Source organism: Achromobacter sp. ISS7, assembly GCF_056523125.1.
The window spans coordinates 5114607-5339541 of the sequence record NZ_JAWRZD010000001.1 but is presented as its reverse complement, the minus strand read 5'-3'; the positions used below and the strand labels follow the sequence as shown (position 1 = coordinate 5339541).

Genomic DNA, 224935 nt, shown 5'->3' with positions numbered 1-224935 from the left:
CACCGTGTTCGAGCGCGAGCTGACCCTCTTCATGGGCAAGCTGGAAGTGCGCATGATGCACCTGGGCAACGGCCACACCCGTGGCGACTCGATCGTGTGGATCCCGTCGCAGGGCATCTGCTTCGCCGGCGACCTGGTCGAATTCAACGCCGGCGTCTACACCGGCGACGCCTACCTGTCCGACTGGCCCGCCACCCTGGACCGCCTGCAGGCGCTGGAACCGACGCAGATGGTGCCCGGCCGCGGCCCCGCGCTCACCCGCCCCGACGCCTGCCGCGAAGCCATCGGCTACACCCGCCGCTGGGTCGAGACGCTGTACGGCTGTGCCCGCCAGGGGGTCAGCGAAGGCAAGGGCCTGAAGCAGGTCTACGAAGACACCCGCCGCGTGATGGACCCCGAGTTCGGCCACGTCGTCATCTACGAACACGCCATCCCCTTCGACATCTCGCGCGCCTTCGACGAGGCCAGCGGCATCGCCGACCCGCGCGTCTGGACCGCCCAGCGCGACCGGGAAATGTGGGCCGAACTGGCCGCCTGAACGCCCTCGACACCGCGCGCCGGCAACCGCCCGGCGCGCCCGCACCCGGAATCTTCCCCTCATGAAACTCGCCACCCTGAACAACGATACCCGCGACGGCCAGCTGGTCGTCGTCAACCGCGAACTGACCCGCATGCGCGCCGTGCCGCACATTGCCGCCACCTTGCAGCAGGCGCTTGACGACTGGACCCGCTGCGCACCCCTGCTGCAGGCGGAGTACGACGACCTGCGCGCCGGCGACGGCCAGCCCTTCGACGCGGCCCGCTGCGCCGCGCCCCTGCCGCGCGCCTACCAGTGGCTGGACGCCTCGGCCTATCTCAACCACGTCGACCTGACCCGCCGCGCCCGCGGCGGTGAAATGCCGCCGTCGTTCCTCACCGATCCCGTGATGTACCAGGGCGCCTCGGATGACTTCATGGGCCCGCGCGATCCCATCACCGCCACCAGCGAAGACCTGGGCGTCGACCTGGAGGCCGAGGTCGTGGTCATCACCGACGACGTGCCGCAAGGCGTGGATCCCGCGACCGCCCTGGAACACGTGGTGCTGCTGGGCCTGGTGAACGACGTCACCTTGCGCAACGTGGTGCTGCCCGAACTGGCCAAGGGCTTCGGCTTCCTGCAGGGCAAGCCGGCCTCGGCGCTGTCGCCCGTTTTCGTCACGCCCGATGAGCTTGCGCCCTACTGGCGCGACGGCAAGCTGCACCGCCCGATGCAGGTGTGGCTCAACGACCAGTTGATCGGCCAGCCCCAGGCCGGCGAGGAAATGCAGTTCCATTTCGGCCAACTCCTCGCCCACGCCGCGCGCACGCGCCGGCTGGGCGCCGGCACCATCCTGGGCAGCGGCACCATCTCCAATGCCAGCGACGCCGTCGGCGTGTGCTGCCTGGTCGAAGCGCGGGTGCGCGAACAGCTGCGCGACGGCCAGATGCGCACGCCCTTCCTCAAGCACGGCGACCGCGTGCGCATCGGCATGCGCGACGACGCCGGCAACAGCCTGTTCGGCGACATCGACCAGCAGGTGCGGATCCCCGGCGTCCGGCCGCTGCCCGCCGCCCGCCCCACGCCGGAAACGATCACTGCCTGAAAGGGAACCGCCATGGCCGACACATCCGCCCCCACCCTGCACAGCTACTGGCGCAGTTCCGCGGCCTATCGCGTGCGCATCGCGCTGGCGCTCAAGGGCCTGCCCTATCGCCAGGTGCCGTGGCAGATGGCGCAGGGCGAGCACCTGCAACCCGCCTACCGCGCGCTGGCGCCGTTCGGCTTGGTGCCGATGCTGGAGATCGACGGGCTGCGGTTGCAGCAGTCGCTCGCCATCGTCGAGTACCTGGAGGCGCGCCATCCCGAGCCGGCGCTGCTGCCGGCCGACCCGGGCAGCCGCGCCCAGGCGCGGGCCCTGGCGCTGCTGGTGGCCTGTGAAATGCATCCGCTGAACAACTTGCGCACGCTCAAGCGCCTGCGCACGCAGTTCGGCGCCGATGACGACCAGGTGCGCGACTGGTACCGCCATTGGTGCGAGGAAGGCTTCCATGCCTTCGAGGCGGCGCTACCCGCCCAGCGCGGCGACTACGCGCTGGGAACCGCGCCGACGCTGGTGGAGTGCTGCCTGGTGCCGCAGGTCTACAACGCCCTGCGCTACGGCGTCGACCTGGCGCCGTTCGCACGAGTGCGCGCCATCGTCGACGCCTGCGCCGCGCTGCCCGCCTTCGACGCCGCCCGCCCCGAAAACCAGCCCGATGCGCCACGGCCGGCGCAAGCCGCCGCCTGAGGCGCCCGCCGGGGTGAGCCCCCCCCGGGCCACCCCGCTTCCCCAACCAGAACACTCAGAAGAACAACACACAGCGGCACCGTCCGCGCCCCCCAAGGAGACACGCATGCAGACAGATTTCCCCGGACAGGGCGCCGTCGCGCCCGCGCCCGCCGGCGAACGCCGGCCATCCGACGCGCTGGTCAGCGCCGAGGACCGCAAGGTGCTTGCCGCCACGCTGGTCGGCTCGGCCATCGAGTGGTACGACTACTTCATCTACGTGCAGGCCGCCGGCCTGGTGCTGGGCTCGCTGTTCTTCGCCCCGTTCGTCCAGGACAGCCCCGAACTGTCGCTGATCCTGTCGTTCGCCACCGTCGGCGTGGCGTTCCTGTTCCGGCCGCTGGGCGCCATCGTCTGTGGCCACCTGGGCGACCGCTACGGCCGCAAGCGCGTGCTGGCGGCCACGCTCATCCTCATGGGCGTTTCCACCGCACTGATCGGCGTGCTGCCGACCTACGCCCAGATCGGCCTCTGGGCGCCCGTGATCCTGGTGGGCCTGCGCGTGCTGCAGGGCTTCTCGGCCGGCGGCGAATGGGGCGGCGCGGCGCTCATGGCGGTCGAACACGCGCCCACGGACCGGCGCTCGCTGTTTGGCGCGTTTCCGCAGATCGGCGTGCCGCTCGGCATGATCGTCGCCACCGGCGCGCTGTGGTGCATCACAACCCTGGTCGGTCCCGAGAATTTCATGGCCTGGGGCTGGCGCATCTCCTTCCTGCTGTCGATCGCGCTGATCATCGTTGGCGTCTTCATCCGCCGCGCGGTCGAGGAATCGCCGGTGTTCCTGCGCATGCAATCGCGCCGCAGCCATTCCTCGGCGCCGCTGGGTGCGCTGCTGCGCAAGTATCCGCGCCAGATCGCGCTGACCACGCTGATCTTCGTGGGCAACAGCACCGCAGGCTACCTGCTGGTGGGTTTTTTCATCAGCTACGGCAGCCGCGCGCTGCACATGCCGCCGCAACAGGTGCTGATGATCTGCACCCTGGCCGCCGCCTGCTGGCTCGGCACCACGCTGCTGGGCGGCTGGCTCGGCGACCGCATCGGCCGCGTGCGCACCTTCCAGCTCGGTTACCTGCTGCTGGCGCTGTGGGCCATCCCGATGTGGACCTTCATCGAATCGGGCGATCCGCTGCAATTCGCCCTGGCGCTGGCCGCGCTGTCGTTGCCGCTGGGCCTGACCTATGGCCCGCAGGCCGCGCTGTATGCGGAGATGTTCCCCGCCGACGTGCGCTATTCCGGCGTGTCGGCCGGCTATGCGCTGGGCTCGATCCTGGGCGGCGCCTTCGCCGCCATGATCGCGCAGTCCATCATCTCCGCCACCGGCCAGTCGTGGCTGGTGGGCGTGTACGTCGTCGTCATGGCCGCGATCTCGTTCATCGCCGTCACGCTGGTCCAGGACCGGCCCGGCGTCACCCTGCACGCCGAATGACGCCCGCCGTCCGGAATCCGCGCACGCTCCGGACGGCATTTCCCCGCACAGACCTGTACCGACCATGACCCGCATCCGCCAGCAAGACCTGATCGACGCCATCGCCGGCGCGTTGCAGTACATCAGTTGCTACCACTCGCCCGACTACATCGCGCACCTGGCTCGCGCCTACGAACGGGAGGCCAGCGCGCCAGCCCGCGACGCCATGGCGCAGATCCTGGCCAGCTCGCGCCTGGCCGCCATCGGCCAACGCCCCATCTGCCAGGACACCGGCATCGTCAATGTCTTCCTGGAGGTCGGCATGGACATCCAATGGGCGGACTTCACCGGCAGCCTGGAGGACGCGGTCGACGCCGGCGTGCGGCGCGCCTGGCTGGACCCCGACAACCCGCTGCGCGCCTCGGTCATCGCCGATCCGCTGTTCACCCGCGTCAACACCCGCGACAACACGCCCGCCGTCACCCGCGTCCGGATCGTGCCCGGCGACAAGCTGGAGGTCATCGTCGCGGCCAAGGGCGGCGGATCGGAAAACAAGGCGCGGCTCGCCATGTTGAATCCCGGCGACAGCGTGGTGGACTGGGTGCTGGCGCAGGTGCCGGCGATGGGCGCCGGCTGGTGTCCGCCCGGCATGCTCGGCATCGGCGTCGGCGGCACCGCCGAAAAGGCCGTGCTGCTGGCCAAGGAAAGCCTGATGCAGCCGCTCGACATGCACGCCTTGCAGGCGCGCGCCGCCGATGGCGAGGCGCTGGCGCCCGAAGAGGCGCTGCGCCTGGAACTGTACGAGCGCATCAACGCGCTGGGCATCGGCGCGCAGGGCCTGGGCGGCCTGACCACGGTGCTGGATGTGAAGCTCAAGACCTACCCGACCCACGCCGCCGCCAAGCCAGTCGCGCTGATCCCCAACTGTGCCGCCACCCGCCACGTCCGTTTCGTGCTCGATGGCAGCGGACCGGCACAACTGGAACCGCCATCGCTCGACCTGTGGCCCGACCTCGGCCCGCGCTCACAGGCCGCCGAGGCCCGGCGCGTCGATCTGGACACGCTCACTCGCGACCAGGTCGCCGGCTGGCGCGCCGGGGAGACCCTGCTGTTGAACGGCCGCATGCTCACTGGCCGCGATGCGGCCCACCAGCGCATCCGCGAACTGCTGGCGCAAGGCAAGCCGCTGCCGGCGGATTTCCGTGACCGCGTCATCTACTACGTCGGACCGGTGGATGCGGTGCGTGACGAGGCGGTCGGCCCGGCCGGCCCCACCACGTCCACGCGCATGGACGGCTACACCGACATGATGCTGGCGCGCACCGGCCTGATCGCGATGGTCGGCAAGGCCGAGCGCGGCCCCGAGGCAGTCGCCGCGATCCAGCGTCACCGCGCGGCCTATCTGATCGCCGTGGGCGGCGCCGCCTACCTGGTGTCCAGGGCCATCCGCCACGCCCGCGTCGTCGCGTTCGCGGACCTGGGCATGGAAGCCATCTACGAATTCGACGTGGTCGACATGCCGGTGACGGTGGCCGTGGACGCCGACGGTGGCAACCTGCACGTGAGCGGGCCCGCGCAATGGCGCCGCGATGCCCGGCTGCCGATCCGCGTCGAGGCGCCGGGCGCGGGCCTGCCTGCGTAGCCCGCGGGCCGACGCGGGCGCTGCCGCCTCACCCCAGGTATTCCACGTTGCCGCACACCGAGATGCTCTGGCCGCTGATCATCGCGCCCTCTTCCGAGCACAGGAACGCCACCTGATTGGCGATGTCCTCGGGCTGGGTCATCTTGCGCAGCGACACCTTTTCCACCAGCTGCGCGCGCATGGCGTCGTTGCTGACGCCGCCCGCCGCCGCGCGCGCGGCGATGATGCGTTCGACCCGCTCGCCCGCCACCACGCCCGGCAGCACCGAGTTGACGCGGATGCCGGACGGCCCCAGCTCCATCGCCCAGGTCTGCGTCAGTCCGGCCAGCCCGAACTTGCTGGCGCTGTAGGGGCTGCGCAGCGAGAAGCCCAGGCGGCCCGCGACCGACGAGATATTGATGATGGCGCCGCCGCCGGCCTCGCACAGCAGCGGCACCGCGCTGCGCGCGCACAGGAACGTGCCCGTCAGGTTGACGTCGAGCGTCGCCCGCCACGCCGCCAGGTCCGTGTCCTCGAGCCGGCTGGTGGGACCCGAGACGCCGGCGTTGTTCACCAGCGCATCGAGCCGGCCCCAGCGCGTGGCCAGGTCCGCGAACATCGCCAGCACCTGCGCCTCATCGGACACGTCCGTGACGCTGCCGCTCAAGCCCGGATGCGCCTGCACGGCCGCCTGCACCGCCTCCGCGGCCACATCGCAGATATGCACCTGCGCGCCCGACGCCAGGAACTTGCGCGCGATCGCCAGGCCGATGCCGCCCGCGCCGGCGGTGATCAGGACCCGCTTGCCTTTCAACGATTCGATCATCAGGCTTCACCTCTTGGAAAATGCCGCATCGGTCTCACAGCGCGAATGCCGGCCGCACGCCGCCGCGCAGCGGCAGCCCCAGGATCTCGCGCGCCTCGGCGGGCGTCGCCGGCTCCATGTCCATCTCGCGGATGATGCGCACGATGCGTTCGGTCAGCTGCACGTTGGTCGCCAGCTCGCCGTGACGGTAATACAGGTTGTCTTCCAGCCCCACCCGCGCGTGGCCGCCCAGCAGCAGCGCGCTGATGTTGGCCTCCAGCTGCGACGGTCCGATGCCGCTGACGCAGAAGATGCTGTTCTTGGGCAGCAGGTCCACCATCATCTGCAGGTGGCGCGGCGAGAACGGCATGGCGTTCTGGAAGTTGCGGTGCACGTTCATCACCAGGTTGATGAAATGCGGTTCCTCGTCCAGTCCCTCGCCGATCAGCGTGGTGGCGTCCTGCAGGATGTGGGTCGGGCTGAACACCTCCCACTCCGGCTTGATGCCGCGCGCCTTCATGCCGGCCGCCATCTCGCGCGCGCGGCTCAGCGGCGTGTTCATCAGGTACTCGCGGTCGCCGAAGGCCAGGTTCAGCGTGGTGGCGTCCAGCGTGCACATCTCGGCGCCGGCCTCCATGCCCTTGAGGCGCTCTTCCCACAGGATCTCCCAGGTGCCCGGCGTGGTCTCCTTGACCATGTCGCCATGCACGCCGCCGCCGGTGGAGTTGTTCAGCACGATGTCGCAACGTTCGCGGATGCGCTGGTTCATGTCGCGGTAGATGGCCGCGTCGCAGGTGGCCTGGTCGTCGGGGCGGCGCGCGTGCAGCGCGACCACGCTGGCCCCGGCGTTGTAGCAGCGGTAGACGTCCTCGGCGATCTCGGCCGGCTGGGTCGGCAGGTGCGGGTTCTGGCTCTTGAACGCCATGCCCCCGGTGGGGGCAATGGTCACGATCACTTTGCGTTTTGCCATGGCGGTTCTCTTATTTCCAAAGGGCGCAGCGGGTCTCGGCCTTGGTGGTGAAGGCTTCGTTGCCGTCGATGGTCTGCACCACCTTGAAGTAGTCCCAGGGCGCCTTCGATTCCTCGGGCGTCTTGACCTGCAGCAGGTACATGTCGTGCACCACGCGCCCGTCCGGACGCACCACGCCGTTCTTGATGTAGACGTCGTTGAGCTTGTTCTCGCGCAGGTAGGCCAGCACCTTGTCGGCATCGTCCGTGCCGGTGGCCTTGACCGCGCGCAGGTACTGGATGGCCGCCGAGTAATCCGCCGCCTGCAGCGACGACGGCATGGCGTTGCGGCGCTCGTAGAATTTCTGCGCCCAGGCCCGCGTCTCGTCCGACGCATTCCAGTACCAGCTGTCGGTCAGGTACATGCCCTTCGCCGTGTCCAGGCCCATGGCGTGGATATCGTTGATGAACATGATCATGCCGGCCAGCCGCATCGTCTTGGTCAGGCCGAACTCGTTGGCCGCCTTGATCGCGTTGGTCGCGTCCGCGCCGGCATTGGCCAGGGCCAGGATCTCGGCCTTGCTGGCCTGCGCCTGCAGCAGGAACGACGAGAAATCGCTGGTCGACAGCGGATGCTTGACCGACCCGACCACCTTGCCGCCGCCCGCCTCGACCACCTTGGTGGTATCGGCCTGCAGCGCGTGGCCAAAGGCGTAGTCGGCCGTCAGGATGTACCAGCTCTTGCCGCCCGCCTTCACCACCGCCGCGCCGGTGCCGCGCGCCTGCGCCACGGTGTCGTAGGCATAGTTCAGCGTGTACGGCGTGCACTGCTCGTTGGTCAGGGCCGGCGCGCCCGCGCCCACCACGATGATCGGCTTCTTCTTGTCGGCGGCCACCTTCGACATCGCCAGCGCCGTGCTGGAATTGGTGCCGCCAATCAGCATGTCCAGGCCGCGCTGGTCGAACCACTCGCGCGCCTTGGCCGAGGCGATGTCAGCCTTGTTCTGGTGGTCCGCCGTCAGCAGCTCGATCTTCTTGCCGTTGATCTCGCCGCCCATCTCCTCGATGGCCATCTTGATGGCCTCGGCCCCGCCAGGGCCGTCCGGCCCCGAATAGACCCCCGACATGTCGGTAATGAAGCCGATCCGGATCACGTCGTCGGAAATCTGCGCCCGGGCCGCGCCCGCGTGCAGCAGCGCGCCGGCAATGGCGCCGGCCAGGACAGCGCGCGAAAACCTGCGTGGCATTGACAACATACCTGTCTCCTCTTATGGTTTTTTGGCTCTGGGGCCCCGAATATTCTCGGACTGGCCCCCGAAGCGAACAGTCATCATGTTGACAAAGCGCCCTAGGGTTTACCTGGGCGCGATCACCACGGCGAAACGGGGAAAACCATGCGAGCACCGGCGGGCAGCGTTGGCCACGAATCAGCCAGCCCCAGGCGGCGGCCCAAGCAGGATCCGGTGGACCGGATGCTGGCCGTCGTGCCCTGGTACAACGGCCTGCCACGCCTGGAGCGCGAGGTCGTGCGCGCCGAACTGCGCGTGGTCACATTGCAGGCGGGCGAACGCCTGTTCCGCGAGGGCTCGAGATCGCTGGGCTGGTATGGCGTGGTGGACGGCCTGGTGAAATGGTCGTCGCGCGGGTCGGACGGCCGGTCGCTGTCGCTGGCCGGCTTCAGCACCGGCAGCTGGTTCGGCGAGGCCACCATGATCCGCCGCGAGCCGTTCGAATACGAAGTGGTGGCGCTGCGCCCGAGCCAGGTCGCGATCCTGCCGCGCGACACCTGCGAACGCCTGTGGAACCACAACATCGAATTCACCAAGGCGCTGATGATGCACCTGGCGCAACGCGTGAACTGGCTGATGGCCTGCTACACCGGCAACGTGCTGCTGGACGTCGACACCACGGTGGCCCGCGCCGTCGCCGCGCAGCTGAACGCCGAGCAGCATTCCGGCACCAACGGCCGGCTCAAGATATCCCAGGAGGAGATCGCCAGCCTGTGCGGCGTCTCGCGCCAGCGCTGCAACGCCACGCTGACGCGGCTGGCGCGGGAGGGCGTATTGCAGACGCATTATGGCGGCATGACGATCCTGGACCGGGAAGGCTTGTACCGCCATGCGAAGCTGAACCGCGAGCCGGCGGATCACCCGACCGACATGCCAACCTAAGGATGCGAACAATGGCAGACATCACGAATGACGCCGATGCGTCCGGGTTCGCGGAGCCGGACGTGGCACAGACCCTGGCGCTTTTCAAGCAGATCGGATTCATTCCACCGGTGCATGCATCGGACGGCGATCTGCCCGGCTGGGAATTTGCAGGCCGCGCCGAAATCAAGCTCGCGACACTGAGGCCGGACGAGCCTCTGGGCGTTTCATCGCCCATTCCCCCGGAAGCGAAGACGTTCTTCATGAAGCTGGCGCAATTCCGCCAGGAAATGCAGGTCATCACGGACCCGACCGGCACTTACGTTTTCGAGCCCGGCGCGGAGCCGGAACATATCCCGCATCCCGAAGAGGCCGCGCCCCGAAAAGCGTGGTGGAAATTCTGGTGACGCCGAGGCCCGCCTGACCGCGCTACGCGGCCGCGCTGCGTGACCGGCGCAAAGCCACGACCTGCTCCGCCCCCACTGCGCGGGCCCGCAACTGGCCACAGCCGCCGTCCACGTCCTGCCCGGCGCTGTTGCGCACCTTGGTCAGCACGCCGCGGCGATGCAGCGTGCGCACGATCTCGCGGATGCGTTCGGTCTCGGGGCGCTGGTAGTCATCGCCTTCGAGGCTGTTGAAGGGAATGACGTTGAGCACGCCGAACTTGCCCTTGAGCAGGCGCGGGATCGCGTCCAGTTCGTCGTCGCCGTCGTTGACGCCCTTGAGCAGGGTCCACTGGTACTGGACCGGGTAGCCCGTGTCGCGGGCGTATTTTTCACCCAGCTCCACCAGGGCTTCCGGCGCGATCCTGGGCGCGCGCGGCAGCAGGTGCTCGCGCAGCTCGGCCCGGGTCGTGTGCAGCGACAGCGCCAGCGCGGGCTTGACCGGTTGCCGCGGCAACGCGTCGAACACGCGCGCATCCCCCACGGTGGAGAACACCAGGTTCTTGTGGCCGATATTGCCTTCGGTGCCGAGCAGGTTGATCGCCTCGAGCACGTTGTCCAGGTTGTGCGCCGGCTCGCCCATGCCCATGAAGACGACCTTCTTGACCGCGCGCTGGCGCCGCGCCAGCACCACCTGCGCCAGGATTTCCATGCTGGCGACCTGGCGGATCAGGCCGCTCTTGCCGGTCATGCAGAAACGACAGCCGACCGCGCAGCCAACCTGGGTGGAAACACAGAGTCCGTCGCGCGGCAGCAGCACGCTTTCCACCATCTGCCCGTCGGCCAGATCGACCAGCAGGCGCGAGCCGTCGTGGCCGGCATGCTCGGAACGGACACGGGCCAGGCCGTCCAGCTCCGCCGCCAGGGCGGGCAGGGCCTCGCGCAGCGCCAACGGCAAGTAGTTGTCGAAGCGCCGCCGCCACGTGTCGCTGTCGAACGCCTGCCCGGTCAACCAGGCGCGCATGACCCGCCCGCGATGAGCCGGCTGGGCGCCCAGGGAGGCGAGACGTTGTTCGAAATCGGAATAGCGCATGGGGAGCGGATTTTACCGCGCCCGCCACGGGCGCCTGGCAGGCGCGATGCCCAGCATGACGAGCCGGGCGCAGCCCCGCCTACGCCGCGATGGCCTGGGCCAGTTGCAGGATGGACAGCGGCGCGCAGCCCTCGGCGTCGTTGCTGATCGTCACGTAGGCCGGCTGGCCCGCGCCGGTAATGCCGCGGACCGTGCGCGCCAGCACCGTGCGAGTGGGGATGTCCTCGCTGAGAATGGCATTGAACGGATCATGCTTCTTCTGCGCGGCGGCATAGCCATACGGGCCGAAAACCCGGTTCAGGTTCCAGCGGCAGACCAGCGGCCCCGGCCACAGCGCGCGCAGCATCGGCAGTTGCGCTTCGATCGGCGGCATCTTGCCATGCAGCCCCAGGCAAAAAGTGGCCCCATGCGCCTTGAGCGTGTCCACCATCGCCTGGCCCAACAGTTCCGGGTCGCGTACTTCCACCGCGACGATCACGGCCTCATGCGCGGACAATGCCTCCCGCACGGCCGCCAGCATCTGCCCCAGCTTCTCGAACAGCGATGCCGAGCGACTCAGCCAGCCCAGCGGCAGCGGACTCAGCTGGAACACCAGGACGCCGAGCTTGGCCCCCAGGCCTTCGAGCGCCGGCCGCACGAATTCCTGGACCGCCAGCGACGGATCGAGGAAAACCGGGTTGGCATCGCGCGTCCTGCCCTCGTCGCCCCGCACCTGGGCGTCGGTAATGCTGGAGGGGCATTTGACGACGAAACGGAAATCATCGTCGACCTGTCCCGCGTAACCGGCATACTGGCTCGCCGTCAACGGCTGCCAGAAAGTCCGGTCGACGCAAACCGTGCGCAAAAGCGGATGCCGGTGGTAGGCGCCCAGGCCGTGCCGGGACAGCGTGCTCGAATCGTATTCGCCGTCCCAGACCAGCCCTTCCCAGCCGGGGTATGACCAGGTGGAGACGCCAAAGCGCAACTGTGCCGGCAGCTGCCCCGCGAGCGCGCTCCATTCCTGCCCCGCGGGAGCGGGCAGCACCCTGGCCATGCCGCGAAGGGCGGAAAGGTCGGGAGTGGCACGAGGCGCGGCATGATCCGGCGTGTTGGCCGGCGGCACGGGTAGCGAATCGCCGAAAAGATCGTCTTGCATACGTGGGGTTCTGGCACGGGGATGGGCTATAGGGTACTTGAATCGCGCCGGCTCAATCGTTCCCCGTCGACGCCCACTCGCCTGGCTGCCGTGCCGCCCACGGCAGGCTGCGCTCCAGCTGGCCGGCCACCTGGAACAGCACATCCTCGCGGCCGGCCGGCGCAACGAACTGCATGCCAATCGGCAGGCCGGTCGCGGCGTCCTGGAACAACGGCACCGACATGGCCGGCAGTCCGGCGGCATTGAAAACCGGAGTGAACGGCGAACTGCCGAAGACGCGGTCAGTCCATTGGTGGCCGTCCATCGTGTCGGCGCCGGCGGCATAGGTCCCCAACGCCGGAGCCAGGTCGGGCAGCGTGGGGGTCAACAGCAGGTCGTAGCGCGAAAAGAACGCCGCCACGCCGCGGGTCACGGCATTGCGCAGATCGAGGGCATGGAGCATCTCGATGGCGCCGATCGCACGCCCCGTCCGATAGACCGCGAGCGTCTGCGGCTCCAGGGTTGCCAGGTCGGGCTGGCGCCCCGTGGCGCCCGCGATGCCGTCGATCCATGCGGCGATATTGGCGGACCAGAGCACCGAGCTGGCATGCACGAACGCCTCCCAGCTGACGCCCAGCGGCGCCTCGGCCTCTTCGACCTCGTGGTCTAGCGAGGCGCACAGCCGCACCGCCTCGGCGAGGCGCTCCAGGACGCGCGCCTGGGTGCGCTGGCCTCCCCAGGCCTGCGGCATGACGCCGATGCGCAGCTTGCCGGGCTCGATGCCCACTTGCGCCAGGTAGCGGCCGACCGGCGGCGCAATCGCATACGGTTCGCCATCGGCCGCGCCGTGCACCGCGTCCAGCAGCGCGGCGCTGTCACGGACCGAACGGCTGACGCCGAGCTGCGCCGCCAGGCCGTTGATGGCCTCTTCCAGCCCGGGCCCATTGGACACGCGGCCGCGCGTCGGCTTGAGCCCGAACACGCCGCAAGCCGCCGAGGGAATGCGGATCGAGCCGGCCGCGTCGGTGGCATGGGCCAACGGCACGATGCCGGCGGCCACCGCCGCCGCGGCGCCGCCGCTCGATCCGCCTGCGCCGTGGGCCACATTCCAGGGGTTGCGCGTCGGGCCGCACAGCGTGGATTCGGTCGTGCCGCTCCAGGCGAACTCGGGTGTGGCGGTGCGCCCCAGGGTCACCAGCCCGGCCTCGCGAAAGCGCCGCATCAGCAGCGAATCGGCCGCGGCCGTGAAGCCTTGCGCCAGCCGGCTGCCGAACTCGTTTTTCCGGCCGGCCATCGCGACCCCCACATCCTTGATCAGGAAAGGGACGCCCGCCAGAGGCGAATTTCTGTCCCGCGCGGCGTCAACGTCGGCCAGGTCCGGCGACCAGCTTTCGATCACCGCGTTGATGCGCGGATTGATCCGCGCGCACGCGCCAAGCGCCGTGTCGGCGAGCTCCCGCGGACTCACCTCGCCTTGCGCGATGAGGCCGCCAAGCCCGACCGCGTCGTATTGCACGTACTCTGAGAGCTTCATTACTGTTTCCTATCGACCAGGGGTGGCATAGAATCGCCACTGAGTGATACTGATCAGTATCAACGGAATCCGAATGATGATACCGATCGGTATCGCCGTCAATAACCCATGACAAGAAAACAGAGCGACAAGCAGAACGAGGCCGTGCCCGCCCCCACTCCCGCGCCGCGCGAACGCGTGCTCGCGGCGGCCGGCGAGCTGTTCTACAACGATGGCATCCGGGCGACCGGCGTCGATGCCATCGCCGCCCGCGGCAACACGACGAAGATGGCGATCTATCGCCATTTCCAATCAAAGGATGTGCTGGTGACCGAATGGCTGCGCCAGGTGATCGACGACTACTGGCGCGCGCTCGATGCCATCGAGGCCGCGCATCCGGACGATCCCCGCGCGCAGATCCTTGGATGGGTCACTTATTTTTCGGACGAAGCGCGAGCCTGGTCGCACCGTGGCTGCGCGTTCATCAACTCGATCGCGGAGCTGCCCGACCCGGAACATCCCGGTCGCAAACTGATCGAGGAACACAAGGCGCGGCAATGGCGGCGGCTGGCCAGCCTGTGCGAGCAGGCGGGCCTGGCGTCGCCGGAAGACACGGCGAGCGAACTCACGTTCATATTCGAGGGCGCGCAGGTGTCCGCGCAGAACCGCTCAATCCGCGACACCGACCGGCAGTTGCGGCGGATCGTCGATGCCGTCATCGCGCGGCAGGCTACGGTTGGGCGTCGGTGAATGGAGCGGGTGAAGGGAATCGAACCCTCGTATGAAGCTTGGGAAGCTGCCGTTCTACCATTGAACTACACCCGCTCGGGTGTCGTGCCCCGGCGCAAGACCCGGGCAGAGGCGAAGATTATAGCCTGGGTTTTTCCACCCCAGGCCGCCCCCATCAGTTCGCCGTGATACCCGCCGCTTTCACCACCTTGCCCCAGCGGTCCAGCTCGGCCTGGGTGTAGTCGCCCAGCGCCTTCGGCCCCATGAATTCCGCCTCGGCGCCCTGCTCGGCCGCTTTCTGGCGGAAGGCCTCGGTCTGCATGATCTTCTGGATTTCACCGGCGATCTTGTCCACCACCGGCGCGGGCGTGTCCCTGGGCGCGTACATGGCGAACCAGGACGAGACGATCAGGCCGGGATAGCCGGCCTCGGCGGCGGTGGGCACGTCCGGCAGCGACGCCAGGCGCGTGTTGCCGGTGACGGCCAGCGCGCGCAGCTTGCCCGCGGCGATCTGGCCGAGCAGCGGCGGCGGCGTGGTGATGGTCATGTCGACGGCGCCGCCCAGCAGGTCGTTCAGCGCGGGGCCGGTGCCCTTGTAGGGGATGTGGGTGATCTGCGTGCCGGCCATCTGGTTGAGCAGCTCGGTCGCGACCTGCTGCAACGAACCGTTGCCGGACGAGGCGTAGTTGAGCTTGCCGGGATTGGCCTTGGCGTAGGCGACCAGGTCCTTCAGGGACTTGATCGGCAGGTCCGGCCGCACCACCACCACCTGGGGCGCGGACAACACATTGGCGACCGGCGCGAAGTCCTTGATCGGATCCCAGCCGGACGTCGGCGTGACGTGCGGGGTGATGACCTGGAAGCCCGAATACTGCAGCAGCAGGGTGTAGCCATCGGGCTTGGCGCGCGCGACGGCCTGGGCGGCGATGCCGCCGGAGCCGCCCGGCTTGTTTTCGACGACGACGCTCTGTCCCAGCGCCGCGCCCAAGGGCTGCGCGATGAGCCGGGCGGCGATGTCGGTGGTGCCGCCGGGCGCGGCCGACACGATCAGCGTGACCGGGCGATTGGGAAAATCCGCCTGCGCCTGGGCGGCGGCGGCGGTGGTCAGGCCCAGCGCGACGGCGCAGGCGCGTAGCGCGGGAAGGGAACGGAAGGGGGTCATGCGGTTGTCTCCTTGCTGTTTTTATGAAGCGCCCGAGGGCGGGCGCGTGGTGTAAAGCAAAAGCCTATGCGGCGTCGGGCGCCGGCCCGAAGCGCTCCGCCAGCCAGGCGGGCGGCGCATGCACGGCCAGCCGCGGGCCGGCGCGCAACAGCGCCATGGGCAGCTCGCGGCCGACCAGCCCCGGCAGGCCGCGCAGGATGGCGAGCAGCGCGTCGAGGGACACGCCCGTCTTCACGCCCATGCACTCGAACATGTGGACCAGTTCCTCGGTGTTGACGTTGCCACTGGCGCCCGGCGCGTACGGGCAGCCGCCCAGGCCGCCGGCGGCGGCGTCGAAGCGGGTGATGCCGGCCTGCCAGGCGGTGACGGCGTTGGCCAGCGCCATGCCGCGCGTATTGTGCAGATGGACGGTCAGCGCGATGCCCGGCAAGCGTTGCGCGGCCAGCGCGCACAGCTCGCCCACCTGGCTGGGATAGGCCATGCCGGTGGTGTCGCACAGCGTGATGCCGCGGGCGCCGGCGTCGACCAGGCGGGCGGCCAGGTCCAGCACCTGCGCCGCGGGCACGTCGCCATCGAACGGACAGCCGAACGCGGTCGACAGCGAGACATTGCAGGGCGCCCCGGCGCGCTCGGCGGCGGCCAGCACCTGGCTGAGTTCGTCGAACGATTGCTGGCGGGTCATGCGCAGGTTGGCGCGGTTGTGCGTCTCGCTGCACGACATGACCAGGTTCATCTCATCGACGCCGGCTTCCAGCGCCCGCTCCAGGCCGCGGATGTTCGGCACCAGCGCGGTATAGATCACGCCAGGCCGGCGGAGGATGCCCTGCATCACGGCGCCCGCGTCGGCCAGCGCCGGAATCGCCTTGGGCGAGGTGAAGCTGGTGACCTCGATGCGGGCGAAGCCGCAATCGGACAGCGCGTCGATGAAGGCGATCTTGTCTTCGGTGGGCACCATGCGCGCTTCGATCTGCAAGCCATCGCGCGGGCCGACCTCGTTGATCTCCAGGACGGGGGAACCGGTATTCATGGGTGCATCCTCGCTGCCGGGCAGCGGAAATTGAAAGGGGTCATGCGATCACGCCGCGCGCCCGCAGCGCCTCGCGTTGCTCCGCGCTCAGCCCCGCCGCCTCCAGCACCGCGTCGGTGTGCTCGCCCAGCGTCGGCGCGCGCTCGCGCACCGCGCCGGGGTTGGCCGACAGGCACGGAAACACCGCCGGCATGTCCACCGCGATGCCGCTGGCGGCCTCCAGGCGCGTGATGGCGCCGCGCGCCTGATAGTGCGGATCGTGGGCGATGTCGGCGACCGAATAGATGCGGCCCGACGGCACGTCGGCCTCGCGCATCGCCTGCAACACCTCGTCGATGGCACGCTCGCCGGTCCAGGCGCCGATGGCCTGGTCGATCTCGGCGACGCGGCGGGCGCGGCCGTCGTTGTGCGCCAGGTCGGGATCGCGGCCCAGGTCGTCGCGGCCGATGCGGGCCATCAGGCGGGTGTAGATGGCGTCGCCATTGCCCGCGATCAGCACATAGCCGTCACGGCACGGATAGGCATTGGACGGCGCGATGCCGGGCAGCGACGCGCCGGCCGGCTCACGCACGGCGCCGAACACCGAGTATTCCGGCAGCAGGCTTTCGCTCAGGTTGAACAGGCTCTCGTACAGCGCGGCGTCGATGACCTGGCCCTGGCCGCCACGGGCGTCGCGCTGGTACAGCGCCAGCAGCACGCCCAGCGCGCCATGCAGGCCGGCGATGGTGTCACCCAGCGACAGGCCGGCGCGCACCGGCGCGCGGCCGGGCTCGCCATTCAGGTAGCGCAGGCCGGCCATGGCTTCGCCGATGGCGGCAAAGCCCGGCTCGCGCGCCTTGGGACCGGTCTGGCCATAGCCGGAAATGCGCAGCATGATCAGGCGCGGGTTCAGCGCGTGCAGCGTCTCCCACGACAGGCCCCACTTCTCCAGCGTGCCGGGGCGGAAGTTCTCGATCAGCACGTCGGCCTCGGCCGCGAGCTGGCGCACGATGTCCTGGCCCTCGGGCTGGCGCAGGTCGACGCAGACGGATTGCTTGTTGCGCGACTGCGCTTCCCACCACACCGAGGTGCCCTCGTGCAGCAGGCGCCATTTGCGCAGCGGGTCGCCCTGCCCCGGCGGTTCGATCTTGACGACCTGCGCGCCGAAATCCGCCAGCGTCTTGGCGGCGAACGGCCCCGCGATGAGTTGTCCCAGTTCCAGCACGCGTATGCCGGCGAGTATCTGCCCTGCCATGTCGCCTCCCGGGCGCATCCAACCGATGATGGCGGGCAGTGTGCGCCATCGGCCGCGGCGGCGGAATGGACGATTCGGGAAGGGGGCATTCCCGGATCGAGAAAGCCCCTTGATGCGCCACGCCGCGGCGGAAACCGCGGCACGCCGTCGCGCCGCCTCAGGCCGCGGGCGGCTCCTGGACGTCGCGCAGATGCGCCAGCAGCAGCCGCGCCGCCACCGGCAGCGCATCGGCATCGCGCACGCCCAGCAGCAGCCAGCGGCGCGCCCAGTCGTCGGCCAGCGGAATCAGGCGAATGGGCATGGAGCGCGCATGCGGTTCGGCCGCCAGGCGCGGCAGGATGCCGACCCCGCGCGTGGCGGCCACCATGCGGCAGATGGCGTCGAAGCTGCGCACCTGGATGCGCAGCCGCATGTCGCGCCCCAGCCGGCCGCTCTCGTCGGCCAGGCGGGTCGCCAGCGAGGTCGCGGGCGGCAGGCCGACGTAGTCGTAGGCCAGGGTGTCGGCGAACGCCACGCTGGCCTGGCGCGCCAGCGGATGGCGCTGCGGCACGATCAGCACCAGCTCGTCGAGCCGGTACGGCACGGTGGCCAGCCCCGCCGCCGGAGTGCGGTCGGCGAACACGCCGATGTCGGCGCGGTTCTCCAGCACGGCGGTGACGATGTCGCTGCTGTTCTGCTCTTCCAGGTCGATGCGCACGGCCGGGTGCGCCTCCATGAAGGAGGCCAGGTCTTCCGGCAGGAACTGGGTCAGCGACGAGGTATTGGCGGCGATGCGCACCTGCCCGCGCACCCCCCGGGCATAGTCGGACAGGGTGCCGGCCATCTGCTCGACTTCCTGCAGCACTCGCAGGGCATGGACCAGGCAGGCCTGGCCCGCCTCGGTCAGTTCGACGCCGGCCGCGTTGCGGTAGAGCAGCTGGGTGTCCAGCGCGGCTTCCAGGTCCGAGATGCGCTTGCTGGCCGCCCCCACCGCCAGGTGGGACGCGCGCGCGCCGGCCGAGATGCTGCCCTGGCGGGCCACCGAGACGAAAAGCGAGAGCGTGACGAGGTCGATGCGGGCGATATTCATGGCGGGCAGGCGGCGCCAGGCGGACGCCGCGGCTGCACTATAGCGCGCGGGCCTCCCGCCCCCCGTCCGGGCCGGGCGCCAGCGATAAGTCCCCATTTAATCCCCGAGGCGGACTGCAGCCCGGCGGGGCTGCCACTACAATCCCGCCTATGACAACGAACAGCTCTGCGAATCCGCCCGTGAACACCCCCGCAACACCCGGCAACCCCGACGCGCCCGCGTCGGTTTCCCCCCAGACCGAGGCCGCGCTGGCCAGCACCGCGCACGCCCCCAACAGTCCGGGCGCCACCCACATCCGCAGCTTCGTCCACCGCCGCGGCCACATCACCCAGGGCCAGCTGGCCGCGCTGGAACAGCTGCTGGGCAAGTGGTCGATTCCCTACGCCGCCAAGCGCCTGGATCCGGCCACCGCCTTCGGCCGCGAAGCGCCGACGGTGCTGGAAATCGGTTTCGGCATGGGCGAGACCACCGAGAAGATCGCACTGGCGCGTCCGGGCGACAACTTCCTGGGCGTGGAAGTGTTCAACGCCGGCGTGGGCTCGCTGCTGCGCCGCATCGAAGACTCCAGCATTCCCAACCTGCGCATCATCCAGCATGACGCGGTCGAGGTCGTGCGCGACATGATCGCGCCGGATTCGCTGGCCGGCGTGCACATCTACTTCCCCGACCCGTGGCCCAAGAAGCGCCACCACAAGCGCCGCCTGGTGCAGCCGCCGTTCATCGCGCTGCTGGCCAGCCGCATCGCGCCGGGCGGCTACATCCATTGCGCCACCGACTGGGAAGACTACGCGGTGCAGATGCTCGACGTGCTGGGCAACGAGCCGCAACTGAAGAACACGTCGGACGGCTACGCGCCGCGCCCCGACTACCGCCCCCTGACCAAATTCGAGACGCGCGGCCTGCGGTTGGGCCACGGCGTCTGGGACCTGATCTTCAAGCGAGTCGCCTGATGCTCTACCCCGCGATCGAACCCTACCGCCACGGCATGCTGGAGACCGGCGACGGCCACCAGGTCTATTGGGAAATGTGCGGCAACCCGCAGGGCAAGCCGGCGGTGTTCCTGCACGGCGGCCCCGGCAGCGGCTGCTCGCCCGTGCATCGCCAGCTGTTCGATCCGCAGCGCTACAACGTGCTGCTGTTCGACCAGCGCGGCTGCGGCCGCTCGACGCCGCACGCCAGCCTGGACAACAACACCACCTGGCACCTGGTGGCCGACATCGAGCGCCTGCGCACCGAGATCATGGGCGCGGACCAGTGGCTGGTGTTCGGCGGCTCGTGGGGTTCGACGCTGGCGCTGGCCTATGCCGAGACCCATCCGCAGCACGTCAGCGAACTGGTGGTGCGCGGCATCTTCACGCTGCGCCACGCCGAGGTCCAGTGGTTCTACCAGGAAGGCGCGTCGTGGCTGTTCCCCGATCGCTGGGAAGAATACCTGGCCCCCATCCCGCAAGCCGAGCGCGGCGACCTGGTCACGGCCTATCACAAGCGCCTGACGGGCAATGATCCCGCCGAGCAACTGCGCGCCGCCAAGGCCTGGAGCAAATGGGAAGACAGCACCATCACGCTGCTGCCCAGCCCGCGCCACCAGCAGAGCCACGCCGCCGACCGCGCCGCGCTGGCCTTCGCCCGCATCGAGAACCACTACTTCGTCAACGCCGGCTTCATGGAAGAAGGCCAGCTGATCCGCGACGCCCACAAGCTGCGCGACATCCCCGGCACCATCGTGCAGGGCCGCTACGACGCCTGCACCCCGGCGCGCACCGCCTGGGACCTGCATCGCGCCTGGCCCGAGGCCGAATTCCACATCGTGCCCGACGCGGGCCACGCCTTCGACGAACCCGGCACGCTGGCGCGCCTGATCGCCGCCACCGACGCCTACGCCAAACGCTGAGGAGACCGACATGCACATCACCCTGAACGGCGACGCCCGTGAATTCCCGCTGGACACCACGGTGAACGAACTGCTCGAAACGCTCGGCTACGCCGGCAAGCGCGTGGCGGTGGAACGCAACGGCGAGATCGTGCCCAAGAGCCAGCACGCGCAGACCGCGCTGACCGACGGCGACCAGGTCGAGATCGTGGTCGCGGTGGGCGGCGGCTGAGCGGCTCCGCCAGGACGCCACGATCGCCACCCATAAAAAGGGCTGCAGCAATGCAGCCCTTTTTTTCATCATCCTGACGGATGGCTAGCAACCTGTTACACGATTACCCCTCTCTGGCGGCGACGCGGCGAGTCATAATCGTTGGTGCCGGCGCGCCCGGGCCTGGCCCGGCAGGCAGGCTTGAACGCTACCGCCCCGCCCGCCGCGGGGCCACGCCATTGCCGGCATCGTGCGCAGAAGTCCAGGGGCCCCGCGCCCTGACATGCATCGCTCTTTCTCTCACCGCAACATAGATAAAGGAAACACGATGGGTCTGCTCAATTTCATCAAGGACGTTGGAGAAAAGCTCTTCGGTGCCAGCGAAGCCAAGGCGGCCACGCCGGACGAACTGAAGAAGGAACTCGACAAGCACGGCCTGAACGCCGATGGCCTGCAGATCTCGGTCGATGGCGACAAGATCACGGTGACGGGCGAAGCCGCCAACACCGAAGCCGCCGAGAAAATCGCGCTGGCGCTGGGCAACACCGTCGGCGTGGCCGCGGTGGACAATCAGTTGAAGGTCAAGCAGGCCGCGCCCGAAGCCAAGATGTACACGGTGCAGAAGGGCGACAACCTGTGGAAGATCGCCGAGGCGCAATACGGCAAGGGCCAGGGCGCCAAGAACACCCTGATCTTCGAGGCCAACAAGCCGATGCTGACCAGCCCCGACAAGATCTATCCGGGCCAGGTGCTGCGCATCCCGCCCCTGTCGTAGGCAACCGAACAGAATGGGCCCTCACGGGCCCGTATCGCGGCGCAGAACCCCCTGCCTGCCGCGATGATTTGGCCAGGCGCAATGCCTGGCCATTTTTTTGATGCCGATTCCTGAGCAAGAGCCGGCGCTCATCGGCAGGCCCGAGGGACGGGCCCTGCCGCCGGGCGCCCGCGCGCCGGTCAGCCCTTCATGAAGCGGCCCATGCCCTTCATGCCGCCCATGGCGCGCATCATCTTGGCCATGCCGCCCTTCTTCATCTGCTTCATCATGCCCTGCATCTGCTCGAACTGGGCCAGCAGGCGGTTGACCTCCTGCACCGGCACGCCCGAACCTGCCGCGATGCGGCGCTTGCGCGAGGCCTTGATGAGCTCCGGCTTGGCGCGCTCGGCGGCCGTCATGGAGTTCAGGATGCCCTCGGTGCGGCGCAGCTGCTTTTCCGCCTGGCCGCCTTGCAACTGGCCGGCGGCCTGCTGGAACTGGGCCGGCAGCTTTTCCAGCAGCGAGCCCATGTCGCCCAGCTTCTTGACCTGGCCGAGCTGGTCGCGGAAGTCATTCAGGTCGAACTTGTTGCCCGACTTGATCTTGGCCGCCAGCTTCTGGGCCTCGGCGATGTCGATGTTCTTCTGGGCCTGCTCAACCAGCGAGACGATGTCGCCCATGCCCAGCACGCGCTGCGCCATGCGCTCGGGGTAGAACGGCTCCAGGCCATCCAGCTTTTCCGAGACGCCGACGAACTTCAGCGGCTTGCCGGTGACGTGGCGCACCGACAGGGCCGCGCCGCCGCGGGCGTCGCCGTCCAGCTTGGTCAGCACCACGCCGGTCAGCGGCAGCGCCTCGGCGAAGGCCCGGGCGGTATTGACCGCGTCCTGGCCCTGCATGGCGTCGACCACGAACAGCGTTTCGATCGGCTTGACCAGGTCATGCAGCGCGCGGATCTCGCGCATCATGGCCTCGTCGATGCCCAGGCGGCCGGCCGTGTCCAGGATCAGCACGTCGTAGTGGTGGCGGCGGGCGTGGTCGACCGCATTGCGGGCGATGTCCTCGGGCTTCTGGCTGGGATCGGACGGCAGGAAATCGACGCCGACCTGCGCCGCCACGCTCTTCAACTGGTCGATAGCGGCCGGACGGTAGACGTCGGCGGACACCACCAGCACTTTTTTCTTGCCGGTCTTGCGGCCGTGCTGGGTGTGCTGGCCTTCGCTCAGCCAGCGGGCCAGCTTGCCGGTGGTGGTGGTTTTACCGGCGCCCTGCAGGCCGGCCATCAGGATCACGGCGGGCGGCTGCACCGCCAGCGACAGTTCGCCAGAATCGGCGCCCAGGTCGCCGCCCATGAGGGCGGTCAGTTCCTTGTGGACCACGCCCACCAGGGCCTGGCCGGGGCTGAGGCTGCTGGAGACTTCTTCGCCCAGCGCCTTTTCCTTGACCCGGGCGACGAAATCGCGCACCACGGGCAGCGCCACGTCGGCTTCCAGCAGGGCCATGCGCACTTCGCGCAGCATTTCCTGGGTGTTGGCCTCGGTCAGGCGGGCTTCGCCGCGCAGCGTCTTGACGACGCGCGACAGGCGTTGAGTTAGGTTATCGAGCATGAGAGGCGTTTCCGCTTAAACTAGTTGATTGAACGGTGGCCGCAGGCGCGGATTCCGCACTGTCGGGCGGCATGCGCCCCCAGGCCCCATCCAGACAACGGTTTCTATGTCACTAGGCATTGTATTTCACACAGCGGCCGCCTTGGCGTACGCCGTGCTGGGGGGATCCCTCTGGATCCGCCTGGCGGGCGCCGGGGAAGTCGAACAAACGGGCAAGATCGCCCGTCTGTGCCTGCTGGGAGCCCTGGTTCTCCATGGAATCGGGCTGCAACAATCCATGCTGGGGGCCACGCACCTGTTCATCGGGTGGGCGCTGGCCCTGTCGGCCGCCATCTGGCTCGGCATGGTCGTCTTCTGGCTCGAAAGCCTGCTGGTGCGCATCGACGGCCTGCAATTGCTGCTGCTGCCGGCCGCCACCCTGGCCAGCGGCCTGGCCGCCCTGTTCCCCCAGGGCCAGTTCGTGCCCCACGCCGACAACGCCTGGCTGCGCGTCCACCTGCTGATCGCCCTGGCCGCCTACGGCCTGATCACCATCGCCGCCCTGCACGCGATGATGATGGCCCTGCTCGACCGCCACCTGCACCGTCCGCTGGACGCCCCCGCCGAGCGCAGCATCGTCGGCCGCGTGCTGGATTCGCAGCCGCCGCTGCTGGTCCAGGAACAGCTGCTGTTCCGCATCATCTGGATCGGCTTCGTGGTGCTGACCCTGGCCGTCGGCTCGGGCTCGATCGCCTCCATGAAGCTCACCGGCCAGATCCTGCCGTTCGACCACAAGACCGTCTTCACCCTGCTGTCCTGGCTCACGTTCGGCGTCCTGCTGGCCGGCCGCCACATCTGGGGCTGGCGCGGCCGCGTGGCGCTGCGCTGGACCCTGACCGGGTTCGGTTTCCTGATCCTGGCCTACACCGGCAGCCGGTTCGTGCTGGAAGTCATTCTGCATCGAGGCTGACGTGGGCAAGCTGCTGTTCTGGATCGTCATCATCATCGGCGTGCTGTTCGTGGCGCGCATCGCCGGCCGCATGGCCGCCGCCCGCCAGGAAGGCCCCGCGGGCGGCCGCCCCCAGGGCAAGGCCGGCCAACCCGCCGCCCGCGCCCCGGAAGCCATGGTCCGCTGCGCCCACTGCGGCATCCACCTGCCGCGCTCGGAAGCCCTGCTGCAGGGCGGCCAGACCTGGTGCAGCCAGGAACACGCCCGGCTGGGGCCCGCCGCGAAATAAAAGACCGGCCAAAAAGCTGGCCTGAACGTCACAGCGCAAAAGGCTGGCCCAAACGACGGGCCGGCCCGGATTGGCTGGCCCGCCCGCCAGGGGCGTCCGGCCCGCCGCAGGCGAATGGCAGGTCGCCGACAGCACCGCGCTCTTATTTGTCCCCTTTTTGCTCGCACGGCATAATGCATGTTGGATACCAACCTGCTTTCCTCCCATGCCCCTGCTTCTGGATCGACATGGCTGGCTGGCGCCGGCCCCGGGTGTTGCCCGCCTGCCCTCCCCCAATTGCGACGCGCGTCCCCGCGATGCGCAGGTATCGCTGCTGGTGTTGCACAACATCAGCTTGCCGCCCGGGCAATTCGGCGGCCCCGAGGTGGCCGGCCTGTTCCTGAACACGCTGGACTACGCCTCGCACCCCTGGCTGGAACGCCTGCGCGGCCTGCGCGTGTCGGCCCACTTCTTCATCCGCCGCGACGGCCGCATCGTGCAGTTCGTCTCCACTGACGCCCGCGCCTGGCATGCCGGCGTCTCGCGCTTCGCCGGCCGCGAGCGCTGCAACGACTTTTCCATCGGCATCGAGCTGGAAGGCACCGATACCCTGCCCTACACTGACGAGCAGTACACGGCGCTGCGCCGGCTGACGCCAGTGCTGCGCACGCGCTACCCCCTGGCGGCCGCCTGGGGCCACGAACACATCGCCCCCGGCCGCAAGACCGACCCGGGGCCCGCTTTCAACTGGACGCGCTTCGGGCGCGACAGCGGCTTTGCGCGGCGGCAGTTGCCGCCCGCCTGACCCTTACAAGGACCGGTTATGTTGAAGATCTGGGGACGGCTGACGTCCGTCAACGTGCAGAAAGTGATGCTGGCGGTGCGCGAACTGGCGCTGCCGCACACCTTCATCGAGGCCGGCGGCCCGTTCGGCGTGGTCGACACGCCCGAGTACGCCAAGATCAACCCCAACCGCACCGTGCCCGCCATCGACGACGGCGGCTTCGTGCTGTGGGAATCGAACGCCATCGTGCGCTACCTGGCCGCGCGCTACGGCGCCGGCACGCTCTGGCCCGAGGACGTCTGCCTGCGCGCCGACGCCGACCGCTGGATGGACTGGCAGACCACCGAATGGCAAGGCGCCATGGGCCCCGCCTTCCTGGGCCTGATCCGCACGCCCGAGGCCAAGCGCGACCACGCCGCCATCGACCTGTCGGTCAAGCGCAGCAATGCCCGCGCCCAGATTCTGGATCAGGCCCTGCAAGGCCGCGAATTCATCGCCGGCCGCCACCTGACCATGGGCGACATCGCCCTGGTGTGCTCCGCGCACCGCTGGCTGGCGCTGCCGATCGAGCGGCCGGACACGCCGGCGCTGTCGGCGTGGTACCGCCGCGTGATGATGCGGCCGGCGCCGCAGGGCGTGTTGACGTTGCCGTTGGAATAGCAGCCCCGCCAGGCGGAGGCATGCAACTGCACGCCTTCAGTCCCCCGCATCCGGGGCATATTTTGATTTAGCCGAAGAAGAAATTCTCACTGTCGAGATAGGGATAATTACTGCCGATCAAGTCGGCCATCATGTATCCGTATCCGCTCGGCGTGGAAAGATCGGCGTAGTTCGTATATTCGATGAAGAAGTCCGCGATCCCATCGCCGGTTCTGTCTCCCTCCAGGCTTACTGTGGACGCCCGCCACGAACCGCTTTCGTCATCATGAATGACGGGCCAATCCAGTCCGTGATGGTCCTCGGTCACATACCGGAGTTCTCCGGCATGCCCGGTGAACTTTCCTGTGCCGATAAACCGCATGGCCTGACGTCCCTCGGTATTCAGGTCACCATCCAGGTTTGAAAAATCGAGCAGGTCCGGCTCGATCCGCAGCCCCCCATATCCCCCAAGATAGGCCGGGTAGTAGTGCTCGAGGTTGAAAGGTTCCTGATCGCAGATCAACCAATAGCCGCCCATGAGCACGCGGGCGACCGTCTATAGACATAGACGGTTGAGCCGCGATTTACAGTAAAAATCCGCCGCGATTCAGACCAACTCTCATACTCAAGCCCGCGTCGCGCGATCCGGAGCATGCCGCCACCATCGCGGCAACAGCGTCCAGCTCCCTACTCCACCCAAGGCGTGCTCGCCCAGATCTTCCGCAACCTTCCGTCATCCTGCTTTAAGCGTTCCTGCCACTGCGGCCCATCGAGATAATCCATCTCGGTGAACTGCTGCTTCATCTGGGCCTGGAACTCCGGATTGGCGGCGACCTTGCCCAGGGCCTGCCGCAGTTTTTCCGCGACGTCGGCGGGCAGCCCCTTGGGCGCGACGATGCCGCGCTCCGACGCGAACACCAGGTTCACGCCCAGTTCCTTGAAGGTCGGCACGTCCGGCCCCAGCGGCGAACGCGCCTCGCTGGCTTGCGCCAGCACGCGCATGTTCTTGCCGTGGTAAGGCATGACTTCCCCCAGGTTCAGGCCGCCGATCACCGTGTGTCCGCCCAACACCGAACTGCGCAAGGGCCCCGCGCCGTTGTACGGCACGTGATTTAGCTTGGTGCCGGTCAGGTTCTGGAACAGCACCAGCGCCAGGTGGTCGTCGGTGCCAACGCCGGTCGAGCCGTAGCTGATCGCACCCGGTTTCTCGCGCGCCGCCTTGATCAGGGCATCCAGCGTTTGGTATGGACTGTCGGCCGCGACGCTGAAAGCGCTCGGGTCGCGCACCAGGTTGGCGAGATAGGTGAAGTCGCCGGTGGTGAAGCCGGCCTTGCGTTCGATCGGCAACGACACCAGCCCGGGCATATTGGTCATGGCCAACGTATAGCCATCGGGCTTGGCGCGCGCCACGTACGACAGCGCAATGGCGCTGGATGCGCCCGGCTTGTTCTGCACCACGATGGTGGTGCCCAGCTCCTTTTCCAGGAACACCGCCAGCGAACGGGCGGTCAGGTCGGTGCCGCACCCGGGCGCGAAGCCCACCACCAGCTCGATGGGATGGTCAGGCCAGGCCCAGGCCGGCCACGCGGCGCACAGCGCGGCCACGGACAGCGCGGCGCGAGCGGCCGCCTTGCGTGTAAAGAACATGGTTGTCTCCTGTTGGGGTACTGCTGTTGTTATGCGTTGTGATGGGCCGGACATGCCGGCCCATCATGCGGGAAGGCTACGACGGCCGCCCCGGGTCAAACTTTTCCCTAGCCGCCCTTGCCTCCTTCCTGCGCCTCGCGCCATGCCAGCAGGCGCGTCACGCCTTCGGCCATGCCTACCTGCGGCTGCCAGCCGATCTGTTGTCCCGCCAGATCGTGCGGGATGTGGAAGGCGCCGCCCGAGGTCAGGCGCACGGTGCCAGGGGGATCCGGCCGGATCTCCGGTTCCAGATCGCTGTTGCAGTAGTCCAGCACCAGCCGCACCAGTTCGCCGGTGGTGATGGGCGCGGGGCCGGACACGTTCACGGCCACGTCGGTGGCGTCACTCTGGAACGCGGCGACGTTGGCGCGCGCCACGTCCGAGACATGCACGAAGTGCTTGGTGTCGGTGCCGTCGCCCGGCAACACCGGGCGCTCGCCCTGGCGCACACGGTCGTAGGTTTCCATGATGTAGAGCGAATTGGCTGCGCGGTAGTGCTGGCGCTCGCCATAGACGGTGGAATAACGCAGCACCACGTAGTCCAGCCCCGCCTTCTGGTAATACTGCCGGCACAACTGCTCGCCCATGATCTTGGACGCGCCGTACAGGATCGCCGCGGGCGGCGCGCCGACGGAATGGAACGGGCCGTTCTCGACCAGCGCGCCGGCGATGCCGCTGCCATAGCCGTAGACCGCGTTGGAAGACGCGAACACGATCTTCTTCACCTTGTTGGCGCGGCAGGCTTCCAGCATGTTCTGCGCGCCGCGGATGTTAACGTCCACCGCCTGCCACGGCGTCTGCGCGAAACCCAGCGTCATGTAGGCCGCCAGGTGCAGCACGCCGTCCACGCCCTCGGTGGCGGCCAGCAGGTCCGGCAGGCGCATCAGGTCGCCGCGCACCACTTTCACGCGCGGGTTGCCTTGCAGGTGGGCGATGGCCTCGGGCGTGCCGAAGGCGAAGTTGTCCAGCAGGATCACTTCGCGCACGCCGGCGGCCAGCAGCGCGTCGGCGGTGTGCGAGCCCACCAGGCTGGCGGCGCCGGCGATCAGGATGCGGGCATCGGCCAGCGGCAGCGCCGCGCTTTTCTTGTCGGTCGTCATGTGTTTCACAGTCCCATCGGTTGATTGTGCATGCCCCAGTACAGGCTCTTGACCTGGCTGTACAGGCGCAGGCCGTGCAGGCCCTTCTCGCGGCCGATGCCGCTGGCCTTGAAGCCGCCGAACGGCGTGGCGATATGCGATTGCTTGTAGGTGTTGATCCAGACCGAGCCCGCCTCGATCTCGCGCGCCACGCGCCAGGCGCGGGCGTAGTCGCCGGTCCACATGCCGGCGGCCAGGCCGAAGGGCGTGTCGTTGGCCTGCCGGATCACGTCTTCCTCGTCTTCGAATGGCAGCGCCACCAGCACCGGGCCGAAGATCTCCTCCTGGCAGACGCGCGCGCCATTGCCCAGCCCGTCGATCACGGTGGGCAGGTAGAACCAGCCGTTGGCCAGTTCGGCGCGGTCCGGCGCGGCGCCGCCGACCAGCACGCGGCCACCTTCGGCGCGGCCGATATCGACATAGCCGGCGACCTTGTCGCGATGCGCGCGCGACACCAGCGGCCCCATCTGCGTGGCCGGGTCGTCGGGCAAGCCCACCCGCACCTGGCGCGTACGGTCCACCAGCGCTTCCATGAAGCGGCCATAAACGGACTTCTGCACGAACAGGCGCGAACCCGCCACACAGCTCTGGCCCGCCGAGCCGAAGATGCCCGACACCACGCCGGCCACGGCGCGGTCCAGGTCGGCGTCGTCGAACACGATATGCGGCGACTTGCCGCCCAGCTCCAGGCCCACCGGAATCAGCCGCTGCCCGGCGATGCCGCCAATGGCGCGGCCGGTCTCGGTGCCGCCGGTGAACGACACCATGCGCACGCCGGGATGCTTGACCAGCGCGGCGCCGACGTCCTCGCCGTGGCCGGGCAGCACCGTCAGCAACCCTTCGGGCAGGCCGGCCTCGGCGCAGATGCGGGCCAGTTCCAGCGCAAGCTGGGGGGTTTCCTCGGACGGCTTGAGCAGCACCGCGTTGCCGGCCGCCAGCGCCGGCGCGGCCTTCTGCGCCTCGTTCATGATGGGCGAATTCCACGGCGTGATGGCGGCGATCACGCCGAACGGCTCGGCCAGCGCCAGCGAGAAGTATTCGCCGCGCGGCGACGTGACTTCGTTCTGCCAGGTCTCGCAGACGGCGGCGTAGTAGCGGAAATGCCCGGCCGCGCTGTCGACCATGTTCAGGCATTCCTTCCACGGCTTGCCGCTGTCCTGCATCTGCAGCCGCGCCAGCGGTTCGCGCTCGGCGGCCAGGCGGCGGCCGATCTCGTACAGCGTGGTGGCGCGCTGGTCGGGACGCAGCTTGCGCCACGGCTGGCGCTGGAACGCGTCCCAGGCGATGGCGACGGCGCTATCCACATCGCGCGGCAGGGCCCGCGTGACGATGCCGGCAACGCTGCCGTCGGCCGGATTGATGGAGGTGATGACGGCGTCGCCGTCCTGGCTGTGGCGCCATTCGGCGCCCAGCCGGAAGGGCTTGTGGCTCGATGCGTGCATAAGGGTCGGGCAATCCAGAGGTCTTCGGTAGACGCATCATCGGCCGCACGACTATTAGGCACAATTCGATATTTTTCTTATATTCTTAGCTCATGGCTATGAATATCAAGTACCGGCCGCTCAAGGCCTTTCTGCTGGCGGTGGATACCGGTTCGTTCACCCACGCCGCCAGTCAGCTGGGCGTGACGCAGCCCTCGTTCACCGCGCTGATCCAGGACCTGGAAGACGTGCTGGGCCTGCGGTTGTTCGAGCGCACCACCCGCAGCATCAGCCTGACCTCGGCCGGGCAGGATTTCTATGCCCGCGTGCAGCGCCCGATCGCCGACCTGGAAGAAGCCTATCGCGGCCTGGCCGACCTGGCGGCGGTGCGGCGCGGCAACGTGACGCTGGGCGCCCTGCCCTCCACCGCGCTGGCGTTGCTACCGGTGGCGGTCGGCGCGCTGCGCCAACTGCATCCGGCGCTGAAGGTGCGGGTGGTCGAGGCCCACAACGACGAACTGGTGGCCATGCTGCGCACCAACCAGATCGAATTCGCCGTCGGCGCGCTGGCCGAGCCGGCGCCGGACCTGTCGTTCGCGCCGCTGGCCGAGGACTGCTTCTGCGCCATCTACCCCGAAGGCCACCGCCTGGACAGGAAACGCGGTCCGCTGCATTGGCGCGACGTGCTGCGTTACGACCTGATCCTGCTGTCGCAGGGCTCCAATGCGCGCCAGCAGTTCGACCGCGCGGTGCGCGAGGAAACCGGCGCGCCGGCCACCGCCCTGCGCTACGACGTCACCAACATGGGCACCGCCGCCGGCATGGTGCGGCAGGGCCTGGGCGTGAGCGTATTGCCGCGCCTGGCACTGCCGGAATTGAACCTGGCCGGCCTGCGCGCCGCGCCGCTGTGCGATGCCTCGGCCCGCCGCGCCATCGGCCTGTTGCACCGGCGCGACCGCTCGCTCTCGCCAGCCGCGCAGGCGCTGGCGACGCAGCTGGCGACCGCCATGCAGGCGATCTCGCAGCGGCTGCTGCCATTGCCACCATTGAAGTAATCCGCGGCAAGCCCGCCTCACCCCGCCACGAACAACGCCCCAACGCGCGCCACATCCGCATCGTCCAGCACGCCCGCCTGCCAGCGCAGCGCCAGCCACGCCAGCAGGTGGTCATAGCGGGCGCGGTCCAGGTCGCGCAGCGCCTCGAAGCGCTGCCGCTGCGCATCCAGCACATCCAGATTGGTACGCTCGCCGCCCTCCACGCTGCGCCGTGTGGCCCGCACGCGCAAGCCGGCGGCATCGGCCGCCTGCTGGTAGGCAGCGATACGCTGGCCGCTGCTGGCGAACGTGCGGAACTGCCGCTCCAGGTCATCGAGCAGCGTCCAGGTGGCGGCCTGCAATTTGTGCTGCGCTTCCTCCTGCTCGGCCAGGGCCTGCCCGCTGGCCGCCGAGGTCCTTCCGCCCGAATACAACGGAATGCTGACCTCGATACCGATGGAACCGGTGTCGTAGTGTTGGCCGATCTGGTTCTCGCCGTTGGAATTGGTCAACTGCTTGCGGGCATATAGACGCGCGGTCGGCAGGTGGCCGGCCCGGGCCGCTTCGTAGCGCTGGCGGCTGGCCTGCACCAAATGGCGCTGCGCCTGGATTTCCGGATTGCCATCCAGCGCCAGCGTGCGCCATCCCGCCAGATCATGCTCGTCCACCGCCAGCCTGCCCAACCCGGCCAGATCCACCTGCGCCAGCGGCCGATCCGCCAGCGCCGGCCCGACCATGGCGCCCAAAGCGTTGCGCGCATCGCGCAACTGGTCCTGCGCCTCGATCTCCTGTGCCTGGACCACGCCGGAGCGCGCCTCGATCTCAAGCTGGTCGGTACGCGTACCCTGCCCCGCGGCCACGAAGCGCGCGCTGCGGCGCGCATCCTCTTGCAGCGAACGGCCCTGCGCCTGCGTCAGGGCCAACGCCCGCTGCGCGGCAAGCACGGCCGTGTAGGCCTGCAACACGCGCACCGCCAGCGCCTGCCGGGCGCGCGCCAAGGTCAGCCCCGCGGCCTCCGCGCGTTCGCGGCCGGCCCGGTACTGCGCGAACGCCGCCGCGTCGAACAACGGCTGGCTGAGCGTAAAGCCCGAGGCATGACTGGCATAGCGCGAGCGTTGCTCGAACGTGCCCCAGCGGCTCTGCTGGCGGGAAGTGGTGTCATTGCGGGCACGGTTGTAGTGATAGCTCAGGTTCGGCAACAGGCCGCTGCGGCCCAGCGCCAGTTCCTCGGCGTCGGCGCGCTCGCGTGCACGCGCCGCTTGCCAGGTGGGATCGGACGACAACGCCATCGCATAAGCCTGCCGAAAATCCAGCACTTGCGCGACCGCGCCCGCCGGCAGCAACATCACCCACGCCAGCGCCCATGCCACGCGCAACCTCGACCAGCGGCTCATGCATCCCCCCACGCCAGCCGCGCGCGATCGAGCAGCGGCTTGAACAGATAGTTCAACAGCGAACGCTCGCCCGTGCGCACGAACACCTCCACCGGCATGCCCGCCTGCAGCGGCGCATCGCCGATGCGGCGCAACTGCCCCGGCGCCACATTTGCCCGCAGGCGGTAGTAAGGCCGTCCGCTGCGCTCATCCTCGAATCGGTCAGCGGACACCAGCGTCACCGCCCCCTCCAGGCGCGGCGTGCGGCTGGCATCGAACGCCGTGAACATCAGCTCCACCGGCAAGCCGGCATGCACCTTGTCGATGGATTCCACCGGCAGACGCCCTTCCACCACCAGCGGCTGGTCCCGCGGCACGATCTCCATCAGCAGCGAACCCGGCTGCACCACGCCGCCCACCGTATGGATTGCCAGCGCGACCACCGTGCCACTGGCCGGTGCGCGGATCTCGCTGTGCGCCAGGTCGAACTGCGCCGCGGCCAGCTTCTGCGTCAACTGTTCGCGCTGCACCCGGGTTTCCGCCAGATCGCTGCGCACTTCACGCTGGAAAGCATCTTGCCGCTGCTGCGCGCGCACGGCCAGCTCGGCGATCTGCTGCCGGGTCTGGCCCAGCGTGCCCGTTTCCGTCGCCATGTCGCCGTCCAGCTGCGCCAAGGACCGTTCCAGTTCCAGCACCCGGTTGCGCGGCACGTAGCCTTCGCGCGCCAGGTCGCGCAGGCTGCCCAACTGCTCGCGCAGCAAGGCGCGCTGCGCGCGCTTGTGCGCCAGCGTCGCATCCAGGCCGCTGGCCAGGGCGCGGCTGCCCGACAACGTGGCCTGGATGCCGGCCAGCTCACCCGCCAGCGCCGCGCGGCGACTGGCGAATAGTTGGCGTTCCATTTCAAGGGCGGTCATGGCCTCGGCATCCGAATCCGCGCCAGGAGACGCCAGCGCCTCACGGCCATCGCGCTCGGCCAGCAAGCGGGCCTCGCGGGCGCTCACGGCCGCCAGCTGTGCGTGCAGGCTCCGCGCCTCGCCGCGCACCCGCGTGTCGTCCAGCCGCACCAGGGCCTGGCCGGCTTGCACCGCATCGCCCTCGGCCACCAGCAAGGCGCTGACCACGCCGCCTTCGATACTGTCCACCGCCTGCCGTTCGCCGGTCACCACCACGATGCCCGGCATCGCCACGCCATTGTCCAGCGGCGCCCACGCGGCCCAGGCCAGAAAACCGCCAAAGCCCAGGACCAGCACCCACCAGCCAAACCGCGCCGACCACCCGCCGCTTTCGATCGGATCGACCGCATTGGATTCACCGGTGTCGCGCTCGGGCCGCAACACCACCACGCGATTGCCTTCGGCGCGCCCTGTCATGCCTTGCCTCCGGAAAACTGCCCAGGAAACGCCCCGCCCGCCAGCGGATACACCTGCGCCACGGATGCCGGCGTCCGCACCGACGACGCGGGCACCGCGCCGCCGGCCCCTGTCGCGCCCGCCATGCCGGGCGTCTGCGCTGCTTGGCCCGGAGCCGCCTTCGCGTCGAACGTGGCCGGCCGCGGTGCCGCCGCGCCCTCCGCCCCGGTCGCCCCTGCCGGCGGCGGCCGCAGCACCTCACTGGTCGCGCCAAAGCGTTGCGCGCGCCCGTCACGCAGCAACAGCAGATGGGTCGTGGCCGCCAGCACCTTGGGCCGGTGCGTCACCAACACCACCGTCGCGCCGATCTCGCGCAATCGCCCCAGGGCATCCAGCAAGGCTTGTTCGCCGGCATCATCCAGGCTGGCATTGGGCTCGTCCAGCACCACCAGGCGCGGCGTGCCATACAGCGCGCGCGCCAACGCGATGCGCTGGCGCTGGCCGCCCGACAGACCCTGGCCGCCGGCGCCGAGCAGCGTGTCGTAGCCACGCGGCAGGGCCAGGATCATGTCGTGCGCCCCGGCCAAACGCGCGGCCTCGATGACACGCCGCGCCAGTTCCTCGCAGTCGCTGTCCGGATCGGGAAAACGGGCGATGTTCTCGGCCACCGTCCCCGAGAACAGCTCGACGTCCTGCGGCACATAGCCCAGCCATTCTCCCAGCCGCGTGCGTTCCCACTGCCGCAGGTCGGCGCCATCCAGCCGCACCGCGCCCAGCCGCGCCGGCCACACGCCGGCCACCAGACGCGCCAGCGTCGACTTGCCCGCGCCCGACGGCCCGATGACGCCCAGCACCTGCCCCGGCTCCAACGCCAGCGACACGTTCACCAGCGTTGGCTGCGCCGCGCCGGGCGGCGTGACCGTCGCGCCCTCCAGGCGCAAGGCGCCCGTCGGCTCGGGCAGCGTCAGGCCGGCGGGCTGCCCGGGATACGTCTCCAGCAACGTCTGCAAGCGCCGCCACGCCAGCCGCGTGCCGGTCCATTGCCGCCACGCGCCGATCACCTGGTCGATGGGACTGAGCACCCGCCCCATCAGGATCGATCCGGCGATCATCATGCCGGCGCTGACATGGCTTTGCAGCACCAGCCATGCGCCCAGACCCAGCACCAGTGATTGCAGCGCCAGGCGCACCGTCTTCGACATGCTGGCGATCATCGCCGAGCGGCGGCTGGCCAGCCCCTGGCGCCGCACGTAACCCACGTGCAGCCGCTGCCAGCGCGCCCGCAGCCGCGCCAACATGCCCATGGCCTGGATCGCCTCGGCATTGCGCAACTGGCCGTCGGCCTCCACCCCGGCCCGCACCGACAACCCGCCCGCTTCGGCCAGCAACTTGCGCGACACCTGCTCGTTGAGCCACGCCAATGCCACCAGCGCCACCGCGCCCGCCAACGCCAGCGTCCCCACCCACGGATGGAACAGGAACATCACCAACAGGAACAACGGAAACCAGGGCGCATCGAAGAACGCGAACACCGCGCTGCCGGTCAGGAACTGGCGCACCGTGTTCAGGTCGCTGACCGCCTGCCCCGCGTTGGCCGGCACGCCAGCCAGGCCGCGCTGGAACGCCGCCTCATGCACGCGCCCCGCCAGCGCCGCGTCAAAGCGCGCGCCGATCTGGATGATGACGGCGCTGCGCGCGTAGTCCAGCGCGCCCATCAACGCCAGCAGCCCGACGATCATCAGGCTCAACATGACCAGCGTAAAGACGTTGCCGGACGCCAGCACGCGGTCGTATACCTGCAGCATGTAGAGCGACGGCGCCAGCATCAGCAGATTGGCGGCGACGCTGAAGGCCGCCACGCTGACCCAGCCCGTGCGAAAGCGCCCCAGCAGCGATTTGATCTCCAGCGCGCCCCCTTCCGGTGCCGCGCCCGCGCGCTTCTGGTCTTGCTGCATGGTGGTGTGTCCTTGTCCGGCTGGAAGGCTGGGAGTTGCGGAATGAATAAACAAAAAGACGGTCGCGACGGGATAGGCCCGCCGCGACCGTGGCCCCGCGAGGCCGAGAAGCCGCGGGGAAACTCACGGAAGGGTTATGCCGCCAGGGCGAGGTCGGCTTCGGTGGCGAAGTTGTGGCCGACGAGGTCGGCGATGGACATGCTGATGTCCATGTCGTTCTGCACCAGAGCGCCGAACAGACCGTCATGGGACATGACGCCGGCCTTGACGTCATCGAAGCCATCGACATGGCCGTTCATCAAACCCCATACGATGTCGTGTACGTCGTTCCCTCGCCCTTCCGACACGTCGCCATGGATCGGCGCATCGAACGTGAACGTGATGAGCGGATCGACCACATGCCCAGCCTGATCCACCCCACCACCCAAGGTGATGGAGTCCATCGAGCCCCATACGGTGTGCGGCGTGGCGCCTTCGACCTTGGGGCCGCTGTACGGCGGGAAGTAGTAGTTCAGTTCACCCGAGGCCACGAAGGCATAGTGGGCAACGTTTTTGCTGGCATAGCCATAGTCGGTGCCGTTGAAGGGGCCGCCACCGAAGAAGCCTCCATAGTTTTTTCCGGCGGTGTGTTCACCGGCAACGCCGTCGTTCTCGAAGACCACCAGCATGGATGCCAATGAATCCTCCATCGAGATGCCTTGAGGAAGGTGACTTTCGTCGATAAAACTGATCGAAACGGACATTTTCATACTCCATTAACTACGAATTCAGCCGGGTTACCCCGACTCCGTTGACGCCGCGCCAGGCGGGCGCCAACCATGCGAACCACTCGCATGTTCTTTCGAGGGACCGCCATACGCCGGTCCCGGTCAATGCTTGACTTAAAAGCGCACCTCCATGCCCACCGTGACGGTGCGGCCAGGAGCGAACGTACGCGCCAACGCGTCGGAATAGCCTTCCACGTACATACGATTGGTGATGTTCTCGACCGCCGCCATCAGCTTGACGTTGTCGTTGGCCTGATAACTGGCATACCAGTCCCAGGTGGTGTACTTGAACCAGACCTGCGCGCCGCCGGTGTCGCGGTTGTACCAACCTTCGCCGCTGTAGTTGAAGCGCACGCCGGTATCCAGCTTGCGTTCCAGCAGCCGCACGCCAACGAGCACCATGCCTTTATCCACAGGCTTGGCAATGGCACTGTTGAAAACGAAGTTGCCGCATGAGGTCCAAGCGTCGGCCCAGGCCCGCCAGGAGTCGTACCCTGCCGCAAGCGCTTCGTCGTGCGGCTTCGGATAGCTGCCATCCGACTTAGGCACGTCATACCGGTTTGGCCCAGAGCCCAGGGGATAGACGTTTTCGCAGAACTTGTTCGGTCCCCCGAGGTAATGCGTATAGCTCGCGGCGCCATAGACAAGACCGGCGTCATAGCGTCCTTCCAATTCGAGACCGCGGAACCGGGTACGAGTGAGATTGTTGGTAAAGAAGGTCGTGCCCAGTAGCGGGAAGTAGTTGCCCGGGCTGGTCTCACTTCCCGGCAACAGCCCCATCATGGAGGAAAACAGATAGTTGTCCGCCCGCGTGTCGAAATAGCCGACCTTGAACGACAGATCGTCGCCCCGCGCCATGACGTCCTTGAAGATGGCATTGACACCCACTTCCCAGGTTTGGGCGGTCTCAGATTTCAGGAAGGGGTTGGGTACGATCGTTTCGAAGCCTTCCGTGGGATGACCTCCGGCCATCATCAGTTCATTGATGGCTGGCGGACGCCACGACTTGCCCCAACTGCCATACAACTCCAGCCAGCGGGCGGGGCGGATGGCGGCGGACAGCGACGGCAGCAGCTTGCCGCCGCTGCGATGAACGTCGTACTCGTACATGGTGGGCTGCCCGTCGTCCCACCAAATGTCCGGAAACTTTTCCTCGAATTCCTTTTTTTGGCGGTTCACGTGCGCTACCTTCTTTTTGGAAGGGTCTGGTACAAGGCCCGTCCCGTTAGGGTTGCGCATGTACCCGTATTCAAAATAGGTATGGTCGGAATCCCACCATGCTTTCAATGCTGCGGCGTCACCAGTTCTCGCTATGCGGCAAGCTTCAGACATGAGTTCTATATAGCCCTCGGTATGCGAAGCCCAGTAGTGGCTTGTTGCATCATGGCAAAAGCTAGATTCAGCTACCCTCACCGAGGTTTGATGAAACGGCGCTGTCCCAGGCATCTGTGTCTTGCCTTTGGCCTGATACCGTTCATAGCGCAAGCCTGCGGAGACCGTATAAAAATCGTCTTCCAGCTTCAGTTCGGCGAAGAAGCTGCCCATGCTGCGGCGCCCCCGCGGGTTTAAGCTGTCCTTACCATCCGCGTCGAACGGTGAGACCTCGCGCCCCTGGTTATTCCAGCGGCGGCTCGATGCAGCGCGATCAGTGAAATATTCAATGCCGTAGTGGGCGCTGAGTAGCGTGCTCTTGCCCAACACGAAACGGGATGTATTGTCCGCTTGCAAGCCATGGGTCCGGGTGCGCAAACGGGTTTCCTTGCCAGTGCCGTAGTGGGTGCAGAGGTCTATCGCATAGCCAGACTTGTACCCGCCGGTTTCACAAGTGCCTGTACCAGCGCTGTTCCAGTATTCGAAATGAACGCTCTCTCGAATCTTCGCCGCATCGGTGGTGAAGAAGTCTCCAACGCCTACGGATCTGGGATAGTTCGGTTCCGTGTAGTTCTTGACGTTGGTATCGACCCCATAGATCTTCACGTTCAAATCCAGCCATGGCTTGTCCGCCGGCTTCAGCTTGTAGTCCAGCGCATAGCTGTTGGATTGCGCCCTGGAAGTTCCCAGCTTGCGCCAAGGGGTGCCGCTGCTATCCGGATCCGCCCAGACAGAATCCGCCGTGTACGAATAGTTCACCTGCGTACCGACATAACTCAATTGCAGGGACGATGCATCATTCAACTTCCAGCGTGCCTTGAACAGGCTGGAATCCTGATCCTGGCCCGCGTATTTCACATCGTTGAATTCGACCAAACTGCCACCCCGGCCACTGCTGTCAGTCACCCAGACCCGATTTTGTCCATCCACTACGCCACGCGTCCCAAACCGATAATCCCCGATCGACCGCCGCGATACCGCCGCCATGACTTCCAGGTTCTCACCCGCGCGCGCCGCGCCCGCCGCGCTACCGATGAAGTTGACGCCGTTGCCCTGGTATCCCATCCCGGACATGCCGCGCAGCTTCCAGCCGATATCCCTGCCTTCGCGCAGCACATCCCCAAAATCCAACGTCCGAAAATCCACGCTCCCCGCCATCGCGCCGGTGCCATGCACCCCGCGCACCACGCCCCGCTCCACTACGGCCTCGGACAGGAGTTCCGAATCGACATACATTTCTCCATTGCGTTGCATGTGCCCGTTCTGCACGAAGTCCTGGCGCATGCCGTCGATCATCATGTTGACGCGGCCGAAGTCCTGCATACCGCGGATGTTGATCGACAGGCCCGGGTTCTGGCGGTTGACGGCGCTGGCGACGCCGGGGGTGTCCTGGATGAGTTCGGCGGCATGGCGCACCGGGACGCGGTCCATCTCTTCGCGCGTGACGATGCTGACGGCGCGCGGGGCCTGGTAGACGCGCTCGTTGACGGTGTTGCCCTGGACGACGACCGGCTTCAACGAGTAGACCTTGGCGCGTCCGCCCGGGCCGTTGTCGACCAACTGGAAGCTGATGCGTCCGCTGCCTTCCGATACCCGGTAGCCAATGGGGCTGTTGCCCAGCAGATGGACCAGCGCCGCGGCAGGGCTGTAGGCGCCCTTGATGGCGGCGCTTGTGTAGGACGAGAGATCGACATCGCCGACATACAGATCGACGCCGGCCTGGCGGGCGAACGCCAATACCGCTTGGGACATGGGTTGGGCGGGGACATCGAACGTGCGCGCCTGCGCGGCGGCGTCCTCATGGTCCTGCTGATCGGGTTGCCCCGCCGCCACCGGCATCGGCGACTGCGCCCACACCGTTGCCACGCAAGGCATTGCCAGCAGCCCTGCTCCCATCATTCGGCCCGCCACGCGGGCATTGATCAGTTTTCGCTTCACGTTCGTCTTTGGTTGCTTCCGATGCAAACGCGCATCATTAGCATTAACGGATGAGAAGCGAACTACAGTAAAAAAAGTTTGGAAAAGAGAAATCCCCGGGGGAGGCGCAAAAGAAGCACGGGATTTCGTCCTAGGCCTAACAAGACTTTTTCGTGCGGAGCCGGCAGATGAAAGAGCCGACCTCAAATACAAACCAGCGTTTGTTTTTGCGTTTTACAAACCTGGCGCTGTACCCGGGGATTCAATACAGCAACGTCAACCCCGGCAGTCGCATCTGCTTCAGATGCATCTCGGCACGGAGCGTGGCGAGCGCGCCGTCGAGATTGTCCAGGTGGAACAACGCATGCACGGGCCGGCGCGCGGCGCCGCGGTTCGCCAGGATCAGATGGCCCGGCTGGAATTCGCCGATGCGTCGCAGGGCGGCATCGAGAGGCTCGCCGTCGAAAATCAGGTAGCCCTCGGCCCAGGACGCGCCGCGAGCGGGCGCGACCTGGCTGCGCACGATGCCGCCGGCATGGCTGTAGCGGGCGCTTTCACCTGACACGAGCGTCGCGTGCGCCACGCCGGAGACGGGGCCCCGGTCCAGCGCGACCGCGACACGATGCTGCAAGACGCCGATCCACGCATGCCCCGCATCCTGGCGACGCACGGCATAGCGCGTGCCCAGCGCGGTCATGCTGCCGCCGGCCGTCGTCACCACGAAACTGCGCGGCTCGGCCGCGCCCGTGGGCGCCGGTGCGAACACGGCTTCGCCGCGCAGCAATCGCACCCGGCGTGTGGTGGCGTCATATTCCACGTCGAGCGCGCTATTGCTGCCCAATAGCACGTGGCTGCCGTCCGGAAGGTCGAAGGATCGGATTTCGCCGACCGCGCTGCGATAGTCGGCCAGCCACGGCGCCACCGCGTCAGGCCCGCCGATCGCGGCTGCGACGGCCAACGCCACGCCAGCCATCGCGACAGCGCGCCGCCGTGGCGCCCAGCACGTCGCCCGCCACCACCACGCGGCACAGGCGCGCCACTGCTGGCGTCGCGACCGGGGTACCGGCTGCGCGAACAGGGGCAGGTCGCGGCATTCCCCCGCCAAGGTCCAGGCCATCTCGGCGTCGGCCAAGGCCGGGCCGTTGCGCGTGTCGCGCGCCAGCCAGCGGTCCAGCTTGCATTGCTCGGCTGGCGCAAGCGTGCCCGAGGCCAGGCGCAACGCCCAGCGGCTGGCCTGCCGGCGCAGGCGTCGTTCGCGGCCGGGGCGGCTCAGGAGGTACATGGTGGGATCTTCATAAACGAGATAACGGCCCAGCCGCGAAAGACAGTAAAAAAAGTCGCGAATGCGGGCGTTCAAGGGTCGTCTCCCAGGCGTTCGCGCATCAGTTCCAGCGCCATGGCCAGGTGCTTCTGCACCGAACTGGGAGAGATATCCAGGTAACGAGCGGCGTCCTGGTAGCTCAGGCCCTCGACGCGGCAGAGCTGGAAGATCTGGCGCGTGCGCAACGGCAGTTCCGCCAGGGTGGCGGCCAGCCGCGCCAGCTGCCGCCGGACATGCACGTGGACGTCGGGCGCGGTGCGCAGGTCGCGCACGCTTTGCAGGAGTTCGTCGGACGCCACCTCGGTACGGGCCTGGTGATGATTGCGGCGGTGGTCGATCAGCAGACGGTTGGCGATGGCGTAAAGATAGGCCAACGCGTTGTCGGAGGGCAGCTCGTCTTCTTGCGCGACGAGGCGAGCGAAGCACTCCTGCACCAGGTCGGCGCTGAGTTCGGCTTCGCCGGTTTTCAGGAACAGGTAGCGACGCAGCCGCTCGGCGTAAGCCGCATACAGGCGCGCGACATCGGGTTGGGGCGCCACTTGCTCGTCGCCGTCAATCTACTCAATCGTGATGGACATCAAGGGTGAGCGAGGAGACTAGCATCGATCCCTGGCGGGACCGGCGACTGCGACATGCGAATCCGTCGGAGATTTGATCAATCGGCCGCGCGAGAGCGGGCGGTACCGCCCTGCACCTTCCATCCCAGCTCCGCCGAGATGCGCGCCGCGGCATCCTTGACCACGTCGACCATCTCGCGCATGCGTTCGAGCGACATGTACGGCACGGTGCTGGACACGCTGATCGCGGCGACGATGCCGCTGGAGGCATCGCGCACCGGCGCCGCCACGCAGCGGATCGACGGCTCGTTGTCTTCCAGGTCGAAGGCGTAGCCGTTGGCGGCGTAGTCGCGCATGCGCTCGCGAAAGGCTTCCCAGGTCTGGCGGCCGCCGGGCGCGCGCGACGACACCGGCGCGCCGACGCGATGCAGCGCTTTCCATTGCGGTTCGTCGGCGTCCAGCAGCAGCGCCTTGCCGACGCCGGTGGCGGCCAGCGGCATGCGATGGCCGACGCGCGAACGCATCTCCAGCCCTTTCTTGCCGGGGATCTTTTCCAGGTACAGCACCTCGTCGCTGTCGCGCACCGCCAGGTGAATGGTGTCGCCGGTCTCGGCCGCGAGGCTGTCGAGGTACGGCCGCGCCAACGTCGCCATGGGGAAGGCTTCGCGCGCCTGGAAACCGAGTTCGATCAGCTTCGGCCCCAGCACGTAGCCGACGCCGGGCAACGAACGCAGGTAGCGCTCCTGCACCAGGCAGCTGGCGAGCCGATGCGTGGTGCTGCGGGCCACGCCGATATGGGCGCAGATGTCCTTGAGGTCGCGCGCGCCCGCGGCAACGGCCTGGATCACGCCCAGGCCGCGCATCAGGGTCTGGGTGCCGGCGGGGGCCGCGGCGTCGGGATCGTAGGCGGGGGCAAGGGACGACGAGTCGGACATGGATCAACGGCAGAGGCGGGGAATCGGATTGATTCCCTGTATATGGGATTTAATTCTATATTTTGAGATTTTTCAAGCGCTGATCTAGAATTTTTCCCAGCCCGCTCCTCGCCGCTCCGGCGCCATCGCGGGCCTGACGACAACAAGGTCGGCCACCCGCCTGCCCTCGCGAATACCGCGCCCTCTTCGGCGCGCCCTCGCCCGCAGCGCGCCGCCGGCCCGAGACGAGACAGATTCTGATGACAACCGGATTGCCTGCCCGCGCGGCCCTCATAGCGCTGGACTGGGGCACCTCTTCGTTGCGCGCCTACCGCCTCGATGGCGCCGGCCGCACGCTGGATACCCGCCATCTGCCGTGGGGCATCATGCGCCTGCCCCAGCCTTTGCAGGACGGCGCCGCCACCCCGAGCGGCCAATCGGGCTTCGAGCTGGCCTTCGAGCAGGCCTGCGGCGACTGGTTGCGGGCCGAGCCGCACCTGCCTGTGATCGCCTGCGGCATGGTCGGCAGCGCCCAGGGCTGGCAGGAGGCCGCCTACCTGGACGTGCCGGTCGACCTGCCGCGCATCGGCACCCTGCTGACGCGCGTCGAGCGCAACGGCGCCACGCCGGTGCACATCGTGCCCGGCCTGATCCAGCGTCACGGCCTGCCCAACGTGATGCGCGGCGAGGAAACCCAGGTCTTCGGCGTGCTGTTCGACCAAACCGGCGACCCCGCCGACAGCGTGCTGATCGGGCTGCCCGGCACCCATTCGAAATGGGTCAACGCGCGCCGCGGCCAGGTCACCCATTTCGACACCTTCATGACCGGCGAGGTCTACGCCGCGCTGCGCGGCCACACCATCCTGGGCCGCACCATGGTCGAGGCGCCGACCTCCGACATGGCTGCCTTCGAGCGCGGCCTGAAAGTGGCCGGCGTGCCGGCCGGACGCGCCGGCGTGCTGTCGACGATCTTCAGCACCCGCGCGCTGGGGCTGACCGGCGAACTGGCCGGCGTGTCGCAGGCCGACTACCTGTCGGGGCTGTTGATCGGCCATGAGATTTCCGCGCTGGCCGACATGCTGCGCCTGCAGGGCGACCTGCCGCGCATCGTGCTGTGCGGCGACGACGCGCTGTGCCAGCGCTACATCCTGGCGCTGCGGCACTACGGCCTGGGCACGCCGCAACTGGCGCAACACGCCACCGAGCGCGGCCTGTGGCACCTGGCGGTCAGCGCCGGCCTGGTGCCCGCCGCCCCTTCTTCCGAGACCACACCATGACCCATACCGGACTGCAAACCGCCATGGCCCATTGCGGCCTGATCGCCATCCTGCGCGGCATCACGCCCGCCGAGGCCGTGCCCATAGGACGCGCGCTGTACGACGCGGGCTTTCGCCTGATCGAAGTGCCGCTGAATTCGCCCGAGCCGCTGGCCAGCATCCGCGCCATGCGCGACGCGTTGCCGGCCGATTGCCTGGTGGGCGCCGGCACGGTACTGAACCCCGATGACGTGGCGCGCATCAAGGACGCCGGCGGCGAGCTGATCGTCATGCCGCACAGCGACCTGGCCGTGGTGCGCGCGGCCAAGGCCGCGGGCCTGGCCTCGTGCCCCGGCGTGGCCACGCCGACCGAGGCCTTCGCGGCATTGGCCGCCGGCGCCGACGTGCTCAAGATGTTCCCCGCCGAACAGCTCGGCCCGGCCGTGCTCAAGGCCTGGCGCGCGGTGATGCGCCCGCCGATCGCGCTGGTGCCGGTCGGCGGCATCACGCCCGACAACCTTTCCACCTACGCCCAGGCGGGCGCCAGCGGCTTCGGCCTGGGCTCCGCCTTGTACAAACCCGGCCTGTCGGCCAACGAAGTCGGCCAGAACGCGCGCGCTTTCGTCGCCGCCTGGCAACGCGCCTATCCCGCCCAGGAGACCCAAGCATGAAGATCACCAAGCTCACTACCTACATCGTGCCGCCGCGGTGGTGCTTCCTGAAGATCGAGACCGACGCCGGCATCGTCGGCTGGGGCGAACCGGTCGTCGAAGGCCGCGCCCACTCGGTGGCCGCCGCCGTCGAGGAACTGTCGGACTACCTGATCGGCAAGGACCCGCGCAACATCGAGGACCACTGGACCGTGCTGTACCGCGGCGGCTTCTACCGCGGCGGCGCCATCCACATGAGCGCGCTGGCCGGCATCGACCAGGCGCTGTGGGACATCAAGGGCAAGGACCTGGGCGTGCCCGTGTCGCAGCTGCTGGGCGGCAATGTGCGCGACCGCATCCGCGTGTATTCGTGGATCGGCGGCGATCGCCCCGCCGATACGGCCGCCGCCGCCAAGGGCGCGGTCGAGCGCGGCTTCACCGCCGTGAAGATGAACGGCACCGAGGAACTGCAGTACATCGATTCGTTCGACAAGGTCGAGAAGTGCCTGGAGAACGTGGCCGCCGTGCGCGATGCGGTCGGCCCCAACGTCGGCATCGGCGTGGACTTCCACGGCCGCGTGCACAAGCCCATGGCCAAGGTGCTGATGAAGGAGCTGGACCCGTTCAAGCTGATGTTCATCGAAGAGCCGGTGCTGAGCGAGCACTACGAGGCGCTGAAGGAACTGGCGCCGCTGACGTCCACGCCGATCGCGCTGGGCGAGCGCCTGTTCTCGCGCTGGGACTTCAAACGCGTGCTGGCCGACGGCTACGTCGACATCATCCAGCCCGATCCGTCGCACGCCGGCGGCATCACCGAGACGCGCAAGATCGCCGCCATGGCCGAGGCCTACGACGTGGCGCTGGCGCTGCACTGCCCGCTGGGCCCGATCGCGCTGGCCACCTGCCTGCAGATCGACGCCGGTTGCTACAACGCCTTCATCCAGGAACAGAGCCTGGGCATCCACTACAACGCGGCCAACGACCTGCTGGACTACGTCAGCAATCGCGAAGTGTTCGCCTACGAAAACGGCATGGTCGCGATTCCGCAGGGCCCCGGCCTGGGCATCGAGGTCAACGAGGAATACGTCAAAGAACGCGCGGCGGTCGGCCACCGCTGGCGCAACCCCATCTGGCGCCACGCCGACGGCAGCTTCGCCGAGTGGTAAGCCGGTAGAAAAAAGCGAAAGAGGAGACCCCCTTGACCACCGCCACCCATCCGGGCCTGCAAAGCGCCCAGCGGCCGACACGCAGCCGCTATCTCATCATGGTGATGCTGTTCATCACCGTCGTCATCAACTACCTGGACCGCAGCAATCTGTCGATCGCCGCGCCCGCCCTGAAGGACGAGTTCGGCCTGGACACGGTGCACGAAGGCCTGATCCTGTCGGCCTTCGGCTGGACCTATGCCGCCATGCAGATCCCCGGCGGCTGGCTGGTGGACCGCGTGTCGCCGCGCGTGCTGTACGCGGCCGCGCTGATCCTGTGGTCGGCGGCGACGTTCTTCATGGGCTTTGCCGGCAGCTTCGTGATCCTGTTCGTGCTGCGCCTGGCCGTGGGCGCGCTGGAAGCGCCCGCCTATCCGATCAACAACCGCGTCGTCACGACCTGGTTCCCGGAAAAGGAACGCGCCACCGCCATCGGCTTCTACACCTCGGGCCAGTTCGTCGGCCTGGCGTTCCTGACGCCGGTGCTGGCCTGGCTGCAGCACCACTACGGCTGGCACATGGTGTTCGTCAGCACCGGCCTGCTGGGCATCGTCTGGGGCGTGCTGTGGTACATGATCTACCGTGAACCGCGCCAGTTCAAGGGCGCCAACGCGGCCGAGATCGAGCTGATCCAGAAGGGCGGCGGCGTGGTCGACCTCGACAAGCGTGTCACCGAGAAGAAGGCCCCGTTCAACTGGAACGACCTGGGCCTGGTGATGAGCCAGCGCAAGCTGTGGGGCGTGTACCTGGGCCAGTTCTGCCTGACCTCGACGCTGTGGTTCTTCCTGACGTGGTTCCCCACCTACCTGGTGAAGTACCGCGGCATGGACTTCATCAAGTCGGGCTTTCTGGCGTCGGTGCCGTTCCTGGCCGCCTTCATCGGCGTGCTGTGCTCGGGCGTGCTGTCGGACTTCCTGATCCGCCGCGGCGCCACGGTGGGCCTGGCGCGCAAGCTGCCCATCATCCTGGGCCTGCTGATCTCGACGTCGATGATCGGCGCCAACTTCACCGATTCCACGCCGTGGGTGATCTTCTTCCTGGCGGTGGCGTTCTTCGGCAATGGCCTGGCGTCGATCACGTGGTCGCTGGTGTCGGCGCTGGCGCCGGTGCGGCTGCTGGGGCTGACCGGGGGGGTGTTCAACTTCGTCGGCAACCTGTCGTCGATCTGCACGCCGATCGTGATCGGCTTCCTGGTGTCGAAGGATAGTTTCGCGCCGGCCATCGTGTATGTGTCGTCGCTGGCGCTGCTGGGCGCGCTGTCGTACATCCTGCTGGTGGGCAAGGTGGAGCGCATCGAGGCCTGATCGCGCATCGCCGCTGCCGCAGTCCCTGAAGGGCGCCCACACGTGGGCGCCCTTCTTCTTTGTATCGCCGATTTCGGAAGAGTTCCGCGCGAGGTGTGGCGGTATAATCACGTTATGTTATATCATCACTAATGATAGGCATTCCCAATCCGCCGCGGAACACGCCGGAATTGCCCGTTTCCCCCTCCCATTGATTTCCCCGCATCTTCGGACGAAGAAGGACTCGCAGTGCTCGAAGCCATCGGCCTGACCAAACGCTACGGCGACCAGATCGCGCTCCACCCGCTGGACCTGCGCATCGAGCCGGGCGAGATCTATTGCCTGCTGGGCGCCAACGGCGCCGGCAAGACCACCACCATCAACCTGTTCCTGAACTTCATCGACGCCGACGGCGGCCAGGCCCGGATCCACGGCCTGGACGTGGCGCGCGAACCGCTGGCCAGCAAGCGCCACGTGGCCTACATCCCCGAGCAGGTCAACCTGTACGGCACGCTCAGCGGGCTGGAGAACCTGCGCTACTTCGCCGCGCTGGCGCTGGGCGAAGCCCCGCCGCGCGCGCGCCTGCTGGAACTGCTGGCCGAGGTCGGCCTCGATCCGTCAGCAGCCGACAAGCGCGTTTCCGCCTATTCCAAGGGCATGCGGCAGAAAGTCTGGATCGCCGTGGCGCTGGCCAAGGATGCGCGCGCGCTGCTGCTGGACGAACCCACCTCTGGCCTGGACCCGTCCGCCGCGGCCGAATTCACCCGCCTGCTGCAACGCGCCAGCGAGCGTGGCGTGGCCATCCTGGCCACCACCCACGATCTGTTCCACGCCCGCCAGACCGCCACCCGCGTCGGCATCATGAAGCGCGGCCGGCTGGTCGAGAGCCTGGACAGCAAGCAGATCGACGACACCGACCTGCAGGCGCTGTACCTGGCGCACATGAGGACCGGCGCATGATCCTGCTGATCGCCCTCAAGGACCTGCGCGAACGCCTGCGCGACGGCCGCTTGTACTGGGCCGGCGGCATCGTTGCGGTGCTGCTGCTGACCGCGCTGGCGGTCGGCTACCTGCACCAGCAGGAAGCGCGCGCCGAGCAGGCCGCGGCCCAGAACACCGACTACGCCGACTGGCTCAAGCAAGGCGCGCGCCATCCGCACGACGCCGCCCACCAGGGCATGCACGTCTTCAAGCCCGACACCACGCTGGCGCTGCTGGACCCGGGCATCAATCCGTACATCGGCAGCACCGTCTGGCTGCAGGCGCACCGCCAGAGCGAGGTCAAGTTCCGTCCCGCGCAGGACGCCACCGGCCTGCAACGCTTCGGCGACCTGTCCGCAGCCTGGATCCTGCAGGCGTTGGGGCCGTTGCTGGTAATCGTGCTGGGCTTCAACGCCTTCTCGGGCGAACGCGAACAAGGCATCCTGCGCCAGACGCTGAGCCTGGGCGTGGCGCCCTGGCGCCTGCTGTGGGGCAAGGCCACGGCGCTGGCCATGAGCCTGGGCCTGCTGCTGGCGCCGGCCGCGCTGGCCGCCATCGCGGCGGTGTGGCTGGCGGGCGGACGCGCCGATGCGCTGTGGCGGTTCGCCGTGCTGGCGGGCGGCTATGCGATCTACCTGGCGGTCTTCGTCTTCCTCACGCTGGGCGTGTCGGCGGCCGCGCGTTCGTCGCGCGTGGCGATCACCGTCCTGCTGGCGCTGTGGATCGCCAACACGGTGATCGCGCCGCGCGTCATGGCCGAACTGTCGCGCGGCCTCTATCCCAGCCCGACGCGGCTGGAATTCAATCAGGCGCTGCAGGACGACCTGAAGGCCACGTCCGACCGCGTCTGGATGCAGGCCTTCGGCACCACCGAACGCTGGAGCCGCGACGTGCCGCTGAACAAGTGGGGCCTGGCGCTCAAGCTCGACGACCAGTCCAGCTATGCCGTCTACGACCGCCACTTCGGCCGCCTGTGGGACACCTGGGAGCGGCAGCAGACCGTGCAGGAATCGGCCGGCTGGCTGATGCCGCTGCTGGCGGTGCGTGCGCTGTCCGCAGCCATGGCCGGCACCGACTTCGCCCACCACCGCGATTTCACCACCGCCGCCGAGCAGCAGCGCCGCGTGATCCAGGACATCGTCAGCGCCGACCTGGTGGCGCACGCCGACACGCAGGAACACCTGCATTTCTCGTATCAGGCCAGCCCGTCGCTGTGGGCCCGCGTGCCGCCGTTCCGCTACCAGCCGCCCGAGGCCGGCTGGGCCTTGCGGCAAGCGCGCCTGAGCCTGTTGATGCTGGGCGCCGCGCTGCTGCTGAGCCTGGCCTTCGCCTGGCGCGCCGTGGCCCGCCAGACCGCCCTGTAGGAGATCCCAGGTGCACGATTCGCAATTCCGCCGCTTCGGGATGGTCCTGCGGCACGAACTCCGCCTGCTGACGCGCGAACGCGCGCTGTGGCTGTGCGGCCTGCTGTTCCTGCTGCTGGTGGGCTACGCGGTCTTCAACGGACTGCTGCAGACATCGCTGCGCGACGAGGCCCAGGCCGCGCTGGCGCGCGCCGACGCGCAGAACCGCGCCGGCCAGCTGGCGCAGCTGCAACGCATCATGGACGGCAGCGAAACCCCGACGCCGTTCGGCAACCCCGCCAGCCCCGCCAACATGGGCGGCGGACTGGGCGCGCACTACGCCATCATGCCCAGCGAGCCGCTGGCCCCGGTGGCGCTGGGCCAGACCGACCTGTTCCCGTCGCAGTTCAAGGTGACCTACGACAGCAAGGTCAACTTCATCCACAACAACGACATCGAGAACCCCTGGCACCTGCTCAGCGGCCATTTCGACCTGGCGTTCGTGGTGGTCTACCTGCTGCCGCTGCTGATCTTCGCGCTTGGCCACAACCTGCTGTCCGGCGAAAAGGAAGACGGCACGCTGCGGCTGCTGCTGTCGCAACCGCTGGCGCTGCTGACCCTGATCAGCGGCAAGATCGCGCTGCGCGCGGCCGTGCTGCTGGGCGCGGCGGTGCTACTCCCGGTGGCCGCGTTGCTGCTGGCCCGCCCCCAGGCACTGCAGGCCGCCAGCGCCACCCTTTGGTGGGCATTGCTGGTCGGCGCCTACGCGCTGTTCTGGTTCGCCGCGGTGGTGGCAGTCAACGCCTTTGGCAAGTCGTCGGCCGCCAACGCCATGATCCTGATGGTCGGCTGGGTGCTGCTGGTGCTGGTGGTGCCGGTGCTGCTCAACCTGGTGGCCGCCTACGCCAGCCCCGCGCCGTCGCGCGCCGAGCTGGCCACGCGCACCCGCGTGGCCACGGCGCTGGCGATGCGCGACCACGCCGCGCTGCTGTCGACCGACTACGGCCACATGGACAAGCCCGACGCGCTGATCCCGCGCGATGGCCGCCTGGAGATCACCGGCCGCCCCCTCGGCCATGCCCGCGTCGAGCGCCAGGTGGACGCCGCGATGCAGCCCGAGCTGGACCGCTTCGACGCGCAGATGGCACGCCAGCAGGCGCTGGTGGCGCGCTACAGCGTGCTGTCGCCGGCGGCGGTGGCCTTTGAAGGCATCACCGCGCTGGCCGGCACCGGCCAGCGCCGCCACGCCCATTTCATGCGGCAAATCGACGCCTACCACCGCGCCTGGAAGGATTTCTTCCTGCCCCGCATCGAAGCCAGCCGCGCCATCACGACCGCGGACTTCGCCGCCATGCCGGTCTTCCAGTGGCAGGAGGAAGACCCCGCCGCGGTCCGCGCGCGGGCCGTGCGCGCGCTGCTGCAGCTGCTGGCGCCCACCGCATTGCTGCTGGGACTGGCCGGCTGGCGCCTGCGCCGCTATCGCGTGGTCTAGACACAGGTTTTTCACCCCCCATCGAGTTTCGGGAAAGCGTCATGAGAAGAGTCGTATCCACCGCCGCCCTCGCGGCCTGCACCGCCGTGCCCAACGTCCAGGCCCAGGAGGCCGAACTGCCCGCCATCCGGGTGGAAGCCGCCAGCGACGCCGACAGCCTGCACCTGGACAGCCGCAGCAGCAGCGCCTCGCGGCTCGGCCTGACCCTGCGCGAGACGCCGGCCTCGGTCGAGATCGTGTCGCAGCAAGCCATGCGCGAGCGCGGCGCCACCACCCTCAGCGAAGCGCTGCGCGGCGCCACCGGCCTGGCCGGCGGCGGCCCGCCGTCCTCGCCTACCACGCTATCGTCGCGCGGTTTCACCGACATCCTGTATCTGTACGACGGCCTGCGCATGTCCGGCGCCGGCTCGACCAACCGGGTCGAAGACACCTGGAACTACGAGCGCATCGAGGTCCTGAAAGGCCCGGCCTCGGTGCTGCAAGGCGACAGCGCCATCGGCGGCATCGTCAACTTCCAGACCAAGCGCCCGGACCGCGACAACCCCTCGCGCGAAGCGATGTTCTCGTATGGCAGCTATGGCAGCATCCGCACCGGCATCGGCCTGGGTGACAACTTCGGCGAGACCGGCGCCTACCGCATCGACTACAGCCACAACGACAGCCGTGTCGGCACCATCGACCGCAACAGCAACAAGCTCGACCACCTGACCACCGGCGTGGCCTTCGACGTCGCGCCCGCCACCCGCCTGGACCTGTCGTTCGACTACTCGCGCGACACCGGCCACGCCTATTGGGGCACGCCGCTGATCCCGCGCAGCCTGGCCAAGGACCCCACCGGCGTGGTCAGCACGCCCGACGGCCGCGTGCTGGACCGCGCGCTGGCCGGCAAGAACTACAACGTGCTGGACGACCGCAACGAGGCCGAGGCCTATTGGCTGCGGGCCCGCGTCACGCACCAGCTGACGTCGTCGTGGACGCTGCGCAACGAGCTGGCCATGAACAAGGTCGACCGGCTGTGGAAGAATTCGGAGTCGGCCACCTTCAGCGCCCCCGGCTCGATCGACCGCGACCAGACCATCATCACGCACCACCAGCGCTACCTGATCGACCGTTTCGACGCGACCCACAATGGCACGATCGGCGGCCTGTCGAACAAGTTCGTGATCGGCGGCGAGCTCAGCAAGACCAAGCTGGACAGCGAACGTCGCTTCTCGAACCGTTCGGCCAGCACTGGCGACACCCTGCGCGTATCGCTGTGGAATCCGGACGTGGGCTATTTCAACGACGACCCGGCGCTGATGAGCGGCCCCGGCAACCGCACCGACTTCACCACCGACGTGCGTGGCGCCGCGCTGTTCCTGGAAGACTCGCTCAAGCTGACCGAGCGCTGGACCGTGGTGGGCGGCTACCGCTACGACCGCATCCGCGTCGACCGCAGCGTCACCGACCTGAACGCCGGCACCCGCAGCGCCTTCGGCACCCGCTACAGCGCCAATTCCGCGCGGCTGGGCACGGTGTATGACGTGACGCCGTCGTCATCGGTGTACGCGCAGTACACCAACGCCACCATCCCGGTGGGCTCGCTGTTCCTCTTGTCGCAGTCCAACGCCTCGTTCCCGCTGGCCAAGGGCGAGCAATGGGAGGCCGGCTTCAAGCAGAGCCTGGGCGACGTCGAATGGACCGCGGCTGTCTATCACATCAAGCTCGAGAACGTGCTGACGCGCGACGCCAATGACCCGCGCGTGACCGTCAACAACGGCCGCCAGTCATCGCGCGGGGTGGAGCTTTCGGCCGACTGGCGCGTCACGCCGCAACTGACGTTGTCCGGCAACATCGCGGCGCTGAACGCGCGCTTCGATTCGCTGACCGAGGCCGACGGCACCTCGCGCGTGGGCAACACCCCGCCCAACGTGCCCGAGCGCGTCGCCAACCTGTACGCCAACTACCGGCTCAAGGAACTACCGATGAATTTCTTCGTCGGCCTGAACCACACCGGCAAGATCTACACCGACAACGCCAACCAGATCCGCATCAACGGCCACACCACCGTGGACGCGGCGGTCAGCTACCGCCTGCGGCCGGCGCTGATCACCTTCCGCGTGCGCAATCTGACCGACAAGCTCTACGCCTACTATGGCGGTCGCGCCACCAGCCAGGTGCTGCTGGCGCCGGGCCGCACCTACGAGCTGGGCGCGACGTTCGAGTTCTGAGGATCAGCAGCCCTGCACCGCCAGCTTGCGCTGGCGCTGGTTGGCGGCGCGCTGCCACAGCACCAGCGCCAGGCCCGCCGCGGCGATGATCGCGCCGGCCACCGGCACCGCGGCATAGCCCATGCCGGCCGAGATCACGCCGCCGCCGGCCGCCGCGCCCACCGCGTTGCCCAGGTTGAAGGCGCCCACGTTGACCGACGAGGCCAGGCCAGGCGCATCGGTCGCGGCGCGCATCACCCGCATCTGCAGCGGCGGCACCACGGCGAAGGTGCCGAAGCCGAAGATCAGCAGGCCGATCGCGGCGCCCACCTGGGTCTGTGCCAGCCACGGGAAGGCCAGCAGGTCGACGATCACCAGCACCAGGAAGGCGATCAGGCTGCCATCGAGCGAACGGTCGGCGAAACGGCCGCCCGCGGTGTTGCCGATGGTGAAGCCGATGCCGATCAGCACCAGCATGGCCGTCACGAAATTAGGCGACGCACCGGTCAGCTCCGCCAGGGTCGGCGCCACATAGGTGTACAGCGTGAACATCGCGCCCGCGCCCAGCACGGTGGTCAACAGCGCCACCAGCACCACCGGGGTCTTGAGCACCGCCAGTTCATGGCGGATGTCCGGACGCCGTCCGGCTTCGCCCGCCGGCAACGCGAACCACAGCGACAGCATCGCCACCAGCCCCAACACCGAGGTCGCGGCGAACGACATGCGCCAGCCGATCACCTGGCCCAGCCAGGTCGCCGCCGGCACGCCGCCGACGTTGGCGATGGTCAGCCCCAGGAACATCGTCGCCACCGCGCTGGCTTGCTTGTGGCGCGGCACCACGCTGGCGGCCACCAGCGAGCCCAGGCCGAAGAAGGCGCCGTGGTTCAGGCTGGTCACCAGGCGCGCCAGCAGCAGCGTGGTGTAGTTGGGCGACAGCGCCGACAGCAGGTTGCCCAGCGTGAAGATCGCCATCAGCACGATCAGCGCCTTGCGGCGCGACCAGCGCGACAGCGCCAGCGTCATCAGCGGCGCGCCGAGCATCACACCGATCGCGTAGGCGCTGATCAGCATGCCGGCGCTGGGGATGGACACCCCCACGCCGTCGGCGATCACGGGCAGCAGGCCCATGGGAGAGAATTCGGTGACGCCGATGCCGAAGGCGCCGACGGCCAATGCCAGCAATGGCAGGCCGGCTTTCACCGGCGGGGTTTCATGGGTGGACATACGGGTTCCTTGGTATGGATGCGCCGACCAGGGAATCCAGGGGCGTCGCGGCGAAGGCCGGGGCGTGGGACGAGTCTGATCGGAAGACAGGCGGCCAGTATGACGGGTATACCCTTACAGAAAAAGCAACTAAACGGGGAAAGACTTTTGACCTGGAGTCATGAATGAAGGGAGGGTTTCCAGGGCGCGGGCGAGGTCAGCCCGGCAATTCCCAGCGTTTGGCGAGCTTGCGAGTGTTGGCCCGGATCCATTGGCCCAGACGCTCAAGCAGCGTGCTTTCCGTCCCCGCCGTAGCCTGCCGCGCCAGGTCGCCCTGCACCGTTTCCAGCGCAGGCGGCAATTCCGTCACCAGCGCCTGCGCCACGCCAGCCACATAGCGGGGGCTGAAGCCCAGTTCCCGCGCCATGGCATCCAGGTGCCCGCGGCCGATGTGGCCCGGCCTGGACTCGCCGCCCACGGCGAACGCGAAATTGCGGGCCAGGCCAGGGTACAACGCGGTACACATCAGGTCATAGAACGGCGCCAGGCGGTACTGGCCATCCGGCGTTTGCAGCACGGACAGGTTCTTGGCATGGCTGTCGTTATTGCCGACGCAAAGGTTGAAAAGCACCCACTGCAGGAAGCGCTTGAGGTCCGCCGCGTTGACGCCCATGCCCCTGAGCAGTTCGCGGCACTGCGCCAGCGACGGCCCGCCATCGGCTTCGTATTTCACATCCGAGGGCTTGCCTGCCAGCTGGCACAGATCGAGTTGATGCAGGCGCAGCAGGCCTCCCGCGCCGTCCGGCGCGCGATCGTAGCGGGTGACCAGGCACGCCCGGGTATCCGGTTGCAGGCCCGCCTCGGCCACGCCCAGCCCCAGGCGCGCCGCCAATTGCATCACCAGGGTTTCATTGAGCGCCGATGACCAGACGCCATCAAACCCGCGGATGTCCGGCTTGAGGATATGCGTGGAGGGCGCGGCGCCCTCGGGCCAGGCCGGCGCGCCATCCTGCATGACCATCAGCAGCAGCTTGTCCTGCGCGCCCGCCAGTGAAATGCGCGCACCGTCGGCGTTCTCGGCAACCAGGGCCGGCTGTGCCGGATCCTGCAGACGCGCGGCGATCTCGCCCCAGGTCGTGGCGCGATAGCGCGGCGGCGCCGGCCGTTCGCCTTGCGGCCATATCGTCAGGCCGCTGGCCGTGTCGCCCCCGACGCTGCGCAGCAGGCCGAACACGGTCGTGGCATGGCGGCTGACTTGCAGGAATCGGCGCAGGCGCCCCTCGGGCAGCAGGTTTTCGAAGAAGGCATGCACCGCCTCGCCGGCATGGTCGCCGTCGCGCAGCGGGATGTCCGGCGCGATGGCATGCGCCGCAGGCCATCCCAGCCAGGCGTCGTCATAGACGAAACGCAGGGGCCGTTCGTCGAACAGGCGGCCGACCTTGCGATCCGCCTGGTAGAGATCGAGCGCGTCGACGCTCATGGCCGGCCCACGCGCTTGGGACCGACCCGCACTTCCAGGCCCAGCAGGTCCAGCATGTCGAGCACCTTCTGCAACTGCAGCGTTGGCTTGCCCCGCTCCAGGTCCACCACGAAGCGATTGCCGGTGCCGGACAGGCCGGCCAGGTCCGTTTGCAGCAACCCTTGCGCGCGGCGCGCGTCCTTCACCAATTCGCCGAGTTCGGCGGAGGTGTGGATGGCGATGGAGGCTCCATCGGCGGAAGATGGCGAGGGCATGGGAAACTCTCAGAATTACCGTACGGTAAGTTTACGCGGATATTCCCACGACATGCGGATTAAATTACCGATCGGTAATTTTTATGCTCGAACCGCTGCATTTTTGTCTAAAAATTACCGCTCGGGAATGCCACGGCCGCTTCTACCGGTGCGGTAGCCTGGTCCGCGCATGGCGAATCCTCGGCCTTCCGCCCCCCGCCAATGAAAAAGGCGCCCTCGCGGGCGCCTTTTCACCTGTCACGCCAGCCGCTTACTTCAGCAGCAGCGCGTTCAGGCGCTTGACGAACGCCGCCGGATCGGCGATCTGCGCGCCTTCGGCCAGCAGGGCCTGGTCGAGCAGCAGGCGGGCCCACTGGTCGAACTCGCCGTCGTCGGCGGCGCGGATGCGCGCCAGCAGCGGGTGTTCCGGGTTGATTTCCAGCACCGGCTTGACGTTGGGCGCTTCCTGGCCGGCCGCCTTCAGCATGCGCAACAGGTGCGGGCTGAGTTCGTTCTGGCCCACCACCACGCATGCCGGCGAATCCACCAGGCGCAGCGTGACGCGCACTTCCTTGACCTGGTCTTCCAGGGTCTTCTGCAGGCGCTCGACCAGCGGCTTGAAGTCCTCGGCCACTTCGGCCTGGTGCTTCTTTTCTTCCTCGTCGGCCAGCTCGGCCAGGTCGAGGCCGCCCTTGGCCACCGACACCAGCGACTTGCCGTCGAATTCGCGCAGGTACGACAGCATCCACTCGTCGACGCGGTCGGACAGCAGCAGCACCTCGATGCCCTTCTTGCGGAAGATCTCCAGATGCGGGCTGTTGCTGGCGGCGGCGAAGGTGTCGGCCGTGACGTAGTAGATCTTGTCCTGGCTTTCCTTCATGCGCGCCACGTAGTCGGCGAACGACACGGTCTGGGCCTGGTCGCCGGTCTGGGTCGAGGCAAAGCGCATCAGCTTGGCGATGCGTTCCAGGTTGGCGTGGTCTTCGCCCGCGCCTTCCTTGAGCACCTGGCCGAATTCCGACCAGAACGTGGCGTACTCTTCCGGCTTGTTCTCGGCCAGGTCTTCCAGCAGCGACAGGATGCGCTTGGCCGAGCCCTCGCGGATGGCGCGCACGTCGCGGCTTTCCTGCAGGATCTCGCGCGACACGTTCAGCGGCAGGTCGGCCGAGTCGATCACGCCGCGCACGAAGCGCAGGTACGACGGCAGCAGCTGATCGGCGTCGTCCATGATGAAGACGCGCTTGACGTACAGCTTGACGCCGCGGCGGCCGTCGCGGTCCCACAGGTCCATCGGCGCGTGCTTGGGCACGTACAGCAGCTGGGTGTATTCGCTGCGGCCTTCGACGCGGTTGTGGGTCCAGGCGAGCGGGTCGTCGTAGTCGTGCGACACCGTCTTGTAGAACTCGCGGTACTGCTCCTCGGTCACGTCCGCCTTGTTGCGGGCCCACAGCGCATTGGCCTGGTTGACCGTTTCCAGCTCGTCCGTCTTGACCTGCTCGCCCTTCTCCGCGTCCCACTCTTCCTTGGCCATGCGGATCGGCAGCGAGATGTGGTCGGAGTAGCGGCGCAGGATCTCGCGCAGCTTCCAGCCGTTGAGCAGCTCGTCTTCGTCGGCGCGCAGGTGCAGCGTGACGTCGGTGCCGCGCGTGGCCTTGTCGGCGGCGGCGATGGTGAATTCACCCTGGCCGTCGGACTCCCAGCGGATGGCGTCGGTGGCGCCGGCGCGGCGGCTGATCACCGTGACCTTGTCGGCGACGATGAACGAGGAATAGAAACCCACGCCGAACTGGCCGATCAGCTGCGCGTCCTTCTGCTTGTCGCCGGTCAGCTGCGAGAAGAACTCGCGCGTGCCGGAACGGGCGATGGTGCCCAGGTTGGCCACGGCTTCTTCACGCGACAGGCCGATGCCGTTGTCGGAAATCGTGACCGTGCGGGCGTCCTTGTCGTAGCTGACGGTGATGGCCAGCTCGCCATCGCCTTCCAGCAGCGCCGGGTTGTCGATCGCTTCGAAGCGCAGCTTGTCGCAGGCGTCCGAGGCGTTCGACACCAGCTCGCGCAGGAAGATTTCCTTGTTGCTGTACAGCGAATGGATCATCAGGTGCAGCAGTTGCTTCACCTCGGCCTGGAATCCCAGGGTTTCGGACGTGGCGTTCTGGCTCATCGTTGTATGAAAAGTCGGAAAATTAGGGACAAAAGGAAGCCGGATAGCGGGGCGCATGGCCCGGGCGGTCTCCGGGAAACCCTATTGTGATGGGGGCCATCTGAAATATTTCAAGACCGGAAAACCGCGGGCCATCCCGACAAGGGACGAAGGCCCCCCGCGGGCCTCATGAACGAAAGAACGCCCCCGCGGCGTCCCGCGCATCAATCAAAAATCGACAGCACGCCACTGCGATAACGCGTCTTGGCCTCCAGCAGCTCGTCGGACTCGGGCACCGCCAGCTTCCCGCTATGCACCAGCTTGCGGATGTCGTCCGCCTTGATCTGGCGAGTCTGCTGCGAACGCAACAGGAAATCCGCCGCCATCGGATCCAGGATGCGATAGATCGGGCTGTAGATCAGCTGGGTCGCGCCCAGCTCGTCGAGGTAATAGAGCGCGTCGCCGTTGCGCCAGACCGACCCGAAGCCGTGATAGACGTCGCCCAGTTTGACCCATTGCCCCGTCGGCGCGTCCTTGAACCGCAGGATCAGCGTGGACCGGGACAGCAAGCCGCCGCCCCCGCGGGAACGGCTCCAGACTTCCTTGCCCTTGAGGAACAGCAACTGACGGCCGTCCCAGAACACATACGGCGACAGCGCCGTGAAGCCGCCCGCCGCGAATGGATCGTCGCCCGCCCGCTCGACCACCTGCTTCTCACTGTTGTAGAAATAGATGCCGTCCTTGCTGGCGAACAGCGCATGCAGCACATGGGCGCCCGCCTCGTTCAGCAGCCGGTACGGCGCATGGGCCGGGTCGAACGCCATCGCGCCCAGGTACACCATGCCATCGCGCGGATCATGGAGATAAGGCTGGCGGTAGAGGTTGCCGACCGTGAAGGTGTACAGCGCCGGATCGTCCGACAGCGGCAGCAGCGTCTCCCGGTAATAGACCCGGCGGCCATCGCCGAAGAAGTTGTCGCCCGGCCGCGCCTCGCCGCGCTGGATCGAGGCGATGCGGCGCAACCGCGCCGGATCCGCCTGGCGCATTTCTCGGCCTTCGTAGAACACGCGGGCGCCATCGGTGGCCAGTTGCCGATCGAGCAGCGGCCGATAGGGTTGCGCGCTGGCCGGCAGGGCCAGGAACGGATACAGGTAGGTCTGCGGCTTGTCGCCCTTGCCGGCCCGGTACAGGAGCTTCTGCCAGAGCTCGTCCAACCGGCCCAGCTCGAGATTGCGTTCGGACGCAAACCCGCAGAAGTACGTGACCGCTCCGTCGCTGAAGTAACTGTTGCCCAGGTAGCGCGTCGATGCGGGCCGCATGTCCGGCAGCACCAGGTTGCCGCAATACACATGGCGACCGTCGCGCGCCGCCTGCCGGCCGTCGTAGCGGCCCGTGTCGAAGGACTCGAGACCCGCTGGGTCCGCCTCGTTCACGCGGTAATAGCCGTTGCTGGGCACGGCCGCGTAGACCGCGCCCTGATAGCGCTTGTAAATACTGCTGCCGTAAGACTCGCCATGGTCGATCGCGGCGAAATCGTCGCCCCCGTCGACCAGCCAGATCAGCAGCATCAGCGGCAGGATGGCGGTCAGCAAGACCAGCGCGATCACGATCCCTTTGGTGCGCGTCTGCATCGATTCCCGATTCGTCGGTCCAGGGTTGGCGGACCAAAATTCTATCAAGCCCCCTGGCGACGGTTCGAAGCGCGCGCTGCGCCCGGGGGCCTTCCCCGCTAAAATGCCGCACTTTCCTCCCATCCCCCCCGGCCGGCTCCCTGCCATGCAACCCGCCTCCCTGACCCAATCTCCCTCCCACGGCGCGTCCGACGACGCCGAACCCCGCCACGACCTGGTCTACGGCCCGGACGACCGTCCCGCGGCTCCCGTCGCCTTCGTCGCCGCCCTGCAGCACCTGCTGGCCATCCTGGTCCCCATCGTCACCCCCGGCCTGCTGATCTGCCAGGCCCTGGGCGTGAGCAGCCGCGACACCACGCTGATCGTGTCCATGTCGCTGGTCATCTCCGGCATCGCCACCTACGTGCAGTGCAAGCGCTTCGGCCCGCTCGGCGCGGGTCTCCTGATCGTGCAGGGCACCAGCTTCAACTTCGTCGGCCCGCTGATCGCCGGCGGCTCGGTCATGGTCAAGCAGGGCACGCCGGTCGAGGCCGTGATGGCCGCGATCTTCGGCGTCGTCATCGCCGGCTCCTTCGTCGAAATGGGCATCAGCCGCATCCTGCCCTTCGTCAAGCGCCTGATCACCCCGCTGGTCACCGGCATCGTCGTGCTGCTGATCGGCCTGACGCTGATCAAGGTCGGCCTCATCAGCATGGGCGGCGGCTTCGGCGCCATGGCCAGCGGCACCTTCGCCAGCGCCGAGAACCTGACGCTGTCGGGCCTGGTGCTGGGCACCATCATCCTGCTGAACCGCGTGCCGGTCGTGTGGATCCGCAGCACCGCGCTGGTGCTGGCGCTGGCCGTCGGCTACATCGCCGCCGCCTACATGGGCCGCCTGGACTTCACCGGCGCGCGAGAAGCCGCCCTGTTCCAGGTGCCGATGCCGCTGCACTTCGGCCTGGGCTTCTCGTGGGCGCTGTTCGTGCCGATGCTGATCATCTACCTGGTCACCTCGCTGGAAGCCATCGGCGACGTCACCGCCACCAGCAAGGTCTCCAAGCAACCGGTCGAAGGCCCGCTGTGGATGCAGCGCATCAAGGGCGGCGTGCTGGTCAACGGCGCCAACTCGCTGCTGGCCGGCGTCTTCAACACCTTCCCCAGCTCGGTCTTCGCCCAGAACAACGGCGTCATCCAGCTGACCGGCATCGCCAGCCGCCACGTCGGCGTGTGGATCGCCGGCATGCTGATCCTGCTGGGCCTGTTCCCCGCCGTCGCCGGCGTGCTGCAGGCCGTGCCCGAACCCGTGCTGGGCGGCGCCGCCATGGTCATGTTCGGCGCCGTGGCCGCGTCCGGCATCAACATCCTGGCCGGCATCCACCTGGACCGCCGCGCCCTGCTGATCATCGCCGTGTCGCTGGCCCTGGGCCTGGGCGTGTCGCAAGTGCCCGAGATCCTGTCGCACCTGCCGCACTCGGTGAAAAGCGTGCTGGAATCCGGCGTGGCCACCGGCGGCATCTGCGCGCTGGTCATGAACTGGTTCCTGCCGGAAAAGAAGTAAGCACGCGGGCCGGCGCCCCTCGCACCGGCCCCTTGCCTGACAATTTTCGCCAGACCGCATATAATCGCGGTCTTCGCTTTACCCGCGACCGTCACCTGGACGGCCCCGCGACCAGCCTGCCCGGGTGGTGAAATTGGTAGACGCAGGGGACTCAAAATCCCCCGCCGCAAGGCGTGCCGGTTCGATTCCGGCCCCGGGCACCAGATTAGAAAAGCCGCGACTGCATTGCAGTGGCGGCTTTTTGTTTGGGTTCAGTGATTGCTCCCGCAAGAGCAGTGCAACGCGCTTGCCCTTGACACACCAAGCCCATCTACATCTGAACTCTATCTGCCTCGCTCTCTTCTATACGCGCACCTCAGCCGATACGCGCAAAAATCCATTCGGTTCCGGTCACAGAAAAATGGTTCGACAAATGGTTTGAGCAGTCAATGGCCTACATCCTCGAAATTGCCATCACTCTTGCAGAACATGGGCAAGAATTGAGGACCTGCAACGGGCGGCTCCGTCAACGGTAAGTGATGTGCATGTTGCGTTCGCATCGGCCTCGCCATCAGCGAGGCCTTTTCATTTATGGCCGCACATATCTCCGCGCTACGCTTGGGCAACCCCTTCGGTTGCATCTCGCGTCCGTTCTTGCCGGGCTGGCCGCGGGGGCAGGCCCAACGGCTTCGCCTTGTTCCTCCCCCCCGGCCGACAGGCTGCATGGCTTCCAGAGGCATCAAGGGTGAAGGCTTCGCCCGGGATCCTCACCCGTTCCCTGCGCTGCGCTTCGGGCTGCGGCTTCCGGTCCCGCCCTTGACACCTCTTCCGGCCAAACGACGTCAGTAGCAGTGCCGTCGAGCGGATGACGGGTCAAGGGGTTGGTGCGGCCCGCACCACAGGGCGAGGACACGACCCCTTGACGCGGCAGGAACGCCCCACGCTATGCCCGGGGGCAGGAGTTCGGGCCAAAGCCCGCCCCCCCTGCCCCCGAAGCTCCCGCCGGCGAGGGTGGAGAGTCCAGAGAGGCAAAGCCTCTTTGGAAACTACGGCTAATACGCAGCCGATATCGGCGTCCATAACAGGTAAAACAAGACAATTTCAGCGCACCACCTCTGTGGCTGCGCGTACCTAAACCGAATTATCCATACTTCTTGTAAGATCGAGTTACCTACGGCAAGGAAACACCATGGCAAGGGTAAATGCAGGCAACAGCCCGGCAAAACCATATCGGATACCGAACGCAGCCGCCGGCAATCGGCAGTTAACTATGCGCGGGCCTCCGTCGGTCTAGAAGGTTTCTCGCTCAGTGAAGCAGATGAGGCCCACGCTCAGCGTTTCGTCGATGGTCAGATAAGCCTGCAAGAGTTTGTGCAGCCGCGCGCTGACGCATTAGCGCTCCCAAAGTCTTCGTCATGACGAAGAAATTTAGGATATGGGGACTAATGCAGGATAGGCTGCCGCCGGTTTTTGTATTACGCGTACCAGTAACGCTCGGTAAGTCAAACATAGCAACGGTTGTCACGGCATCGAATCCGAACTGACCGAGTTCGGCGTCAACTGACCGGCAAGCATGTTTATTATGAGTAAATTCCTCCATCCTATTTTGACCGTACCTCTCGCATATGTCCGAAACATCAAGAATCAATTCCGAATGGGTTACGCTCAATGCGTTTAGGGGACTCACCAAAATAGCTGCAAAGGGTGATCTTGCTAAAGCGACATATGACAACGCTCTCGAACTGGGAGGCGAGCTGTATCCCGCTTTGCTTGGTGCCGACACCAGTATTCTTAGAAGAGAAAGGGAAAGTGATACGGCAAAAGAGTATCGGCAGCGCGCTAGGCTCAAGTCAATAAAGACCGGCGCCACAGTGGCTCCGTTGTCTCTGCTCCGTGTTGATATCGCTGACATCAAGGATCTGCTTGAAGTCGCGAGGCAGAATAAGAATGACAGAGCGAAGGTTGATCAATTGAAACGGCGGTTGGCAATTCTTGTCGCCGCAGAGACAGAGCTCAACCCAGTTCCGCACACTGAGAATCAACTCATCTTTCGTGACACCATGGCGGTAGAGCGAACTGTTCCTGCATTCCACTCCGGTCAAGCATACAGGGATTTCATACTACCCGATTCAAACATCCTCAGAGTCCGCGTGCTACACCCAGACAAACCGGAACATGTTACTGGGGCAGACATCATTTACGAGAGACATAGCCCGACCGAAGAGACGGCCAGCATAGTCGCCGTGCAATATAAGATTTGGGAAGAAAAGTTTTTGTACCTCACGGACGAACGGATGCAGAAGCAGCTTTCTCGTTTGAAGAATTTCACCTGTGCTCAGAAAGCCTGTGACCAACCGGAGAGTTCCAATACGTATCGTTTCCCTTGCTGTGCTGGATTTTTACGACCGACAGACAAACTTCAGAGAGCAGATCAGAGCTTTGTCTCTACTGGCGAACATTTACCGATCTGTCGAATTGATGATTGCAAGAGTCTTAGCCCCCAAGGGAAGGACATTCTCGAATACAAAAAAATTCGCGACGTGTCGCTATCGAGCGAAATGTTTGAGCAGCTATTTAATAAAGGAAAAATTGGCTCTAGACCGCTTGATTACTCCGAATTAACGGCACTCTATGCGGAGCATCTAGTAGCGTCAAATGAAGACACTGTTGTTATCTATGCGCAAGAGTTCCGTGACTCTGTCGTAGATATAACCTAACGGTGTAGGGCAATAGGCTGTTGCTAATAGATTGCTGCCACTCAAAAACTAGCATGGGAAAAAGTTTCCTCGGCCAGCAACGTATATCTTTAATAAAACTTCAGTTTTTCTAGTGGAGACATTGGGAGGGGGGCGATGGCGTACTTTCAAGAGAACGCGTCGCGTCTAGTCGTCCGTGAGGGCAATACGCCCAATTCAGGACTAAGACGCGGACAGGTCGGCGCGCTTTTTGCGTTGTCGGCGCACTTCATCGAGCGGCATGAGCCCGCTATTGTTTCCTTGCCGACGGGATACGGCAAGACAGCCGTGCTCACCGCTACTTGCTTCCTTCTGCAAGCGCGGCGCGTGCTGCTGGTCACGCCAACGGGCCCTTTGCGTAGCCAAGCAGCCAAAGCCTTTCAAAACCTTGAAACGCTTCGTCGACTGAACGCGCTGCCTGGCGAGCCGGAGTTACACGGGCCGCGAGTAGCCATCGTTGAGCAACGAATCGGCGGGCCTGAGGCGTGGCAAGCGCTTGAGCAATTCGACGTCGTTGTTTGTACTCCTCACTCGGCTAGTCCCGAGGTGGAAGGTGTACCGCTACCACCTGACGGACTGTTCGACTTAGTCCTAGTCGATGAGGGCCACCATTCGCCCGCACGGACGTGGGCAGCATTCATCCGAGCAACGCCGCACGCTCGCCACATCCTCCTAAGTGCGACGCCGTTTCGTCGTGATCGCAGACAACTGCCGGGACGGCTTGTTTTTTACTACTCGTTGCGTCGTGCAGTGGAGGAAAGAGCCTTTGGCAAGGTCGCCTTCCACCCGGTGGTAGTTGATGACGATGCACTTCCTGAAACGCGTGACGAAGCCTTGGTGACAACCGCCGTGGAAGTATTCAGACGAGACGCGGAAGCAGGTTTGCAACACAGACTTTTCGCGCGTACTGAGCGTATTGCGGATACCGACCGGCTTGCGGGCATGTATGTGGCCGCAGGCCTAAGAGTCGAGGCGGTTTCTAGCCGAAAGTCTCGGCAGCAGATTGAAGATGTCGAGAATCGGCTCGTTAGTGGCGAACTTGACGGAGTGGTCTGTGTGGACATGTTCGGGGAAGGCTACGATTTCCCGAAATTCAAAATTGCAGTCCTACACAGTGCCCACAAATCCTTGGTTCCGACGCTGCAGTTCATAGGCCGGTTCTCACGAACGAACGACCAGAACACTGGCCCTGCGACCTTCTTAGCAGTGCCACGCGAAATTGAAGCGGAGAGCACGGAGCTCTACAGGGAGGGAGTCGACTGGGACGTTCTCCTCGCGGATGTCGCCGAAGCACGTCAGGGCCTGGCGATTCGTGAACGCGAGACCCTTCAATCGTTCGCTCAAGCGGGCCATCCTTCGGCGGACTACGAAGCCGTGAACCCGGGAGCGTTTCGGCTAGGGCAACATGTGGCAGCATTTAGGACCAGCCAAGCACCTAACTTTGATAGAGCGCCGGAGACGCTTAAGTCCCTGCAGGTTACGAATGCATGGCGTAGTGACGATGGGACCACCTATCTACTTGTGGCCAAGTCCGTTCGGTCACCCATCTGGTATCGCGACGACCAATTGGTCGACGCAGCGCATGAATGCTTTCTCTTGAAGTATTTCCCGATCTCGCAGCTCGTTTTCATAACCGCGACTGAGCGCTCTGAGCGCTACTATGCGGAACTCCTCGAGGTCTTCTTCGATGGGAAAGCGACGCCGTTAGCCTTCGAGCAAATTCGGAAGGTACTGAACGGGATGACGGACCAAGAGTTTTATAGTGTTGGAATTCGGAGCACATCCCCCATAGCTACGGCCGAGTCGTACCGCATCGTCGCTGGCAGCAACGCCGACCGAGGCGTTCGAGATTCTGACGCCGCGAATTTTTCGCAGGGTCATTTCATGGGACGTGGGCAGGTCAACGGCGAAACCGAAATTATCGGTGCGAGCGCAGGTGGCCGAGTTTGGTCAAACGGGAAACTTTCGATTTCTGACATTCTCGACTGGATGGAGGCGCTGCACGCACGCATGACGGCGGACCAGATCAACATCGGCCGGTCTGGCCTCGACCTACTGCCCTATGGCGAGACACTCCAAAGAATTCCGGCGTCCACTTTCATGACGGATTGGTCCAAGAACGCGTACAGGGACAACCCCGTGGTGCTTATAGGTGATGGTGCCGACATCTTCAGAACATGCATCCTGGATTTGGAAGTGACCGACATAGTAGTAAGTGGAGATGGCTCTTCACTGACATTTCGTCTGGGTGACGGTGGTAAAAATCAGCAACTTCGATATCGCTTGAACCAAAGTCCTCAATTTTTGTTAATCACCCACGATTCGCCCATACGCGTAGTCAGTGCAGAGGGGCGAAGGGAGTCTATCGAAGAATGGCTTGAAGATAACGGTCTTGTCTTCTTCACGAAGGAGTTGGATTCCTTCACTCGAAGCACGCTCCAGCGGCGTCGCGCCAGCCCGGGTATTCGTCCAGAAAGTCTGGTCATTCACAACTGGGGGGGCTGTGACATAAAGGTCGAGTTTGACTTGAAGAATCCGGATCGCATGACAGTGCAGCGGTTCTTACAAGACTACCTACTTGACCTCCCGGATAACAGCTTCATCATTTATGACCACCGATCCGGCGAAGCCGCGGATTTCATCGTAGCCCGAGCCATGCCTGCTAATCGCTTGTCAGTGTCGCTCTATCACTGTAAGGGGGCCGGCGGACCTGTATCCGGGGAGCGAGTGGACGATGTGTACGAACTAGCGGGCCAGTCCGTGAAGTCGGGCAGGTTCCAGCGGAAGGACGACTTGATACGACACGTTGAACGACGGACGCTTATACGCGTGGGGCGCGGCCATTCACCATTTCTATTCGGCACTAGGGACGTAGCTCTCGATCTCTTGCGAAATTGTGATCCTATAGATATCCAGCTTACGGTGTATGCGGTTCAACCAGGGCTGTCAGCAGGAGGCCTAGTCGAGAACGTAAGGGCAGTAATGGCTGCTGCAAATGACAGCCTTACGTCGCAAGGGGTTGAGTTGCGCTGGCTGACTAGTGCATAGGAGATCCACGTAAGCATGTCCAGGTCCGCGCTCGGCCCCGGTACGTCATCAGACGACACGCCCCCCGGCCCGAGCTCGATGTCACTTGCTCACTGGTACATACAGCGACACCGACCGCAACGGGCTGCTGGTCTCCCCATGTGGTCGCTGTGATACCACGGCAGACCCGAAAATTAGGTGCAGTACAGGTACAATGACCAGTGTTCACCAACTGATGAAAAATACACTAACCTATTGATTTTAAACTGGTTTTACCTGTTTCAACCTACGCTAGAATTCGCCCGATTTCCCTGTACAAACACTGTAAATCCCCAACTCAAAATCCCTCGCCGCAAGGCGTGCCGGTTCGATTCCGGTCCCGGGCACCAGATTGAAAAAGCCGCCACTGCATTGCAGTGGCGGCTTTTTGTTTGGATGGCGCTATGCGTGCGCCGTGTCCTTGCCCTTGGAGACGGCTGTCAGGATGAGAGCCAGGGTAAGCTCCCCCAACACGCACGGAGGCTTCAACATGGGCATTTACGAGCGCACTTTCGACTGGGTATCCGCGCCCGAAGGGCGCGCCCGGTTCGCCGGTGGCATCCGTGGATGGGACGAATGCGGACACGAGACCTACGCCGTCGAAATGGATGGCGAAGTGCTCTATGGCGAGATCGCCAGGGCCTTTCTGCCCAACCAGAACGACTTCAACGTCCTGGTCGTTTCCTTCGGCTATGGCAGCCGCGAGAACGTCGGCATGCCGCGCCAGGACGGTTTGCATCCGCGTGCCCAGGCCAACGACTCCGCGCGGCAACTGCAACGCGTGCAGTCCCTGCTGGCCGGGCTGATCCAGGCCGCGCGGCATTTCGAAGACCGCCCTGGCGTGCTACGTGAATATCCCCACGCGCGCTTCCAGGGTCAGCTGATCTTTGCCGAAGGCTGGGCGGCCGGCGCGCCGGCTCGGGTCATGACGCTGGACGTCGATCGCTGCCCCTCACCCCAGGCGCAATTTCAACGGCGCCCCCAGCGCCCCTCGTAATACACCCAATGCCCATGCCGCTGGCGCCACTCCGGCCCGTGGTACACATAGCCCGGCCGCGCCGGCAGCCATACGCCCTCGATCCAGGCATGGCGGCCGCCCACCCATTCCCAATGGCCCGGCGCCCAGACGTAGCCCACGCGCGGCGGCGGCAACACTTCCACGCGGGGCGGCGGCGGCGCCACGTCGATGCTGATGGCCACGCCGGCCTGCGCCACGCCGGGCACGGCAAGCGCCCCCAGGGACAGGACCACCGCGGCGCCCGCGGTCATCGCGGCTCTGACAAGATTCTTCATGATGCATCTCCCTCGCAGTCGCGTCCGCCGTTGCGGACGCGGTGAGGCCAGTGTGCGCGGAAGGAATTATCGAAATGGTTACGCGCCGGGAGCAGATGGTTTCAGTGGATTTCGCGCCGTGGCGCCCGCCACAGGGCCGGCGGCCCGCCCATCCGGCCCCGGTAAATTCCGCCCAGTGGATTTAAGGGGAATTCCCCGATTCTCCGACCCAGGCCCGGCCGATACCATTCGCCGCATTTCCGCCGACCGGCGGACATAGACCAATAGGTTGCGCGCCCGCGCGGAGACACCATGAAAGCACTGACTACCGTCGCGGCAGGCGCCGCGCTCCTTCTCTCGTCGTGGGGCGCCAGCGCGGGCGTGACGTTCGAGAGCGTCAAGAACAAGGGCTTCGTGCAGTGCGGCGTGTCCACGGGCGTGGCCGGCTTCTCGGTCAATGACAGCAAGGGCGGCTGGATGGGCCTGGACGTGGACCTGTGCCGCGCGCTGGCCGTGACCATGTTCGGCGATGCCTCCAAGTCCAAGATCATGGCCGTGAGCGCGGTGCAGCGCTTCACCGCCCTGCAGTCCGGCGAAGTCGACGTGCTGCCGCGCAACACCACCCTGGTCATGACGCGCGACACCACCCTGGGCCTGATCGGCGTGGGCGTGAACTACTACGACAGCCAGGGCATCATGGTGAACAAGTCCCTGAACGTGAAAAGCGCCAAGGAGCTGGACGGCGCCACCGTCTGCGTGCAGCCCGGCACCACCACCGAACTGAACCTCTCCGACTGGTTCCGCTCGCAGAACATCGCCTTCAAGCCGGTGGTGGTCGAGCGCATGGATGAAATCGTCCGTGCCTTCGCGGTGGGCCGCTGTGACGCCTTCACCGGCGACAAGTCGCAACTGGCCGCGGCCCGCACCAACCTCGAGAACCCCGAGAAATACGACATCCTGCCGGAGAACTTCTCCAAGGAGCCGCTGGGCCCCATGGTGCGCCAGGGCGACGAGCAGTGGTTCAACGTGGTCCGCTGGACCATGTTCGCGATGCTGGAGGCCGAGGAATACGGCGTCACCTCGAAGAACGTGGACGAGATGCTCAAGAGCACCAACCCCAACGTGCAGCGCCTGCTGGGCGTGACGCCGGGCATGGGCAAGAACCTGGGCGTGGATGACAAGTGGGCCTACAACGTCATCAAACAGATCGGAAATTACGGCGAGAGCTTCGAGAAGAATCTGGGAGAAACCAGCCCGATGAAGCTGGCGCGGGGGTTGAACGCGTCGTATCGGAATGGCGGGTTGATGTATGGGTGGCCGGTGCGGTAACTGCAACGGTACTGGTGACAAGAACGGGCGCATGATGCGCCTGTTTTTTTTCCGCCTTTGTCCTCTCAAAAGCCGCGTGCAGCTCCAAATACCATATCTCTATGGAATTCTAAGTACCCCGCGGTCCGAGCCGAGAACGCGCCCACATTCTGTCGTTCCGGCAGCCCCCAGGCTCTCAAAGTCACCAACGCTGCCGATCTCACTAGCAACTCACCATTACCCAGAAAGGAAATCCAGCCTTGATCAAATAGCCGGTCTACATGCGGAGCTAGCATCAAACCGTTATGGCCATCTAGGCGCTCGGCATTGGAGCTATTTCTCCACGGTTTGATATGACTGGCGACCAAAAACCCCGGATCCGACACTCCAGTCAGTCGGCATTTGGGCTCGAGTTTCAACACCTCTCGCCGGTAGGCTCCCTGTCCGACACGAGCTTGGTAAAGACGAGCTTTTTCAGTCGCGGGGATGGGTTGCGCCTCCAACTCGGCATCTGCTGCCACCCCAAAAATTAACGCCTCGTTCGTCTCAACATTGCTTAGTAGCCAGCGTCCAAACTCACTACTTATCGCCGAGAGATAAGCCAATTGAGCGTTGCCATTAGGCAGCAAGGGAGCATTTCTAGGTGCCAAAAACGCTCGAATTGTCTCCATGTAGTCTTGCAACGAGAAGGGCATAGGCAACCGCTCCCATCGAACTCCAACTTCCCAACCTTCCTTGTCCCATCCCATTTCCGAGTACCCGGGCTTAGGTGGAGAGTCAATGGCGGCAGATAGGGCGATGCCGATCGCCTGAACATGCTGCTTGGCATAAGAGATGATCACATCACCCGGCCTAACCTTCGCGACATTCAGCCAAGGGATTCGTTGAACCTGGCCCGGACGAACTTGCGGACACCAAATGTATCCGCCCTCGAGTTCTTTCTTGTAAGACTTGCTGTGATTCACCCACCAGAAGTTCATCCGTCGCTCCTTGTTATCTTTTGTAATAGTAGCGATATCCATGGATCAACTTGAAATCACATGCAAATGTCTGGAGGAGATAGAAGCTCTCCACTCCTCCGCCCGTTTATGATGGCGTCGTAGCGAGTCCGCCCAAATGCGTTACTCTCCCCACCCCAATCATTCCCCCGCAAGGAGCCCAACATGGCACAAGCCTCCGCCCGCCACATCCTGGTTTCGACCGAAGCCAAGGCCAACGAACTGAAGACCGCCATCGAAAACGGCGCCGACTTCGCCCAGCTGGCCAAGGAAAACTCGAGCTGCCCGTCCAGCCGCGACGGCGGCAACCTGGGCACGTTCGGCCCGGGCCAGATGGTCAAGGAATTCGACACCGTGGTGTTCAGCGCCCCCGTCGGCGAAGTCCAGGGCCCGGTGAAGACCCAGTTCGGTTATCACCTGGTCGAAGTGACCAGCCGCAAGGACTGAGTCCTCGCCTCAGCAGGTCAAGAGACCGTCGCCGGCGCAACGCCGGCGGCGGTTTTTTTTGGAAGCCGTAAAACGGCCTGCGCCACGGGCGGGAGCCCGCCCCCCTACAGCAGATACAACCGAAACGGATACGCATAGTAGATCTGCTCGGTGCGATTCACCTTGCCCTCGAACTCCTGGTAGATGCGCTTGCGGGCGCGGTACAGCGCGTCCATCGGCGCCTCGCCCTGGCGGGTGCCGCCAAAGAAATAGCGCAGCATCAGGGTCGAGGAATGGCCGGCCTCGTTGCTGATGATGGGAGCCAGATAGTGATGCGCGCCGCAACGGCGCGCGGCGTCGACGAAGGCCTTGCTCATGCCGAGCTGGCTGGCGTCGAAATAGACCAGGTCGAAGGCGGCGCCCTGCAGGTCCTTGGGATACATGTCGTCCTCGCCCAGGCCGATGGCGTCGTTCTCGTCTTTTTCCGGGCGGCCCCAGGTGGGGCTGACGACGCCTTCGCCGCTGATCAGCAGGAAATCGTAGCGGCTGCGCGCGAACATGTCGGGCGTGGCGGTGGCGGTGAGCTGGAAGGTCGAGCCGGGATAGAGCCGGCGAACGTCGCCGGTGCCGTCGTCGGGGTCGGTCTCCGGGTCCCTCAGGATCAGGCCGCGGGCCTGCGGACCGATCGAAGCGGCGCGGGACTGCGCACCCGCATCCGTGGTCGCGGCGGGCGGCTGAGGGGAATCGGACCCGGCATTGCCGGCGGGCGTCCCGGCCGCGGCGGCGAAGCGGAACGCGACCGGCTTCTGCACGAACAACGGCTTGCCGTCGACCGGCAACAAGTCCAGCGCAAAGTGCATGGAAGTCGGCTGGATCTCGAAGATGACGCACGGCGCCTTGCGCAGCGAGGGCAGCAGCGGCCCCAACAGTTCATGCGACAGGATCGCCATGCGGGCGTCAAACCGGCCGTCGAGCCGCCGGTTCTCTTCCAGCATGTCGTAGACGCGGCGGAATTCCTTGGACAGGACGCCAGCCGATCGTTCGGGAATGACGGTCTGCGTGGCCGCCTCGTAGTCCGACTGCAACGTCAGGCGGTCGTCCTGCTGTTGCAGCATGATACGCATGCAACGGGCCGGAGAGACGGCGGCGACGGCGACATCCGGGGTTCCCGCGGCCACCGCGGCGGCGGCGCCCGGCAGCGCCAGGGCGCAGGTCAGCAACAAGACGCCCGCGGCACGTGAGCGCAGCGGGCGTCGAGGCGGGCGGCCGACGCGAGAGACGGCGTAGGGAGTCATCGATGCGGCATTGGGGAACAAGACACGCCAATGCTACGCAGGATCCGTGTGAAGGTCTGTGAAGTTTGCACCTGACTTTGTCCGCGCCGCGGGCGGGCGCGTGGCGGGGTGGGCGGTCAGGCCCTGCCCGTCATCACCATGTGCGCCAGCGCGTCGGCGTCCAGGCCCGCCACTTCGCGCTCGACCACCTTGACGCCGCTCTTGAGAATCGCGACGCGGTCGGCCAGCGCGACCACGTCGGCCATGTTGTGGCTGATCAGGATGACGGTGCGTCCTTCCTCGCGCAGCTTGCGCACCAGGTTCAGCACCAGCGCGGTTTCCTTGACGCCCAGCGCGGCGGTGGGTTCATCCATGATGACGACGCGCGCATCCCAGCGCAGGGCCCGCGCGATGGCGACGGCCTGGCGCTGGCCGCCCGACATGCGTTCGACCGGGCGGTCCATGTCGTCGATCGGCACCGACAGGCGCTGCAGGTAGCCGCGCGCTTCCTGCGCCATGCGGCGCTTGTCGAGCACGCGCAGCGGGCCGATGCGGCGCACCAGCTCGGCGCCCATGAAGACGTTTTCCCAGATCGACAGGCGCGGCGCCAGCGCCAGGTCCTGGTAGATGGTGGCGATGCCCTGCGCCAGCGCGTCATGCGGCGAACCGAACACCACTGGCTTGCCGTCCAGGCTCAACTCGCCGCCCGTGGGCGCCTGCGCGCCGGAGATGATGCGGATCAGCGTGGATTTGCCGGCGCCGTTGTCACCGCAGATGGCCATCACGCGGCCCGCCGGCACCTCCAGGTCGACGCCCTTCAGGGCCTCGACGGCGCCGTAGGACTTGCGGACTTGGCGAAGCGATAGCGCGGCGGGCGGGGCGGCGGTCATGGTGGCGGAAGCGGCGACGGACATGAAGGGTGCGGTGGCGGATGGCGCGCCCTGGCGCCTATTTGGCGGGCGTCAGGAATTGCTGCACGTTGCTGGCGTCGACCAGCACCGAGTCCATGAACAGGTAGGGGCCGGATGCGATCTTGTCCTTGGGCTCCTTCTTGACGACGATGCGGTCGATGGCGTCGACGGCCGTCACGCCCAGTTGCTCGAACGGGATCATCATGGTGGCGGTGATGAGACTGTCGGGATCGGCGATGCGGCGATAGGTTTCCGGGCCGCCGTCGACCGACACCAGGGTGATGTCGCCCTTCTTCATGCCCTGCGCCTGCAGCAGGTCGTCAATCACATAGGCCTGGCCGTCGAAGGAGGCCCAGACGCCCTTGAATAGCCCCTGGTTGCGCAGGAACAGCGCCTGCATGCCGTTGCGCACGTCGTCGCGCCAGCTTTGCGTGCGTGCCATGCTGAACTTGGCCAGGTCCTTGACGGCGGTGTTCTCCGACAGCACCGCGTCGAGCATCTTGCCGCGGATGCGGGTGCCGGAATTGCCGTCGAAACGCGCCGACAGGATGTTGCCCTGGTAGCCCATCTTGCCCAGCAGGTACAGCACCGATTGCGCGCCGGTGGCGTATTCATTGACCTCGACGTCGAACAGCATGTGCGGGCTGGCGCCGGACATGACGCCGACGACGGCGATGCCCTTTTCCTTGGCGGCCTGCAGCTGGGCATCGGTCTCGACCGGCTTGCCCATGGCGATGACGATAGCGTCGACTTTCTTGTTGACCAGCGTGTCGAGCTGCTCGGCCAGCTTGGGCAGCGAGCCCTCGGCGTTCAGCTGGGTCACGGTCCAGCCCTTGGCGCGGGCGGCCTGCGCGGCCGCGTTGGCGGCGCGGGCATGGGTTTCCGAGGACATCTGGAAGGCCACCACGCCGACGTCGAACGCATGCGCGGCGCTGGCGGCCAGCGCCTGCGCGGCGAATGCGCCCAGCAGCAGCGTGCGCTTGAAGAATCGGTTCATGATGTTTCCCCTTCCTATCCGAATTTGAAGGCCGCTTTCTTGAGCACGGCCGATGACACCGCGACGGACGCGACGATGATGAAGCCCAGGACGATGTCCTGCACGTAATAGGCCGCCCCCATCAGCACCAGGCCGTTGCCCAGGACCTTGAGGATCAGCGCGGCCACCAGCGTGCCGGGAATGTTGGCATGGCCGGGATTGAACATGGTCATGCCCAGCAGCACGGCGGCGATGGCGTACAGGAAATAGTCGCCGGCCATGTTGGGCGCGGCGGACGACAGGCTCGAGGTCAGCAGTACCGCGGCCAGGCCGGCGCACAGGCCGGACAGCGCCAGGCCGATACTCTTCATGGCGCGGATGTTGATGCCCGCCAGGCGGGCGGACTCGCCGGCCTCGCCGGTGGCGGTCATGCGGGCGCCGGTGCGGGTCCACTTGACCAGGAAAAAGGCGAACAGCACGGCGCCCACCATCCACAGCACCAGCGCGGGTATGCCGAAAGGCTTGCCGCGCGCCAGGTCGGTGAAGGCGGCGGGCCAGCGGCCCACGTACGAGACGCCATCCGTCAGCATGAAGGCGAAGCCGCGCGCCATCGCGGCCATGCCGAGCGTGGCGATCAGGGAGGGGACCCGCAGCCGGGTGACGGCAAAACCATTGAACAGGCCGCAGAACAGGCCCACGCCAAGGCCGGCGGCGATCGCCAGCAGCACGGGCTGGCCGGTATGCACCAGCGCGCCCGTGACCACGGCGGCCAGGCTGGCCACGTCGGCCACGGACAGGTCCAGTTCCGCGGTCACCAGCGCCAGCGTGAAGCCGATGGCGATGATGGCTAGGAAGCTGGTTTCCTTGGCGATGTTCAGAAGATTGCCGGGCGCGGCGAAATTCGGGGCGGCTATCGCGAAAAAGCCCACCAGGACCAATCCCGCAATTGCCGTGCCGTACTTTTCCAGGATGCCGCGCATCGCCTCGCCCTTGCTGCATGTGATTGATGGCGGACGCGCCCTGCTGCGCCGCGCCAGCCGGCCGGATCGTCGTCCGGGCCTGTGGCGTCGTAGTGTATACCCGGCGCAAACGGACCGGCGCACGCGCGCGCCGGATCGCGCCTAAGGGTTTTACCCCAGCCGGATGCCCGCCAGCGCGTGCGATACCGGCGCCAGCGCGGCCTCGGCGGCGCGGAACTGGGCGTACAGCTGCCGATAGGCGGCGACCCGCTCGGGGCACGGCTCGTAGCGCCGGGCAACGCGCGCCAGCGCGTCCTGCGCCGCCGCGAAACCGGCAAAGCGTCCCGCCGCGGTCCAGGCCGCGGCCGCCGCGCCCAGGATGCCGGGCTGGTCGGCCTGGCCGACGATGACGGCGCGCTCGCAGATGTCGGCCTTGGCCTGGCACCAGTGCGGATTGGACGCGGCGCCGCCGCCGAAACGGATTTCGGCCACGGGCCGCGCCAGCGCCGCCTCGGCGCGCTCCAGCACGATGCGGTTCAGGAACGCCACGCCTTCCAGCACGGCCCAGGCCAGGTCGCCGGGGCCATGGCGCCGGTTCAGGCCGATGAAAGCGCCGCGCAAGTGCGGATCCCAGTACGGCACGCGTTCGCCCTGCAGGTACGGCAGGAACAGGGCCGGCTGCGGCTCGCGCGGCGCTTCTAGCAAGGCGTCCATCGCCACGCCGACCCCGGCCATGCCCTCGGCGCCCAGCCGACCCAGCAGCGGCAGCAGCCAGGCAACGGTGTCGGCGCCATTCTGGCCCGGTCCGCCAACCTGGTGATGGCCGCCGCCCCAATCCACGGTCATCAGGCCCTCGGCGTGCACCGGCTCGGCGCCCACCGCGCCGAACACTTCGGTGGTGCCCGAGATGTTGTAGGCGTACCCCGGGCGCAACGCGCCCAGGCCGGCGACGGCGGCCCAGGTATCGTTGGCGCAGGCAATCACGGGGCGGCCGGCCAGGCGGGCCAATGCGCCCGGCAGGCCGGGCAGCACCGGTCCGACGGTGTCCAGGGGATCGAGCAGGTCAGGCACCCAGGCGGGGCTGGCGCCGATGGCGGTCAGCAGGTCGCCGGGCGCCGACCCCGACACATCCGCCACGGGCGCCGCCGCGGCCGCCAGACGTGCCAGCGACACGGTATCGCTGGCAACCCGGCCGGTCAGGCGCAGGTTGAGGTAATCCTTGGGATCCAGCACCGCCTGCACGCGAGCCGCGTGCGCCGGTTCGGTGCGCAACAACCAGGCGATGCGGGCCCAGGGATGGAAGGCGTTGATCTGTCCGCTTTCCGGATGACCGGCCGGCAGGGACGACAACCACGCAGGCAAATCCGCCGCCGTCCGTGCATCGCGCCAGGTGATGGCCGGGCGGATGGCCGCGCCCTGCGCGTCCACGAACACCTGCGTGCGCGTGACGCCGCAGATGGCCACGGCCTCGACCGCATCGAAAGCCGCCGCGCCGGCCTGCGCCGCCAGGGTGTCCGCCAGCGCCTGCAGGCCGCGCCACCAGGCATCGGCGTCGATCTCGTCCCAGCCGGGCCGGGCGGCGATACCCGCCGGGCTGTCGATGGAGCAGGAATGGGCGATGCCGCCCTGCCCGTCGACCAGCGCCGCGCGAAAACGCGTGCCGCCCAGGTCCATCGCGAGGACGTAGTTCACAGGAGCATTCATGACATCTATCGAAAGGGGCAAGGGGACGGGCACGCCGGAACCGGCATATTACGAAAACGCCCCTTCCGGCGCATCCAGGGCCGGCTGTCCCCACGCTGCGCCGCAGCACCGGATTCCCTATCAATTGATAATTTATGTTCAGGTGACAGCGGCCGGCGGCGTGCGACAGAATGGCCTGCGCCCGGCGGGAGACAGCCGGGCCTTCACATCCAAGAGGTCCAGGCCCATGAAGCCATCCAGGAACAAGGTCATCATCACCTGCGCCATCACCGGCTCGGTCCATACGCCGTCGATGTCGCCGCACCTGCCCGTCACGCCCGACGAGATCGCCCGCTCCGCCATCGAGGCGGCCGAAGCCGGCGCGGCCATCGTTCACTTGCATGCGCGCCAGCCGGACACGGGCCAGCCGACACAGGATCCGGCGCTGTATGCGCAGTTCCTGCCGCGCATCAAGACCGCGTCCGATGTGGTGATCAACATCACCACGGGCGGCTCGCCGGTGCTGCCGCTGGCCGACCGCATGGCGCCGGCGCTGTGCTACAAGCCGGAAGTCGCGTCGCTGAACATGGGTTCGATGAACTTCGGCATGTACGAACTGCTGGAGCGCTTCAAGACGTTCTCGCACACCTGGGAACGCCCCTACCTGGAAGGCAGCAACGACCTGATCTTCAAGAACACGTTCAAGGACATCGAGCACATCCTGACGGCCTGCGGCGACAACGGCACGCGCTTCGAGATCGAGTGCTACGACATCGGCCATCTCTACACCGCGGCCCACTTCGTCGACCGCAAGCTGCTCAAGCCGCCTTTCCTGATCCAGTCCGTGTTCGGCATCCGCGGCGGCATCGGCACGCACCCCGAGGACGTGATGATGATGAAGCGCACCGCCGACCGCCTGTTCGGCGCCGACTACACCTGGTCGGTACTGGCGGCCGGACGCAAACAGACGCCGCTGGCGACGATGGCGGCCACGATGGGCGGCAATGTGCGCGTGGGGCTGGAGGATTCGTTGTGGGACGGGCCGGGTGAATTGGCGCGCTCGAACGCCGACCAGGTGCGGCGTATCCGCCGCATCCTGGAAGACCTGTCGCTGCAGATCGCCACGCCCGACGAGGCGCGCGCGACCCTGCAACTGAAGGGCGGCCACGACGTCGCGTTCTGAGCGGCGGCGGGGCCATCCATGACAACAAGATCCGCGGGATCGAGGAGACAACCATGAAAAAGACATTGTGCGCGGCCGCGCTGGCCGCCTTGCTGGGCGGGATGGGCGTGGCCCAGGCCGATGACGGCGTGATCCGGATCGGCTTCATCACCGACATGTCGGGCCTGTCGGCGGACGCCGACGGCCCCGGCGGCGCCGAGGCCATCAAGATGGCGGTGGCCGACCTGGGCGGCGTGGTGGCGGGCAAGAAGGTCGAGGTGCTGGTGGCCGACCACCAGAACCGCGCCGACATCGCCTCGTCAAGGGCGCGCGAGTGGCTCGACCAGAAAGGCGTGAACATGCTGATCGCCGGCGCCAACTCGGCGGCGGCGCTGGCCATGGCCAAGGTGGCCGAAGAGAAGAAGACGCCGTTCTTCGTGGTGAGCGCGGGCGCCTCGGAGCTGACCAACTCGCAATGCACGCCCTATACCGTCCACTACGTCTACGACACGGTCTCGCTGGCGCGCGGCACGGCGCGGGCGATGCTCAAGGAAGGCAACAAGGACTGGTTCTTCCTGACGGTGGATCACGCCTTCGGACAGGCGCTCGAACGGGACGCGTCGACAGTCGTGCAAGCCGAAGGCGGGACGGTCAAGGGACGCGTGCGCCACCCGCTGAACACGGCCGACTTCTCGTCCTTCATCCTGCAGGCGCAAGCCTCGGGCGCGTCGGTGCTGGGGCTGGCCAATTCCGCCAGCGACACCAGCAATGCCGTCAAGGCGGCGGCCGAGTTCGGGCTGACGCCGAAGATGAAGATCGCCGGCCTGCTGGTGCTGATCACCGACATCCACGCGCTTGGCCTGCCGGCGGCGCAGGGCATGTACCTGACCACGGCCTGGTACTGGGACCAGGACGACGCATCGCGCCAATGGGCGGCGCGCTTCGAGGAAAGGATGAAGAAGAAGCCGTCGATGCTGCAGGCCGGCGACTACTCGGCCACCACCACCTACCTGAAGGCCGTGGCCGCCACCGGCAGCACCGACGGCGACACGGTGATGAAGTGGCTCAAGGCCAATCCGGTGAACGACTTCTTCGTGAAGGACGGCAAGATCCGCGCCGACGGCCTGATGGTGCACGACATGTTCCTGATGCAGGTGAAGACGCCGGCGGAATCGAAAGGCCCGTGGGACTACTACAAGCTCGTGGCGCGCGCGCCGGGCGACCAGATCTATACCGCGCCGGCCGAATCGACCTGCCGCCTGATGAAGCCCTGATCCTGCCCGGATCGCCATGAGCAAGGAACCCCCATGACTGTGAAGAACCCCATCCCGGCGGACATCGGCGCCCTGCCCGTGGACCTGTCCGGCAAGCGCGTCATCGTCACCGCGGGCGCGGCCGGTATCGGCGCGGCCATCGCCGGCGCATTCGCGGCGCGGGGCGCGCGGGTCCACGTGTGCGACGTGGACGAACGCGCGCTGGCGGCCTGCCCGCATCCCTCGTCGCGCGCCGACGTGAGCCGGCGCGACGAGATCGATCGCTACATGGGCGAGGCGCTGTCGCACCTGGGCGGACTCGACGTCCTGGTGAACAATGCCGGCATCGCCGGCCCCACCGCCGGCATCGGCGACATTGCCCCGCAGGACCTGGACGCAACGCTGCACATCAATCTGGCCGCGCAGTTCCACACCGTGCGGCACGCGCTGCCGGCCCTGCGCGAAGCGGGCGGCGGCAGCATCATCAACATCAGCTCGGTGGCCGGCCGCATGGGCGTGCCGATGCGCACACCCTATGCCGCCACCAAGTGGGGCGTGGTCGGCCTGACCCGTTCGCTGGCGGTCGAGCTGGGCGGCTACGGCATCCGCGTCAACGCGCTGCTGCCCGGCCTGGTGGCCGGCCCGCGCATCGACCGGGTCATCGAGGCCCGCGCCCGCAACATGGGCGTGACGGTGGCCGAGGAGACCCGGCTGGAACTGGCCGGTGTCAGCCTGGGGCAATTCGTGCGCGCGGCCGACATCGCCAACATGGCGCTGTTCCTGGCCAGCCCGTTCGGGGCGATGGTCAGCGGCCAGGCGATCAGCATCGACGGCGACCTGCAATCGCTGCCTTGGCAACCGCCGGCGGACTGATCCCCTACGCCAGCAGCTGGATCGTCCGCGCATACACGCCCTGCCGCCGCTGCCCGGCCGCCGCATGCAATGCCTGGAGCAGGTGCTCGGCCGACTCCCGGCTGGCGGCCTCGTTGCGCGCGATCAGCACGAAATCGAACCATTGGCGCGAGGCCAACGGCAGCGCCACCAGGTCGGGATAGGCCGCCGTGATGTCGGAGGCCGACAACGCGTTGACCATGCTGACGCCGCGCACCGCGCACACGGTGCCCGCCAGCAGCGACATATGCGCCCGCATGCCCGAACGCAGCTGCATCGACTCGGCGATGTCGCCCTGCGGCATGACATAATCGGACCACAGGGGCTGTACGTAGCTGTCGGGGCGGATGTCGCCCACCGCCACGACCTCGCCGCGCGCCAGCGCGTGCTCGCGATGCACGATCGCCATGACCTCGGTGCGCAGGAACGGCCGGAACATCAGCCGGGAATTTTCCTGCGACACCGCCCCCAGCCCGAAATCCGCGCGCATGGTATCGACGGCGCTGATCGCCTGCACCGATGATTCCAGGTCGATCGAGAACGGCCGCGTACCGTGGGCGTCGAGATAGCGGCGCACTGCATCCGGCGCATACGACAATGCCAGCGCGGGCGAGCTGGCGATACGCAGGCCACGGCCGCCGAACTGCTCGATGCTGTGCAGCGCCTCGTCGATGCGGACCAATTCGTCCAGCACGAACTTGGCCTCGCCGTACAGATACTGCCCCGCCTCGGTCGGCCGCAACGTCTTGTGGGACCGGTCGAACAACTGCACGCCGGTCGCGTGTTCGAGCCGCGAGATGGCGTGACTGACGGCCGGCTGGGTCAGGTGCATGGCCTGCGCGGCCTGCCGGGTGGACCCGGTCATGACCACGGTATAGAAGATCCGCAGGTCGTGGATGTTGAAGTTGCGCTTCATGCGGTATCGGGGCTCCCCTGTTGGCGCGGAGGCTCGCTCCGCCCGATGCCTGATTCTAGGTCGAGTCGCTGCCGAAAGGCTGGCGGGCCGGATGGGTAACCCGTCCGGCATCCGCACCCCCTACACCTGGTCTTCGGCGTAGATGCCCGCCGAAATGGTGGCGCTGCCCACGATCAGCTCGCCGTACAGCACCGGCACGGGATTGCCCTGGGCGGTGGTGTTGATGGGGCCGTTGAAGTTGTAGGAAGCGCCGTTGTTCGGCCCGTCCTTGACGCTCAGGGCCCGTTGCTGCGGTGTCAGCAGCTGCACGACGCCGCCCAGCGTCATGGCCACGCCCATCGTCATCAGCGAGGTGCTGGCGCCCGCCCACAACATGACGTTGATGCCAGGGATGAACGACGCGACGATCATCGCCACGCCGACCACCACCTGCATCAGGCCGCCGCGCTTGGCGCCGGTGGGCATGGGCGCGATACGGATATCTTCATGGCCCGCCGGCCGCGACAGTTCGCTTTCGTCCAGGTTGCGCCGGCCGATGAAGCAGGCATAGCGCACGCCCCTGGATTCGCTGTCGAGCAGGCGGGTTTCAAAGCCGGGCAGCAATACGCACAGCGCGCGTATCGCCTCGGCGGTGCTGGAGACGGCCAGCCGGTGCAACCGGCCGAACTCGGCGCCCAGCCGGCCGTAGAGGCGGATGGTGGTCAGGGGTTGGGTCATGCCTGGGCCTCTCTGGCGTCAGTCGGCTTCGGGTAGCGCTGCTTGACGCTACGGCATTGCGCCACCCAGCTCGTCACCTCGTCGGGCAGCGCCTGGCCCGAGGCCTGCAGGTGCGCGGCGAACTTCATGATCGCGTCGAGCTGGTCGCCGATGGCGGGATAGGCGCGGGCGCGCAGCGGCGCGTAAGGTTCATAGTGGCGGATTTTCAACGGTGAACTCCTTGTTGAGATAGGGCCAGGCTTCGATGGTGACGTGATAAGTTCCCGGCTGATCGAATGCAAGCTCGGCGGTGGTTTCGTTGCAGGAATACGCACGTTCACCGATCTTGATGGAGCAAGGGATCGGAAGCGCCGAAAGGGAATGCCGCGTCAGGATGGCAGGTGATTCCGGCCGGGGGACGAGAGCGTTTTCCCGCACATACTGAGACTCCGGGTTTCCCTCCCCGTCGACAAAGGGATGGCCGGTGACTTGCGCCGTGGCGTCCACGCTCTCGCGCGGCCCGCGCATGACACCGATGATCCGGCCCGTCGGATCGTAGAACGATGCGGTATGCATATTCATGCTTCTCACCTCTTCACCATGAGTGCAACGATACGGATCGTCGCCTGATTGCTTTCTGAACTCGATGAGTTGACCGTTATCGTGGTATTTCCCACCCCGGCGTTGCCCACCGCCACAGCGGTCAACGGCAGACTCGTGTACTCCAAGGGCTGGGTGCCTTCCCCACTGCCGCTCTGCCAGACGGTATGCGAGCCCGCCGCCGCCTCCACCAACGCGCCGTTCACGTAGATCCGCAAAGTCGACGCGCGCCCGGCATAGCCGGACCGGTATGCAATCACGACGACCGGTCCTGCCACATTGCTGTTGATGACGACGGTTCCTGAGGCATTTCCCGTCCACGACGTGGGAATCGTCACCGCATTGCCCGCGATCGACAGCGTATCGACCTGCGCATCACGGATATGCGCCCGCGAGATGTACGCCGTACCCAGATTCGCCAGCTTGGCCGTCAACGCATTCGCCTCCAGGCGATCCACGTTGATATACCCCGCGTCGATCTTGCCCGCATCCAGGCTGCGGATCATTGCATTGGTGATCCGCCCCGTACCGATGACCGCATCATTGATGAACGTCTGCCCGTTCTCGATCACGAACGGCGTCGTGGTCGCGCCGTTCGCCAGGTTCAACAACGCCAACCGGTCTGCCAGGAAATACACCGAGGTCTGCATGCTCCCATCGGGCTGGGAGTAGGCCCCCAATGACATGCCAGCAGCGTAGGTCTTGCCGTCCTTGGCGACCTGGGCCTTGATGCTCCAGGTCGCCTTGAGCTTGCCATCGACGCTGACCAGCGCGTCGCGCGTTTCCTGCACCCCCGCTGCGGCGCCGTTGGCGGTCGCCAGCACCGTATCGACGCGCGAAGACAGCGCCCCGTCCGCGTCGGCCCGCTTGGTCTCCTCCGCCGTGATCGCGGCACGGGTTTCGTCCAGGCCGGTCGTCAGGCCGTCGATGGTGCCCGTGAGTTCCTTGGCCAGCTCGTCGCGGCTGATCTTGCCGTTCAGGTATTCCAGGATCTCGCTGGCTTCCCAGCTGGATTCGCCCATCACGCCCTGGTCGGCCGGATACCACGCGCCGATCTCGCCGTTCAGGGCGACGATGCGACCCCAGAAGTAGAAGCGCTTGCCGGCCGACAGCCCCATCAGGGTATGGGCGCTCTGCGGGAACGCGAAGTCGCCCAGCTTGATGGCGCTGGCACGGTCATTGGACGCGCTGTACCAGATCTCGGTGCGCTGCGCCGTGAAACGTCCTTCCGGAAAGGCCCAGCGCAGGTCGATGCCGAACACCAGGGATTTGGTGGCCAGCAGCGCCAGCGCCGGCGGCGGCGCGATGTCCCCTTCAAGCATCGTCTCGGTGGAGTTGACCCACACCGACGAGATGTCCGACACGTTGATCGCGCGCACCCGGGCCACGTAGGCGCCGGCGCGGATGTCCGGCAGCTCCAGGGTCTGCGCGCCGGTGCGGCCCGCTTCGACCCAGTCGGAGTTGTCGCGGCGCCATTGCACCTGGTAGGCCACGGCCGACGGCGCCGCGTCCCAGCTGATGACGCCGACGTGCCGCGCCATGCCCTGGTCGATCACCGAGCGCGAAGCCAGGCGGATGTTCACCGGCGCCGGCTGCACCGACGGCGGCACGACCGTGATCGGCTTGGGATCGAGACGCGTGCCGAAGTCGACGTTGTCGAACTTGCCGGGCTCATGCTGCACGGCGGCGATCTCGGCCACCAGGCCTTCCTTGCGCTTGACGCTCAACACGCGGAACGTCTGCGCCGACAGGGCCTCGGATTCCAGCGTCCACACGCACTCGGCTTGCGGCGCCTGAGAGAAAGGCGTGGTGACCGTGATGTGCAGTACCGTGCCGGGCAGGCCGACCAGGTCGGCGGTCAGCTCGGTCGAATCCACGGTGAACACGGTATTGTCCACGGTCAGGCCGGTGCCCACCGCGGTCGCCACCAGCCGCGTTTCCGACAGGCCGTTGGGCAGGTTGACGGTCAGGCGGTCGCCCGGCCGCACGCCCAGTTCGGCATCCACCGTGACCTGCGTCGCCGAGCCCTCGCGGATGCGGCCGCCGATGCGGCGGCCCGCCAGGTGCTGGTCCGCCACGCGGATCACGCTGCCCGGCCGCACGCGGCAGGCATCCAGGCCCACCGCGAACGTCACCGAGCGTGTTTCCATATTGGAGGTCAGCAGCATCCACTTGCCGATCCGGTGCGCCTGGCCGCGCGAAGTGCAACCGAAGCCGGTCACTTCGACCTGCTGGATGCCGTAGCGCGCGATGCCCTCTCGGTTCTCGACGTACTCGACCTTCTGGCGGCCCATTTCCGACATGTCGTTCCAGGACACCAGCGCCACGGTGTAGCGCGTGGTCAGCGGCGAGCCGACATAGTTGAAGCGGCCGTCGACCACGTTGGCCGACGAGAAGGTGTAGACCGGATCGCCCGGCATGTCGGCCGAAGCGAACACGGCGGCGTTGGCCCAATAGGCCATGCCACGGAAGATGGAGGCGAAGTCCTGCACCACCCGGTAGGCGTCGGCCGCCTGCTGCAGGTAGACGTTGCAGGTGAAACGCGGCTCCTTGCCGCCGAAGCCGTCGTCGACCATCTCGTCGCAATAGCGGCCGATCTGGTACAGGCCCCACTTGTCCAGCCAGCCGGCCGGCACGCGCGTGCCCAGGCCGTAGCGATCGTTGCTGATGAGGTCGTGGAACACCCAGGCCGGGTTGTTGGTCCAGGCCAGCTTGAACGTGCCGTCCCACACGCCGTCATAGCGGCGCAGGTCCGGATGATAGTTGGACGGCACCCGGATGATGCGACCGCGCACGTGGTACGCGCGGGTGGGAATGCTCTGGAACTGCGACGCGTCGATCTTGATGCCCACCAGCGCCGACATCGGATAGCGCAACTTGGCGTCGACGATCTCGGTGACCGTGTCCACCACGGTGCGATCCGAGATGGTGTTGCTGTTGGCGTTGGGCGTGATTCGGCGCACGCGCACGGTCCAGCCCTGGCGCGCGCGCGGCAGCTCGATGCGGTGCGAGCGCGTGTAGCGCTGGGTGGTCTTGCCGTCGAATGCGGTCGACAGCACCGTCTGGTAGCCGGCGCCATCGGTGTTCAGCTCGATCACGTACTCGACGCGGTAGCCGTTGATGTCGCCGTTCTTGGTGTCCGCGCGGCTCAGGCCTTCGGCCGCCAGCGTGACCCGCACGGCCGAGGCCTGCAGGTTGGTGAACAGGCGCGTCCACGGCTGGCTCGACTTGAGTTCTGCGCTGATGCCGATGGTGCTTTCCGACGCGGGAAACCCGGGCAACGGCTCCTGCAACTGCGTGCCGGTGCGAAAGTCGATCGACGCACCGGTGAAGTTCAGCGAGCCGTCCTCGTTGGCCACGGGCGTGCCGTTCAGGTAGACGTCGCGCAGCGCGTTGTCCATGCCGTGCACGGGGCCATAGATCTCGCCTTCGCCCAGCAGGTCGATGACGCGCGCGTAGGCGGTGCTGTGCAGGCTGTCGGGCGATTCCACCGGCGTGCGACCGCCGCCGCCGCCCTTGCCCTTGTGGCCGACAAGCCCCTGGCCCTCGGCCTGCGGCTTGCCGCCAAAAGAAAAGGCGCCCGCAGGCGCCCTGTTCCTGATGCGATGTCGTTGTTTCATACCTGGTCTTCCGAATAGATACCCGCGGAGATCGTGGCGCTGCCGACGAACATTTCCCCGTACAGCAGCGGCACGGGATTGCCCTGCGCCATGGTGTTGACGGGCCCGTTGAAGTTGTAGGACGCGCCGTTTTCCGGGCGGTCCTTGGCGCTGAGCAGCCGTTGCTGCGGCGACAGCATCTGCGCGACGCCGCCCAGCATCATCGACAGGCCCAGCGTCGCCGTGGCCTGAACCAGGCCGCCCGCCGAGAATGCCGCCGCCAGGCCCCCGCTATAGATCGCCGCCGCGGCGATCAACGCCGCTCCCAGCACCGTCTGGAACAAGCCGCCGTTCTTGGCGCCCGCCAGGACCGGCGCGATGCGGATGGCGTCCGCGCCCACTGGATACCGCAGCTCGTCTTCCGACAGATTGCGACGGCCGGCGAAGCAGGCAAAGCGCACGCCCCGCCGCTCGCTGTCCGCGACCGCGCGCTCGAAGCCCGGCAGCAGCGCGCACAGCGCCCGCACCGCCTCGGCGGGACTGGCCACGGCCAGACGGTGCTCCCGGCCGAAGCGCGCGCCCAGCCAGCCGTATAGTCGGACCACTCGTGTCCTGTCATTCATGTCTTTTCTCCATGGCGCAACACCACCCGCGTGGCCTCGCGCCAGAACCCGCCGTACACGACCCGCTCGGAGTCGCGCCCATACAGGTGATGCAGCATCGCGTCCGGCAGCGGAAACAGTTCCGGCGCCTCGCGCAGCGGCTGGGCGCCGAGGAAGACGCCCGCATGGTTGGCGCGGTCCGAACGCACCTGCATCACCACCACGTCGCCCGGCGCCAACGCTTCATGCGAATGCAAGGGGCGAAAGCCCGCCTCGGCGTAGTGATCCATGTACAGATCGCCGGCGCGGCCGGGCTCCCACCAGCCGTCCTCGCGCGGGAAATCCGGCAGCGCGATGCCGCGTTCGCGCGCATACCAGTCACGCACCAGCGAATAGCAATCGAGTACGCCGTGCGCGAACTGCCGCCCCAGCAACGGCGCCTGGAAGCCCTCCGGCGTAAAGCCGCGGATCTCGCCGGCCTTGACCTTGCCATCGAGATCCTTGGCCACGGCGACGATGTACCAGGGCAGGCCGGACGCCTCGCAGGCCACCCGGTCCGCCTCGCTGGGCAGCGCCGTCGCGTCCGGGTGCGAGTGCACCACGGCCGTGATCCGGCCGCTTTCCTCGGCCGCCGCGTAATCCTGCGCGGACATGACGAAATGCTCTTCGCTGGCCGCGGTGTTGCGGCACGGCACATACCATTCGCGCCGGCCCGCCTTGACCACCAGCCCGCAGCATTCCTGCGGATACGTCGCCACGCCATGGTCGCGGATGGCCTGCATCGTGCGTTTGAGCATGCCTATCCCCTGACCAGGTCGGCGGACGGGAAGCCGCCGAAGTTGATGACTTCGTATTCGCCAAAGCGCTTCTTGCAGTCGGACATCAGGCCCGAGCAACGGTCCAGCGTCGGATCGCTGACCGGCTTGCCATCCAGGTCGAACATGCGGCTGCCGGTGTAGCCGCAATAGGGGCCGCGATAGCCGCCCTTGCGCAGCCAGGAGCAGACGCCGGCGATGATCGGCCGGTCGGGCAGCTTCTGGCCGTTGAAATCCAGCGCGCTGGACAGCGAGAACTCCACCACTTCGGCGGTTTCCGCGATCTTCTGCTGGACGATCCAGATCTCGGGCGGCAGTTCTTCCTGCGGATCCGCGGTGGGGTTGCCCCCGGCGAAGTTGACGGCATCCAGGTATTTGCCGAGCGTGCGGCGCACGGCCACGCGCGCACCCACCAGATCGTCCAGATGGATGCACAGGGCGGATATCACGCCAACGACGGGCTGGCTTTTTTCGTCCTGCCCGATATTGCCCACCGACAGCGTGGGCGAGGGTTGCTGCCCTTCGCCCACCTGCTCGAAGCCTTCGGCCCGGATGGCCCAGGGGTCGTACTGCTGCCCTTGCCACCAGATCGGACCGACCTGGGTGTAGCCGTGAAAGCGCAGGACCTGTCCGCCGATTTCCGTTGCATCCAGTTCGAACAGCTCGACCAGCGCCCCCACTTCCAGTTTTTGTACGTCTGAGTAGATTCCCATTGTCATTGCTCCGTAGCCGAACGCGACGTCGAGCCGGCCAAGCCGTCCCCGCCGCGCAGGCGTTCGACCTGGCCTGCCAGGTCTTCGATGCGCCGGTTCATTTCCTGCAGGGCGCCCACCAGGCGCGCAACCAGTTTGGAACTGTCGACACCCTGCAGCTTCATGCGCGGCGCGCCGCCGTGGCTGTCGGCCATGACGGCGTCCTTTTCACCGGACACGGCCAATGGCGCCACCTCCTGCAATTCGTGCGCGATGAAACCGTCCTGCGCGCTGTCGTCCATCACCATCCTGAACGTGCGCGGCCGCATCTTCAGCACCGACCGCAAGGCCCAGGCCCCGTCCATGTCCTCGATGTCGTACTTCACCCGGTAGTCCGAGGTGGTGTTGTAGGACGTCGCCGATGGCGACGTCTGGATCGTGCCCACCAGGCCGCCCGCGGCGTTGGTGAACACGATGGCCGAGGTGTGGTCCGCCTGCGGGCTGTACAGCGTGCCGAAGCGGCTGCCGCCGCCTTCGAAATTGATGGCCTGGCGCACCAGGTAGTTGCGGCTGTACTCCGCTCCCAGCACCCAGGTGGCCGCGGTGTTGATGCGGCCGCAGTCGTAGCCGATGACCTCGAAGATCAACGGCTGGTAGGCGCCGGCGCCCGTTCTCCCGCTGGTGATGTACGCACCCGAGGGAAAACATTGGAACGACAGCACGCTGGCGTTGGCGCCCGTGTCCTGCCACACGTTCACGCGGCTGCCCGCCGCCGCGGTGCCCGGCGCCACATTCAGGTTGCCGGTGCCGGAGGTGCTCTGGATGACACCCCCCGCATTGGGCCCGAATCCCGTCGCCCCGCGGACTTTCCAGCTCGCCGAATCGAATGCCAGGTCCTGCGCGATGGCGGCGTCGAACCTCGCGTAGGCCGTGCCGTTCCAGCGATGCCACCCCGCGCCATCGACATAGATGTCGCCACAATCCGCGGTGGGCATCTGCAAGGTGTTGCTCCAGCTGCCCACGGCGCGCCACGCCTGCCAGGTATCGGTGGCGGTATTGCCATGCCGGACGTAGGTGCGCGGCTTCTGCCCGGTGAAGAGCACGGACAATTCCTGGCAGACGATGCCGGCCGACAGCCAGTAGACGTTCATGTAACCCGCATTGAAGGCGCCACTGGGCGGCCAGTTCGAACCGGCCGACATGGGCGTGCCCGCGCTCCAGGTGTAGAACGTGTTGTCGGCCACCAGGGTGTTGGCGTCCGTCCCCGCGGTCAGGTAGACGTGGGTCATCGCCTGGTCCACGCGCGCCTGTTCGAACCAGGCGCCCCAGGTCGCGACGCCGGCGCTCTGGAAACGGTTGCGGATGAACTTGCGTGGATTCGCCAGCGTATAGGTCGTGTATTCCTGGTACACCGCGTTATTGCTGCCGGTGCCGAACCTGACCGACAGGAGTCCCGCCAGCGGCGTGGGATAGTTCGCCCCCGCGGCGGCGGCCGCATTCGTGTTCTGGCTATAGTCGCCAGGCGTCGCATAGGCGTTCAGGTCGTCGGCGGCGCCCAGCGGCCGCGCGTTCACGCCCGGGATCTGGCCCTGCGGCACTTTGCCCGCATTGTCCAAGGTCGCGATGCCGCCCGGCGCCGCCAGTTGCGCGGAATCGACGCTGGCCACCCAGGGCGACCATGTCCCCGTGATCAACGAGCGGTTGTAGACCTTGTTGCCGTTGCCGGCGTAGTAGACCTGGCACACGCCGGAGGTGACGGTGACGCCGCCCAGCTGCGCCGCCGACATGACCAGCAGGTAGCCCGACTGCCCGAGGGGAAAATTCGTTCCTCCCGCCGCGATCGCGGAGGTCGGCACCGCCCACAGTCCGCGCTGCGTATACCCGTTCAAGTCCTGGCCGGCGGGCATCGAACCCGCGTAAGACACCACGCTGGAGACGTCGGCAAGCTCTTTCCAGGCCGACCAGGTTGCGGACGCCACCCGCACGCGCCAGAACCGCTGCATGGCGGCCGCCACGTTGGTGCGCGTGGTGTAGACCTGCACCACCGGCGTGCCGGTGGCCGTGACTTCCAGGAAGCCGACGTTGGCCGCCGGATAGTTGGCCCCAGCCGTGGCGCCGGCAATGGCCGCTTGGTAGAACGATCCCGGCGTGACGTAATCGTTCAGGTCGTGCGCCGCGGTTGGCAGCACGGCCGAGAACGCCGCCGGTAATTGCGCGGCGGGCACTTTGCCGTTCGCATCCAGGGTGGCAAGGCCGTTGGCCGCGCCCTTCTGCGACAGCGCGGGCAACTCCTGCCAGCTCGCCCAGACGCCGCCATAGAATGACCGCCAGAAGCGGCGCGAGTACGCGCCGGATCGATACTGCGTGTACTCCTGATAGACGAATAGGCCGTCCGCGGAGGCCGACACTTCCAGCAGGCCAGCCAGGGCAATCGGGTAATTGCTGCCCGTCTGGGCGTTGGCGTTGGCGCTCTGGTGGTACCGCCCCGGGGCCGTGAGGGTGTTCAGATCCACGGCCGGGCCCAGAGACGATGCGTCCCACCTGCCCGCCAGATCCGACCGCACCTCGGTGAAGTTCTCGTTGACCTTCTGCATCGCCACGCGCAGCGGGTCACCTGTCTTGTCGTTGTCGGTCTTGCCGACGTTGATGGGTTGTATCGTCGCCATGGATGTCAGGGCCTGAAAACTTGTTGGAAGGTCACGGCCAGCGAGTACATCTCGCCGCCCATTGCGGTCAGGTCGTAATCGGCCGCGGTGTAGTACCCGGGCTCGCCCAACGGCGGCTGCCATTGGAATCCGCGATAGCCCTGGTGCCGGTCCAGGAATGCCACGATCGGTCCGATCTGCCCCGCCGACCCCGAGAACTGCAGGGGCCAGGTGGCCACTTTGTTGTTGATGCCATCGGCCGCGGTCTGGCCGTAGCCGTCGCCGAATTGCGCGCTCAACACGCGGAACTTGGTTCGCCCCTGCGGATTGATGCGCGGCGACCAGTTGAAGATCTCGACTGCCATGGTCATGCCCCCGCTAAACGGTTGTTGTTGGCTTGCCAGGCCAGACCGCCCTGGCGATACGATTGCGTCATGCGGCGGTCGACCAGTTGCGTGACGTATTCGCCGATCTGCTGGCCGAATTGCTTCCAGCCGCCCTCGCCCGACTCGGTCGAGGAACTGACGTTGCCGTCCTGCACGTAGACGTTGACGGACACTCCGCCGGCCGTCTGGCCGCCGTCGCCGCCCACGTTCGGGAAGGCCGCGCGGATGCCGAGCGAGCCGTCGGCGCCGCGGTGCAGCGGCATGATGGCCTCGGGACCGGCTTCGCCCATGACGCCCATGGGGAAGGCGACGGGGCTGGAGACCATGCCGTTGGTGAAGGCGCCGCCTTTGGCGAACACGGGAAACGCCTCGGCCACCGACGGCACGATGGCGCTGCCGGCGCTGCTGGCGCCCCCCGAGCCGAACAGGCCGGCAATGAAGCCCCCCGCCTGGCCGATCCAGCCGCCCAGGCCGCCCGAACCCGACATGAATCCCTTGCCCAGCAACGTCTCCATGAGCTGGGCGGAGGCCGCGGATGTCACCATCTTGGCCACGTTGTTCAGGAACGACAGCCCCATCTTGTCGAATTTCTCGGAGACGAAGTCATACATCTTGGTGCCCAGGATGTCCTGGATCTTGCCCGCCCCGTTGCGCGCGGATTCGAGCAACTTGTCGTTCACCTTCGCCATGAAGTCGCCGTCCTTGTCGACGAGCCCGAGATCGCGCCGCCCCTTGTCGTACTTTTCCTGGCTCAGCGTGCCGTCCCGCAACGCGTCATCGAGCGCCCATTGCTTCTGGGTCTTTTCCCGCCTGGCTTCAGCATCGGGATCTTCGAGATTCTCGATGTAGGCGCGCATCTTCGTCTGGTCGCGCAGCCGGTCGAGATCCCACGCGGCGGTCGTCAGGCGGTACTTGTCGCCGGGACTCTCGTTCGCGAACCGGCCGGCTTCGGTTTCGTACTCCATCTTCGCGGTTTCGGATGTCCGGCCCAGCATCCCACCGGTCTTTTTCATTTCCGCCAACGCCTGCTCGACCGCTTCCGACCGGATCGCCTGCGCATGCTTGTTCAGCGCGTCCGTCGACTTCTTCTTGCCGTCGGTGCCCTTGTCGGTGGTGTCGTTGCTTTTCTGGCACGTGGTCGCGGCCTTCGCAACAGCGCTCTCCCACGCCCGCCGGGCCGTTGCATTGCGATTGAGCTCGACGGTGTTCTGTCTGAGTGCCCTGTTTTCCGCCTCGATGCTCGCGGCGTTGTTGTTGTTTGCCATGGTCCTATACCTCTCATAGATCCGCTTCCGGCCCGCTTGCGCGGGCCGGACACGTCGTCAAGACCCCTTCTTGACCTTCGACATCAGGAACGCCTTCAACGCGTCCGCCCCCGCCTCGGCGGGAGGTTCCTCGTCTTGCGCGCCCCAGCGCACCAGCATGTCGGTGGCGCGCACCTTGGCGCCCGCCGCCTGCGCCACCGTGGCGGCCAAACTGGCCGTGAGCACGTCGGCGCGTTCGTCTCCCAACGGAGACGTGCGGTCCCACTCGCGCCACAGCGACACTTCATGGGTGTCGATGGTGTCCATCAACTCGCCCAGCGTGCGCCCCAGTCGAAGCGCCAGGACCATCAGGAAACGGAGGTCTGGCGTTTCCTGGAGGGCTTTTTTGCGCGCTCCGGCGCGCCCTCCCCGAGGTTGCCCAGCTCGATCGCCTTGGCCACCAGCGTGGCGTGCGCCAGCCCGTAGGCCGCGGCCACCACGGCGACGTCCTCGTCGCCGAAGACGCGCCGCGGCCCCTGCTCGGTCTGCTCGAACAGCGTGCGCACCAGCAGGCTGGCCGAGGCGTGGGTGTAGTCCACGCCCGGCGCGTCCAGCTTGGCGCGCACAACCTCGTTGTCCTCGCCCGGCACCACGCCCGCGGCCGCCCAGATCGCGCGGATGTGGAACAGGTGGTCGCCGGCGCTGGGCGCGCGCACGATGACGCGCGCGTCCTGCCATTGCGGCACGGTCACGGTTTCGTGGGCGAAGCCGGCCAGCGGATCGACCGCCAGGCCGCGCAGGCCCGCGGCGCGGGCAGAGGAATTGATCGACGTGTCCGTCATGGCGTTCAGCCCCCGTTGGCGGGCGCGTCGGTCATCTTGACGGCGCCGGTGACGCGCACGTTGAACGTGGCGGACACGACGTTGTCCAGCTGGCCCTGCCACTGGTATTGCGTCACCAGGCCGAGGAACTCGAACTTGGCGCCGTCGGCGAAGGTCACGCGGAAGGCGCGGGTCTTCTTGTCGCTGCGCGCGGCCACCAGCGCCTTCTGGGCGGGATCGCCGGCCTTCCAGTTGCCGGCCATGCTGAAGGTGCCGCTGTCGTCCAGGCCCAGGGCGTATTCCTTGGCGGTGGACTTGAGCACGGTGACGTCGATCTCGGTGGTCTGGCCGCCCTGGAAGTTCGGGTCCTTGATGGTGATGGCCAGATCGGCGTAGCTCAGGCCGGCGGCGCCCAGGTCTTCGGTGGCCGTGGTCGACACTTCCAGCTGGGTGCCCTGGGTTTGAACGAATTGCGAAACGGTAGTACCTGCCATTGCAGACTCCAAAAAAAAAGCCCGCCAGGGGCGGGCAACATCGGCGTTTCCGGGAATCCGGAGCGGCCATGAAAAAGCCCCGCGGCAATTGCCGAGGGGCTTGGTCGGTACGTTCAGATTTCTTCGGGCGCAACTTGGCCCGACGAATCAATTATGCGGACGTGGCCCGCGCGCCGCAAGCTTTTGCGCGATCGGCGTGTCGCAGTTGCGGCGCCGTCACCAGCCCGCGCCGGCGCAACGCCGGCAGCAGTGCGACCTTGGCTTCCTGGTACGCGGCGTGCTGCTGCTCGGGCGTCAGGCGCGGGTTGCTGAAGACGCGGGCGCCGGCCGCGCGGTTGCCGGCGTGCACGCCGATCGCGGAGCGCTGCTGCCACGGCAACTCGTCGATACACAACTCGGTCTGCTCGCCGCGCGCGGCGGCCAGGCGAGCGTCGACGTCTTCATCGTCATAGGCCTCGTTGGCCGTCATGCCGCGCGCGAACGCCGAGACCCGGCCAACGCCCAGCGCGGGCCGGTAGCCCCGGCTCCAGTGGTACCACTCCATGATCAGCGCTTCGACCTGATCCGATTCTTCCCGCGTCATGCTCTGCCCCTTCTGGTTCTGGCCCTGCGCCGCCTGCGGCCGGCCGGCGCGTTCCGCCGGCCGCGACGCGAAGGAGCGCGCGATAGCGGCGCCCGCCTGCGATGCCGCCGCGACCCAGCCCTGCGGTGCCTGCAATGCCATGTTTCCTGCCTGATTCATTTGCCGCTCCTTGCCGTTGAGTTCGATGCCGGTGTCCGTCGCTGGCGGACGCTGCCGGGGTGGCGCCGCCCGGGCGCCGGTGTTGCGGAGCGCCCTTGCGGCGGTCCGGATGGATGAGGGAGAGAAGCCCTTTGGTAGCGATACGCTACCCACGCTTCCGTCTGATAACAGCACACGTTTTGGGTAATCCATGGGTAAGATTCTACAAATGTATAATCCGATTTTCAACACTTGTTGTTGCACAATTTTCCACAACTGTTTAGCGTTGACACCATGGCTCTCGGAAAACAAATCAGGCGCTACCGCGCCGCTCTCGGTCTTACCCTGGAACAGCTGGAAGCGCGCACGGGCGTGGGCGTGGGCACCATCGCCGCGCTCGAGGGGCGCGACAGCGAACGCTCCAAGTACGCGGCCCGCCTGGCGGCCGGATTGGGGCTGTCACTCGAGCAATTGCTGGACGAGTCGGCGCAGTACCCGCCGGACATCGTGCTGGCCGATGCCGGCGGTGGCGACACCCCGCGCAGGGACCACGGCGCGGGCGACGATCTGCGCATCCCCCGTTTCGATACCGGCGGCGCCATGGGCGCGGGCGTCGAATTGCGCGACCAGCCCGGCGTGATCCAGAGCCTGCGCGTCAGCCAGGAATGGCTGCACAAGAACCTGCGCCACTACACCGCGGCCGCCAACCTGTGCGTGGTGACGGGTTTCGGCGACAGCATGCGGCCCATGTACAACCCGGGCGATCCGCTGCTGGTGGACCTGGGCGTGGTCAAGGCCGAGGTCGACGGCGTGTTCTTCTTTCGCGTCGGCAACGAGGGCTTCATCAAGCGCCTGCAACGCATTCCCAGCGCCCAGGGCCTGCTGATCCGCGCCAAGTCCGAGAACACCAAATACGATGCCTGGGACATCACCGAAGACATGGACCTGCAGATTTTCGGGCGCGTGCTGAAGGTGTGGCGCAGCGAGGATCTCTGACGCCGCGCGGCGGAATCAAGCCACCCGCAGACGCGCGCCGGCAAGATCGCAACGGCCTTGCCCGGCGCCGCCCGAGCGGATGCTACAGCCCGACGCGCTGCGGTTGCGGCGATTGCCAGCTGCCGTCCAGCAAGGCCGGCTTGGGCCAGTAATAGCGCAGCGTGATCGTGAACGACCCCGCCGGCGCCGGCAGCCAGTTGGCCTCGCCGCCCTTGCCGGGCGTCTGGGGCTGGATGTGCAGCGTCAGCCCGCCATCGCGATCGCGCTTGAGCGCGGGCAGCATGGACGAATCGACCAGCGTGCGTCGGGCCGCGTGAGGCGCCTGCGTGGCCCCGGCCGGGCGCTGCAGCGTCACCGACCAGAACGCATTGACCGGCGGCAAAGCGCGCGGCGCGAACCGCAGCGTATACGGCTGGGCGCCATCCAGCGGCTGGCCCGCGGCGTCGGTGGCCAGCACCGCCGTGATCGATTCCTCGCGGCTGTCCGTGCCCAGGCCGACCTGCGCGCCGGTGGCGCGCGCCAGGTAGTCGTTGCCAAGCGTGCGGCGGTCGCCGAACAGCGTATCGGCCTTGCCGTCCAGCGCCAGGCGGCGCTTGTCGATCTCGTTCTGGCCATCGTGCATGCCTTCCTGCATGACCTGGCGCAGGCGCGGATTGCTGCGGTCGGTGACCGCTGGCGCGTCGGGCCGGATGCGCATGCTGTCGAGACGCTTGCGCAGCGTCTTCTCGCTGTGCGCCACCGGCGCGAACTGCAGCAGGAATCCCAGCTGGTTGTAGTACTCGAGCGAGGTGCGCATCTGCGCGGACGGTTCGGGCGCCAGCCACTCCACCGTGGCCGGCGTGGGCGGCGCCTTCTTCAGGTAGGCCGAGAGCGTCTGGATGCGGTAGCCGGCCTCGATGCGCTTGACGTTGGCCTGGTCCGAGGCCGAGAAGCGCTGGATGCGCCCCGCCAGGCTCACCAGCTCGGTCTCGGCGCGGATCACCGTGGCCATGCCCTTGGGCGCGGCGCCGTTCCAGCGCGGCCCCGCCACCAGATACTTGCCGCCGCCATTGCCCGTGGCGCGGCTGCCAATATAGGCAAAGTTGTAGCCATACAGGTCGGTCAGCCGCAAGGCGTGGTAGCGCCTGGCCTCCATCGGCGGCACGCTGATGACGACGGGCTCGGCGCGCAGGTCCAGCACGGCGGAGAACTGCGGCGCGTCGTCCGGCGCGGGCTCGGCGCGGCCGAGGGTGTTGAACGGCCCGCGGTAATGGGGATTGCCCCGGTCGATGCTGGCGGCGTACATGGCCTGGTAGCTGGCCACCATGGGATAGCCGTAGACATAGGCTTCCTTGGCGATGCGGCGCGCCTCGGGCGCTGACACGCCATCGATGCCGACGTACTGCGCCCCCGTCGCCGCATCGGACGAGGTGAAACTGCAGCCGGCCGCGCCGGTGCACAACGTCAGGACAAGCAGGCCGCGAACATAGCGGGTCGATCGAGCGCCAGCGGGGCGTATGCGCATTCCATGCTCCAACACGGGAAGCGGTTGGCAACGCCCGGATGGCGGCGGCGTCGCGACAAAAACAGTCGCACAAATTCTGGCACATTTCACCACGCTCGGGATAGCGCGCGCGGATGACGACCCGACTTTGCGCAAACCGCCCAGGCGCATGGCGCCTGGCACGCAACGCGAATCGGTGATTCAGTCCGGCAAATGCAGGGCTTGCAGCTGGCGCGGCGCAATCGGCGTGATCGCGCTTTCGCTGGCGGAGGCGTCGGTGGTCAGGTGCTGGATCAGGTCGAGCGTGGTCGAGCGGCGGGTCAGCATCAGGCAGGTGACTTCCGCGTCCGCCACGCGCGTGGCATGCCAACAGCCGGGGCGCATGCAGACGCCTTGCCCGGGATCGACGCGAAACGCCGCCAGCGTGGCCAAGTCGGGGCTGCCATCGGCCGCGCTGCGGGCCACCACCTGGATGATGGCGCCGGTCAGCGGCACGATCGCCTGCTGCGTCAGCAGGTGCTTTTCCAGGCTGGCGACCTCGGGCGAGGCGCTACGGTAGTTGACCCACAGCACCTCCGCGTCACCGCCGGCCCCGGTGTTGAAGACGTGTTCCTGCCAGAAGTCGGTGGCGGCGTTGCTGAACAGCGGCACGCCGTTGCCCTGCGGGATCGGCTTGCCGAGCATCCAGCCATAGGACGCGAAGGCATCGGCGGTCAGGTCGTATACGGGCAATGCGGCAACGCTGGTCATGTCTCGTCCTTGGCGGATGGGGCGGCAGCGGTGCGCTTGGGGAATTCGGCGGCGTAGTCGAAGTCGCCGCGCGCGATCGCCGCCAGGATGGCGGTGCGCCGTTCGGCGGCGCGCTTGAGGTTGGCGGCGGTCGGCTTGACGCGGATGCGCTCCACGCAATGGCGGCCCTGGTAGAAGAAACCGATCTCGATGGACGATTCGGATGCCGGACGGACGCCGTCGAATCCCTTGCTCATGCCGACACCTACGCCGGATGCGAGCCGGCGCCCCCTGGAAAGACCCGGATTATCGCAGTTTTTCGACTATTCCAGCCGCTTCGCCGCCCTTTTCGTGAGCCGCCTGGCTGGCCAGCGCCAGCCTGCGCCAATTGCGGCTGGCGTAGGCATGGGCCTGGCGCAGCCCCGCCCACAAGCCCAGGCGCTTGGCCCAGCGCCAGCGGCCGGCGGCCTCGAATTGCGTGGTCCGGCGCACCTCGGTGCCCTGGCCGGGCAACGGCGTCAATTCGAAGGTATCGACCAGCGTCCCGACCCAGTGGGCGCACCAGACCGTGCTGCGCTGCATCTGGTAGCGCAGGCGCTCGCCGGGCTGCAGGACCAGGATGCGCTGGTCGATGGTGCCGCGATCGGTGGTGCATTGGCGCGTATGGCCCACGGCCGGCGCGCCTTCGAGCACCTTGCAGCTGATCGGCTTGGGCACGCCCAGGCGGAACAGCAAGGGCCGGCTGTCGTCCATGCGCGCATGCAGGAAGTGCGGCCAGATGTGCTGTGGCTCGCACGGGAACAACCAACGCGATTCGATCTGCATGCGGACTCCTGGCCACGATGAGGCGCCGTCGATGCGGCCCTGGACGCTGTTATAACGCCTATTGCCCCCGCTCTGGAGACCGCCATGCCCACTGACCTGTCATCGCAGTACGTCTTCCTGGACGCCACCGGCGACGCCACCCCGCTCGCGGGCGGCGACGCTTTCTGGTCGCAATCGCACGAGGACCTGGCACGCTACGGCCTCGGCTGGCTGGTGTCGGAATACACCTGCGCCCGTGATTGGCCGCAATGGGAGATGCATCCGCAAGCCGACGAGATCGTGCGCCTGATGTCCGGCGTGGCCGAGCTGCACCTGGAGGGCCCCGCCGGCACGCAGGTGGCCAGGCTGCGGGCGGGCGACGCCTACGTGGTGCCGCGCGGCGCGTGGCACACGCTCAAGGTGGTGGAGTCCTGTCGCATCCTGCACATCACCATGGGCGCGGGCACGCAGCACCGGCCGGTCTGAGGCTCGCAAGGCCGCGCAGCGGCACTTGGTGGCGCCCCGCGCCGGTCAGCCCGCCGCGACGGCGGCGCGGATGCGCGGCAGCTCGCGGTCGTCGATGGGCCAATGCAGCACCGCCGCCAGCACGCCCAGCGCCATCGCGCCGATCCAGATCAGGTCGTACGAATGGGTCGCCTCGTACACCACGCCACCCAGCCAGACGCCGAGGAACGACCCCACCTGGTGGCCGAAGAAGACGAAGCCGAACAGCGTGGTGATGTAGCGCACGCCGAACACCTGCGAGATCAGCCCGTTGGTCAGCGGCACCGTGCCCAGCCAGACGAAGCCCATGACCGCCGCGAACACGTACACCGACGCGGGCGACAGCGGCAGCAGGAAGAACAGCGCCATCGCGGCGGTGCGCAGCAGGTAGATGCCGGCCAGCAGATACTTGCGGCGATGGTGCGCGCCCAGGATGCCGCAGACATAGGTGCCGGCGACATTGGCGAGCGCGATGATGGCCAGCGCCGCGACCGCGTCCGCCGCCCGCAGCCCCTTGTCCATCAGGTAGGCCGGCAGGTGCGTGCCGATGAAGGCCAGCTGGAAGCCACAGGCCAGGAAGCCCAGGTTCAGCAGCCAGAAGCCGGGCTGCGCGAAGGCTTCGCGGATCGCCGCGCCCAGCGGCTGGTCGGGAACGGCAGCGACGCCCGCCGCGCGCCGCGAGGTTTCCTTCAGCGGCAACGCCAGCGGCATGGCCACCGCCAGCACCGCCGCGAAGATCAGCAGCGCGCCGACCCAGCCGGAACCGCCGATCAGCCATTGCGCCGCGGGCACCATGGTGAACTGTCCCAGCCCGCCGACCGCGCCGGCCACGCCCAGCGCCCAGCCGCGCCGCTCGGGCGGCACCAGGCGGCTGAGCGCGCCGTAGATGACGGCGAACGCCGTGCCGGAAAGCGCGATGCCGATGCAGATGCCGGCGCTCCACATGAAGGCCGCGGGCGTGGCGGCGTGCGCCATGCCGGCCAGGCCCAAGGCGTAGAACACCAGTCCGCCCAGGATGACCTTGGCCGAGCCGAAGCGGTCGGCGATCATGCCCGTGAACGGCTGCGCCACGCCCCAGGTCAGGTTCTGCACCGCCAGCGCCATGGCGAAGGTTTCGCGCGACCAGCCCCGGTCCATGGTGACCGGCAGCAGGAACAGGCCCTGCACGTGGCGCACACCCAACGCCAGGCCCATGACGATGCCGCCCGCCAGCACCATGAGCCACAGGTTGCGTGACGGGGCGGCGGGGCCGGCCGGAGAAGCGACGGACGATGCGGCGACGGACATGGCGAACCTCGGGCGTGGGACGTCGATCCCGTGCGGATGGATGGATGACGCTATTACAGGGGCGCCCGGGCCGCGCTTCAAGTGATTATTTTTCGCCGGCTGCATGCGCGCCGGGAATGCCAGCCGGCAGCCACAGCGAGAACACCGAACCCTTGCCGGTCGCCGAGCGCAGCGAGATGTCGCCATGCAGCAGGTCCGTCAAGCGGCGCACGATGGCCAGCCCCAGGCCCAACCCCTCGTTGCCCGGCGACGCGGCCGGGCCGCCGGCGCCGCGCGTGAACTCGGTGAAAACGGATTCCCGCAGTTCAGGCGCGATGCCCACGCCGGTGTCCCAGACCTGGATCAGCACGCCGCCGCGCCGCCCGCGCGCCGACAGCAGCACCCAGCCGGCGGGCGTGTACGACAGGGCATTGCCCAGCAGGTTGTCGAGGATGCGGCGCAGCAATGCCGGATCGGTCTGAAGCGCCAGCGAGGTCGGCGCCACCACGAGGCGCAGGCCCCGCGCCCGCGCCTGCGGCTCATAGTCCAGCCGGATGTCGTCGAACAGGGCGTCGAGCGCGACGGCGCGGCGCTCCAGGCGCACCAGGTGCGCGTCCAGGCGCGACACATCCAGCAGGCCGTCCAGCAGGCGGTTCAGCCCGTCGAGCACGCCCTGCTGGCGCCGCGCGACGTGCAGGGCGTCCTGCGGCGTGACGCTGCCCTGCTCGGCGCGGCTGGCCAGGATGTCGGTAAACATGCCGAGCGCGTGCACCGGCTGGCGCAGGTCGTGCCCGGCGGCCGCCAGGAAGCGGGTCTTGGCGCGGTCGGCCTCGGCCACGCGGTCGCGTTCGTGTTCCAGGCTACGTATCAGGGCGCTGTTCTCGAAGCGCAGCGCCACGGTGGTCTTGAGGCTGCGATAGGTGACCGCGCTGAAGTACAGGTTCACCGCCAGCAGGCAGACGCCGAAGGCCGCGTACACCAGGTGCAGCCCGTCGGCCGCCACCAGGCAGGCGGCGATGAATGGCGCCACCATGCCCAGCGCCGATCCCACGTAGGCAGGCGGATAGGCCGACAGCGACGGCACCGCGCCGCTGCACATGCCGGCCAGCATCACGCAGCCGAACGCCAGCAGCAGGTCCTGTCCCGACGCCACCGCCAGCAGCCCCGCCAGCCCCCACAGCAGGCCCGAGGTCCAGGACAGCAGGCAGAAGCCGCGCACCCAGGGCCGCACCGGGCCGGCCGCGCGCCGCAGGAACCGGCGGCAGACGATCACGCGCGCCAGCGTCAGCAGATATACGGCGCCGATCCACGCCGCCAGCACCCCGGCGGTCGCGGCCTCGCGCATGACGTACAGCACCGGCAGCGCGACGGCGAAATTGGCGAACAGGACGCCATAGGATTGCTTGTAGAGCAGCGTGGCCAGCTCGGTCGCGACGGCGTCGGCGACGGGGCCGGCGTGCGGGGCGGCGGTGCCCGGCGGATGGGGCGGGGATAGCGCGGCAGGGGCGGTCATGCGCCTGGATCGGTCCCTATAATGGTGCATCATTCTGACACAAGCCGCGGCGCCCTTACCGCCTTCATGACCCCGACCTCCCCGCCTCCCCTGCTGCGCGTCCTGCTGGCCGATGACCATGGCATCGTGCGCGAGGGCCTGAAGATGGTGCTGAGCCAGGCGGGCGCGATGATCGGCTCGATCGACGAAGCCGCCACCGGCGAGCAGGTGCTGGCGCTGCTGGCCGCGCACGGCGCCGACGTGCTGGTGCTGGACCTGGGCATGCCCGGCGTGGCGGGCTCGGGCTGGGTGCGCGCGCTGCGCGAACGCCATCCCGCCCTGCACATCATGGTGCTGACCGCCAATACCGACGCCCGCAGCCGCCAGGCGATCCTCGACGCCGGCGCCGATGAATACCTGGCCAAGACCGGCAACTCGCGCGAGCTGATGGCCGCGATCCAGCGATTGCACGACGGCCAGGCCGGCCGCCCGGCCCAGCCGCGCTCCACCCACGCGCCGGCGCCGGCCGAGACCCTGACGCGGCGCGAGCAGCAGGTGCTGGCGCTGGCCGCGCAGGGCGCCACCGCCGCGCAGATCGGCGCGGCCCTGCACATCAGCCCGCTGACGGCGCGCAAGCATCGCGAGAACCTGATGCGCAAGCTCGCGCTGCACAGCACCGCCGAACTGGTGGCCTACGCGGTGCGGCTGGGTCTGCCCAGCGCCTGATCCGGACGGCGCCTGCCCGGCGCCTGATCCCGGCGGCGCCTGCCTGAGCGCCGCCCCACGGCGCTGGCCAAAATACGGCACGCGCCGTATTTGCTACCGAATCTTCCAAACGTAGACTGGTTTCGCAGCATCCGCTTTCTCTTTCCGACAGGGCCATGGGAGATCGCGGGGCTGCACCGCACGCCCCCACGCCCCCTCCCCGCGCGGCTTCTCCGGATCGCGCAGGACACGTGCGCGCCCGCCGCGACGCCGCGGGCGTCCCCGTCCACGAGCCGCAGCACCGCCACCATGCCCATCGCCTCCTGTCCGTCCGCCGCCATTCCCTCCTCGCCGCTGGCCGATCCGGTCAGCCAGCTGGTGCGGGACGAATCCGAACGCCTGCGCCGCTTCGTGCTGCGCCAGGTGGGCAACAGCTCCGACGCGGACGAGATCACGCAGCAGGCCTTCGTCGAGATGTCGTCGTGCTACGAGCGCTTCCGCGGCGAGAGCAAGCCGTCGACCTGGCTGTTCGGCATCGCCCGCAACCTCATCCGCAACCACCTGTCGCGCGCGCCCGAACGGCGCTACGCGTTCGTAAGCGAGGACGCCCTGGTCGAGGAACATGACCGCCGCTCGGATCCGGCCGCCCGCACCGAGCTGATGCAGACGCTGCGCATCCTGGACCGGTCGCTGGCCGCCCTGCCGCCCGACCTGGGCGACGTGCTGGTGATGATCTGCGCCGACGGCATGTCGTACGAGGAAGCCGCGGCGCGGCTGGATCTGCCGATCGGCACGGTGCGCAGCCGCCTGTCGCGGGCGCGGTCGCTGCTGCGTTCGCGCATGCGCCAGCAGGGCGCGTGGCTCGACGATTGAGACGCCTGCCGGCGCGCTGTTAACGGTTCGTTTTCTATCGTTACATTTGTCGCTTCTTTGCCTGCTACTGCTGGTTACAGTGCTGCCTTCGTTCCCCTTTGGCAGGCATCACCACCATGCGGCACGTCCGGCTTCGCTCGATCCCCCTGATTGCTCCTTCGTCCGTCACCGCTCGGGCCGCGTCATGAGGCGCGCCGTCATGCTGCGGCCGCTGGCGCTGGCCGTGGCGCTGGCCGGCCTGTGGGCCAGCCCCGTCCACGCCGAAGACGAATTCGCCGACTGGCAACGCGACTGCGTCGGCCGCACCTATGCGATCACCCCGGACGTGTCCTGCAACCGCGACTACGCCGAGGGCCTGGCCGCCGTGCTGACCGGCAAGGCGGACGACACGGCCGGCACCTGGGGCTACATCGACAAGCAGGCCCAGATGGTCATCACGCCCGCCTTCCAGGAAGCGGAGTCGTTCCAGAACGGCCTGGCCGCGGTGCAGCAAGACGGGCTGTGGGGTTTCATCGACAAGCGCGGCGAATGGGTCATCAAGCCGCGCTTCACGCGCGCCTCGGGCTTCAACGCGGAAGGCACCGCGCTGGTCGAGGAGGACGAGCGCGACCTGCTCGTCAATCGCCAGGGCCAGATCGTCAAGACCTTCGAGCTGGGCACCCGCTCGTGGGGCTTCGAGCCGGGCCAGAAGCTGGCGGCGATGGAAGTGCCGCAGGCGCCGCGGCTGTTCAATACTGCGACCGGCCGCGCCATGACGCTGCCCGGCGACGTGATGATGCTGAACCGGCCCGTCGCCGGCTACCTGCCGGCGCAGCGGCGCAGTTCGCGTTATGGCGGCCTGTGGGGCCTGCTCGATGCCAATGGCAAATGGGCCATCGCGCCCGATGTGCTGCGCTCGGAGCAGCCGCCGCTGCGCGACGGCGACACGCTGGCCGTGTACCGCCAGAACGCCTGGGCATTCGTGCGCCCCGACGGCTCGCCCTTGTCCAGGGAGCGCTATGAAAGCGTGGCGCAGCCCGCCGCCGGCCTGTGGCTGGCCAAGCCGCGAGACAAGGCGCAGTACGTGCTGCTGGACGCGGACTTGCGGCCGATGCGCACGTTCACCAACCCCTACGTGGGCGTGGAGGAAAGCGGCGACTGGAAGGTGCTGTCCGACGTCGACGCGGTCGTGATGGTCGCCCCCGGCGGCAACGTGCTGGTGACGCCGGCCGCCTTTGGCCGTGTCACCGTCAGCGACGGCCTGGCCTGGCTGTATGGGCACGGTCCGAACGACGCCTTCGCCAGCGACGCGGCCAAGCCGGCCGACGAGACGGACCCTGCCGACGCCGCGGCGCCGGCCGAGGCGCAGGCCGGACCGGCGGATCCGCCGCCGCCGATGGCGCCCGCCCTCACGGACGCCGCGCCGGCGCCGATGACCGCCGACGCCGCCGGGCCGGCCGTCGAGGCCGCCGCGGTCGCGGAGACGGCCGACAATGCGGCGCCGGCCGCCGCCGATGCCGCGGCCGATAGCGCCACGGCCGCCGCCACGCAAGCCGCCACCGCCGTCCAGGTGCCGGGCACCGACAGCGAAGCCACGCTCAGGCAGATCTATCGCGCCGACGGCACGCCGCTGCTGGACAGCGAGACGGTCGAACGCCTGGGCCAGTACCGCGTGCTGCCTTTCTCCCCGCGAAACACCGGCGGCCGATCGCGCGACGCGGCGCCCGGCGCCGAACAGTTGCCGCTGGCCCTGCTGCGGCCCAACGACTACCAGCAGCCGACCGGCATCCTGACGCGCTCGGGCAAGATCGTCATCAATCCCGATTGGGACGACATGAATAACTACGGCGCCGCCGCGCCGTTGCTGGTGAAGACGCGCAAGGGCACGGTGGGCGCCATCGACGCCGAGGGCAACTGGATCCTGCCACCCACCTACGCCGGCATCGGCGGCTTCAAGGGCGCCTACAGCTGGGCGCGCACGCCGGCCATGAGCCGCGACGAGGCGGTGCTGATCGACACCCACGGCAACCCGCAGAAACTGCCCGCGCATGTCGAGGTCAACGGCGAGAAGATCGACGGCGACCTGCTCTACTTCTACAAGCTGGACGAGCGCCGCAACCGCCGCTGGGGCTTGTGGAACATCCGCAGCGCCAGCGCCGCCGTGGCGCCGACGCTCGAGCGCATCGACGACTTCCAGGACGACTGGGCCAAGGCGCAGGACGGCGAGCGCTGGGGCGTCATCGACCGCCATGGCAAGTGGATCGTGCCCGCCACCTATGCCGGCAGCTACGCGCTCGATTACCTGGGCAACGGCTACCTGCTGGTGCGCGAGCCGAAAAGCAAGGATGACTCGGGCTACAGCGACGACTACCGCCTGATCAACCTGCGCACCGGCAAGCGCAGCGTGGTGCTGCACGAAAAGCCGCAGGACCTGAAGCAGGGCCGCTATCTGGGCCAGGGCAAGGACGGCGCCACGCTGCTGTTCGACGCCGACGGCGGCATGACCCGCCTGTTCGAGGGCGTGCCCGACCGCAAGGAACAGTTCGGCGACTGGATCTACGTGCAATACCGCTCGCGCAACGGCGCCATCGACGCGCGCGGCAATCTGAAGGTCTCCGCCGGCTATGGCGAGTTCAACCCGTTCTTCGTGCAGCCCGAGGGCCTGGCGCGCGTCTACGACGGCCAGCGCTACCGCCTGATGGACCAGAACGGCAAGGCCCTGCTCGAGAAGCGCGGCGACGGCACGCCGCTGGCGTCGATGCAGCGGGTGATCTTCCGCGACCGCGACTCGGCGGAAAGCGTCATGACCGACCTGCAGGGCCGCGAGATCACCCGATTCAAGGGCGAGTTCAGCGTCGAGGAGCGCACCGCTGGCGAGGGCGTCGTGGCCTACCGCGGCAGCGGCGACCGCTACGGCTTCGTCAATGCCGCCGGCAAGCGCATCGTCGGCCCCTACTTCAACCGGCTCGGTCCGCTGCGCGACGGCCTGGCGCTGGCGCGGCGCGACCAGCGCAGCGGCAAGCTGCTCGGCTACATCGACCTGACCGGCCGCTACGTGATCCCGCCCGAGTTCGGCTGGGCCAGCGACTTCAAGGAGGGCCGCGCGCTGGTGCGCCGCGATCGCCTGCTGGAATTCATCGACACCCGCGGCAAGACCACCGCGCTGTTCGGCCTGCTGTGCGGCCAGGTGATCGTGCTGGACGCGCAGGAACGCGTGACCTGGCCACGCGAAAAGCTGACCTGCCCCGAGGCCACCGAGGCCGAAGACGCGCCCGTCCCCGAATCCGCCAAAGCAGAACAATCATGAGCACACGCGCGTTTCACGCCACCCGCATCGCCTGCGCCGTCGCCGCGCTCGGCCTGTCCCTGTCCGCCCATGCGCAATACCGCCAGGACGGCATTCCGTGCGTCGATGGCCTGATGGATCCGGCCATGACCGGCCGTGACCTGCTGGCCTACGAGAGCCCCGTCGGTTGCATCGGCCCGCTGTTGGACAACCGCGCCGCGGTGCTGCTGCCGTCCTCGCTCGAGGAAATCGACCGCGTGCCGACCGACAAGTCGCTGCGGCGGCACGCCTGGGGATTCATCGACGGCAACGGCAAGCTCGTGGTCAATCCGCAGTTCGAGCGCGTCGGCAACTTCCACCATGGCCTGGCCGCGGTGCGCTGGAAAGGCAAGTGGGGCTATATCGACGGCAAGGGCAAGATGGCGGTGCCGCCGCGCTACGACAGCGCGGGCGACTTCGTCGAGGCCGGGCTGGCGGTGGTGACGCTGGACGGCCAGCACCAGTTGATCGACCGCGCCGGCAAAGCCGTGGGCGATGCGCTCGACGCCAGCGTCGAGCACGTCAGCCTGCGCGAAGGCCGGCCGGCGCAACTGTCCGTCACCTACCGCGAGGAATACCGCTCGGCCGACGGCGAACGCCGCTACGCCAAAGACGGCCTGCGGGTGGTGTCGGGCTACGGCAAGGACCTGTTCGTCGGCATCGACAGCCATGGCATGTACGGCCTGCTCGACGCCGACTGGAACTGGCGGGTCGAGCCCAAGTTCAGCGATATCACGCGGCAGAAGGACGACCCGCTGGCGCTCGGCATCGGCGACGATGAAGTGGTCTTGATCGACGACAAGGGCGCGCTGATCGGCGAAGGCAAGCGCTACCAGCGCCTGGGCCGCGTGGGCAAGGCGTTCTGGAGCGCGCAGCTGCCGACCAAGGGCTATGCATTGCTGGACGCGAACGGCCAGCAGATCGCCACGCTCACCAACGAGGAAGCGAACGCCTCGGACATCTACGACAACACGCTGGTCTATGTCTCGGGCGACACGCTCAAGGCCTATGTGCCCGAACGCCCCGACGCGCTGACGCTGGGCAGCCGCGACATCAAGCCCGACCAGAACGAAGGCGGCTATCTGCTGTTCCGCGACAAGGCCGGCAATGTCGCGGGCCTGCTGACGCCCAAGGGCGCCTGGCTGCAGGGCGACAGCGCGCCGCCGTGGCTGGCGCAGGCCGGCCGGCTGGCGGTGCGCCAGGGCAAGCTGTGGCTGTCCAGCCAGGACGGCCAGCTGCTCAACGCCATCGACGCCGACGGCCACGCGGTGCTGCAACCCGAGGCGGTCGAGGCGGCGCAAGGCTCGCAACTGCGCGACATGCCGCTGGACGTGGTCGATGGCCCGCTCGGCCTGCTCGGGCAAGGCTATTGTCACTGCACGGAAGGCGGCGCCGGCCTGCTGCTGGCCGATGGCAGCGTCGCCACGCACAAGGACTGGGACGAGGTCGTGGCGCTGGACGGCCCGCGCGACAGCGACACGCAGGACGACGTCTCCGCCGCTGAATCCCTGACCGCCGACCAGTTGCGCTTCGCCGCGCAGACCGAAGCGGGCATGCAGTTGCTCGACGGCCGCGGCAAGCCCATGGACCTGCCGCCGCAACAACACATCGGCGCCTTCCGGCACGGCTACGCGTTGATCTACGCCAAGGGCGAGACGCGCCTCATCGACCGCGCCGGCAAGACCTACGCGCTGCCCGACTACTTCGAGGCCGAGGTCGTCGCGCCGGGACTGGTGCGCTACCTGAAGACCGCGGCCGAGGGCGATCCGTGGGGCCTGTACGACTTCGTCGCCGGCAAAGAAGTGTCGGCCCCGGCCTTCCAGTACATCGGCGCGTTCCACGACGGCCGCGCGGCCGCCTCGCTGGGCAAGGACAAGGTCGGCGTGATCGACGCGCAGGGCAAATGGATCGTGCCGCCGCGCCACAACGACGCCCGCTACGTCAGCGACAAGCTGTGGCTGATGTACCAGGCGGGCTCGCAGGAAGACGACTACCGCCGCCCCGCCGCGCTGTTCAATCGCGACGGGCGCGTCCTGACCAGCTTCCAGCCGGCGCTGGACGTCTCGCGCGATGGCAGCGGCGCCTACCTGGCCTACAGCGAGAAAAACCGCTGGATCGTCGCGCCCGATGCCTCCGACGCGCTCGACCTGCAGGACGCCAGCTACACCCCCATGGGCACCTGGCTCGCCATCCGCCGCGCCGACCGCCACGGCTACGTGGACGGCCAGGGCCGCTGGCAGATCGCGCCGGGCGCGGTGGCCGGCACCTCGTTCCAGGGCAAGCCGGCGCGCGCGCTGCTGAGCGGCGACGATGGCGCCCGCCTGATCGACGAACAGGGCAAGACCGTGGCCAGCCTGCCGGCCGGAGACTGGTACTGGCCGGCGGGATCGGCCTGGCTGCTGCGTTCCGGCGCGGACGCCCAGGGCAAGCCGATCACCCTCTACGCCGACACCACCGGCAAGACCCGCCTGACGCTGCCGGGCACCGCGACTTCGTTCTCGGAAGGCCAGGCGGCCATCGTGCTGCCCAACGGCAGCATGCGCGCGGTCAATGAAAAGGGCGTCGCGGGCGGACCGACCTTCGACTACCTCGGCCCGCGCCACGATGGCCTGGCGCCGGCACTGGTCGGCGATGGCTACGGCTATGCCGACGGCCAGGGCCGGCTGGCGGTCGCGCCGGTCTACCTGTGGGCCTCGGCCTACGCCAACCAGCGCGCCGTGGTGTCGACGCGGGAGTTCTCGATGATCCTGGACGAACGCGGCACGATGGTGGCGCGCGTCACCCTGGAATGCGGCGTCCGCACGCTCTACGGCAGCTACAACCAGCGCCTGTGGCCGCTGTCGATGCCGCAGCGCTGCCGCCAGTAAGGCCGCGCGCGCCGGCTCGAGCCGGCGCGCGTCCCGCCTGCGTTGGATCCGCTCGCGGCAACCCTTGCTACTGCGCGTCCAGCGCCAGGTAGCGGCGGGTCTGCACGATCTCTTCGCGTTCCTTGAAGCTGGTCAGGCGGTCGGCCAGCGCGCTGCTGTCGCCGGTTTCGCGGATCGCCGCCAGCGTGGCCTGCATGGCGTGGATGGCGGCGCGCTGCAGGTCCGACGGAATGATCGCCAGGCGGTAGCCCATGGCGGCCAGGTCGGGCAGCGGCACCAGCGGCGTCTTGCCGCCATAGAACATGTTGATCAGCTTCAGGCCCGGCAGACGGTCTGCGATGGCGCGGATCTGCTCCAGCGTTTCCGGCGCCTCGACGAACACCATGTCGGCGCCGGCCTTCACATAGCGCTCGGCGCGCGCGATGGCGGCGTCGAAGCCTTCCACCGCGATGGCGTCGGTGCGCGCGATCACCAGCGTGTCGGCATCGGCCAGCGTCTGGCGCGCGATGTGGACCTTGCGGCACATTTCCTCGGCATCCACCAGGCTCTTGTCGTCCAGGTGGCCGCAGCGCTTGGGAAACGACTGGTCCTCGATGTGGAAGGCCGCGACGCCGGCCCGTTCCATGATGCGCACCGTGCGCTCGACGTTGGCCGAGCCGCCAAAGCCGGTGTCGGCGTCGGCCACGACCGGCAAGCCGCTGGCGTCGACGATCTTCTCGACCCGGTCCATGACCTCGGTGAAGCTGAGCAGCCCGATGTCGGGGTAGCCGGCCGCGCGCGCGATGGCGCCGCCGCTGGCGTAGACGGCGTTGAAGCCGGCCGCCGCCACCAGCCGGGCCGACATGCCGTCGTAGGCGCCGGGCGCCACCACGATGTCCTGGGCCAGATGGCGGCGCAGCAGCGCGCCGGGAGTGGGAGTCGAAGCCATGGGGATTCCTTTGGAAACGAAGGGGGGATGTCCGCATCATCGTTCCGCCACACTAGAATGTCCAATATATGGAAAATTGATAATCAGTACTTTCTGGATACCAATATGGAACTGCGCCACCTGCGCTATTTCGTGGCCACGGCCGAGGCCCAGCACTTCACCCGCGCGGCCGAACAGCTGGGCATGGCGCAGCCGCCGCTGTCGCAGCAGATCCGCCAGCTGGAAGAGGAAGTGGGCACGCCGCTGTTCGACCGCCGTGGCCGCGGGGTCAGCCTGAACGATGCCGGCCGCGCCTTCCTGGGCTGCGCGCAGGACATCCTGCAACGCGCGCAGGACGCAGTGCAGACGGCGCGCCGGGCCGCGCGCGGCGAGGTCGGCGAACTGTCGTTGGGCTTTACCGAATCGGCGTCGTTCCATCCGGTCGTGACCGAATTGATCCGGCTCTACCGGCAGCAATACCCCGATGTGGAAATGACGTTGTCGCAGGACGACAGCGAAACGCTGGTGGCGCGCCTGCGCGACGGCCAGATCGACGCGGCCTTCGTGCGGCCGCCGTTCGCGATGGACGGCGGCCTGCGCTTCACGCAGCTGACGGAAGAGCCGCTGGTGGTGGCGCTGCCGCTGGGCCACGCGCTGGCGCGGCGCAAACGGCTGGCGCCGGCCGACCTGGCGCAGGAACGCTTCATCCAGTATTCGCGCAAGTCCGGCTATGGCCTGAGCGCCGACATCATGGCGGCGTGCCGCCAGCATGGCCTGAACCCCCTGCCCGGCCAGCGCGCGCCGCAGCTGTCATCGGCGGTGAACCTGGTGGCGGCCGGCATGGGCGTGGCGATCGTGCCCGCGTCGCTGCGCCACCTGCGCCCGGACGGCGTGGTCTACCGCCCCTTCGCGCTGGACTGGCCGCGCGCGGTGCTGGGCCTGGTGGTGCGCGACGATGCGCCCGGCGGGCGCGTGGCCAACCTGCTGGCGCTGGCGCAGGGATAGGCGCGCTCGCGCCTTTAACCCGCGGCTTCAACCCGCGGCCTCAACCCCGCAACGTCAATCGTCGTGCGACTCGTGCACGGCGATGGCGCCGCGCTTCCAGTAGCTGGCGGCGCGGATGCGGCTCTTGTCGACGCCGTGCTGCGCCACCATGATTTCACGCACCGCCTTGGCCACGGCCGATTCGGCCGCGATCCAGGTGTAGCCTTCGCCGGGAGGCAGCGCCAGTTCGCGCGCGGCTTCCAGCAACCGAGTGCTGTAGCCGGCCGCGGTGCCGTCGCGATGCAGCCAGCGCACCGTGGCCCGCGCCTGGGTCGGCAGCGGGATCTCGTTGGCGGCGCCCGGCACTTCGACCAGCACCAGCGCCTGCGCGGTCGCGGGCAATTCCTCCAGGCGGCGGGCGATGGCGGGCAGCGCGGTCTCGTCGCCGATCAGCACGTGCCAGTCAAAACCCTTGGGCACCACGAACGAACCACGCGGGCCGCCGATGCCCAGGCGCTGGCCGGCCTCGGCCTGCTCCGCCCAGGTCGAGGCGGGGCCGTCGCCGTGCAGCACGAAGTCGATATCCAGCTCTTCGCGCGCGGCGTCATAGCGGCGCGGAGTGTAGTCGCGCGCGGCCGGGCGCGGCACGCCGTCGGGGAACTTGATGCCATCGGGGCCGACTTCGGGCAACAGCAGCGGTTGCGACGGATCGGCGGGGAAAAACAGTTTCACGTGGTCGTCGAAGGACGCGGACACGAAGTCGCGCAGGTCTTCGCCGGTAAAGGTAACGCGGGCCAGCAGGCCGGCGATGCGCTCGACGCGCGCCACGGTCAGGATGCGCATCTTCAGGGGATGGCGCACGCGTTCGACAGTCAGGTCGCTACGGGTCATGGGGTCTCCAATGGGATAGGCGGAATCAGTCACAGCTCTTGCCGGTGATTTCCGCGGTCGCGCGGCGCAGGATGGCGGCGATGCGACGTTGTTCGGCGGGCGACGCCTCGGTGCGCTGCAGCAGCGCGTGGCGGATCTCCTGGCGGGCGTGCACGAATTCATCGATCCAGCCGCTGGCGTCTTCCTCGTCGGCGGCGGGACGCGGCTCGCCGCTCCAGGCCTGGCGCATCCAGTCCATCTTGCGGGCCACGTGCTTGAGCTTGTTGAACATCACCGACAGGCGTTCGCGGTTGGCTTCCAGGTACTCGCGGCCCGGGTCCGCCAGGTGGTAGCGCTTCTTGCTGCCCTCCTGCTCGACGGTGGCGTAGCCCAGCTCTTCGAGATAGGTCAGCGCCGGATACACCATGCCCGGGCTGGGCGTGTAGAAGCCGTTGGACATCGCGCCCAGCGCCTTGATCAGCTCGTAGCCGTGGCTGGGGTTCTGCTCCAGCAGGCCGAGCAGCATCAGTTGCAGGTCGTCGGCCGAGACCTTGCGGCCGCGCGCCCAATGACGGCCATCGCCGCCGAAGCTGTCGTCGGCGTCGCCGCCCCGGCCATGGCCGCCCCACGGGCCGCCGAACCAGCCGCGACCGCCGCCGGCGTGGCGGCCATGGCGGCCGCGGCCGCCTTCGTGGTGGCCGTCCGCGCCACGGCCGGCGTGGCCATGACGTTCGTAGGGGTCGTGATGACCGTGGGCTTCGTGGCGGCCGTGATGGCCGTGATGATCGTGGAATTCGGGGTGGCCGTGATGGCCGTGGTGATCGTGATGACCGCGATGGCCATGGTGGCGCTCGCGCGATTCATGGCGCGAGCCGCGGGCAAAGGCGGTCAGGAAATGGAAGTGGCGCATAGGGGCCTCGCTGGTGTCTGACGTGTTACTTAAAACATATCTTAAGATATAGATCTTACGATACACAGACAGGATTCCAGCCGTCAAGCACCTTTTGCTTGGCGCCGCTAGCGGGCCGCCTTGTCGAGCACGCCGGCGGCGATGCCGGCCACGATCAACACCATCCCCAGCAGCAGCGGCGCGCCCAGGGGCTCGTGCAGCACCGCCGCCGAACACAGCAGCCCGACCACCGGCACGCCCAGCAGGCCAATCGATGTGACGCCCGCGGGCAGGGATCGGTTCACGTTCACCGCCGCCCAATACGCCACGGCGATGCCGAACACGCCGCCATAGCCCAGCAGCCAGCCCAGGTCCGGGCTCCAAACCACGCGCGGCACGCCCTCGGCCGCCCAGGCGACGGCGGCCAGCACGCCGGAGGCCAGCAATGCCTGCCAGAACGCCAGCTCGAACGGCGGCGTCACCCAGCGGTGGGCGCGCACGTAGACGATGTTGGCGGCCCAGCACAGCGCCGCCAGCAGCACCAGGCCATTGCCGAACACCGCCTCGTGATTGCCCCAGTCGAACGCCAGCGGATTGAAGATGACGGCCAGCCCCAGCAGCCCCAGCGCCAGCCCCAGCTGCCGGCCGCGCCCGATCGGTTCGCCCAGGAACACGCGGGCGGCCGGAATGACCCACAGCGGCGTGGTGTAGGCCAGCACCACCGAGCGGCCGGCCGGCACGTATTGCAGCCCCAGGCTGACCAGCGCGGCGAACGCGCCCATGTGCAGCAGGCCCACGCTCAGGATCACCGGAATGTCGGCCTTGACCGGCCATGCCACCCGCCGCAGCGCCAGGCCCAGCGCCAGCAGCGCGGCGGTGCCGGCGACGCTGCGCGCGGCCACCGCCCAGATCGGGGTCATGTATTGCAGCAGCAGCTTGCTGACGACCCAGGTGAAGCCCCAGGCCAGCACCACCACGACGAGCAGCGACAGGGCCTGGCGGCGGGACAGGATTTCAGTGGACATGGCGCGGGCGCAATTGACGAATCGCCCCGACTATAGAAGCGCGCCGCGCCCCCGCCGTAGCGCCACGCGGCGCCTATTCTCTGGAGCCACGCATGGCCGCGCGCGGCTTGCGCGCCAGCCAGCGCGCGAAAGCCGCGGCCTGCGGTTCGTCGGGCGCGGGCGCGTAGACCACCAGGCGCAGATGGCGGCTTTCGTCGACCGACAGCGTGGAATGCTCGAACGCCACCTCGCCCAGCGCCGGCAGGCGCAGGCTGCGCACGCCCATGCAGGCGCCGTGCACGTCGTGCTCGCGCCACCACGCCTTGAACTCGGGGGCGACGCGCTCCAGCTCATCGACCAGTTCGGTGATGTCCGGCGCGCCCGAGGCCGACGCGAAATCACGCCGGAAGGTGGACAGCATCGCCGGCGCCTGCGCCGGCCAATCGACGAACAGCTCGCGCATCGCCGGATCCACGAACAGCATCCACAGCAGGTTGCGCCGCCCCGCCGGTTGCGCGCCGAAACCGAACACGCGTTCGGCGGCGGCGTTCCACACCACCACGTCCCAGCGCAGGTTGAGGATGTAGGCGGGACGCGCGGGCAGGTCGTCCATCAGGCGCCGCACCTGCGGCGGCACGGTGCACCAGGTGCGCCCCGGCTCGGCCGGCGGACGCTGGTGCGCCAGCAGGTACAGGTGGCGCCGTTCGGCCGCGTCCAGCTTCAGCACGCGCGCCAGGTTTTCCAGGAAGGTGGCCGACACGCTGATGTTGCGGCCCTGCTCGAACCAGGTGTACCAGGCCAGGCCGACGCCGGCCAGCGCCGCCACTTCCTCGCGCCGCAGGCCGGGCGTGCGTCGGCGTCCCCCGGCGGGCAGGCCCAGGGCGGCGGGACTCAGGCGCTCGCGGCGCAGCCGCAGGAATTCGGCCAGGTCGGCGCGGGTCCGGTCCAGCCGCTGTGCGCCGGTGTCGAGCGCGTCGGCTCGCGGCGCCGGCGCCGTGTCATGCGAAGTGGAACGGGGCATAGGCTATTGCCTTCAGTAATAGCATAAACAGCTAAATTGTATGAGGCTCGAACAGCCCACAGAATAGCGCCGATCCCCACTCTCGCGGCCTATCCATGTCTTGCGCCACCCTGCCCTCGCCCTGCCCCGACACGCCCGCCAAGCCCGCCACGCCGGGCCCGCTCGGCCTGGCCGTGCTGCTGTCCGGCGGCTTCATCACGATCTTCGACCTGTTCGTCGTCAACGTCGCGATCCCCAGCATGCAGGCCACGCTGTCGGCCAGCTTCGCGCAGATCAACTTCATCATCGTCGCCTACGAGCTGGCTTATGGCGTGCTGTTGATCGCCGGCAGCCGGCTGGGCGACCGCCATGGCCGCCGGCGCCTGTTCATGCTGGGCATGGCCGGCTTCGCGCTGGCCTCGGCGCTGTGCGGGCTGGCGCCCGACGCCAACACGCTGATCGGCGCGCGCGTGCTGCAGGGCGTGGCCGCGGCCATGCTGTTCCCGCAGGTCTACGCGCTGATCCGCGTCAGCTACGACGGCCACGCGCGGCGCCGCGCCTTCGGTCTGCTCGGCATGACGCTGGGGCTGGCGGCCATCGCCGGCCAGGTGCTGGGCGGCTGGATCGTGCATGCCGATCTGTTCGGGTTGGCGTGGCGCACGATCTTCCTGGTGAACGTGCCGGTCGGCATGCTGGCGTGGCGGCTGGCCCGCCACATCCCGGAATCGCGCGACGCCGCCGGCGCGCCGATGGACTGGGGCGGCTCGGCGCTGGTCGGGGCCGGGCTGGGCCTGCTGTTGCTGGCGCTGGTGGAAGGACCGGCGCGCCATTGGCCCGCGTGGACGCTGGGCTGCGGCGTGGCGGCGATCCTATTGCTGGCGCTGTTCGTGTGGCTGCAGCGGCGCGCCGGCGCCGCCGGCCGCGTGCCGCTGGTCGACATGGCGCTGCTGGCGCAGCCGCGGTTCGCCGCGGGCTGCCTGCTGGTGACGCTGGTGTTCTCCACCGCCAGCGCCATGTTCCTCTGCTACGCGCTGCTGCTACAGACCGGGCTGGGCGTGGACGCGTTGACGGCGGGCACCGTATTCGCGCCGGCCAGCGTCGGCTTCGTGGCCGGCTCGATGGCGGCGCCGCGGCTGGTGGCGCGCTTCGGCACGCACGCGGTCACCGTGGCCGCGCTGCTGTATGGCGGCGCAACCGCCGCGCTGATGCTGCAGGTGGGCGCGGCCGGCGCGGCACTCGCGCCGTGGTCGCTGGTGCCCGCGCTGGTCTGGCTCGGCGCGGCGCAAGGCGCCGTCAACACGCCGCTGGTGAACCTGGCATTGGGATTGGTGCAGGACCGCCAGGCCGGCATGGCCGCTGGCGTGGTGGCCACCTTGCAGCAGGTGGGCGCGGCGCTGGGCGTGTCGGCCGCCGGCATGCTGTTCAGCGGCACGCTCGAGGCCATGGCGGACGCGGCCGCCGGCGACCGCTACGCGCAGGCCTTCGCCAGTGCGATGCGCTTCAACCTGGCGGCCATCGGCGCATCGGTGTTGTTGCTGGCGTGGTTGGGACGGCGCCGTTGAAGGCGCCGCCGAAAGCACGCGGGCTTATTCCGCCAGCGGCACGCCCGGCTGGCTGGCCGAACGCGTGCCCGGCAGCGGATGGCAGGACCGCGGATGATAGGTGTGCACCAGCGACAGCTTGACGCGGTCGCTGCGGTTGCCCTGCGCCGCGTGCAGCGTGCGGCAATGGAAGAACACCAGGTCGCCGGCCCGCAGTTCGGGACAGACGGCGCGCGCGATCCATTCGGCGTTTTCGGGCGCATCGTCGCGGAAGAACTTCTTCTCGTCGAATTGCGCCGGCTGGAACGCGGCCGCGTGCGAACCGGGAATGAACGAGAGGCCGCCGTTGTCCCAGTTCTCGTCGCCGAGCGCGAGCCAACAGGACACCAGATCGGTGTCGGAAAACGACCAGTAACGGATGTCCTGGTGCCAGCCAGTCAGGCTGCCGTACGCCGGATGCTTGGTCATCACGCAGTTGTGGTGCACGGTGGAAAGCACCGGCGTCTCGCCGAAATAGCGCGCCAGCGACTGGCCGATGCGCGGGTCGGTGGCCCATTGCGCGAACAGCGGATCGCGCCTGTAGGCGCTGAGCAGGCGCCGCACCGTCAGGCCGCCCTCGGCATTGCGCGACTCGGGGGCGCCGGGATAGCGCAGATCCGCCTCGTATTCGATGGGCGCCACATGCTCGCGCAAATGGCGCTCGGCCAGCGCGCGCAGCGCCGCCACCTCGGCCGGGTCCGCGAACTGGCGCGCGACCACGAAACCCTGCTCGCGCAGGACCGCTAACTCATCTTCTTGCAGTGACCCGGACATGATGAACCTGCCAAACCCTCAGACCCCGCGGCATGAGCTGCAAAGCGTCTGCGCACACGGCAGGCGCGTGCCGGGCGAGGCGCCGGCGAGCGCGGGAGAGCTAGATTACACCCAAACGCGCGTCATGCCTGGCCGCCGGTCGATGTCTTGTCGGGCGGCGCTCCGGCCCTGAGCCGGGCGGTGTCGCGCTCGACTTCCTCGTGGTTGACCCATTCGCGCCACACGGCCACCAGCAGCGCCATCAGCACCGGACCGACGAACAGCCCGACGATGCCCATGGTCTTCACGCCGCCCACCAGGCCGAAGAAGGTCGGCAGGAACGGCAGCTTGACCGGGCCGCCCACCAGGCGCGGGCGCAGCGTCTTGTCGACGATGAACAGTTCGACGCTGCCCCACACCATCAGCGCGATGCCCGCCACCATGTGGCCGGAACCGACGAGATACAGCGACACCAGCGTGAACGACAGCGGCGCGCCCCCGGGGATCAGCGCCATGAAGCCGGTGACCACGCCCAGCAGCACCGGCGACGGCACGCCCGCGACCCAGTAGGCGATGCCCAGCACCACGCCCTCGCCCAACGCGATCAGGCCCATGCCGGTGACGGTGGAATTGATGGTGGCCGGCACCACGCGCGAGAAGCGCTGCCAGCGCGCCGGCAGGATGCGTTCGCCCAGCACGTCCAGTTGCGCCACCATGCGCACGCCGTCCTTGTAGACGAAGAACAGCGTGATCAGCATGAACAGCACGGTCAAAAGCAGTTGGAACACATTGCCGGTGGCGGCCAGCACCATGCGATAGATATTGCCCAGGTGTTCGCCGCTGACGGCCTCGACCAGCGCGCCCAGCGCATGCGGCTGGCCAATGTAGGCCTGCCAGTATTCGGAAAGCCGGTCGCCCACCACCGGCATCGAGGTGATCCAGTTCGGCACGTCGACGCCATGGCGGTTGGCGGCGATGGCCCAGGCGAAGAAGGTGCTGGCTTCCTTGATGGCGTACGACAACGCCAGCGACATCGGCACGATCAGCACCACGATCACCACCAGCAGCGCCAGCGAGGCCGCCAGCGCGGTGCGGCCGCCGCAGCGCGCCACCAGCCGCTGGTACAGCGGCCAGCTGGCCAGGCCGATGATCAGCGCGGCCAGCGCGGGCACCAGGAAGCCGCTGAGGAAATACACCCCCGCCAACAGGACGAGCAGCAAAAGCCAACGGGCGATCAGGTAAGCGGGAAGTACAGGCTGCATAGAGCGGATCGACAGTGAATGCGTTGAGGCTTTGACTGTCGGACTATACAGACGTTTCTTAAAATACGAGGGACGCAAGGCCCGTATTTACTACGGGGTTTCCCGGGTTTTCCAGGATTTTGCCGGCGAATTGCCGGCATGGCGGGCCAGGCGGCCCGCCATGCGCCCGCCTACAGGGCGTACTCCGCGGCCTCTTCGCGCGCGGTGCGGCGGCGCGGCAGCGGTTCGTTGGCGGCGGCCACGCCGGCCACGGCCATCTGCTTGGCCTGGCTGATCTGGCGTTGCTGGAACACGCCGCAGCTGGCGGCGGCCGGATCGGTCTCGTCGCGGCCGCTGAGCAGCGGGCAGCTGGCGAACAGTTCCGCGACCCAGTCGGCGAAGGCGCGCACCTTGGGCGACAGCTGGCGGCTTTGCGGATACAGCACCGAGATCGGGGTGGCGCTGGGCTTCCACTGCGGCAGCACTTCGATCAGCTCGCCCGACTGCAGGTATGGCAGCGCCATGTAGCGCGGCGTCTGGATCAGGCCGAAGCCCTTCAGGCCGCAATCCAGGTAGGCGCCGGCTTCGTTCACCGCCACGGTGCCTCGCATGTCCACTTCCTGGTGCTTGCCGTCGATCTTGAAGTCCCAGGCGCAGTTGCGGCCGGTGCGGCTGGAGAAATAATGCACCGCGTGGTGGCTGCGCAGTTCCTCGATGGTCTGCGGCATGCCGTAGCGCGCGACGTAGGTCGGCGAGGCGCAGGTCACGGTCTGCAGCGTGCCGATGCGGCGCGCCACCAGGCTGGAGTCTTCCAGGTCGCCGGCGCGGATGACGCAGTCGACGGCTTCCTGCACCATGTCCACCGGACGGTCGCCCAGGCCGAGCACCAGCTCGACGTCGGGGTACTTGTCGTGGAAATCACACAATGAGGGAATCAGGATCAGCCGGCCGATACAGGTCGGCACGTCGATGCGCAGCCGCCCCTTCAGGCGCAGGGCCGCTTCCTGGAAGCAGGCCTCGGTTTCCTCGACATCGGCCAGGATGCGCACGCAATGCTGATAGTAGCCGGCGCCGTCGGGCGTCAGGCCGATGCGGCGGGTGGTTCGATTGAGCAGGCGCACGCCCAGCAGGCGTTCGAGATTCTGGATGATGGTGGTGACGGTGGTGCGCGGAAGCGAGAGGCTGTCGGCCGCCCGGGTGAAGCTATTGGCGTCCACGACGCGCACAAACACCTGCATAGCCTGAAAACGGTCCATGGCGACGGTGTCCTTTAAGGGCAATTTGGTCGGGGTGTACGGAGCATAACCCGAATCCGTCCGGGATTAGACAAATCCACCGAACAGTGTTGCCGAGATAGCAGTGTTTATCCGCGCGGGCAAAACACTCAGAATGCAAACCATCTTGAAGTGCCCGTGCCGCCCGGCGCCATCCCAGGGCCTGTCAATCCTCAGATTCCGATCCCGGTAGAGCCCGTCCCCAAATAGACGGATTTCAACCAGGGAAACGTAACCGCGTTGCATGTTGCACTGCAATATGACATCGGTGTTTCAGGACTGCCAGACCCGCCGCGATGCCCGCCCCCGCCGCCACCCGCCCCCCTCGCGGTCCCCGGCAAGCGCGCTTCACCCCGACACCACCCTCAAGGAACATCATGGTTTCGCGTAATCGTATTGCTGTGCTCGTCGTTTTCGCGGCCGTCATCGCGGCCGGCGGTAGCTACGCCCTGTTTCGCGCCCCCGCGGGCGCCAATGCGGCCCAGGCGCAAGGCGCGCCCGCCGCGCCCCCTGTCGAAGTGGCGGAAGTGGTCAACAAGACCATCGTCGACTGGCAGCGCTATTCCGGCCGGCTGGAAGCCATCGATCGCGTGGACATCCGTCCGCTGGTCTCCGGCACCCTGACCGCCGTGCACTTCCAGGACGGCAGCATCGTCAAGAAGGGCGACGTGCTGTTCACCATCGACCCGCGCCCCTACGCGGCCGAAGTGGACCGCGCCGCCGCCGCCCTGACCGCCGCCAAGGCCCGCGCCTCGTACACGGCCACCGAACTGGCCCGCGGCCAGCGCCTCCTGACCGACAACGCCATCGCCCGCCGCGATTTCGAGGAAAAGCAGAACGCCGCGCGTGAAGCCGCGGCCAACCTGCAGGGCGCGCAGGCCGCGCTGGACTACGCCAAGCTCAACCTGGGCTACACCCGCATCGAAGCGCCGGTCGCCGGCCGCGTATCGCGCGCGGAAGTCACGGTCGGCAACGTGGTCGCCGCCGGCGCCACCTCGGTGCCGCTGACCACGCTGGTGTCGGTCTCGAAGATGTACGCCTCGTTCGACGTCGACGAGCAGACCTTCCTGAAGTACGTGAACCCCGCCCGCAACGGCAAGGCCGGCTCGGTGCCGGTCGAGCTGGGGCTGGCCAACGAGGATGGCTACTCGCGCACCGGCTTCGTGCAATCGGTGGACAACCGCCTGGACGCCACGTCCGGCACCATCCGCGTGCGCGCCGAGTTCGACAACGCCGACGGCACCCTGCTGCCCGGCCTGTACGCCCGCATCCGCCTGGGCGGCAGCGAGCCGCGCAGCGCCGTGCTGATCGACGAAAAGGCCATCGGCACCGACCAGGACAAGCGCTACGTGCTGGTGCTGGACGACAAGAACCACGCCAACTACCGCCTGGTCAAGCTGGGCGCCAACCAGGAAGGTCTGCGTGTCGTGGACTCCGGCCTGGCCGCCGGCGAACGCATCGTGGTCAATGGTTTGCAGCGCGTGCGCCCCGGCGACGCCGTGAACCCGACCGTGGTGCCCATGGTCACGGCGCAACGCAACCCGGTCAAGACCGCGGCCGCCAACTAAGCCGCCGGTGAACCGCAAAGCAGAACGAGAACGTTCATGAATATCTCGAAATTCTTCATTGACCGGCCGATCTTCGCCGGGGTGCTTGTCCGTGCTGGTGCTGCTGGGAGGCCTGCTGGCCATGTTCCAGCTGCCCATCTCGGAATACCCGGAAGTGGTGCCGCCCTCGGTGGTGGTGCGCGCGCAGTATCCGGGCGCCAACCCCAAGGTCATCGCCGAAACCGTCGCCTCGCCGCTGGAGGAATCCATCAACGGCGTGGAAAACATGCTGTACATGCAGTCGCAGGCCAACAGCGACGGCAACCTGACGCTGACGGTCAACTTCAAGCTGGGCGTGGACCCGGACAAGGCGCAGCAGCTGGTGCAGAACCGCGTGTCGCAGGCGCTGCCGCGCCTGCCGCCGGACGTGCAGCGGCTGGGCGTCACGACCACCAAGAGCTCGCCCACCCTGACGCTGGTGGTGCACCTGATCTCGCCCAACGACCGCTACGACATTACCTACCTGCGCAACTACGCGATCCTGAACATCAAGGACCGCCTGGCGCGCATTACCGGCGTGGGTGAAGTGACGGTGTGGGGCGCGGGCAACTACTCGATGCGCGTGTGGCTCGACCCGCAGAAGGTCGCGCAGCGCGGCATGACGGCCAGCGAAGTGGTCGCGGCCATCCGCGAACAGAACGTGCAGGTCGCCGCCGGCGTGATCGGCGCGTCCCCGACCCAGGGCGACGTGCCGCTGCAGCTGAACGTGAATGCGCGCGGCCGCCTGCAGACCGAAGAGGAATTCCGCGACATCATCCTCAAGACCTCTGCCGACGGCGCGGTGACGCACCTGTCGGACGTGGCCCGCGTGGAACTGGATGCCCAGGAATACGGCCTGCGTTCGCTGCTGGACAACAAGCAGGCGGTGGGCATGGGCATCATGCAATCGCCGGGCGCCAACGCGCTGGACGTGTCGTCGCAAGTGCGCGCCGCCATGGTCGAGCTGGCCCAGGACTTCCCGCCGGGCGTGGAATACCGCATCGAATACGACCCGACCCAGTTCGTGCGTTCCAGTATCGAGGCCGTGGTGCACACGCTGCTGGAAGCCATCGCGCTGGTGGTGCTGGTGGTGATCCTGTTCCTGCAGACCTGGCGCGCGTCCATCATTCCGCTGCTGGCGGTGCCGGTGTCGATCGTCGGTACCTTCGGCCTGCTGCTGATGTTCGGCTATTCCATCAACGCGCTGTCGTTGTTCGGGATGGTGCTGGCCATCGGGATCGTGGTCGACGACGCGATCGTGGTGGTGGAAAACGTCGAACGCAACATCGCGGCGGGCTTGAGTCCACGCGACGCGACCTATCGCGCCATGCGTGAAGTGAGCGGCCCCATCATCGCGATCGCGCTGACGCTGTGCGCGGTGTTCGTGCCGCTGGCGTTCATGACGGGCCTGACCGGCCAGTTCTACAAGCAGTTCGCCATGACCATCGCCATCTCGACGGTGATCTCGGCCTTCAACTCGCTGACGCTGTCGCCGGCCCTGTCGGCCCTGCTGCTCAAGAGCCACCACGACAAGCCGGACTGGCTGACCCGTGGCATGAACCGCGTGTTCGGCCGCTTCTTCAACTGGTTCAACAACATGTTCGGCCGCGCCTCGGAGAACTACGGCGTGGGCGTGTCCGGCGTGATCCGCCGCAAGGCCGGCGCCATGGGCGTCTACGCCGTGCTGGTGGCCGCCACCATCGGCGTGTCGTACCTGGTGCCCGGCGGCTTCGTGCCGGCGCAGGACAAGCAGTACCTGATCGGCTTCACGCAGCTGCCCAACGGCGCCTCGCTCGACCGCACGGAAGACGTGATCCGCCAGATGAGCGCCATCGCCCTGAAGGAACCCGGCGTGCAGAGCGCCATCGCCTTCCCGGGCCTGTCGATCAACGGCTTCACCAACAGCTCCAGCGCGGGCATCGTGTTCGTGACCCTCAAGCCGTTCGACGAACGCAAGGGCGCGGCGCTGTCGGGCAACGCCATCGCGGCGTCGCTGAACCAGAAGTTCGGCGCCATCCAGCAGGCGTTCATCGCCGTGTTCCCGCCCCCGCCCGTGCTGGGCCTGGGCACGCTGGGCGGCTTCAAGCTGCAACTGGAAGACCGCGCGGCGCTGGGCTATGCCGAGCTGGACAAGGCCAAGCAGGCCTTCCTGGCCAAGGCGCGCCAGACGCCCGAACTGGGCCCGGCGTTCTCGAGCTATGAGATCAACGTGCCGCAGCTGGACGTCGACCTGGACCGGGTCAAGGCCAAGCAGCTGGGCGTGCCGGTGACGGAAGTGTTCGACACCATGCAGATCTACCTGGGCTCGATGTACGTCAACGACTTCAACCGCTTCGGCCGCGTGTTCCAGGTGCGGGCCCAGGCCGATGCGCCGTACCGCGCCCACGCCGACGACATCCTGCAGCTCAAGACCCGCAATGCCGCGGGTGACATGGTGCCGCTGTCGTCGCTGGTGACGGTCAAGCAGACCTTCGGTCCGGAAATGGTGGTGCGCTACAACGGCTACACCGCCGCCGACATCAACGGCGGCCCGGCCCCGGGCTACTCGACCAACCAGGCGCAGGCCGCGGCCGAGCGCGTGGCGGCGGAAACCCTGCCGCGCGGCGTGAAGTTCGAGTGGACCGACCTGACGTACCAGCAGATCCTGGCGGGCAACGCCGGCCTGTGGGTGTTCCCGATCAGCGTGCTGCTGGTGTTCCTGGTGCTGGCCGCGCTGTACGAAAGCCTGACCCTGCCGCTGGCCGTGATCCTGATCGTGCCGATGAGCATCCTGGCGGCGCTGACCGGCGTCTACCTGACGGGCAACGACAACAACATCTTCACCCAGATCGGCTTGATGGTGCTGGTGGGGCTGTCGGCGAAGAACGCGATCCTGATCGTGGAATTCGCCCGCGAGCTGGAAATGAACGGCCGCACCCCGCTCGAAGCCGCGATCGAGGCCAGCCGCCTGCGTCTGCGCCCGATCCTGATGACGTCGATCGCCTTCATCATGGGCGTGGTGCCGCTGGTGCTGTCGTCGGGCGCCGGTTCGGAAATGCGCCATGCCATGGGTGTCGCCGTGTTCTTCGGCATGCTCGGCGTGACCCTGTTCGGCCTGTTCCTGACGCCGGTGTTCTACGTGCTGCTGCGTTCGCTGGGTGGCAAGACCCTGCACTCGGCCGCGCCGCATGAAGCGCCGGTGTGCGTGCCGCACATCGACCCGAACGCGCCGCCCGCCACGCAGCACAACGCCTGATCCGGCCTGGAAAAAATAGCCAGCGCGCCCCGTCCCGAACGGCGGGGCGCGCGCCCAAGAGAATCGTCATGAAGACCAAAAGACTGATCCGCGGTTCCGCCCTGCTTGCCGTCCTGCTCGTGCTGGCCGGCTGCGCGGTGGGTCCGACCTACGAACGACCCGCCGCCGCCGCGCCGGCGGCCTACAAGGAAGCCGCCCTGCCCGCCGCCGAAGCCGGCACCTGGACGCAGGCGCAACCGTCTGAAGAGGCATTGCGCGGCGAATGGTGGAAAGTGTTCGGCGACGAAGGCCTGAACCAGCTACAGGATGAGGCCCACAAGGCCAACCAGAACCTGCAGGCCGCCGCCGCCCGCCTGACGCAGGCCCGCGCGTTGCAGCGCGAAGCCCGCGCCGGTTTCTTCCCCAGCCTGGACGCCGCCTTCGGCCCCAGCCGCCAGCGCCCCTCGGCGGTATCGCAAGGTTTGCCCGACGGCACGCCGACGAGCCCGTCGACCACCTGGCGCGCGCAAGGCACGGTGTCGTACGAGGCCGACCTGTTCGGCCGAGTCGCTTCCACGGCCGACGCCGCCACCGCCGACGCGCAACAGAGCGAGGCGCTGTACCGCTCGGTGCTGCTGGCGTTGCAGGCCGACGTCGCCACCACCTATTTCCTGGTGCGCGAGCAGGACGCCGAGGCCGCGCTGTACCGCCAGACGGTGCAACTGCGCATCGAGACGCTGCAGCTGATCCAGCGCCGCTACGACGCGGGCGATATCAGCGAGCTGGACCTGGCGCGCGCCAAGGCCGAGCTGGCTTCGGCGCAATCCGAAGCGCTGGGCATCGACCGCCGCCGCGCCGCCGGCGAACACGCGCTGGCCGTGCTGCTGGGCCGCGCCCCGTCGGAATTCGCGATGCCGCCCAAGCCGATCGAAAAGGTAGCCCTGTCGATCCCGGCCGGCCTGCCGTCGACGCTGCTGGAGCGCCGTCCCGACATCGCCGCGGCCGAACGCGCCATGGCCGCCGCCAACGCCCGCGTGGGCGCGGCCAAGTCGGCGTTCTTCCCGCGCCTGGACATCACGGGGGCCTTCGGCTACGAGTCGTCGGAACTGGGCAACCTGTTCCAATGGTCGAGCCGCACGTTCCTGCTGGGCCCGCTGGTGGGCGCCGCGCTGTCGATGCCGATCTTCGACGGCGGCCGCCGCCAGGCTGGCCTGGACCGCGCCCGCGCGGTCTACGAGGAGGACGTGGCGGTCTACCGCCAGACGGTGCTGAATGCGTTCCGCGAGGTCGAGGACAACCTGGCCAACCTGCGCATCCTGTCCGACCAGACGCGCGCTCAAGACGCCGCGGTGGAAGCCTCGGCCCGCGCCGCGAAACTGTCGCACACGCAATACCGCGAAGGCTCGATCAGCTATCTGGACGTGATCGAGGCGGACCGCAGCGTGCTGTTGCAGCAACGGGTGGCGGTGCAGTTGAGCGGTGAGCAGGCGCGGTCGGCTGTGGATCTGATTCGGGCTATCGGGGGCGGGTGGGGGAATCCTGTGCCTGGTGCTGAGGCTGTGGCTGCCAATCGGTAGTTGTTCATCGCTCGATCGTTGGCTGGCGATGATGAGTCGTTCTTCGTAGGTTGCCCCTCGGTCGGGCGGACCCGATGGCGGGCGCCCACGATTGCGGTCCGGAGCGTTCGCTCCGGACTGCCCCATCCTCATCCTCGTTGCCGCCTGCCGGCGGCTGCCTTCGGATTCCGTCGGGCGCATCGAGGTTGCCCGCCATCGGGTCCGCCCGACCGAGGGGCGACGAGCGTCTAGGCTTGTCGCGCTGCTGGACCCGTGTACGGGAAATGGAACCTACAGGGCTGCCCATCGCGGCCGCGCGGGCGGCCACGATGGGCGTCTGCGCATTTGAAAGTGTTGCGGGTGCGCTGCGCGCTGGCGGCGAGCGGTTTTCTAATGATTCCGCACGTCGGGGGGAGGGGCGGTGGTGGTCGGCGCGGCATACGACATGTTGCGCGGGACGATCTCTCGCGCCGACCACAAACAGTCGTAATGCCAACGGGCTTTCAATAGCAAACGAGTCGGCCTCCCCCTCACGCGAGAGCGCCATCATCGCGACGCAAGACGTCGCGTAAGCCGCAAAAGGCCGCCCGCGCGGCCGGCTTGCGGCGGGCCCCGCAAGACCCTCCTCTCCCGCTCCGCTGTGCGCCAACACGCCAAGCACACAGCCCGCCCCGACGCCCGACGCTAAGTCTCATCGCGAGCGCGTGGCGGGGTCGGTGGGGGATGGCGGGGCGTGTAGATGCGCCCGAGGGAATCTGAAGGAACAGCCGAAGGCTGTGACGAAGATGACGAAGGGGAAGTCCGGAGCGAACGCTCCGGACCGCAATCGTAGCCCCGCCATCCCCCACCGACCCCGCCACGCGCGCCTCAAGGACCCAGCCCGTCACAACAACGCCCTACAATCTCCACCATGCCGCCCCTCCGACTCTTCTACGCCCTCTGGCCCGACGCCACCCTGGCTCAAACGCTATCCGATTGGACCGCCCAGGCCCGCCCCCACAGCCACGGCCGCCCCATGCGCCCGGAAACCCTGCACATGACGCTGGCCTTCCTCGGATCCGTAGAAAAGGACATCGCCGACGAGCTCATCGACGCCACCCCCTACCATCGCCTGCAGCCCGGCACCGTCACCCTGGACCGCTACGGCGTCTTCAGCCGCCCCGGCATCCTGTGGGCCGGTCCCGAGCGCACGCCGGATTCCCTGCAGGCCAGCCACGACGGCCTGTGGTTGTGGCTGTCGGCCTTTGGCTTCGTTCCGCCGGCCCAGCCGTTCCGCCCCCACGTCACGCTGCTGCGCAACATCGAGCGCAACGACCCGCCCGCCGACGCCCCGCCGCCCATCGCCTGGCACTATGACCGCATGGTGCTGGTCGCGTCCGAAGCCACCGACGGCGGCAGCCGCTACCGGGTCGTCGCCCAGTCGCGGCCGCAACCCGTCTGACGCTCGCGTGGCGGCGCTCTGGCACAATCGAGCGCGTCGCAACGACTTAGGATCTCCATGATCATCCTGCTCGACCAAGACGGCGTGCTGGCCGATTTCGAACATGCCTTCATCGACGCCTGGCGCGCGCGCCACCCCGACATCGAGCCGGTGGCGTTCGAGGACCGCAAATCCTTCTACATCCGCGAAGACTACGCGCCCGAGCTGCGCGGCATGGCCGAGGCCATCTACACCGCGCCCGGCTTCATCCGCGACCTGCCGCCGGTGCCGGGGGCGCTGGACGCCGTGAAGGAACTGCTGGCGCTGGGCATGGACGTGCGCATCTGCACCTCGCCGCTGTCCCAGTTCGAGAACTGCGTCGCCGAGAAATACCTGTGGGTCGAGAAGCACCTGGGCCGCGACGCCACCAACCGGCTGATCCTGACCAAGGACAAGACCCTGGTGCACGGCAACCTGCTGATCGACGACAAGCCGCTGATCCAGGGCGCGGTCAAGCCGGGCTGGAAGCACATCCTGTTCGACGCGCCCTACAACCGCCAGGTCACCGACCGCCCCCGCATCACCTGGGGCAACTGGCGCAACGTGCTGGCGGGCGAGCTGTATACGGCGGACGAATGACGGCCGGATGACACCCTGAAAGAGGGGTGCCCGGCCCTGTTCAGCGGCCGGGGTTGGGACTATCCTGTGGTGCTGTATCCCCACATCCTGGAGGAGCCCGCACCATGAATCTGCACCGTCTGCTCAAGCAGCGAGAAGCCGACCACAAGCCCTTGCGCGTAGCGCTGCTGGGCGCCGGAAAGTTTGGCGCGATGTTCATGAGCCAGGCTCCGCGCACGCCCGGCATGCGGCTGGTGGCGGTGGCCGACCTGGCGCCCGACCGGGCCCGCGCCGCGCTCACCCGGGTCGGCTGGCCGGCCACGGCGCTCAATGCCGCCAGCCCGGGCGACGCCCTCAAGAACGGCAAGGTCTATTTCACCGACGATCCGCACGCCGTCATCGCCAGCCCCGAGGTCGACATCGTCATCGATGCCACCGGCCAGGCGGCCGCGGGCATCGGCCACGTGCTGACCTGCTGCGAATACGGCAAGCACATCATCATGGTCAACGTCGAGGCCGACGCGCTGGCCGGGCCGCTGCTGGCGCGGCGGGCGCGCGAAGCCGGCATCGTCTATTCGCTGGCCTACGGCGACCAGCCGGCGCTGATCTGCGAAATGGTGGACTGGGCGCGCGCGGCGGGCTTCGAGGTGATGGCGGCCGGCAAGGGCACCAAGTACCTTCCCGAGTTCCACACCTCCACGCCCGACACGGTGTGGCCGTACTACGGCTTCACCGCCGAGATGGTGGCCGCCGGCGACTTCAACGCGCAGATGTTCAACAGCTTCCTGGACGGCACCAAGAGCGCCATCGAGATGGCCGCGGTGTCCAACGCCACCGGCCTGCTGCCCTCGCCGTCCGGCCTGCATTTCCCGCCCTGCGGCGTGGACGACCTGGCCCGCGTGCTGCGGCCGCGTGAAGACGGCGGCATCCTGCACCATCGCGGCCAGGTGGAGGTGATTTCCTCGCTCGAACGCGACGGCCGGCCGGTATTCCGCGACCTGCGCTGGGGCGTGTACGTGACGCTGGCGGCCGACAGCGACTATGTGCGCCGCTGCTTCAAGGAATATGGCCTGGTCACCGATCCCAGCGGCAACTACACCGCCATGTACAAGCCGTATCACCTGATCGGCCTGGAACTGGGCATCAGCGTGGCCAGCGTCGGCCTGCGGCGCGAGCCGACCGGCGCGCCCGCCGGCTGGCACGGCGACGTGGTGGCGACCGCCAAGCGCGACCTGCAGGCCGGGCAGCTGCTGGACGGCGAAGGCGGCTACACGGTGTACGGCCGGCTGATGCCGGCGCGCGATTCGGTCGATGAAGGCTACCTGCCGCTGGGCCTGTCGCACCAGGTCAAGCTCAAGCACCCGGTGCGGCAGTCGCAGGCGATCCGCTGGCGCGACGTGGAATACGACGAAAGGTCGGCGGCCGTGCAGTTCCGCCGCGAAATGGAACAGACCTTCGCCTGAGCCGGCGCGGCGTCACCGCCAACACGCTCACCGCGAACACGCACGCGTGACGGGTGACGGGACGCGGCGCGGGCTGGCCGCGTGGGCAACCGCGCCGATCCTTGCCCGCCGCGCTCAGACCGGCGGCGAGCGCTCCGCCTGGAACAGACGCAGCCGGTCGGCGGCGTTGCGCAGGTGCTGCTCGGCCGCGCGGCCGGCGGCATCGGAATCGCCGCCTTCGATGGCGGCGAAGATCGCCTGGTGTTCGCTCTGCACCGCGGCCATGCGCTCGGCGTACATGCGCGCCGTGTTGTTGCGGGCGCTGCGGATGACGCGCCGCACATTCGCTTCCAGGTAGTCGTTCAGCGCCACCAGGTGCGGGTTGTGCGTGGCCTGCACGATGGCCTGGTGGAACTGGTAGTCCTCTTCGTCGCCCAGCTTGTCGTTGATGAGCGCGTATTCCATGCCCACCAGCGCCTGCCGCATCTTCTTCAGGTCGGGCTCGGTGCGGCGCTGCGCCGCGTAGCGCGCGGCGGTGACTTCGATCGACAGCATCAGTTCCAGGATGTGTTCCAGGTCCTGGCTGTCGCCCGGCGAGGGCGCGGCGATGCGAAAGGCGTTGCGCTGGAAGTTCGGGTCGACGAACACCCCGCTGCCCTGCTGCGAGGTGATCAGGCCCTCGGATTTCAGGCGGGCCAGCGCCTCGCGCACCACGGCGCGGCTGACCGAATAGATCTCGGTCAGCTGTTTCTCGGTGGGCAGGCGGTCGCCCGGCGCCAGGGCGCCCTGGCGGATCTGCTCGGCCAGCGCGTCGGCCACGCCCGCCGACAGCGAGTGCTTGGGCGCGGCGCGTTGCGGGTCGGAGTCCCGCCTGTCCTGTGCTTGGTTAGGCTGCATGTGGAATCGTTAAAACGAGGAGGCGGCTCGCGGGGCGGCAGCCTTGGTTATAGGAATTTTCGACGTTTCACTGCGGCGGCGCCCTTGAAAATTATAGGATTTTGCCGGATGCGAGGGCGCGGCCGTTTCAGACTTTACGCGATATAGATGCCGCCGTTCACCTGCATCACCTCGCCGGTCACGAAACCGGCCAGCGGCGAGCACAGGAAAGCGATCGCGCCGGCGATTTCCTCGGCGGTGCCGAAGCGCCGCAGCGGGGTGCTTTCCAGCAACTGCGCGCCCTTCTGGCCGATCAGGTCGTGCGTCATGGAGGTGGCGATGATGCCCGGCGCCACCGCGTTCACGCGGATCTGCGGCGCCAGTTCCAGCGCCAGGCTGCGGGTGAAGCTCTGCACCGCGCCCTTGGAGGCCGAGTACGCCGCGTGCGCGTAGCTACCGCGCTGCGCCGCCAGCGACGTCAGCAGCACGATCGAGCCGTTCTGGCGCAGGTGGCGCTGGGCCGCGCGGCACACGTAGAAGGTGCCGTCCAGGTTCACGCCCATCAGCTTTTTCCAGGCCTCGTCGCTGGTGTCCTTGACCAGTTGCTCGGGGTAGATGCCGGCGCAATGCACCAGGTGGTCGATGCCGCCGAAGTGGTGCGCGGCGCGTTCCAGCACCCGGTCGCAATCGTGCGAGGCGGCCACGTCCAGCGCGTGCACGAATACCCGCTGGCCGCTGGCGTCCAGCTCGGCGGCGACCTCGTCCAGGCGCGCCTTGTCGATATCGGTGAGCACCAGCCGGGCGCCATGGGCGGCCATCAGCCGCGCGGTCGCCAGACCGATGCCATTGCCCGCGCCGGTGATGGCGACTACCTGCCCTTCGAACGAAATCATGCTGTCTCCAAAGCTCTTTTTCGACGGCCCGCGTCCCGTCGCCAGGCGCCGCCGACGATTCGATTGAACCGCCAAATGGATCGCTTGACACGGGAAAAACGCTTGCCCTATGATTTATCGGACAACTTAATAAAGTTGCCTGACAACTTGTGTTGAAAGCGTAAAGCAACTGGCGATTTCAAGCAAGGGCGTCAAGAAAACACGGCCAACGGCCGCATGACAGGCAGGGGACAACCAGGTGGAAATCACCGGCAGCACAACCGTATTCGCGATCGCGGCCGACCCGATCGCGCACGTCAAGACGCCCCAGCGGCTCAACGCCCTGCTGCGCGAGCGCGGCATCGACGCCGTCATGGTGCCGTTCCACGTGGCCGCCGCCGCCCTGCCCGGCCTGTTCGCGGGCCTGCGCGGCCTGGCCAACCTGGGCGGCCTGGTGGTCACCGTGCCCCACAAGGAAAGCGCCGCCGCGCTATGCGACGCCCTGACCCCCGCCGCCGAACTGATCGGCGCCGTCAACGCGGTGCGGCTGCGCGACGGCTGCCTGACCGGCGGCAACTTCGACGGCCTGGGCTTTGTCGCCGGCCTGCGCGGCCAGGGCCATGAGCCCGCCGGCCGCCACGTCTACCTGGCGGGCCTGGGCGGCGCCGGCAAGGCCATCGCCTGCGCCATCGCCGAGGCCGGCCCGGCCAGCCTGAGCCTGTACAACCGCTCGCCCGGCAAGGCCGAGGCGTTCGCCGAGCGCCTGGCGCGCCACTATCCCGGCCTGGCCATCCGCGTGGCCGGCCCCCGTCCCGAGTCCTGTGACATCGCCATCAATGCGACCACCCTGGGCCTGGACGACAACGATCCCCTGCCCTTCCCGCTGGACGCCCTGGCGCCCGGCGCCGTGGTGGCCGACGCCGTCATGAGCCGCGTCGACACGCCGCTGCTGCGCGCCGCCGCCGCGCGCGGCTGCCGCACCCATCCCGGCCTCTACATGCTGGAAGGACAACTCACCGAAATTGCCCGCTTCCTGGGCATAGAAGAGCCGCAGCAAAGCGCGCTTGCTTGATTCACGGACCCACCACTCCCGTTCCACGGAGGAGACACGCATGAAATTGGCTTTCACCACCGGCCTGTTGTGCCTGGCCGGCATTGCCGCATCGGCCCAGGCCGCGCCCGTCAAGATCGGCCTGATCGAGACGCTGTCCGGCCCGCAGGCCTCGACCGGCCTGATGTTCCGCGCCGCGGTCAAGTACGAGCTGGACCGCATCAACGCCGCCGGCGGCTGGAACGGCCAGCCGCTGGAACTGGTCGAGTTCGACAACCAGGGCGGCCCGGTCGGCGCCTCCGACCGCTTCCGCGCCGCGGCCGCCGAAGGCGTGCAGATCCTGGTGCAGGGCTCGTCGTCGGCCATCTCCGGCCAGCTCACCGAGGACGTGCGCAAGCACAACCTGCGCAACCCGGGCAAGGAAGTCGTGTTCCTGAACGTGGGCGGCGAAGCCCTGGAACTGACCGGCCAGAAGTGCCACTTCTACCATTTCCGCTTCACCACCAACGCCGACCTGCGCGTCAAGGCGCTGGCCTCGGTGATGTCGGCCGACTGCACGCTGGGCAAGCGCGTCTACGCCATCAACCAGAACTACTCCTGGGGCCAGGACATGGAAGGCGCCACCGAGCGCTTCGCCAAGCAGTACGGCTATGAAGTGGTCGGCAAGACGCTGCACGAAGTCAACAAGATCCAGGACTTCGCGCCCTACGTGGCCCGCATCCGCTCGGCCAACCCCGACACCGTCGTCACCGGCAACTGGTCCAACGACCTGCTGTTGCTGATGAAGGCGACGCAATCGGCCGGCCTGAAGGTGCGCTTCGCCACCGTGTTCCTGGACCAGGTCGGCAACCTCGCCAACGCCGGCGACGTGGCGCTGGGCCACTACATCGCCCATCCGTACAACATCGAGGCCGCGGGCGAGGAAGGCGCCAAGTTTGCCGAGGACTACAAGGCCAAGACCGGCCACTACCCGAGCTACACCGAGCCGCAGACCGTGATCGGCATCACCTTCCTGGGCGAAGCGCTCAAGCAGGTCAAGCCCAAGGACGGCAAGCTGTCCGTGCCGGACCTGGCGCGCGCGCTGGAGAAAGTCACCTACACCTCGCCGCTGGGCACCTACACCATGCGCGCCGAGGACCACCAGGTGCAGCTGCCGATGGTGGTGTCCAAGGTCGGCAAGAACGCCAAGTACAAGGCCGACGGCACCGACATGGGCTTCGAGCCGGTCAAGGTGCTGTCCGCCGCCGACGTGTCCGCGCCGGTGCAGGCCACCTGCAAGATGGTTCGCCCGGACTGATGACGCGATGGCCGCGGACGACACGTCGTCCGCGGCCGCTCGCCAATAAAACGCTCACCGGCGCGGGGCCGGAAAAAACAGGGCGTGATCGATCGCCAGGCGCCCGGCGCCTGCGCGCAAGGATTTTGGAGCGGACATGGAATACTTTACCGTCTCGCTGTTGAACGGCGTGATTTACGGCCTGCTGCTATTCATGGTGTCGGCAGGCCTGACACTGATCTTCGGAATGATGGGCGTGCTCAACTTCGCGCACGCCTCGTTCTACATGATAGGCGCGTATGCCGCCTACACCCTGACGCCCGTCACCGGGTTCTGGACCGCGCTGGTGCTGGCCACCGTCATCGCCGGCGTGCTCGGCATGGGCGTGGAGCGTTTCTTCCTGCGCCGCGTGCACAAGTTCGGCCACGCGCAGGAACTGCTGGTGACCTTCGGCCTGGCGTTCATCGTCGCCGAGCTCATCAAGCTGTTCTACGGCGACTTCCCGGTCGACTACCGCGTGCCGCAATTCCTGAATTTCGCGGCCTTCCGCGTGTTCGACGCCGACTATCCCTTCTACCGCCTGCTGATGGGCGGCGTATCGCTGGCGATGTTCGCGGTGATCTACCTGCTGCTGTCGCGCACCCGCGTCGGCATCGTGGTGCGCTCGGCCATCTACCGGCCGCGCATGGCCGAGGCCCTGGGCCACAACGTGCCGCTGGTGTTCATGAGCGTGTTCGGCGTGGGCGCGGCGATGGCCGGCCTGGCCGGCGCGGTCGCGGGCGCGTTCTACACCACCAATCCGAACATGGCACTGGAACTGGGCGTGCTGGTGTTCGTGGTGGTCGTGGTGGGCGGCCTGGGTTCGCTCGAAGGCGCCATGATCGCCTCGCTGCTGATCGGCCTGATCAGCTCGTTCTCGGTAGGCATCGACGCCAGCCTGGCGACCCTGTTCGGCCTGTTCGGCGCCGGCGAGTGGGCTGAAAGCGTGGGCGGCCTGATGACCGTGAAGATCTCCAGCCTGGCCGCGACGCTGCCCTTCCTGCTGATGCTGGTGGTGCTGCTGGTCAAGCCCTCGGGCCTGAAGGGAGAGCAAGCATGAGCCCGACTCCCGTTTCCTTGCGCCGCGCGCCGGCGGCCCTGCTGCTGCTCGCCTGCGTGGCGGCGCTGTGCGCGCTGCCGTGGCTGCTGCCGCCGGGCCAGCTGGTCGCGGCGGTGCAGATGCTGATCGCCGCGCTGTTCGCCTGCGCCTTCAACCTGCTGGCCGGCCAGGGCGGCATGCTGTCCTTCGGCCACGCCGCCTACTTCGGCGTCGGCACCTTCGCCACCATCCACGCCATGAACGCGCTGGGCGGCGCGGGCCTCTTGCCGACGCCGCTGATGCCGCTGGCCGGCGGCGTGGCCGGCTTGCTGTTCGGCCTGGTCGCGGGCTGGTTCGCCACCATGCGCGCCGGCGTGTACTTCTCGATGATCACGCTGGCGCTGGCAGAACTGCTGCACGCGCTGGCGCCGCACCTGAAGGGCGTGTTCGGCGGCGAGGCCGGGCTGTCGGCCATGCGAATGCCGGCCTGGGGCTTCACCTTCGGCTCGGACATCGAGGTGTACTTCCTGGTGCTGGCCTGGGTGCTGGTGTCGCTGGCCGCGCTGTATGGCCTGACCCGCACGCCGCTGGGCCGCCTGACGCTGGGCCTGCGCGAAAACGCCAGCCGCCTGCGCTACCTGGGCTACCGGCCGCACACGCTCAAGACCATGGTGTTCGCGCTGTCGGCCATGTTCGCCGGCATCGCCGGCGGCTTGCAGGCGCTGAACATCGAGGCCGGCAACTACGTGCTGTTCGAGGTCAAGCTGTCGACCGACGCGGTGCTGTTCGCCTATATCGGCGGCGTCAACGCCTTCCTGGGACCGGTGCTGGGCGCCTCGATCCTGACCTTCCTGTCGCAGACGCTGGCCGACATCACCCGGTCGTGGCTGCTGTACCAGGGCATCCTGTTCGTGCTGGTGATGCTGTTCGTGCCGGACGGCCTGGTCGGCCTGGTGCAGCGCGCCGCCAAGTCGCTGCGCCAGCGCGGCCTGGCCGACTGGCTGCCGCGCGCCGCGGTGTCCGTCATCGGCGGCCTGCTGCTGACCGCCGCCACGGTGTTCACGGTGGAACTGCTGCAACGCATGTTCGCGCGCGACTACCGCTCGCTGCTGGCGATGAACCCCGATGCCGGCTGGCCCGCCATTTCCCTGTTCGGCCATGACTGGGCGCCGCTGGCGCTGTCGACCTGGCTGCTGCCGCTGGCGCTGTTCGCGGGCGGCCTCCTGGCTTGCCGCTGGGCGCTGGCCCTGTGGCGCGGCGAGGCCGAGGCCGCGCCCGTGCTGGAGACCGCAAAATGAGCCACGAGATCCTGACCCTGACCGACGTGCGCAAGTCCTTCGGCGACGCGCAGATCATCCGCGGCGTCAACCTGAAGGTGCAAGCCGGCGAACGCCACGCCGTGATCGGCCCCAACGGCGCCGGCAAGTCCACGCTGTTCCACCTGATGTCGGGCTCGTTCGCGCCGACCTCGGGCGACATCAGCCTGCGCTCGCGCCCGATCGGCGGCCTGCCGCCCGAGCGCATCAACCGCCTCGGCCTGGCGCGTTCGTTCCAGATCACCAACGTGTTCCCGCGCCTGTCGGTGCGCGAGAACCTGCGGCTGGCGGTGCTGCGCATGCACGGCCTGGTCTACAACTTCTGGCGCCCCATCGCGCGCCACCGCGCCGTCAACGAGAACGTCGACCAGCTGCTGGAGAAAGTGCGCCTGGCCGCCAAGCAGCACACCGCGGCGGGCGACCTGAACTACTCCGAGCAGCGCTCGCTGGAAATCGGCATGACGCTGGCCTCGCGGCCCAAGGTGATCCTGCTGGACGAACCGATGGCAGGCATGTCACAGCACGAGGTCGACTACACCGTCGAACTGATCAAGGACGTGACGCGAGACTGCACCCTGCTGATCGTCGAGCACGACATGCAGGTGGTGTTCTCGCTGGCCGACCGCATCAGCGTGCTGGTGTACGGCGAGATCCTGGCCACCGGCACGCCCGCCGACATCCGCGGCGACGCCCGCGTGCGCGAAGCCTACCTGGGAGAGGAAACGGTATGAGCATGCAATCCCCCCTGCTGGCCCTGCAAGGCGTGCACGCGCACTACGGCAAGAGCCACATCCTGCACGGCATCGACCTGACGGTGGGCCGCGGCGAAGTGGTCAGCCTGCTGGGCCGCAACGGCGCCGGCCGCTCCACCACCATGAAAAGCATCATGGGCCTGGTGGACGTGACCGCCGGCCGCATCGCCATCGAAGGCCGCGACATCACCAACAAGCGCCCCTTCGAGATCGCCCGCGCCGGGCTGGGCTTCGTGCCGGAAGAGCGCGAGGTGTTCGCCAACCTGACGGTGGACGAGAACCTGCGCATGGGCGAGCAGCCCACCCGCCCCGACGCGCCGGCCTGGACCATCGAACAGATGTTCGGCTATTTCCCGCGCCTGAAGGAACGCCGCAATACCCGCGCCGGCAACCTGTCCGGCGGCGAGCAGCAGATGCTGACCATGTGCCGCTCGCTGCTGGGCAACCCCAAGGTCATGCTGATCGACGAACCCACCGAGGGCCTGGCGCCCAAGATCGTGGAAGTGATCGCCGACGTGATCCGCGACATCCACCAGCGCGGCGTGTCGGTGGTGCTGGTCGAGCAGAAGCTGACCATCGCGCTGAAGGTCTCCACCCGCGTGAGCGTGATGGGCCACGGCCGCATCGTTTTCGAAGGACCGCCCGCGCAGCTGCATGAGCGCCAGGACGTGGTCCAGGAATGGCTGGCGGTTTAGGGTCTGTTCACACTAACCGCCGTAACGCATCTCTAGAGGCAAGCACTTGGACAATACCCCTGAAGTACGCCACGCCGACCTGCGCGGCAAGAACGTGGTGATCACCGGCGGCGCCAAAGGCATCGGTTTCGCCACCGCCCAGGCGTTCGCGCGCCAGGGCGCGCGGGTGGCGCTGCTGGACATGGACCCGGCGGCGCTGGATTCGGCCGTGGCCGAGCTGCGCGAAGCCGGCGGCGAAGCGCTGGCCGCGCAGGCCTCGGTCACCGACGCCGACGCCGTCGAGCGCGCCTTCGCCCAGGTCGAGCAGGCCTGGGGCGGCATCGACGTGCTGGTCAACAACGCCGGCATCTCGGCCAACAAGCCGTCGCTGGAGGTCACGCCCGAGGAATGGCGCCGCGCGGTCGACATCAACCTGACCGGCGTGTTCCTGTGCGCCCAGGCCGCCGGCCGCCGCATGGTGCCCAAGGGCGAGGGCTGCATCATCAACCTGGCCTCGATGTATGGCGTGGTGGCCGCGCCCGACCGCGCCGCCTACTGCGCCACCAAGGGCGCGGTGGTGCTGCTGACCGAGACCCTGGCGGTGGAATGGGGCCCGGCGGGCGTGCGCGTGAACGCGCTGGCGCCCGGCTATGTCGAGACCGACCTGGTGCGCGACCTGGCCGCGCGCGGCCGCCTCGACCCCGAACGCCTCAAGCAGCGCACGCCGCTGCGGCGCCTGGCGCAACCGGCCGAAATGGCCGACCTGGCGGTGTTCCTGACGTCCAGCCAGGCCGCCTACATCACCGGACACACCCTGGTGGCCGATGGCGGCTGGAGCCGCTACAGCTACCTCTGACGCATCGACGCTTACCTACATTCTGGAGATTCATTCATGGCCACCTACCAACCGCTTGGCTCCCAGGCGCCCTGGCGGCAACTGACGGTCGAGGCCTCGGACTGGCAACAGGCCGACCCCGCGCTGCTGGCCACCATGCTGACGCAGCTGCACTGGATCCGCGCCTTCGAGGAAGCGGTGCTGGACCTGGCCGCCGAAGGCCTGGTGCACGGCCCCGCCCACTCGTCGGTGGGCCAGGAAGGCGGCGCCGTCGGCTCGGTGCTGGCGCTGGGCGCCGGCGACCAGATCAACGGCTCGCACCGCGGCCACCACCAGTTCCTGGCCAAGGCGCTGCAACACGTCGCGCCCCTGGGCCTGGACCCGCGCAACCCGCTCACGCCCGCCATCGACGAAGTGCTGCACAAGACCCTGGCCGAGATCATGGGCCTGGCGCAAGGCTACTGCCGCGGCCGTGGCGGCAGCATGCACCTGCGCTGGCTGGAAGCCGGCGCGCTCGGCACCAACGCCATCGTCGGCGGGGGCGTGCCGCTGGCCGCGGGCGCGGCCTGGGCCCACCACCACGCCGGCACCGACCGCGTGGCCGTGACCTACTTCGGCGACGGCGCCGTCAACATCGGCTCGGTGCTCGAGACGATGAACCTGACCGCCGCGTGGAAGACGCCGCTGTGCTTCTTCATCGAGAACAACCGCTACGCCGTGTCCACCACGGTCGAGGAATCGACCGCCGAGCCGCGCCTGTCGGCCCGCGGCCAGGCCTTCAACATCCCGGCCTGGCAGGTCGACGGCATGGATCCGCTGGCGGTGCACCTGGCCATGTCGGAAGCCGTGGCCCACATGCGCGCCGGCAACGGCCCCACCATCATCGAGGTGGACGTCTACCGCTTCTTCCACCAGAACGGCCCCTTCCCCGGCAGCGCCTTCGGCTACCGCAGCAAGGACGAAGAGGCGCAGTGGCGCCGCCGCGATCCGCTCGACAAGATCGCCGCCGAGATGATCGGCCGCCAGCTCATCACCCAGGCCGAAGTCGACGCCCTGCGCCAGCGCTGCAAGGACGTGATGAAAGACGTGTCGGGCCGCCTGACCGAAGCCACCGACGGCGGCAAGCGCCGCGTGCGCGCCGACCTGTGGCCGCGCCCCGATTTCCGCGACGTGGGCCTGCGCAGCGACGGCTCGGAACTGGCCGGCCTGCGCTACCAGGACGCCGCCGACCATGCCGGCGCCAGCGCAGAGCGCAAGTTCGTGGACGCGGTGGCCGACGTGCTCGACCGCCGCATGGAAACCGACCCCGGCGTGGTGGTGCTGGGCGAGGACGTGCACCGCCTGAAGGGCGGCACCAACGGCGCCACCCGCGGCCTGAAGGACAAGTACCCCGACCGCGTGCTTGGCACGCCGATTTCCGAGAACGCCTTTGCCGGCCTGGGCGGCGGCCTGGCCATGGACGGCCGCTACAAGCCGGTGGTGGAATTCATGTACCCCGACTTCATGTGGGTCGCGGCCGACCAGATCTTCAACCAGATCGGCAAGGCCCGTCACATGTTCGGCGGCGACATCGACGTGCCGTTCGTGCTGCGCACCAAGGTCGCGATGGGCACGGGCTATGGCTCGCAACACTCGATGGACCCGGCTGGCGTGTTCGCCACCGCGCCGGGCTGGCGCATCGTCGCGCCGTCCACGCCCTACGAGTACATCGGCCTCATGAACACCGCGCTGGCCTCCAAGGACCCGGTGCTGGTGATCGAGCACGTCGACCTGTACGCCTCGTCGGGCGAAGTCCCCGAAAGCGACCTGGACTATGCCATTCCGTTCGGCAAGGCGCGCGTGCGCCGCAGTGGCTCCAAGGTCACGGTGCTGACCTATCTGTCGATGGTCAGCCGCGCGCTCAAGGCCGCCGAAGAGACCGGCGTGGACGCCGAAGTCATCGACCTGCGCACGCTGGACCGCGCCAGCCTGGACTGGGACACCATCGGCGCCAGCATCCAGAAGACCAACAACGTGCTGATCGTCGAACAGGGCGCGCGCGGCACCTCGTACGGCGCCATGCTGGCCGACGAGATCCAGCGCCGCTACTTCGACTGGCTCGACCAGCCGGTCAAGCGCGTCACCGGCGGCGAAGCCTCGCCCAGCATCTCCAAGGTGCTGGAACGCGCGGCCTTCGCCGACACGGAAGAAGTCATCGCCGGCCTGAACGACGTGCTGGCCGACCTGGGAGAACGCGCATGAGCGCCGCCCTGCGCATGAGCGTGCCGATGGAAGTCGGCCTGTGCTGCGCCGACCTGCAGGCGCAGCTGGCGTTCTACACCGACGTGGTCGGCCTGACGCTGGTGAACCGCGTCAGCGTGCCGGCCGACAAGGCCCGCGCCACCGGCCTGACGCAACATGGCTACGAAGTGGCGCGCCTGCAAACCTCTTACGGCGAGCGCATCAAGCTGCTGCAACCGGCCGTGGCGCCGGAGCCCGCGGTGCGCGGCGCCGCCATCCTGGACCGCCAGGGCAGCACCTACCTGACCTTCATCGTGCATGACTTGGCTGGCACCGTCGAACGCCTGCGGGCGCGCGGCGTGGCCTTCGACAGCGAACCCGCGCCGATGCAAGTGCGGCCCGGCACCTGGCTGGCCTTCTTCCGCGACCCCGAAGGCAATGTGCTGGAACTGGTCGAATACGACGACCCGGCGGCCTATCGGCCCGACCTGGCCGTGCGCGCAGAATAGGACGAACAACACGTGGCACACCTTATCAAGCTCCCCTCCGTCGCGGCCGATGCCGACGTCGGCACGCTGCACCAGTGGCTCAAGCAGGAAGGCGACACGGTCGCCGTGGGCGACGCGCTGGCGGAAATCGAAACCGAGAAAGCGATCGTCGAGATCAACGCCGAACACGCGGGCGTGCTCGGCCGCATCGTGGTGCAGGCCGGCCCGGCGTCGGTGCCGATCAACACCGTGATCGGCGTGCTGCTGGCGCCGGGCGAAGACGCCGCGGCGATCGACCAGGCGCTGGCGGAAAACGGCGCGCAGGCGGCCAAGCCGGCGGCACTCGCCGCCACCGCACCCGCCGCCACGGCGTCGGCGACGACGGCCAACGCGGCATCGACCGCCGCGCCAGCCGCTGCCGCACCGGCCGCATCCGCCGCGCACGACACCGCCACCGACGCGCCCGCGCCCGGCACCCGCCGCTTCGCCAGCCCGCTGGCGCGCCGCCTGGCCGCGCAATGGCACGTCAACCTGCTCGAGGTGCAGGGCACCGGCCCGCGCGGCCGCATCGTGCGCCGCGACGTCGAGGCCGCGCGCGACCGCGCGCCCGTTGCCGCGGCGCCGTCGGGCAACCGCGCCGCCGCCCGCCGCGTGCCGCATTCCGGCATGCGCCGCGCCATCGCCCGCCGCCTGACCGAAAGCAAGCAGCAGGTGCCGCACTTCTACCTGACGGTGGACTGCCGCATGGACGCGCTGCTGGCCCTGCGCGCGCAGGCCAACCAGGGTGGCGCGGTCAAGCTGTCGGTCAATGACTTCATCGTGCGCGCCGCCGCGCTGGCGCTGCGCGAGGTGCCCGAAGTCAACGCCAGCTGGCAGGACGACGCCATCGAGTTCCACGCCGGCGCCGACATCAGCGTGGCGGTGGCCACCGACGGCGGCCTGGTCACGCCGATCGTGCGCGACGCCGACGTCAAGCCGCTGTCCGCCATCGCCGGCGAGATCGTCGAGCTGGCCGGACGCGCCAAGGTCAATCGCCTCAAGCCCGAGGAATTCACCGGCGGCTCGCTGACGGTCAGCAACCTGGGCATGTACGGCATCAAGCAGTTCGCCGCCATCATCAACCCGCCGCAGGCGGCAATCCTGGCGGTGGGCGCGGCCGAACGCCGGCCGGTGGTGGACGACAACGGCGACCTGAAGGCCGCCACCGTCATGACCGTGACGCTGTCGGCCGACCACCGCGTGGTGGACGGCGCCGTCGGCGCGCGCTGGCTGGCCGCTTTCCGCACGCTGATCGAAAACCCCGTGCGCATCCTGCTGTGAGCCCTGCCATGACCAAGACTTCGTTTGACCTGGTGGTGGTCGGCGGCGGCCCCGGCGGCTACGTGGCCGCCATCCGCGCGGCGCAGCTGGGCCTGTCCACCGCGCTGGTGGAACGCGCCGAGCTGGGCGGCATCTGCCTGAACTGGGGCTGCATTCCAACCAAGGCATTGCTGCACAGCGCCACCGTGCTGCGCGCCTGCCGCGAGGCCGACCACTACGGCGTGACCGGCGCGGGCGCGGCCCAGCCCGACCTGGCCGCGATGGTGGCGCGCTCGCGCAAGGTCGCCGGCCGCCTGGGCCAGGGCGTGGCGCACCTGATGAAGAAGAACGGCGTGACGGTGTTCGCCGCCAGCGCCAAGCTGGCCGGCGGCGGCCGTATCGCGCTCGACAACGGCGCCACGCTGTCGGCCCGCCACATCATCCTGGCCACCGGCGCGCGCGCCCGTGACCTGCCGGCGCTGCCGGTGGGCGAGCGCATCTGGGCCTACCGCCAGGCGCTGACGCCGCCGGCGATTCCCAAGTCGCTGCTGGTGGTGGGCGCGGGCGCGATCGGCGCCGAGTTCGCCAGCTTCTACCGCGCGGTCGGGGCGGAGGTGACGCTGATCGACATGACCGCCGACATCCTGCCGCAGGAAGACGCCGAGATCTCCGCGCTGGCGCGCAAGGCCTTCGAGAAGCAAGGCATCCGCGTGCTGACGCAGTGCGCGGTCAAGTCGTCCAGCCTGACGGCCACGGGCGTGAAGGCCGTGCTGGAGCAACAGGGCAAGCAGTCCGAATTGGAAGTCGAGCGCGTCATCGTGGCCGCCGGCATCGTCGGCAACGTCGAGGACCTGGGCCTGGAACAGACCCGCGTCAAAGTGGAGAAAACCCACATCGTCACCGACGGCCTGTGCCGCACCGCCGAGCCGGGCGTCTACGCCATCGGCGACGTGGCCGGCGCGCCATGGCTGGCGCACAAGGCCAGCCACGAGGCGGTGCTGTGCGTCGAGGCCATCGCCGGCCTGCCGGCGCATGCGCTCGACCCGCTGCGCATTCCCGCCTGCACCTATTCGCACCCGCAGGTCGCCAGCATCGGCATGAGCGAAGCCCGCGCGCGCGAACACGCCAAGGCGACGGGCGGCGAGATCCGCGTCGGCAAGTTCACCTTCGCCGGCAACGGCAAGGCCATCGCCATGGGCGAGGACCAGGGGCTGGTGAAGACGGTGTTCGACGCCAGGACCGGCGAGCTGCTGGGCGCGCACATCATCCACCCAGAGGCATCCGAACTGATCGCCGGCTACGGCGTAGCGGCGGCGCTGGAAGCCACCGAGGAAGACCTGATGCACACCGTGTTCGCGCATCCGACCCTGTCGGAAACGCTGCACGAATCGGTGCTGGCGGCCTTCGGCCGGGCGCTGCACGGCTAAGGCCGTAGTGACGCGCAAGGCGTCTGGCGCGGACCCTCATCGGCCGCGCCAGACGCCCGTTTTCACAACCGGCTGGCGAAGAAATCCAGGAAGCAGGCGATGCGCCGCGACAACTGCGTGTTGCGGTAGTACACCGCGTGCATCGGCTGCAGGTAGTCGGTGTGCAGGTCTTCCATGATCCGCACCAGGCGCCCTTCGATCAGATCGTCGCGCGACACGAAGTCCGACAGGCAGGCGATGCCCACGCCGCGCAGCGCCAGGTGCCGCTGGGTCTCGCCGCTGGAGGTGGCCAGCGTGGGCGTGGCCAGATAGGTGGAGCCGCCCGCGTGGCGCAGCGGCCAGACGTTCAGGCTCTCGGGCTGGGTGAAGCCCAGCAGTTCATGGCCGGCCAGGTCCTCGACGGTGCGGGGCACGCCGCGCCGCGCCAGGTAGTCCGGGCTGGCCATCAGCCAGCGCGGCCGCGGCCGCATGGGCCGCGCATGCAGCGTGGAATCGTTCAGCGGCCCCATGCGCAGGGCCACGTCGGTGCGATGCTCGATCAGGTCGACGATGCGGTCGTTGCTGGTCAGCTCCAGCGAGATCGCCGGGTACTCGCGGCGAAAGTCCGCCACGTGCGGCACCACGCAATGCAGCATCACGGGCACCGAAGCGTCGACGCGCAGGCGGCCGGCCGGCTGCTGGTTGACGATGCGCATGCATTCCTCGGCCTCTTCCAGCGACTGCACGATCTGGCGCGCCTTCTGCAGGAAGTGCGCGCCCTCGGCCGTGAGTTCCATGCGCCGCGTGGTGCGGGTCAGCAGCGTCACGCCCAGGTCTTCCTCCAGGCGCGACAGGCCGCGGCTGACGCCGGACGCGGTCTGCCCCAGCATTTCGGCGGCGGCGCTCATCGAGCCGGCGTCGACCACGCCCAGGAACAGCCGCAGGGCCTCGGAATTGAGCGCCATTCATGACTCCTGATCACAAGTATCGGGATTTTATAGCGTGCGGCGGCCGTAATCGTGGACCGACCGGAGAGCCGGCAGGGTTATCCGGCAATGCGGCCGCAAAAGAAAAGCGGCGCACGCGGCGCCGCTTTTTTCATGGCATCGACCGACTGGCGATCAACGCTTCTGCTTGAGCTGCGATAGGTCGCGCACCGCGCCGCGGTCGGCCGAGGTGGCCAGCGCCGCGTAGGCCTGCAGGGCCTGCGACACCACGCGCTCGCGGCCCACCGGCAGCCAGCCGCCATCCTCGCGCGCGTTCATCGCGGCGCGGCGGCGGGCCAGTTCCTCGTCGGACACGGCCAGGTGCATCTTGCGGTTGGGGATGTCGATCTCGATGGTGTCGCCCTCTTCCACCAGGCCGATGGTGCCGCCCTCGGCCGCCTCGGGCGACGCGTGGCCGATCACCAGGCCCGACGAGCCGCCCGAGAAACGGCCATCGGTGAACAGCGCGCAGGTCTTGCCCAGGCCCTTGGACTTCAGGTACGACGTGGGATACAGCATTTCCTGCATGCCGGGGCCGCCCTTGGGGCCTTCGTAGCGGATCACCACCACGTCGCCCGCCACGACCTTGTCGCCCAGGATGCCCTCGACGGCGTCGTCCTGGCTTTCGAACACGCGCGCGCGGCCGGTGAAGACCCACTGCGATTCATCCACGCCCGCGGTCTTGACGATGCAGCCCTTCTCGGCCAGGTTGCCGTACAGCACGGCCAGGCCGCCGTCCTTGGAATAGGCGCTTTCCTTGCTGCGGATGCAGCCGGTCTGGCGGTCGGTGTCCAACGTCAGGAAGGTGGCGTCCTGGCTGAAGGCCACGGTGGTGGGGATGCCGCCAGGGGCCGCGCGGTAGAACTTCTGCGCCGCTTCGCCGGCGCCGCCGGCCACGTCCCACTGCGCGATGGCGTTGCCCAGCGTGCCGCTGTGCACGTTGCCGCAGGACAGGTCGAGCAGGTCGGCGCGCGCCAGTTCACCCAGGATGCCGAGGATGCCGCCGGCGCGGTGCACGTCTTCGATGTGGTACTTGTCGGTGGCGGGCGCGGCCTTGCACAGGCACGGCACCTTGCGCGAGATGCGGTCGATGTCGGCCATGGTGAAGTCGACGCCGGCTTCCTGCGCCGCGGCCAGCAGGTGCAGCACGGTGTTGGTCGAGCCGCCCATGGCCACGTCCAGCGCCATGGCGTTCTGGAAGGCGCTCTTGGTGGCGATGTTGCGCGGCAGGACCGACTCGTCTTCCTCGACGTAGTAGCGGCGGCACAGGTCCACCACCAGGCGGCCGGCCTGCTCGAACAACCCCTTGCGCCAGGCGTGCGTGGCGACGATGGTGCCGTTGCCCGGCAGCGCCAGGCCGATGGCCTCGGTCAGGCAGTTCATCGAGTTGGCGGTGAACATGCCGGAACAGGAGCCGCAGGTCGGACACGCGCTGCGTTCGACTTCGGCCACTTCGGCGTCCGACACCTTCGGGTCGGCGGCCTTGATCATGGCGTCGATCAGGTCGATCTTGGCGATCACCTTGCCGTCGGTCGGCGACTTGACCTTGCCGGCTTCCATCGGGCCGCCGGACACGAACACCACGGGGATGTTCAGGCGCATCGCGGCCATCAGCATCCCCGGGGTGATCTTGTCACAGTTCGAGATGCAGACCATGGCGTCGGCACAGTGCGCGTTGACCATGTATTCGACCGAGTCGGCGATCAGTTCGCGCGAGGGCAGCGAATACAGCATGCCGCCGTGGCCCATGGCGATGCCGTCATCGACGGCGATCGTGTTGAATTCCTTGGCGACGCCGCCGGCGGCCTCGATTTCCTTGGCGACCAGCGCGCCCAGGTCGCGCAGGTGCACGTGGCCCGGCACGAACTGCGTGAACGAGTTGACCACCGCGATGATCGGCTTGCCGAAGTCTCCGTCCTTCATGCCGGTGGCGCGCCACAGGGCGCGGGCGCCGGCCATGTTGCGGCCGTGGGTCGAGGTGCGGGAACGGTAGTGCGGCATGATCTTGTCTCAGGCTATTAGCGTGGGCGGCAAAACGGTAAATAATACGCTGGTTCCGGCCGGCAGCGGCCGCAGGCCGCCCCGAGGCCGCCTGGCGGCCATCAGGCGGACGCCGCGCCGCGCGCCGCGAAGGCGCTGGGCGGCTCGCCCAGGGCCTTGCGGAACATGGCCGCGAAGGCGCTGGGGCTCTCGTAGCCCAGATCCAGGGCCACATCCAGCACCCGCTCGCCGCGCGCCAGCCGCTCCATCGCCGCCAGCAGCCGCGCCTGCTGGCGCCAGCGGCCAAAGGTCATGCCGGTGTGGCGCAGGAACAGGCGATGCACCGTCTTGGGATCCACCCCCAATTCCCGCGCCCAGTCGGCCGCGCCCGCCTGGCGCTCGGGGTGGCGCACGATGGCGCGGCAGATGCGCGCCAGGCGCGGCTCGGACGGCTGCGGCAGGTGCAGCGGCAGCACCGGCTCCTGTTTCAGTTCGTCCAGCAGCAGCATCATCAGCCGGCCGTCGCGGGTGCCGGGCTGCCAGTCCAGCGGCACCTCGGCCGCCGCCACCATCAGCTCGCGCAGCAGCGGCGAGATCGACAGCACGCAGCATTCGGTGGGCAAATGCGAGGCCGCGCCCGGCTCGACGAACACGGTGCGCATGCGCGGCTCGCCGCTCATGCGGATGGCGTGCGAGACCCAGGCCGGCACCCAGACGCCGCGCGTGGGCGGCACCACCCAGATGCCCGCGTCGGTGTCCACCACCATCACGCCCGAAATCGCGTACACCAGCTGCGAACGGCGGTGGCGATGGCGCCGCACGCGGTGCCCGTCCTCGTAATCCACCGCCAGCGCGGCCACCGGCCGCTGCGAGGACTCGTACGGAAACAGGTCCAGATCGGCGGGCTTGCGCGATCCGGAAGGGCGTGGCGGGGGTTTGGATTTGTCCATTTCTCGACGATTGATGTCTGGCTGGCGGTAGACGGTCTTTTCCAGTGTACCTATGCTGCCCGCATTGCCGTTGATTTCCTTGTTGTCCGCGTTCCGATCATGTGTCTTTTCCCCCGCTCCTCCCCCTGCGCCGCTTTCCGCGGCCGGCGCGCGCGCGTGGTCGGGAAATCGGACGCCTTCACGGTTCCGCGCGCCATTCCGGACACCGCGCCGCTTCGCGCCAACCCGCGCGCCATCCCGAACGGCCGCGCCCTCTGCGCCGCCGCGCCCGCCGTCCTGCCGACGCTACGACTAGCGCGCGGTTGCCGGGCCTTGCGCCCCGTGGCCGCCCGGCAGCCCCGGGCCCTCTGACGGGTCCGTCCGCCACCTCCCTTGCCCGACCGCCGCCGCAGACCGGCGGCCCCAGATGCCGCGCGCCGCGCGGCCGGAGGTTTTTCCATGCTCGACCATCCCCAACACAAGTACCGCCCCGTCCAGCCCTTTGCACGCGACTACGCCGAACGCCAGTGGCCGGCCCGCCGCCCGAGCGCGCCGCCCATCTGGATGAGCACCGACATGCGCGACGGCAACCAGGCGCTGATCGACCCGATGGACGCGGCCCGCAAGCTGCGCTTCTTCGAACAGCTGGTGGCGGTGGGATTGAAAGAGATCGAAGTCGCGTTCCCGTCGGCGTCCGACACCGACTTCAATTTCGTGCGCAAGCTGATCGAGGAACGCCGCATTCCCGCCGACGTCACCATCGAAGTGCTGACGCAGTCGCGGCCGGACCTGATCGCGCGCACCTTCGAATCGCTGCGCGGCGCGCCGCGCGCCATCGTGCATCTGTACAACCCGATCGCGCCGCAATGGCGCCGCATCGTGTTCGGCATGAGCCGCGCCGAGATCAAGGAGATCGCGCTGGCCGGCACGCGCCAGATCCGCGCCCTGGCCGACGCGCACCCGGAAACGGCGTGGATCTACCAGTACTCGCCCGAGACCTTCAGTCTGGCCGAACTGGATTTCGCGCTGGAGATGTGCGACGCGGTCAGCGCCATCTGGCGCCCGACGCCGGCGCGCAAGATGATCATCAACCTGCCGTCGACGGTGGAATGCACCAGCGCCAACGTCTACGCCGACCAGATCGAATGGATGCACCGCCGCCTGGCGCGGCGCGACAGCATCGTGCTGAGCGTGCATCCGCACAACGACCGCGGCACCGCCGTGGCCTCGGCCGAACTGGCGGTGCTGGCCGGCGCCGACCGGGTCGAAGGCTGCCTGTTCGGCAATGGCGAACGCACCGGCAACGTCGACCTGGTGACGCTGGCGCTGAACCTGGACCGGCAGGGCATCCCGAGCGGCCTGGACTTTACCGACATGGCCGCCGTGCGCGACTGCGTCGAGGCCTGCAACCAGCTGCCGGTGGACGTGTTCCACCCCTATGCGTTCACGCCCGCAGCGCCAGCAACGCCTCCTGCAGGTGCCGCAATCCACGGCTGAGCGGCTTGTCCCGGCGCACCACGATGGCCAGCGTGCGCGCCAGGCGCGGCGCCAGCGAGCGCACGGCCAGGCTGTCGCGGTGGCCGGCGCCGCTCACCGCCAGCTTGGGCAGCACCGCGCAGGCCAGGCCGGCGGCCACGATTTCCTTCATGGCCTCGGTGCTGCCCAGTTCCATGACGGGCTTGGCCGCCATGCCGGCTTCCTCGAACCAGTCGTCCACCAGCCGGCGGGTGCGCGCGCCCGGCTCGAACAGCACCAGCGGCAACGCCGCCAACGCCTGCGGCGTGACGGTGGCGGGAATCGCGAGGGGGCCGCGCGCCGGAAAGATGGCGACGAACTCGTCTTCCAGCACGGGCGTGGCCTCGAACATGCGGCCCGGCGCCGGCAGCGTCACCAGGCCGATGTCCAGCGTGTTGTTCTCCAGCCCGCGCAGCATGTCGGCGGTGTTGCCGGTGCTGGCCACCACGTCCAGCGCCGGGAAGCGGCGCCGCAGGCCGGCCAGCAGCGGCGGCAGCAGATAGGTGCAGGCGGTGGCGCCAGTGCCCAGGCGCACCCGTCCGGTCACCTGCGAGGCGTGCGCCGTCATGGCCTGCTCGGCCTGCGCCAGCGCCGTGTCGATCGCGCGGATGTGGGTCAGCAGCTCCAGGCCGGCGGCGGTCGGCCCCGCGCGCCGGCCGACGCGTTCGACCAGCTTCAGGCCGAAGCGGCGCTCCAGCTGGCGCACCTGCAGGCTGACCGCCGGCTGGGTGATGCCGCCCCGTTCGGCGGCGGCCGAGAAACTGCCCAGTTCGATCACCTGCGCAAAGGTGCGCAGGGCGTCCAGATTGAGTCCGCGCATGGCTCGCTTCCCCCGCTTATTCAAGCGCTTGTTCAAAGTTTTACTTATGAAAATCATAATAGACCAAAGCTTTATTTATGTATCGCCTTGCGCCACACTGGCGGCTGGTTTTTCACCCCTCGATCTCCTTCCTCGCTGACCCCCGCCATGCCGCAATCCGCCGCCTCAATCCTGATCCGCGACAGCGTCGACGCCGACCTGCCCGCCATCAAGTCCATCTACGCGCACCACGTGCAGCACGGCACCGCCTCGTTCGAGCTGGACCCGCCGTCGATCCAGGAAATGCGCCAGCGCCGCGCCGGCGTGCTGGAAAAGGACATGCCCTACCTGGTGGCCGAGATCGACGGCGAAGTGGTGGGCTACGCCTACGTCACGCCCTACCGCCCGCGCCCGGCCTACCGCCACACGGTCGAGGACTCGGTCTACGTCAAGGATGGCCGCGCCGGCCAGGGCATCGGCGGCAGGCTGCTGGGCGCCCTGGTCGAGCGCTGCGCCGCGGCCGGCTGGCGGCAGATGCTGGCGGTGGTGGGCGACAGCCGCAACGCCGCCTCGCTGGCGGTGCACGCGCGCCAGGGCTTCCATCCGGTCGGCACGCTGCGCTCGGTGGGCCACAAGCACGGCGAATGGCGCGACACCGTGCTGATGCAGCGCGCGCTGGGCGAAGGCGACAGCACGCCGCCGCGGCGCCCATGATCGCCACCCGCGCGGTGGTCTGCCTGGGGCTGACGCAACTGGTCGGCTGGGGCGTGACGTTCTACCTGGTTGGCGCGCTGGGGCCGGACATGGCGGCCGACCTGGGCTGGAACGCGGCCACGATCTACGGCGGCTTCTCCTGCGCCATCGTGGTCATGGCCCTGGTGTCGCCGCTGGCCGGCCGGGCGGTCGACCGCTGGGGCGGCCACCGCGTGATGCCGGCGGGCGCCCTGGTGGCCGCGGCCGGCTGCGCCGTGCTGGCGGCCGCGCAGGGCGTGGCGGCGTACTTCGCCGCCTGGACGGTCCTGGGCGTCGGCATGCGGCTGTGCCTGTACGACGCGGCCTTCGCCTCGCTGGCGCGCGCCGCCGGCCCGACCGCGCGGCGGCCGATGTCGCAGATCACGCTGTTCGGCGGCCTCGCCTCGACGGTCATGTGGCCCGTGGGCCATGCGCTGTCGGGCTGGCTCGGCTGGCGCGGCGCGGTGCTGGCCTATGGCGCGCTGGCGCTGGCGACCCTGCCGCTGTATCTGGCGCTGCCGCGCACGCGCTACGCCGCGCCGCCCCAGGCGGCGCAGCAGGACGACGGCGCCGGCCTGGCGCGCACGGATTCCGAACGGCGCCTGGCCGGCGCGCTGTATGCGGTCATCGCCATGCTCACCAACTTCCTGGCGGCCGGCAACGCCGCCCATCTGATCCCGCTGCTGTCCGGACTCGGGCTGGCGAAGGCGCTGGCGGTCAATGTCGCCGCGTTGTGGGGCATCGGCCAGTTCGCCTCGCGGCTGGCCGACGTCGCCCTGGGTTCGCGCCTGCATCCCCTGACCCTGACCGCTGCCGTGGCCGCCCTGCTGCCGCTGAGTTTCACGCTGGCGCTGTTCTCCAGCGGCCACCCCGCCGCGCTGGCCGCCTACGCGCTGTTGTACGGCGCCTGCAACGGCCTGCTGACCATCACCCGCGGCACCCTGCCGCTGGCGCTGTTCGACTTCCGCCGCTACGGCGCGGTGGTCGGCGGCCTGCTGATGCCCAGCTTCCTGCTGACCGCGGCCGCGCCGGTGGCCTATGCCTATGTGGTGGAAGGATACGGCGCGCCTGCCGCCATGGGCCTGTCGGCGGGCCTGGCAGCCGCCATCCTGGCCGCGGCGCTGGCGCTGCGGTGGCGCTTCATTGCCCGGACGCGGGGCTGAGCGGCGTGCCGCCATCACGCAACGTCACGGCCGGCGCCCCGCGCTCGCGGCCCCGCGCCATGCCGGCGCGGCGCCAGCGCTGCTCGGCCAACGCGGCGGCCAGTTCATCGCCCGTGCCGGGCCGGAAGAACAGAAAGCCCTGCAGCAGGTCGCAACCGGCCTCGCGCGCGGCGCGGCAATGCGCCTCGGTCTCGATGCCCTCGGCCACGGTGGCGATATCCAGGTCCCGCGCCAACTGGCAGATCGACGTCAGCACCTTCTGCGCGTCCGCCTGTCGCGCGGCGCTCCAGACAATCGACTTGTCCAGCTTCAACCCCGCCAGTGGCAGCGTCGACAACCATTCGAGGTTGTTGTAGCCCTTGCCGAAATCGTCCAGCCAGACCTGGATGCCGCGGCTGGTGAACGCCTCCAGCATGGAACGGATGTCGGCGGATCCGGCATGCAAGGCCGCTTCTTCGGTGAGCTCGATGCGGATGTCGCCGGGCGCCAGGCCACACGTGGCGATATCGCGCAGGATCGCGCCGACGACATCGCGGCGGGCGAAGCTCTGCGGCGAGATATTGATGTTTACCGCCAGGCTTGAACCGTGCGCCGCCTGCCGCCAGCGCGCCTGGTCATGGGCGATGGTGTGCAGGCCCCAACTGATCAGGGCCTGCGCCGCCTCTGGGGCGCCCACTTCGCGCAACAGGCCATCGATGCCCATCGTTTCGCCGGCCGCCGCGCGCCATCGCAGCAGGGCTTCGGCGCCGACAATCTCCAGATCCGTGGCGGTGACGATGGGTTGGTAATGGAATTGCAGGCGGTCGCCCTGGATCGCGGCCAGCAGCGGCGACACGGCGCCCTCTTTGCGGATCACCGTGGATTCGTGGCCTTCGCCGCCGCCGTCCTGGGCCAGCGCGGCCGAGAATGCATACCCCTTGCCGCGCAGGCTGCGGATCGGAATGGCCATGCCCGCGGCCGCGCCCTTGCGCTTGAGACGGCTGATGACCAGGTCCAGCGCGCGGCCATTGCCGGCGATGTCCAGGCTGGCAACGGCGAAATCCGCGCGGCGGATGATCCGCTCGGGATGACCGGACATGCCCTTGAGCACCGCGCGTTCCATGGGCGTGAGGTTGACGCCCGGACCGCCCGGCGACATCAGCGTCCACTCGTTGTCGCACAGGCGCCAGCTCTGCTCCGCCACGGCCGGCGCCGCCACCACGTCCGACCGACGCGGCGCGGATGCCGCGGCGGGCTGGCACAAGTTCAGCTTGCGCTGCGCCGACTGGATCGCCGCCGCCACCTCGCTGTAGCTGATGTTGGCGCCGTAGCAACTGTCGGCGCCGGCCAGCAGCGCGTTGATCCGCACCGCAGGGCTCTCGATATGACGGATGGCGATGATGGTCGATTGGGCGAAGCGCGCGCGCAATTGGCCGATCGTGATGTCCAGATCCCGCGGCAGGCACAGGTGCACCTGGATGTCCCCGGCATGGCGCGCCGGCGCCGGTTCCTGGAGCGATACGGGATTCAGGACGAAACCGATCTGCTCGAGCGAATCGGAGATGCCTTGCTTGGCGAATTCGTTATCGAAAATAAGGATAATGCGCGACCGATGCATGATGAGTGAGCCCTGGATAAAAACGCTTTCCATCGAACGGTATTGAAATGTTTTTTTGCATCTCCATACCTGGAACAGGGTCGCAAAAAAAGAGCGCTCAATCTCTCATATTGCCGCGTAAAGTCGAAAACCATTGAATTCCATTCATTTTTAAATGAATGGAATTCAATATATCGAAATAAAAATCACCGGTGAGTGAAACGTAGCGACACGCGCGCGGCTACTGTCCGCGCGGGTTCTGACGCCATTGCGGCGCAAGTCGGCAATGCGCCACGGCGGGCCGCCGGGTGCTTTCAGAAGGGGGATCGTTGTCGGGTTGCCGCGGGCGGAGGGCTCAAGCCGCGCCCTGTGCCTGCCATTTGTCCCAGCCGGCCCGGCGCAGCTTGCAGGCCGGGCATTCGCCGCAGCCATAGCCCCAGGCATGGCGCGCGCCGCGCTCGCCCAGGTAACAGGTGTGGCTTTCCTCGACGATGGTGTCGACCAGCGCGTCGCCGCCCAGTTGCTTGGCCAGCGCCCAGGTTTCGGACTTGTCGATCCACATCAGCGGCGTCTCGATGGTGACGCGGCTGCCCAGGCCCAGGCCCAGCGCCACCTGCTGCGCCTTGATGGTGTCGTCGCGGCAATCGGGATAGCCCGAGAAATCGGTTTCGCACATGCCGCCCACCAGCACGTCCAGCTGGCGCCGGTAGCCCAGCGCCGCCGCCAGCGTCAGGAACAGCAGGTTGCGGCCCGGCACGAAGGTGTTGGGCAGGCCGTTGGCCTGCATCTCGATGGCGCGGTCGCTGGTCATGGCGGTGTCGCCCACCTGGCCCAGCACCTTCAGGTCCAGCAGATGGTCTTCGCCCAGGCGCGGCGCCCATTGCGGAAAGCGCGCGCGGATGTCGCGCAGCACGTTCAGGCGCGCATCCAGTTCGATGCGGTGGCGCTGGCCGTAATCGAACGCCACGGTTTCCACATGGGCATAGCGGTCCAGCGCCCAGGCCAGGCAGGTGGTGGAATCCTGGCCGCCCGAAAACAGCACGAGCGCGCGACGTTGGTGATTCAGCATAAAAGGGGGTTTCTGCAAAGACAAAGGGATAGAGCCAGACTTTACCGCAGCCGGCCGTCTTTCCCGTAAGGAAGCCTGCGTAAAATCGGTGACGTTCTCGTTCACGGTTTACCAGCAGCGCGCATCACCCCACCCTCCCTTTCCCAGCAGCCCGACGGATCTCCCGCCCGATGAATGCCAGCCGCCCGCAGTCCGATTCAGCAGAACCCTTGCGTCACGATATCCGGCTGTTAGGCCGATTGCTGGGCGAAGTCATCGCCGAATGCGAAGGCAAACGCGTCTTCGACACCATCGAGACGCTGCGCCGCACCGCCGTCAAATTCCGCCGCGAAGGCAACGCCGCCGACGGCAAGCTGCTGGAACAGCGCGTCAAGCACCTGCAGGGCAGCGACCCCAACTCGGTGGCGCGCGCCTTCAGCTATTTCCTGCACCTGTCCAACATCGCCGAGGACCGCGACCAGAACCGCAGCCAGCGCGCCCGCGCCCTGGCCGGCGACGCGCCCGCGCGCGGCAGCCTGCGCGACGCGGTGCAGGCCCTGGGGCGCCACGGCGTGACGCCCGCGCGCATCCGCCGGCTGCTGGCCGACGCCTGCGTCATGCCGGTGCTGACCGCCCACCCCACCGAAGTGCAGCGCAAGAGCACGCTGGACGTGCACCGCGAGATCGCCGCCGCGCTGGTCCAGCGCGACAATCCGCTGACGCCGGAAGAACTGGCCGAACTCGACGCCGCCCTGCTCGGCCGCGTGGCCACGCTGTGGCAGACGCGCATGCTGCGCTACACCCGCCTGACGGTGGCCGACGAGATCGAGAACGCGCTGTCGTACTACCGCAGCACCTTCCTGCAGGTCATCCCGCGCGTCTACGGCGACCTGTCCAAGCTGCTCAACCGCGACGCCAAGCCATTCGGCGCCCCGCCCCCGCCGCTGGAGCCGTTCCTGCGCATGGGCAGCTGGATCGGCGGCGACCGCGACGGCAACCCCAACGTCGACGCCGACACGCTGGAACGCGCGCTGCTGCGCCAGGCCACCGTGCTGTTCGAGCACTACCTGCAGGAAGTGCATGCGCTTGGCGCCGAACTGTCCATCACCACGCTGCTGATCGCGGTCGACCCGGCGCTGCTGGCGCTGGCCGAGCACAGCGGCGACGACTCGCCGCATCGCAGCGACGAACCCTACCGGCGCGCGCTGGTTGGCGTCTACGCGCGCCTGGCCGCCACGGCGCTGCGCCTGACCGGCCAGAACCTGGCCCGCCGCAGCACCGTCGCCGCGCAACCCTACGACACGCCGCAGGAGCTGTCCGCCGACCTGGCCGTCATCGCCGCGTCGCTGGCCGCGCACCATGGCGCGCCCATCGGCAAGCTGCGCCTGGCCGGCCTGCAGCAGGCCGTCGAAGTGTTCGGCTTCCATCTCGCGACGGTCGACCTGCGCCAGAGTTCCGACGTGCACGAACGCGCGCTGGCCGAACTGTTCAGCCGCGCCGGCGCCACCCACGACGGCCAGCCGCTGGACTACCTGGCGCTGGACGAGGACGCGCGCGTGGCGCTGTTGCGCGCCGAACTGGCGCAGGCGCGGCCGCTGGCCTCGCCCTGGATCGCCTACAGCGAAGACACCACGCGCGAACTGGCGGTGCTGCGCGCCGCCGCCGCCGGCCGCCAGCGCTACGGCAAGCAGGCCGTGCGCCAGACCATCGTCTCGCACACCGAAACCCTCAGCGACCTGCTGGAAGTGATGGTGCTGCAAAAGGAGGCGGGCCTGATCGCGCCCGCCGGCCAGGAGATCGCGCCGGAAGACGGCCTGATGGTGGTGCCGCTGTTCGAGACCATCCCCGACCTGCAGCGCGGCGCCGACATCATGGCCGCCTGGCTCGACCTGCCCGAGATCCGCGAGCGCGTGAAGCGGGCCCAGAACGGCGCCCAGGAAGTCATGCTGGGCTATTCCGACAGCAACAAGGACGGCGGCTTCCTGACCTCCAACTGGTCGCTGTACCAGGCCGAACGCGCGCTGGTCGACGTGTTTTCCAGCCGCCACGTGCGCCTGCGCCTGTTCCACGGCCGCGGCGGCTCGGTGGGCCGCGGCGGCGGCTCCAGCTTCGACGCCATCCTGGCGCAGCCGCCCGGCACCGTGGCCGGCCAGATCCGCCTGACCGAGCAGGGCGAGGTCATCCAGAGCAAGTACAAGGACGCCGAGGTCGGCCGCTGGCACCTGGAACTGCTGGTGGCCGCCACGCTCGAATCCAGCCTGGCGCCGCGCGCCGAGGCCACCAGCGCCGAAGACGCGCACATGGCGCAGCACGGCCCGGCCATGTCGTTCATGTCGGAGAGCGCGCAGCGCAGCTACCGCGGCCTGGTCTACGACACGCCGCGCTTCGCCGAGTATTTCTTCGCCGCCACCCCTATCGCCGAGATCGCCGGCCTGAACATCGGCTCGCGCCCGGCCTCGCGCAAGAAGGGCCAGCGCATCGAAGACCTGCGCGCCATTCCGTGGGGCTTTTCCTGGGCCCAGTGCCGCCTGATGCTGACCGGCTGGTACGGCATGGGCTCGGCCATCGAGGCCTATCTGGAAACCGGCGCGCCGGGGGCGCCGCGCTCGCAACGCGGCCGCCTGGCGCAGCTGCGCGAAATGGCGCAGGACTGGCCGGCCTTCCGCACCCTGCTGTCCAACATGGAGATGGTGCTGGCCAAGTCCGACCTGGCCATCGCCGCGCGCTATGCGCAGCTGGTGCCGCAGCGCGCGCTGCGCGAGAAGATCTTCGGCATGATCAGCGCCGAGCACGGCCGCACCCTGGCCATGCTCAAGCTGCTGACGCGGCGCGAACTGCTGGCCGACAACCCGTCGCTGCAGGCCTCGCTGCGCGAGCGCTTCGCCTACATCGACCCGCTCAACTACCTGCAGGTCGACCTGATCCGCCGCCACCGCGCGGCGCAGAAGTCGCCCGCCGCCGAAGCCGACGAACGCGTGCAACGCGCAATCCACCTGACCATCAACGGCATCGCCGCCGGGTTGCGCAATTCGGGTTGAGCCGCAGGCGCGACGCCGCCGCGCGCCATAGCCACACGCTACGGCGCGCCATTACTCACAGCCGCGGGCCGCCCATGGAGAATCCGTTCTCCTCGGCGGCCAGCGTCAGCGCGCCCTCGATACCGTCCACCAGACGAACACCAAAAAAAGGCCATTTGTCCACCCCCGGCAACTTTTAGTACTATCTTCGTCAGAAATTCTATATACGCACAAATGTTCGTATATAGAACACAACGATTTTTCTGGCCCGCGCACAGGAAGACACCGACGGAAGAGACAGATCGCAGTTCCCTGGTTCCGCCTGTGCCGCCCGCCGCGCGCGCCCCGTAAGGCAAGCGAACCCTCATGGATACTCCCCTGCAGAATCTGGCCGTCATCGGCGCCGGCGCCATGGGCAGCGGCATCGCCGCGCTCTTCGCCTCGAAGGGATTGGACGTGGTCCTGGTCGATCCGATGGAAGGCGCCCTGGATCGCGCCCGCGCCGTCATCGAACGCCAGTTGAACGTCTACGCGCCCGGCGAGGTCGCCGCGGCCTTGCGACGCATCCGCATGGCGCCCGCGCTGGACGCGGCCGCCGCCTGTGACCTGGTGATCGAGGCGGTGCCCGAGAACCTGGAGCTCAAGCGCGGCCTGTTCGCCCAGCTCGACGCGCTGTGCAAGCCCGAAGCGATCTTCGCCACCAACACCTCGGGCCTGTCGATCAACGCCATCGCCAGCGCCGTGGCGCGCCGCGACCGCTTCGTCGGCACGCACTTCTTCACCCCCGCCGACGTCATCCCGCTGGTCGAAGTGGTGCGCAACGACGCCACCTCGGAAGAGACCGTGGCGCGCGTCATGGCCACCTTGCGGCTGGGCGGCAAGCGGCCTGTGCTGGTGCGCCAGGACATCCCCGGCTTCATCGCCAACCGCATCCAGCACGCCCTGGCGCGCGAAGCCATCTCGCTGCTGGAAAAGGGCGTGGCCAGCGCCGAGGACATCGACGAAGTGGTCAAGTGGAGCCTGGGCATCCGCCTGGCGCTGTCGGGTCCGCTGGAGCAGCGCGACATGAACGGCATCGACGTCCACTACGCCATCGCCAGCTATCTCTATAAAGACCTGGAAAACCGCACCGAGCCGTCCGACCTGCTCAAGAGCAAGGTCGAGAACGGCCAGCTCGGCGCCAAGAGCGGCCAGGGGTTCTACACCTGGAGCCCCGAGCGCCGCGAACAGGTGCTGCGCGACAAGAGCGCGGCGCTGGGCGAGCTGGCGGCGTGGCTCAACGCCAAGGCCGGCGATTCCTGACGCCGCGACCGCAACACCGAATACCTGCACCGAATACCTACACCATAAGGCGCGCGGCGATCCGCCCGACGCGCCAGCGGGCCACGAGCCCAACCACGCAAAGAAACCGACCGTCCCACCCGCTGCGCGCCCCCACCCGGCGCGCCACGGCGCAAGACACAAGAGCAATACGCCTTACCGGAGTTCGTAGGAGGCACCATGAATAAATTGGCATCTTTTTTCACTGAGCTGATGCGCAAGTATCTGCCCGATCCCTTTGTCTTCGCGATCGCGCTGACCTTGCTCACCGTGCTGCTGGCCATGGGCATCGAAGGCCAGGGCATCGGCGACGTGACCCGCGCCTGGGGCAAGGGCTTCTGGAGCCTGCTGGCCTTCACCACCCAGATGGCCGTGATCCTGGCCATGGGCTACGTGCTGGCCACCGCGCCGCTGACCGACCGCCTGCTCAACCGCATCGTCAGCCACGTGCACAAGCCGCACACCGCCATCATCGTCGCGACCTTGGTCGGCGGCATCGGCAGCTACCTGAACTGGGGCTTCGGCCTGGTCATCGGCGGCATCGTCGCCAAGAAGCTGGCGCTCAAGGTCAAGGGCGTGCACTACCCGCTGATCATCGCCGCGGCCTACAGCGGCTTCACCATGTACGGCCTGGGCCTGTCGGCCAGCATCCCGGTGCTGGTGGCCACCCCCGGCCACCCCACCGCCAAGCAGATGGGCACCATCCCGCTGACGGAAACCATCTTCTCGGTGCCGATGCTGATCACCAGCCTGGTGATCATCGTGACGCTGCCGCTGCTGAACGCCTGGCTGCACCCGAAGAAGGGCGAAAAGATCGTCGAAGTGGACCCGGCCATCGACCGCGACACCGCCTCTGCCGGCGCCGCCGAGGACCTGCTCGAAAAGGGCACGCTGGCCTCCAAGCTGAACAACAGCCGCATTCTGAGCCTGCTGATCGGCGCGCTGGGCGTGGCCTACGTCGTCTTCCACTTCATCGACGGCGGCTCGCTCGACCTGAACCTGATCAACTTCATCATCCTGTTCCTGGGCATCATCCTGCTGGGCACGCCGGCCGCCTACGTGGCCAAGCTGACCGAAGGCATCAAGACGATCTCCGGCATCATCCTGCAGTACCCGTTCTACGCCGGCATCATGGCCATCATGGCCGCCTCGGGCCTGGTGACCACGATCTCCAAGGTGTTCGTCGACGTCGCCACGCCGGCCACGCTGCCGTTCTGGGGCCTGATCAGCTCGTTCGTCATCAACTTCTTCGCGCCCTCGGCCGGCGGCCACTGGGTCATCCAGGGTCCGTTCATGATCGACGCCGCCCGCGAGATCGGCAGCGCGCTCAACCAGACCACCATGGCGGTGATGCTGGGCAACGCCTGGAACGACCTGGTGCAGCCCTTCTGGATCCTGCCGGCGCTGGCGCTGTCCAAGCTGAAGCTGCGCGACGTGATGGGCTACACGGTCATCATGATGCTGTGGGTCGGCGTGATCCACATCACCGCCGTGTTGGCGTGGGGCTACCTGACGCATTAAGCCCCCCCGTACGCGCTTGCGCGCGCCCCCCAGGGGGCGACACCTGCAGACCGGAGAACGAGACCCACCCCGTACGCGCTCGCGCGCGCCCCCTCAAGGGGGCGACACCTGCAGACCGGCAGAGCCGGATCTGGCGGTGTCCTCGCTGGGGAGGCAGATGGAATGTTGAAGGGCGGTGTTCTTGAGGACGTCGCCATTGAGAATTGAATTGGGAGCTGAGATGAGCAAACCTACCGCGTATCTGGTGACCGGCGGCAGCGCCGGGATCGGCGCCGCCATCATCCGCATGCTGCTGGATGCCGGGCACAAAGTGGTCAACATCGACTACCGCCTGCCCGACAATCCGCCGGCGGGGCTGGTGTCGTACCAGGCCGACCTGACCGACGAGGCGCGCACCAAGGAAGTCGCCGCCGAAGTGACCGCCGCCTACGACATCGTCGGCCTGGTCAACAACGCCGGCGCCACGCGCCCGGGCACCGCCGACACGGCCACGCTGGCCGACCTGGACTACGTGGTCAACCTGCATCTGCGCACCGCGCTGATCCTGGTGCAGGCCGCGCTGCCGGCGATGCGCGCGGCCGGCTTCGGCCGCATCGTCAACATGTCGTCGCGCGCCGCGCTGGGCAAGCCGGACCGCGTGGTCTACTCGGCCACCAAGGCCGGCCTGGTCGGCCTGACACGCACGCTGGCGATGGAACTGGGCGGCGACGGCATCACCGTCAACGCCATCGGCCCGGGCCCCATCGCCACCGACCTGTTCACCAAGAGCAATCCGGCCGGCGCGCCGCAGACCGAGCGCATCATCAACAGCATCGTGGTCAAGCGCCTGGGCACGCCCGAGGACGTGGCGCGCGCCGCCATGTTCTTCCTGTCGCCCGACAACGGCTTCGTCACCGGCCAGATGCTGTATGTCTGCGGCGGCACGACGCTGGGCGTCGCCCCCATCTGAGGCCCGCCGCGATGCCCGCCCGCCAGCCCGACTCCGCCCGCCCGCGCCGCCTAGCGGCGCAGCAGCGCGTGGTTGATCTGGTCGGCGGCGCGGCGCAGCGGCGGCAGGAAGGTCGCCAGCATCTCCTCGCGCGAGAAGCGGTTGGCATGGCCGCTGACGTTCATCGCGGCGATCACGCGGCCGCTGCGGTCGACGATCGGCACCGCCACGGATTGCAGGCCCGGCTCCAGCTCCTGCGCCACGCAGGCGTAGCCATCGGCGCGCACGCCGGCCAGGATGGCCTTGAGCGCGGCGACGTCGGTGACGGTGTCCTTGGTATAGGCCTGGATCTGGCTGATCGCCAGCACCCGGTCCAGTTCGGCCGCGGGCAGGCCCGCCAGCAGCACGCGGCCCATCGACGTCACCCAGGCCGGCAGGCGGCTGCCCACGGCCAGGTTGATGGTCATGACCTTGTGCGTCGACAGCCGCAGGATGTAGACGATGTCGGCGCCTTCCAGCACCGACACCGAGCACGACTCGCGCGTCAGCTCGGCCACTTCTTCCATGTAGGGCAGCGCCAGGTTCCACAGCGGCGTGCCCGACAGGTAGGCGTAGCCCAGTTCGAGGATGCGCGGGGTCAGCGCGAACTTGCGGTCCTCGACCGTGACGTAGCCCAGGTGCTCCAGCGTCAGCAGGATGCGGCGCGCGCCGGCGCGGGTCAGGCCGGTGACGGCCGCGACCTCGGAAAGCGTCATCTGGGAACGTTCCGGGCCGAACGCCCGGATCACGGACAGGCCGCGCGCAAAAGATTGAACGTAGCTGTCGCTGGGTTGCTGGGTTGCTTGCTCGGCCATCCGTCTACCGCGAGAAAAAAAGTTGCCGCTGCCGGCAACCCTGAAACGGGGAGGATCGCACCGCGCCGGCTTGCCTTGACGGTCGACTATCCCCATGAAACGATGTTCTTCAGAAGAACGAAAGTTCTAATTAAGAACAAATTATGACACGCCACCTATGAGCGAACACCATGATTTCTAAGCTTGTTGCAAGCGCGGCGGCCGCCCTCGCCGACGTCCCGGACGGCGCCACCGTCATGATCGGCGGCTTCGGCACCGCCGGCCAGCCCATGGAACTGATCGACGCCCTGCTCGAGCAAGGCGCCAAGGATCTGGTCATCATCAACAACAACGCCGGCAACGGCACCACCGGCCTGGCCGCCCTGCTGGGCGCCAACCGCGTGCGCAAGATCATCTGCTCGTTCCCGCGCCAGGTGGACTCGCAGATCTTCGACGGCCTGTACCGCAGCGGCAAGATCGAACTCGAGCTGGTGCCCCAAGGCAACCTGGCCGAGCGCATCCGCGCCGCCGGCGCCGGCATCGGCGCGTTCTTCTCGCCCACCGGCTACGGCACCCCGCTGGCCGACGGCAAGGAAACCCGCGAGATCAACGGCCGCCAGTACGTGCTGGAATATCCGCTGCACGCCGACTACGCGCTCATCAAGGCCGAGCGCGGCGACCGCTGGGGCAACCTGGTGTACCGCAAGACCGCGCGCAACTTCGGCCCCATCATGGCCAGCGCCGCGCGCGTGGCCGTGGCCCAGGTGCGTGAAGTGGTCGAACTGGGCACCCTCGATCCGGAAACCGTCGTCACCCCCGGCATCTTCGTGCAACGCGTCGTGCAGATCGACGCCGCCCAGGCCGCCAAGGAGCAGCAATGAGCACCAAACTGACCCGCGACCAGATCGCCGCCCGCGTCGCCCAGGACATCCCTGAAGGCGCCTACGTCAACCTCGGCATCGGCCTGCCCACGCTGGTGGCCAACCACCTGCCGGCCGACCGCGAAGTCATCCTGCACACCGAGAACGGCATGCTGGGCATGGGCCCGGCGCCGGCCAAGGGCGAGGAAGACTACGACCTGATCAACGCCGGCAAGCAGCCCGTCACCGAACTGCCCGGCTGCTCGTTCTTCCACCACGCCGACTCGTTCGCGATGATGCGCGGCGGCCACCTGGATATCTGCGTGCTGGGCGCCTTCCAGGTGTCGCAGCATGGCGACCTGGCCAACTGGCACACCGGCGCGCCCGACGCCATCCCCGCCGTGGGCGGCGCGATGGACCTGGCCATCGGCGCCAAGGACGTCTTCGTCATGATGGAACTGCAAACGCGCGAAGGCCAGAGCAAGCTGGTCGACGTCTGCACCTATCCGCTGACCGGCGTGCGCTGCGTGTCGCGCGTGTACACCGACGTGGCCGTGTTCGACATCCGCGCCGATGGCGTCACGGTGATCGACATGTTCGGCGAGACCACCGCCGACGAACTGCTGCGCCTGACCGGCCTGCCGCTGAAGTTTTCCAACTGATCATTCCCCCGCGCCCCGGCAACGCCGGGGCCGATTTCCTGGAGACACCCATCATGTTGTTCATGGTTCAAATGCAGGTCAACCTGCCCGCCGACATGCCGGCCGCCCAAGCCGACAAGCTCAAGGCCGACGAAAAGGCCCTGGCGCAGCTGCTGCAACGCGACGGCAAGTGGAAGAGCCTGTGGCGCGTCGTCGGCCGCTACGCCAACGTCAGCATCTTCGACGTGCAGGACAACGACGAACTGCACACGCTGCTGTCGTCGCTGCCGCTGTTCCCCTACATGGACATCCAGGTGACGGCGCTGGCGCGCCATCCCTCGGCGATCTGAACGGAGCCGCCCATGCCCTACATCATCGAAACCTTCGACAAGCCGGACCACCAGGCCGTGCGCCAGCAACATCGCGCCGCGCACCTCGACTACCTGGACGCCAACAAGCACCTGCTGCTGGCCTGCGGCGCCAAGCTGCAGGATGACGGCAAGGACCTGGGCGGCGGCCTGTACATCGTCGACCTGGACACGCGCGAGGCCGCGCAGCAGTTCATCGACGCCGACCCCTTCGCCCAGGCGCAACTGTTCCAGCGCGTGACCATCACGCGCTGGCGCAAGGCCTACATCGACGGCACCTGCCACCTGTAATCGCCACGCGGCCGCCTCCGGGTGGCCGCGCTTTCATTCCCCGAGGATTTCTCGCATGTCTTACGCCGATCTCAGCCAGGCACGGCTGTACTACGTCATCGATGGCCCCGCCGACGCGCCGGCGCTGGTGCTCTCCAATTCGCTGGGCACCTGCGCCGACATGTGGGCGCGCCAGATTCCCGAGCTGAGCAAGCACTTCCGCGTGCTGCGCTACGACACCCGCGGCCATGGCAAATCCTCGATCCCCGACGGCGAATACAGCTTCGCGCAGCTGGGCAACGACGTCGCCGAACTGCTGGCGCACCTGAACATCGAACGCGCCCACTTCTGCGGCCTGTCGATGGGCGGCCCCACCGGCCTATGGCTGGCGCTGAACCGCCCCCAACTGATCGGCAAGCTGATCCTGTGCAACACCGCCGCGCGCATCGGCTCGGCCGAAGGCTGGAGCGCCCGCATCGCCGCCGTGGCCGAACAGACGCTGGAAAAGATGGCGCCCACGCTGGTCGAGCGCTGGCTCACCGACGGCTACCGCGCCGCCGAGCCGGGCCTGTCGCAAGTGCTGGTCGACATGCTGCGCCGCACGTCCGACGCCGGCTACTCGGGCAACTGCGCCGCGCTGCGCGACGCTGACTTCCGCGAGCAGGTGTCCGCCATCCAGGCGCCGACGCTGGTCATCAGCAGCACCCACGACCTGGCCGCCACGCCCGCGCAGGGCAAGGAACTGGCGGGCGCCATCAACGGCGCGCGCTATCTCGAACTGAACACCTCCCACATCTCCAACTGGGAACAACCGGAAGCCTTCACCCGCGCGGTGGTCGACTTCCTCACGGAGTAAGCCATGCAGCGCTGGACCCATCGGCCCGAAGGCTCCAACTGGGGCGACTTCGGACCCGACGACCAACTCGGCCGCCTCAATCTCATCACCGAAGAACAGGTCCTGAAGGGCGCGCGTGAAATCCGCGCCGGCAAGACCTTCTGCCTGTCGCTGCCGCTGGACCTGCCCGGCGGCAACGTGCTCAACCCGCGGCGCCATCCGCCTCAGCTGAGCCCGACCCGGCTGGCCGACACGCCCTACCTGAACTTCCCGCTGCGCAACGTCAACCCGGACGCGGTCGACGTGCTGAGCGACGACCAGGTGCTGCTGTCGATGCAGTACTCGACGCAATGGGACGCGCTGGCGCACGTCGGCGCGCTGTTCGACGCCGATGGCGACGGCAAGCCCGAGCTGCGCTACTACAACGGCTTCCAGGCCGGCGTCGACGTCATCGGCCCGGCCGACGGCGACCACACCGGCTGCGGCTGCAACAGCGGCGGCCCCTCGGCCGCGTTGAAACTGGGTGTCGAGAACCTGGCGCAGAAAGGCATGCAGGGCCGCGGCGTGCTGCTGGACCTGGCGCGCCACTACGGCCCCGGCCGCACCCTGATCGGCCACGCCGAGATCATGCACGTGCTCAAGACCGACGGCATCGAGATCGAACCCGGCGACATGCTGGTGCTGCGCACCGGCTACGCCGAGGCCGTGGTCGCCATGGCCGGCAAGCCCGACGCCGAGGTGCTGCACACCTACGGCGCCGCGCTCGACGGCACCGATGCGGCGCTGCTGCAGTGGATCACCGACAGCGGCATCGCCGCCATCTGCGCCGACAACTACGCCGTGGAAGCCTATCCCGCGCGCGAAAAGACCGGCCCGCGCGCGATGCTGCCGCTGCACCACCACTGCCTGTTCAAGCTGGGCCTGCCGCTGGCCGAGCTGTGGTACCTGAAGGACCTGGCCGACTGGCTGCGCGCCAACGACCGCCACCGCTTCATGCTGACCGCCCCGCCGCTGCGCCTGCCGCACGCGATCGGTTCGCCGGTCACGCCGATCGCCACGGTGTAGGCGACGCGCACAAAAAAGCGCCGGTCCGTTCAACGGCCGGCGCTTTTTTTTGTGCGCGGATTCAATGCCGCGTTCAGCCCTTCAGGCAGGTGCTCATGAAGGTCTTGCGCTTGTCGCCGGTCAGCTTCTGCTCGCCGGCCTTGGCGTTGCAATCCTTCATCTTCTGCTGTTGCGGCGTCAATTCCTTGGCGGGCGCCGGCGCCTCGCCCTTCAGGCATGCGCTCATGTACGTCTTGCGATCATCGCCCTTCTTGCCCTCCGCCGACTTGTTGCAGTCGGCCATGCGCTGCTGCTGCGGGGTCGGCGTCTTGGCCGCAGGCGTGGCTGCGGGCGCGGGGGTCTTGGCGGGTGCGGGCGTGGCGGCGGGCGTCTGGGCGTAGACGGCGCCGAGGCAGCAGGCGGACAACACGATGGCCGAAGCCAATTGGCTAGTACGGGAAAGCATGAGTTCCTCCCTTGATCGCCCGCCGGCGCCATCTGGCGCACGCCCGGGCCGCAAGATCCGCCGGCCAAGTTGCCGGCGAGGTCATCATCGGACAAAGCCGCACGCTTCGCAAGCGCCGAAAGGACAACAAATGCTAACGCCGCCGCGATCGTTCAGCTTGCGGAAAGGCGAGGTCCGGCGAGCCCCGCAGCGTCCGTTCCGCCCTTCGGATGAACGGTCACGCCGAGGGCGCCGCCGACGTCCCGAACAGCATGGAACTCACCCCGAAAGGCCGGCAAATAGCCGCAAGTCGGAGACATTCCGATGCACTTGTGGCATCCACGAATGAATCTGCGGCTATCCCCAGCAACCTGTTACCCATTCATCCCTTTGGGCCGTTGTGCCCCGCCCGGGAAAGGAGTGAGATAGACACATGCCCCCGACACGCGACGCCAGAGACCGCGGCGAGGGCAACCCGGTAGCCGGGCCCCACAGGAGACCGTCATGAAAACCGCCCTTGCCTTCCTTGCATTGCTGGCCGGCCTGACCGGTGGCGCCCAGGCGCAAAGCCTATACGGCGTCACGCTGGGCAACGTCCAGGCCATCCGCGACACCAACGAAAACGTCTCCACCATCACCGGCTCGCTCGCCAACCAGTCGGCCCGCGCCGTCAACTACGTCATGCTCACCTTCGTCCTCTACGACGACCAGGGCCGCGAAATCGGCCGCGTGCGCGACGACGACATCGGCCCGCTCGCGCCAGGGCAGATCAAGATGATCCGCGCGATCACGCCGCTGCAATTCGCCAAGGTCACCGCGCTGGACATACGTGCTAGATAGGCGAAAAACCCTTATCTGGATAGGGTTTAGTCAAGCCGGCGTAAGTCCAATTGTGGGAAAATTCGGCAGCCGACTCGACAAAAGGGGCTTCCACACGAAGCCCCTTGTTGCGTCTGCCGGCACGCCAGCACGCCTGGCATCGTTACCAAGGAAGTGAAAAGATCATGTTTCCCAAAAGACTCACCGAAGGCTATCAGTCCTTTCTCGCCGGCCGCTTCCACTCCGAACGCAGCCGCTACGAAAAACTGGCCGAAACTGGGCAAAGCCCGGAAATCCTGATCATCGGCTGCTGCGACTCGCGCGTCTCGCCCGAGGCCATCTTCGATGCCGGCCCCGGCGAAATGTTCGTCGTGCGCAACGTCGCCAACCTGGTCCCGCCCTGTGACCCCGACTCCGAATCCTCGTACCACGGCACCAGCGCCGCCATCGAATTCGCCGTCAACGGCCTGAACGTCAAGCACATCGTCGTCCTCGGCCACGCCTCCTGCGGCGGCATCCGCGCCTTCTTCGACGACGCCAAGCCCCTGACCAAGGGCGACTTCATCGGCAAGTGGATGTCCCAGATCGCTCCCGTCGCCGACGAACTCGGCCCCGGCGGTGACGACCGAGCCGCCAACCTCAAGCGCCTCGAACTCGCCGTCATCGGCCACAGCCTCAAGAACCTGATGACCTTCCCGTCCATCCGCCGCCGCGTCGAAAACGGCGAACTGGAACTGCACGGCACCTACTTCGGCGTCGCCACCGGCGTCCTGTTCCTGCGCGACGACGCCACCGGCGAATTCAGCCCCTGCCTGGAAACCGGCCTGCCCAGCTGATCGCCCGGCGAACGCGGCGGCTTGCCCGCCGCGCGCCTGCCGCGCTGCCACAGCCCGCCACCGGCGGGTAGCGCAGCCATTTCCGCACCATACAAACGCGGCAAGCACCGCCCATTACCCACCCCAATCGGCGCGCCAAACAACCACAGGCGTTGCATCGCAACCCAAGCAGCGCCATCGCCCGCCGACCCCAGCGCGCAGCGTCATCCCGCCGACGCAAGACACCCAAACGCCAAAGAAGGCCGCCCGCGCGGCCGCCTTTGGCGACCCCGCCCCCCCCTCCCCACCCTCACGATTGCTGGCAAAAACGCCAAGCAACCAACTCGCCCCAAAGCCCGCCGCCAAGCCTCATCGCAAGCGGGTGACGGGGCAGGCGGGGGATGGCGGGGCGTGTAGATGCGCCCAAGGGAAACCGAAGGGAGCCGCAGGCGGACGAGGTTGACGCAGGGGCAGTCCGGAGCGAACGCTCCGGACCGCAATCGTAGCCCCGCCATCCCCCGCCTGCCCCGTCACCCGCGCCTTAAGAACCCCAAGCCACTCAGCAAAACCCAGCAACCCCCTCAAACCCGATAAGCCTGCGCCAACCTCTCATAATTATTCTTAAGAATAATCCCCGCATAATAGACATGCTCCCGCATCAGATCCTCAGCCCGCGCCCCATCCCGCGCAATAATGGCATTCACGATCCGATGATGATCATCATGCGACCGCAGAATAATCCCATGGTCCTCCCACAGGATGATCCGATCCGACGCATACGGAATCGCCTGCGCCTGCGTCGCGAACCGCTTCACCCACGGATTGCCCGCCGCCTCCAGGATCCCGTTGTGCAAGGTGATGTTGACCTGCTGATACGGCAGGTGATCCTCCGCCAGCAGCACCCCCTTGCCGAGAATGCGGTCGCCTTCGTCCAGGCAGTTCTTCAGCACCGCCACCGCGTCATTCGATAGGCCGCGCAGCGCCGCCTGCCGACAGGCCAGGCCCTCGAGCGCCGCCCGCACCTCATAGGCCGCCACGATCTCGGCGATGTCATAGGCCCGCACCGTATAGCCGCGCTTGGGCAGATGCTCCAGCAACCCTTCGTTGCCCAGCGTCGCCAGGGCCGCCCGCACCGGCGTGCGCGACACCCCCAGCTTCTCGGCCAGCGGGATTTCCTCCAGGCGGGCGCCAGGGCTGAACTTGCCATGCAGCACCCAGTCCCGCAGCGTATCGGTCACGTGTTGAGATAGCGTATCCATGCCCGCATTGTATACATGAAGAATACATGCGACAGCCTCTCCTATCATCGCGCTAGGGCTTTCCCCAATGAGAACGATCAAAGTTCCTCTGCGACTACGGGAAACCCCCTATACCTGCCATTCCTTCATGTATACATAATCGCCAAAAATTCAGATCGGCGGACGCCCCTCCCAAGGCAGGCGAATCCGCGCAACAGGAGACAGCATGTCCAATGTATCCACGCCGGCCGCAGGCCCGGCCCCGCGGCTCGCGCTCGTCACCGGCGGTGGCGGCGGCATCGGCGCCACCATCTGCCAGGAACTGGCCCGCGCCGGCTACCGCGTGGTGGTGTCGGACGTGGATGCCCAGCGCGCCCGCCGCGTGGCCGACGAACTGGGCGCGCCGCACAGCGCCCATGCCTTCGACGTCAGCGACGAAAGCGCCGTCGAAACGGCGTTCGACCAGATCGAACAGGCGCACGGCCCCATCGCCGTGCTGGTCAGCGCCGCCGGCCTGCTGTTGTTCCAGGCCAACGGCGAACGCCCGCTGATCAAGGACACCACGCTCGACATCTGGGAACGCAGCTTCGCCGTCAACGCGCGCGGCGTGTTCCTGTGCGGCCGCGCCTACCTGCGCCGGCGCGAAGCCGCGCCGCTGCAGCACGGCCGCATCGTCACCTTCACCTCGGTCGCCGCGCAGTTGGGCGGCTATCGCTCCAGCGCCTCGTACATCGCCGCCAAGTCGGCCGTGCTGGGCCTGACCAAGGCCATGGCGCGCGAATCCGCGCACCTGGGCGTCACCGTCAACGGCATCGCGCCGGGGCTGATCGACACCGACATGCTGCGCAGCACCGTCACCAGCAGCGGCGCCCTCGCGGCGGCCGCGCAGGCGATTCCGCTGGGCCGCATCGGCACGGTGGACGACGTCGCCGCGGCCGTGCGTTTCCTGGCCTCGGAAGAAGCGGGCTACATCACCGGCAGCGTCATCGACGTGAATGGTGGCTACCGCATGCAGTGAACCCAATCCGGCGGCATCGCCGCCACGCAGCAACGCGCCATGGATAAAGGCGCGCACTCAAAAAACGGGAGACAAACCATGAAGCACCTTCGCCGCCACGCGGCCGCCGCGCTATGCGCCCTTGCCCTGGGCGCCTCCGCCCAGGCCCAGCAGGAACCCGGCATCACCGACAAGACCATCAGGATCGGCCTGTTCGCGCCGCTCTCGGGCAGCGGCATGGCCTATGGCTTCGACGTGCTGAACGCCGCCAAGATGTGGTACGCCAAGGTCAACAGGGAAGGCGGCATCAACGGCCGCCAGATCGAACTGGTGATCGAGGACGACCGCTGCAACGCCAACGACCTGGTGGCGGCGGTCAAGAAGCTGACCGAGCAGGACAAGGTGTTCCTGCTGAACGGCGGCTCGTGCTCGGCCGCCGTGGTGGCCGCGCGCGAATACGTCGAGCGCGAGAAGGTGCCGCTGGTCATGCTCAACGCCTCCGGCGACGGCGCGCTGTATCCGCCGTCCAAGTACATCTACGGCGCGTTCTCGATCTCGCAGCACGCCGTGGGCGGCTCGATGGTGCAGTTCGCCAACGAGCACCTGAAGGCCGCCAAGATCGGCTACATCAACCACGACGACGCCTACGGCGGCTGGAACCTGGAAGCGGCGCAGGCCCAGGCCAAGCAGCTGGGCGGCGTGAACCTGCAGGTGCAATCGGTCAATCCCAACATCACCGACGTCACCGCGCCGATGCTCAAGATCCGCGCCGGCAATCCCGACGTGCTGCTGCTGACGACGTACGCCCGCCCCGCCGCGCTGATCATCAAGAAGGCGCAGGAACTGGGCTGGAACAAGCCCATCGTGCTGGCCGTCAACGGCACCGCCGACCTGAAGCAGCTGGTCGAGAACGTCGGCAACAAGGACGCTTTCAAGAACGTCTACATCCAGGAAGTGCTGGCCGACGTGCCCGGCGGCTCGAAGCTGACCTGGGTCTACGACATGTACAAGCAGGCCTATCCGGACCTGGCCGCCAAGCCCGGCCATCCGCAGACCTACATGCCCTACGGCCTGCCGCCCGCCATGGCGGTGGTCAACGCGCTCAAGGCCGCCGGCCCGCAGCCCACCCGCGAGAAGGTGCTGGCCGCGCTGGAGACCATGAAGTTCGATTCCGGCGTCATGGCCGGCCCGATCGAATTCGGCCCGAACGACCGCGCCGCGCAGGAGTCGGCCATCTACATCAAGTTCGACGGCACCAACATGTCGCTCGTGCCGGGCGCCTTCAAGAGCGTCTGGCAGTACCAACCGTAACCGCCACCACAGGCCAGTGTGCTGTCCCGTATCTGCGGGACAGCACACCCGGTCCGCGCCGCGGCGCAGCGCCGCGCGGACCGCCGGAGAACATCATGAGCTTTGCCGATATCTGGTTGTTCCTGCAGCAGGGGGTGCTGTCGGGACTGGTGACGGGCAGCGTGTACGCGCTGCTGGCGGTCGCCGTCGTCATTATCTTCAAGACCACCGACGTGCCCAATTTCGCCCAGGGCGAGATCTTCATGGTCGGGGGCTACATCGCCCTGTTCCTGACCCTGGTGATGGGCTGGCCCTACCTGGTCGTGATTCCGGTCACGCTGCTGGTGGTGGCGGCGGTCTCCGGCCTGTTCCAGCGCGTCGTCATGGAACGCGTCATCGCCTCCAAGGGCGTGGGCGTGCAGATGGTGATCGCCACGCTGGGCCTGGCCTACGCCCTGAAGGGGCTGGTGCGCCAGACCGGCCTGGGCGACACGCCGCGCTCGCTGCCGCCGCTGGCGCCCACCGACGCCATCATCATCGGCGACGCCGTGCTGACGCAACTGGACCTGGTGATCTTCGCCGTGGCCGTGGGCGTGATGCTGCTGCTGTACGTGATGTTCACCTATACCCGCGTGGGCAAGGCCATGCGCGCCGTCGGCATGAACCCCAAGGCCGCGCGCCTGGTGGGCGTGAACCTGACGCGCATCCGCATGATGGTGTGGGCGCTGTCCGGGCTGATCTCGGCCGTGGCCGCGCTGCTCATCACGCCCAAGATCCTGATCACGCCGGACATCGGCCACATCGCCATCCTGGCCTACGCAGCCGCCATCGTCGGCGGCATCACCAGCCTGCCCGGCGCGGTGGTCGGCGGCTTCGTGATTGGCGTGGCCGAGAACCTGGTGGGCCTGTTCATTTCGACCAACGCCATCGTGGTGGCGCCCTTCGTCGCCATCATGGTGGTGCTGCTGCTGCGTCCGCAAGGCCTGCTGGGCGGCAAACTGCAGGTGAAAAAAGTATGAAATCCAAGACCGACCGCGCCCTGCTGGCGCTGATGGCCGTGGTGCTGGCGGCCCTGCCGTTCGTCGCCAGCGGCTATGTGATCTACGTCGTCAACCTGCTGATGGTGTTCGTGGTGCTGGCCCTGGGCCTGCACATCGTCATCGGCGAGACCGGGCAGTTCGCGCTGTCGCACGCCGCGTTCTACGGCGTCGGCATCTATACGGCGGGGCTGATCAACAACCTGTGGCATCCGCCCTTCTTCGTCTCGATCGTGGCGGGCGGGCTGCTGGCCGCCGCGCTCGGCTACCTGATCGGCGCGCTGGCGCTGCGCATGCGCGACATCTACCTGGCGCTGTCGACCTTCGCCTTTGGCGAGGCGATGCAGTGGGTGTTCCTGAACTGGCAGTCGGTGACCAACGGCTCGAACGGCTTTCGCATCTCGCCGGCCACGCTGTTCGGCTATGAGCTGGTGTCCGACATCAAGGCCTATCCCTTCGTGGTCGCGATCGCCGCGCTGCTGCTGTGGGCCACCGTGGCGCTGTCGCGCTCGCAGCTGGGCTCGGCCTTTCGCGCCGTGCGCGAGAGCGATGTGGCGGCGCAGGCCATGGGCGTGAACGTCAACGCCATCAAGCGCACCGCCTTCACGCTGTCGGCCGCCTACGCCGGCATCGCCGGCGGCATGTACACCACCTTCGCCTCGTTCATCCACCCGGAAAGCCTGGGCTTCCAGACCACCATCCTGATCCTGACCATGGTGGTGGTGGGCGGCATCGGCTCGGTGCGCGGCGCCATCGCCGGCGCGATCGGCTTCGGCCTGATCTCGGAGCTGCTGCGCCAGGCGCTGTCGTTCCAGGAAATCATCTACGGCGTGATCCTGATGGGCTTCATGATGTTCGCGCCCAAGGGCCTGTTCGCCAGCCGCAAGGCACGCCGCCGCGCGCCGCCGCCGGCCGCCCCGCTGCCCGCGCGCCGCGACGCCCAGGGCGCCACCGCCAAACCCTCGCAAAGGAGCGCGGCATGAGCGCCCAACCCTACCTCGACGTCCAGGGCCTGACGGTGAAGTTCGGCGGCCTGACCGCCATCAACGGCCTGTCGATGCAGGTCGAGCGTGGCCGCATCCATGCGCTGATCGGTCCCAACGGCGCCGGCAAGTCCACCACCTTCAACTGCGTCTCGCGCTACTACCGGCCGACGCAGGGCCGCATCGTCTTCGACGGCGTCGACATCACGAAGAAAAAGCCGCACGAGATGGCCGCGCTGGGCGTGGCCCGCACCTTCCAGAACCTGGAGCTGTTCAGCGCCCTGAGCGTGCGCGAGAACGCGCTGCTGGGCACCTATGCGCACGGCGCCAACACGGCCTCGCGCCTGCTGCGTCCGGCCAACGCCGAGGCGCGCGAACGCGTCGAGCATCTGCTGGAACGCGTCGGCCTGGCCGACTTCCTCGACACGCCCGCGTGCAGCCTGGACTTCGGCCGACAGAAGATGCTGGAGCTGGCGCGCGCGCTGGCCATCTCGCCCAAGCTGCTGTTGCTGGACGAGCCCGCCGCCGGCCTGCGCAACCGCGAGATCGAGACGCTCGACCGCATCCTGACCGAACTGTGCGAACGCGACGGCATCACGGTGCTGCTGGTCGAGCACGTGATGCAGCTGGTGATGTCGATCTCGGATCGCATCACCGTCATGTCGTTCGGCGAGAAGATCGCCGAAGGCACGCCCGCGGAGGTGCGCAGCAACCCCCGCGTCATCGAAGCCTATCTGGGCAAGGGAGCCGCCGGTGGCTGAGAACCTGCTTGAAGTCGAATCGGTCAGCGCCGCCTACGGCAACATCCGCGCCCTGCAGGACGTGTCGCTGAAAGTGCCGCAAGGCGCCATCGTCGCGCTGCTGGGCGCCAACGGCGCTGGCAAGTCCACCACGCTCAACGTGATCTCGCGGCTGGTGACGCCGACCGCGGGCAGCGTGCGCTTTGCCGGCGAACCGATACACCGCCAGCCGGCCGACGCCATCGTCAGCCGAGGCATCGTGCAGGTGCCGGAAGGCCGCGAGATCTTCCGCGAGATGAGCGTGCGCGAGAACCTGGAAATGGGCGCCTACCTGCGGCAGGACCGCCAGGCGGTCAAGGCCGACCTGGACATGGTCTGCGACACCTTCCCGCGCCTGCGCGAGCGCTTCGAACAGAAGGCCGCCACGCTGTCGGGCGGCGAACAGCAGATGCTGGCCACCGGCCGCGCCATGATGGCGCGCCCGCGCATGATCCTGCTGGACGAGCCGTCCATGGGCCTGTCGCCGCTGGTGGTGGAACAGATCTTCGACATCGTGCTGCGGCTGAACCGCGAACAGGGCATCACCATCCTGCTGGTGGAACAGAACGTGAAGCTGGCGCTGTCGGTGTCCAGCTACGCCTACATCCTGGAAAACGGCGAGATCGCGCTGGAAGGCGAATCGGCCGCGCTGGCCAGCGACGAGGGCGTGCAGCGCGCCTACCTGGGCGGCTAGGGAGAAAACCATGGGCATGATGCAAGACAAGCGAGTCCTCGTCACCGGCGCCGGGCGCGGCCTGGGCGCCACCATCGCGCAGGGCTTCGCCCGCGAAGGCGCCACGGTGATCGTGGCCGATCTCGACCCCGCGCTGGCCCGCGCCAGCGCCCAGGCCATCTCGGCCGCGGGCGGCCGTGCCATCGACGCCGCGCTGGACGTGACCGATGCGCAGGCGGTGCGCGCCTTCGCCGCCGAATGCGAGGCGCGCCACGGCGCCCTCGACGTGCTGGTCAACAACGCCGGCATCTCGGCGCGCGCGCCGTTCGACGATCCGCAGACCCCGCAGATCTGGGAACGCGTGATGAGCGTGAACCTGCAGGGCACCTTCAACGTCACCCACGCCTTCGTCGAACAGCTCAAGGCCAGCCGTGGCGCCATCGTCAACCTGTGCTCGATCGTGGCGTACGGCTGCGGCATCTCGACCGCCGGCTACGTGGTGTCCAAGGGCGGCGTGCGCTCGTTCACCGAAGTGCTGGCGCGCGACCTGGCGCCGCATGGCGTGCGCGTCAACGCCGTCGCCCCCGGCCTGATGGAAACCGAGATGACCGCCGGCCAGCGCGCGCAGGCCAACGGCACCGACTGGTACATGCGGCGCGCGCCGATGGCGCGGGCCGGACGCGCCGACGAGATCGTCGGCCCCGTGCTGTTCCTGGCCTCGGACATGGCCAGCTACGTGAACGGCGTGGTGCTGCCCGTGGACGGCGGCTACCTGGCCGTATAGGAATCGATATGGAACCCCTCAATTCTCACGGCATCGCGCTGGTCACCGGCGGCGCCAGCGGCATGGGCCTGGCGATCGTCGAACGGCTGGCGCGCGACGGCTTTCACGTCGTCATGGCCGACCGCAACGCGGCCCTGGCCGACAAGGAAACCCAGGCGCTGCGCGCGCAAGGGCTGGACGTCGACTACCGCGTGGTCGACCTGGCCGACGAACACGCCACCCGCGCCCTGGTGCGCGAACTGGCGCCGCTGGCGGCGCTGGTCAACAACGCCGGCCTGTTCGACGAGCGCAAGTTCTTCGACGTCACCAGCGACGACTACCGCCGCATGTACGACGTCAACCTGCTGGCCGTCGCCACCCTGACACAGGAAGCCGCGCGCGACATGGCGGCCGGCGGCAAGATCGTCAACATCGCTTCGCGCGCCTACCTGGGCGCCCGCAACCATCCGCATTACGTGGCCTCGAAGGCCGCGCTGGTGGGCTACACCCGCGCCTCGGCCATGGAGCTGGCGCCGCGCGGCATCCTGGTCAACGCCATCGCCCCCGGGCTGATCGACACGCCGCTGCTGCGCAACCTGAGCGCCGAGCGCCTGGCGGCCCAGTTGGCGCTGCAGCCCACGGGCCGCGCCGGCCAGCCGCAAGACGTGGCCAACGCGGTGTCGTTCCTGGCCTCGCCGAGTATGGACTTCATCACCGGCCAGGTGATCTTCGTGGACGGCGGCAAATCGCTGGGCGGGTCGGGAGCATAGGCAGCATGGACAGCATCAAGTGGGACAAGGAAGTCGACGCGCTCGTGGTCGGCTCGGGCGCGGGCGGCATGAGCGCCGCGCTGACCGCCAGCGTGGCGGGCCTGGACGTATTGCTCATCGAGAAGACCGACCGCATCGGCGGCTCGACCGCCATTTCCGGCGGCGCGCTGTGGATACCGTTGAACGCCCAGACCGAGGCCGCCGGCCATCCGGACAGCTTCGACAAGGTCTGGACCTATCTGCAGGAAACCGTCGGCGCCGCGGCCTCCGACGAGATGAAGCGCGCCTATCTCGAGGCCGGCCCGCGCATGATGGATGACCTGGTGCGGCGCGGCTTCCTGCAGGTGGCCGCGCGCACCGCGTCGCCCGACTATTACCCCGACCTGCCCGGCGCCGCCATGGGCGGCCGTTCGCTCGATCCGGTGGAATTCGACGGCCGCAAGCTGGGCCGCCATTTCAAGACGCTGCGCGATCCGCTCAAGGAATTCACGGTGCTGGGCGGCATGATGGTCACCATCACCGACGTGCGCCACCTGCTGCGCGCCACCCGCGCGTTCGCATCCTGGCGCCATGCCATGAAGCTGGTGCTGCGCTATGGCGCCGACCGCCTGCGCGGCTACCATCGCGGCACCCGCCTGCTGCTGGGCAACGCGCTGGCCGCGCAGCTGTTCCACGCCATGCTGGCGCGCAAGGTGCCGTACTGGCTCGACACGCCGGCGCTGGCGCTGCTGCGCGACGCCGACGGCGCGGTGCTGGGCGCCACCGTCGAACATGAAGGCCGGCGCATGAACATCCGCGCCCGTCGCGGCGTGGTGATGGCCACCGGCGGCTTTCCGTGGGACTCGACGCGCCGCCGCCAGACCTATCCCCACCCCACCGACGACTGGTCGATGTCGCCGCGCGACAATACCGGCGACGGCATCCGCCTGGCCGAGGACGCCGGCGCGGCGCTGGGCCAGGGCCATTCCAGCCCCGCCTTCTGGGCGCCGGTCTCGATCCTGGAGCAAGCCGGCGGCAAGCGCCTGCACTATCCGCACTTGGTGTGGGACCGCGCCAAGCCCGGCCTCATCGCCGTCAACGGCGCGGGCCGCCGCTTCGTCAACGAATCGACCTCGTATCACGCCTTCGTGCAGGCCATGTACCGCAGCCACGAACAGGCACCGACGATGCCCGCCTTCCTGCTGTGCGACCAGCGCTTCATCGACACCTGGGGCCTGGGCCTGGCGCTGCCCGGCGGCCGCCCGCGCCAGCACCTGATCGACGCCGGCTACCTGCTGCAGGCGCCGACGCTGGAAGGGCTGGCGCAAAAGCTGGGCGTGCCGGCAGACGCGCTGCACGCCACCGTGGCGCGCTACAACGAGCACGCCGCGCAGGGCCTGGACCCCGACTTCGGCAAGGGCGGCACCGCCTACAACCGCTACCTCGGCGACCCGGACCACCAACCCAACCCCTGCCTGGCGCCACTGGGCGCCGGCCCGTACTACGCGGTCAAGGTCTACGCCGGCGACATCGGCACCGCCTGCGGCATCGCCGCCAATGGCAACGCGCAGGCGGTGGACGCGAACGGCCAGGCCATCCCCGGCCTCTACGTGGCCGGCAACGACATGCATTCGGTCATGGGCGGCGCCTACCCCGCGCCCGGCATCACGCTCGGACCCGCGCTGACTTTCGGCTGGGTCGCTGGACAACACCTCGCCCGTGGCCAACACTGACGCACCACCCCGACTAGGACTCCCATGAAGATCTATTTCTCGCCCGCCTCGCCCTTCGTGCGCAAATGCATGGTCATCGCCCACGAGCTGGGACTGGCGGACCGCATCGAAAAGTTGCCCAGCGCCGCCGGCCCCGTGGCCCGCGACCAGACCATCATCCCCGACAACCCGCTGGGCCAGGTGCCGACGCTGATCACCGACGACGGCCAGCGCCTGTTCGACAGCCGCGTCATCTGCGAATACCTGAACGACCTGGGCAAGGGCGCGCTGTTCCCCGCCGGCGCCGCGCGCTGGGGCGCGCTGGCCGAGCAGTCGCTGGGCGACGGCATGCTGGGCGCCGCGCTGCTGGCGCGCTACGAAACCGTGCTGCGCCCCGAGCCGCTGCGCTGGGACGGCTGGTACGAAGGCCAGATGGGCAAGGTGCGCGACGGCCTCGCGCTGCTCGAAAAGACCGCCGCCAGCCTCGAAGGCCGCCTCGACATCGGCACCATCACCGTCGGCTGCGCCCTGGGCTACCTGGATTTCCGCTATCCCGATTTCGACTGGCGCGCCGGCCACCCCGCCGTCGCCGCGTGGTTCAAGGCATTCAACCAGCGGCCGTCGATGCAGGCCACGTTGCCGCACGCCTGACCCGCTCCGGTTTTGGGTGGTCGCCAGGCCTGGAGATCCCGCCGGGCTCCAGGCGCAACGGCCGCCCGGTACGGCGCGCCCGCTTGGGCCTGCCGCTCGCCCCTGGCGCTTGCCAGGGGCTTTTTTTTCTTACAGATCGACATACCGTCCCGCCCGCCGCCGTCTATATTGAACTTTCGAGGTCCCCGCCGGACCAACTGGTAGACCCCACAGACAGGGAGCCCACGCATGAACGTGACCGCCGTCTCCCCCATCGCCCGCGTTGCCCCGCCGTATGCCGCGCGCATTCCGCTGCTGGACGACACCCGCCCCGTCTGGGAAGCCGAATGGGCCGCCCGCAACGCCGCCACGCGCCAGGCGCAACGCAGCGCGCAGGCCCAGGCCGCCTGGCAGGCCCAGCGCATCGCCCGCACCGCCGCTTCGCCGCGGGCGGATGACGCCGATGCCACCCGCGCCGTCACAAACACGCCATCCCACGCGGCGGCCCTCGCCGCCGCGCCCCCCGCCGTCAACGTCGACCAGTTGCGCGACCTGTACGCCGATGCCCGCCTGCGCCGCGCCGTCGATGAATTCTCGGCGCGCCCCGACCCGGTGGCGCTGCGCGCGGACACCGCCAACGACCTTGGCACCATCGAGGGCCTGACGCCGCTGCAACCCTACCGCGTGGCCATGGGCAATCCGCAGGTGCAGGAATTGCAGACGGCCGTGGCCATGAAGGCCGCCGGCCTCGGCATTCCCAAGGTCGAGAACATCGGCCCGACCGAGAACGTCACCGACAACGCGCGCTACCGGCCCAACGCCCGCACCTGAACCGCGCCGGCATACGCCGGTCAGGCGTGCAAGCGCATCCGGCACGCTGCGTCACCGCCGCGATCCCATGAAAAAAGCCGCCCGGACGGGCGGCTTTTTTCTGGCCGGAAGACAGCGTCCGATCAGTGGAAGAACTCGGCGATCATGGTCGCGCCCAGGAAGGTGCCGGCGTTGGCCGCCAGCGACACCACCACGATCTTCCAGCCCAGCTTGCGGAAGGCCGGCAGGTCCTTCAGGATCGACAGGCCGGCCATCGCCAGGATCACCGTGGTGAACGGCAGGAAGTTGACCTTGTTGACGGCGGCGATGATCTGGTCCGAATACGGCACCGCGCCGGGGCAGCCCACGGTCATCGCGATCAGCGACAGCACCGCCACGGCGGGCAGCTTGGGCACCACGCGCAGCAGCAGGTCGGCGATCACGACCAGCAGGATGATGATGAGCATGCCGGGCAGCGCGTCCAGGATCGGCACCTTGTAGCCAAACTGGTTGCCGACCAGCGCGAACAGGCCGCACACGGCATAGGCCGTCAGGCGGTCGCCGAAGCCCATCTTCACGGCATGCGACGGCGCCTCGGTGGCGGCCGTGGTGTCGGCGGCGGTTTCGGCCTTGGCGCGCGAGAAGCGGCCCAGCACCGGCTCCAGCTTGCCGTACAGGAAGATGGTCGTCGGCAGCGAGATGAACAGCGTGAAGTACACGCCCACCACCGTGGTCAGCAGGTTGGCGGCGGCGGCCAGCGCGGCCACCTGGTGCGCCACTTCCGGCGTCTGCTGCGAGGCGATGGCGCCCACGCCCGCGGCCATCATGCTGCCCGAGCCCACGCCGGCGCCCATGGCGAGCGAACGCGGATCGAAGATGTTCAGGCTGGTGATGAAGCCGGCCATCAGCGCCACGAACAGCGCGCCGATCACGGTGCCGGTGATGTACTCGGCCATCACCCCGCGGCCTTCGGGCGAATTCATGCCGTAGCGCTCGCCGATGATCGCCAGGCTGGGCTCGCGGCCCACCGAGAACGTCGCGCCGATGGCTTCGCGCTTGATGCCCAGCAGCAGCGCCAGCGGCAGGCCGATGGCCATGGTGCCGAAGAAGTGGCCGAACTCCTGGAACACCAGGGCCCAGCCGGCCTCGCGCACCTGCGGCAGCGAACCGCCGACCATCAGGCCCAGCTTGGCCAGGAACGGCAGCAGCGCGTATTGCAGATAGCCGCTGATGCGGGTCTGCATGGCGGTGTCGATGCCGGCGCCGGCCGGCATGCGCTGGCCGACGGCGGCCACGACCGCGCCGATGAAGATGGCCCAGAGCATGGGCTGTAGAACGATCTTGCCCGGACCCACCGCGAAGGTGGCGCTGCCGATCGCTTCGGACACGAGCACCACCAGCAAGATGGCGACAAGCATGCGGATGCGGCTCGATAGCGGCATGGCGGGCATGGCCAGGCTGGCGCCGGCATGAGACATCGGATTCCCCTGATTTACGTGAATAAGTATTGGAGCGGCCCGATCGGCACATCCACGGCGGTCGCCCGCGGCTGGAGGACCAGTACGGGGCGGCTCGCGGCGCGAGCGGGCGGCAGCGGCGATTTTCGCCCGGGGGCCGGCGCGCCAACCATGACACCGCCGGGGCTATTGTGTTGCGTAAAATGCAACGGATGCCCCTGGACAGGGAATTTTTTGCAAGAACCAGCAATATATCAGGGTAAACCCTTTATTTGTTGCAGACCAAACCGACGCCTTTGCGCCACGGAGTGACCCCCATGGACGAAAAACTCGACGCCCGCCGCACCCATTACTTCATGCAGGTCATGAGCCGGGGCTCGGTGCGCGGCGCCGCCGAAGTGCTGAATATGGACCCGTCCGCCGTCAGCCGCGCCATCGCCGCGCTGGAACGCGACTGCGGCATGGCCCTGTTCGAGCGGCGCGGCCGCGGCGTGGTGCCGACCGATGCCGGGCACATCCTGGCGCGCTACGTGAAGCGCCAGCAGAACATCCAGGAGAGCTTCTTCTCGGAAATCGACAGCCTGCGCAAGGCGGAGCGCGGCCACATCGACCTGGTGCTAGGCGAAGGCTTCGTCGAGCTGATGTTCGACCGCGTGCTGCCCGGCTACTGGCGCAGCCATCCCGAGGTGACGCTGGATATCGACGTGGCTCGCACCTCGGAGATCGTGCAGCGCATCGTCGACGACCTGGCCTACATCGGGCTGGTGTTCCAGCCGCCCAACGACGCGCGGCTGCGCACGCACTACTCGCGGCCCGAGCCGATCCGCGCCATCGTGCGCCAGGAACATCCGCTGACGCGCCTGCAACGCCCGCTGCTGCTGACCGACCTGGTCGAGTATCCCGGCGCCTCGATGCAGGAAGGCTTCGGCGTGCGCCAGCACATCCAGGCCGCCGAGATCAGCGAACAGGTGCGGCTGCGCAACGTGCTGACCACCTCGTCGTTCAAGGCGCTGTGGCAGTTCGCCGCCACCGGCATCGGCTACGCCCTGACGCCGCCCATCGCCGTCACCGCCGACATGGCCGCGATGCGCCTGGCCAGCCTGCCGCTGGCCAATCCGATCCTCAACCAGGGCAGCCTGCATGTGCTCAGCCGCGCCGGCCGCCACATCTCGCCGGCCGCGCGCGAACTGCTGGACCACATCGTGCGCGGCATCGGCACGCCCGCCGACGCCATCTGATACGGTCGCCTGGCGCGAATCTGCATCTGCCCCGCCCGCGCCGGGGCGGCTACAGTGGCCGCATCCCCTGTCAGGAGACCCTCTCCATGCTCAGCTTCCTGCGCACGGTCAAATCCGTCCTGTGGGGCTTTTTCGGCGTGCGCCGCGGGCGCGGCTACGACGCCGACATCGCCCACAACAAACCCGCCCCGCTGATCCTCACCGGCCTGTTGATGGCCGCCTGCCTGGTCGTGATCCTGGTGCTGGTGGCGCGCTGGGCGGTCAACGCCGCGCTGTAGGCGATCAGGGCAGCGCGAGCGCCGACATTTCCGTCAGCAACTGCCCGAACGCCCGCACCGCCGGCGCCTGCTGTTCCGTCTGGCGGGAAATCAACCTGAAGTCGGCGTGCGTCAACGGCGGCAGGCCGTAGCGGCCGTCGATCACGTCCATGCCCGGCCGCACGTCTTCCTGCGGCAGCGCCGTCACCGCCAGCCCCGCCAGCACGGCCGCGCGCAGGCCTTCCTGGCTGGGCGAGGTGAAGGCCACGCGCCATTCCAGGCCGGCCGCCTGCAGCGCGTCCACGCCCACCAGGCGATGCACGCAGGGCGACGGCGCGAAGGCCAGCGGTATGGGTTCGTCACCGGGAAAATCGAATGCGTGCGCGGCCGCCCACACGAAGCGCGTGCGCCGCAACATCGCGCCGCGCTCGGGCTCGCTGGGCAGCGACATCACCACCGCCAGGTCCAGCGCATCCGCCTCGACCTGGGTGCGCAGGTCCAGATAACTGCCGACCACCACGTCCAGGCGCACGGCCGGAAACGCGCGCGCGAACCGCGCCAGCAGCAGCGGCAGGCGTTCGCCCATGAAATTCTCGGGCACGCCCAGGCGCACCGCCCCCGCCACCGATGAGCGCTGGAAACGCCGCGCCAGCGCGTCCTGCGCCCGCAGCACCTGCTCGGCGTAGCGCAGGAAGTCCTCGCCGTCCTCGGTCAGCGCCAGGCTGCGGGTGGTGCGCGCCAGCAGCGCGGTGCCGGCCTGCGCTTCCAGGCGCCGGATCTGGTGGCTGACGGCCGACTGGCTCAGGTGCAGCCGCTCGGCGGCGCGGGTGAAGCCGCCGGCCTCCTTGACCGCGACGTAGGTGCGCAACAAGGCGGTATCGAAGTCCATGGCGTCAACTCATGATGAAAATTAATGAATTCGGCGAAATTAAATCATTTCCATCATTTTTAACAGACTCCCAGAATGGCGATCAGCGGTGGACGCCATCCGCCGGCATGCCGCCCGTATCGCCCCAAGCGCCTCGGCCACGGACGGCCTCTCATCACCCCGACCCCTCGCGAGAATCCCGATGCCGCTTTCGATAGCGCAAAAAAACACTTTCACGCTGGCCGCCGTCTGCCTGGCCGCCCTGATGTTCGGCCTGGAGATTTCCAGCGTGCCGGTGATCCTGCCCACGCTGGAACAGGCGCTGCGCAGCGGCTTCCAGGAACTGCAATGGATCATGAACGCCTACACCATCGCCTGCACCACGGTGCTGATGGCCGCGGGCACGCTGGCCGACCGCTACGGCCGCAAGCGCCTGCTGCTGGCCAGCCTGGCGGTGTTCGGCCTGACCTCGCTGGTGTGCGGCTGGGCGCAGGACACCAGCGTGCTGATCGCCGGCCGCGCCCTGCAGGGCCTGTCCGGCGGCGCCATGCTGATCTGCCAGGTGGCGGTGCTGTCGCACCGCTTCCAGGACGGCGCCGCGCGCGGCCGGGCCTTCGGCGCGTGGGGCATCGCCTTTGGCGTCGGCCTGGGCTTCGGCCCGGTCATCGGCTCGGCCATCGTCGCGGTATCGAGCTGGCAATGGGTGTTCCTGGCGCACGGCCCGCTGGCGCTGGTGGCGCTGGGGCTGACCTGGAAGGGCGTGGACGAATCGCGCGATCCGCGCCAGCGCAAGCTGGACCTAGCCGGCATCGTCTCGCTGTCGCTGGCGGTGTTTGGCCTGGCCTGGTTCATCACCCAGGGGCCCGCGGCGGGCTTTGCCAGCCCGGCGGCGCTCGCCAGCCTGGGCGCGGCCCTCGTGGCGCTGATCGTCTTCGTGATCGCCGAGCGCCGCTGCGCCGACCCGATGTTCGACTTCGCGGTCTTTCGCATCCGCCGCTTCTCGGGCGCGCTGCTGGCGTCGGCCGCCATGAACTTCAGCTTCTGGCCGTTCATGATCTACCTGCCGCTGTATTTCCAGAACGGCCTGGGCTATGGCGGCCTGGGAACCGGCCTGTCGCTGCTGGCCTACACCCTGCCGACCCTGGTGGCGCCGCCGCTGGGCGAAAAGCTGGCGCTACGCTACCGCCCCGACACGGTGATCCCCGCCGGCCTGTTCGCCATCTGCCTGGGCTTCGCGCTGATGAAATGGGGCAGCGGCGTCGCGCAGGCCAGCTGGCTGACGATGCTGCCCGGCTGCCTGCTGGCCGGCACCGGCTTGGGCCTGATCAATACGCCCGTGACCAACACCACCACGGGCGCGGTGCCCGGCGACCGCGCCGGCATGGCCTCGGGCATCGACATCAGCGTGCGCATGATCAGCCTGTCCATCAATATCGCGCTGATGGGATTCCTGCTGGTCGAAAGCGTCCTGGCGTCATTGCGCCGCCATTGGACCGACGCGCCCGTCGATGCCGCGCTGCGCCCATTGGCCGAAGCGCTGTCGGCGGGCAACCTGGGCGATGGCGCCGCCACGCTGCCGCCGGACCTGGCCCGGCTCGCGCTCGCGCAGGGGTTCGGCGATGTGATGCTGTACGGCGCGGCGGCGGTCGGCCTGCTGGCGCTGGCCAGCCTGGCGGCTTTTCGCGGCGCCCATCCGCGTCACCGGATCGCCCCCGGATCCGGCAACTGACACGCGCGGCACGGGCGCTCGCCCCAGGGCATACGCTTATTACCAGAATGACTTAGACGGTCGAAGCGGCTGCCTGTTACGGTTATGAATCCCCCAGTCCCCGCCCACGGCGGGCCACGCTTCCTGGGACCAGACCGAGAAGACCTCAAGGGCAGTAGACATGTACGTGTATGACCCCGTCGACCAGCAGCTCGTCGAGCAGCGCGTGGCGCAGTTCGCCGACCAGACGCGCCGCTTCCTCGACGGCCAGCTCACCGAAGATGAATTCCGCGTCCTGCGCCTGCAGAACGGCCTCTACATCCAGCGCCACGCGCCGATGCTGCGGGTGGCCATCCCCTATGGCATCCTGGCCTCGCGCCAGCTGCGCACCCTGGCGCACATCGCGCGCAAGTGGGACCGCGGCTACGGCCACTTCAGCACGCGCCAGAACATCCAGTTCAACTGGCCCAAGCTGGAAGACGTGCCGGACATCCTGGCCGAACTGGCCACGGTGCAGATGCACGCCATCCAGACCAGCGGCAACTGTATCCGCAACACCACCACCGACCACTTCGCCGGCGTCGCGCCCGACGAGCTGATCGATCCGCTGGTGTGGTGCGAGATCATCCGCCAGTGGTCGACGCTGCATCCCGAATTCGCGTTCCTGCCGCGCAAGTTCAAGATCGCGGTCAGTGGCGCCGTGCAGGACCGCGCCGCGGTCGGCGTGCACGACATCGGCCTGCAGGCGGTCGAGCGCGACGGCAAGCTGGGCTTTCGCGTCTGGGTCGGCGGCGGCATGGGCCGCACGCCGATCGTCGGCAAGCTGATCAACCCGTTCGTCGAATGGCAAGACCTGCTGACCTACATGCAGGCCGCCCTGCGCGTCTATAACCTGCATGGCCGGCGCGACAACAAGTACAAGGCGCGCATCAAGATCCTGGTGAAGGACCTGACGCCGGAAGTCTACGCGCAGCAGGTCGATGAACAGTGGCAGCTGATCAAGGGCGGCCCGGACACCATCACGCAGGAATTCGTCGACACCATCGCCGCGCGCTTCATCTGGCCGCAATACGATGCCGGCGCCGCCGACGACGCCGACAACACCGCGGCGCTGGCCGCGGCCGATCCGCGCTTCGCGCGCTGGGTCCGCACCAACGTGCATGCGCACAAGACGCCGGGCTACGCCGCCGTCACGGTCTCGCTCAAGGCCACCGGCGTGCCGCCGGGCGACATCACCGCCGACCAGATGGACGCGGTCGCCGCGCTGGCCGACGAGTACGGCTTCGGCGAATTGCGCGTGTCGCACGAGCAGAACCTGATCCTGGCCGACGTGCGCCGCGCGCGCCTGCACGAACTGTGGGGCAAGCTCGAAGCGCTGAACCTGGCCACGCCCAACGTCGGCCTGCTGACCAACATCATCGCCTGTCCGGGCGGGGATTTCTGCGCGCTCGCCAATGCCGTGTCGATCCCCGTGGCCGAGGCCATCCAGCGCCAGTTCGACAATCTCGACTACCTGTTCGAGATCGGCGAGCTGGACCTGAACATCTCCGGTTGCATCAACTCCTGCGGCCACCACCACGTCGGCCACATCGGCATCCTGGGTGTCGATAAGGCCGGCGAAGAGTGGTACCAGGTCACCATCGGCGGCCGCCAGAACGGCGCCGCCAAGCCCCTGCCCGACATCGAATCCACAAAGGGCGGCGGCGCCGCCATCGGCCGCATCATCGGCCCCTCGTTCGCGCGCGACCAGGTGCCGGGCGTGGTCGACCGCCTGATCCGCACCTATCTGGGCCTGCGCGATAGCGAAGAGGAACGCTTCATCGACGTGGTGGACCGCGTCGGCATCGATCCCTTCAAGCAGGACGTGTACGCCGATCCGGCCTTCGCCAAACCCCAAGCCCAGGAGGCCGCCCATGTCTGAGCCCTACGCCCACGACGCCCCCGGCCCGCACCTGATCCGCAACGGCCAGCTCGAGACCGACAGCGCCCGCCCGTTCGTGCCGGAACCCGAAGTGGCCGCCGACGGCCAGGTGCCCAGCGACGAACCCGGCTGGATCGTGCCGCTATCGACCTGGAAAGCCTCGCGCGCCACGCTGCGCCGCCATCGCCATCCGGTCGCGGTGCGGCTGGACCCCGACGCCGACCTGCGCGACCTGCTGGAAGCCGACGGCACGCTCGACCCCGCCGGCATCGCCTTCATCGCGGTGGACTTCCCGGTCTACACCGATGGCCGCGGCTATTCGCTGGCGCAACTGCTGCGCACCCGCTACCAGTGGACCGGCGAACTGCGCGCCGTCGGCGACGTGATGATCGACACCATCCACTACCAGGCGCGCGTCGGCTTCGACAGCTTCCTGGTCAAGCCCGGGCACGATCCGCGCAAGGCGCTGGACGCGTTCAAGACCTTCACGGTGCACTACCAGAAGACCTACCGCGCGCCCGCGCCGGCCCAGGCCTGACCCGCGCCACCGGCCTCGATGCCATCGAGGCCGGACCGCTCCCCTATCGTTCAATCCGCCGCGTCGACCCCGCCGGGCAGGCTCCAGCGCTGGCGCCTGACCTCGTCCTGCGCCAGCTGCGCGCGGATCAGCTCGGCAATGGCGCGCTGGCGCGGCGCCTGCATGCGGTCGATCAGGCTCGACACGCTGACCGCCAGCCGCGGATAGCCGCCCGCGTCGCACAGCGCCACCCCCACCCCCAACACGCCCGGCACGGCGGCATTGCCCACCACCGCCCAGCCCCGGTCGCGCGTGTTCCCAGCCAGCCGCCGCATCTGCGCCACCGTCATGCCGCCATAGGCCCGCAAGGCCTGTTCGTTCTGCGCGATCACCTCGTCGGCCTCGGCCGGCGGCAAGGCGCCCAGCAGCGCCAGGCCGGCCGCGCCCACGCCCAGCGGCTGGCGATGGCCGATCGTCACCGCCAGCACCTGCACCGGGTAGTTGCCGACCTCGCGATGCAGGCATAGCGAATCGCCGCCGGCGCGGCAGATCAGGAACGCCGAATCGCCGCTGACATCGCTGATCTGCCGCAGCACCGGCCGCAGGCCGCGCACCGCCTCGGCGTGCGGATCGCCCGCCATCATCACGCCCAGCTCCGCCATGCGCCAGTGCGGCGCGTCCGGCTCGCGCAGCGCGTAGCCCTCCTGCGCCAGCACATCCAGGTAGCGGTACACGGTGGAACGCTGCATGCCGGCGGCGCGCGCGATGTCGGTGACGTGCATGCCGGCCGCGCCCGCCTGCCGCAGCACCCCCAGCACCCGCAGCCCGCGCCGCAACACCCGCGGGCCGCCGTCGTCGCTTTCCGGTTTGTTCATTTTCTGGACACCCTGCGTTGATGAGGCGCCTATCAAAGCCCAATATGAAGTCGGGCAGGCAAAGATCTGTCCAAATATTAGACAAACAAGACGGAGACAACCATGCAGACAATCAGCAGGCGGCTGGCCGCCCGCGTCGCGGCCCTGGCGGGCGCCCTCGCATTGACCGCGCCCGGCTGGGCCGCCAAGCCCTACCCCGAACGCCCGGTGACCCTGGTGGTCGGGTATGCGGCCGGCGGCGCCACCGACATCGTCGCGCGGCTGGTGGCCAAGGCCCTGACCGAGGAGCTGGGCCAGACCATCGTGGTCGAGAACAAGACCGGCGCCAACAGCAACATCGGCGCCGAAATCGTGTCGCGCGCCGCGCCCGACGGCTACACGCTGTATGTCGGCTCGATCGCCAACACCATCAACCGCACGCTCTACAGCAAGCTCAACTACGACTTCATCAAGGACTTCAAGCCGATCGGCCTGCTGGCGACCATCCCCAACATCCTGGTGGTCAACCCCAAGCTGCCGGTCAAGACCGTGCCCGAGTACCTGGCCTACGCCAAGGCCCACCCCGGCAAGCTGACCTGCGCCTCGTCGGGCAGCGGCTCGTCGATCCACCTGTCGTGCGAACTGTTCAAGATGCAGACCGGCACCGACATCCTGCACGTGCCCTATCGCGGCAGCGGTCCGGCGGTGGCCGACCTGCTGGGCGGCCAGGTCGATTCGATGTTCGACAACCTGCCCTCGTCGCTGCCGCACGTGCAGGCCGGCAAGCTGCGCGCCATCGGCGTCACCTCGCCGCAGCGCCTGCCGGCGGTGCCCGACGTGCCGACGCTGGCCGAGTCCGGCCTGCCCGGTTTCGACGTCGAATCATGGTTCGGCCTGATGGCGCCCGCGGGCACGCCGCAACCGGTCATCGACCGCCTGAACCAGGCCATGAACAAGGCGCTGGCCGACCCCGCGCTGCTGGCCTCGTTCCAGCAATCGGGCTTCTACGCGCCGCAGCCGCCCAACACGCCCGAGACCTTCGGCAAGAAGATCGCCAGCGAAATCGACAAATGGGGCGCCGTGGTCAAGCGCGCCGACATCAAGGCCAACTGAGGAGCACCAGGGTGTACCCGATAGATTTCTTTTTCCGCGCCGCCGAGCAATACCCGGACCGCGTGGCGCTGGACGCGCCCGAGGGCCAGGTGACGTACGCGCGGCTGGCCGCGGACGTGCGCGCGCTGGCGGCCGCCTTGCAGGACCTGGACCCGGCGCCGCAGACCCGCGTCGCGCTCTGCGCCGGCAACACCAGCCGCCACATCCTGGCGCTGCTGGCGGTGCTGGCCAGCGGCAAGGTCTGGGTGCCGCTCAACACCCGCAGCACGGCGCGCGAGATCGGGCGCATCCTGGATGCCACCGAACCGTCCATCGTCATTGTCGACGGCGCCGGCGATGCGCTGGTGGCGGCGGGCGCGCCGCACCGCGTCAGCCTGTCGGCGGACGCCGCGGGCGTTGCCTTCGAGACCCTGCTGCAACGCGGCGCCGGGCGCGAACCATTGCGCCACGCACTGCCGCGCGAGGCCACCCAGGCGATCAAGTTCACCGGCGGCACCACCGGCCTGCCCAAGGGCGTGATGCAGCCGTACCACGCCTGGAACGCCGCCATCATCAACCAGATCCACAGCTGGGGCCTGACGCACGAGGACCGCTACGTGGTCGCCGCCCCGGTCACGCACGGCACCGGCACCTATCTCTTGCCGGTGCTGGCGCGCGGCGGCGCCCACGTGCTGCTCGACAGCGCCACCCCGGCCTCGATCACCGCCGCCTTCCGCGAACGCGGCGGCACGCTGAGCTTCATGCCGCCCACGCTGATCTACATGATCATGGCGCAGCCCGGCGTGTCGCGCGCCGACTTCCCGGCACTGCGCAACCTGATCTACGGCGGCGCGCCGATGCCGCCCGAGAAGATCGAGCGCGCCCGCGACTTCTTCGGCCCGGTGCTAGGCACCACCTACGGCCAGACCGAGGCGCCGCAGATCGTCACGGTGCTGCGGCCCGCCGACCTGGAATCGCCCGACAACCGCGCCTCGGTCGGCCGCGTCACCTGGCTGTCGGACGTCGCCATCATGGACCCGGCCGGCGCGCTGCTACCGCGCGGCGCGATCGGCGAAGTGGTGGTGCGCGGCGACCTGGTGATGTCGGGCTACTGGCGCCTGCCCGAGAAGACCGCCGAGACCATTGTCGACGGCTGGCTGCACACCGGCGACACCGGCCTGATCGATGCGCGCGGCTACCTGTTCCTGAAGGACCGGCTGCGCGACGTCATCATCAGCGGCGGCTTCAACGTCTACCCCGTCGACGTCGAGAACGCGCTGTCGTCGCACCCGGCCGTCTACGAATGCTCGGTGTTCGGCCTGCCCGACGACAAATGGGGCGAAGCCGTCCACGCCGCGGTACAGCTACATCCCGGCGCCGCGGCCGACGCCGATGCGCTCAAGGCGCACGTGCGCGGCCTGCTCGGCCCGGTCGCCACGCCCAAGCAGATCCACATCCACGACAGCCTGCCGCGCTCGCCCGTCGGCAAGGTGCTCAAGAACGCCGTGCGCGACGCGGCACTGAAGGAGTCCCCATGAACACGCCCGAAACCCGCCTCTGCGCCCATCACCTCACCGGCATGTCGTACCGCGACGTCGACCTGGTGGAAGACCTGATCGGCAAGAAGACCTTCACCGAAGTCATGATCATGCAGATCCTGGGCCGCGAGGCGCGTCCGGTGGACATGCGCATCGTCGACGCGGTGCTGGTGACGCTGATGGAGCATGGCCTCACGCCCAGCGCCATCGCCACCCGCCTGATCTACATGAGCGCGCCCGAGAACCTGCAGGGCGCCGTGGCCTCCGGCCTGATGGCGGTCGGCAGCCAGTTCGTCGGCACCATGGAAAACTGCTCGCGCCTGCTGGACCGCATCCGCCAGGCCGCCGATGGCCGCGCCGAGGCGCTGGCGATCGCGCGCGAGTTCCGCGCCAGCCGCCAGCCGCTGCCGGGCTTCGGCCACCATCTGCACAAGCCCGACGACCCGCGTTCGATCAAGCTGCTGGCGCTGGCCGAGGCCGAGCCGGACCTGCCCGGCGATTCGCTCAAGGCGCTGCGCCTGCTGGCGGCGGCGATCGACGAGACCTACGGCAAGCACATCACCATCAACGCCACCGGCGCGGTCGCCGCGCTGCTCAGCGAGATCGGCGTGCCCACCGCGCTGATGCGCGGCTTTGCGGTCATCTCGCGCGCCGCGGGCCTGGTGTCGCACGTGGCCGAGGAACAGCAGAGCCCGTCCGGCCGCTACATCTGGGAAACCATCGACCACGCCATTCCCTACGTCGGCAAGGGCAAGTCGCACCAGCGCGGCGGAGAATCGTCGTGATCCCGGCGGCGCCCGGCGCGCGGCTGGCGGGCAAGATCGCGCTGGTGGCCGGCGCCGGGTCGTCGGCCGCCGGCTGGAGCATCGGCAAGGCCAGCTGCGTGACGCTGGCGTGCCAGGGCGCGGCCATCGTCGCGCTCGACGCCGACCGGGCGGCGGCCGAGGACGCGGCGCATGAAGTCGAGCGGGCCGGCGGCCGGGCGCTGGCCGTGCAGGCCGACGTGGCCGACGAGGACGCCATGCGGGCCGCGCTGGACGCGGCGCTCGGCCACTACGGCCGCATCGACGTGCTGCAGGCCAACGCCGGCATCGGCAAGGTCGGCGGCCCGGAAGACATCGACCTGGCCGACTGGGACCGCATCCAGCGCGTCAACGTCACCAGCCTGCTGATCGCCACGCGCCTGCTGGCGCCCGTGATGCGCGCGCAGGGCGGCGGCGCCATCGTCACCGTGTCGTCGATCGCCGGCATCCGCTACACCGGTTATCCCCACCTGGCCTACAGCGTCAGCAAGGCCGCGGTGATCCATTTCGCGCGCATGGCGGCGCAGCAGTACGCGGCCGACGGCATCCGCGTCAACACGGTGATTCCAGGCCTGATCGATACCCCGCGCGTCGCGAAGAACGTGGCGGGCATGTTCGCCAAGGACGATCTGGAAGCGGCGCGCGCGGCGCGCGACCGCCAGGTGCCGATGGGCCGCATGGGCACGCCCTGGGAAGTGGCGAACGCGGTGGCGTTCCTGGCGTCGGATGAGGCGTCCTACATCACCGGCACGGAACTGCTGGTGGATGGGGGCCTGACAGGCAAATATGCGTGAGGCGCCCCGTCCTCGCCGTCAGGGCAGTACCGGAAAACGCGTGGCGATCGCATCGCCCGTGAACTGCGCCACCCAACCCGCCGGATCATTGAACAGCCGGATACAGGTGAAGGCGGGCGCCGAGCCCATGTCGAACCAGTGCGGCACGCCGGCCGGCACCGAGATCAGGTCGTCCTGCTCGCACAGCACCGCGTAGACGCGGCCGGCGGCATGCAGCGTGAACAGGCCGCTGCCGGCGACGAAGAAGCGCACCTCGTCATCGGCATGCGTGTGCTCGGCCAGGAACTTGCGGCGCAACGCCTCGCGGTCCGGATGCGCCGGATCCAGGCTGACCACATCGACGCTGCGATAGCCGCGCTCGGCCACCAGCCGATCGATCTCGGGACGATACGCCGCCAGCACCTCGTCCTGCGGCGCGCCGGGCGCCACCGGCGCCCGCGCCCGCCAGCGCTCGAAGGTCACGCCAATGGCCGCCAGCTCGCGCCGGATCTCGCCGGCGTCATCCAGTCTCCGGCCGGCGGCGGGGTCGTCCTGCGGATAGATCGTCAGCGTCGACATGGCTTACCAGGAGGTGGTGTACGCGCCGGGGAATTTCTGCGCCACGAAGGCCTTCACCTCGTCGGACTGGTAGGCCTTGATGAAGCGCGCGATGCGCGGATCGTTCTTGTTGTCCTCGCGCGCGGCGATGACCACGGCGGCGAACGGCGCATCCTTGCTTTCCAGCGCCAGCGCGTCCTTGGCGGGCGACAGGCCGGCCGGGATGGCGTAGGCCGAGTTCACGGCGGCGGCGTCGACATCGGCCAGCGAGTGCGGCAGCTGCGCGGCCTCGATCTCGACGAACTTGAGCTTCTTGGGATTGTCGACCACGTCGAACAGCGAGGCCGTCACGGTCACGCCGTCCTTGAGCTTGATGAGCTTGGCGGCCTGCAGCACCAGCAGCGCGCGGGCGCCGTTGGTCGGGTCGTTGGGGATCGCCACCTTGGCGCCCGGCTGCAGGTCGTCCAGCGACTTCACGCGCTTGGAATAGATGCCCATCTGCTGCACCACGGCCGTGGCCACCGGCACCAGCTTGTAGCCGCGCGCCTTGTTCTGCGATTCCAGGAAGGGCTTGTGCTGGTAGATGTTCAGGTCCAGTTCCTTGGCATCGAGCGCGGCGTTGGGCTGGATGAAATCGCTGAACTCGACCAGCTTGACCTTCAGGCCCTGCCTGGCCGCGACCTGCTGCACCACTTCGCCGATCTGGGCGTGCGGGCCGACGGTCACGCCGACCTTGAGCTCGGCGTCCTGCGCCAGGGCGGGCGCGGCGGCGGCAAATCCGATAAGGGTGGCAACGGCGGCCAGGGTGTGGCGTAGACGCATGGGAGTCTCGGCAATCGAACAGGGAATGGAAGCCCCGGATTCTAGTGAGCGGCCTTCAAAACCGGAAGCGATGAATTCTCATATTGATATGCGCATTTCCGTATAAGGACCGGCGCCATGACAAGCGCGGCCGCGCGCGACACAATAGCGGCTGGATTCCCACCCCTTTGCCGTCATTGCCATGTCCACCCCTACCGAACTGCATCCGCACGCGCGCGCCCTGCTGGCCGACCACTACGCCGCGGTGGATGCCGACCTGCCCGCCCTGCTCGACCTGCTCTTTGCCCGCAGCGCCGGCGAAGACTGGCACAAGGCCGGCACCTTCAAGCACCACCTGCTCGGCGTCTACCGCACCCTGACGCTGTGGAACCAGCCGCGCGAAGTGCGGCTGCTGGGCCTGTTCCACAGCGTGTATGGCAACGAATACGTCGACCTCACCCTGTTCGACCGCGAACGTGAACGCAACACGCTGCGCGAGGTGCTGGGCGCCGAGGCCGAGGAATGGGTCAGCCTGTTCTGCGCCATGCCGCGCACGCGCTTCGTGCAGGCCATCCTGCAAGGCCAGGGCCGGGGTCCCGAGGGCCTGACGCTGGAAGGCGCCGACGGCCAGGCCTTCACCTTCACGCCGCGCCAGGTCGCCGCCTTCATCGTGGTGTCGGCCGCCGACATCGGCGAACAGTGGCACAGCTGGCAGGACGAGATCTTCGCCGGCTATCCGCAGCAACAGCGCCGCGACCTCAAATCCCATTGGGCCGCGTCGCTGTGGCCCGGGCCGCTGAAACCGCCGTCGAACATCCTGTCGATGCTGTCGCACCTGCTGGCGCCGCTGTCGGCGCTGCCGGCCGATACCGGCATCCCCGTGCCACCCGCGTTCGATCATTGCCGCGCCACGCTCAGCCCGCGCGACGAAGCCGCCGCCAGCGCGCTGTACTGGCAGGTCGTCACCCGCATGCACCCGCAGACCGAAATGGACACGGCGCGCCACATGCTGGAAGCCGCGGTGGCGCACAACCCCTGGGTCGGCGAGCCGCGCCTGCTGCTGGCGCAACTGGCGCTGACCGCGGGCGACTTCGAGGCCGCCGCCGGCCACGCCGCCGCCGGCCTGGCCGCGCTGCAGGCCTGGGGCACCGCCTGGGACAAGCGCATCGAATGGGCCGGCTGGATGGCCTGGGCGCGCATCGAACTGCAGAACGCGCGCGCGCGCCGCTGGCCGGAAAACCTGGCCGCGCTCAACGGACTCGGGCTGGTGGAGTGAACGCCGCGACGGCGCCTATTTCATGCCTTCCCAGTGCGGACCGGGCACATGGATATCGAAGAGCTCCAGCACGCGGGCCACGGTGTGATCCACCATTTCCTCGATGCTGGCCGGCCGGTGATAGAACGCCGGCAACGGCGGGAACACAATGCCGCCCATCTCGGTGACGGCGGTCATGTTGCGCAGGTGCGCCAGGTTGAAGGGCGTTTCGCGCACCATCATCACCAGGCGGCGACGCTCCTTGAGCGTGACGTCGGCCGCGCGCGTGATGAGGTTGTCGGACAGGCCATGGGCCACCGCCGCCAGCGTGCGCATCGAACACGGCACGATGACCATGCCGGCCGTCTGGAACGCGCCGCTGGCCAGCGTGGCGCCAACATCGCGCACGCTGTGCACGTGGTCGGCCAGCGCGTAGACATCATGGCGGCCGACATCGAGTTCGTGCTTGATGTTCAGCACGCCCGAGGCCGACACCACCAGGTGCGTCTCGACATCGTCCACGCCGCGCAGCGCCTGCAGCATGCGCACCGCGTAGAGGGCGCCGGTGGCGCCCGTGATGCCGATGACCAGTCGCCGCACGGGATCAGGCCGTGGCGCCGGATTGCTCCAGCAGGGTCTTCAGTTCGCCCGACTCGTTCATCTCGTTCATGATGTCCGAACCGCCGATGAACTCGCCGGCCACGTACAGCTGCGGAATCGTCGGCCAGTTCGAGAATTCCTTGATGCCCTGGCGGACTTCGTCGTCCTCCAGCACATTCACGGTGACCAGCTTCTTGACGCCACAGCCCTTGAGGATCTGGATGGCCTTGCCGGAAAAGCCGCACTGCGGGAATTGGGCGGTGCCCTTCATGAACAGCACGACGGGGTGCTGGGTCACGGTTTCGCGGATGAATTCTTGAACGTCGCTCATGGTGGTCTCTTGGACAGGAGGCATAACGGAATACGCCAATTATAGGTACAGGCGGGATTTCGTCCCGGATTCCCCGGGGCCGCCCCGGGGAATCGGCCGGTCGCGGCGGCGCGGCCGGTTACAAATCGCCGGCCGGGCGTCAGCCGCGCCCCGGCCAGCGTCCGCCGGAAATGCGTTCGATACCGGCCAGGTCGCGCCGGCTGTGGACGTCGGCGAAGCCCGCCGCGGCCAGCAGGCCGCGCACCGCCTCGGCCTGGTCCCAGCCGTGCTCCATCCACAACGCCCCGCCCGCCTTCAGGTGGCGATGGGCGCCAGCCACGATGCGGCGCAGGTCTTCCAGGCCGTCGGCGCCATCGGTCAGCGCGCCGCGCGGCTCGAAGCGCACGTCGCCCTGCCCCAGGTGCGGGTCGTCGCTGGCCACGTACGGCGGGTTGGACACGATCAGGTCGAAGCCCTCGCCGGCCGGCACCGCGCCGTACCAGCTGCCCTCGACGAAGCGCACCGAGGCGGTCAGCTCCCAGGCATTGCCCGCGGCCACGGCCAATGCCGCGGCGCTGACGTCGCTGGCCATCACCCGCGCATCGCGGCGCGCCAACGCGATCGAGATGGCGATGGCGCCGCTGCCGGTGCCCAGGTCCAGCACCGCCGGCGCCGGCAGGGCCGCCACGCATTCCAGCGCCGTTTCCACCAGCACCTCGGTGTCCGGACGCGGGATCAGCACGTCGGGCGTCACGCGAAAGGCGTGGCCCATGAATTCGCGCTGCCCCAGCAGATAGGCCATCGGCTCGCCAGCCAGGCGGCGCTGCGCCAGGGCCTCGTAGGCCGCGGCCACTTCCGGCGCCAGCGGATCGGTGTCGTGCGCCAGCAGCCAGGCGCGCGGCTTGGCCAGCACGTGCTCGAGCAGCATGCGCACCTCGAGCCGGGGCAGGCGCGTGTCCAGCAGCAGGCTCTTGATCTGGGCGGTCATCGGTGAATGCGGATCAGATGTCGTCGCCCAGCGCCGCCAGCTGCTCGGCCTGGTGCTCGGCGATCAGGGCGCCGGTCAGCTCTTCCAGGTCGCCTTCCATGATCTGCTGCAGCTTGTACAGCGTCAGGTTGATGCGGTGGTCGGTGACGCGGCCCTGCGGGAAGTTGTAGGTGCGGATGCGCTCGGAGCGGTCGCCGGAGCCGATCAGGCTCTTGCGCTCGGCCGCTTCCTTGCTCTGGCGCTCGCGGACTTCCTTGTCCTTCAGGCGCGCGGCCAGCACCTGCATGGCCTTGTCCTTGTTGCGGTGCTGCGAACGGTCGTCCTGGCATTCCACCACCAGCCCGGTCGGCAAGTGCGTGATGCGCACGGCCGAGTCGGTCTTGTTGATGTGCTGGCCGCCGGCGCCGCTGGCGCGGAAGGTGTCGATGCGCAGCTCGCTCGGGTTGATGACGATCTCCGACATGGCGTCGGCTTCGGCCATGATGGCCACCGTGCAGGCCGAGGTATGGATACGGCCCTGCGCCTCGGTGGCGGGCACGCGCTGCACGCGGTGCGCGCCGGATTCGAACTTCAGGCGGCCATAGGCGCCGTCGCCCTCGATGCGCGCGATCACTTCCTTGTAGCCGCCCAGTTCCGACGCGCTTTCCGACATCAGCTCGACGCGCCAGCCGCGCTGTTCGGCGTAGCGCGTGTACATGCGCAGCAGGTCGCCCGAGAACAGCGCGCTTTCGTCGCCGCCGGTGCCGGCGCGGATTTCCAGGAACACGCTGCGGCCGTCATTGGGGTCGCGCGGCAGCAGCAGCAATTGCAGCGCCGCCTCCAGCGATTCCAGCTTGACGCGGCCGCTCTTGATCTCGTCCTCGGCCATCGCCTTCAGTTCGGGATCGGACAGCATCTCCTGCGCGGTCGCCAGGTCTTCCTCGCCGCGCACGAAGGCGGTGAACGCCTCGACCACCGGCTCCAGCTCGGCGCGCTCGCGCGACAGCTTGCGAAAGCGGTCCATGTCGGACGCGGTTTCCGGTTCGGCGAGCAGCGCGTCCACCTCGATCAGGCGGTGACACAGATGCTCCAGCCGGCTGCGCATGGAAGATTTCATGATGGGGATTCAGCAAAGGAAAACAGGAATGGCGGGCGCCCGTGACGAGCGCCCGCCGCAAGGCGGGGCGGAGGCAGCGCCGCTAACGGCGCGAGTCGCGGCCGGGGAACAGGCGCGGCATCCAGGCAAGCAGCTGCTTGCGGTCCTCGCCCTCGCTGCGGTTCAGCGCCGCCAGCGGGCCATGCAGGTATTTCTGGGTCAGGCCGTGGGCCAGCTGCTCGAGCACGGCCTCAGGCGATTCGCCGCGCGCCAGCAGGCGGCGGGCGCGTTCGAGTTCGGCGGCGCTGACGTCTTCGGCGGCCTGGTGCAGGTCGCGGATGACCGGCACCACTTCGCGCGATTGCATCCAGTGCATGAAGCCCTGGACGCGGGTTTCGATGATGGCCTCGGCCTGCACCACGGCGGCGCGGCGCGCGTCGGTGCCGGTCTGGACCAGGCGGCCCAGGTCATCGACGGAATACAGGTAGACGTCGTCCAGGCGGCCGACCTCGGGTTCGATGTCGCGCGGCACGGCCAGGTCGATCATGACCATGGGGCGGTGGCGGCGCAGGCGCGTGGCCCGTTCCACCATCCCCAGCCCGAGGATGGGCAGGGAGCTGGCCGTACAGGAGACGACCACGTCGAATTCGGACAGGCGGTCGGTCAGGTCCGACAGCTTCATGGTGCTGGCCGAGAAGCGGTTGGCCAGCAACTCGGCGCGTTCGGCCGTGCGATTGGCCACCACCATGCTGCGCGGACGCTGCGCGGCAAAGTGGGTGGCGCACAGTTCGATCATTTCGCCCGCGCCGATGAACAGCGTGCGGGCCTGGTCCAGGTTGCCGAACACGCGTTCGGCCAGGCGCACCGCGGCGGCGGCCATGGACACCGACTGCGCGCCGATGGCGGTCTGCGAGCGGACTTCCTTGGCCACCGAGAAGGTGCGCTGGAACATCTGGTGCAGCAGCGTGCCGAGCGAACCGGCTTCGCCGGCGGCGCGCACGGCGTCCTTCATCTGGCCGACGATCTGGGTTTCGCCCAGCACCATGGAGTCGAGCCCGCTGGCCACGCGGAAGGCGTGGCGCACGGCGTCGTCCTGCTGGTGGCGGTACAAATGCGGGCGCAGCGTGCCGGCGTCCAGGCGGTTGTGCTCGGCCAGCCAGGCGGGCAGCTGGTCGGCCACGTGGCCGTCGGCGGCGCAATAGATTTCGGTGCGGTTGCAGGTCGACAGGATGGCGGCTTCGCGCACCGATCCGCCGAACGCGGAACGCAGGCCTTCCAGCGCCGGCTTGACCAGATCGACGGGCATGGACACGCGTTCGCGAACCGACACCGGCGCGGACGTGTGATTCAGACCGAAGGCTAGGACAGCTACCGACATGTAAAGGACAAGGCCGTGAGTATTAGAGCTGTGGTCCCCGCAAAGCCCATGCGGTGCAGCGTGCATGTAACAGCGGACCGGCCATGATTATACTCCTGCGGGTTATCCCCATGCCATTTGGCGCCCTGGGCGCGACCCTGCGTCGCACCCCGGCAACGACGCAGGGCCATCGCGGACAGACGCTGAAGCCCGCCTCGCTTTCATCCTGGTCTGGTCCCGGTCTCGTCCCGGCCTGAAAATTCTTTGAAGTTTTTTCGCTTCGACTGGCACAAGTCCAAAAAATTGTGTATAGTTGCGGACTTCGTTGGCCTGGTAGCTCAGTCGGTAGAGCAGAGGATTGAAAATCCTTGTGTCGGTGGTTCGATTCCGCCCCAGGCCACCAGAATTAAAAAGCCCGGCTCCTTGGAGTCGGGCTTTTGCATTGTGGCGCGGGAATGCCTGGCGCTGAATTTCCGGCGCCACGATCTGCGGCGCCAGGATGTCACGGCATCGGAATCAACGCCACGGCGTCACGACCCCGGCAGCGCCACCCCCATCGCCGCGAACAATCCCCCGCACACCTTGTTGAAGCGCCGGCCCGCGCGCTCCAGCCACGGCCGCACGCGGTGCGCCAGGCGCGCCAGCACGTACTCCACCACGAACTCGATGGCGACGAAGGTCGCGGCCATGATCAGGAATTGCGTGAACAGGCTGCGGGCCGGATCGATGAACTGCGGCAGGAAGGCGCCGTAGAACAGCAGCGCCTTGGGATTGGCGATCGCCGACAGGAAACCCTGGCTGAACATGCGGGTGCCGCGCAGGCGCGGCATGTCGGGCGCCGGCCGCAGCTGCACGCCGGGCGAGCGCCACAACTGGATGCCGAGCCAGATCAGGTAGGCGCCGCCGGCCCACTTCAGCACCGTCAGCGCCGGCCCCCAGGCCTTGAGCAGCGCGCTGATGCCCAGCATCGACAAGGCAATCAGGGCGATGAAACCGACCGCGCCGCCGGCGATGGTGCACAGCGCCTTGCGATGCCCGTGCAGCGCGCCGTGGGTCAGCGCCAGCAAGGTGTTGGGACCCGGCGTGATCGACAGACCGATCACGGCAACCAGGTAAATGAGCCAGCTATGCAATGCCATGGCGGGGAGACACGGAAAAAGGGGAAGGGGGCCAGTCTAGCGCCGCCGGCGCGGGCCACGCAATCGCCGGCCAGCGCGCTAGGCCTCGTCCGGCTGCGCCGTCGGCACCGCCAGTCCGTACTTGACGCGGTTCATCACCACCAGCGTCGAAAAACGCTTGACGTTGGGATCGCCCCAGAAGTGGCGCTGCGCGAAGTCGTCGTACTCGGCCATGTCGCGCACGGTCATGGTGACGACGAAATCCACTTCGCCCGTCACCGCCAGGCACTGCATGATTTCCGGCGCGCCGCGCATCGCGCGCTTGAAGGTGTCGAGCTTGTCGGCGCGTTCGCTTTCGAGCGACACCAGCACCACCATCATGATGTCGCGCCCCACCGCCGCCGGCTCCACCACCGACACATCGCCCAGCACCACCCCGGATTCGCGCAGCCGCTTCATGCGGCGCAGGCACGATACCGGCGACAGGTTCACGCGCTCGGCCACCTCCTGGCTGGTGCGCTGGTTGTCTTCCTGCAGGCTTTGCAGGATCTGAAGGTCGAAATCGTCTAGTTCCATGGGGTCTCGGCGCCGCGGCGGTCCAGGCCGTGCGGGCCTGTAGACCGATTCTAAACGGGCGCGCCGCACGACCTGCCCCCAAATTCGACGGGAAACTTCATTTGGGCACTGCTGGCTGCAGGAATTAATCAGCCGCCTTGCTTACACTGGGAACCCTCTGGCCGCCCTCGCGACCAGGCGCAGCCCGATTCCCATGCCGTCACTCCAGCTTTTCCTGCTCTTCCTGGCCGCCGACGCGGCGTTGAAACTCACCCCTGGCCCGGACATGGCGCTGACGCTGTCGCGAGGCATGACCCAGGGATTCCGGCCGGCGTTCCACAGCGTACTGGGCAATGTGGCGGCGGGCTTCATCCAGGTGCCGGCGGTGGTGCTAGGACTGGCCTCGGTGCTGCAGGCATTCCCGACGCTGTTCCTGGCGATCAAGGCGGCGGGCGGCCTGTACCTGGGCTACCTGGGCATCAAGGCCATCCTGCGCTGCGCCCGCGACGCCGACGTGTCGCTGGCCGCGCGGCCCGGCGATGCGCGCGATGCGTTCTGGCAGGGCTTCATGACCAATCTGCTGAATCCGAAGGTGCTGCTGTTCATGATCGCCTTCCTGCCGCAGTTCACCACCCCGGACAACGGTCCGGTGTGGGTCCAGATGCTGGTGCTGGGCGTGACCATGAAGGCGCTGAGCCTGCCCTACGGCAGCTGCTTCGCCTACGGCGCGTCGCGCATCCGCGGCTGGGTCGGACGCAACCCGTGGTTCCTGCGCACGCAGCAGGGCCTGCTGGGCGCGATCATGCTTGGCCTGGCCCTCTATGTGCTCTACTCCACCGCCTCGACTTTGAACCCCTGATTTTGCGCAGACGCAGCACCATGACCGCCGCCACCCTTCCCTCCGGACGCGAGACGTCCGCCTCCACCCTGATGCCGACGCTGTCGCTGATCGGCGCCATGGCTTCGCTGTGCATCGGCACGTCGTTCGCCAAGTCGCTGTTTCCCGAGGTGGGCGCGCAAGGCACCACGGCGTACCGCATCGTCATCGGCGCCATCATCCTGATCGCGTTCTGGCGTCCGTGGCGCTTTCCGCTGACCGCCCGCAACGCCGCCAAGATCGCGCTGTATGGCGTGACGCTGGCCTGCATGAATCTGCTGTTCTACATGGCGCTGCGCACGCTGCCGCTGGGCGTGGCCATCGCCATCGAATTCACCGGCCCGCTGACGCTGGCCGTGGTGCTGTCGCGGCGCGCCATCGACTTCGTCTGGATCGCCTGCGCGCTGGCCGGGCTGTTGCTGCTGATCCCGACCGGCCAGTCGATGCACGACCTCGATCCCGCCGGCATCGGCTACGCGCTGGGCGCGGCGGTGTGCTGGGCGCTGTACATCATCTTCGGCAAGATGGCCGGCAACGTGCACGGCGGACAGGCCACCTCGCTGGGCCTGCTGGCGGCCACCATGGTGGCGCTGCCGGTGGGCGCGGCCCACGCCGGCATGGCGTTGCTGGACCCCAAGCTGATCCTGGCCGGCGTGGCGGTCGGCATCCTTTCCAGCGCCCTGCCCTATTCGCTGGAAATGGTGGCGCTGCGCCGCCTGCCGCAAAAGACCTTCGGCGTGCTGCTGAGCATGGAGCCCGCGATGGGCGCGCTGGCCGGCGTCATCGTGCTGAACGAGCACCTGTCCGGCACGCAGTGGCTGGCGATCTGCGGCATCATCATCGCCTCGGCCGGCTGTGCCGCCACCGCGCGGCGGCAAAAGCGCGCGGCGGCCGCGGGCTAGGGCCCGTCAATCCACCGAGATATTCTTCTGGCGGATCACCACGCCCCAGTTCTCGTATTCGCGGTGCGCGTAATCGAAGAAGTCGTTCGACGAACTGCCCATCGGCTCCATGCCCTGCAACTTGAGCTGCTTGACCACGTCGGGTGACTTCAACGCGGCCTGGATCGCGCCGCTGAGCTTGTCGACCACCGCCTTGGGCGTGCGCGCCGGCGCCACCACGCCTTGCCAGGCGGTGGCCTCCAGCGGCGGGCCGCCGGCCTCGCCGAAGGTCGGCACATCCGGCAACTGTTCCGAACGCTCCAGCGCCGGCACCGCGATGGCGCGCAGCTTGCCCGCCTGGATCAAGGGCCGCGCCGCGGCCAGGTCGGCCATCATCAGCGGCACCACGCCCGCCGCCACGTCCTGCAGCGCCGGCGGCGTGCCCTTGTAGGGAATCGCGGTGGCCTTGCCGCCGAACTGCGACAGGAACAGCTCCATCGCCAGATGGTGCGGGCTGCCCACGCCGAGCGAGGCGTAGCTGGCCTTCTTGTCGTCGGACAGGTACGCCATCACTTCCGGCATGTTCTTCAGGTCGGAGGCCGGCGAAGCCACCAGCACGATCGGCAACGCCACCAGCGTCGAGACCGGCTTCAGGTCCTTCCACGGGTCATACGGCAGCTGCTTGTAGAGCCACGGGTTGAGCGACAGCGTGCTCATGCCGGCGGTCATCAGCGTGTAGCCGTCGGGTGCGGCGCGCGCGGTTTCCTGGGCGGCGACGATGGTGGCGGCGCCCGGGCGGTTCTCCACCACCACGGGCTGGCCCAGCGCCTGGCTCACGTGCTTGGCCACGATGCGGGTGGCCAGGTCGCTGCCGCCGCCGGCGCTGAACGGCACCAGCCAGCGGATGGGATGCTCGGGGAATTCGCCGGCCAGCGCGGGCGCGGCCTGCGCGGCGAGCGCCGCCACGGCCACGGTTCCCAGCGCGCGGCGGATGAAGCCTCTTCTGGACATGGGGTTGTCTCCTGGTATTTTGAATTTAATTAACATATTAACTATATTTTCGGCACCCGGCGAGCAGGACCGCGGAGACGATCATGGACGCGGCATCGGGACGGCGCGGCATCAGCCGCGGGCCGCGGCCAGCCAGCGCAGGCCGGCCGAGGTGCCGGCGGCCGGACAGTACTCGCAGCCGATCCAGCCGTTGTAGTCCAGCTCGCGCAGCACCGAGAAGACCCAGCCGTAGTCCAGTTCGCCGCGGTCGGGCTCCTGCCGCAGCGGCACGCCGGCGATCTGCAGGTGTCCGACCCGCCCGGTGGGCAGGTACTGGCGCAGCTTGGCGGTGACATCGCCCTCGACGATCTGGCAGTGGTACAGGTCCATCTGCACTTTCAGGTTGGGCGCATTGACCGCCTGCACCACCTGGTGCGCCTCGTCCTGACGGTTCAGGAAGTAGCCCGGGATATCGCGGGTGTTGATGGGTTCGATCAGCAGCGTCACGCCGGCGGAACGCGCCTGGCGCGCGGCCCAGTCGAGGTTCTCGCGGTAGCAGTCCAGCATCTGTGCGCGCGTGACGCCCTCGGGCGCCAGGCCCGCCATCACGTGGATCTGCGCGCAGGCCAGCACCGTGGCGTAGCCCAGCGCCTGCTCGATGCCGGCGCGGAATTCGTCCTGGCGATCCGGCAGCGCGGCCAGCCCGCGCTCGCCGCGCGAGGCCACGCCCGGCGGCGCGTTGAACAGGACTTGCGACACCCCGGCGGCATCCATGCGCTCACGCACGAACGCGGCCGGCGCCTCGTAGGGAAACATGCATTCCACGCCCGCGAAGCCGTCGGCCGCGGCGGCCGCGTAGCGGTCCAGGAACGCGTGTTCCGTGTACATCATCGAGAGATTGGCGGCGAACTTCAGCATGGCGGACTCCGGGGCGGGCGGCATGCCTGGAAATTAGCATATCCGCCCGTCGCGTCCGCCGCGCCGCGATCCCTCAATACGTCATGCGCACGCCCAGCATCACGCTGCGGCCCGGCAGCGGCGCCACCGACGAGATGAACGAAGCGTGGTTGTAGGCCAGCTTGTTCAGCAGGTTGGTGCCGCGCAGGTAGACCTCGTAGCCCGTCGCGCCGTAGCGGCCGCGATACGCCACCACGGCGTTGACCAGGTTGTAGCCCGGCGTGCTGCTCTCATACGCGGCGATGTCCTTCTGCGAGAACACGCGCGCGTACTCGACGCCGCCCGACCACTGCTGCCATTTCACGTTGCCGCGCAAACCCGCGCGCGCCGCCGGAATGCGCGGCAGGTTGCCATCGCCGCCGGTCAGCTTGCCGCGCACGTAGTCGCCGAACACCGCCGCCGAGAACACCGGCGTGAACTGGTGGCGCAGCTCGCCTTCCACGCCCGTGAACTCGGCGTCGCGCTGCGTGTACTCGATCAGGCGGAAGTCCTCGTAGCGGTCCAGCGTGTCGGCGTAGATGTAGTTCTTGACCTTGTTGTGGAACACGCTGGCCGAGAACGTCGTGTCGCCCGAATGCTTGCGCAGGGTCAGGTCGATGTTGCGCGAGGTCTCGCGGCCCAGGCCGGTATTGCCCAGTTCGTAGGTGTTGGTGGCCAGGTGCACGCCGTCGGCGTACAGCTCCTGCGCGGTCGGCAGGCGTTGCGAGCGCGACAGCGACAGGGCCACGGAGTACTGCGGCGCGAAGTCCCAGATGGCCGCGGCCGACAGCGAGGTGCCCGACAGGCTGCTGCGCGGCGCGCCGCCGGCGGGCGCGATGCGCTGCCAGTCCTGGCGCGCGCCAAGCTCGAAGCGCCAGTCGTTCAGCTGGTATTCCTCCAGCACGAACAGGCCGTTGGAACGGGTGCGGCTGCGCGGCAGGAAGGCTTCCTCGCCGTCGGCGCGGAAGTCGCTGTAGGCGTTCTGCAGGCCGATCACGCCGCGCCAGCCTGCAATCGGCTTGTGCTGCAGCTCGACACGCAGGTCGTAGCCCTTGTTCTTGAAGCGGGTGCCGACCTGGCCGCCCTCGATCTCCTCGTGCTGGTAGTCGGTCAGGCCGCCGCGCACGCGGATCTTCTCGAAACCCGCGAACGGATCCTGGTACTCGGCGCGCAGGTCCAGGCGGTCGCTGCGCAGCTTCACGTAGGGCACGCCGCCATGCGCGTGGTCATGGTCGTGATCTTCGTGATCGCCGTCGCCATGGTCGTGGTCGTGGCCGCCGCAGTGCAGGTGGGTGCCATGCGGATGGCAACCCTCGTATTCGTGATTGTGGCCGGGCAGGCCGTACTTGCTTTCCAGGTGCGTGAACGCCAGGCCCACGTAGCCGCGCGGCGTGATCCACGACAGGCCGACCGAGCCCTGCGTCGATTCGCTGTAGGAGCCGGCCAGCTTGCCATCGGGCCAGTCGGGCACGTCGTAGTCGCTGGTGCGCCGCTTCATGCCCTCGACCCGCACCGCGAACTGGCCTTCGCCGGCGGTGATGCCGATCGCGCCGGCGCGTTCCTTGGTGCCGGTGGCGCCGCGCAATTCGCCTTCCATCTCGACGCCCTTCTCCGGCACGGCGGTGGGAATCTTCTTGTCCACCACGTTCACCACGCCGCCGATCGCGCCGCCGCCATACAGCAGCGTGGCCGGGCCGCGCAGCACTTCGATGCGTTCGGCCAGCAGGGGCTCGACCGTCACCGCGTGGTCCGGCGAAATGCCGGAGGCGTCCATCACGTCGGAGCCGTCGGACAACACCTTGACGCGGGGCGCGGTCTGGCCGCGGATCACCGGCCGGCTGGCGCCGCCGCCGAAGGTATCGCTGTTCACGCCCGGCAGGCTCTTCAGGGTTTCGCCCAGCGTGCCGGCGCGCCGCTCGACCAGTTCATCGCCTTCCAGCACGGAGGCCGGCAGCATGGTGCTGTTCAGGTCCAGGCCCAGCGGATTGGCGGACACGGTGATCGGCGCCAGCGTGCGCGACCGCGACGTGTCGGCCTCGGTCTCGGCCTGCGCCACCGGCGCGGCCAGCATCAGCGAGCAGACCAGCGGCTTGAGCGCCCGCGCCCGGCCCGATCGCCGCGGCGCGTCCCCGCGCCGGCCCTGGATTCCCTGCGTCTTGCCTTTCATTTTTGCCCTCACAAATGTTATATCATTACAAATAACTGAAGGATGATATAACATTTCGATGACAAAGCAAGCCGATCCCTGGGGATCGGCCTTGATGCCTCAGTCCGCCGCGGCCTCCAGCCCCAGCAAGGCCTGCAGCACCGCCACGCGGCTCTGTCCCAGCACCGCGCCATGCCAGTCCGGCGCGTCGCAATAGAACGCATCCAGCGTGGCCTGCAGGATCTGGTCGCGCAATGCCGCCGGCGCGTCGGGATGCGCGCGCAGCCAGTTGCGGCCGCGCAGCGCGTCCACCACCCGTTCCGTCGGCTGCGTGCCGTACTCCAGCGCCATCAACGTCGGCTCCGAATCAGGGCAGGCCTGGTAGGCCAGCCCGGCCAGATGGCCGGTAATGTCCACCGACGCCGAGGTGCCCTGGTACGGGACGGCGATATCGGCGCCCCACCAGCGGCAGGCGCGCGCCACTTCGGCATCGTCGCGTCGTCCCGCGTAGATCTTCTCGCCATGCCCGCGCGGCCCCAGGCCGGTATGCACGTCGATCCAGCCGATGCGGGCAAAGCCGGCGGCATGTTCCTGGAGAATGCGGCGCAGGTTCAGCAGCGACGCGGCCGGGCGGTCGCCGCCATAGAACAGGCCGTCGGCGTGCGTGTACTGGCCGCGCGTCACGGCCTGCTTGAAGGCCGGCAGGCCATGCTCGCCGATATAGGCGGCGATCTGTTCCCGGTTGGCGTCCGACGGCGGCCATTGCGCCGGCAGCAGCAAAGCATGGATCTGTCCATAGCCGGGGTTGGCCGGCAGCGGCTGGCCGTCGAACGGCTGCGCGTTGCGGTTCAAGTCGACATTGCCTTCGTCGGTGCGCGCGATCCACGAGAACCCATGCGGGTTCACCGCATGCACCAGCAGCAACGCCACGCCCGCCTGGCGCGCGCGTTCCAGCATCTCGGCGTCATCCAGCAACGCCAGCTGGCAGCCCGAGCCACAGAAGCCTTCCACGCCGTGGGTGGCGGACGTCATGATCAGCAGCCGCGTGGCGCCGGCATCGCCGATCAGGGCGACGTCGGTGGCCAGGTCCTCGCCCTCGCGCCCCCTGGGCGCAATGGGATAGGACGCGAACCGCGTGGCCAGCGGCCGGGCGGCGGCGGTGAAGCGCTCGCGCGCCAGGGCATAGCTGCGGGAAAAGTAAGGGCTAGCGGATTGCATCAGGCCTCCTGGTTGTCGATATCGTCGCCGGTGCGGTCGCGTATCCAGAACAGCACCACCGTGGAAAGCGCCACCGCCACCATCAGGTACCAGGCGGGCGCCATGGGATTGCCGGTCACGTGCAGCAGCCAGGTCACGAAGAACTGGGCGAAGCCGCCGAAGACGGAAATCCCCAGACCGTACACCACCGACATGCCCGTGGTGCGCACGGCCTTCGGAAACAGTTCGGGCAGCATGGTGATGCCCGGCGCGGATTGCAGCGCCAGCAGTATCGACAGCAGCCCCACCACCAGCATCAGCCGCGTGCTGCTGGGCGCGGCCACCAGCCACTGGAAGCACGGCAGCAGCACCGCCACCGTCGTCACCCGCGACCAGAAGATCACGCGCTTGCGCCCCACCCGGTCGGCCAGCATGCCGACCAGCGGCGCGAACAGGAAGCCGACCGCGCCCACCACCACGCTGGCCGACAGCGTCGAGGTCGCCGGCAAGCCCAATTCACGATGCGCATAAGACGGCATGTAGAAGCCGATGATCTGCGCGCACACCATGCCGCCGATCATCAGCAGGATGCCCTTGGCGATCTCGGCCTTGTGCTCGGCGAAGACGCGGCGCAGCGGCTGGTGGCCGGCGGCGCGCGGCCGGCCACCAGCCGGCTCGTCGACATGCAGCGTCTCTTCGAGATTGCGGCGGATGTAGGCGCCCACCGGCACCGTCAGGATGCCGATCACGAACGGCACGCGCCAGCCCCAGGCCTGCATCTGCTCGGCGGTCAGCGCGGCGGTCAGCGTGCCCACCACCACGGCGCCCAGCGCCACCCCGAGCGACTGGCTGCCGAATTGCCAGCTGGAATAAAAGCCGCGCCGCGACGGCGGCGCATGCTCGACCAGCAGCGTGGTCGACGCGCCCACCTCGCCGCCGGCGGCGAAGCCCTGGATCAGCCGCGCCAGCACCATCATCACCGGCCCCAGCAGCCCCATCTGCGCATGCGTGGGCGCGGCGGCGATCAACGCACAGCCCAGGCCCATCAGCCACAGGGTCAGCGTCATGGCGGCGCGGCGGCCGTGGCGGTCGGCGTAGGAGCCGATCAGCATGCCGCCCACCGGCCGCATCAGGAAGCCGACGCCGAAGGTGGCCGTGGTCAGCAGCAGCTGCCCGTAGCTGGACGCCGCCGGAAAGAACAGCGGCCCGATGACCAGCATCAGGAAGGTGAATACGGTGAAGTCGAAGAACTCGAGCGCGTTGCCGATGGTGGTGCCGGCGATGACCCGCCGGCGCATGGAAGGCGTATGCAGACTGCGCGCGCCGGCGCCGGCCGCGATGGCGATAGACATTTTTTCCCCTTGATGTCCGATCTGTATGCCGGCCCGTGTTTCCGGAAGCCGTGCCTAGTGAATATACGGATGGCAGGCGAAACGCAAAAGACAGTATTTTTGCTGCAGCGATGACTTTTGCTTATATCCCGCCGTGCCCGCTCCGATGAACCTGCGCCAGTTGCGCGCCTTCGTGCTGATCGCCGAACACGGCAGCATCCGCGCCGCTGCCCGCGCCCTGTGCGTGACCCAGCCGGCGGCCACGCGCAGCCTGCGCGAACTTGAACAGAGCCTGGGCGCGGAATTGGTGCGGCGCAGCGCCAAGGGCGTCGAACTGACGCCCTACGGCCAGGCGCTGCACAAGCGCGCGGTGCTGATCCTGCAGGAAGCGCGGCGGGCGCAGGAAGACATCGACCAGATGCGCGATGGCGAAGGCGGCACGCTCAACCTGGCCGTCAGCTCGTCGGCGCTGCCGGTGCTGCCGGCCGCGCTGGCCGCCTTCCGCGCCCGCATGCCGCGCGTGGCGGTGGCCTTCCATGAAGTCGCGCCGCCCTACAGCCACGAGCAGCTCGAGACCGGCCGCTACGACCTGGTGGTGCAGACCGAATACGACGGCGACATCTACGACGGCTTCGCGCGCACCACGCTGTTCACCCTGCCGCTGGCGGTCGGCGCCCGCGCCGATCACCCCTTGCGCCACGCCACCGACCTGGCCGAGCTGCGCGACCTGCTGTGGCTGATGCCGGGCAACACGCAGACGCCCACCAACCTGCTGCGCCTGGCCTATGCCGAACGCGGCCTGCAACCGCCCACCGACGTGATTCCGTGCCAATCCATCGCCATCGCCCTGGCGATACTGGCCGAGAGCGACGCGGTGGGATTCTTCGTGCGCAACGGCTTTCACCGCATGCTGGCGCCGTCGTCCCTGTGCATGCTGCCGCTGGCGCACCCGCTGCCGGCGGCGCGCGTGTCGATCCTGACGCGGGCCGATTCGCCGCCGACGCCGGCCGCGCAGTTTTTCATCGACTGCCTGAACCGCGCCCGCGCGGCGGCGTGAGCGGGCGGGTTATCATGAGCCCCCCGTCCCAGAGCCACGTCCCGCCCGCCTTGCGCGGTCCCATGCCATGGCGTTTCCCCGACTCCACTCGCCCCCCACGCTGACCGATACGGTGGCCAAGCAGCTGCTCGCCGAGATCGACGCGGGACGCGTGCTGCCCGGTGAAAAACTGCCCACCGAAACCCGCCTGGCCGAACAGTTCGGCGTCAGCCGCACCGTCATCCGCGAAGCGGTGTCGCGGCTGCGCCAGGACGGCATCGTCGAGGCGCGCCAGGGCAGCGGCGTGTTCGTCACCGGCCACGGCGGCCAGCGCGCGCTGCGCATCGACGCGGCGGAGTTGGCGTCACTGGACGCGGTGCTGCACATCGTCGACCTGCGGCGCGCGCTGGAAACCGAAATCGCGGCGCAGGCCGCGGCCCGGCGCAGCAAGCGCGACATGGCGGCCATCGACGAGGCGCTGGCCGCCATTGCCGCCGCGGTCGAGCGCGGCGGCGACGGCGTCAAGGAAGACGTGGCGTTCCACCGCTGCATCGCGCAGGCCACCGGCAACCCCTACTTCCTCGCCACCCTGGCGTTCGTCAGCCAATACCTGGAAGCCGCCACGCGCGTCACACGCGGCAACGAGGCGCGCCACGCCGACCAGATGCGCGCGGTGCTGCAGGAACACGGCGCCATCGCCGACGCCATCCGCCGCCAGGACGTGGACGCGGCGCGCGAAGCGGCCCGCATCCACATGGTCAACGCCGCCGGCCGCCTACGCCGGGCGCACCGCTGAGGCAAAACGTCAATCCGCCGGGTTGGCTCGCGGCGTCAACGCGCGCCGTCAGGCGTCCTGGCCGAAGGCCCGCGTGAAGAAATCCACGCCACCGAAATTGCCGGACTTCAAGGCGATGCTCAGGCGCGTCCCCACCGCCTGCGCCTGGCCGGCGCACCACGGCACGCCGGGATCGATCTGCTCGCCGATGGCCAGTTGCGTCAGGCCCAGCGCCTGCACCACCGCGCCCGAGGTCTCGCCGCCAGCCACGATCAACTGCCGCACGCCGAGCCGCGCCAGCCCCGCCGCGATCCGCGCGATCGTGTCCTCGACCAGCGCGCCGGCGCGCGCCGCGCCCAGGCTGGCCTGCGCCGCCTGCACGGCGTCGGGGCGGGCCGTCGAATAGATCAGCACCGGATCGTCGGGCAGGCGCGGCGCGGCCCAGGCCAGCGCATCCGCCGCCACGTCGTCACCCGCGGCGATGCGCAGCGGATCGAGCGCCAGCGCTGGCCCGCCCGCCGCGATGAACGCGGCGACCTGGCCCTGGGTCGCGATCGAGCAACTGCCCGCCACCACCGCCTGCGCCCCCGGCTCGCGCGGCAGGCCGGCGGCCGCGCCCGGCGCCAGGCCCCAATTGCCGGGCAGGCCGATCGCCACGCCCGAGCCCGCCGTCACCAGCGGCATGCCCTTGAGCGCCGGCCCCAGCGCCAGCAGGTCTTCATTGGAGATGGCGTCGACGATGGCGATCTCCACGCCCTCCCGTCGCAAGGCATCGATGCGGCCGCGAATCGCCTCGGCACCACGCGCCACCACCGCGTAGTCGATCAGGCCCACCTTGCGGCGGGTCTGCGCCGACAGCACCCGCACCAGGTTGGCGTCGGTCATCGGCGTCAAGGGATGCTGCTGCATGCCCGACTCGTTCAACAGCACGTCGCCGGCGAACAGGTAGCCCTTGAACACCGTGCGCTTGTTGTCGGGAAAGGCCGGCGTGGCGATGGTGAAATCGCTGCCCAGCGCCGTCATCAGCGCATCGGCGACCGGGCCGATATTGCCGGCGGGCGTGCTGTCGAAGGTCGAGCAATACTTGAAATAGATCTGCTCGGCGCCCTGCGCCCGCAGCCATTCGAGCGCGGCCAGCGACTGCGCCACCGCGTCGGCGGCCGGCAGGGTGCGGGTCTTCAGCGCCACCACGACCGCGTCGGCGGGCGTCTCCAGCGCGCCGGCCGGCACGCCGATGGCCTGCACCGTGCGCATGCCGGCGCGCACCAGGTTGTTGGCCAGATCGGTGGCGCCGGTGAAATCGTCGGCGATGCAGCCCAGCTTGATCGTCATGCGGACTCCGGCAAGGTGATTCCGGGAAAGATCTTGATGACCGCGCTGTCGTCCTCGCGCCCGTGCCCGGCGGCCGAGGCCTGCATGAACATCTGGTGCGCGGTGGACGCCAGCGGCAGCGGAAACTTGCTGTGGCGCGCGGTGTCCAGCACCAGCCCCAGGTCCTTGACGAAGATGTCCACCGCCGACAACGGCGTGTAATCGCCCGCCAGCACGTGCGCCATGCGGTTCTCGAACATCCAGCTGTTCCCCGCGCTATGGGTGATGACCTCGTACAGCGCGTCGGCATCAACCCCTTCGCGCAGCCCCAGCGCCATGGCCTCGGCGGCGGCGGCGATGTGCACGCCGGCCAGCAGCTGGTTGATGATCTTGACCTTGCTGCCCGCGCCGGCGCGATCGCCCAGGCGGTAGACCTTGCCCGCCATCGCATCCAGCAGCGGGCCGCATGCCGCGTAGGCGGCCGGCGAGCCGGCGGTCATCATGGTCATCTCGCCCGCCGCGGCCTTGGCCGCGCCGCCCGAGATCGGCGCATCCAGGTACAGCACGCCCAGGGCCGCCAGGCGCGCCTCCAGCGCGCTCGACCAGGACGGATCCACCGTCGAGCACATCACGAACACGCTGTCGCGCCGCAAGGCCACCGCCAAACCGCCGTCGCCGAACAGCACGCTCTCGGTCTGCTGCGCGTTCACCACCACGCTGACCACCACATCGCAGGCCGCGGCCACTGCCGCCAACGTGTCGCAGGCCACGCCGCCCTGCTCGGCGAACGCCGCCGCCACGCCCGGCCGGATATCGTAGGCATGCACCCGATGGCCGGCGCGCCGCAGGCTCTGCGCGATGCCCGCGCCCATGGCGCCCAGGCCGATCACGCCGACATCGCGCGCGGCTTGCTCCTGATGGTTCATACCGTTCCCCGCAAGTCGTCGCCGATGTAGGCGCGGATGATCTCGGCGAAATCGCTGTCGCCTTCCAGGCCCAGTTGCGTGGCCCGCGCCGTGTCCCAGCGCCCCGGCCAGCTGCCGACAATGGCCTGCACCCGCGGATCGGCCTGCCAGCTGATGCGGTCGGCGACCGCATCGCCCGCGATCTCGCGCAATGCTTGCGCCATGTCGGCGGCCGTCACCGACACGCCCGGCAGATTGATCGGCCGGCGATCCGCCACCGCCGCCGCATCCAGCTCGCAGCCGGCGATCAGCGCCTGCACCGCGCGCCGCGGCGACAACAGCCACAGGCGCGTGTCCGCGGTCACCGGGCAGGCCGCCGGTTCACCATTGAGCGGCTCGCGGATGATGCCGCTGGCGAACGACGAGGCCGCCGCGTTGGGCCGGCCCGGCCGCACGCTGATGGTCGGCAACCGCAGCGCGCGGCCATCGACGAAGCCGCGCCGCGTGTAGTCGGCCAGCAGCAGCTCGGCGATCGCCTTCTGCGTGCCATAGGAAGACTGCGGATTGAGCGCGGTGTCGTCGCGCACGGTTTCCGGCAGCGCGCCGCCATAGACCGCGACCGAACTGGTGAACACCACGCGCGGCCGGTGGCCACGCTGGCGGCAGGCCTCCAGCAGCGCCCGCGACGCATCCAGGTTGATGCGCATGCCCAGGTCGAAATCGGCCTCGGCCTGGCCGCTGACGATCGCGGCCAGGTGGAACACCGCCGCCGTATCGGCGCCGATCAACGCCTCCAGGACCGCCGGGTCCGCGATGTCGCCCTGGATCGAGCGCACGCGGGTGTCGTTGATGGCGTCGGTGCGGGTGACGTCGAGCAGGTCGATCTGCGTGATCGGTTCGCGCGCGCCGCCCAGCGTCAGCCGCCCCTGCTCCAGCAGTTTGCGCGCCAGGCGCTGGCCGAGGAAGCCCGCGCCGCCGGTGATCAGTATCTTCATCGCTCGCCTCCCGCGAGATAGGGGCGGGCCCACGCCAGGCCCGCCGACGTTGCGCCCTTGGGCCGGTATTCGCAGCCGACCCAGCCCGTGTAGTCCAGGGTGTCGATCAGCGCCAGCAGGTAGGGATAATTCAGTTCGCCCAGGTCCGGCTCGTGCCGGTCCGGCACGCCGGCGATCTGGATGTGGCCGATGCCCGCCATGTCGCGCCGCAGTTTCACCGCCAGGTCGCCCTCCACGATCTGGCAGTGGTAGCAATCGAATTGCACGTGCAGGTTATCGGCGCCGACCTCGGCGCGGATGGCCTGCGCCTCGTCCTGGCGGGTCAGGAAGAAGCCGGGCATGTCGCGCGGGTTGATCGGCTCGATCACGATGGTCACGCCGGCCGAGGCCGCGGCGCGCGCCGCGGCTTCCAGGTTGCGCAGATAGACCTCGCGGTGGACGGCGCGGTCGCTCCCCGGCGCCACCAGGCCCGCCATCACGTGCAGCCTGCGGTTGCCCAGCGCCGCCGCATACTCCAGCGCCACATCCAGCCCGCGGCGAAACTCGTCCTCGCGTCCGGGCAGCGCGGCGATGCCGCGCTCGCCCGCCGCCCAATCACCGGGCGGCGCATTGAACAGGGCCTGCGACAGGCCATGCGCCTGCAGCCGCGCCTTGATCTCGGCGGCGGCGAATTCGTAGGGAAACAGGAACTCCACCCCCTGGAAGCCATCGCGCGCCGCGGCGCCGAACCGGTCCAGGAAAGCGTGCTCCGCATACATCATGCTCAGGTTCGCGGCCAGGCGCGGCATCTCGTCGTCTCCATGTATTCGCGGCCCGCGCCGACGCGGACCGCCGGCGCGCGGGGCGCCATCCGTGTCAGTAGCGCGCGCCGAAAGTCGCGCGCAGTTCCTCGATGGCGTCCTCGGACAGCGGCGCGGGGCGCGGATCGGACATCAGCCACAGCCGCGCGGTCTCTTCCAGTTCCTCCAGCGCATAGGAGGCGTGTGACACCGAGCGTTCCCACACCACGGGCCCAAGGCGCTCGAACAGCGCCCCGCGCACCTGCGCGGCCAGCGCCGCCACCTGCGCCGCCGCCGCCGGATCGCCGGGCCGGCGATAGGGAATCAGCGGAACGCGGCCCACCTTCATCACCTGGTACGGCGTGATCGGCGGCAGCACCTCGTCCTGGCGCCACACGCCCGCCAGCGTCAGGGCGACCAGATGGGTCGAATGGGTATGCACCACGCCGCGCGCGGCGGGGTCGGCCTGATAGATGCCCTGGTGCAGCGCCAGGGTCTTGGACGGCTTGGCGCCCGAGACCCAGTTGCCGGCCAGGTCGACCTTGGCCAGCTCGGCCGGGTCCAGGCGGCCCAGGCAGGCATCGGTGGGCGTGATCAGCCAGCCGTCGTCCAGGCGGGCGCTGATGTTGCCGGCCGCGCCGACGGTATAGCCCCGCTGGTAGAGGCTGGCGCCGACCGTGCAGATTTCCTCGCGGACGCGGGTTTCCGGGGTCATCGCGCGCCCTTCCGGGGGGATGCGTGGACGGCGCGAAGCGGATGCGGCATGCGGGACTCCATGGGCATATTCATATGGTCATCATACAAATTTTGCCGAAAATCCCGGTAGCGGGATTACCCGGAATGACCCGCCGGATTCAGACCGTGTAGCGGTAGTCGCAGTTGACGGTGGCCTTGAGCGGCTGATTCGCGCCCGGTCCGCCCGGACGCGGCCCGGTGAGCTTGGCCTGGAAGGTGCCCACCACGGCGCCGGTGCCGTCCTTCTTGACCGCCACGCTGGCCGGCAAGGCATACAGCGTCAACGGCCAGACCTCGTCCGGCGCCACCAGGGTGAAGACGCCCAGCGGGAAATCCGACACGACATAGGCGGGATCCCGGTCCGCGTCGAATCCCAACGTAGCGCCGACGTACGTCAGCGTCAGCTTGAGCTCTTCGGACGACGGCGACGGAATGACGCCACGCAGCGCCACCTTGCCGCTCTCCGACACGCAGGACAGTTCGGCGGGCGCGGAGCCCGCGTGCGCGGCGCCCGCCAGCAGCAGGCAGGACAGGAACCAGGGGGCATGCAGCTTCATGGGTCGGGCTTCCTCGCGGCGGCCGGGGGGGATCCGCGGCCAGGGACGATCATCGAGCCGACATATTAGCGGCCAACGGCCGGCGCGCGGCAGGCAATGCCAGCGTTCGCATACAAGTCGTAATATGCGCCGACGCCGATCGGGCTAGGATGCCGGCATCGATCCGTCCGTTTCCCGGAGTCCCCATGCGCGCCTTCCGATCCCTCGCCTGCGCCGCCCTGCTGCTGGCCGCCACCGCTTCCCACGCCGAGACCGTGGCCCTGCGCGCGCAAAGCGCCACGGCCGGCATCGAACCGCAGACCCAGATGCGCTTCGTCGACGTGGTGCTGCACCCCGAGAGCCGCCAGGTGCTGGCCGACTTCACCCGCAATCGTGTCGGCAAGCGCGTGCAGTTGCGTTCGAACGGCGTGCTGCTGTCATCGGCCACGCTGCAAAGCCCGCTCGAAGGCGACAGCTTCCGCATCGTCGCCGGCGAACACGGCTTTGCCGGCAAGTCGGCCGAAGACATCGCCAAGGGCATCATGTCCGGCGGCGGCCTCACCGTGGACGACGAGAGCGGCGCGCCGAGCGATGCCGGCACCCGCCCCACCCGGCGCACGCCCGGATCGGAATCCGGCGGCTGACACCGCCCAGCGGCACGCGCGGCCAACCGGCCACCGACCGGCGCTGGCCGCCCCGCGCCTCAGACCCGCAATTGCGCCAGGCTGTCGCGCAGCCGCGGCCCCGTCGGCTGCCAGCCCAGCCGTTCGCGCGTGGCCACGCTCGAGGCCGACATGTCATGGCCGACAAAGTGCGACAGCCAGCCGAAATGCGCGGCCGCGGCGGCCTCGTCCAGGCGGATCACCGGCACGCCCAGGCGGTCGCCGATGGCCTGCGCTATATCCCGGAACGGAATGTGCGATTCGGCCGTCGCGTGATAGCGCCCGCCGGCTTCGCCGTGCTCCAGCACGGCGCGGTACAGGCGCACGGTGTCGGACACATGGGCGGCCGACCAGCCATTGCTGTCGTCGCCAACATAGGGCGACACGCCCGTGGCCCGCGCCAGCGCCACCATTTCGGTCACCAGCCCCTGTTTCTCGGCGTCATGGATCTGCGACAGCCGCACCACCGACACGCGGACGCCGCGCGCCAGCAATTCCTCGCCCGCCAGCTCCGACGCCTTGCGCGGGTTCGGATGGGCCGCATTGAAGTGGTCTTCGATGGCGGGCTGGCCAGGCGCCGCGATCCCCAACGGCGTGCCCGACGTGATCAGCAGCGGCCGCGCCGATCCCGCCAGCGCCTCGCCCAGCGCCAGGATGACGCGCCGGTCCTTTTCGCAGTTGGCGACGAAATGGGAAAAATCGTGGTCGAAGGCCGTATGGATCACCGCGTCGCAGGCCGACGCCCCGCGCCGCAGGCTGTCCAGGTCCTCGATGTCGCCGGCGTGCGCGTCGGCGCCCGCCAGTTGCAGCGCTCGCGCGCCATGGTCGGAACGGGTCAGGCCAAGCACCTGGTGTCCCGCGTGGATGAGTTCGGGCACGATTTTCGAGCCGATGAAGCCGGTCGCGCCGGTCAGAAAGATGCGCAAGATCGCTCTCCTGGTTTGTCAGGCAGCCATCATGCGACGCCGATCTATCCTGTTAAAGTAGTGAGCTTATAGGGGTATATATCTCAACTGGCTGACCATGACACTGCCCACTGACAACCCGCTCGGCGCCTACCTGAAGGACCGCCGCGGCCGGCTCGACCCGGTGGCGTTCGGCTTCTCCGCCACCCGCCGCCGCACGCCAGGCCTGCGGCGCGAAGAGGTGGCGCAGCTGTCGAACATCAGCGCCACCTGGTACACCTGGCTCGAACAGGGCCGCGGCGGCGCGCCCTCGGCCGACGTGCTCAACCGCATCGCCGCCGGCCTCATGCTCACCGAGGCCGAGCGCCACCATCTGTTCCTGCTGGGCCGCGGCCATCCGCCCGACGTCAAATACCAGTCCGCCCAGGGCGTGACGCCACGGCTGCAGCGCCTGCTGGACGCGCTTGAAGTCAGCCCCGCCATCATCCGCACCGCCACCTGGGACGTGGTCGCCTGGAACCGCGCAGCCTCGGTCGTGCTGACCGACTACGGCGCCCTGCCGCCCGAGCAGCGCAACATCCTGCGGCTGGTCTTCTGCAATCCCCGCGTGCGCCAGGCGCAGGACGATTGGGAGGGCATCGCCCGTTTCGTGGTGGGCGCCTTCCGCGCCGACGTCACCCGGGCCGGCGCCGCGTCCGAAGTCGCCCGGCTGGTCGAGGAATTGAGCCGCGACAGCGCGGAATTCGCGGCCCTGTGGCGCGACAACGACGTGCGCGTCCATGGCGAGGGCACCAAGCGCCTGCGCCATGCCCGCGCCGGCCTGCTCGAACTGGAGTACTCCGGGTTCTCGGTCGATGGCCGGCCGGACCTGTCCATGGTGGTCTATCACCCCGCCACGCCGGAGGCCGCCGATCGCATCCGCGCGCTGCTGGCCTCAGCGCCCGTTGGCGGCGTCGATGAATCCCGCTAGATCGCGGTTGAAGCGCTCGGCCTCCTCCAGGAATGGCGCGTGTCCCGACGCCGCGTACACCGTGGCGCGCAAGCGCGGATTCAGGCGCCTGGCGCGCTCCAGCGACGGCTCGACGCGCACCAGCGCATCGCGCGCCCCGTAGATCAGCCACAGCGGCTTGTGCATGGCGCCCAGGCCTTCACGAGCGGCGATCGTCATCCGCGGCACCGCGGCCTGCATCGCGGGCGACGCCAGCGCGGCATTGGCCAGCAGCCGCTCGAATGTCGCCGTGTCGGGCTGCGTCTCGAAGCACAGCGCCAGGAACGCGCGCTCGGCGTCCAGGTGCGTCTTCAGGTCACTCGACGCCATGCCGCGATACACCTCGGGATGCGGCGCGATCTGGCCGGCCTCCAGTTCGATCACGCCGCCCACGTAGACCGCGCCGGCGATGTCCGCGTCGCCATGCGCGGCCAGGTAATTGGTCGTCACGGCCGCGCCCAGCGACCAGCCCACCAGCACCGGCCGGCGCGCGCCCGACGCCGCGATCACGGCCGCCAGGTCGTCGGCCCAGCGGCGCCCGTCGGTGTACGCCAGCGGCGCGCTCGGCTGGCCCGACTGGCCGTGGCCGCGCAGGTCATAGGTGATCAGGCGGTAGCGCTGCAACAGCGGGCTGGACAGTTGCGCCTCCCAGCTGAGGCGGCTGCCCAGCAGGCCGTGCACGAACACGACGGCGGGGCCGGCCGGATCGCCGGATTCCTGGATGGACAGGGTGACGCCGTCGGGCGCGACGGCGGTGTACTGGCGGCTATCGGCATGCGCCGCGGCGCTCGCCAAGAGCAGCGCGACAGCGGCCAGCAGGGGGCGGAAACAACGGAAAAGCAGGGGGCCCGGCATGGGACTGACTCCTGGATGACAAAAGGGGAATCACAGTCTCGACCGTCACACTGGTGTTAGAGTCAAGCGGTCGTTTCGTGAAGATTTGCCATGACACCCCCGCCCGCCGCCAAGCCGATGTCGATCGGCGTCCTTGCCCGCGCCACCGGCGCCAGCCTGCGCTCGATCCGCCATTACGACGCGCACGGCCTGCTGGCCTCCTCGCGCGCCGCCAACGGCTACCGCAGCTTCGCGCCCGCGGCGGTCAGCCAGGTACGGCAGATCCAGCGCCTGATCGCGACCGGCTTCAGCCTCGCCGAGATCCAGGGCTTTCCCGATTGCATGCGCATGATCGAAGGGGCGGCGGCCTGCCCGGAAACCTCCGCCGTGCAGCGCGAGCGGCTGGCCTCGGTCGAACGGCAGATCGCCGACCTGGAACGCCGCCGCGCCCGACTGCGCCAGATGCTGGCCGAGGGCGCCACGGCCCCCGCGAAATAGCCGCCCGCGGCCACGCCGGTCACGCGCGCAGGCGCGGTTCCTGCTGCACGCACTCCACCAGGAAATCCATCACCGCCTTGACCGACGGCGACCGGCGCAGGTCCGGAAACACCGCCAGCCAGAGATCGCGCGACGGCGCTTCGCCCTCCACCGCCAGCCGTTGCAGCATGGCGTCGCCATCGCCGACGATCGTGGGCAGCACGACCGCGCCCAGGCCCGAACGCGCCGCCATCTGCTGCGCCGCCAGGTCGCTGGCCGCGAACACCACCGGCCGGTGGCGGCGGACCTGATGCAACCAGGCCTGCTGCGGCAGCGTATCGCCGCTTTCGTCATACGCGATGAACCGCCACTGGTCGGCGGGCTGCTCGCCGAACCCGGGGCTGCCGTACAGCGCGAAGCGCACCACGCCGATCTTCCTGCGCACCAGCGCTTCTTCTTCCGGACGCACGGTGCGCAGCGCGATGTCGGCCTCGCCGCGGTCCAGCGCCACCAGCGACAACGACGGCAGCAACACCACATTGAGTTTCGGATGCCGCTCGCGCAACGCCGCCATGCGCGGCGCGATGCAATGGCTGGCCAGCGACGGCGGCGCGCTGACCCGCACCGTGCCGGCCACCTCGATCGAGGCAATGCGCGACAGCTGCTCGACGCCCGTGGCGATCTCGGTCATGGCGCCGGCCAGCCGCGCCAGCGCGCGGCCGTCCTCGGTCAGCGGCCGGCTGCGCGGCAGGCGGTCCACCAGCCGCAGGCCCAGCGATTTCTCCAGCGCGTCGATGCGGCGCCCCACGGTGGCATGCTCGACCTGCAACTCGCGGGCGGCCGCCGACAACGATTGGGTGCGGGCCAATACGGTGAAGTAATACAGATCCTGCCAGTCGAACATCGGATTACCTGCTCACGAAGAGAAAGACCATGCGGGAGAAAATTCCCGGATCCTGATGTCGCTTTTACCATGCGCCCCCGCGCGTCTGGGGCGCCTACGGCTCGACGGCGACTTGCAACGCGCGCGCCAGCGACGCCCGCAGCATTTCGCCATGGCCGAATTGCGGGAAGGCCTCGTAGCGGGCGTCGGCGCCGCCTTCGCGCAGGCCGGTCACCATGGCGCGCACGGCCGGCTGCAGGTCGATCGGCGTGCCGTCCGGCCGCGTCGACGGCGCATCGGGCCGCTGGCGCGCCGGGTCGCGCGGCCGGGTGCCCGCCAGCACCTCCACGCGCTTGCCGGCCGCGCGCCGCGGGTCGAAGCGCCGCCACTCCTGCAGCAACGCCCCGTCCGCCCACCAGGCCGAGGGGTCCCCGGTGATGTAGCGCGCGAACGCGTCCGGCTGCGTGAACAGCACATGCAGCGCGAACAGGCCGCCATAGGAATGGCCCCACAGGTATTCGCGCTGCACATCGACCGCGGCGCGCCCGCGCACCAGCGGCTTGACCTGTTCGCGCAGGAACGCCAGGAATACGTCGGCGCCGCCGCCCTCGCGGCCCAGCACCACCGGATTCGGTTGCCGCACACCCTGCTCGAACACGGGCGGCGTGTAGTCATAGGCGCGCGCCACCACATCGTTGCGCGTCGGCACGTCATAGCCCACGGCCACCAGCACCGGCGCCTCGCCCCTGCCCAGCCGCGCCAGGTCGGCATCGGTCAGCGTGGCCAGGGCGGCGTTGCCGTCCAGCATGTACAGCACCGCGCGGCCACCGGCCGGAGCCAGTTGGCGCGGCACGGCGATCTGGATGCGGTAATGGCGCTCGCCATCGACCGAATCGAGCCGGTGCGTTTCAAAGCGATAGACCGCCGACGGCCGGTCGGCCACGGTTTCGCCGACAAGCTGCTCCCCGCGCGCGACCGGCGCGCCGGCAACGGGCGGCGTCTGCGCCTGCGCCGCAACGCTCCAGAAAACGCCACTCAACAACGCGGCTTGGCAAAGGCGGGACAGGGTGCGGGAGGACATCGGCTTCTCGGAATCATGCGTGCCGACAGGCGCGGGCCCGGCGGCAAAAGAGGAAACAACCCGGCGCGCAGCACGGCGACGCCTGCCGCAGGATAGCCCAGACAGGAATGCGACTTGATCCGGTTCTGAACCAAGGCGGTCCGATCTGGCGCGCCCGGCGCGGCGGACCTCGCTCTGGCCCCCTTCCGATCATTTCCGCACGGACCTCGTGAATTCCTGGGGAATTCCCAGACCGATTCACGCCTTCTACGATGGCTGGCACCGGTCGATGCCACGGCGCATCCGCCACTCCCCCACAAGGAATCCTTCGCAGTGAAAGCCATCCTGATAGAACGCTACGGCGGCCCCGAGGTCCTGCAACTGCGCGCGGACCATCCCATGCCCGACGCCGCCCCCGGCCACGTGGTGGTGCGGGTCGCCTACGCCGGCATCAACTTCATGGACGTGCACACCCGCCAGGGCAAGTACGCGGCCTCCACCACCTATCCCGTCCGCCTGCCCTGCACCCTCGGCATGGAGGGCGCCGGCGAGATCGTCGCGGTCGGCCCCGACGTCACGCACCTGGCGCCGGGCGACCGCGTGGCCTGGTGCATCGCCTGGGGCAGCTACGCCGAATACGCCAGCGTGCCGGCGGCCAAGGTCGCGAAGATTCCGGACGCCATCCCGTTCGACCTGGCCGCCGCCGCGATCTTCCAGGGTGCCACCGCGCACTACCTGGTCGAAGACATCGCCCGGCTGGGCCCGGGCAGCACCTGCCTGATCCACGCCGCCTCCGGCAGCATCGGCCAATTGCTGGTGCAGATGGCCGCGCGGCGCGGCGCCACCGTCTTCGCCACCGCCAGCAGCGCGCGGAAAAGCGCCGTCGCCGTCGCGCGCGGCGCCCACCACGCCCTGCCCTACGACGGCGGCCGCTTCGCCGACCGCATCCGCGAGGCCACCGGCGGCGCGGGCGTGGACGTGGTGTTCGACGCGGTCGGCAAGACCACCCTGCGCGACAGCTTGCGCGCCTGCCGCACGCGCGGCCTCGTCATCAACTACGGCAACGTCTCGGGCTCGGTCACAGACCTGGACCCGATCGAACTGGGCGAGGCCGGCTCGCTGTTCCTGACACGGCCGCGCCTGGCCGACCACATGCAGGACGGGGCCACGGTGCAACGCCGCGCCGACGCGGTATTCGGCGGGCTGCTCGAAGGTTCGCTGGATATCGCCATCGAAGGCCGCTACGAGCTGGAAGACGTGCAGCGGATCCACGCGCGGCTGGAAGCCCGCGAGCAGATCGGCAAGTCGGTGCTGCGCATCGGCGGCGCGCCACACGCATAACCTTTGGTTATGGCCGCACCCGCACCACTCATTTGAACCTGTCGCCCGTCGCGCCCACACTCTCACCGTCCAGCGCCAGGCTGCCCGATGCGGCCTGGCGCCCTGGACATGGGACCGCTGGGAATCCACGCCTGCAGCAATGCCAGGCGGGATCACAACAATAGGCCGACACCGCCGGACGCGCAGCGCGTCACGGCCTGGCCACAGATCGATAGGGACGGAGAAGACATGACCTCATTGGCACAAACGGCGGCGGCGCCACGCCCGCCCGCTGGCGGCTCGCTGCATCCGCGCCGGCGCAATGCCGCCATCGCGGTGTTCCTGGTGGGCCTGGCCATCGCGCTGTACACCCATTTCACGCTGCCCGGCCAGACCAGCCTGTGGGGCCTGACGCCCGTGCTGGTGTTCGCCATCATCGCGTTGCTGGGCGTGGACATCGTGCTGTCCACCATCGCCGCCATCGTGCTCGGCGCCATCATGACCGGCACCACCCCCATCGCCATGGGCAAGCTGCTGGCCGACTCGCTCGGTTCGTTCATCGCGGTGGTCGGCCTGATCATCGTGCTGGGCGCCGGCGTCGGCGAAGTCGCCTCGCGCACCGGCGCCGCGGAACAGATGGTGCGCGCCATCGTGCGCCGCATCGGCCTGTCGAACCAGGTGCGCGTGCGCCTGGGCATCATGGTGACCTCGACCCTGATCTGCGGCGCCCTGGGCACCCTGGCCGGCGGCAACGCCATCATCGCCGCGGTGGTCATCCCGATCGCCGCCGCCGTGCGCCTGTCGCCGCCCACGGTGGCCGCCCTGTTCCAGACCGCCGGCTCGGCCGGACTGGTGCTGGGGCCCTTCACGCCCAACGTGGTCACGGTGACCGGCCTGACCGGACTGAGCTATCC

Annotated in this window: 207 protein-coding genes, 3 tRNA genes and 1 pseudogene (2 of these 211 only partly in view); 108 read left to right on the top strand and 103 right to left on the bottom strand. The window is 68.3% G+C overall.

Annotated features, from left to right (window positions below):
- The 5 genes from AC1HFW_RS24290 to AC1HFW_RS24270 form a co-directional block, all read left to right on the top strand.
- On the top strand, nt 1–538 hold the 3' portion of the coding sequence (locus AC1HFW_RS24290) for an MBL fold metallo-hydrolase (protein WP_479285414.1). The gene continues 422 nt to the left of window position 1, outside the view; 538 of the gene's 960 nt are visible here — the last part of the coding sequence; its start codon lies off the left edge, out of view; it ends in the stop codon at nt 536–538.
- 61 nt (nt 539–599) lie between these two features.
- Nucleotides 600–1622 carry a fumarylacetoacetate hydrolase family protein gene (locus AC1HFW_RS24285; protein WP_479285413.1) on the top strand — a complete coding sequence of 341 codons (1023 nt, stop codon included), beginning with the start codon at nt 600–602 and terminating at the stop codon, nt 1620–1622.
- Nucleotides 1623–1634: 12 nt separating this feature from the next.
- Entirely contained in the window at nt 1635–2306 is a 672-nt protein-coding gene (maiA, locus tag AC1HFW_RS24280) for a maleylacetoacetate isomerase (RefSeq protein ID WP_479285412.1), read from the top strand.
- A gap of 106 nt (nt 2307–2412) precedes the next feature.
- Nucleotides 2413–3771: an MFS transporter gene (locus AC1HFW_RS24275; RefSeq protein WP_479285411.1), complete on the top strand. Its 1359-nt coding sequence runs from the start codon at nt 2413–2415 to the stop codon at nt 3769–3771.
- 64 nt (nt 3772–3835) lie between these two features.
- Complete coding sequence (locus AC1HFW_RS24270; protein ID WP_479285410.1) at nt 3836–5392, top strand: fumarate hydratase; 1557 nt, start codon at nt 3836–3838, stop codon at nt 5390–5392.
- Between the two features lie 28 nt (nt 5393–5420).
- Here AC1HFW_RS24270 and AC1HFW_RS24265 read toward each other — a convergent pair whose 3' ends face one another.
- The 3 genes from AC1HFW_RS24265 to AC1HFW_RS24255 are packed head-to-tail and all read right to left on the bottom strand — an operon-like array spanning nt 5421 to nt 8380.
- Nucleotides 5421–6197, bottom strand: a complete 777-nt coding sequence (locus tag AC1HFW_RS24265; RefSeq protein WP_479285409.1) for an SDR family oxidoreductase — start codon at nt 6195–6197, stop codon at nt 5421–5423.
- A gap of 34 nt (nt 6198–6231) precedes the next feature.
- Nucleotides 6232–7146: a beta-keto acid cleavage family enzyme gene (locus tag AC1HFW_RS24260; RefSeq protein WP_061073209.1), complete on the bottom strand. Its 915-nt coding sequence runs from the start codon at nt 7144–7146 to the stop codon at nt 6232–6234.
- 10 nt (nt 7147–7156) lie between these two features.
- Nucleotides 7157–8380: an ABC transporter substrate-binding protein gene (locus AC1HFW_RS24255; RefSeq protein WP_116521108.1), complete on the bottom strand. Its 1224-nt coding sequence runs from the start codon at nt 8378–8380 to the stop codon at nt 7157–7159.
- 138 nt (nt 8381–8518) lie between these two features.
- On the opposite strand from AC1HFW_RS24255, the gene AC1HFW_RS24250 reads away from it, so the two are divergent.
- A complete protein-coding gene (locus AC1HFW_RS24250) occupies nt 8519–9295 on the top strand; it encodes a Crp/Fnr family transcriptional regulator (RefSeq protein ID WP_225856542.1) in 777 nt (258 codons plus the stop codon).
- A gap of 11 nt (nt 9296–9306) precedes the next feature.
- Complete coding sequence (locus AC1HFW_RS24245) at nt 9307–9681, top strand: hypothetical protein (protein ID WP_479285408.1); 375 nt, start codon at nt 9307–9309, stop codon at nt 9679–9681.
- A 22-nt stretch (nt 9682–9703) separates the two neighbouring features.
- Here the strand turns inward: AC1HFW_RS24245 and AC1HFW_RS24240 are convergent, their stop codons facing one another.
- The 3 genes from AC1HFW_RS24240 to AC1HFW_RS24230 form a co-directional block, all read right to left on the bottom strand.
- Nucleotides 9704–10750: an RNA methyltransferase gene (locus tag AC1HFW_RS24240; RefSeq protein WP_061073205.1), complete on the bottom strand. Its 1047-nt coding sequence runs from the start codon at nt 10748–10750 to the stop codon at nt 9704–9706.
- A gap of 79 nt (nt 10751–10829) precedes the next feature.
- On the bottom strand, nt 10830–11885 hold the full coding sequence (locus tag AC1HFW_RS24235) for a DUF72 domain-containing protein (RefSeq protein ID WP_479285407.1): 1056 nt from the start codon (nt 11883–11885) through the stop codon (nt 10830–10832).
- 52 nt (nt 11886–11937) lie between these two features.
- Entirely contained in the window at nt 11938–13398 is a 1461-nt protein-coding gene (locus AC1HFW_RS24230) for an amidase (RefSeq protein ID WP_479285406.1), read from the bottom strand.
- A gap of 108 nt (nt 13399–13506) precedes the next feature.
- On the opposite strand from AC1HFW_RS24230, the gene AC1HFW_RS24225 reads away from it, so the two are divergent.
- Nucleotides 13507–14127, top strand: a complete 621-nt coding sequence (locus AC1HFW_RS24225) for a TetR/AcrR family transcriptional regulator (protein ID WP_479285405.1) — start codon at nt 13507–13509, stop codon at nt 14125–14127.
- A 1-nt stretch (nt 14128) separates the two neighbouring features.
- Here the strand turns inward: AC1HFW_RS24225 and AC1HFW_RS24220 are convergent.
- The 5 genes from AC1HFW_RS24220 to AC1HFW_RS24200 form a co-directional block, all read right to left on the bottom strand.
- Nucleotides 14129–14202, bottom strand: a tRNA-Gly gene (locus tag AC1HFW_RS24220).
- Nucleotides 14203–14281: 79 nt separating this feature from the next.
- Nucleotides 14282–15268, bottom strand: a complete 987-nt coding sequence (locus AC1HFW_RS24215) for a Bug family tripartite tricarboxylate transporter substrate binding protein (protein WP_479285404.1) — start codon at nt 15266–15268, stop codon at nt 14282–14284.
- 64 nt (nt 15269–15332) lie between these two features.
- The gene (locus AC1HFW_RS24210) at nt 15333–16295 is read right to left on the bottom strand and encodes a hydroxymethylglutaryl-CoA lyase (RefSeq protein ID WP_479285403.1); all 963 of its coding nucleotides are present in this window, start codon (nt 16293–16295) and stop codon (nt 15333–15335) included.
- Nucleotides 16296–16335: 40 nt separating this feature from the next.
- A complete protein-coding gene (locus AC1HFW_RS24205) occupies nt 16336–17529 on the bottom strand; it encodes a CaiB/BaiF CoA transferase family protein (protein ID WP_116521099.1) in 1194 nt (397 codons plus the stop codon).
- Nucleotides 17530–17686: 157 nt separating this feature from the next.
- Complete coding sequence (locus AC1HFW_RS24200) at nt 17687–18598, bottom strand: LysR family transcriptional regulator (protein ID WP_006391533.1); 912 nt, start codon at nt 18596–18598, stop codon at nt 17687–17689.
- A 179-nt stretch (nt 18599–18777) separates the two neighbouring features.
- On the opposite strand from AC1HFW_RS24200, the gene trmB reads away from it, so the two are divergent.
- From trmB to lysM, 4 genes are all read left to right on the top strand, one after another.
- Complete coding sequence (gene trmB / locus AC1HFW_RS24195) at nt 18778–19548, top strand: tRNA (guanosine(46)-N7)-methyltransferase TrmB (protein WP_479285402.1); 771 nt, start codon at nt 18778–18780, stop codon at nt 19546–19548.
- Nucleotides 19548–20489 carry a prolyl aminopeptidase gene (gene pip / locus AC1HFW_RS24190; RefSeq protein ID WP_006391535.1) on the top strand — a complete coding sequence of 314 codons (942 nt, stop codon included), beginning with the start codon at nt 19548–19550 and terminating at the stop codon, nt 20487–20489. The genes trmB and pip overlap by 1 nt, the downstream gene beginning before the upstream one ends.
- A gap of 10 nt (nt 20490–20499) precedes the next feature.
- Complete coding sequence (gene thiS / locus AC1HFW_RS24185; RefSeq protein WP_006391536.1) at nt 20500–20700, top strand: sulfur carrier protein ThiS; 201 nt, start codon at nt 20500–20502, stop codon at nt 20698–20700.
- Between the two features lie 307 nt (nt 20701–21007).
- Nucleotides 21008–21454, top strand: a complete 447-nt coding sequence (gene lysM / locus AC1HFW_RS24180; RefSeq protein WP_006391537.1) for a peptidoglycan-binding protein LysM — start codon at nt 21008–21010, stop codon at nt 21452–21454.
- Nucleotides 21455–21633: 179 nt separating this feature from the next.
- Here lysM and ffh read toward each other — a convergent pair whose 3' ends face one another.
- Nucleotides 21634–23040, bottom strand: coding sequence for a signal recognition particle protein (gene ffh, locus AC1HFW_RS24175; RefSeq protein WP_006391538.1), 1407 nt, complete (start codon nt 23038–23040; stop codon nt 21634–21636).
- Between the two features lie 106 nt (nt 23041–23146).
- Here ffh and AC1HFW_RS24170 point away from each other — a divergent pair, with 106 nt between their 5' ends.
- The 4 genes from AC1HFW_RS24170 to AC1HFW_RS24155 all read left to right on the top strand — a co-directional run bounded on the left by AC1HFW_RS24170 (nt 23147) and on the right by AC1HFW_RS24155 (nt 25680).
- Complete coding sequence (locus AC1HFW_RS24170; protein WP_035359597.1) at nt 23147–23989, top strand: cytochrome C assembly family protein; 843 nt, start codon at nt 23147–23149, stop codon at nt 23987–23989.
- A gap of 1 nt (nt 23990) precedes the next feature.
- On the top strand, nt 23991–24257 hold the full coding sequence (locus AC1HFW_RS24165; protein ID WP_006391540.1) for a PP0621 family protein: 267 nt from the start codon (nt 23991–23993) through the stop codon (nt 24255–24257).
- Nucleotides 24258–24462: 205 nt separating this feature from the next.
- Entirely contained in the window at nt 24463–25041 is a 579-nt protein-coding gene (gene ampD, locus AC1HFW_RS24160) for a 1,6-anhydro-N-acetylmuramyl-L-alanine amidase AmpD (protein WP_479285401.1), read from the top strand.
- Between the two features lie 18 nt (nt 25042–25059).
- Complete coding sequence (locus AC1HFW_RS24155) at nt 25060–25680, top strand: glutathione S-transferase family protein (protein WP_479285400.1); 621 nt, start codon at nt 25060–25062, stop codon at nt 25678–25680.
- Between the two features lie 67 nt (nt 25681–25747).
- Here AC1HFW_RS24155 and AC1HFW_RS24150 read toward each other — a convergent pair whose 3' ends face one another.
- The 4 genes from AC1HFW_RS24150 to AC1HFW_RS24135 all read right to left on the bottom strand — a co-directional run bounded on the left by AC1HFW_RS24150 (nt 25748) and on the right by AC1HFW_RS24135 (nt 29926).
- A complete protein-coding gene (locus AC1HFW_RS24150) occupies nt 25748–26197 on the bottom strand; it encodes a hypothetical protein (protein ID WP_479285399.1) in 450 nt (149 codons plus the stop codon).
- A gap of 149 nt (nt 26198–26346) precedes the next feature.
- Complete coding sequence (locus tag AC1HFW_RS24145; RefSeq protein WP_479285398.1) at nt 26347–27306, bottom strand: tripartite tricarboxylate transporter substrate binding protein; 960 nt, start codon at nt 27304–27306, stop codon at nt 26347–26349.
- Nucleotides 27307–27413: 107 nt separating this feature from the next.
- The gene (locus AC1HFW_RS24140) at nt 27414–28445 is read right to left on the bottom strand and encodes an NAD-dependent epimerase/dehydratase family protein (RefSeq protein ID WP_479285397.1); all 1032 of its coding nucleotides are present in this window, start codon (nt 28443–28445) and stop codon (nt 27414–27416) included.
- A gap of 5 nt (nt 28446–28450) precedes the next feature.
- On the bottom strand, nt 28451–29926 hold the full coding sequence (locus AC1HFW_RS24135) for an aldehyde dehydrogenase (RefSeq protein ID WP_479285396.1): 1476 nt from the start codon (nt 29924–29926) through the stop codon (nt 28451–28453).
- A gap of 92 nt (nt 29927–30018) precedes the next feature.
- On the opposite strand from AC1HFW_RS24135, the gene AC1HFW_RS24130 reads away from it, so the two are divergent.
- Nucleotides 30019–30960 (top strand): LysR family transcriptional regulator, encoded by a 942-nt coding sequence (locus AC1HFW_RS24130; RefSeq protein WP_479285395.1) that lies wholly within the window; start codon nt 30019–30021, stop codon nt 30958–30960.
- A 17-nt stretch (nt 30961–30977) separates the two neighbouring features.
- Here AC1HFW_RS24130 and AC1HFW_RS24125 read toward each other — a convergent pair whose 3' ends face one another.
- The 8 genes from AC1HFW_RS24125 to AC1HFW_RS24090 all read right to left on the bottom strand — a co-directional run bounded on the left by AC1HFW_RS24125 (nt 30978) and on the right by AC1HFW_RS24090 (nt 42484).
- Complete coding sequence (locus AC1HFW_RS24125; protein ID WP_479285394.1) at nt 30978–32333, bottom strand: TolC family outer membrane protein; 1356 nt, start codon at nt 32331–32333, stop codon at nt 30978–30980.
- Nucleotides 32330–33682, bottom strand: coding sequence for an HlyD family type I secretion periplasmic adaptor subunit (locus AC1HFW_RS24120; protein WP_479285393.1), 1353 nt, complete (start codon nt 33680–33682; stop codon nt 32330–32332). Before AC1HFW_RS24120 ends, AC1HFW_RS24125 begins: the two co-directional genes overlap by 4 nt.
- A complete protein-coding gene (locus tag AC1HFW_RS24115; RefSeq protein WP_479285392.1) occupies nt 33679–35616 on the bottom strand; it encodes a type I secretion system permease/ATPase in 1938 nt (645 codons plus the stop codon). Before AC1HFW_RS24115 ends, AC1HFW_RS24120 begins: the two co-directional genes overlap by 4 nt.
- 134 nt (nt 35617–35750) lie before the next feature.
- Nucleotides 35751–36359, bottom strand: a complete 609-nt coding sequence (locus AC1HFW_RS24110) for a heme acquisition protein HasA (protein WP_479285391.1) — start codon at nt 36357–36359, stop codon at nt 35751–35753.
- A gap of 138 nt (nt 36360–36497) precedes the next feature.
- Nucleotides 36498–39692 carry a TonB-dependent hemoglobin/transferrin/lactoferrin family receptor gene (locus AC1HFW_RS24105; protein WP_479285390.1) on the bottom strand — a complete coding sequence of 1065 codons (3195 nt, stop codon included), beginning with the start codon at nt 39690–39692 and terminating at the stop codon, nt 36498–36500.
- Nucleotides 39693–39933: 241 nt separating this feature from the next.
- Nucleotides 39934–41028 carry a FecR family protein gene (locus AC1HFW_RS24100; RefSeq protein WP_479285389.1) on the bottom strand — a complete coding sequence of 365 codons (1095 nt, stop codon included), beginning with the start codon at nt 41026–41028 and terminating at the stop codon, nt 39934–39936.
- Nucleotides 41025–41531: an RNA polymerase sigma factor gene (locus tag AC1HFW_RS24095; RefSeq protein ID WP_006391559.1), complete on the bottom strand. Its 507-nt coding sequence runs from the start codon at nt 41529–41531 to the stop codon at nt 41025–41027. The genes AC1HFW_RS24100 and AC1HFW_RS24095 overlap by 4 nt, the downstream gene beginning before the upstream one ends.
- 116 nt (nt 41532–41647) lie before the next feature.
- Entirely contained in the window at nt 41648–42484 is an 837-nt protein-coding gene (locus tag AC1HFW_RS24090; protein ID WP_479285388.1) for an IclR family transcriptional regulator, read from the bottom strand.
- A gap of 239 nt (nt 42485–42723) precedes the next feature.
- Here AC1HFW_RS24090 and AC1HFW_RS24085 point away from each other — a divergent pair, with 239 nt between their 5' ends.
- The 8 genes from AC1HFW_RS24085 to AC1HFW_RS24050 all read left to right on the top strand — a co-directional run bounded on the left by AC1HFW_RS24085 (nt 42724) and on the right by AC1HFW_RS24050 (nt 52883).
- Nucleotides 42724–43740, top strand: coding sequence for a 2-dehydro-3-deoxygalactonokinase (locus AC1HFW_RS24085; RefSeq protein ID WP_035359603.1), 1017 nt, complete (start codon nt 42724–42726; stop codon nt 43738–43740).
- Nucleotides 43737–44390 carry a 2-dehydro-3-deoxy-6-phosphogalactonate aldolase gene (locus tag AC1HFW_RS24080; protein WP_479285387.1) on the top strand — a complete coding sequence of 218 codons (654 nt, stop codon included), beginning with the start codon at nt 43737–43739 and terminating at the stop codon, nt 44388–44390. Before AC1HFW_RS24085 ends, AC1HFW_RS24080 begins: the two co-directional genes overlap by 4 nt.
- Nucleotides 44387–45535 (top strand): galactonate dehydratase, encoded by a 1149-nt coding sequence (dgoD, locus tag AC1HFW_RS24075; RefSeq protein ID WP_006391563.1) that lies wholly within the window; start codon nt 44387–44389, stop codon nt 45533–45535. Before AC1HFW_RS24080 ends, dgoD begins: the two co-directional genes overlap by 4 nt.
- Before the next feature lie 32 nt (nt 45536–45567).
- Entirely contained in the window at nt 45568–46878 is a 1311-nt protein-coding gene (locus AC1HFW_RS24070) for an MFS transporter (protein ID WP_061073184.1), read from the top strand.
- A 228-nt stretch (nt 46879–47106) separates the two neighbouring features.
- Entirely contained in the window at nt 47107–47817 is a 711-nt protein-coding gene (locus AC1HFW_RS24065) for an ABC transporter ATP-binding protein (protein ID WP_006391565.1), read from the top strand.
- Nucleotides 47814–49202, top strand: coding sequence for an ABC transporter permease subunit (locus tag AC1HFW_RS24060; protein WP_238891567.1), 1389 nt, complete (start codon nt 47814–47816; stop codon nt 49200–49202). Before AC1HFW_RS24065 ends, AC1HFW_RS24060 begins: the two co-directional genes overlap by 4 nt.
- A 10-nt stretch (nt 49203–49212) precedes the next feature.
- Complete coding sequence (locus AC1HFW_RS24055) at nt 49213–50673, top strand: ABC transporter permease subunit (RefSeq protein ID WP_479285386.1); 1461 nt, start codon at nt 49213–49215, stop codon at nt 50671–50673.
- Between the two features lie 41 nt (nt 50674–50714).
- Nucleotides 50715–52883 (top strand): TonB-dependent receptor, encoded by a 2169-nt coding sequence (locus tag AC1HFW_RS24050; RefSeq protein WP_479285385.1) that lies wholly within the window; start codon nt 50715–50717, stop codon nt 52881–52883.
- 3 nt (nt 52884–52886) lie between these two features.
- Here the strand turns inward: AC1HFW_RS24050 and AC1HFW_RS24045 are convergent, their stop codons facing one another.
- The 5 genes from AC1HFW_RS24045 to AC1HFW_RS24025 form a co-directional block, all read right to left on the bottom strand.
- On the bottom strand, nt 52887–54086 hold the full coding sequence (locus AC1HFW_RS24045; protein ID WP_006391569.1) for an MFS transporter: 1200 nt from the start codon (nt 54084–54086) through the stop codon (nt 52887–52889).
- 196 nt (nt 54087–54282) lie between these two features.
- Nucleotides 54283–55545, bottom strand: a complete 1263-nt coding sequence (locus tag AC1HFW_RS24040; protein ID WP_479285384.1) for a HipA domain-containing protein — start codon at nt 55543–55545, stop codon at nt 54283–54285.
- Nucleotides 55542–55799, bottom strand: coding sequence for a helix-turn-helix transcriptional regulator (locus AC1HFW_RS24035; protein ID WP_006391571.1), 258 nt, complete (start codon nt 55797–55799; stop codon nt 55542–55544). The genes AC1HFW_RS24040 and AC1HFW_RS24035 overlap by 4 nt, the downstream gene beginning before the upstream one ends.
- Before the next feature lie 250 nt (nt 55800–56049).
- On the bottom strand, nt 56050–57939 hold the full coding sequence (gene htpG / locus AC1HFW_RS24030; RefSeq protein ID WP_479285383.1) for a molecular chaperone HtpG: 1890 nt from the start codon (nt 57937–57939) through the stop codon (nt 56050–56052).
- A 203-nt stretch (nt 57940–58142) separates the two neighbouring features.
- Nucleotides 58143–59549, bottom strand: coding sequence for a DKNYY domain-containing protein (locus AC1HFW_RS24025; RefSeq protein ID WP_479285382.1), 1407 nt, complete (start codon nt 59547–59549; stop codon nt 58143–58145).
- A gap of 145 nt (nt 59550–59694) precedes the next feature.
- On the opposite strand from AC1HFW_RS24025, the gene AC1HFW_RS24020 reads away from it, so the two are divergent.
- From AC1HFW_RS24020 to AC1HFW_RS23995, 6 genes are all read left to right on the top strand, one after another.
- Nucleotides 59695–61086 carry a nucleobase:cation symporter-2 family protein gene (locus AC1HFW_RS24020; RefSeq protein WP_061073176.1) on the top strand — a complete coding sequence of 464 codons (1392 nt, stop codon included), beginning with the start codon at nt 59695–59697 and terminating at the stop codon, nt 61084–61086.
- Nucleotides 61087–61204: 118 nt separating this feature from the next.
- Nucleotides 61205–61289 (top strand) — tRNA-Leu (locus AC1HFW_RS24015).
- A gap of 1003 nt (nt 61290–62292) precedes the next feature.
- Nucleotides 62293–62484 (top strand): antitoxin VbhA family protein, encoded by a 192-nt coding sequence (locus AC1HFW_RS24010; RefSeq protein ID WP_479286544.1) that lies wholly within the window; start codon nt 62293–62295, stop codon nt 62482–62484.
- Nucleotides 62485–62690: 206 nt separating this feature from the next.
- Nucleotides 62691–63782 carry a hypothetical protein gene (locus AC1HFW_RS24005; protein WP_479285381.1) on the top strand — a complete coding sequence of 364 codons (1092 nt, stop codon included), beginning with the start codon at nt 62691–62693 and terminating at the stop codon, nt 63780–63782.
- 135 nt (nt 63783–63917) lie between these two features.
- Nucleotides 63918–66848 carry a DEAD/DEAH box helicase gene (locus AC1HFW_RS24000; protein WP_479285380.1) on the top strand — a complete coding sequence of 977 codons (2931 nt, stop codon included), beginning with the start codon at nt 63918–63920 and terminating at the stop codon, nt 66846–66848.
- A 508-nt stretch (nt 66849–67356) separates the two neighbouring features.
- The gene (locus AC1HFW_RS23995; RefSeq protein WP_479285379.1) at nt 67357–67863 is read left to right on the top strand and encodes a hypothetical protein; all 507 of its coding nucleotides are present in this window, start codon (nt 67357–67359) and stop codon (nt 67861–67863) included.
- On the opposite strand, the gene AC1HFW_RS23990 is transcribed toward AC1HFW_RS23995, so the two are convergent.
- On the bottom strand, nt 67836–68159 hold the full coding sequence (locus AC1HFW_RS23990; protein ID WP_116521071.1) for a YXWGXW repeat-containing protein: 324 nt from the start codon (nt 68157–68159) through the stop codon (nt 67836–67838). The genes AC1HFW_RS23995 and AC1HFW_RS23990 overlap by 28 nt on opposite strands.
- 291 nt (nt 68160–68450) lie before the next feature.
- Here AC1HFW_RS23990 and AC1HFW_RS23985 point away from each other — a divergent pair, with 291 nt between their 5' ends.
- On the top strand, nt 68451–69467 hold the full coding sequence (locus tag AC1HFW_RS23985) for an amino acid ABC transporter substrate-binding protein (RefSeq protein WP_006391576.1): 1017 nt from the start codon (nt 68451–68453) through the stop codon (nt 69465–69467).
- Nucleotides 69468–69532: 65 nt separating this feature from the next.
- Here AC1HFW_RS23985 and AC1HFW_RS23980 read toward each other — a convergent pair whose 3' ends face one another.
- Nucleotides 69533–70468 (bottom strand): HNH endonuclease, encoded by a 936-nt coding sequence (locus tag AC1HFW_RS23980; RefSeq protein WP_241074944.1) that lies wholly within the window; start codon nt 70466–70468, stop codon nt 69533–69535.
- Nucleotides 70469–70609: 141 nt separating this feature from the next.
- Here AC1HFW_RS23980 and AC1HFW_RS23975 point away from each other — a divergent pair, with 141 nt between their 5' ends.
- Nucleotides 70610–70891 carry a peptidylprolyl isomerase gene (locus tag AC1HFW_RS23975; protein WP_006385706.1) on the top strand — a complete coding sequence of 94 codons (282 nt, stop codon included), beginning with the start codon at nt 70610–70612 and terminating at the stop codon, nt 70889–70891.
- A gap of 104 nt (nt 70892–70995) precedes the next feature.
- On the opposite strand, the gene AC1HFW_RS23970 is transcribed toward AC1HFW_RS23975, so the two are convergent.
- From AC1HFW_RS23970 to AC1HFW_RS23950, 5 genes are all read right to left on the bottom strand, one after another.
- Complete coding sequence (locus tag AC1HFW_RS23970) at nt 70996–72090, bottom strand: hypothetical protein (protein ID WP_479285378.1); 1095 nt, start codon at nt 72088–72090, stop codon at nt 70996–70998.
- Nucleotides 72091–72281: 191 nt separating this feature from the next.
- Nucleotides 72282–73058: an ATP-binding cassette domain-containing protein gene (locus AC1HFW_RS23965; protein ID WP_479285377.1), complete on the bottom strand. Its 777-nt coding sequence runs from the start codon at nt 73056–73058 to the stop codon at nt 72282–72284.
- A 34-nt stretch (nt 73059–73092) separates the two neighbouring features.
- Entirely contained in the window at nt 73093–74052 is a 960-nt protein-coding gene (locus tag AC1HFW_RS23960) for a sugar ABC transporter substrate-binding protein (protein WP_479285376.1), read from the bottom strand.
- Nucleotides 74053–74066: 14 nt separating this feature from the next.
- Entirely contained in the window at nt 74067–75011 is a 945-nt protein-coding gene (locus AC1HFW_RS23955) for an ABC transporter permease (RefSeq protein ID WP_054429155.1), read from the bottom strand.
- Between the two features lie 150 nt (nt 75012–75161).
- Nucleotides 75162–76694 carry a xylulokinase gene (locus AC1HFW_RS23950; RefSeq protein WP_479285375.1) on the bottom strand — a complete coding sequence of 511 codons (1533 nt, stop codon included), beginning with the start codon at nt 76692–76694 and terminating at the stop codon, nt 75162–75164.
- 226 nt (nt 76695–76920) lie between these two features.
- Here AC1HFW_RS23950 and kce point away from each other — a divergent pair, with 226 nt between their 5' ends.
- Genes kce through AC1HFW_RS23935 form a run of 3 tightly spaced genes read left to right on the top strand, consistent with a single transcriptional unit; the run spans nt 76921 to nt 79961 of the window.
- On the top strand, nt 76921–77856 hold the full coding sequence (kce, locus tag AC1HFW_RS23945) for a 3,5-dioxohexanoate:acetyl-CoA acetone transferase (RefSeq protein ID WP_479285374.1): 936 nt from the start codon (nt 76921–76923) through the stop codon (nt 77854–77856).
- Nucleotides 77857–77909: 53 nt separating this feature from the next.
- The gene (locus tag AC1HFW_RS23940) at nt 77910–79109 is read left to right on the top strand and encodes an ABC transporter substrate-binding protein (RefSeq protein WP_061073166.1); all 1200 of its coding nucleotides are present in this window, start codon (nt 77910–77912) and stop codon (nt 79107–79109) included.
- 33 nt (nt 79110–79142) lie between these two features.
- Nucleotides 79143–79961: an SDR family oxidoreductase gene (locus AC1HFW_RS23935; RefSeq protein ID WP_241069102.1), complete on the top strand. Its 819-nt coding sequence runs from the start codon at nt 79143–79145 to the stop codon at nt 79959–79961.
- 4 nt (nt 79962–79965) lie between these two features.
- Here AC1HFW_RS23935 and AC1HFW_RS23930 read toward each other — a convergent pair whose 3' ends face one another.
- The 15 genes from AC1HFW_RS23930 to AC1HFW_RS23860 all read right to left on the bottom strand — a co-directional run bounded on the left by AC1HFW_RS23930 (nt 79966) and on the right by AC1HFW_RS23860 (nt 94231).
- Entirely contained in the window at nt 79966–80895 is a 930-nt protein-coding gene (locus AC1HFW_RS23930) for a LysR family transcriptional regulator (protein WP_479285373.1), read from the bottom strand.
- Between the two features lie 120 nt (nt 80896–81015).
- Entirely contained in the window at nt 81016–81612 is a 597-nt protein-coding gene (locus AC1HFW_RS23925; RefSeq protein WP_061073164.1) for a tail assembly protein, read from the bottom strand.
- On the bottom strand, nt 81609–81821 hold the full coding sequence (locus AC1HFW_RS23920; RefSeq protein WP_006391587.1) for a hypothetical protein: 213 nt from the start codon (nt 81819–81821) through the stop codon (nt 81609–81611). Before AC1HFW_RS23920 ends, AC1HFW_RS23925 begins: the two co-directional genes overlap by 4 nt.
- Nucleotides 81802–82173 carry a hypothetical protein gene (locus AC1HFW_RS23915; protein ID WP_479285372.1) on the bottom strand — a complete coding sequence of 124 codons (372 nt, stop codon included), beginning with the start codon at nt 82171–82173 and terminating at the stop codon, nt 81802–81804. Before AC1HFW_RS23915 ends, AC1HFW_RS23920 begins: the two co-directional genes overlap by 20 nt.
- 5 nt (nt 82174–82178) lie before the next feature.
- On the bottom strand, nt 82179–85811 hold the full coding sequence (locus AC1HFW_RS23910; RefSeq protein ID WP_479285371.1) for a TipJ family phage tail tip protein: 3633 nt from the start codon (nt 85809–85811) through the stop codon (nt 82179–82181).
- Nucleotides 85808–86413 carry a tail assembly protein gene (locus AC1HFW_RS23905; protein ID WP_035359610.1) on the bottom strand — a complete coding sequence of 202 codons (606 nt, stop codon included), beginning with the start codon at nt 86411–86413 and terminating at the stop codon, nt 85808–85810. The genes AC1HFW_RS23910 and AC1HFW_RS23905 overlap by 4 nt, the downstream gene beginning before the upstream one ends.
- Nucleotides 86410–87189, bottom strand: coding sequence for a C40 family peptidase (locus tag AC1HFW_RS23900; RefSeq protein ID WP_479285370.1), 780 nt, complete (start codon nt 87187–87189; stop codon nt 86410–86412). Before AC1HFW_RS23900 ends, AC1HFW_RS23905 begins: the two co-directional genes overlap by 4 nt.
- Nucleotides 87190–87191: 2 nt before the next feature.
- Entirely contained in the window at nt 87192–87920 is a 729-nt protein-coding gene (locus AC1HFW_RS23895; protein ID WP_479285369.1) for a phage minor tail protein L, read from the bottom strand.
- 2 nt (nt 87921–87922) lie between these two features.
- Nucleotides 87923–90565, bottom strand: coding sequence for a pyocin knob domain-containing S74 family peptidase (locus AC1HFW_RS23890; RefSeq protein WP_479285368.1), 2643 nt, complete (start codon nt 90563–90565; stop codon nt 87923–87925).
- Nucleotides 90566–90570: 5 nt separating this feature from the next.
- A complete protein-coding gene (locus AC1HFW_RS23885; RefSeq protein ID WP_035361037.1) occupies nt 90571–90909 on the bottom strand; it encodes a phage tail protein in 339 nt (112 codons plus the stop codon).
- A 2-nt stretch (nt 90910–90911) separates the two neighbouring features.
- Complete coding sequence (locus AC1HFW_RS23880; protein WP_479285367.1) at nt 90912–92195, bottom strand: phage tail tape measure protein; 1284 nt, start codon at nt 92193–92195, stop codon at nt 90912–90914.
- A gap of 57 nt (nt 92196–92252) precedes the next feature.
- Nucleotides 92253–92543 (bottom strand): phage tail assembly protein T, encoded by a 291-nt coding sequence (locus AC1HFW_RS23875; RefSeq protein ID WP_479285366.1) that lies wholly within the window; start codon nt 92541–92543, stop codon nt 92253–92255.
- Entirely contained in the window at nt 92543–93016 is a 474-nt protein-coding gene (locus AC1HFW_RS23870; protein WP_006391597.1) for a phage tail assembly chaperone, read from the bottom strand. Before AC1HFW_RS23870 ends, AC1HFW_RS23875 begins: the two co-directional genes overlap by 1 nt.
- Before the next feature lie 5 nt (nt 93017–93021).
- On the bottom strand, nt 93022–93489 hold the full coding sequence (locus AC1HFW_RS23865) for a phage tail tube protein (protein ID WP_006391598.1): 468 nt from the start codon (nt 93487–93489) through the stop codon (nt 93022–93024).
- A 151-nt stretch (nt 93490–93640) separates the two neighbouring features.
- Nucleotides 93641–94231 carry a hypothetical protein gene (locus AC1HFW_RS23860; RefSeq protein WP_081105131.1) on the bottom strand — a complete coding sequence of 197 codons (591 nt, stop codon included), beginning with the start codon at nt 94229–94231 and terminating at the stop codon, nt 93641–93643.
- A gap of 273 nt (nt 94232–94504) precedes the next feature.
- Here AC1HFW_RS23860 and AC1HFW_RS23855 point away from each other — a divergent pair, with 273 nt between their 5' ends.
- Nucleotides 94505–95206: an XRE family transcriptional regulator gene (locus tag AC1HFW_RS23855; protein ID WP_035359612.1), complete on the top strand. Its 702-nt coding sequence runs from the start codon at nt 94505–94507 to the stop codon at nt 95204–95206.
- 82 nt (nt 95207–95288) lie between these two features.
- On the opposite strand, the gene AC1HFW_RS23850 is transcribed toward AC1HFW_RS23855, so the two are convergent.
- The 4 genes from AC1HFW_RS23850 to AC1HFW_RS23835 form a co-directional block, all read right to left on the bottom strand.
- Nucleotides 95289–96710, bottom strand: coding sequence for a DUF1254 domain-containing protein (locus AC1HFW_RS23850; RefSeq protein ID WP_479285365.1), 1422 nt, complete (start codon nt 96708–96710; stop codon nt 95289–95291).
- 180 nt (nt 96711–96890) lie between these two features.
- On the bottom strand, nt 96891–97439 hold the full coding sequence (locus AC1HFW_RS23845; RefSeq protein ID WP_238891590.1) for an ureidoglycolate lyase: 549 nt from the start codon (nt 97437–97439) through the stop codon (nt 96891–96893).
- Nucleotides 97436–97675 carry an Arm DNA-binding domain-containing protein gene (locus AC1HFW_RS23840; protein ID WP_006391603.1) on the bottom strand — a complete coding sequence of 80 codons (240 nt, stop codon included), beginning with the start codon at nt 97673–97675 and terminating at the stop codon, nt 97436–97438. The genes AC1HFW_RS23845 and AC1HFW_RS23840 overlap by 4 nt, the downstream gene beginning before the upstream one ends.
- A gap of 49 nt (nt 97676–97724) precedes the next feature.
- Nucleotides 97725–98243: an SRPBCC family protein gene (locus AC1HFW_RS23835; RefSeq protein WP_116521056.1), complete on the bottom strand. Its 519-nt coding sequence runs from the start codon at nt 98241–98243 to the stop codon at nt 97725–97727.
- Nucleotides 98244–98327: 84 nt separating this feature from the next.
- Between AC1HFW_RS23835 and AC1HFW_RS23830 the strand changes: the two genes are divergently transcribed.
- Nucleotides 98328–98708 (top strand): cupin domain-containing protein, encoded by a 381-nt coding sequence (locus AC1HFW_RS23830; RefSeq protein WP_479285364.1) that lies wholly within the window; start codon nt 98328–98330, stop codon nt 98706–98708.
- A gap of 45 nt (nt 98709–98753) precedes the next feature.
- Here the strand turns inward: AC1HFW_RS23830 and AC1HFW_RS23825 are convergent, their stop codons facing one another.
- A complete protein-coding gene (locus AC1HFW_RS23825) occupies nt 98754–99944 on the bottom strand; it encodes an MFS transporter (RefSeq protein WP_006391606.1) in 1191 nt (396 codons plus the stop codon).
- 154 nt (nt 99945–100098) lie between these two features.
- Nucleotides 100099–101505 carry a sensor histidine kinase gene (locus AC1HFW_RS23820; RefSeq protein WP_479285363.1) on the bottom strand — a complete coding sequence of 469 codons (1407 nt, stop codon included), beginning with the start codon at nt 101503–101505 and terminating at the stop codon, nt 100099–100101.
- Between the two features lie 66 nt (nt 101506–101571).
- On the opposite strand from AC1HFW_RS23820, the gene AC1HFW_RS23815 reads away from it, so the two are divergent.
- The 4 genes from AC1HFW_RS23815 (at nt 101572) to AC1HFW_RS23800 (ending at nt 109233) form a co-directional block, all read left to right on the top strand.
- On the top strand, nt 101572–102210 hold the full coding sequence (locus AC1HFW_RS23815; protein ID WP_061073152.1) for a response regulator: 639 nt from the start codon (nt 101572–101574) through the stop codon (nt 102208–102210).
- 288 nt (nt 102211–102498) lie between these two features.
- Nucleotides 102499–103062: an RNA polymerase sigma factor gene (locus tag AC1HFW_RS23810; protein ID WP_479285362.1), complete on the top strand. Its 564-nt coding sequence runs from the start codon at nt 102499–102501 to the stop codon at nt 103060–103062.
- Between the two features lie 184 nt (nt 103063–103246).
- Nucleotides 103247–106348, top strand: a complete 3102-nt coding sequence (locus AC1HFW_RS23805) for a WG repeat-containing protein (protein WP_479285361.1) — start codon at nt 103247–103249, stop codon at nt 106346–106348.
- Nucleotides 106345–109233, top strand: coding sequence for a WG repeat-containing protein (locus AC1HFW_RS23800; protein ID WP_479285360.1), 2889 nt, complete (start codon nt 106345–106347; stop codon nt 109231–109233). Before AC1HFW_RS23805 ends, AC1HFW_RS23800 begins: the two co-directional genes overlap by 4 nt.
- A gap of 67 nt (nt 109234–109300) precedes the next feature.
- On the opposite strand, the gene AC1HFW_RS23795 is transcribed toward AC1HFW_RS23800, so the two are convergent.
- On the bottom strand, nt 109301–110161 hold the full coding sequence (locus tag AC1HFW_RS23795) for an isocitrate lyase/PEP mutase family protein (protein ID WP_054429181.1): 861 nt from the start codon (nt 110159–110161) through the stop codon (nt 109301–109303).
- 105 nt (nt 110162–110266) lie between these two features.
- Between AC1HFW_RS23795 and AC1HFW_RS23790 the strand changes: the two genes are divergently transcribed.
- Complete coding sequence (locus AC1HFW_RS23790) at nt 110267–111145, top strand: LysR family transcriptional regulator (protein ID WP_061073147.1); 879 nt, start codon at nt 110267–110269, stop codon at nt 111143–111145.
- Between the two features lie 54 nt (nt 111146–111199).
- Here the strand turns inward: AC1HFW_RS23790 and AC1HFW_RS23785 are convergent, their stop codons facing one another.
- The 4 genes from AC1HFW_RS23785 to AC1HFW_RS23770 form a co-directional block, all read right to left on the bottom strand.
- A complete protein-coding gene (locus AC1HFW_RS23785; protein WP_479285359.1) occupies nt 111200–112015 on the bottom strand; it encodes a siderophore-interacting protein in 816 nt (271 codons plus the stop codon).
- 25 nt (nt 112016–112040) lie between these two features.
- A complete protein-coding gene (locus tag AC1HFW_RS23780) occupies nt 112041–112904 on the bottom strand; it encodes a PadR family transcriptional regulator (RefSeq protein WP_479285358.1) in 864 nt (287 codons plus the stop codon).
- Nucleotides 112905–113011: 107 nt separating this feature from the next.
- A complete protein-coding gene (locus tag AC1HFW_RS23775; protein WP_479285357.1) occupies nt 113012–113908 on the bottom strand; it encodes a DMT family transporter in 897 nt (298 codons plus the stop codon).
- Nucleotides 113909–113981: 73 nt separating this feature from the next.
- A complete protein-coding gene (locus AC1HFW_RS23770; RefSeq protein ID WP_006391619.1) occupies nt 113982–114908 on the bottom strand; it encodes a helix-turn-helix transcriptional regulator in 927 nt (308 codons plus the stop codon).
- 95 nt (nt 114909–115003) lie between these two features.
- On the opposite strand from AC1HFW_RS23770, the gene AC1HFW_RS23765 reads away from it, so the two are divergent.
- On the top strand, nt 115004–116449 hold the full coding sequence (locus AC1HFW_RS23765; RefSeq protein ID WP_479285356.1) for an MFS transporter: 1446 nt from the start codon (nt 115004–115006) through the stop codon (nt 116447–116449).
- A gap of 24 nt (nt 116450–116473) precedes the next feature.
- Here AC1HFW_RS23765 and AC1HFW_RS23760 read toward each other — a convergent pair whose 3' ends face one another.
- The 3 genes from AC1HFW_RS23760 to AC1HFW_RS23750 form a co-directional block, all read right to left on the bottom strand.
- Nucleotides 116474–117241, bottom strand: a complete 768-nt coding sequence (locus AC1HFW_RS23760; protein WP_479285355.1) for a phytanoyl-CoA dioxygenase family protein — start codon at nt 117239–117241, stop codon at nt 116474–116476.
- Between the two features lie 122 nt (nt 117242–117363).
- On the bottom strand, nt 117364–118482 hold the full coding sequence (locus AC1HFW_RS23755; RefSeq protein ID WP_061073143.1) for an AI-2E family transporter: 1119 nt from the start codon (nt 118480–118482) through the stop codon (nt 117364–117366).
- 170 nt (nt 118483–118652) lie between these two features.
- Nucleotides 118653–119717, bottom strand: coding sequence for a LysR family transcriptional regulator (locus AC1HFW_RS23750; RefSeq protein ID WP_006391623.1), 1065 nt, complete (start codon nt 119715–119717; stop codon nt 118653–118655).
- A gap of 395 nt (nt 119718–120112) precedes the next feature.
- Here AC1HFW_RS23750 and AC1HFW_RS23745 point away from each other — a divergent pair, with 395 nt between their 5' ends.
- The 6 genes and pseudogenes from AC1HFW_RS23745 (at nt 120113) to AC1HFW_RS23720 (ending at nt 129592) form a co-directional block, all read left to right on the top strand.
- Nucleotides 120113–121303 (top strand): efflux RND transporter periplasmic adaptor subunit, encoded by a 1191-nt coding sequence (locus AC1HFW_RS23745; RefSeq protein ID WP_198486512.1) that lies wholly within the window; start codon nt 120113–120115, stop codon nt 121301–121303.
- A 36-nt stretch (nt 121304–121339) separates the two neighbouring features.
- Nucleotides 121340–124556, top strand: a pseudogene (locus tag AC1HFW_RS23740) (efflux RND transporter permease subunit).
- 68 nt (nt 124557–124624) lie between these two features.
- On the top strand, nt 124625–126112 hold the full coding sequence (locus AC1HFW_RS23735; RefSeq protein WP_479285354.1) for an efflux transporter outer membrane subunit: 1488 nt from the start codon (nt 124625–124627) through the stop codon (nt 126110–126112).
- 889 nt (nt 126113–127001) lie between these two features.
- Complete coding sequence (gene thpR, locus AC1HFW_RS23730) at nt 127002–127532, top strand: RNA 2',3'-cyclic phosphodiesterase (RefSeq protein WP_479285353.1); 531 nt, start codon at nt 127002–127004, stop codon at nt 127530–127532.
- Nucleotides 127533–127589: 57 nt separating this feature from the next.
- Nucleotides 127590–128150, top strand: a complete 561-nt coding sequence (locus tag AC1HFW_RS23725; RefSeq protein ID WP_116522159.1) for a 5'-3'-deoxyribonucleotidase — start codon at nt 127590–127592, stop codon at nt 128148–128150.
- Nucleotides 128151–128254: 104 nt separating this feature from the next.
- Nucleotides 128255–129592 carry an NAD(P)H-dependent oxidoreductase gene (locus AC1HFW_RS23720; protein ID WP_061073138.1) on the top strand — a complete coding sequence of 446 codons (1338 nt, stop codon included), beginning with the start codon at nt 128255–128257 and terminating at the stop codon, nt 129590–129592.
- Nucleotides 129593–129706: 114 nt separating this feature from the next.
- On the opposite strand, the gene AC1HFW_RS23715 is transcribed toward AC1HFW_RS23720, so the two are convergent.
- Together AC1HFW_RS23715 and AC1HFW_RS23710 are read right to left on the bottom strand one after the other, a co-directional pair.
- The gene (locus tag AC1HFW_RS23715) at nt 129707–130468 is read right to left on the bottom strand and encodes a FadR/GntR family transcriptional regulator (RefSeq protein ID WP_061073137.1); all 762 of its coding nucleotides are present in this window, start codon (nt 130466–130468) and stop codon (nt 129707–129709) included.
- A 134-nt stretch (nt 130469–130602) separates the two neighbouring features.
- Nucleotides 130603–131340: an SDR family NAD(P)-dependent oxidoreductase gene (locus tag AC1HFW_RS23710; protein WP_006391630.1), complete on the bottom strand. Its 738-nt coding sequence runs from the start codon at nt 131338–131340 to the stop codon at nt 130603–130605.
- 238 nt (nt 131341–131578) lie between these two features.
- On the opposite strand from AC1HFW_RS23710, the gene AC1HFW_RS23705 reads away from it, so the two are divergent.
- From AC1HFW_RS23705 to lpdA, 11 genes are all read left to right on the top strand, one after another.
- Entirely contained in the window at nt 131579–132391 is an 813-nt protein-coding gene (locus AC1HFW_RS23705) for a shikimate dehydrogenase family protein (protein ID WP_479285352.1), read from the top strand.
- 40 nt (nt 132392–132431) lie between these two features.
- The gene (locus tag AC1HFW_RS23700; protein WP_479285351.1) at nt 132432–133667 is read left to right on the top strand and encodes a branched-chain amino acid ABC transporter substrate-binding protein; all 1236 of its coding nucleotides are present in this window, start codon (nt 132432–132434) and stop codon (nt 133665–133667) included.
- A gap of 136 nt (nt 133668–133803) precedes the next feature.
- Complete coding sequence (locus AC1HFW_RS23695) at nt 133804–134745, top strand: branched-chain amino acid ABC transporter permease (RefSeq protein ID WP_006386228.1); 942 nt, start codon at nt 133804–133806, stop codon at nt 134743–134745.
- A complete protein-coding gene (locus tag AC1HFW_RS23690) occupies nt 134742–136022 on the top strand; it encodes a branched-chain amino acid ABC transporter permease (RefSeq protein WP_479285350.1) in 1281 nt (426 codons plus the stop codon). The genes AC1HFW_RS23695 and AC1HFW_RS23690 overlap by 4 nt, the downstream gene beginning before the upstream one ends.
- Nucleotides 136019–136771 carry an ABC transporter ATP-binding protein gene (locus AC1HFW_RS23685; RefSeq protein ID WP_006391635.1) on the top strand — a complete coding sequence of 251 codons (753 nt, stop codon included), beginning with the start codon at nt 136019–136021 and terminating at the stop codon, nt 136769–136771. Before AC1HFW_RS23690 ends, AC1HFW_RS23685 begins: the two co-directional genes overlap by 4 nt.
- Complete coding sequence (locus tag AC1HFW_RS23680; RefSeq protein WP_006391636.1) at nt 136768–137487, top strand: ABC transporter ATP-binding protein; 720 nt, start codon at nt 136768–136770, stop codon at nt 137485–137487. Before AC1HFW_RS23685 ends, AC1HFW_RS23680 begins: the two co-directional genes overlap by 4 nt.
- A gap of 46 nt (nt 137488–137533) precedes the next feature.
- Nucleotides 137534–138322 carry an SDR family NAD(P)-dependent oxidoreductase gene (locus AC1HFW_RS23675; protein WP_479285349.1) on the top strand — a complete coding sequence of 263 codons (789 nt, stop codon included), beginning with the start codon at nt 137534–137536 and terminating at the stop codon, nt 138320–138322.
- Between the two features lie 36 nt (nt 138323–138358).
- A complete protein-coding gene (locus tag AC1HFW_RS23670; RefSeq protein ID WP_479285348.1) occupies nt 138359–140542 on the top strand; it encodes an alpha-ketoacid dehydrogenase subunit alpha/beta in 2184 nt (727 codons plus the stop codon).
- Entirely contained in the window at nt 140539–141030 is a 492-nt protein-coding gene (locus AC1HFW_RS23665; RefSeq protein WP_006391640.1) for a VOC family protein, read from the top strand. The genes AC1HFW_RS23670 and AC1HFW_RS23665 overlap by 4 nt, the downstream gene beginning before the upstream one ends.
- 12 nt (nt 141031–141042) lie before the next feature.
- Entirely contained in the window at nt 141043–142329 is a 1287-nt protein-coding gene (locus AC1HFW_RS23660) for a pyruvate dehydrogenase complex dihydrolipoamide acetyltransferase (RefSeq protein ID WP_479285347.1), read from the top strand.
- A gap of 8 nt (nt 142330–142337) precedes the next feature.
- Nucleotides 142338–143735 (top strand): dihydrolipoyl dehydrogenase, encoded by a 1398-nt coding sequence (lpdA, locus tag AC1HFW_RS23655; RefSeq protein WP_479285346.1) that lies wholly within the window; start codon nt 142338–142340, stop codon nt 143733–143735.
- A gap of 62 nt (nt 143736–143797) precedes the next feature.
- Here the strand turns inward: lpdA and AC1HFW_RS23650 are convergent, their stop codons facing one another.
- Entirely contained in the window at nt 143798–144679 is an 882-nt protein-coding gene (locus tag AC1HFW_RS23650; RefSeq protein ID WP_006391643.1) for a LysR family transcriptional regulator, read from the bottom strand.
- Nucleotides 144680–144681: 2 nt separating this feature from the next.
- On the opposite strand from AC1HFW_RS23650, the gene AC1HFW_RS23645 reads away from it, so the two are divergent.
- Nucleotides 144682–144852: a hypothetical protein gene (locus AC1HFW_RS23645; RefSeq protein ID WP_479285345.1), complete on the top strand. Its 171-nt coding sequence runs from the start codon at nt 144682–144684 to the stop codon at nt 144850–144852.
- Here AC1HFW_RS23645 and ilvD read toward each other — a convergent pair.
- Complete coding sequence (gene ilvD, locus AC1HFW_RS23640; RefSeq protein ID WP_061073128.1) at nt 144836–146701, bottom strand: dihydroxy-acid dehydratase; 1866 nt, start codon at nt 146699–146701, stop codon at nt 144836–144838. The two genes, AC1HFW_RS23645 and ilvD, sit on opposite strands and share 17 nt — an antisense overlap.
- A gap of 101 nt (nt 146702–146802) precedes the next feature.
- Nucleotides 146803–147630, bottom strand: coding sequence for an AraC family transcriptional regulator (locus tag AC1HFW_RS23635; RefSeq protein ID WP_061073127.1), 828 nt, complete (start codon nt 147628–147630; stop codon nt 146803–146805).
- A gap of 438 nt (nt 147631–148068) precedes the next feature.
- Here AC1HFW_RS23635 and AC1HFW_RS23630 point away from each other — a divergent pair, with 438 nt between their 5' ends.
- Nucleotides 148069–149106: a 2-isopropylmalate synthase gene (locus tag AC1HFW_RS23630; protein WP_479285344.1), complete on the top strand. Its 1038-nt coding sequence runs from the start codon at nt 148069–148071 to the stop codon at nt 149104–149106.
- On the opposite strand, the gene AC1HFW_RS23625 is transcribed toward AC1HFW_RS23630, so the two are convergent.
- Nucleotides 149054–149944 carry a LysR family transcriptional regulator gene (locus tag AC1HFW_RS23625; RefSeq protein WP_006391647.1) on the bottom strand — a complete coding sequence of 297 codons (891 nt, stop codon included), beginning with the start codon at nt 149942–149944 and terminating at the stop codon, nt 149054–149056. The genes AC1HFW_RS23630 and AC1HFW_RS23625 overlap by 53 nt on opposite strands.
- Nucleotides 149945–150091: 147 nt before the next feature.
- On the opposite strand from AC1HFW_RS23625, the gene AC1HFW_RS23620 reads away from it, so the two are divergent.
- Nucleotides 150092–150637: a GNAT family N-acetyltransferase gene (locus AC1HFW_RS23620; RefSeq protein ID WP_006391648.1), complete on the top strand. Its 546-nt coding sequence runs from the start codon at nt 150092–150094 to the stop codon at nt 150635–150637.
- Nucleotides 150634–151818, top strand: coding sequence for an MFS transporter (locus AC1HFW_RS23615; RefSeq protein WP_104021678.1), 1185 nt, complete (start codon nt 150634–150636; stop codon nt 151816–151818). Before AC1HFW_RS23620 ends, AC1HFW_RS23615 begins: the two co-directional genes overlap by 4 nt.
- On the opposite strand, the gene AC1HFW_RS23610 is transcribed toward AC1HFW_RS23615, so the two are convergent.
- Together AC1HFW_RS23610 and queC are read right to left on the bottom strand one after the other, a co-directional pair.
- Nucleotides 151796–153415 carry an EAL domain-containing protein gene (locus tag AC1HFW_RS23610; protein ID WP_479285343.1) on the bottom strand — a complete coding sequence of 540 codons (1620 nt, stop codon included), beginning with the start codon at nt 153413–153415 and terminating at the stop codon, nt 151796–151798. The two genes, AC1HFW_RS23615 and AC1HFW_RS23610, sit on opposite strands and share 23 nt — an antisense overlap.
- A 334-nt stretch (nt 153416–153749) precedes the next feature.
- Nucleotides 153750–154463 (bottom strand): 7-cyano-7-deazaguanine synthase QueC, encoded by a 714-nt coding sequence (gene queC, locus AC1HFW_RS23605; RefSeq protein ID WP_061073124.1) that lies wholly within the window; start codon nt 154461–154463, stop codon nt 153750–153752.
- A 170-nt stretch (nt 154464–154633) separates the two neighbouring features.
- Between queC and ppc the strand changes: the two genes are divergently transcribed.
- The 4 genes from ppc (at nt 154634) to AC1HFW_RS23585 (ending at nt 161249) form a co-directional block, all read left to right on the top strand.
- A complete protein-coding gene (gene ppc, locus AC1HFW_RS23600; protein ID WP_479285342.1) occupies nt 154634–157480 on the top strand; it encodes a phosphoenolpyruvate carboxylase in 2847 nt (948 codons plus the stop codon).
- 345 nt (nt 157481–157825) lie between these two features.
- The gene (locus AC1HFW_RS23595) at nt 157826–158761 is read left to right on the top strand and encodes a 3-hydroxyacyl-CoA dehydrogenase family protein (protein WP_061073122.1); all 936 of its coding nucleotides are present in this window, start codon (nt 157826–157828) and stop codon (nt 158759–158761) included.
- 198 nt (nt 158762–158959) lie between these two features.
- The gene (locus AC1HFW_RS23590; protein ID WP_061073121.1) at nt 158960–160300 is read left to right on the top strand and encodes a short-chain fatty acid transporter; all 1341 of its coding nucleotides are present in this window, start codon (nt 158960–158962) and stop codon (nt 160298–160300) included.
- 220 nt (nt 160301–160520) lie between these two features.
- Nucleotides 160521–161249, top strand: a complete 729-nt coding sequence (locus tag AC1HFW_RS23585; RefSeq protein WP_479285341.1) for an SDR family NAD(P)-dependent oxidoreductase — start codon at nt 160521–160523, stop codon at nt 161247–161249.
- A gap of 50 nt (nt 161250–161299) precedes the next feature.
- Here the strand turns inward: AC1HFW_RS23585 and AC1HFW_RS23580 are convergent, their stop codons facing one another.
- Nucleotides 161300–162082: an IclR family transcriptional regulator gene (locus AC1HFW_RS23580; RefSeq protein WP_061073119.1), complete on the bottom strand. Its 783-nt coding sequence runs from the start codon at nt 162080–162082 to the stop codon at nt 161300–161302.
- Between the two features lie 170 nt (nt 162083–162252).
- Here AC1HFW_RS23580 and AC1HFW_RS23575 point away from each other — a divergent pair, with 170 nt between their 5' ends.
- From AC1HFW_RS23575 to AC1HFW_RS23550, 6 genes are read left to right on the top strand one after another with little or no spacing between them, the layout of a single operon-like run.
- A complete protein-coding gene (locus AC1HFW_RS23575; RefSeq protein WP_035359632.1) occupies nt 162253–162942 on the top strand; it encodes a 3-oxoacid CoA-transferase subunit A in 690 nt (229 codons plus the stop codon).
- Nucleotides 162939–163583 carry a 3-oxoacid CoA-transferase subunit B gene (locus tag AC1HFW_RS23570; protein ID WP_006391658.1) on the top strand — a complete coding sequence of 215 codons (645 nt, stop codon included), beginning with the start codon at nt 162939–162941 and terminating at the stop codon, nt 163581–163583. Before AC1HFW_RS23575 ends, AC1HFW_RS23570 begins: the two co-directional genes overlap by 4 nt.
- A 53-nt stretch (nt 163584–163636) precedes the next feature.
- A complete protein-coding gene (gene catC / locus AC1HFW_RS23565; RefSeq protein ID WP_479285340.1) occupies nt 163637–163912 on the top strand; it encodes a muconolactone Delta-isomerase in 276 nt (91 codons plus the stop codon).
- A gap of 12 nt (nt 163913–163924) precedes the next feature.
- Entirely contained in the window at nt 163925–164221 is a 297-nt protein-coding gene (locus AC1HFW_RS23560) for a YciI family protein (RefSeq protein WP_006391660.1), read from the top strand.
- A gap of 55 nt (nt 164222–164276) precedes the next feature.
- Nucleotides 164277–165056 (top strand): 3-oxoadipate enol-lactonase, encoded by a 780-nt coding sequence (gene pcaD / locus AC1HFW_RS23555; RefSeq protein ID WP_479285339.1) that lies wholly within the window; start codon nt 164277–164279, stop codon nt 165054–165056.
- Nucleotides 165057–165059: 3 nt separating this feature from the next.
- Nucleotides 165060–166100, top strand: coding sequence for a cyclase family protein (locus AC1HFW_RS23550; RefSeq protein ID WP_479285338.1), 1041 nt, complete (start codon nt 165060–165062; stop codon nt 166098–166100).
- Nucleotides 166101–166173: 73 nt separating this feature from the next.
- On the opposite strand, the gene AC1HFW_RS23545 is transcribed toward AC1HFW_RS23550, so the two are convergent.
- Entirely contained in the window at nt 166174–166545 is a 372-nt protein-coding gene (locus AC1HFW_RS23545) for a PsiF family protein (RefSeq protein WP_479285337.1), read from the bottom strand.
- Nucleotides 166546–167028: 483 nt separating this feature from the next.
- On the opposite strand from AC1HFW_RS23545, the gene AC1HFW_RS23540 reads away from it, so the two are divergent.
- Together AC1HFW_RS23540 and AC1HFW_RS23535 are read left to right on the top strand one after the other, a co-directional pair.
- A complete protein-coding gene (locus AC1HFW_RS23540) occupies nt 167029–167364 on the top strand; it encodes an FxLYD domain-containing protein (RefSeq protein WP_479285336.1) in 336 nt (111 codons plus the stop codon).
- A 164-nt stretch (nt 167365–167528) separates the two neighbouring features.
- Nucleotides 167529–168179 (top strand): carbonic anhydrase, encoded by a 651-nt coding sequence (locus tag AC1HFW_RS23535; protein WP_061073116.1) that lies wholly within the window; start codon nt 167529–167531, stop codon nt 168177–168179.
- 560 nt (nt 168180–168739) lie between these two features.
- Here AC1HFW_RS23535 and AC1HFW_RS23530 read toward each other — a convergent pair.
- Entirely contained in the window at nt 168740–169396 is a 657-nt protein-coding gene (locus AC1HFW_RS23530) for a GntR family transcriptional regulator (RefSeq protein ID WP_231689816.1), read from the bottom strand.
- 226 nt (nt 169397–169622) lie between these two features.
- Between AC1HFW_RS23530 and AC1HFW_RS23525 the strand changes: the two genes are divergently transcribed.
- The 11 genes from AC1HFW_RS23525 to AC1HFW_RS23475 all read left to right on the top strand — a co-directional run bounded on the left by AC1HFW_RS23525 (nt 169623) and on the right by AC1HFW_RS23475 (nt 179840).
- Entirely contained in the window at nt 169623–170414 is a 792-nt protein-coding gene (locus AC1HFW_RS23525; protein ID WP_006391667.1) for an SDR family NAD(P)-dependent oxidoreductase, read from the top strand.
- A gap of 78 nt (nt 170415–170492) precedes the next feature.
- A complete protein-coding gene (locus AC1HFW_RS23520) occupies nt 170493–171704 on the top strand; it encodes an ABC transporter substrate-binding protein (RefSeq protein ID WP_006391669.1) in 1212 nt (403 codons plus the stop codon).
- Nucleotides 171705–171799: 95 nt separating this feature from the next.
- Nucleotides 171800–172702 carry a branched-chain amino acid ABC transporter permease gene (locus AC1HFW_RS23515; RefSeq protein ID WP_198486475.1) on the top strand — a complete coding sequence of 301 codons (903 nt, stop codon included), beginning with the start codon at nt 171800–171802 and terminating at the stop codon, nt 172700–172702.
- Entirely contained in the window at nt 172699–173703 is a 1005-nt protein-coding gene (locus AC1HFW_RS23510; RefSeq protein WP_479285335.1) for a branched-chain amino acid ABC transporter permease, read from the top strand. The genes AC1HFW_RS23515 and AC1HFW_RS23510 overlap by 4 nt, the downstream gene beginning before the upstream one ends.
- Nucleotides 173700–174464 carry an ABC transporter ATP-binding protein gene (locus tag AC1HFW_RS23505; RefSeq protein ID WP_006391673.1) on the top strand — a complete coding sequence of 255 codons (765 nt, stop codon included), beginning with the start codon at nt 173700–173702 and terminating at the stop codon, nt 174462–174464. The genes AC1HFW_RS23510 and AC1HFW_RS23505 overlap by 4 nt, the downstream gene beginning before the upstream one ends.
- Nucleotides 174457–175176 carry an ABC transporter ATP-binding protein gene (locus tag AC1HFW_RS23500; RefSeq protein WP_006391674.1) on the top strand — a complete coding sequence of 240 codons (720 nt, stop codon included), beginning with the start codon at nt 174457–174459 and terminating at the stop codon, nt 175174–175176. The genes AC1HFW_RS23505 and AC1HFW_RS23500 overlap by 8 nt, the downstream gene beginning before the upstream one ends.
- Nucleotides 175177–175186: 10 nt before the next feature.
- On the top strand, nt 175187–175939 hold the full coding sequence (locus AC1HFW_RS23495; RefSeq protein WP_479285334.1) for an SDR family NAD(P)-dependent oxidoreductase: 753 nt from the start codon (nt 175187–175189) through the stop codon (nt 175937–175939).
- A gap of 8 nt (nt 175940–175947) precedes the next feature.
- On the top strand, nt 175948–176688 hold the full coding sequence (locus tag AC1HFW_RS23490; RefSeq protein WP_479285333.1) for an SDR family NAD(P)-dependent oxidoreductase: 741 nt from the start codon (nt 175948–175950) through the stop codon (nt 176686–176688).
- A 5-nt stretch (nt 176689–176693) separates the two neighbouring features.
- Nucleotides 176694–178400: an FAD-dependent oxidoreductase gene (locus AC1HFW_RS23485; protein ID WP_479285332.1), complete on the top strand. Its 1707-nt coding sequence runs from the start codon at nt 176694–176696 to the stop codon at nt 178398–178400.
- Nucleotides 178401–178424: 24 nt separating this feature from the next.
- On the top strand, nt 178425–179030 hold the full coding sequence (locus tag AC1HFW_RS23480; protein WP_006391678.1) for a glutathione S-transferase: 606 nt from the start codon (nt 178425–178427) through the stop codon (nt 179028–179030).
- Between the two features lie 228 nt (nt 179031–179258).
- On the top strand, nt 179259–179840 hold the full coding sequence (locus tag AC1HFW_RS23475; RefSeq protein WP_241075806.1) for a hypothetical protein: 582 nt from the start codon (nt 179259–179261) through the stop codon (nt 179838–179840).
- A gap of 122 nt (nt 179841–179962) precedes the next feature.
- On the opposite strand, the gene AC1HFW_RS23470 is transcribed toward AC1HFW_RS23475, so the two are convergent.
- Nucleotides 179963–181297 carry a DUF3100 domain-containing protein gene (locus AC1HFW_RS23470; RefSeq protein WP_006391680.1) on the bottom strand — a complete coding sequence of 445 codons (1335 nt, stop codon included), beginning with the start codon at nt 181295–181297 and terminating at the stop codon, nt 179963–179965.
- Nucleotides 181298–181593: 296 nt separating this feature from the next.
- Between AC1HFW_RS23470 and AC1HFW_RS23465 the strand changes: the two genes are divergently transcribed.
- Complete coding sequence (locus AC1HFW_RS23465) at nt 181594–182514, top strand: LysR family transcriptional regulator (protein WP_006391681.1); 921 nt, start codon at nt 181594–181596, stop codon at nt 182512–182514.
- A gap of 86 nt (nt 182515–182600) precedes the next feature.
- Nucleotides 182601–182792, top strand: a complete 192-nt coding sequence (locus AC1HFW_RS23460) for a DUF2970 domain-containing protein (RefSeq protein WP_006390012.1) — start codon at nt 182601–182603, stop codon at nt 182790–182792.
- A 4-nt stretch (nt 182793–182796) separates the two neighbouring features.
- Here the strand turns inward: AC1HFW_RS23460 and AC1HFW_RS23455 are convergent, their stop codons facing one another.
- Nucleotides 182797–183660, bottom strand: a complete 864-nt coding sequence (locus AC1HFW_RS23455) for a LysR substrate-binding domain-containing protein (protein ID WP_104021676.1) — start codon at nt 183658–183660, stop codon at nt 182797–182799.
- 181 nt (nt 183661–183841) lie between these two features.
- Between AC1HFW_RS23455 and AC1HFW_RS23450 the strand changes: the two genes are divergently transcribed.
- The 3 genes from AC1HFW_RS23450 (at nt 183842) to AC1HFW_RS23440 (ending at nt 187806) form a co-directional block, all read left to right on the top strand.
- On the top strand, nt 183842–185368 hold the full coding sequence (locus AC1HFW_RS23450; RefSeq protein WP_479285331.1) for an MFS transporter: 1527 nt from the start codon (nt 183842–183844) through the stop codon (nt 185366–185368).
- A 160-nt stretch (nt 185369–185528) separates the two neighbouring features.
- Nucleotides 185529–187268 carry a nitrite/sulfite reductase gene (locus AC1HFW_RS23445; protein WP_479285330.1) on the top strand — a complete coding sequence of 580 codons (1740 nt, stop codon included), beginning with the start codon at nt 185529–185531 and terminating at the stop codon, nt 187266–187268.
- Nucleotides 187261–187806, top strand: a complete 546-nt coding sequence (locus AC1HFW_RS23440; RefSeq protein WP_006391686.1) for a DUF934 domain-containing protein — start codon at nt 187261–187263, stop codon at nt 187804–187806. The genes AC1HFW_RS23445 and AC1HFW_RS23440 overlap by 8 nt, the downstream gene beginning before the upstream one ends.
- Before the next feature lie 50 nt (nt 187807–187856).
- On the opposite strand, the gene AC1HFW_RS23435 is transcribed toward AC1HFW_RS23440, so the two are convergent.
- Entirely contained in the window at nt 187857–188660 is an 804-nt protein-coding gene (locus AC1HFW_RS23435) for an IclR family transcriptional regulator (protein WP_006391687.1), read from the bottom strand.
- Nucleotides 188661–188762: 102 nt separating this feature from the next.
- On the opposite strand from AC1HFW_RS23435, the gene AC1HFW_RS23430 reads away from it, so the two are divergent.
- The 4 genes from AC1HFW_RS23430 to AC1HFW_RS23415 are packed head-to-tail and all read left to right on the top strand — an operon-like array spanning nt 188763 to nt 192866.
- On the top strand, nt 188763–189752 hold the full coding sequence (locus AC1HFW_RS23430) for a Bug family tripartite tricarboxylate transporter substrate binding protein (RefSeq protein WP_479285329.1): 990 nt from the start codon (nt 188763–188765) through the stop codon (nt 189750–189752).
- An 11-nt stretch (nt 189753–189763) separates the two neighbouring features.
- On the top strand, nt 189764–191269 hold the full coding sequence (locus AC1HFW_RS23425) for a class I adenylate-forming enzyme family protein (protein ID WP_479285328.1): 1506 nt from the start codon (nt 189764–189766) through the stop codon (nt 191267–191269).
- Nucleotides 191266–192054: a citryl-CoA lyase gene (locus AC1HFW_RS23420; RefSeq protein WP_061073103.1), complete on the top strand. Its 789-nt coding sequence runs from the start codon at nt 191266–191268 to the stop codon at nt 192052–192054. Before AC1HFW_RS23425 ends, AC1HFW_RS23420 begins: the two co-directional genes overlap by 4 nt.
- Complete coding sequence (locus AC1HFW_RS23415) at nt 192051–192866, top strand: SDR family NAD(P)-dependent oxidoreductase (protein ID WP_479285327.1); 816 nt, start codon at nt 192051–192053, stop codon at nt 192864–192866. The genes AC1HFW_RS23420 and AC1HFW_RS23415 overlap by 4 nt, the downstream gene beginning before the upstream one ends.
- 18 nt (nt 192867–192884) lie before the next feature.
- Here AC1HFW_RS23415 and AC1HFW_RS23410 read toward each other — a convergent pair whose 3' ends face one another.
- Nucleotides 192885–193424 carry a 1,2-dihydroxy-3-keto-5-methylthiopentene dioxygenase gene (locus tag AC1HFW_RS23410; protein ID WP_479285326.1) on the bottom strand — a complete coding sequence of 180 codons (540 nt, stop codon included), beginning with the start codon at nt 193422–193424 and terminating at the stop codon, nt 192885–192887.
- A 3-nt stretch (nt 193425–193427) separates the two neighbouring features.
- Nucleotides 193428–194225, bottom strand: a complete 798-nt coding sequence (locus AC1HFW_RS23405) for a MetQ/NlpA family ABC transporter substrate-binding protein (RefSeq protein WP_006391693.1) — start codon at nt 194223–194225, stop codon at nt 193428–193430.
- Between the two features lie 181 nt (nt 194226–194406).
- On the opposite strand from AC1HFW_RS23405, the gene AC1HFW_RS23400 reads away from it, so the two are divergent.
- Entirely contained in the window at nt 194407–195480 is a 1074-nt protein-coding gene (locus AC1HFW_RS23400) for a DUF6817 domain-containing protein (protein WP_241073297.1), read from the top strand.
- A 15-nt stretch (nt 195481–195495) separates the two neighbouring features.
- On the opposite strand, the gene AC1HFW_RS23395 is transcribed toward AC1HFW_RS23400, so the two are convergent.
- From AC1HFW_RS23395 to hemA, 5 genes are all read right to left on the bottom strand, one after another.
- A complete protein-coding gene (locus tag AC1HFW_RS23395; protein ID WP_061073099.1) occupies nt 195496–196059 on the bottom strand; it encodes a UbiX family flavin prenyltransferase in 564 nt (187 codons plus the stop codon).
- Between the two features lie 4 nt (nt 196060–196063).
- Nucleotides 196064–196390 carry a Grx4 family monothiol glutaredoxin gene (gene grxD, locus AC1HFW_RS23390; protein WP_006391696.1) on the bottom strand — a complete coding sequence of 109 codons (327 nt, stop codon included), beginning with the start codon at nt 196388–196390 and terminating at the stop codon, nt 196064–196066.
- A gap of 139 nt (nt 196391–196529) precedes the next feature.
- Nucleotides 196530–197357 carry a peptide chain release factor N(5)-glutamine methyltransferase gene (gene prmC / locus AC1HFW_RS23385; RefSeq protein WP_006391697.1) on the bottom strand — a complete coding sequence of 276 codons (828 nt, stop codon included), beginning with the start codon at nt 197355–197357 and terminating at the stop codon, nt 196530–196532.
- A 13-nt stretch (nt 197358–197370) separates the two neighbouring features.
- Nucleotides 197371–198453, bottom strand: coding sequence for a peptide chain release factor 1 (gene prfA / locus AC1HFW_RS23380; RefSeq protein WP_006391698.1), 1083 nt, complete (start codon nt 198451–198453; stop codon nt 197371–197373).
- An 82-nt stretch (nt 198454–198535) separates the two neighbouring features.
- The gene (gene hemA / locus AC1HFW_RS23375; RefSeq protein WP_006391699.1) at nt 198536–199810 is read right to left on the bottom strand and encodes a glutamyl-tRNA reductase; all 1275 of its coding nucleotides are present in this window, start codon (nt 199808–199810) and stop codon (nt 198536–198538) included.
- Between the two features lie 306 nt (nt 199811–200116).
- Here hemA and AC1HFW_RS23370 point away from each other — a divergent pair.
- Nucleotides 200117–200192: transfer RNA gene (locus AC1HFW_RS23370), tRNA-Phe, on the top strand.
- A 127-nt stretch (nt 200193–200319) separates the two neighbouring features.
- Here the strand turns inward: AC1HFW_RS23370 and AC1HFW_RS23365 are convergent.
- Nucleotides 200320–200928, bottom strand: a complete 609-nt coding sequence (locus AC1HFW_RS23365; RefSeq protein WP_006391700.1) for a LysE family translocator — start codon at nt 200926–200928, stop codon at nt 200320–200322.
- 78 nt (nt 200929–201006) lie between these two features.
- Entirely contained in the window at nt 201007–201483 is a 477-nt protein-coding gene (locus AC1HFW_RS23360; RefSeq protein WP_006391701.1) for an Lrp/AsnC family transcriptional regulator, read from the bottom strand.
- A 193-nt stretch (nt 201484–201676) separates the two neighbouring features.
- On the opposite strand from AC1HFW_RS23360, the gene AC1HFW_RS23355 reads away from it, so the two are divergent.
- Together AC1HFW_RS23355 and AC1HFW_RS23350 are read left to right on the top strand one after the other, a co-directional pair.
- On the top strand, nt 201677–202321 hold the full coding sequence (locus AC1HFW_RS23355) for a LysE family translocator (RefSeq protein ID WP_006391702.1): 645 nt from the start codon (nt 201677–201679) through the stop codon (nt 202319–202321).
- Nucleotides 202322–202341: 20 nt separating this feature from the next.
- The gene (locus AC1HFW_RS23350; RefSeq protein WP_116521760.1) at nt 202342–203241 is read left to right on the top strand and encodes an EamA family transporter; all 900 of its coding nucleotides are present in this window, start codon (nt 202342–202344) and stop codon (nt 203239–203241) included.
- Between the two features lie 6 nt (nt 203242–203247).
- Here the strand turns inward: AC1HFW_RS23350 and AC1HFW_RS23345 are convergent, their stop codons facing one another.
- The 5 genes from AC1HFW_RS23345 to AC1HFW_RS23325 all read right to left on the bottom strand — a co-directional run bounded on the left by AC1HFW_RS23345 (nt 203248) and on the right by AC1HFW_RS23325 (nt 209841).
- Entirely contained in the window at nt 203248–204231 is a 984-nt protein-coding gene (locus tag AC1HFW_RS23345) for a Bug family tripartite tricarboxylate transporter substrate binding protein (RefSeq protein WP_479285325.1), read from the bottom strand.
- A 111-nt stretch (nt 204232–204342) separates the two neighbouring features.
- Nucleotides 204343–205128 (bottom strand): 2-oxo-tetronate isomerase, encoded by a 786-nt coding sequence (otnI, locus tag AC1HFW_RS23340; protein ID WP_479285324.1) that lies wholly within the window; start codon nt 205126–205128, stop codon nt 204343–204345.
- Between the two features lie 73 nt (nt 205129–205201).
- Entirely contained in the window at nt 205202–207217 is a 2016-nt protein-coding gene (locus tag AC1HFW_RS23335) for a TonB-dependent receptor domain-containing protein (protein ID WP_479286542.1), read from the bottom strand.
- 195 nt (nt 207218–207412) lie between these two features.
- Entirely contained in the window at nt 207413–208510 is a 1098-nt protein-coding gene (locus AC1HFW_RS23330; protein WP_479285323.1) for a M14 family metallopeptidase, read from the bottom strand.
- Nucleotides 208510–209841, bottom strand: coding sequence for an MFS transporter (locus AC1HFW_RS23325; RefSeq protein WP_116521742.1), 1332 nt, complete (start codon nt 209839–209841; stop codon nt 208510–208512). Before AC1HFW_RS23325 ends, AC1HFW_RS23330 begins: the two co-directional genes overlap by 1 nt.
- Before the next feature lie 133 nt (nt 209842–209974).
- On the opposite strand from AC1HFW_RS23325, the gene AC1HFW_RS23320 reads away from it, so the two are divergent.
- Together AC1HFW_RS23320 and AC1HFW_RS23315 are read left to right on the top strand one after the other, a co-directional pair.
- Entirely contained in the window at nt 209975–210877 is a 903-nt protein-coding gene (locus tag AC1HFW_RS23320; protein WP_225856534.1) for a LysR substrate-binding domain-containing protein, read from the top strand.
- 67 nt (nt 210878–210944) lie between these two features.
- On the top strand, nt 210945–211652 hold the full coding sequence (locus AC1HFW_RS23315) for a FadR/GntR family transcriptional regulator (RefSeq protein WP_035359639.1): 708 nt from the start codon (nt 210945–210947) through the stop codon (nt 211650–211652).
- Nucleotides 211653–211700: 48 nt separating this feature from the next.
- Here AC1HFW_RS23315 and otnK read toward each other — a convergent pair whose 3' ends face one another.
- The 6 genes from otnK to AC1HFW_RS23285 all read right to left on the bottom strand — a co-directional run bounded on the left by otnK (nt 211701) and on the right by AC1HFW_RS23285 (nt 216913).
- Complete coding sequence (otnK, locus tag AC1HFW_RS23310; protein WP_479285322.1) at nt 211701–212963, bottom strand: 3-oxo-tetronate kinase; 1263 nt, start codon at nt 212961–212963, stop codon at nt 211701–211703.
- Nucleotides 212960–213868: an L-threonate dehydrogenase gene (gene ltnD / locus AC1HFW_RS23305; RefSeq protein WP_479285321.1), complete on the bottom strand. Its 909-nt coding sequence runs from the start codon at nt 213866–213868 to the stop codon at nt 212960–212962. Before ltnD ends, otnK begins: the two co-directional genes overlap by 4 nt.
- Entirely contained in the window at nt 213865–214842 is a 978-nt protein-coding gene (gene denD / locus AC1HFW_RS23300; RefSeq protein ID WP_479285320.1) for a D-erythronate dehydrogenase, read from the bottom strand. Before denD ends, ltnD begins: the two co-directional genes overlap by 4 nt.
- Nucleotides 214839–215630 (bottom strand): 2-oxo-tetronate isomerase, encoded by a 792-nt coding sequence (otnI, locus tag AC1HFW_RS23295; RefSeq protein WP_479285319.1) that lies wholly within the window; start codon nt 215628–215630, stop codon nt 214839–214841. The genes denD and otnI (AC1HFW_RS23295) overlap by 4 nt, the downstream gene beginning before the upstream one ends.
- A 67-nt stretch (nt 215631–215697) precedes the next feature.
- Nucleotides 215698–216336, bottom strand: a complete 639-nt coding sequence (otnC, locus tag AC1HFW_RS23290; protein ID WP_479285318.1) for a 3-oxo-tetronate 4-phosphate decarboxylase — start codon at nt 216334–216336, stop codon at nt 215698–215700.
- 139 nt (nt 216337–216475) lie between these two features.
- Nucleotides 216476–216913: a hypothetical protein gene (locus tag AC1HFW_RS23285; protein WP_006391720.1), complete on the bottom strand. Its 438-nt coding sequence runs from the start codon at nt 216911–216913 to the stop codon at nt 216476–216478.
- A gap of 185 nt (nt 216914–217098) precedes the next feature.
- On the opposite strand from AC1HFW_RS23285, the gene AC1HFW_RS23280 reads away from it, so the two are divergent.
- On the top strand, nt 217099–217536 hold the full coding sequence (locus AC1HFW_RS23280; protein WP_479285317.1) for a SecDF P1 head subdomain-containing protein: 438 nt from the start codon (nt 217099–217101) through the stop codon (nt 217534–217536).
- Nucleotides 217537–217595: 59 nt separating this feature from the next.
- Here the strand turns inward: AC1HFW_RS23280 and AC1HFW_RS23275 are convergent, their stop codons facing one another.
- Nucleotides 217596–218480: an SDR family oxidoreductase gene (locus AC1HFW_RS23275; RefSeq protein WP_479285316.1), complete on the bottom strand. Its 885-nt coding sequence runs from the start codon at nt 218478–218480 to the stop codon at nt 217596–217598.
- A 97-nt stretch (nt 218481–218577) separates the two neighbouring features.
- On the opposite strand from AC1HFW_RS23275, the gene AC1HFW_RS23270 reads away from it, so the two are divergent.
- Entirely contained in the window at nt 218578–219429 is an 852-nt protein-coding gene (locus tag AC1HFW_RS23270; RefSeq protein WP_479285315.1) for a helix-turn-helix transcriptional regulator, read from the top strand.
- On the opposite strand, the gene AC1HFW_RS23265 is transcribed toward AC1HFW_RS23270, so the two are convergent.
- The gene (locus tag AC1HFW_RS23265) at nt 219394–220302 is read right to left on the bottom strand and encodes an alpha/beta fold hydrolase (RefSeq protein WP_479285314.1); all 909 of its coding nucleotides are present in this window, start codon (nt 220300–220302) and stop codon (nt 219394–219396) included. The two genes, AC1HFW_RS23270 and AC1HFW_RS23265, sit on opposite strands and share 36 nt — an antisense overlap.
- A gap of 90 nt (nt 220303–220392) precedes the next feature.
- Here AC1HFW_RS23265 and AC1HFW_RS23260 point away from each other — a divergent pair, with 90 nt between their 5' ends.
- Nucleotides 220393–220779, top strand: coding sequence for a MerR family transcriptional regulator (locus AC1HFW_RS23260; RefSeq protein WP_198486435.1), 387 nt, complete (start codon nt 220393–220395; stop codon nt 220777–220779).
- A 19-nt stretch (nt 220780–220798) separates the two neighbouring features.
- On the opposite strand, the gene AC1HFW_RS23255 is transcribed toward AC1HFW_RS23260, so the two are convergent.
- Nucleotides 220799–221662: a LysR family transcriptional regulator gene (locus AC1HFW_RS23255; protein WP_006391729.1), complete on the bottom strand. Its 864-nt coding sequence runs from the start codon at nt 221660–221662 to the stop codon at nt 220799–220801.
- A gap of 94 nt (nt 221663–221756) precedes the next feature.
- The gene (locus AC1HFW_RS23250) at nt 221757–222722 is read right to left on the bottom strand and encodes an alpha/beta hydrolase (RefSeq protein ID WP_479285313.1); all 966 of its coding nucleotides are present in this window, start codon (nt 222720–222722) and stop codon (nt 221757–221759) included.
- 312 nt (nt 222723–223034) lie between these two features.
- On the opposite strand from AC1HFW_RS23250, the gene AC1HFW_RS23245 reads away from it, so the two are divergent.
- Both AC1HFW_RS23245 and AC1HFW_RS23240 read left to right on the top strand, forming a co-directional pair.
- Nucleotides 223035–224042 carry a quinone oxidoreductase family protein gene (locus AC1HFW_RS23245; protein ID WP_479285312.1) on the top strand — a complete coding sequence of 336 codons (1008 nt, stop codon included), beginning with the start codon at nt 223035–223037 and terminating at the stop codon, nt 224040–224042.
- A 228-nt stretch (nt 224043–224270) separates the two neighbouring features.
- Nucleotides 224271–224935 carry the beginning of a gluconate:proton symporter gene (locus AC1HFW_RS23240; RefSeq protein WP_479285311.1) on the top strand. Its footprint extends 781 nt past the window's final position, so the window shows 665 of its 1446 coding nt (coding positions 1–665); the start codon lies at nt 224271–224273; its stop codon lies off the right edge, out of view.

Excerpts from the sequence above, each read along its gene's own strand:
- otnC (WP_479285318.1), bottom strand. The coding sequence starts at position 216,336 with ATGACCCCGGAAACCCGCGTCCGCGAGGAAATCTGCACGGTCGGCGCC.
- kce (WP_479285374.1), top strand. The coding sequence starts at position 76,921 with ATGAAGCCATCCAGGAACAAGGTCATCATCACCTGCGCCATCACCGGC.
- AC1HFW_RS24090 (WP_479285388.1), bottom strand. The coding sequence starts at position 42,484 with ATGTCCGACTCGTCGTCCCTTGCCCCCGCCTACGATCCCGACGCCGCG.
- AC1HFW_RS23685 (WP_006391635.1), top strand. The coding sequence starts at position 136,019 with ATGAGCCACGAGATCCTGACCCTGACCGACGTGCGCAAGTCCTTCGGC.
- AC1HFW_RS24210 (WP_479285403.1), bottom strand. The coding sequence starts at position 16,295 with ATGAATACCGGTTCCCCCGTCCTGGAGATCAACGAGGTCGGCCCGCGC.
- AC1HFW_RS23690 (WP_479285350.1), top strand. The coding sequence starts at position 134,742 with ATGAGCCCGACTCCCGTTTCCTTGCGCCGCGCGCCGGCGGCCCTGCTG.
- ampD (WP_479285401.1), top strand. The coding sequence starts at position 24,463 with ATGCCCCTGCTTCTGGATCGACATGGCTGGCTGGCGCCGGCCCCGGGT.
- AC1HFW_RS24155 (WP_479285400.1), top strand. The coding sequence starts at position 25,060 with ATGTTGAAGATCTGGGGACGGCTGACGTCCGTCAACGTGCAGAAAGTG.
- AC1HFW_RS23330 (WP_479285323.1), bottom strand. The coding sequence starts at position 208,510 with ATGCAATCCGCTAGCCCTTACTTTTCCCGCAGCTATGCCCTGGCGCGC.
- AC1HFW_RS23840 (WP_006391603.1), bottom strand. The coding sequence starts at position 97,675 with ATGAGCAAGGGATTCGACGGCGTCCGTCCGGCATCCGAATCGTCCATC.
- AC1HFW_RS24260 (WP_061073209.1), bottom strand. The coding sequence starts at position 7,146 with ATGGCAAAACGCAAAGTGATCGTGACCATTGCCCCCACCGGGGGCATG.
- AC1HFW_RS23765 (WP_479285356.1), top strand. The coding sequence starts at position 115,004 with ATGTCTTGCGCCACCCTGCCCTCGCCCTGCCCCGACACGCCCGCCAAG.
- AC1HFW_RS24115 (WP_479285392.1), bottom strand. The coding sequence starts at position 35,616 with ATGCAGCAAGACCAGAAGCGCGCGGGCGCGGCACCGGAAGGGGGCGCG.
- otnK (WP_479285322.1), bottom strand. The coding sequence starts at position 212,963 with ATGACGATCAAGCTGGGCTGCATCGCCGACGATTTCACCGGCGCCACC.
- AC1HFW_RS23695 (WP_006386228.1), top strand. The coding sequence starts at position 133,804 with ATGGAATACTTTACCGTCTCGCTGTTGAACGGCGTGATTTACGGCCTG.
- AC1HFW_RS23610 (WP_479285343.1), bottom strand. The coding sequence starts at position 153,415 with ATGCATCGGTCGCGCATTATCCTTATTTTCGATAACGAATTCGCCAAG.
- AC1HFW_RS23630 (WP_479285344.1), top strand. The coding sequence starts at position 148,069 with ATGCTCGACCATCCCCAACACAAGTACCGCCCCGTCCAGCCCTTTGCA.
- AC1HFW_RS23770 (WP_006391619.1), bottom strand. The coding sequence starts at position 114,908 with ATGCCCCGTTCCACTTCGCATGACACGGCGCCGGCGCCGCGAGCCGAC.
- AC1HFW_RS24120 (WP_479285393.1), bottom strand. The coding sequence starts at position 33,682 with ATGACAGGGCGCGCCGAAGGCAATCGCGTGGTGGTGTTGCGGCCCGAG.
- AC1HFW_RS24145 (WP_479285398.1), bottom strand. The coding sequence starts at position 27,306 with ATGTTCTTTACACGCAAGGCGGCCGCTCGCGCCGCGCTGTCCGTGGCC.
- AC1HFW_RS23270 (WP_479285315.1), top strand. The coding sequence starts at position 218,578 with ATGACACTGCCCACTGACAACCCGCTCGGCGCCTACCTGAAGGACCGC.
- AC1HFW_RS23460 (WP_006390012.1), top strand. The coding sequence starts at position 182,601 with ATGCTCAGCTTCCTGCGCACGGTCAAATCCGTCCTGTGGGGCTTTTTC.
- AC1HFW_RS23940 (WP_061073166.1), top strand. The coding sequence starts at position 77,910 with ATGAAAAAGACATTGTGCGCGGCCGCGCTGGCCGCCTTGCTGGGCGGG.
- AC1HFW_RS23350 (WP_116521760.1), top strand. The coding sequence starts at position 202,342 with ATGACCGCCGCCACCCTTCCCTCCGGACGCGAGACGTCCGCCTCCACC.
- AC1HFW_RS23515 (WP_198486475.1), top strand. The coding sequence starts at position 171,800 with ATGAGCTTTGCCGATATCTGGTTGTTCCTGCAGCAGGGGGTGCTGTCG.
- AC1HFW_RS24025 (WP_479285382.1), bottom strand. The coding sequence starts at position 59,549 with ATGCAGACGCGCACCAAAGGGATCGTGATCGCGCTGGTCTTGCTGACC.
- AC1HFW_RS24250 (WP_225856542.1), top strand. The coding sequence starts at position 8,519 with ATGCGAGCACCGGCGGGCAGCGTTGGCCACGAATCAGCCAGCCCCAGG.
- AC1HFW_RS23835 (WP_116521056.1), bottom strand. The coding sequence starts at position 98,243 with ATGCAGATCGAATCGCGTTGGTTGTTCCCGTGCGAGCCACAGCACATC.
- AC1HFW_RS24235 (WP_479285407.1), bottom strand. The coding sequence starts at position 11,885 with ATGCAAGACGATCTTTTCGGCGATTCGCTACCCGTGCCGCCGGCCAAC.
- AC1HFW_RS23670 (WP_479285348.1), top strand. The coding sequence starts at position 138,359 with ATGGCCACCTACCAACCGCTTGGCTCCCAGGCGCCCTGGCGGCAACTG.
- AC1HFW_RS23435 (WP_006391687.1), bottom strand. The coding sequence starts at position 188,660 with ATGAACAAACCGGAAAGCGACGACGGCGGCCCGCGGGTGTTGCGGCGC.
- AC1HFW_RS23615 (WP_104021678.1), top strand. The coding sequence starts at position 150,634 with ATGATCGCCACCCGCGCGGTGGTCTGCCTGGGGCTGACGCAACTGGTC.
- AC1HFW_RS23865 (WP_006391598.1), bottom strand. The coding sequence starts at position 93,489 with ATGGCAGGTACTACCGTTTCGCAATTCGTTCAAACCCAGGGCACCCAG.
- AC1HFW_RS23505 (WP_006391673.1), top strand. The coding sequence starts at position 173,700 with ATGAGCGCCCAACCCTACCTCGACGTCCAGGGCCTGACGGTGAAGTTC.
- AC1HFW_RS23405 (WP_006391693.1), bottom strand. The coding sequence starts at position 194,225 with ATGCGTCTACGCCACACCCTGGCCGCCGTTGCCACCCTTATCGGATTT.
- hemA (WP_006391699.1), bottom strand. The coding sequence starts at position 199,810 with ATGTCGGTAGCTGTCCTAGCCTTCGGTCTGAATCACACGTCCGCGCCG.
- AC1HFW_RS23735 (WP_479285354.1), top strand. The coding sequence starts at position 124,625 with ATGAAGACCAAAAGACTGATCCGCGGTTCCGCCCTGCTTGCCGTCCTG.
- AC1HFW_RS23255 (WP_006391729.1), bottom strand. The coding sequence starts at position 221,662 with ATGTTCGACTGGCAGGATCTGTATTACTTCACCGTATTGGCCCGCACC.
- AC1HFW_RS23455 (WP_104021676.1), bottom strand. The coding sequence starts at position 183,660 with ATGGACTTCGATACCGCCTTGTTGCGCACCTACGTCGCGGTCAAGGAG.
- denD (WP_479285320.1), bottom strand. The coding sequence starts at position 214,842 with ATGAAGATACTGATCACCGGCGGCGCGGGCTTCCTCGGCCAGCGCCTG.
- queC (WP_061073124.1), bottom strand. The coding sequence starts at position 154,463 with ATGCTGAATCACCAACGTCGCGCGCTCGTGCTGTTTTCGGGCGGCCAG.
- dgoD (WP_006391563.1), top strand. The coding sequence starts at position 44,387 with ATGAAGATCACCAAGCTCACTACCTACATCGTGCCGCCGCGGTGGTGC.
- AC1HFW_RS24005 (WP_479285381.1), top strand. The coding sequence starts at position 62,691 with ATGTCCGAAACATCAAGAATCAATTCCGAATGGGTTACGCTCAATGCG.
- AC1HFW_RS23585 (WP_479285341.1), top strand. The coding sequence starts at position 160,521 with ATGAGCAAACCTACCGCGTATCTGGTGACCGGCGGCAGCGCCGGGATC.
- AC1HFW_RS23710 (WP_006391630.1), bottom strand. The coding sequence starts at position 131,340 with ATGATTTCGTTCGAAGGGCAGGTAGTCGCCATCACCGGCGCGGGCAAT.
- AC1HFW_RS23365 (WP_006391700.1), bottom strand. The coding sequence starts at position 200,928 with ATGGCATTGCATAGCTGGCTCATTTACCTGGTTGCCGTGATCGGTCTG.
- AC1HFW_RS23935 (WP_241069102.1), top strand. The coding sequence starts at position 79,143 with ATGACTGTGAAGAACCCCATCCCGGCGGACATCGGCGCCCTGCCCGTG.
- AC1HFW_RS23975 (WP_006385706.1), top strand. The coding sequence starts at position 70,610 with ATGGCACAAGCCTCCGCCCGCCACATCCTGGTTTCGACCGAAGCCAAG.
- pip (WP_006391535.1), top strand. The coding sequence starts at position 19,548 with ATGCTCTACCCCGCGATCGAACCCTACCGCCACGGCATGCTGGAGACC.
- htpG (WP_479285383.1), bottom strand. The coding sequence starts at position 57,939 with ATGAGCCAGAACGCCACGTCCGAAACCCTGGGATTCCAGGCCGAGGTG.
- AC1HFW_RS23990 (WP_116521071.1), bottom strand. The coding sequence starts at position 68,159 with ATGAAGAATCTTGTCAGAGCCGCGATGACCGCGGGCGCCGCGGTGGTC.
- AC1HFW_RS23545 (WP_479285337.1), bottom strand. The coding sequence starts at position 166,545 with ATGCTTTCCCGTACTAGCCAATTGGCTTCGGCCATCGTGTTGTCCGCC.
- AC1HFW_RS23535 (WP_061073116.1), top strand. The coding sequence starts at position 167,529 with ATGTTTCCCAAAAGACTCACCGAAGGCTATCAGTCCTTTCTCGCCGGC.
- AC1HFW_RS23715 (WP_061073137.1), bottom strand. The coding sequence starts at position 130,468 with ATGCAGCCTAACCAAGCACAGGACAGGCGGGACTCCGACCCGCAACGC.
- AC1HFW_RS23485 (WP_479285332.1), top strand. The coding sequence starts at position 176,694 with ATGGACAGCATCAAGTGGGACAAGGAAGTCGACGCGCTCGTGGTCGGC.
- AC1HFW_RS23795 (WP_054429181.1), bottom strand. The coding sequence starts at position 110,161 with ATGGCTTCGACTCCCACTCCCGGCGCGCTGCTGCGCCGCCATCTGGCC.
- prfA (WP_006391698.1), bottom strand. The coding sequence starts at position 198,453 with ATGAAATCTTCCATGCGCAGCCGGCTGGAGCATCTGTGTCACCGCCTG.
- AC1HFW_RS23810 (WP_479285362.1), top strand. The coding sequence starts at position 102,499 with ATGCCCATCGCCTCCTGTCCGTCCGCCGCCATTCCCTCCTCGCCGCTG.
- AC1HFW_RS23880 (WP_479285367.1), bottom strand. The coding sequence starts at position 92,195 with ATGGCAAACAACAACAACGCCGCGAGCATCGAGGCGGAAAACAGGGCA.
- ilvD (WP_061073128.1), bottom strand. The coding sequence starts at position 146,701 with ATGCCGCACTACCGTTCCCGCACCTCGACCCACGGCCGCAACATGGCC.
- ffh (WP_006391538.1), bottom strand. The coding sequence starts at position 23,040 with ATGCTCGATAACCTAACTCAACGCCTGTCGCGCGTCGTCAAGACGCTG.
- AC1HFW_RS23825 (WP_006391606.1), bottom strand. The coding sequence starts at position 99,944 with ATGGTGCTGGCGGGCGGCATCGTCATGGGCCTGGCGTTGGGTGTGCGC.
- AC1HFW_RS23345 (WP_479285325.1), bottom strand. The coding sequence starts at position 204,231 with ATGTCCAGAAGAGGCTTCATCCGCCGCGCGCTGGGAACCGTGGCCGTG.
- AC1HFW_RS23635 (WP_061073127.1), bottom strand. The coding sequence starts at position 147,630 with ATGGACAAATCCAAACCCCCGCCACGCCCTTCCGGATCGCGCAAGCCC.
- AC1HFW_RS23575 (WP_035359632.1), top strand. The coding sequence starts at position 162,253 with ATGATTTCTAAGCTTGTTGCAAGCGCGGCGGCCGCCCTCGCCGACGTC.
- AC1HFW_RS23625 (WP_006391647.1), bottom strand. The coding sequence starts at position 149,944 with ATGCGCGGACTCAATCTGGACGCCCTGCGCACCTTTGCGCAGGTGATC.
- AC1HFW_RS23325 (WP_116521742.1), bottom strand. The coding sequence starts at position 209,841 with ATGTCTATCGCCATCGCGGCCGGCGCCGGCGCGCGCAGTCTGCATACG.
- AC1HFW_RS23850 (WP_479285365.1), bottom strand. The coding sequence starts at position 96,710 with ATGCGCATACGCCCCGCTGGCGCTCGATCGACCCGCTATGTTCGCGGC.
- AC1HFW_RS23750 (WP_006391623.1), bottom strand. The coding sequence starts at position 119,717 with ATGGACCGTTTTCAGGCTATGCAGGTGTTTGTGCGCGTCGTGGACGCC.
- AC1HFW_RS23950 (WP_479285375.1), bottom strand. The coding sequence starts at position 76,694 with ATGAATGCTCCTGTGAACTACGTCCTCGCGATGGACCTGGGCGGCACG.
- AC1HFW_RS23760 (WP_479285355.1), bottom strand. The coding sequence starts at position 117,241 with ATGTCCGGGTCACTGCAAGAAGATGAGTTAGCGGTCCTGCGCGAGCAG.
- AC1HFW_RS23960 (WP_479285376.1), bottom strand. The coding sequence starts at position 74,052 with ATGAACCGATTCTTCAAGCGCACGCTGCTGCTGGGCGCATTCGCCGCG.
- AC1HFW_RS24285 (WP_479285413.1), top strand. The coding sequence starts at position 600 with ATGAAACTCGCCACCCTGAACAACGATACCCGCGACGGCCAGCTGGTC.
- AC1HFW_RS24270 (WP_479285410.1), top strand. The coding sequence starts at position 3,836 with ATGACCCGCATCCGCCAGCAAGACCTGATCGACGCCATCGCCGGCGCG.
- AC1HFW_RS24275 (WP_479285411.1), top strand. The coding sequence starts at position 2,413 with ATGCAGACAGATTTCCCCGGACAGGGCGCCGTCGCGCCCGCGCCCGCC.
- AC1HFW_RS23980 (WP_241074944.1), bottom strand. The coding sequence starts at position 70,468 with ATGGATATCGCTACTATTACAAAAGATAACAAGGAGCGACGGATGAAC.
- AC1HFW_RS23560 (WP_006391660.1), top strand. The coding sequence starts at position 163,925 with ATGCCCTACATCATCGAAACCTTCGACAAGCCGGACCACCAGGCCGTG.
- AC1HFW_RS23440 (WP_006391686.1), top strand. The coding sequence starts at position 187,261 with ATGTCTGAGCCCTACGCCCACGACGCCCCCGGCCCGCACCTGATCCGC.
- AC1HFW_RS23720 (WP_061073138.1), top strand. The coding sequence starts at position 128,255 with ATGAATCTGCACCGTCTGCTCAAGCAGCGAGAAGCCGACCACAAGCCC.
- AC1HFW_RS23955 (WP_054429155.1), bottom strand. The coding sequence starts at position 75,011 with ATGCGCGGCATCCTGGAAAAGTACGGCACGGCAATTGCGGGATTGGTC.
- AC1HFW_RS24240 (WP_061073205.1), bottom strand. The coding sequence starts at position 10,750 with ATGCGCTATTCCGATTTCGAACAACGTCTCGCCTCCCTGGGCGCCCAG.
- AC1HFW_RS23590 (WP_061073121.1), top strand. The coding sequence starts at position 158,960 with ATGAATAAATTGGCATCTTTTTTCACTGAGCTGATGCGCAAGTATCTG.
- AC1HFW_RS23965 (WP_479285377.1), bottom strand. The coding sequence starts at position 73,058 with ATGTCCGTCGCCGCTTCCGCCACCATGACCGCCGCCCCGCCCGCCGCG.
- AC1HFW_RS23510 (WP_479285335.1), top strand. The coding sequence starts at position 172,699 with ATGAAATCCAAGACCGACCGCGCCCTGCTGGCGCTGATGGCCGTGGTG.
- AC1HFW_RS23490 (WP_479285333.1), top strand. The coding sequence starts at position 175,948 with ATGGAACCCCTCAATTCTCACGGCATCGCGCTGGTCACCGGCGGCGCC.
- AC1HFW_RS24200 (WP_006391533.1), bottom strand. The coding sequence starts at position 18,598 with ATGAATATCGCCCGCATCGACCTCGTCACGCTCTCGCTTTTCGTCTCG.
- AC1HFW_RS23495 (WP_479285334.1), top strand. The coding sequence starts at position 175,187 with ATGGGCATGATGCAAGACAAGCGAGTCCTCGTCACCGGCGCCGGGCGC.
- AC1HFW_RS24035 (WP_006391571.1), bottom strand. The coding sequence starts at position 55,799 with ATGCCCTCGCCATCTTCCGCCGATGGAGCCTCCATCGCCATCCACACC.
- AC1HFW_RS23905 (WP_035359610.1), bottom strand. The coding sequence starts at position 86,413 with ATGAATGACAGGACACGAGTGGTCCGACTATACGGCTGGCTGGGCGCG.
- grxD (WP_006391696.1), bottom strand. The coding sequence starts at position 196,390 with ATGAGCGACGTTCAAGAATTCATCCGCGAAACCGTGACCCAGCACCCC.
- AC1HFW_RS23820 (WP_479285363.1), bottom strand. The coding sequence starts at position 101,505 with ATGACCGCCCCTGCCGCGCTATCCCCGCCCCATCCGCCGGGCACCGCC.
- AC1HFW_RS23925 (WP_061073164.1), bottom strand. The coding sequence starts at position 81,612 with ATGACCCAACCCCTGACCACCATCCGCCTCTACGGCCGGCTGGGCGCC.
- AC1HFW_RS23355 (WP_006391702.1), top strand. The coding sequence starts at position 201,677 with ATGCCGTCACTCCAGCTTTTCCTGCTCTTCCTGGCCGCCGACGCGGCG.
- AC1HFW_RS23845 (WP_238891590.1), bottom strand. The coding sequence starts at position 97,439 with ATGACCAGCGTTGCCGCATTGCCCGTATACGACCTGACCGCCGATGCC.
- AC1HFW_RS23785 (WP_479285359.1), bottom strand. The coding sequence starts at position 112,015 with ATGACCCGTAGCGACCTGACTGTCGAACGCGTGCGCCATCCCCTGAAG.
- ppc (WP_479285342.1), top strand. The coding sequence starts at position 154,634 with ATGAATGCCAGCCGCCCGCAGTCCGATTCAGCAGAACCCTTGCGTCAC.
- otnI (WP_479285319.1), bottom strand. The coding sequence starts at position 215,630 with ATGCCGCGCCTGGCCGCGAACCTGAGCATGATGTATGCGGAGCACGCT.
- AC1HFW_RS23915 (WP_479285372.1), bottom strand. The coding sequence starts at position 82,173 with ATGAATATGCATACCGCATCGTTCTACGATCCGACGGGCCGGATCATC.
- AC1HFW_RS23250 (WP_479285313.1), bottom strand. The coding sequence starts at position 222,722 with ATGTCCTCCCGCACCCTGTCCCGCCTTTGCCAAGCCGCGTTGTTGAGT.
- AC1HFW_RS23410 (WP_479285326.1), bottom strand. The coding sequence starts at position 193,424 with ATGTCGACGCTGACGATCTATCCGCAGGACGACCCCGCCGCCGGCCGG.
- AC1HFW_RS23805 (WP_479285361.1), top strand. The coding sequence starts at position 103,247 with ATGAGGCGCGCCGTCATGCTGCGGCCGCTGGCGCTGGCCGTGGCGCTG.
- AC1HFW_RS23280 (WP_479285317.1), top strand. The coding sequence starts at position 217,099 with ATGCGCGCCTTCCGATCCCTCGCCTGCGCCGCCCTGCTGCTGGCCGCC.
- AC1HFW_RS23680 (WP_006391636.1), top strand. The coding sequence starts at position 136,768 with ATGAGCATGCAATCCCCCCTGCTGGCCCTGCAAGGCGTGCACGCGCAC.
- thiS (WP_006391536.1), top strand. The coding sequence starts at position 20,500 with ATGCACATCACCCTGAACGGCGACGCCCGTGAATTCCCGCTGGACACC.
- AC1HFW_RS24020 (WP_061073176.1), top strand. The coding sequence starts at position 59,695 with ATGCAACCCGCCTCCCTGACCCAATCTCCCTCCCACGGCGCGTCCGAC.
- AC1HFW_RS23755 (WP_061073143.1), bottom strand. The coding sequence starts at position 118,482 with ATGCAGCCTGTACTTCCCGCTTACCTGATCGCCCGTTGGCTTTTGCTG.
- AC1HFW_RS23885 (WP_035361037.1), bottom strand. The coding sequence starts at position 90,909 with ATGGCAGTCGAGATCTTCAACTGGTCGCCGCGCATCAATCCGCAGGGG.
- AC1HFW_RS23830 (WP_479285364.1), top strand. The coding sequence starts at position 98,328 with ATGCCCACTGACCTGTCATCGCAGTACGTCTTCCTGGACGCCACCGGC.
- AC1HFW_RS24205 (WP_116521099.1), bottom strand. The coding sequence starts at position 17,529 with ATGGCAGGGCAGATACTCGCCGGCATACGCGTGCTGGAACTGGGACAA.
- AC1HFW_RS24150 (WP_479285399.1), bottom strand. The coding sequence starts at position 26,197 with ATGGGCGGCTATTGGTTGATCTGCGATCAGGAACCTTTCAACCTCGAG.
- AC1HFW_RS24255 (WP_116521108.1), bottom strand. The coding sequence starts at position 8,380 with ATGTTGTCAATGCCACGCAGGTTTTCGCGCGCTGTCCTGGCCGGCGCC.
- AC1HFW_RS23430 (WP_479285329.1), top strand. The coding sequence starts at position 188,763 with ATGCAGACAATCAGCAGGCGGCTGGCCGCCCGCGTCGCGGCCCTGGCG.
- AC1HFW_RS23890 (WP_479285368.1), bottom strand. The coding sequence starts at position 90,565 with ATGGCGACGATACAACCCATCAACGTCGGCAAGACCGACAACGACAAG.
- AC1HFW_RS23570 (WP_006391658.1), top strand. The coding sequence starts at position 162,939 with ATGAGCACCAAACTGACCCGCGACCAGATCGCCGCCCGCGTCGCCCAG.
- AC1HFW_RS23285 (WP_006391720.1), bottom strand. The coding sequence starts at position 216,913 with ATGAAGCTGCATGCCCCCTGGTTCCTGTCCTGCCTGCTGCTGGCGGGC.
- AC1HFW_RS23900 (WP_479285370.1), bottom strand. The coding sequence starts at position 87,189 with ATGCTCAAACGCACGATGCAGGCCATCCGCGACCATGGCGTGGCGACG.
- AC1HFW_RS23315 (WP_035359639.1), top strand. The coding sequence starts at position 210,945 with ATGGCGTTTCCCCGACTCCACTCGCCCCCCACGCTGACCGATACGGTG.
- AC1HFW_RS23470 (WP_006391680.1), bottom strand. The coding sequence starts at position 181,297 with ATGTCTCATGCCGGCGCCAGCCTGGCCATGCCCGCCATGCCGCTATCG.
- thpR (WP_479285353.1), top strand. The coding sequence starts at position 127,002 with ATGCCGCCCCTCCGACTCTTCTACGCCCTCTGGCCCGACGCCACCCTG.
- AC1HFW_RS23580 (WP_061073119.1), bottom strand. The coding sequence starts at position 162,082 with ATGGCCGAGCAAGCAACCCAGCAACCCAGCGACAGCTACGTTCAATCT.
- AC1HFW_RS23620 (WP_006391648.1), top strand. The coding sequence starts at position 150,092 with ATGCCGCAATCCGCCGCCTCAATCCTGATCCGCGACAGCGTCGACGCC.
- lpdA (WP_479285346.1), top strand. The coding sequence starts at position 142,338 with ATGACCAAGACTTCGTTTGACCTGGTGGTGGTCGGCGGCGGCCCCGGC.
- AC1HFW_RS24085 (WP_035359603.1), top strand. The coding sequence starts at position 42,724 with ATGACAACCGGATTGCCTGCCCGCGCGGCCCTCATAGCGCTGGACTGG.
- AC1HFW_RS24050 (WP_479285385.1), top strand. The coding sequence starts at position 50,715 with ATGAGAAGAGTCGTATCCACCGCCGCCCTCGCGGCCTGCACCGCCGTG.
- AC1HFW_RS24215 (WP_479285404.1), bottom strand. The coding sequence starts at position 15,268 with ATGACCCCCTTCCGTTCCCTTCCCGCGCTACGCGCCTGCGCCGTCGCG.
- AC1HFW_RS23745 (WP_198486512.1), top strand. The coding sequence starts at position 120,113 with ATGGTTTCGCGTAATCGTATTGCTGTGCTCGTCGTTTTCGCGGCCGTC.
- lysM (WP_006391537.1), top strand. The coding sequence starts at position 21,008 with ATGGGTCTGCTCAATTTCATCAAGGACGTTGGAGAAAAGCTCTTCGGT.
- AC1HFW_RS23525 (WP_006391667.1), top strand. The coding sequence starts at position 169,623 with ATGTCCAATGTATCCACGCCGGCCGCAGGCCCGGCCCCGCGGCTCGCG.
- AC1HFW_RS24080 (WP_479285387.1), top strand. The coding sequence starts at position 43,737 with ATGACCCATACCGGACTGCAAACCGCCATGGCCCATTGCGGCCTGATC.
- AC1HFW_RS23665 (WP_006391640.1), top strand. The coding sequence starts at position 140,539 with ATGAGCGCCGCCCTGCGCATGAGCGTGCCGATGGAAGTCGGCCTGTGC.
- AC1HFW_RS23910 (WP_479285371.1), bottom strand. The coding sequence starts at position 85,811 with ATGAAACAACGACATCGCATCAGGAACAGGGCGCCTGCGGGCGCCTTT.
- catC (WP_479285340.1), top strand. The coding sequence starts at position 163,637 with ATGTTGTTCATGGTTCAAATGCAGGTCAACCTGCCCGCCGACATGCCG.
- AC1HFW_RS23780 (WP_479285358.1), bottom strand. The coding sequence starts at position 112,904 with ATGCGCCACTTCCATTTCCTGACCGCCTTTGCCCGCGGCTCGCGCCAT.
- AC1HFW_RS23265 (WP_479285314.1), bottom strand. The coding sequence starts at position 220,302 with ATGCCGGGCCCCCTGCTTTTCCGTTGTTTCCGCCCCCTGCTGGCCGCT.
- AC1HFW_RS23400 (WP_241073297.1), top strand. The coding sequence starts at position 194,407 with ATGTCCACCCCTACCGAACTGCATCCGCACGCGCGCGCCCTGCTGGCC.
- AC1HFW_RS24060 (WP_238891567.1), top strand. The coding sequence starts at position 47,814 with ATGATCCTGCTGATCGCCCTCAAGGACCTGCGCGAACGCCTGCGCGAC.
- AC1HFW_RS23645 (WP_479285345.1), top strand. The coding sequence starts at position 144,682 with ATGACTCCTGATCACAAGTATCGGGATTTTATAGCGTGCGGCGGCCGT.
- AC1HFW_RS23335 (WP_479286542.1), bottom strand. The coding sequence starts at position 207,217 with ATGCTGGCCGCGCCGGTGGCGCAGGCCGAGACCGAGGCCGACACGTCG.
- AC1HFW_RS24135 (WP_479285396.1), bottom strand. The coding sequence starts at position 29,926 with ATGCACGCATCGAGCCACAAGCCCTTCCGGCTGGGCGCCGAATGGCGC.
- AC1HFW_RS23930 (WP_479285373.1), bottom strand. The coding sequence starts at position 80,895 with ATGAAGCGCAACTTCAACATCCACGACCTGCGGATCTTCTATACCGTG.
- AC1HFW_RS23420 (WP_061073103.1), top strand. The coding sequence starts at position 191,266 with ATGAACACGCCCGAAACCCGCCTCTGCGCCCATCACCTCACCGGCATG.
- AC1HFW_RS24125 (WP_479285394.1), bottom strand. The coding sequence starts at position 32,333 with ATGAGCCGCTGGTCGAGGTTGCGCGTGGCATGGGCGCTGGCGTGGGTG.
- AC1HFW_RS23650 (WP_006391643.1), bottom strand. The coding sequence starts at position 144,679 with ATGGCGCTCAATTCCGAGGCCCTGCGGCTGTTCCTGGGCGTGGTCGAC.
- AC1HFW_RS23480 (WP_006391678.1), top strand. The coding sequence starts at position 178,425 with ATGAAGATCTATTTCTCGCCCGCCTCGCCCTTCGTGCGCAAATGCATG.
- AC1HFW_RS24140 (WP_479285397.1), bottom strand. The coding sequence starts at position 28,445 with ATGACGACCGACAAGAAAAGCGCGGCGCTGCCGCTGGCCGATGCCCGC.
- AC1HFW_RS23465 (WP_006391681.1), top strand. The coding sequence starts at position 181,594 with ATGGACGAAAAACTCGACGCCCGCCGCACCCATTACTTCATGCAGGTC.
- AC1HFW_RS23260 (WP_198486435.1), top strand. The coding sequence starts at position 220,393 with ATGACACCCCCGCCCGCCGCCAAGCCGATGTCGATCGGCGTCCTTGCC.
- AC1HFW_RS23775 (WP_479285357.1), bottom strand. The coding sequence starts at position 113,908 with ATGTCCACTGAAATCCTGTCCCGCCGCCAGGCCCTGTCGCTGCTCGTC.
- AC1HFW_RS23815 (WP_061073152.1), top strand. The coding sequence starts at position 101,572 with ATGACCCCGACCTCCCCGCCTCCCCTGCTGCGCGTCCTGCTGGCCGAT.
- AC1HFW_RS24000 (WP_479285380.1), top strand. The coding sequence starts at position 63,918 with ATGGCGTACTTTCAAGAGAACGCGTCGCGTCTAGTCGTCCGTGAGGGC.
- AC1HFW_RS23540 (WP_479285336.1), top strand. The coding sequence starts at position 167,029 with ATGAAAACCGCCCTTGCCTTCCTTGCATTGCTGGCCGGCCTGACCGGT.
- AC1HFW_RS23855 (WP_035359612.1), top strand. The coding sequence starts at position 94,505 with ATGGCTCTCGGAAAACAAATCAGGCGCTACCGCGCCGCTCTCGGTCTT.
- ltnD (WP_479285321.1), bottom strand. The coding sequence starts at position 213,868 with ATGAACCATCAGGAGCAAGCCGCGCGCGATGTCGGCGTGATCGGCCTG.
- AC1HFW_RS23725 (WP_116522159.1), top strand. The coding sequence starts at position 127,590 with ATGATCATCCTGCTCGACCAAGACGGCGTGCTGGCCGATTTCGAACAT.
- AC1HFW_RS24265 (WP_479285409.1), bottom strand. The coding sequence starts at position 6,197 with ATGATCGAATCGTTGAAAGGCAAGCGGGTCCTGATCACCGCCGGCGCG.
- AC1HFW_RS23875 (WP_479285366.1), bottom strand. The coding sequence starts at position 92,543 with ATGGTCCTGGCGCTTCGACTGGGGCGCACGCTGGGCGAGTTGATGGAC.
- AC1HFW_RS23595 (WP_061073122.1), top strand. The coding sequence starts at position 157,826 with ATGGATACTCCCCTGCAGAATCTGGCCGTCATCGGCGCCGGCGCCATG.
- AC1HFW_RS23475 (WP_241075806.1), top strand. The coding sequence starts at position 179,259 with ATGAACGTGACCGCCGTCTCCCCCATCGCCCGCGTTGCCCCGCCGTAT.
- AC1HFW_RS23790 (WP_061073147.1), top strand. The coding sequence starts at position 110,267 with ATGGAACTGCGCCACCTGCGCTATTTCGTGGCCACGGCCGAGGCCCAG.
- AC1HFW_RS24130 (WP_479285395.1), top strand. The coding sequence starts at position 30,019 with ATGGCTATGAATATCAAGTACCGGCCGCTCAAGGCCTTTCTGCTGGCG.
- AC1HFW_RS24245 (WP_479285408.1), top strand. The coding sequence starts at position 9,307 with ATGGCAGACATCACGAATGACGCCGATGCGTCCGGGTTCGCGGAGCCG.
- AC1HFW_RS23700 (WP_479285351.1), top strand. The coding sequence starts at position 132,432 with ATGAAATTGGCTTTCACCACCGGCCTGTTGTGCCTGGCCGGCATTGCC.
- AC1HFW_RS23450 (WP_479285331.1), top strand. The coding sequence starts at position 183,842 with ATGCCGCTTTCGATAGCGCAAAAAAACACTTTCACGCTGGCCGCCGTC.
- AC1HFW_RS23360 (WP_006391701.1), bottom strand. The coding sequence starts at position 201,483 with ATGGAACTAGACGATTTCGACCTTCAGATCCTGCAAAGCCTGCAGGAA.
- AC1HFW_RS23520 (WP_006391669.1), top strand. The coding sequence starts at position 170,493 with ATGAAGCACCTTCGCCGCCACGCGGCCGCCGCGCTATGCGCCCTTGCC.
- AC1HFW_RS24230 (WP_479285406.1), bottom strand. The coding sequence starts at position 13,398 with ATGAAGCTCTCAGAGTACGTGCAATACGACGCGGTCGGGCTTGGCGGC.
- AC1HFW_RS23895 (WP_479285369.1), bottom strand. The coding sequence starts at position 87,920 with ATGGGAATCTACTCAGACGTACAAAAACTGGAAGTGGGGGCGCTGGTC.
- maiA (WP_479285412.1), top strand. The coding sequence starts at position 1,635 with ATGGCCGACACATCCGCCCCCACCCTGCACAGCTACTGGCGCAGTTCC.
- AC1HFW_RS24110 (WP_479285391.1), bottom strand. The coding sequence starts at position 36,359 with ATGTCCGTTTCGATCAGTTTTATCGACGAAAGTCACCTTCCTCAAGGC.
- AC1HFW_RS23995 (WP_479285379.1), top strand. The coding sequence starts at position 67,357 with ATGGGCATTTACGAGCGCACTTTCGACTGGGTATCCGCGCCCGAAGGG.
- AC1HFW_RS23870 (WP_006391597.1), bottom strand. The coding sequence starts at position 93,016 with ATGACGGACACGTCGATCAATTCCTCTGCCCGCGCCGCGGGCCTGCGC.
- prmC (WP_006391697.1), bottom strand. The coding sequence starts at position 197,357 with ATGACCGCCCAGATCAAGAGCCTGCTGCTGGACACGCGCCTGCCCCGG.
- AC1HFW_RS23550 (WP_479285338.1), top strand. The coding sequence starts at position 165,060 with ATGCAGCGCTGGACCCATCGGCCCGAAGGCTCCAACTGGGGCGACTTC.
- AC1HFW_RS24045 (WP_006391569.1), bottom strand. The coding sequence starts at position 54,086 with ATGTCCACCCATGAAACCCCGCCGGTGAAAGCCGGCCTGCCATTGCTG.
- AC1HFW_RS23860 (WP_081105131.1), bottom strand. The coding sequence starts at position 94,231 with ATGAATCAGGCAGGAAACATGGCATTGCAGGCACCGCAGGGCTGGGTC.
- AC1HFW_RS23800 (WP_479285360.1), top strand. The coding sequence starts at position 106,345 with ATGAGCACACGCGCGTTTCACGCCACCCGCATCGCCTGCGCCGTCGCC.
- AC1HFW_RS24040 (WP_479285384.1), bottom strand. The coding sequence starts at position 55,545 with ATGAGCGTCGACGCGCTCGATCTCTACCAGGCGGATCGCAAGGTCGGC.
- AC1HFW_RS23985 (WP_006391576.1), top strand. The coding sequence starts at position 68,451 with ATGAAAGCACTGACTACCGTCGCGGCAGGCGCCGCGCTCCTTCTCTCG.
- pcaD (WP_479285339.1), top strand. The coding sequence starts at position 164,277 with ATGTCTTACGCCGATCTCAGCCAGGCACGGCTGTACTACGTCATCGAT.
- AC1HFW_RS24225 (WP_479285405.1), top strand. The coding sequence starts at position 13,507 with ATGACAAGAAAACAGAGCGACAAGCAGAACGAGGCCGTGCCCGCCCCC.
- otnI (WP_479285324.1), bottom strand. The coding sequence starts at position 205,128 with ATGCTGAAGTTCGCCGCCAATCTCTCGATGATGTACACGGAACACGCG.
- AC1HFW_RS24170 (WP_035359597.1), top strand. The coding sequence starts at position 23,147 with ATGTCACTAGGCATTGTATTTCACACAGCGGCCGCCTTGGCGTACGCC.
- AC1HFW_RS23445 (WP_479285330.1), top strand. The coding sequence starts at position 185,529 with ATGTACGTGTATGACCCCGTCGACCAGCAGCTCGTCGAGCAGCGCGTG.